Source organism: Mucilaginibacter kameinonensis (assembly GCF_003675385.1).
Classification (GTDB): Bacteria; Bacteroidota; Bacteroidia; order Sphingobacteriales; family Sphingobacteriaceae; genus Mucilaginibacter; species Mucilaginibacter kameinonensis.
In genome coordinates this window covers 863,478-1,094,163 of record NZ_RCWZ01000001.1, presented here as the reverse complement: position 1 = coordinate 1,094,163, position 230,686 = coordinate 863,478, and the positions used below count along the sequence as shown (strand labels likewise).

The following is a 230,686-nucleotide window of genomic DNA, read 5'->3' as shown; positions in this document are numbered from 1 at the left end:
GACGAAACCTACCAGAAAGCACTCGACAATGGTGCGGAAAGTATTATACCCCCGGCCGATCAGTCATACGGTAGAAGCGCTGGTGTAAAAGATTCGTTTGGGAATACCTGGTGGATTACTAATCCGTCGTAAGAAACATTTAGTCGCCCATTAACTCATAGATCTCGACAGATTGTTTATCGGTACTTAGCGCGATTACAGCATATAAATCTCCTTTTTTAGGGATTCGGTAATACCAGGAGTTTGCTTTGTTTTGGATAAAGGTTGTTAGCTGTGAATAATATTTATGGCCGAATGGATATAATTTAAAGATTCGCTCTCCCTCGCTTTTATCGACCGTAATATGAGCGTACCATTGATAATGATCGTTTCTGACCGATTTTATTTTATAGTGATTAGCGTGGGTATAAGCGCTGATCTGGTTATCGTCGAATCTCGAAGCTTCGTAATACATATAGCTAAATAATGCAACAAAAAATAAGACAAAGCAAAGTAAAAGGACTTGGATTTTATTCATGTTTAAGGCCGGGTTTAGGGCACTAAAATATCAAATTGCTTTTTATAAAATAATTTATGGAAATTAACATCGCGCCTGCATCTTATCCATAAATTATCAACTATGAAAAAACTTATTACGGTATTAATTGCTGTTTTCAGTATATCAATTGCGATGGCGCAATCTGATAGTGTTCATGCCGTAAAAAGCTTTTATGCAGATAATGCGCCGGATTCTATTTATCATCATTTACCTGATGCAAAGGAAAACACACCTACATATATTGTCAATAACAACATTATTTCTAATTTAAATTCAATTGATCCAAATACCATAATGGGAATAGAAGTATTAAAAGATAATGCCCGGATCCCTGATAATTTCAAAAACCTCAATAAGTATGGACTGGTAAAGGTCAATCTAAAAGCAGACATCAAAATAGAAACCAAATCATTTAAAGCAATTGGACAATGGCTCAATATGAAAGGGCCGGTTAAATATGCCGTTGACGGGTTTTTTATTGATGATGAAAACATGTTAATAGCCACAGATTCTATTTTGGGTATAGATGTGATCTCAAATAAATTTAATAAGGCAGAAGCCGGTGCAACTATAAACGTATGGACATTAAGCCCTGCAAATCGTAAAGGGCTTTTACAGGTAAAGCGGCCTACTGATAAACCGGGTGTTATTTATATAAGATAGATCCGATATGAAATTAATTGTATTTTCATTGATATTGATTTTCTCCGGATCGATAAAACAATACCACGAGGAACAGTTCCATATTTATGGAGGTAAAAATCACGATCAATATTTGGGTTGCTTAACCTGCGGTGATGACCAGTTGAAATCTATCTGGTGCACATTCGGCGACTATGGCTCAAGGCACATGCCCAAGGCTATTTGGAATGAGCTTGGAAAATATGGCAGCGCCAGCAGTCAATATTCTCCTTTTAATGAAAATGCTAAATATCCGCCCATTATTTTGGATGATCATAAAAGGTTTTGTGGGTATTTAACTGTAAACAAAAATAATCAACAACGCTGCAAAAATTATGTCGCGGGGCAAATTTGTGCGAGCAGTGATCAGATCAGGGATGATATAAAAGCCTGGTATGATTGGTTCGTGGTCAGATACTATTAGGCATCAAAATAATTTTATTTCCTGTAAAATCTTTTTCTTTGCCGGTCGTCATACTATAATATATGTACGCCTTTATTTTAGCACTTCACTCCCTTGTCCGCTGGTTTGTTTTGGCCAGCCTGCTTTTTGCCCTGTATCGCGCTTATGCCGGATGGCTGGGTAATAAAACGTATTCAAAATTAGATAATTGCGCCCGTATCATCGTGGCAACTGTCGCACACATTCAATTGGTTGTGGGGATCTGGCTGTATTTTATCAGTCCGGTGGTAAGCTATTTTTTGAGCAATTTTAAAGAGGCAGTACACAACCGGCAGATCAGGTTTTTTGGCATGGAGCACACCACCATGATGCTTATAGGGATTACGCTGATCACCATTGCATCAGCCAAAGCAAAACGAAAAACAACTGATCCGGAGAAATTTAAAACCCTGGCTATCTGGTTAACCATTGCCTTGTTGGTGATACTAAGTTCAATCCCATGGTCATTTTCGCCGCTGATCAGCCGCCCATTGTTCAGGCCGCTTTAGGCTTTTGTTATGCTTAGGAACGAAGCATCTTCTTCATTCTATATAGATGCTTTGTTTGTTAGGGAAGAGGGGGGATTAAAAACGGATGTCATGGTGACTCCACACATTTAATGTCATTTCACGTTCACAGACCCCAATTTTCTCTCACTCAGAACGACAAAATCACGGTATCATTTCTCCTTTCTCAACTAAAAACCGCCAGCACTCCAAAATAAATCAGCATACAACCCGAACTAATAAAGTTCATCCGCATGGCATTTTTAAAGCTTGCATTAGCGGTCGACTTGCCTACCTTATAAAACCAGTAGTTGAAGAAAATGAATATCGGCGCGGCGCATACCAGGAAAAAATAAAAGTTAAGCATCATCCCGGCTAATTGCCAATAGTAGTAAGACAAGCCTATCCCCATCGCGAATAATACCCCCGAAAAAACAAAAGAGCCTTTATAACCTAAAACTATGCTGAGCGTTTTATCGCCCCGCCTGCTGTCTTCCTCGTGCTGATAAACCTGGGTTAAAGGATAGGACGCCCCGATGAGGCAGGAACTGATGGCTCCGGGAATAATCAATCCTAAATCCCAATGACTAAACAGGCTTGTACCGGTAAGGGCCGTGTAAGTGGTATAGTATATAAAACATCCCTGAAAAATAAACACCGTTAAAAAGCTAATGATGGGATACTTTTTCAGGCGCGTAGCCGGGTGACTGTACAGCTTTGACATAATGCCATAAATAAGTACAGCAAAGGCAAACTCCCAGCTAATGATAAAGCCCAGCAGAAACGCTACAGCCTCCAGCAAAATAGAGAAATAGTACAAGCTGATATCAACTTCGGGCGGTTTAGCTAACAGGGCAATACTATCTTCATCCTTATCAAAATAACTGTTATAACCATTGCTGGCCGGGAAAGCTAAAAAATGCCAGATAAAAAATACAAGCACGGCTGTTGATGTTTTCACCGCATCGGCCTGACTAAAGGCAAACAGGTACACCGGAAGCAAAAAAACAGAAAATACAAACCTCAAATGCGCCCATGCCGACCGGGTAGGAATAAATTGCTTAAATTTCATTGTTGCCGTTTGCTGATAATACTTTCAAAAGCAACTTTCAGTTGCCCCGGTACCGTTATAAACTTACAACCTTTTAAATAAAAAATTGTCCCGCATAAATTATTATGTTTGGGAATAGCGTTAATGTAACATCATGAAGAAAATTTATATAGCAGTACTTTTAATATTCGCGGCGACTGCAAGCTTCGCGCAAACGGTAACTAAATCAGACATCAGCTTTAAGATAAAAAATTTGGGCTTTAATGTGGGCGGCACCTTTAGTGGCTTACAGGCCGATATTAAGTTTAAACCCAATGACCTGGCAGGTAGCTCTATCGAGGCGTCCGTAGCTTCAAATACCGTGAACAGCGATAACGAAAGCCGCGATAACCACCTTAAAAGCGAAGATTATTTTGACGTGGCCAAATATCCTAAGATCACGATGAAGTCGGTTTCATTTAAACGTAAAAGCGGGAGCAACTATACTGGCAATTTTAACGTAACTATTAGAGATAAAACAAAGTTGATAGAAATACCTTTTACTTACGTAGAAACGGGTAATACTGCTCAGCTGAAAGGAAGCTTCATGATATTGCGGACAGATTTTGGCATAGGCGGCAAAAACCTGATCCTATCAAATGAGGCCAATGTTTCGGTTGAGGCAGAGATCAGCAAATAAAACAGGTTTAACTATTTTTAATGGAGAGTTGCATCAGTGCTATCGGGATAGCAAATCCCGCCAATCGTATTGCCCAGCAGGATATTTACCATTTTATGGCTAATGCCTTTGGTTTGGATGCAACTAACGCGGCAAGGTTAAAAGGCATTTACGATCATTCGGGAATTGATTACCGTTATTCGGTGATCCCTGATTTCGGCTACCGCGATGCGGCAGATTTCACTTTTTTTGAGCAGTCGCCCGGGCTTGAGCCATTCCCCGACACTCAAAAGCGCTTAAAACTTTACGAGAAGGAGGCTATTGCCATCGCGGTAAACGCTGCTAAAAACTGCCTCCGAAATTTCGATAATGATATTACCGGTAACATTACACACCTCGTAACTATAAGCTGTACGGGTATGCATGCGCCGGGCATTGATATCGAATTGGTCGACCGGCTTCAATTGAATCGGGATACCGAGCGTACCTGCATTAATTTTATGGGCTGTTATGGAGCAATAAACGGCCTCAAAGTAGCCGACTATATTTGTCGCGCCGATGCCAATGCCAAAGTGCTTGTGGTAAGTGTAGAACTTTGCACCTTGCATTTTCAGAAAGTAAATACGCTGGATAACTGGGTTGCCAACTCATTATTTTCGGATGGCGCGGCGGCGGTACTTGTTGAGAATACTGTCAACCGCTTAGGTAATAGTAATTATTTTTCGCTCAAAAATTTCTATTCGGAATTTGTGATAGAAGCCCGGAATGAGATGGGATGGTATGTGGGCAACACGGGTTTTGAAATGAAGCTTACCTCTAAAGTATCCAAACAGATCAAAAAACACATCAAGGCCCTTACTGACCGTTTTCTGCAAAAAGCGAAAACCCACAAAGATGACATTACAGCCTACGCTGTTCACCCTGGCGGGCGCACCATTTTAGAAGCGGTGGAAGATGCCCTGGAATTACCTGAAGAAAGCAACGCTTTTGCCTACCAGGTTTTGCAGGAGTACGGCAATATGTCATCGGCCACTATTTTATTTGTGTTGGATAAAATGCTGAAAGCAGGTAACCTGATCGATCAAAAGATCCTGAGTTTTGCCTTTGGGCCGGGTTTAACGGTTGAGGGGATGATACTTGAAATGCACTAAGCCGTTATGAGCGATGTAATTGTAATTGGCGGAGGCCTGGCCGGATTGTTCAACGCCATATTGCTTAACCGTGCGGGGCTTCAGGTTACAGTCATCGAAAAAAAGACTTATCCCATGCACCGCGTTTGTGGCGAGTACATCTCCAATGAGGTGATCCCTTTTTTATCTTCCTTAGATATCGATCTCAATCAACTCAACGTTGCCCGCATTAACCGGCTTGAAGTAACAGCGGCTTCCGGCACCAAACTTTCGCAAAAACTTGATTTGGGTGGCTTTGGTTTAAGCAGGTTTACTTTTGACAATTACCTTTATCAGAAAGCCATTAACGAAGGGGTTAAGGTTTTAGTGGGAACCCGTGTGGAAGACATCCATTTTATTGACGAACAATTTGAATTGGTAACTCCCGGCGAAACTTTGACTGCACCATTGGCTATCGGCTCGTTCGGCAAACGTTCCAATCTTGATCAAAAACTTAAACGACCATTCTTTTATAAACGCAGCCCCTACCTGGCCGTTAAATTTCATTTGCAGATGGATTTCCCGCAAGATCTTATCCAACTCAATAATTACAAAGACGGCTATTGCGGCGTAAGTAAAACCGATGGCGACAGGTACTGTATGTGCTACATGGCCCATCGCGATGATCTTCGTAAATATGGATCGCTGCAAGCATTAGAAGAAAACGTGATCCGTAAAAACCCTTACCTGGATGAGATTTTTCGCAACGCTAAGTTCCTGCTGGATAAGCCGGAGGTGATCAACGAGATCTCTTTCGAGAAAAAAGCTCCTGTTGACAACCATATTCTTATGAGCGGTGATACCGCCGGGATGATAGCCCCGCTCTGTGGCAACGGTATGACCATGGCTATCCATTCGGCCAAGATCCTTTCTGAAAAAATAGTTGCGCATTACAAACCAGGCGGTTTTACCCCTGATAAGCGCGCTAACCTTGAGCTGGATTATACCCAAAGCTGGAATAAACAGTTTGCCCAAAGGCTTTGGGTTGGCAGGCAATTACAGCGTTTGTTCGGCAATGATAACATGACCGCCATTACTTTAAATACACTCAGCCGCGTGCCTTCAGTGGCGCAATACCTGATAAGTAAAACCCACGGCCAACCATTTGCATAGTTCAGGCGTATTATAATATATGCCCGATTTAAGTTACCGTACGGATACCCTGGAGATCATGGATGATTTTGATCTGCCATCAGCCGAAATAAAACCCGTGCTTGAAGGCTTGGGGAAAATGAATGCCCTGTTTGGTGGCCATAAAAGCATTATCGCCTCGTTAAAGAAATTTCCGGTAGAAAACTACGCTACTATAAGCGACTGGGGCTGTGGCGGTGCCGATACTTTGATAGCAATTGCAAAATGGGCAGAAAGTGAGCAAATACACCTTAAACTAAATGGCGTTGACGCTGCGCCTGCTGCCGTAAATTACGCCCGGGAGCAAAGCGCAACATATAAAAACATCAGTGTTACACGGGCCGATGTTATTGGTGAAGCTTACCTGATAAAGCCGGCGGATATTATTATCTGTAGCCTGTTCACCCATCATTTTGATGATGAACGTTGGGTGAGGCTTATTCAGAACATGGAAGCATCGGCACATAAAGGAATTATCATTACCGACCTGCACCGGCACTGGCTTTTATATCATGCCATAGTGTTTATAACCCATGTTTTTACCAGGAATGCAATGGCGCAAAACGATGGCCCTCTTTCGGTTAAACGAGGCTTCAAAAAGCACGAATTGTTAGCTTTATTAAAAAAGGCACAAATTGATAACTTTAAATTAACATGGCGCTGGCCATTCAGATGGGAGTTAATCATCTATAAATCGTAGCTTTACGCTATGAATTTGCGTGTACTGGTTTTAACAACCTCGCTTGGCGTGGCAATTACGCTATCTGCCGTTAACTTTTATTTCCAACATAAATGGTACGATGTAATGGTTACTTTTTCGGTAGCCCTTGGTGTAAGTTACTTCGTTTTTTACTACCTCATCGAAAAATACATTTACTCACGTATTAAGTTAATTTATAAACTGATCCACAACCTGAAATTAGGTCGCGACCTCAGGGATGCACTTGGCGAACATGTAAGCGCTAACCCCATTGCCGATGTGGAGCAGGAAGTAAAAGAATGGGCCAAGCAAAAAAAGACCGAAATTGACGAGTTACGCAAGCAGGAAAAATTCCGCCGCGACTTTTTATCTAATATCTCGCACGAGTTTAAAACACCACTTTTTGCTATACAAGGCTACATAGAAGCACTCCAGGATGATGACTTTGATGACAAGGAAATGGCGCGCCAATTTCTGGAAAAAGCTTCAAAAAACGTTGACCGGCTGAGTTATCTAATCAAAGACCTTGACGAAATTTCGAAGCTTGAATCTGGTGAGATGCCAATCAATTATACCAAATTCAAGATCAATGACCTGATCAAAGAAGTTTTTGAATCACTGGAGATCAAAGGCAAGCAGTATCACATCAAACTTATATTTAAACAAAAGTATGATGAGCCTATCGTGGTAAATGCCGACAGGGAAAAAATCAGGCAGGTGCTGGTAAACCTGATAGATAACTCATTTAAGTACGGAAAAGAAGAAGGCAACACTTCAGTAAGCCTGTTTGTACTGCATGACCAGGTTTTGGTTGAAGTTACAGATGATGGTATAGGTATTGAAGAAAAGTTTCTTCCAAGATTATTTGAACGCTTTTTCCGTACAGATAGCAGCCGTTCAAGGCAGATTGGTGGCTCGGGCCTGGGGCTTGCTATTGTGAAGCATATTATTGAAGCACACCAGCAAACCATCAATGTGCGCAGCACCGAAGGATTGGGTTCAACTTTTGGTTTTACTTTGGCGAGGGCAAAGCAAACTATCCCATTCCCGAATTTACCTGCGTTAAAAAGTTAACAATAATTTAACATAGTAACCGTACCTTTACAGCAATTTTAATCATTATGTCGCTTAACAGTATATTCCAGTATTTTGTACCAAAGGATAAAAAAATATTCTTCCCGCTGTTTGAACAAGCCGCAGCCAACGTTGTAGCCATGGCAACAATACTGGTTGAGGCAGTTAACTCCAATAACGCTCAAACCCGTGAGGACCTATACAAACAAATTGATAAACTGGAAAACAAAGGCGACGAGTATACCCACCAGATTTACCTGGAACTTGGCAAAAACTTCATCACCCCGTTTGATCGTGAAGATATTCACGCCCTGGCTACAGCCATTGATGACGTTGCCGACTATATACAAGGCGCGGCAAACCGCATGAGCCTTTACAGGATAGATGATTTAAATGAGCATATCCGCAAACTGTCTGACCTTATCCTGCAGGCCAGTATCGATCTGGAAAAAGCAGTGAAAGAACTGAAAGACCTTAGGAATGTACGTAATATAGCCGATTCATGCATCAGGATAAACAGTGTTGAAAACCAGGCCGATTATGTTTTTGACCGCGCCGTAGCCGATCTGTTCCTGTACGAAAAAGATGCCATCCGCCTTATCAAATACAAAGAAATATTGGCCGCACTTGAAACTGCAACAGATATGTGCGAAGATGCAGCTAACGTTATGGAGTCAATCTTAGTTAAAAACGCTTAAGTAAATCTTATCCCCAGCTAAATGGTTACTTCCCTACTTGTAGTTATTGTTGTACTCGCCCTGTTGTTTGATTACACCAATGGCTTTCATGATGCCGCAAACTCTATAGCTACCATCGTATCAACCAAAGTATTAACACCGTTTCAGGCAGTGTTAATGGCCGCGGTATTTAACTTTGCAGCTTACTTTTTTATCAAAGACCATAAAGTAGCCAATACCGTATCTAAAATTGTATTGGAGCACTACGTTACCCTTCACGTTATCCTGGCTGGCCTTGTAGCCGCCATCACCTGGAACCTGTTTACCTGGTGGTTCGGGATCCCGTCAAGCTCGTCACACACGCTTATAGGCGGTTTTGCCGGTGCCGGTATGACCAACGCGCTTTACATGGGTGCCAATGCCCTTCAGGCCGTTGAAATGCAATACGTTCTTAAGATCATTGCTTACATTGTACTTGCCCCGTTTATAGGTTTAATTATAGCTTATATCGTAACCATATTAATATTGCACCTGTGCAAAGCTGCAAGACCAGCCACAGCCGAGCGTTGGTTTAAACGTATGCAGTTGGTATCATCAGCTGCATTGAGCTTTGCTCACGGTGGTAACGATGCGCAAAAAGTAATGGGTATTTTATATGTAAGCCTTATTGCTTCAAAAGTTATAAAACCAGGTACCGCGATGCCTGAGTGGATTCCATTGGCTTGCTACTCTGCCATTGCTGCAGGTACTATGTCTGGCGGTTGGAAAATTGTTAAAACCATGGGCTCAAAAATAACCAAGGTTACCCCGCTTGAGGGTGTGAGTGCCGAAACAGCGGGTGCAATTACCTTGTTTATTACCGAACGTTTTGGTATCCCGGTTTCAACAACGCATACTATCACAGGTTCAATTATCGGTGTAGGCTTAACCAAACGTGTATCGGCAGTACGCTGGGGCGTTACTATTAACCTGGTTTGGGCCTGGATCATCACCATACCTATTTCGGCATTGATAGCAGCCGGTGTATTCGCATTGTTACATTTCTTTGCATAAGCAAACCGGCGGCAATTTTATTAGCTTTACTCTTACTATGAAAACAAGACTGATCATCATTCCCGCTTTAATAGCTTTTATTACATTAACAAGCTGCGATACTTTGAACCAGGTGGCTAATGCTACTGTTCAAAATCAGGGTACTCCTTCTTCGCTGGAGATAGGCAACGGCCTAAAACAGGCACTTGAAATAGGCACCGGCAAAAGCTCCGACCAACTATCGGCAGTTAATGGTTTCTTTGGCAACGCTGCCATCAAGATCCTTTTTCCGCCAGAAGCTCAAAAAGCAGAGAAAACCTTACGCGGCCTTGGCTTAAACAGCCTTTGCGATAATGTGATCCTTTCACTTAACCGTGCCGCCGAAGATGCTGCAAAGCAGGCAAAACCTATTTTTGTTGATGCCATTAAGCAAATGACCTTGCAGGATGTTACCAACATTTTATTAGGCAACCAGGATGCGGCAACACAGTATTTTAAACGTACCACCACCGAAAAGCTAAGCCTACAGTTTAAACCGGTTATTCAGGGCAGTTTAAACAAAGTAAACGCTACCAAGTATTATTCAGACGCGGCGCAGGCCTACAATAAAGTTCCATTTGTTAAAAAAATGAACCCGGATATTACCGATTATGTTACCCAAAAAGCTATTGAAGGCTTATTTGTAGAGATAGCCAAAGAAGAACTTAATATCCGTCAAAATCTTGGGGCACGCACAACGCCTCTATTGCAAAAAGTATTCGCTTTTGCCGACAAGAAAAAAACTACAGGACAATAATACCAAACAAGAATTATAAAAAAGGGCTGTGTCGATTTATTCAACACAGCCCTTTTTTATTGGGACTTTAGCTTATTATTTCTGCTTCTGGAACTTCACTTTCACGGTAACAACTTCCGGTTTATTATTGGTGCTACCAACCCATGACGGCCCATTTTTAATAAGTTCAATGGCTTTCTGATCTGCTGTTTCATTCAGCCCTTTTTTAACACTCAACTCGTCGATTATACCGCTCGGGAATACCGTAAATGTTACTGTCACAGTTCCCGTAGTTCCATCTGGCAATACGGCGTTTGTTTGCAGGTATTTTTTCAGGCTGCCCCAGCCCATTTGCGGATGTGCTGCCGTGACGCTAACCTCGCTATCGTCGGTTTTGGGATTAGACACGACAACTTCAGCTAAAGCCCTTGAATCTGGCTTAAGCGCTACTTTAACGCTGTCGCCGCGGGTGGCACTAACCTGCCTTGGTTCGTAACCAATATAAACAACATCAAGCGTAGCCTTATTATCCGGCGAGCTAAGTGCAAATTTTCCGTTTACATCAGTTACCGTACTCCGGTTTGTACCCTTTATCCTGATGGCCGCGCCAATTAACGGAGAGCCGTCATCTCTTGAAATAATGGTGCCGGCAATGTACAAAGACTCGGCCGCGGCTTTATTATTATAACCGGGGGCTGGTGATGATGTAACACCATCTACTTTTCCGGGAAGTTTAAACTGCAGTGGCCCTTTTGATTTTGCCACAGTTGTATTAGCCCTTAACGATATAGCATCAGATTTTGACGAATCTTTTTGAGTAAGCGGGGCAGTATATCCAAATACAATCCTTTCACTTAAACCAGCTGCTGGTGCCTCTTTTAATACATCTTTGTCTTTAGCAGGTGCAACCGGTTCTGCCGGAGCCACCAGCGCATTGCTGCCTGCCGGCGGAACAACATTATTTGAAGCCGTTTTATTATCAGCGGCTGAGATATCCTGCTGATAAAGCGCATTAGCTGAAAGCTTTCCTTTTCTCGGCTTTTTATTTACCGCAATTAAAGGTGCCTGCACCGTTCCAATCGGATTTGCATTAGCCTTTTTAACCGTATCAGCCGTCTTTATGGTATCGGTGGCAGCTACCAAAGAAGGAGTTGAGTTTTTGTTTTCTGAAATGTTATTGCTTTGAAGTTCCGGTTTAGGGGATCTGTTAAGATAAAGGCCACCCAAACTTAAAGCAATTAAAACCGAAGCCGCTATGGGCCAAACAGTCCACGGTATTACACGGCCTTTTCTTTCTTCTGTACGCTGCTGCAACCTCGTTGTAAGATCAGCAAGATTTAACTGTTGACTTGTCCCCATGTTTTCATATCCTTCCAATGCATCCATCAAAAAAGGGTCGTTTAGTGCCTCCATTTCCAGCTTATGCATAGCACGGGCATCAAGCTCTCCGTTGAGATACTTCTGTATTTGCAATATGTTTGCCTTTGTACTATGCACCGTTCCGCTCGAGGCAAATTTTCAAATTCCTTTTACCGTTCTGGATATAGCTCTTCACCTCATTTAAAGTATATCCTGTTATTTCGGCAATTTCTTTATAACACTTCTCTTTTAAATAAAACAGATCGATGCTTTGTTTTTGCCCGCCTGTTAATCCAGCAATACAATTTTCCAAAGCTTTCAAAGCCTCTTCCCTGTTATTATCTTCAGGATGCAGCAAAGGGGTAAATTCCATAACCTCTTCTAAATTAACCAGCTCCATCTTTTTACCGCTCCGCAATTGCATCAAACAATAATTGCGCCCAAGTACATAAACCCAATTTCTGAACTGGTTAATTTCATGCTTTTTAACCTTATCAACCTGTTCCTCAAAAATGTTCATTACAGCATCCTTAGCCAATTCCTCATCTTTCAGATATTTAAGACAAACGCCATAAATAAGGGACATATATCTTTCGTATAAGTTACCCAAAACAGTTAGGTTACCGCTTGCGCGATAATCACTAAGTAGTTCCTCGTCTGTTGATTGCCCTGGTTTTTTGGGTTTTATAAATAGGTTCATTAAACATACAAAATTAATTGTTTAAAACGGTTTATGGAAATTAACGACCTGTATAACGCTCTATTTAAGGAAAATAAACAAGTAACAAGTTGTTTTTCACACAATTTTCTTCAAAACAGGACAAAACAAAGGCACAACAATAAGGAATAAAAGACAATAATAAAGTCACCTAAAATAAAAAAGCGACACTGTTGAGGTGTCGCTTTTTAGACGTATGATCAGTAATTATTACCTTGCCGGTTGTGGTTTTGGTAACGCCTTACGCGGAATCATTTCGGCACGTTGTGATGTATGGTAAACAAACGATGCTACAATTGTGGCGGCCTGCTTCAGGTCATCTTCAACAAGGCGGTCGTAAGTATCCTGATTGCTGTGGTGGGTACGTGTACCATAATCAATAGCATCCTGGATAAACTGGAAGCCTGGAATGCCTACAGCGTCAAATGAAAGGTGGTCGGTACCGCCGGTATTACTGATGGTAAGCGTGGTGGCACCAAGATCTTTAAATGGCTCAAGCCAGGCTTTAAAGATAGGAGCCGCTGCCGAATCGCCCTGTAAATACACGCCACGGATTTTACCTGTACCATTATCCAGGTTATAATAAGCCGAAAGTTTGGCTTGCTCAGGTTTCAGCTCCATGGTTTTAGGATCACCGAAATGGTTGGCTACATAACCGCGAGAACCGAATAAACCCTGCTCTTCTGAGCTCCATAGTGCAATACGGATTGTACGTTTTGGTTTAAAGTTGACAGCTTTTAAAATACGCATAGCCTCCAGCATCACCGCGCTGCCCGCAGCGTTATCTGTAGCGCCGGTTGCTGCATGCCATGAATCAAGGTGACCGCCGATCATCACTACCTGGTCTTTCAGTTTTTTATCAGTACCCGGTATTTCGGCTACAACATCATAACCTTGTAGGTCGTCGGTAATAAATTGTGTTTTGATGTCGGCTTCCAACTGTACCGGCTGACCGCCTTTTATCAGGCGTAAAATGCGCTGGTAATCTTCGCTGCTGGTTTCCAGCTCGGGAGCTACTGCTTTGGCAGTATCGGCGTATGAAGCACCATTGGTGGTAAACACAGTACCATCGGTACCGCGGGCCTGGCTTAATACCAGCCCGGCTTTTTCATCAACCAAAAACTGGCTTAATTGCGCCCTGAAAGCACGGAGCTTGCGGAAAGTCGCCATTTGAGCCGCGTTAGGATCAACAGCATTTCTGCGCGGAGCGGCAGGAGCTGCTTTAGCCATTTCGGCAAGCTCTTCATCGGTATAGCGGGCAGCGTCAGCTTTCCAGGTACGTTCTGTAGGGGCTTTGGTATCAAATATTACGATTTTGCCGGCCAGCTTACCTTTGTATTGTTCAAGCTCGGCTGCCGAGTCTGCTTTAAGCAGCATTACTTCGCCTTTGATTACACCGTTGGTACCTGGCGTCCAGGCTTTAGGGATGGCGATAATAGCATGATAATAAGGAATAGTAATAGCCGCATAGTTTTTTTGAACTTCCCAGCCTTTGCCAAATTTACCCCAGGCTTCTAATTTAGCGTTAGCCATGCCCCAGGTTTTAAGCTGATTAACCGCCCAGTTTTGAGCGCGCTTTAAGCCGGGCGAATTAGCAAGCCTCGGGCCGGAAACATCGGTAAGGTAAAAAGCCGTTTCCATTACTTTGGAATGGTTAAGGCCTTCTTCCCTGATTTTTTGAACCATTGTCGCGTCAACAGGTTCCTGTGCCAATGCGGGTACTGCAATACCGGCCGTGATTAAACACGAAAAAAGTAGTTTTAATTTCATATAATAAATAATAAGATCAGTTAATAACAAACCTATTTATTATAAATTAAAATCGGGAATATATTGCGTTAACAAATTTGTTACATGGGATTGAATTGCTGAGGTCTTTGGCCGAAGTTAGATGACACGTGATAATGCCGGATGTTGTTATTGCAATTGTACGCCCCGTTCATTCTTATTCTCTTGTTGGTGTTCAACTTTGAAAGTGTGAACACATGGGATTTTTTCAAAGAAAACAACTACTGATAATCAGGAGCTTATAGTTTATAAAAAATCCAAAACCAATCACACTGAACAAGAGGCCATTGGTAGTCAATGATTTACAAAATCTCAGCTTAAAAAATTGAACACCCCGTTTTTGAAAGTTGAACACTGACAAAATATTGCCATCTCAGGGCAAAGTTACGTTGTTGCTAAACTTCGCCCTGCTCTTACTGGTGTTGGGAAGATGAGGAATTGCTGAGCATGTTGGTTTAAAAGTTATGTCATTGCGAGGAGGAATGACGAAGCAATCTCGTGGCTATACACCTTCGATATGCATTAGCTACGAGATTGCCACGCTATCGCTCGCAATGACATAGCTTTTAGTTGTTTCTCAGGATAACCATCTCTGGTCGAAGTTACGCTATCGCTAAACTTCGACCAGTTTCCGTAACTTCAACCAGCTTCCAGAATTCTTCTACCAACAAAAAGGGCTCATCCTTGCGGATAAGCCCTTGATATTTTGAAGCTGATATGGATTACAGCTTGCGTTTAACTTCTACGTTTTCGTATGCTTCAACGATATCGCCTACTTCAATGTTGTTAAAGTTGTTGATGTTCAAACCGCACTCGTAACCTGCGCTCACTTCTTTCACGTCGTCTTTAAAGCGTTTCAATGAAGCCAGTTCGCCGGTGTAGATCACCACACCATCACGGATGATACGGATCTTGCTGTTACGGTTAATTTTACCATCAAGCACCATACAACCTGCAATAGTACCCACCTTGCTGATCTTGAAGGTTTCGCGGATCTCAACGTTAGCCACAATCTTCTCTTCAAAGGTTGGTGCAAGCATACCTTCCATCGCCGCTTTGATCTCGTTGATCGCATCGTAGATGATAGAGTACAGCCTGATATCAATCTGCTCTGCCTCGGCCAGCTTACGGGCACCACCAGAAGGGCGTACCTGGAAACCGATGATGATCGCATCAGATGCAGATGCCAGCAATACGTCTGATTCGGAGATCTGACCTACCGCTTTTGAGATAATATTTACTTGGATCTGCTCGGTTGACAGTTTCAGTAATGAATCTGACAAGGCCTCGATAGAACCATCCACGTCACCTTTAACAATGATGTTAAGCTCCTTGAAGTTACCCACTGCCAAACGACGGCCGATCTCATCAAGCGTAATGTGTTTTTGTGTGCGTAAGCCCTGCTCACGTTGTAACTGTAAACGTTTGTTTGCAATTTCACGTGCTTCAACTTCGCTTTCAAGCGCGTTGAATTTATCGCCCGCTGTTGGTGCACCCTGCATACCCAATACCTGTACCGGTGTTGAAGGTCCTGCGGAGTCAACACGCTGACCGCGCTCGTTGGTTAACGCTTTTACACGACCGCTATAGCAGCCTGCCAATATCGGATCGCCCACTTTTAAGCGACCTGCCTGTACAAGGATAGTAGTAACAATACCACGACCTTTATCTAAAGCAGCCTCAATAACAGTACCTACGGCACGTTTGTTAGGGTTAGCTTTAAGCTCAAGCAATTCGGCTTCAAGCAATACTTTCTCCAATAACAGGTCAACATTTAAGCCGGTTTTGGCCGAAATTTCCTGCGACTGGTATTTACCGCCCCACTCTTCAACCAAAATATTCATGGCCGATAATTGTTCCCTTACCTTATCGGCATTGGCACCTGGCTTATCAATTTTGTTGAAAGCGAAGATGATTGGCGCACCTGCAGCCTGCGCGTGGTTTATCGCCTCGCGGGTTTGCGGCATCACGCTGTCATCGGCAGCTATCACTATAATTACAATATCTGTAACCTGTGCACCCCTTGCACGCATCGCGGTAAACGCTTCGTGACCCGGTGTATCCAGGAAGGTGATCTTACCTTTATTATCAGGCAATGTTACCTCGTAAGCACCAATGTGCTGGGTTATACCACCCGCTTCGCCGCCTATTACGTTGGTTTTGCGGATAAAATCCAGTAATGAGGTTTTACCATGGTCAACGTGGCCCATGATGGTTACGATTGGTGCACGTGTCACTAAATCGGCCGGATCATCTGGCTGGTCAAGGTTGGCTTCCTCATCCTGAGGCTTAACAAATTCAACCTGGTAGCCAAACTCGTCGGCCACAATTGAAAGTGTTTCGGCATCAAGCCTTTGGTTGATCGAAACGAACATACCCAGGCTCATACAGGTAGATATAATCTGGGTTACAGATACATCCATCATGCTTGCCAGCTCGTTTGCTGTTACGAACTCGGTAACCTTCAATACTTTTGATTGAAGTTCCTGTTCCATTGCCAGTTCTTCGGCACTTGCAGCAACGTCATCACGTTTTTGACGACGGAATTTAGCACGCTGTGCAAATTTACCCGACTTACCCGCACCGCTTAAGCGTGCAAGTGTAGCCTTAATCTGGTCTTGTATATCCTTTTCTGAAGGTTCTTCCTTCGGAGTAGAATGTTGAGGAGGGTTATTCCTGTTGTTCCTGAAATCCGGACGGTTACCGCCGCCACCGTGATGACCACCGCCACCCTGATTTGGCCCGCTATTGCCAGGAGCACCGTGTGTACGGTTCCTGAAATCCGGACGATTAGGGTTAATGGTACCACCACCACTTGGCTGCTGGCCCTGGCCTTGAGGGTGATTTCCCCCGCCGCCTTGCTGCTGGCCATGTTGATGGTTGCCACCGCCTTGCTGCGGATTGCCCTGGTTATCTTTACGCTTACGTTTGCGTTTATGATCGGCCGAATTATTATTATTTGCATTTGACGAAGCTACCGGATTGCGTTTTGGCGCGTTAACCGGCAACTGGATCTTACCAATAATGTTTGGACCTGTTAAACGCTCGGCCTTGGCACGAATTACATCCGGCTCCTGGCTTTCGTCATGTGCCGGTGCGGCCGGTGTTTCAGCAGCAGCCGGAGGTGTTACAACCGGTGCTTTTTCAACAACAGGTGCAGCAGGCGCTTTAGGCTCTTCCGCTTTAGGTGTTTCAACAACTGGCGGTGCAACAGGAGCTACCGGTGGTTTTGGAGCCTCAACCTTTGGAGGTTCGGGCGCAACCGGTGCAACTGGCTTTGGCGCTTCAACTTTGGGCTCGGCTGGTGCCGGAGCCGGAGTTGGCGCAGGTGCCTGAGCAACAGGCTCTGGTTGTTTAACAACTTCCACTGGCTTTTCAACAGGCTTCTCTGCCTGTGGCTGTGGTTTAGCATTCAGGTTGCTAAGGTCAATTTTTCCAACTACCTTAACACCAGGTAATACGTCATTGCGCTCATCAGAACGTGCAGGAGCTTGCGCTGCCGGAGCAGGCTCGGCCGGTTTTGGTTTCTCAACCTGCGGCTGTGCAAAGTGCCCTGTATTCTTGATCAGTATCTCTTCGTTCTCAAAATCGCGCGAACGGCGGTTCTCAACCGGCTTTTCAGGAAACTGTGCAGCAGGCTCTTCTTTCCTTATCTTTCCGATACTGATCTGCTTAGCTTCCTCCTTAATACTTTTGTCAACAGCAAATTCCTTCAACAGGGCATTGTACATGTCGTTATCCAGCTTGGCCATAGGATGCTTGTCAACCTTGTATCCTTTGGTAGCTAAAAAATCGACAAGGGTACCCATGCCAATGTTCAGTTCTTTTACTGCTTTAATTAATTTTATGGATTTGTCTTCTGACATTTAATATTACTTACTTTCTCTGCTTATTTGGGTGCAAAAATACGATTTTAATTTTGCTTATTACGCTTATTCAAACTCCGCATTCAAAATTGATAGCACTTCTTTTACAGTTTCTTCCTCTAAATCGGTGCGTTTTACTAATTCACCAACGGTTAAGGCCAGTACTGATTTTGCTGTATCCAAACCAATGCGTTTAAATTCATCAAGGATCCAGCTATCAATTTCGTCTGAAAATTCTTCAATGTCCACATCTTCGTCATGCTCATCGGCCTCACGGTAAACATCAATTTCGTAGCCAGTCAATTTTCCTGCCAACTTAATGTTGTGTCCGCCCCTGCCAATAGCTAATGATACCTGGTCGGGCTTTAAGTACACAGCTGCTGTCCTTTTCTCATCATCTAATTTAATAGAAGTGATTTTGGCAGGTGATAATGCACGCTGGATATATAACTGAACGTTGTTGGTAAAGTTGATAACGTCGATATTTTCATTCTTTAACTCACGCACAATACCGTGAATACGTGAACCTTTCATACCTACGCAGGCACCAACCGGATCAATACGGTCATCATATGATTCTACGGCTACTTTAGCACGTTCGCCCGGCTCGCGTACAATTTTCTTGATAGTAATTAAACCATCAAAAATCTCAGGTACTTCAAGCTCAAACAAACGCTGTAAAAACTCAGGCGCTGTGCGTGAAATAATGATTTTAGGGTTGCTGTTCAGCATATCTACCTTAGATACAACAGCTTTAACACTGTCACCTTTCTTAAAGTAGTCGGCCGGGATCTGCTCTGTTTTAGGCAGCAACAGCTCGTTACCTTCATCATCAAGTACCAAAGTTTCTTTTTTCCAAACCTGGTAAACCTCGCCGGTAACAATTTCACCTACGCGGTCTTTATATTTTTTGAAGATCTCGTCTTTCTCTAATTCCAGAATCTTTGATACCAGCGTTTGGCGTGCGGCTAAGATTGCACGACGGCCAAAGCTTTCTAAAGTGATCTGTTCAATATAATCATCACCAACTTCAAGGTCGGCGTCATACAGGTGTGCTTCGGCAAGTTCAATCTCCAGGTCGTCGTCTTCGCTAAAGCCATCTTCCATAACTTTACGTGTACGCCAGATCTCCAAGTCACCATTATCGGTGTTAACAATTACGTCGCAATTTTCGTCCGTACCGTACTTTTTCCTGATCATGCTTCTGAAAACGTCTTCCAGTACGCTCATCATGGTAGGGCGGTCAATGTTCTTGAAATCTTTAAATTCCTGAAAAGAATCAATTAAATTAATATTGCTCATTTTTACTTAAATGATATTAAAACCTTTGTTTCTGTTATTTGCTCCATCGGGATCACGCTTTCAATAACCTGCGCTTTTTTCCCTTTTTCTTTTACTTTTTCTTCAATGGTGATAGCATCTTCGGTAAGGCCGGTTAATACACCTTCACGTTTTGCACCATCTTTCATTTTAATGCCCAGGTTACGGCCAACATTTTTGGCGTATTGCCTTGGCGATGACAGCGGAAAATCAATACCCGGCGATGATACCTCCAGGTTATAAGCCGTTTCAATCACGTTTTCCTCTTCCAGATGGAAACCTACGTGCCTGCTTACCTGTACACATTCATCAATGCCGATACCGTTATCGCCATCAAGCAGAATGATCAGCTTACCGTTCGAGTGCATTTTAATATCCACTATAAACAGGTTTGGCTTATCCGCTATCTTTTCTTCTACCAGTTCTTTTACCCTTTTTTCAATATTCATTACCCACCGGTGTTTTTGACAGAATAATTTTGATTGATAAAATAAAAGAGGGGACTAATTGCCCCCTCTTTTATTAACGGTTGCAAATATAATCAAAAATATTAAATTTTCAAGCACCCGGATGGTTTATTGCTTAAAAATCAAATCTGTATAGTGCAAAGTTCCGGGTTTGCTGCGGCTTTTTATCAAATCGGTCAGCGTACCGCCGGCCCCAAAATCATAGTAACGGAAAAAATAGGTTTGTTGTGTGCTGAAAGCGGTATCCGGTGTAAAAATAACTACATTATCTTTAATTACATAGCGCCCCGGCTGTATGGGCTGCAGGTTGCGCATAGTAGTATCTGCCGGCATGCGATAAACCGCCATTAAGGTTTGCCAGGCCGTTGCCGATGAATCGCGGCTGATGTCATTAATAATAGCCGGATCAAAACCTGTTATCTGCAATGATCTTCCGTTATTAACAGGACTAATGGTTACTACCGTTTTGGTTGATGTTGCTGTACAACCAAAAAAGACTAATAGCAGGAGCAAAAAAGAAACCGGGTTTTTCATCACGCAAGATAGGTTTATTGTAATAAAAAGCCGATATTTCTGTTTACAACCCAAAACCTAACGCAATTGAAACCTAAGCTATTACTCCCTTTTTTCCTGCTGCTTTTCTGCTGCATAAAGGTCAAAGCAGATATTCCCCGTATTAATACCGATCAGCTTAAAACGAAAGCTAAACAAGGCCTTGCATTTTGCCGGCAGCGGGGATACAATACACGCTATTGCATTTTAATTGATATGTCTGTACCCTCGGGTGTTAAGCGTTTTGTGGTATGGGATTTTAAGAAAAACGACTCGTTAATCAGTGGCTTGGTAAGCCATGGCTGCGGCCGAAACCCTTGGAGCGGCGTATGGTCAAAAGATAAACCGGCATTTAGCAACCTTGATGGAAGCCATTGTACAGCGCTGGGCAAATATACGATTGACAACCGGGCCTGGAGCGCCTGGGGTATCCATGTAAAATATTACCTGACAGGATTAGAGAGCACCAACAATAATGCACTTGCAAGGCAAATCGTTTTTCATTCCTGGGAACAGGTTGCCGAAACAGAGGTTTATCCCAACGGCACACCTGAAGGCTGGGGTTGTCCTGCTATTTCCAACAATACCATGAAAATTGTGGATGCTTTACTGAAAAAACAAAAGAAGCACGTGTTGCTGTGGATATATCAATAGGCGGCGTTAGCGCATGATTAATAATCTCAGGCCGTGAGGACACGGCCGCTGGGGTAAGAACCATGTCATTGCGAGGAGGGACGACGAAGCAATCTCGTAGCTATGCAGATCGGACATGCATTGGCTACGGGATTGCCACGCTTCGCTCGCAATGACATGATTGTTATTTGTTTTTCCAAAATTTTCATCTTCACAACACCTGTGGTGAGGAAACGGCCGCGGGAAAAAAGTTAAAGTAATATCCTAAAACCTCAACCCCAATCCCACATCATTATTGAGGTTATACCTTCCATCCTCAAAATCGGGCATTATGTATGGGTTATTGCTTACCAGGAACGGGCCGTCAAGGTCAACCCAATCTGCCTGTGGTGCAATGGCTAATCCGGCGAGGGCGGCGCAACTGGTTTCGGTCATGCAGCCTATCATGATCTTCAGCTCAAGCTCGCGGGCCTTATCAATCATTCGTTTAGCCTCGTACAATCCTGCCGATTTCATGAGTTTAATATTGATCCCGGTATAAACTCCCTTAGCCTTTTCCACATCTTCAAAACGTTGAACGGCCTCATCACCAATAATAGGAATAGGGCTTCGTTCAGTAAGCCAGGCATTGCTGTCGGGATCGGTTTTGAGCATGGGCTGCTCTATCAATTGTACGCCTTGCTCATGCAGCCAGTAGGTCATATCCAGGCTTTGCTGCAAGTCTGTCCAGCCCTGGTTGGCATCTACATAAAGCGGCACATTGGTTACCGAACGGATAGTAGTAATTAATTCCCTATCGGTATCGCGCCCTAATTTTACCTTGATCACTTTAAAGCCTTCGGCCTCTTTTACTTTTTTCATGATCATCTCGGGCGTATCAATGCCTATAGTAAAACTGGTAACGGGCATGAGCGCCGGGTTACTGCCAAGCAGCTGCCAGCAGGGTTGTTGTTTCAGTTTACCATCCAGATCATGCAGGGCGATATCAATAGCCGCTTTAACAGCCGGATTACCGGGAGCGATACTATCGAGGTAATTGATGACCGCACCAAAATCAAAAGGGTAACTAAACTGGCTCACATCAACCTTGCTTAAAAACTCGGTAGCACTTTGATGGCTTTCGCCCATATAAGGCACCATCGATGCCTCGCCGTAGCCGGTTTTACCCTCGTGACTGATCTGCACCAGCATAACCGGGGTAGAAGTGCGCGAAAATTTGGCTATCGTAAAAGCATGCTTCAGCTGAAGCTCGTAGGGTTGATATGTCAGTTCCATGTTAAAAACCAAAGCTAAAATTTTAGTACGAAAATCGTGCTTATCTTTGCGGCCATGCCGGCACAAATTTATTCACCGTTCACCAATTTCAATTTCAGCAATAATAAATGTTTCCTTACGGGGCAAAACCTTAATTCGCCCGAGGAGCAGATCCAGGTATTTCCGCAATGGCTCATGAGCCGCTACGAGCTGGAAGACAAGCCTTTTAAATTGCTTGACGAAAGCATGGCAACTTATAAAGACCTGAAGCTGCCTTGCACCGCCGAAATAAATGAGCTTTATCTTGAACCACTCGAAAATGAAATTGCTGCCGCTTTTGAAACCGGTTATGAAGCGCTAAAAACGCTTGATGAGGATAAACTGTTTTTATGGGCAGGCAAATTACTATACGGAATTATCTTCAACGAGATCCAGGCGGGTATCAAATTACAGCACTCGCAGGGCGAAGAATTTAACATATCGCAATCCATCATCCACAAATTCAACAACCTGCATATGATGCTGCAAAGCCTCAACCTCCCTATCGAGTTTGATGGATTTAAGCCTTATAGTCTTGTATTATTTAAGGTAGATAATGCCGAGAACGTTTTTGGCTACCGTGATGAGATCAACACGCTTACATTTTCGTTACGGATTAAAGATTTTGGCTTTATCCTGTGCCTGCAGGATAACGGGGCCAACGCCCGTTATCATAAAGAGGCCTTGGATAAAATTGCAGATAACATACTGCACCCTATTCAGTTTGAAGAGTTAAATGCCCGGTTCTTCTATTCGGCTTATTTATTTAACCGTTTGCCTGAGTACGATATTTTTAATATTGGTGATGCTATTTCATTAGAAGCCCTGCCCTTGCGCGGCACCAGCAGCAAGCCCCTGTTTGACGACTGGATGAACAAAACCTACGGGCAGGTGCTGGAAAACTTTTGGAAAAACTGGGGGTTCCTGCTGTTAGAGATCATCAAGAACCCCGAGAAGCCTATGAGCTTTTTATTTAATGCCGATGGGGAGTTTAAAGACGGAAATGAGCTGGGGCTTCAGAAATAATTTGCTGAATAAAATCGCCTAAAACATGGTGGTTAAAAACGATGGTGATTATCAAACCGCTTATTGCTCCAAAAAAGTGCGCGTCGTGATTGATTTGGTCGCGTGAATATTTTGAAGCATAATGGCAATATACCAGGTACAGGATACCGAAAAGCCAAAACCAGATGCCAATGGGAATGGGCATTATGTAAATGGTTTGCCATGGCATAAATAAAACTATACTAAAAATCACAGCGCTAACAGCGCCAGAGGCACCAAGACTATAATAATTATAGTCGTTTTTATGCTTAATTACGGTTGGCATATCGCTCAGTATCAAGCTTAACACATATAGTATTCCAAACTGCAGGTGCCCTATTATCGGTTCGAGCGTGAACGCAAAAAAGTAAAACGACAGCATATTGAAAAACAAATGCATCCAATCGCGGTGAATAAGTCCGCTGGTGATGATGGTATGGATATCCTTTCCGCGGGAAACGGTGTAAGGATGCAGCATCATGCGGCCATAAAGATTATCGTTTGAGAAAGCTAAAAGCGAAGTAACAATAGTTATTGCAAAAATAACGCAGGCCACCGGGGCCATGTGAATAATTTCCATTTATTTAAGGTCGAGTTTGGTATTAGTTAAAAGCCTGCCTACAGGATAGCGCATAAAAGTTTTTTCAAAATAAGGCGAATTGCGGTAAACAAAGAACAATTGCGCGCCTGCGTTATTGGCCAGTTGCGGATCTTTCGCTTTGGCATCGTCCAGTTTTTGTTTAATCGACGGATCTTTTTTTAGCAGATCGGCGGCGATATCCTCAAAAACATAATCCGAAAAATATTCCTTTTCGCCAAGCACCGAATCAAAAAAGTTCCATGCAAAAAACGAGTCGACACCCTGCGGTTCCAGCGTTTCCACGATATAACGGTTAATAGGCTGATTAGTATACACCACGTAATCGCCGGTATAAAATTTAATTGGCATATCAACCGGGTTAAGCTTTACGCCAGTATGCAGGTAATGTCCTTCAAAAGGTCGGGACGGAGTTTTCAGATCGGCTATATAATACATTTGCAGGTTAAGCGTGGTATCATGGGCCAGTTGTTTCATCTGCACCCCGTTCAGCTTAAACAAATCAATTACCTTGCCCCAGGCCTGCGGTATTACATAAGCCACCGGTTTATCGGCAGTAGCGGTAACTTTATAGGTATTGAAATACCTGATGGTTTTGGTGTATGGCTTATCTCGGTCGTAATATAACCTCGGCAAGCCGCTAACGCCGCTGGATTTGTGGCCTACTTCATACCCTTTAAAGGTAATGGTATCAACCTTATCCATATCAACGGCCCAGCTCAAGGCAAAAGTTTTTTGATTGGTTACCTGTTCGTCTGCTTTGCGTTTCAGTTCACCTATCAGTTTGGCATCGCGCTGGTTAATTTCAATCAGGTGCTGCATAAAATCATAGGTAGCATACACACGCTTATCAAACGGTTTAAGCATATGCGTTTCGGTGATATAACTGATGATGTTATGCTGGGCAGTAAAGCCGGTAGCAAAGCGCGGCGTTTCCAAAAAGCTTACAATACCCGAATCCGGCAAACCTTCTTCACCCGCACCATAAGGGATCATCTCATACCCGCTCTTTTTCATTTTGCTGTACAGGTATGGGGTTAGGGTTTTGGTGGTATAATCGGCCAGGATGGAGTTTTGCTTTTCTTTTTGCGTTTCAATAAGTGTCATTACATATTGATAATCGGCGCCATCGCTGGTGTGGTTATCTAAAAACACTTCGGGTTTCCAGGTAGTGAGGATCTGCGTAAAAGCTAAAGCGTTACGACTGTCGGCCTTAATGAAATCGCGGTTAAGATCCAGATTGCGGTAATTGCCTCTGAAACCATAAGCTGATGGGCCATTCTGACTTACACGGCTCAGCCCGCGGTTAAGGTTACCGTCGATATTATATAAGGCAATAAGACAGATCACCACATCTTTGGGAAGCGTATTATTTTTAAGCATATCCCGCACCAGCATCATACTGGCATCAATACCCTCCGGCTCGCCGGGGTGAATGCCGTTATTGATCAACAGTACGCGTTTATTCTGTTTTTTGATCACTGCCGGATCAAATACCTTATCTTTTGAAAGTACTATAAGCGTTAAAGGTTTGCCCACATCTGTAGTACCATAATTGATAAGCTTCATTTGCTGTGGGTACAACTTATTAAGCTTTTGATAGTAATCAATCACCTGGGCGTAAGTGGCGGTATAATTTTTATCCTTACTTAACTCAAACGGAGTGAGCTGGGCTTTGGCAGATAAGGCAATAAAACAGGCAACGAGGGTAGCGAAAACTATCTTCATGAGTAAATACGTTGCTCAAATATAGTTTAACTGCGGCAAAGCCGGGAGGTGTAAGGTTATTTTTACGGCTTAGCTATCAATAAACCCGCCGAAGCATTGCAATACTTCAGCAGACTTATTGTAACCGGGCATCTTTTACCGCAACACCGGGATATTGATATAACTATCATTAAACCATTTTATTTGCAACGGTATTTTAGCATCAAGGATGGTTTCATCGCTTACATTTTTGCCCGTTCCGTAATTGATCTGCTCAAAAGGGCTTTTGTTGATGTTGAGCAGGATCACTATCCGGCTGCCTTTACTAAATTGCCTGCTGGTGATATAGGTGTTAGTAAATGGAATGCTTTCCATTTGTCCCGGTTTTAATAAATGTCGTTTCTCAGGATTTGTAGCGTAGCTTGCCCTGCCCATAAAGTAAGTGAGATAAAAATATTTGCCATCGGGCATCTCCTCAAACATCACAACATGGTAGTCCATGTCTTTTTTATTAATGATAGTTTTTAACATGCCCGAAAAGGCACCGCTGACAGTGAGTGGCCCTGCAAGCGGATCGCTTTTAAAAACAAGGCTACTGCCGGTGTTCAGCGTATCATAAATAAGTTGATTTAAAAAATAATAGCTACTGATGCTGTCCCTGTTGGCGAAATTGACATTTTGTGATGTAAATGCCTTTTGGAGTGGTTTAACGGGATTTAAGCGCGATTTATCCAGGTAAAACTTCAGCGTATCGTTACTCATTTGCTTTAGTGAAGGTACATGCTTCCACTGGTTAGTCCCCATTACTTCAAAATTGAATTTATCCTTCAAAAAAGCCGGTTTGGGTTTGTTTTTGAAGATATAATCAAACCACTGATAAATAATTTCATGGATATTGATCCGCGCGGCGTCATCAATACGATAGCCATTTAAAACCGAATCGGGGTGGCCCTGTGAACCAAAATGGCCGTAAGGGCCAATGATCACGTAATGGTTGGCTTGGGGGTTATATTTCAGGTGCTCACGGTAATAATACATGCCGCCAATTTGCCCGCCATCGTAATAACCTGTAGTTGTTAACACCGGTATGTTGATATCCGCAAATTCCTTTTGATAAGGGATCATGTTCTGCCAGTATTGATCATAAGTAGGGTGCGCTACCCAATGCCCGAACATATTGTTAATCCCCCTGCCGGTAAGGCTATCGAGCGTGTGATAGGCTAAACCTGCATTATACCACTTCCAGTACAACTGGTTCCATTGCGGACCGTTGTAATCTTTTTCGTCCAGGAACTTGTTATTGCTGGTATAGTAAGTCCACGAAAAAACAAAGCTCATCTGCACATTATTGGTCATAGGCACATCAAGCCCCGGCGCTACGGCAGCCGATGGCACGATAGTCTTAAGTGCCGGATGAAGCTTTTTGGTAGCGGCCCATTGGGTAAAACCGTTATAGCTTCCGCCGTACATGCCTACCCGGCCGTCGCTCCAGGATTGCTTGCTGATCCAGTCAATCACATCATAAGCATCCCGGCCATCGGTTTCATAAGCCAAAGGTTCACCCGGACTATTCCATTTGCCCCGGGTGTATGCCATTACACCAACATAGCCTCTATCAGCTGCCTCTTGAATTTTTGTTGTATCGCTGCGGCGGGCATAAATGGTAAACTGAAAAATAGTTGGCAGCTTTTCGGTTATGCCTTTTTTGCGGGCTATCATTACGGTAACAAACGCGCCATCATGTGTTTTTAGCAGCACACTATCCCGCAGGTAAACACCTGTAGTTTTTTTGCTTTGTGCCGATGCCATACTGCCCAAAACAAGGCATAGCAATAGCAGGGAGAATAATTTTCTCATCATTTTTTATTGTTTAATATGTGTTGAACCTAAAGCCGGGGATTGCGCGATTCCCCTCTTGAGAGGGGTGGAGGGGTGTGTTTCTGCTTTGATAGGCAAATCGAACAACACACCCCTGCCATTACACCTTCCTCTGCGCCCCCTCTCAAGAGGGGAATTGTATTTTGCCTATACTCTGTCACTTTTACTTACCTGCCACCCACTGCCTGAACTTTGCCGATTGCCGCTCGGAAACTTCAAGTTGGGTACCGTTATTAAGGGTTATTTTTAAACGACCGTCGGTAGTTGTCATAGCCTGAATAAATTGCCGGTTGATGATCTGCGCGCGGTTGATCCTGAAAAATATAGCCTCGCTCAACTTAGCCTCCAGCTGGTTAAGCGAACTTTTCAGGAACACATTTTTATCGCCAAAAAAGATCCGGGCATAGTTATCCATCGACTCAATGAGGTGTACCGAACTCCATTGAATAAAATGATACTGCTGCCGGTCTTTCACAAAGATCTGCCCGGCGCTATCTGCCTTGCCCAATCGCTGCCTTGCTTGCGTTATTGCCTTTTCAAACCTTTCTTCGCGGATAGGTTTCACGAGGTAATCAAGCGCGCTTACCTCAAAGGCTTTAACCGCGTATTGGTCGTATGCGGTGGTAAATATTACCGATGGTACTTGCTCCAAGGATTCCAATAAATCAAAGCCTGACTTTTCGGGCATTTGGATATCTAAAAAAAGCAGATCAGGATTTTGCTGAGCTATTATGGGCAGCGCATCATCAGCGTTTGCGGCTTCTCCCATAATTTCAAAATCAGGATAACCGGCAAGTAAGCGCCTTACTTCACTACGGGCAGCACGTTCATCATCTATGATCAAAACCTTTATCTTTTTCATACCCGGGAGATTTTAATGGTCGCCGTAACTATATCATTAGCTTCGCCGATGACAAAATAGGCCGCACCTTTATATTGCAGTTCCAAACGTTCGTTCAGGTTCCTGATCCCTAAACCGCTATTTTCTTTTACTGGGTTTAACCTACCAGGATTGCTCACGGATATAATCAAGGCGTTGGGTTCATGATCCAGTTTTATGCTAATAAGTCCTCCTTGTTTTTGCTGGCTGATCCCATGTTTAATGGCATTTTCGACCAGGGTTTGGATACACAAACGAGGAAGTGCCATGTTTTGCGGCAGGTTGTTGGTTTTAATATGATATTGCAACCGCTCTTCAAGCCGGAGTTTTTCCAGTTCGAGGTAGTCCTTGACCAGCTGAAGTTCTTCTTCAACAGAGATCATCTGGTTATCGCCACTGTAAAGGGAGTTTCTTAGCAGATCGGCAAGCAGATCAATTGCCCGTCGTGCCGATTTAGGATCGTCAATAATTAAAGCCTTAATATTATTTAAAGAGTTGAACAGGAAATGCGGGTTAAGTTGCGCCGATAGATTGCTCAGTTGCGCATCCCGGGTAATAACCGAAAGCCTGGCATTTTCCCTGGCAATATTGATCTCCCGCCTGGAATAATGATACATATGATAAGCCAGCAGCCAGATAGACATCAAGCGCACACCAGCCACGAAAATACTATCACGATATTGGTCAAAAAAATCGCCGAATGATTGTGAAAATCCAGATTGAAACCATACCCTGAAAAAGTAAACTTTTAAAACCGTTACAAAAAGGTAAACCAAACCTAATGCCACAACCGCGGGGATGAGCCTTGGTAATAGTTTATTAATTCCGAGATTTTGCCAACCTTGTTTTAGTGCGAAACAGCGGTAAAGGTGAGTGATGAGGATATAAACGGCAACATCGGTAGTAAATTGAAGAACGCCCAGCAACCAGTTAAAGCCCGCTTTGCTATAGCCAGTGTAGCCCCAGTAAAGCGCCGCTACCGACCAGCCAATAAGCTGACATTTCCAATAAAGCGATATGGTTACGTGTTGTTTCAATTTGCTTGCTGCCTAATTTTGATCAAAGCAACAAAAACTATTATACAGTTAAAAGATAAAGTACATGAGTGCAGGTATTTAGGGGATGAGTGAGGAAAGAATCAAGACTTTTAGACATAAGAGCCAGGAGCTTTATAACTTATACTCGATGGATGGAGAAATAATAAAACAGAAGACTTACGAAGTTTTAAAAACTTCGTAAGTCTGGATTCGAAAAACGGGTGTTATGCTGAGCTCGTCGAAGCATGGCGCGATGGGCCTCTGCGCGCGAGTCTTTGACAAGCTCAGACTGACAGGCCATCTACACCTAATGTCTCCTTAAAACCCTCAAATTAACAGGTCTATCACCCCAACATTAACCTACCCCACCGGCAGCGTAATCGTAAATACAGTATACTCGCCTTCTTTGCTTTCAATATCAATTTTACCGCCATGGCCTTTTACCACAATATCATAACTGAGCGATAGACCAAGCCCCGTTCCCTGGCCGGTTGGTTTGGTGGTAAAAAACGGCTGCATGATCTTTTCCTTAATATTATCAGGGATACCCATACCGTTATCCCGAACCGTGATTACAACTGATTTTGCCCCCGCCTTAGCAGATTGACCGGCAGTTGTAACTATCACTTCAGGCTTATACGCTTCCCCTGCTGTTTTTTGCTTTTGATGTACCGCGTAAAAGGCATTATTATACAGGTTCAGCAACACGCGGCCAATATCCTGCTGAACGATATTAACCAAAGGCAAACTATCATCAAAGTTGGTGACCAATGCCGAATTAAAAGTTTTGTCTTTAGCCCGTAGACCATTGTAGGCCAACTTGAAATATTCGCCGGTAAGGTTGTTGATGTTTACCTGCTCCTTACTGCCGCTGCCTGCCCTTGAGTGCTGAAGCATATTTTTCACAATGGCATCGGCACGCTTGCCATGATGGTGGATCTTTTCGAGGTTCAGCTTCACATCAGCGGCTATGGCTTTGGCTTCTTCGGCATCGCCGTTGGTTAGCTCAGTCTCCATTTCATCTATCAGCTCCATGCTCACCTCCGAAAAGTTGTTTACAAAATTCAGCGGGTTTTGAATTTCATGGGCTATCCCGGCAGTAAGTTCGCCCAGAGAAGCCAGTTTTTCGGCCTGGATCAATTGCTGCTGGGTAGTTTTAAGATTATCAACGGCATCGGCCAGTTGATCACGCTGGGTAATAATTTCTTCCTGTTGCTCGCTTAATTCTTTATTGGCCCTGCTTAAATCATCGGTACGTTGCTTTACTTTTTCTTCAAGCAATTGGTTTTCATATTTAAGCTGGCGCGAACGATAAGCAATAAACGCGTATATAGCCGACGCAAATAACACAATATAAATGAGCCATGCCCACCAGCGCAAATACCAGGCTGTGGCAATGACAATGGTGATGCTGTCGCCGGTTTTATTCCACACCCCCGAACTATTGGCCGCCCTTACATGAAATACATAAGTACCCGCCGAAAGGTTATTATAGGTTACCGAGCGATTGGTACCGGCCTGTACCCAGTTTTTGTCGTAGCCATCCAGCTTGTAGGCATAAATATTTTGTTCAGGGTTGTCGTATTGTAAACCCACAAAGTTTAATTGCACCCGATTTTGGTCATAAGGCAATTCAAGTGTTTTACGGCCGTAGGTTAACACATTATTTATAGCATTGCCGCTTGATTTTGGATTGCTGTAAGCAACAGATTCGATGTGTACAACGGGGGCATACGGGTTGTCATTTAAATCTTTGGGATTAAAAACGGCGATACCATTACTTAAGGGGAAAAGCATCCTTCCATCTGCAAGCCTGTTCACATTATCAATTCCCCTGAAAATATCCTTGCCGGGTAAAATGTCGTCCATGAAAAAGTTTTTCAGCGTCATGGTGCGGGGATCTATCCGCGTAAAGCCTCGCTCTGTTATTACCCATAGCCGGCCGTCATTGTCTTCATTAATGCCCATTACCGAGTTAAATATCAAGCCGGAATCTTCGTTAAAATGTCTTACGTAAGCTTCCTTTTTCCGGTCGAATAGAAACAGCCCGTCGAGGTAGGTACCCACCCACAGCCTGCCGGCTTTATCCTCAAAAATATTATCTACGCAAGCCGCCTTTCGCATATCATTATTAAAATAGGATATGAAACGGCCTGTTTTCCTGTCGAAACGGTTAAGCCCTCCAAAATTGGTACCTATCCAAAGTGTATTTTCATGATCTTCATAAAATGTAATAGCACGGCTATCATCAAGCGCGTATTTATTTTTCGAAGTTATTTTTTCATAAGAGCCCCGGTAAGGATAGCGGGTGAACTTTTTGGTTACCGGGTTAAAAGAGCAGATACCGGCATCAATATCGGCGGCTATCCATAGTATCCCGGTATGGTCCTGGAACAGCGAGTGTACATAATTGCTGATAATGGAAGTACTGTCGCCGGGGATGTTGCTGTATTTTTCTTTTTTCCCGGTGATGGTATTGTACACCAATAATCCGCTTTCAGTTGCCACGTACAGTATGTTGTTTTGTCCGTAGCAAAAACCCGGAAAAAAGCCCTCGTTAGAGGCCACATTGTATATCTTTTTGTATTGGTTGGTTATGATATTGCCTTTATATATGCCCTGCCGGGTGGTTAACCAGGCGTCGCCATTGGGCCATGTTTTGAGCGTTACCAATTTGCCGGGATAAGTACCGGCTTTTGCCGGGTTATTCTTAAATATAGTAAAGGCGCTTTTTAACTTGTTTATACGTGCCACACCCGCGTTTCCAAAACCAAGCCAAAGGGTATTGGTATGATCAATTGTTTTACCGCCTATACCCAGGCTTGGCAGGGCACCCGGATCATCAGGATCTGTTACGTAGCGTTTAAAAACTGATGTTATAGGATCAAAATAAACCAAACCGGCCGACGATGAGATCCACAGTTTACCATCCTGCGTTTCCCTGAAACCGATAAACTGATTTTTTGTAGCGGAATTTATGGTATCAACAGGCGTATAGTTGCTGAAAGTACGGGTTTGCCTGTCAAATTTTGACAAGCCTTTATTGGTACCTATCCACAGGTGTTTGCTTTTATCTTCATAAAAGCTATAAATGCCGGCGCTTAGCAGGCTGTCTTTTGCATTGGCCTGGCCATATTCTATAAGTTTACCGGCACCGATGTCATAACGGGCAAACCTCAGCGCTTCATCATGACCATGAAAAGTATTCATATAAAGTACCCCCGGCTCGGAGGGGGCTTCATAAATTGGGTTAGCAGCCCGCATTTTTGCGGTATCATTTGAAGCAAGGTATTCACTAAAGCCTTTCCCTGCACCGTTGTATCGGTATATGCCGTTGTTTGAGCCAAACCAGATACTGCCATCGGCAGTTTTAACGGGGTTGTAGTAAACAGTTGCCCTGATATGATAAATCCCCTTTTGCCTGTTGCTAAAAAGAAGGTACTGCCCTGTTACCGGCTCAAACTTCATCATATTTTGACCGCTGGTTGCCGAATCAAAGCGCCCCCATAAATTACCATCGTTATCTATGGTGCCCACAATCAGCTGTCCATAAGTCAGGTTTGCCGGATAAGGGTATTGGGTAAAAGAATCGGTTGCCCGGTTGTATTTGAAAATCCCGTTGGCGAGCGTGGTTATCCACAGGGTTTTATTTTTGTCTTCAATTACATTAAATACCAGCGTTGATACCTGCTTATTCAGTTTAGGGGAGCCGAGTTTGTATATTTTGTAGCGGTAGCCGTCATAACGTACCAGCCCGTTTTGTGTAGAGAACCACATATATCCTTGACTGTCTTCAAGAAGGGAACCCACATTTGACTCGGGCAGGCCTTTCTTGATATCAAGGCGATCGAAGTATAAATGAGCTGATTGTGCGCCGGCATACAGGCTTATGCAACAGCATAAAATCAGCATTGTGATTTTTTTCATTAAGGTATAAGTTAACAGGCTTAAAGTAAATATTTTATCCTGTAAAATAAAATGGAGGCTTTAGCGGGGTTGCTTCTTAGGCGCTTTGAGCTTTTTCTCGCGCTTATTATCAGATATCATTTTGACCATGGTTTTGCCATGGGTTAGTTGCTTCGGATCTTTAACCTTGGCCAGCGAATTTTCCCAGGCCTCCTCTACCAGCTTTTTTATTTCCTGCTCAGGAAAAGCAGCAAGGTCATTTATTAGCAGGTAGCGGTACTGTTTACCATCGCCAATTAATAATTTCTGCGTATCGGATAGCTCAGAACCCCAGTAAAAACCGAAATGTGTATTGTAATTAACGCCACGGTATATGGCAAAGGAGCAAAATATGTGGCTCATTTTTTCGGTAGGCGACCAGCCAACAGCCAGGGCATTATAATTATCATAGATAAGCTCATTGGCCTGCGGGTACAAATCCCATACAAAATCGCGCAGCCATAAGGCCCGTTCCCGCACTTCGGCAGGGAACATTCTTAAAAAGAAAAGCAGGTCGGCAACTTCTTCCTTGGGCATAATATAAATATACAACCTTTTATTTATCAGCAATAATAATTAGCTTTATATCACCCAATTATAAACCTAAATAATATCCAAATTGAAACGCATCCAACCTACCCGGCCGGTATTTGTTTGCATGATGAAGTGGAGCGCTTTCGCGTTTTCCCGCCTTATCGTTATAACAGCTATTTTATTTTTCAGTATTCAAAGCTATGCGCAGGAAAAAGCCCCTGCTTTACGCTTAATCGCAATGAAATCAATGCTGGATAGTATCACGCGTCAAAACCCTGCCGAGAAGATCTACCTACAACTGGATAAAAGCATCTACACTCCCGGCGATACCTTATGGTTCAAGGCTTATCTTTTTAATGCCCCTACACTTAACCTATCGGCTAAAAGCGCGGTAATGTATGTGAGCATTGTTACCGATAGCAATACTGTAGAAAAGCGCTTACGCCTGCCTGTTGAAAACGGACTTAGCTGGGGTAACATCAGCCTTAAGGATTTACCTGCAGGCACTTACACCCTTGTTGCCTATACACAATGGCTGCAGAATTTTAACCAGGATTGTTTTTTTCGTAAAAGATTTACCATTGCCGATGATGCCGGCAGCAACTGGCTGGCTAACTACACCTGTTCAAGCGTAATAACCGACGGTAAGGAACAGGCCCACGTTAAACTGATGCTTAGTGATGCTTACAAAACAATTATAGCAGGTAAGTCGGTACAGTTATCGGTAATGAAAGGGAAGAGGCGTTTATACCGGCAAAGCCTGCAAACCGACGAAAAGGGAATGATATATATCACCTTTAACCTGCCGGGCAAACCGGGAGATATCCGCATTGTTGCCGCAGATGGCGCCGGTAACCGTGTAAATATCCCGCTAAACTTTAACCGCCCCCAGGATGCCGATGTTCAGTTTATGCCCGAGGGCGGTGAGCTCGTAGCCGGATTACCTGCACATGTTGGATTTAAAGCTATAGGGCTGGATGGTAAAGGCATCAATGTTTCGGGCCAGGTACTTGATCACGAAAAACAGGTAGTAGCTAATTTTACAACGCAGCATTGGGGCATGGGAAGTTTTAACCTGCCGGTTGTTAACGCGGGCGAAAATTATACAGCTAAAGTAACCCTGCCCGGTGGCGCAATCCGTGAATTTCCGTTGCCCGATATTAAAAACGATGGGATTGTATTGAACGTGATCAATCCCATTAATGAAGATTCGGTAAAAGTACTGCTGTCGGCTACCGATAAAATTGCCCGGTCGGGCGAAAGCTATTTCCTGGTAGGCAAAGCCCGCGAAATTATTTGTTACGGTGCAATGGTCGATTTTAAAAACGGCACGTCCATCAGTCAAAAAATTAACAAAAAACTTTTCCCCTCTGGCATCACTCATTTTTTGCTACTTGATAAAAACAGTAAGCCACTAAACGAGCGGCTGATTTTCATTAACCGGCATGACAACCTACATTTAAACATTGATGCAGATAAAATGACCTATAACCTGCGCGATAGTGTAGCGTTACACATTAGCGCGAAAGATGCCCTCGGCAATCCGCTCGCCGGCAATTTTTCGATGGCGGTTACCGACGACACGCAGGTACATCAGGACAGCCTGAACAATGAGAATATTGTTACGCGCATGCTGCTTACATCCGAATTAAAAGGCTTTGTGGAGCGCCCCAACTATTACCTCGCCGCTAATAATGCACAAGCCAAAGAGGCGCTTGATAACCTGTTGCTTACACAAGGCTGGGTAAGCTACAACTGGCCCGATGGCAAGGATAACCCGGGCTACGCTGCCGAAACCGAGTTGGCGGTTAAAGGCCGTGTAATTAATGTTTTTAACAAGCCCGTTAAACAAACTAAAGTACAGCTGTTTTCCAAATCGCCTGTAGTTGCAACTGATACACTCACGGATAAAGATGGCAGGTTTGCGTTCCGTAATCTCCCGCTTGCAGATACCCCGGCTTATTTTATTAAAACCGCTAAGAATTTTAATGTTGGCATTGTCATGGACGATGCTCCACCACCTGTGCTGCTGGCATCTGCCGGCCCCACGGCAATGCCCTGGTATGTAAGCAATGACACTACCTTGTTCAATAGTTTAAAAAATAACAGGGTACGGCAAAACCTGGCCGACAACCTCCCTGCCGACACTAAGGCGTTAAAAGAGGTAAAAATCACAGCAAAAAAAATAGTTAAAGGCTCGCAAAATTTAAATGGCGCAGGTAATGCCGATTTGGCATTTGACGAGGGCGACATGGTGAAAGCGGGTAAAAAGAGCCTGCTGAATTTTTTAGAGGAACATGTTCCAAACCTGAGATGGGGGACTTTAACCAACCAGTACAATTTGAGGTTTGCTTTGCAGGATAAATCAGGTGATGAAGTTAACGCGATATTACAATTTGTTCCTATACCTCCTGTGCCTACCATTCCCTGGTATTTGATAGATAACAAACCCATGATGTTAATAATTGACGGGATCTCCTTTGGTAGTGTTATTAAGATAATGTCACTTAATGAGCCCAATGGAAATGATATTAAAAGCTATCTTGAATCAAATAGCGCTGAAGATGTTAAGGGGATTGAGGTTAATAATTCGAACAAGTATAGCTGGGAGTATTTCTGGAGATATATTCTTGAGGACTGGAAGCATTCTTTAAATCCATCTCAAATAGCTTTTGTTGAGATCACCACACGTAGCGGTAAAGGGCCGGGGATAGCGCATACACCCGGGGCTTATTTATATAAACCTCTGGCATTAAGTGCCCCCTCCCGGTTTTATCGTCCACGTTATCTGCCTGATAATACCAATAAACATAATCCAGATTTGCGCTCAACCATACACTGGGAGCCCAATATAACAACCGGTGCCGATGGCAAAGCAACCGTATCATTTTATGCGGCAGATAAGCCATCAACCTATACCTATATTTTAGAAGGTACCAATATGGATGGCAGCATTGGCTACACTTATGGTAAAATAAAAGTAACAGGCAATACCAACCCATGAAAAACATGATAGGCCTTAAGCAACCGTTCCATCGCAAGTTGTTATCCTTGTTTTTAACAGCATGGCTTATCTGCATATTATCAGTTCAGCATGGGTATGCACAACAAATAGCTCCCGCTGCCCGATTGCTTCGGGCCAAAAATGTTACCGACAGTCTTGTTCGGCATTACCCTGCCGAAAAGATCTACCTGCAGTTTGATAAAAGCTCCTACACGCCCGGGGATACTTTGTGGTTTAAAGCTTATCTGGTTAACGCGCACCTGTTAACGCCATCTGCCAAGAGTGGTATTATGTACATCACTATCCTTACCGATAGTAATGTAGTGGCGAAACAACAACGCTTGCCTGTAGAAAACGGACTCACCTGGGGAAATATCAGCCTGAGCGAATTGCCGGCAGGCACGTATACGCTCACAGCCTATACGCAATGGATGCAAAACTTTAACAAGGACTGCTTTTTTTACAAACAGTTCACCATAGCCGACGATGCGACGAATAACTGGATGGCTAATTATTCCAGTTCAAGCGCCATGGTCAACGATAAAGAACAAGCGCACGTTAAGTTGTTGCTAAGCGATACCTACAAGAAAGCGATAATCAACAAGCAGGTGCAGCTTGCCGTAATGAAAGGTAGAAGGCGGCTGTACAAAGCATCACTACAAACAGACGAAAAAGGCCTTATTGATGTTACATTTAATTTACCCGGCAAGCCCGGCGATATCAGGATCATAGCCAATGATGCCGCAGGCAACCGGGTAAATATCCCTCTCAACTTTAACCGCCCGCAGGATGCCGATGTACAATTTATGCCTGAAAGCGGCGAGCTGGTGGCAGGCTTGCCTGCCCATGTGGGCTTTAAGGCTATTGGCCTCGATGGACGGGGCATTAACATATCAGGTGTTGTGCTTGATGAAAACAAACAAACGGTAACGGACTTCACCTCGGCACATTTAGGCATGGGCAGCTTTGATATGATACCCAAAGCAGGCGAAAGTTATACCGCTAAAGTCACCCTACCCGGCGGACAGGTTAAAGAATACGCTTTGCCGAAAGTGAAAAACTCGGGCATTGTTTTAAACATCCAGAATAAGGCTGATTCCGATTCGCTGATGATTTCTTTATACGCTACCGGAAATATAAGCGGGTCGGGAGATAGTTATTTTTTGATTGGCAAGTTGCGCGAGGTGATCTGCTTTGGCGCCGTCGTGAACTTTAAAGGAACAACAGCTATCCGTAAAATGATCAGCAAAGCGCGGTTTCCATCTGGCATCGCTCATTTTGTATTGCTTGATATGAAGAACCGTCCGCTGAATGAGCGGCTTACTTTTATTGACAGGCATGATGATCTGCATATCAATATCAGCAGCAATAAAACTATTTACGCACTCCGCGATAGCGTTGCCGTAGCTATCAATGTCACCGATGCATTGGGCAAACCGGTTGAAGGCAATTTTTCATTTGCCGTTACCGATGATACACAAGTACATCCCGATAGCCTGAATAATGAAAGCATCGTGAGCAGGATGCTGCTCACCTCCGAGCTGAAGGGCTACGTGGAAGAGCCCGGATATTACCTGAACAGCAATGATCCCAAGCGGAGTATCGCGCTCGACAACCTGCTGTTAACGCAAGGATGGGTAAGCTACAACTGGCCCGAAGAAAAAAGACAACCGGTTTACGCCGCGGAAACAGAGGTAGTAATTAAAGGCAGGGCGCTTAACATTTTTAATAAGGGAGTTAAAAAAACAAAAGTGCAGCTATTCTCTAAATCGCCTTTGCTGGCTACAGATAAGTTGACCGATGCAAACGGAGGCTTTGTATTTCGCAATTTACCGCTTACAGATACGCCGGCTTACTTTATCAAAACGGCCAAAAACTTTAATGTAGGCATAGTAATCGATGACCCACCACAGCCGGTACTTGCGGCACCGCCGGCCGCCACCATTATACCCTGGTATGTGAGTAATGATACCACGTTATTCAATAGTGTTAAAATTAACCGGATGCGTCAAAACCTGGCAAATGACCTCCCGGCCAATATGCGTACTTTAAAAGAAGTAAAGATCAAGGCCAGGAAAATTGTAAAAGATTCAAAGAACCTGAATGGTGCGGGCCATGCCGATTTTGTTTTTGATGAAAATGACCTGCTAAAAGCCGGGAAGAAAAGCTGGATGGATTTCCTGCAAGAGCATGTTAAAAGTTTCAGGTCCGGAACTATCATGAAACAAAAAGCGATAGTTTATAGTGTACAGGGTAAAACCAGGAGCGACGTTCAATTTGGCTCTTACAGATTACCCCCAAGCATCTTTTTCCAATGGTATTTTGTTGACAATAAACCCATTTGCTTTGTTATTGATGGCATTCCATTTGGCACCATATTTAAAAGCAACTATATAGAAGATCCTGACTTTTTAGCAATCAAACAATACCTTGAATCAAACAGTGCCGAGGATATTAAAGGTATCGAGATCAACACAACTTCTAAATACGGCAATGAATATTATAGCCGTTACATCTCAACAGATTGGTTAGGAACCAATGTAGGAGATTTTACTTTTATGGAGATAACCACCCGTGGAGGCCACGGCCCCAACATCAGTAAAACACCCGGCGGCTATCTGTATAAACCATTGGCATTGAGCTTTCCATCGCAATTTTACAGTCCTAAGTATGCGGTTAATGCTACAAGCAAAACCCAAACAGACCTGCGCTCTACCGTATACTGGCAACCAAACGTAAACACCGGTACCGATGGCAAAGCATCCATCAGTTTTTATACTGCCGATACACCAACAACGTATTCCATAATAATGAACGGTACAGATATGAATGGCAATTTTGGTTATAAACGGGGAACGTTGAAAGTTAGCCCACGCCCCCTGGCCCCCTAAAGGGGGAGTTAGCACGATGCTTCTTGCTCAAAAAGCTTTCAGCCTTTAGCTTTCGGCTTTAAGCTCCTCTATCAGGCTTCATCAATATCTGGGCCTTTGATCTTGTCCCGGTCAACACCGCCTTCAAGCGAGAGTAAAAACGCGGGCAGCAATGTCAGGTTGCTGATCATGGCCACCAGCAGGGTAATGGATAGCAAAACACCCAGGGCAACTGTACCGCCAAACTTTGATATCGCGAAGATGCCGAAGCCGAAAAACAGTACAGTAGCAATAAAGATCATGCTCACCCCGGTTTCACGGATGGTGTCCGAAACTATTTTCGAGATACCTTTTTTGCTGTAGCGCAGCTCGTGCCTGTAACGGGTAATGAAATAAATGGTTTGGTCGGATGAGATCCCCATCGCTATACTGAAAATCAATATGGTTGACGGTTTAAGCGGGATACCAAAAAAGCCCATGATACCGGCAGTTATCACCAGCGGAATGATGTTGGGTACCAATGATATGGCAATCATTTTTATGCCGCGGAAAAGGATCCACATTACGCCAGCAATAAGTACAATAGCCCAGGCCAGGCTTTCGTAAAGGTTTTTCAACAAATAGTTGGTACCCTTTATAAATATGATGCTCGAGCCGGTAAGCTCAACATGGTATTTCTTTGGATTAAAAATAGAATCGATACGTGGCTGTAATTCAGCCAGTACGGTATTCATTTTTTTTGAACCGGCGTCAACCATTTCAAAAGTAACGCGGGTTACACGATGTGTGCTGTCAAGATAGGTTTTCAGCAGGCCGCTGGTTCCTTTGCCCGAGTTTCCGGCATAGTTGAGGATAAAATTTTGCTCCAACCCATCGGGCAAACGGTAATACTCCGGGTTACCGCCATAAAATGCCTGGGTACTAAATTTCAACACCTGGATCAGTGATACTGAACGGCTGAATTCTGGATAGGAGGAGATCAGTTTTTCCAGCTTCTCTACCTTACGAATAGTCGCCAGGTTCATTACGCCGTTTTTGCGTTTGGTATCGATACTAACCTCCAGCGGCAAAACCCCGTTAAAATTAGATTCAAAAAATTTAAGATCATGCAGGGTATTATTGCTTTGGGGCAGGTCATCCACTACATAACCGTTGATATTGATCCTGACCATCCCAACAATGGCAATAACGACTAATATAGCGGTAGTTAAATAAATGGTTTTACGTCTGGTATGCACCAGTTTATCTAAAGTGGCCAGCAGGCCGTCCATCAATTTGCTGTCTTTAATACCTGTTTGGCTTGCCTTTGGCGCAGGCAGAAAGCTGAAGATAATAGGCACTAAAATAAGGCTCAATGCAAAAGTGCCCATGATGCCTATTGAGGCTATAAGGCCAAACTGGGTAAGCAACTCGCTGTTAGTAAAGCATAACACGCCAAAACCTATGGCAGTAGTAACGTTGGCTATAAAAGTGGTGATACCTGCCCGCTCAACAGCTACTTCTAAAGCTGCCATTTTATTTTGGCTGATGCCATACTCATGAAAATATTTATTGAGGATAAATACACAATTCGGGATCCCGATTACCACAATAAGTGGTGGGATAATACCGGTTAAGAGTGTCATTTCGTAATGCATCATCTGCAATACCCCCAGACTGAATATCACACCCAATATCACAATCATCACCGGAAAAATAACCGGGAATACCGAACGGAAAAACAGCAGTAAAATGAGAGCGGTTATAATAACCGAAAGGCTCAGAAATAATGAAAACTCATGAGCTACCAGATCGCCAACCACAGTACGGATCAATGGCAGGCCAGAGTAATGTACTGTGATATGATGTTTCTGTTCAAACGCCTGCCCAAGCTGATTAATCTTTTTAATAATAGGTACGCGGAACGGCGTATTGATAATTTTATCATCAAAAGTGATTGCCATCAGGGTGCTCTGACCATCGTTACTTACAATCAGTCCTTTATAAAAAGGCATGGATGTAAGCTGTTGCTTTACACTATCAACAGCCGCGGTGGTTTGCAGCGGAGCGGTAACTAATGGCTTTAATACAAATTTATGCTGAAGGGTATCTTTTTGCAGATTGTAGATATTGGCAGCCGAAATCACTGCTTTAATCCCTTTTACTTTCTTCAGCTGTTCGCCAATCTGGTACCAGTCGTTAAAAACATCCTTATCAAAAATATTAGGCGACTTAATACCGATAACCATCGATGAAGCGTCCTGCCCGAAAGTTTTCTTAAACTCGGCATAACGGATAAAAGCCGAATCGGTAACCGGAAGTACCTTACCACCGTTAAAAGTGATCTTTACTTTTGAAGCTTCGTAGCCCATAAAGGCGCTTAGCGCCAAAACGCAAATAAAAATTATGAGCCTGTTTTTAAGAAGTGCAGAAGCTATATGTTTCCAGAACATTATTAACGTGATATGTAAGAGAGAGGCGCAAAACTACAAAAAATGCGTTATCTCCCTATTAGTGATAGTGATAATGTGACAAAGAGTTAACGGGCAGTTTACAGGGCCCATCATACACCCGGCTGCATTTATAGCTAAACTTTGTATTTTTGGGCATGAAAAGGTTGATACGAAGTTTTGGATTCGCGTTTAAGGGTTTAGGATACGCGGCTCATAGTCAGCCTAATTTCAGGTTTCATTTGGTAGCCGGTACTATAGCCGTAATCCTGGGTTTCCTGTTCCGGATCTCAACTGCCGAATGGCTTTGGCTCATGGTTAGCATCGCCATTGTGCTTATTGCCGAGTTACTTAACACCTCGCTCGAAACATTGACAGACCTTGTTTCGCCGACATACAATGAAAAAGCCGGTCGCGTAAAAGATGTAGCTGCCGGTGCCGTTGTTATTGCAGCTTTATTCGCGTTGATAACAGGGGCCATCATTTTTTTACCGAAGATCATTTTAGCCTTAGGAAGCCATGCTGCATAAAACCCGCGGCATTATATTCAGAGCTACCGATTACGGCGAAAGCAGCGTAATTGTCCAGATCTTTACCGAAAAGTTCGGCTTGCAATCATACATTATCAACGGCGCTAAAAAACCAAAAGCTAAGATTGGCCGAAATATGCTGCAACCCCTGCACCTGCTTGATCTGGTGGTTTATCATAAAAATACAGGCAGCGTACAACGCATTTCCGAGCTTAAAAACGCGCCGGTGCTGCTTAGTATTCCTTACGATGTAATTAAAAGCTGTATTGCTATATTTTTGAACGAGGTGCTGTATAAAGCCATCAAGCAGCAATCACCGGATGAAAACCTGTTCGATTTTGTTTTCAGCGCCATTGAATGGCTCGATCATCAGACAGAAAGCGTGGCCAACTTTCATCTGGTATTTTTAACCCGCCTAAGCCGCTACCTCGGCTTTTACCCCGATCGCTACATGGCCGACGAAGCTGATTATTTCGACATCAAAAACGGACAATTCACCCGTTACAAGCCCGAAAGTGTTTCATACCTCTCGCCCCCGCACACCCGGAATTTTGCATTAGTGCTGCAAACCGGTTTTGAAGACATGAACCAGCTTAAGCTAAGTAATGATGAACGCCGCTACTTGGTAAACAAGCTGCTTGAATATTATGCCATGCACATTGAAGGCTTTGGGAATATCAAATCGGCCGATGTGCTGGAAGAAGTGTTGGCGTAGGAGGGAATATTCTATATCGTCATTGAGAATGGAAAATTCAGGAACTTTAAGGACAAATGACATCTACTCCATGTCATTGCGAGGCACGAAGCAATCGCACAGAGGCAGCTAATGACTATTGTTGTAATGAACTTACATCGTCGCGCTCTTGGCCGCGCGGGGCCAGGTACTTTTGTCGCCACAAAAGTACCCAAAAAGGCTTGCAGCAGAAAGGCTTCTTTACGCGCACCCTACGCTCCAACCCACCTCACGGCCATTGCCCTGCAAAACGAACAGAACCACGGGCTGCAATTATTTTGCCCCGATCCCCACTCAACCCTGCTTCTGCAAAAACTTGCTATGCCCCTGCAGCCGCACATTCCCTGCATTGTTCTGCCCGTTTTCACCCGAAGCTGATCTGCTGCTGGAAACGTGCTTCTTCCAACTTGTTAGATGTAGGGCTGTCACCCTGAGCTTGTCGAAGGGGCGCGCAGAGTCCCCGCCCACCATACTTCGTTCCTCAGCATAACACCCGTCTTTCGTTTGTCATCCTGAGGCACGAAGGATCTTCTTCATCATGCATGGCAGCTCTGTATCTTGAAGAAGATTCTTCGCTATCGCTCAGAATGACAGGCAGTTTAAAACCTATTATCCCCCCATTTTATCATCCCATTTCCCTTTCCCATTCACATTCTTCATTCATTCATCGATAAAACTTGCTATTGTAAAACTTAATTTTTACTATTGTGTAATAATGACACAAAGAACATAACCAAATTGTCGTTATTACCAATTAGCCCCTTTAACCTATTTAATTTTTAAACATGAGAATGAGCTACAAATTACACGTTGCTTGGGCAGGTGTTTTGCTTGCTGGTGGCATCCACCAGGCAATACAGGCCCAAAGTAAAGCCCCGGCACCGCAACTAAACGCGACTAACATCAAACAGATTGTCGCGGCCATGACACTCGAAGAAAAATCGAAACTGGTTGTGGGGATGGGTTTTAAAATGCCCGGAGTGCCTCCGCCTTCAAAAGATAAAAAGAACGAGCCGGTAGATATCGGCGGCTTTAAATTACCGCCGTCTGACCCCGACGCTTATAATATTCCCGAAAAAGTTCCCGGAGCTGCCGGCCGTACCCATGCTATTGCCCGTTTAGGGATTCCGTCAATCACGGTATCCGATGGGCCTGCCGGTTTAAGGATCGAGCCTATCCGCAATGACGATAAATCAAAAACTTATTATGCTACGGCGTTCCCGGTAGCTACTTTGCTGGCCTCAACCTGGGATACGCAGCTTATTAACAAAGTAGGCGTTGCTTTTGGTAACGAGGTGCGTGAATATGGCGTAGATATTTTACTTGCACCGGGCATGAACATTCATCGTAATCCGCTTGGTGGCCGTAATTTTGAATATTATTCTGAAGATCCCCTTGTTGCCGGCAGCATGACCGCGGCCATTGTAAATGGTATCGAATCGAACGGTGTAGGAACTTCTATTAAGCACTATGCTGCCAATAACCAGGAAACCAACCGTAACTCTATCAATACCATAGTAAGCGAGCGTGCCATGCGTGAGCTGTATTTACGTGGTTTTGAGATAGCGGTTAAAAAATCTCAACCATGGACGGTAATGTCGTCATACAATAAACTGAATGGCACTTTTACCTCCGAAAGGCGCGACCTGCTTACTACCATCCTTAAAAAAGAATGGGGTTTTAAAGGTTTCGTTATGACCGATTGGTTTGGCGGAAAGGATGCCGTTGCCCAAATGAAAGCCGGTAACGACTTACTTATGCCCGGCAATCCAACCCAATCTGAAGCTATAGTTGCCGCCGTGAAAGATGGCACACTTAGCACCCAACAACTTGATGCCAATGTGGAGCGTATCCTGAATGTGATAGTTCAATCGCCAACATTCAAAAAATATAAATACTCTGATGCGCCCGATCTGGCTGGTCATGCTGCTGTGGCGCGTGAGGCTGCTGCGCAGGGCATGGTGCTTTTAAAAAATGAAGATCATGCTTTGCCGTTTGCCGCCGGTAAAAGGATAGCTGTTTTCGGTAATACCTCTTACGATATTATTGCAGGTGGCACCGGCAGCGGCGACGTGAACAAGGCTTACACCATTTCGTTAATGCAGGGCCTGGCCAATGCAAACTTTAAACTGCAGGAAACGCTTTCCAATAATTATAAAGCGTATCTTACTGATATGAAGGCCAAACAGCCAAAACCTAAAAACTTTTTCGATCATCCGGCCCCTATTCCTGAAATGGATGTGAACACCATTGTTGCCGAAGAAGCTAATGGGGCGGATGAAGCACTGATCACCATTGGCCGTAACGCAGGCGAAGGCGCCGACCGCAAACTGGAAAGTGACTATTATTTAAATGATGCCGAAAAAGGGTTGATCAACAGCGTTGCCAATGCTTTCCATGCCAAAGGCAAAAAGGTAATTGTTGTGCTTAACATAGGTGGTGTGGTTGATGTTACCGAATGGCGCGATAAGGTTGACGGTGTTTTGCTGGCCTGGCAACCTGGTTTGGAAGCCGGTAATGCTATTGCCGATGTATTGAGCGGAAAAGTAAACCCATCTGGTAAACTGGCAACCACTTTCCCTGCCGATTATAAAGACGTGCCATCTGCAAATAACTTTCCCGGCACACCCGAAGGTAAGCCTACCCAGGTTATTTATGAGGAAGGGATTTATGTAGGATATCGTTATTACGATGCCGCTAAAGTTACCCCGGCTTATGAGTTTGGTTACGGCTTGTCATACACCAACTTTAAATTCAGCGATCTGAAGCTGAGCTCAAAGGTTTTCAAAAACCTAATCACTGCAACCGTAACTGTTAAAAATACCGGCGATGTAGCAGGTAAAGAGGTTGTGCAGTTATATCTTGCAGCGCCTAAAAAAGACCTGGATAAACCTGAGGATGAGTTGAAAGCATTCGGCAAAACAAAGCTGCTGGCTCCAGGACAATCGCAAACATTAACATTTACCATCAAAGCTTCAGACCTGGCTTCGTTTTATACCGATAGGGAAGCCTGGATAGCCGACGAAGGAAGCTACAAAGTGAAAATAGGTTCATCATCACGCAAAATAGAAGAAACAGCATCTTTTAGCCTGGCTAAAGATATCACTGTTGAAAAAGTAAACAAGGCGCTGGTGCCTCAACAAACCATAAACGAACTAAAACTAAAGTAAAACCAACCCGGCCTCTGCAATATTTTTTGCAGGGGCTTCTTTCTTTAACCAGAATCATGAATGATCATGGCCAAACCAATTAAACTGATAACCCTGCTGGCCCTGTTGCCCGCAACTGCAGCTATCGCACAAAACAAATGGACAGAAAGAAAAGCAGGTGACATTGCTTTTGTTACAAATACCGGAGGTCAAAACCTGGGCTATTCCAACACATCCGGCGTAAAAATATTAACTGTTGATGGCTTCGCTTTTAAAGACCTGAACAAGAACGGTAAGCTGGATAAATATGAGGACTGGCGTTTGCCGGTTGATGAACGGGCTAAAGACCTTGCCTCAAAAATGAGTGTTGAGCAAATTGCCGGGCTAATGTTGTACAGCCGCCACCAGCCTATCCCGGCGGCGGCAGGCGGACCATTCGCAGGTACTTACAATAATAAAGTTTTTGCCGAGAGCGGCGCTAAAGCATCTGACCTATCCGATCAGCAGAAACAGTTTTTAGCAAAAGATAATGTGAGGCATGTGCTGGTGACATCGGTACAAAGCCCCGAAATCGCGGCACAATGGAATAACAACGCGCAGGCATTTGTGGAAGGCCTGGGCCTGGGTATTCCCAACAATAACAGTTCCGACCCTCGTCATGGCACCGTAGCTACAGGTGAATATAATGCAGGTGCGGGTGGCGCTATTTCCATGTGGCCGGGCTCGCTTGGGTTGGCCGCTACCTTTGACCCTGAAGTGGTTAAAAACTTCGGTCATATCGCAGCTCAGGAATACAGGGCTTTGGGCATTTCAACAGCGCTTTCACCTCAGGTTGATATCGCTACCGATCCGCGTTGGGCACGTGTTAGCGGCACTTTTGGCGAAGATCCGCAATTGGCGGCCGATATGGCCCGAGCCTATATCGATGGCTTCCAGACCTCAGCGGCGGAAAAAGAAATTAAAAACGGCTGGGGCTACAACAGCGTAAACGCCATGGTTAAACACTGGCCGGGCGGCGGTGCAGGTGAGGGCGGTCGTGATGCGCATTATGCTTATGGCAAATACGCGGTTTATCCGGGTAATAATTTTAAACAACACCTGATCCCATTTACCGAGGGTGCTTTTAAACTGAATGGTAAAACCGGTATGGCTGCCGCCGTGATGCCTTACTATACCATCTCCTATAATCAGGATATTAAAAATCACGAAAACGTAGCCAACAACTATAACTCGTATATCATTAATGACCTGCTCCGTAAAAAATACAAATACGATGGTGTAGTTTGTACCGACTGGCTGGTAACCGGCGATGAAACCACGGTTGACTCATTCCTTTCGGGCAAATCATGGGGTGTAGAAGGGCTTTCCATAGCGCAACGCCATTATAAAGTGCTGATGGCCGGTGTTGATCAGTTTGGTGGCAATAACGAGGTAGCTCCGGTTACCGAAGCTTACCAGATTGGTGTAAAAGAGCATGGCGAAGCATTTATGCGGGCCAGGTTTGAGCAGTCGGCAGTGAGGCTGCTGCGTAATATTTTCAGGACAGGACTATTTGAAAACCCTTACCTGGAACCTGAAGTTTCTAAACAAACTGTTGGTAAACCCGAGTTTATGGATGCCGGTTACCAGGCGCAGCTTAAATCGATAGTAATGCTGAAAAACAAGGCTAACATTTTGCCTTTACAAAGCGGCAAAACTGTATATGTACCTAAAAAATTTACTCCTGCCGGCAGGAATTTCTTAGGGATGGAAACTCCTGAAAAACTGGAATACCCGGTAAACATGGAGACTGTTAAAAAGTATTTCAAAGTAACAGACAATCCGGATGAAGCCGATTATGCCCTGGTATTTATAGCCAGCCCTAACAGCGGCGGCGGTTATAATAGTGCCGATGCTAAAAACGGCGGAACCGGATATGTACCGGTTAACCTGCAATATGGTGCCTACACCGCTACCGATGCCCGTGCTACCAGTATAGCAGGCGGCGACCCGCTGGAGAAGTTTACCAACCGTACCTACAAAGGTAAATCAAGCACAGCTATCAATATTACCGATCTGGCTATGGTTACCGATACTTATGCCAAAATGAAAGGCAAGCCGATTATTGTATCTGTTAATATGAGCAACCCGATGGTGTTTGCTGAATTTGAAAAAGATGCTAACGCCATCATTGTTGATTTTGGCGTTCAAGGCCAGGCTTCGCTTGATATCATGACCGGCAAGGCTGAACCATCGGCATTGTTGCCGCTGCAAATGCCAATAGATATGAAAACCGTTGAAGCCCAGTTTGAAGATGTACCACATGATATGAAATGCTATGTTGATGAACAAGGCAATAAGTATGATTTCGGTTTCGGCTTAAACTGGAAAGGTATAATTAAAGACGCCCGTGTGGATAAGTATGTGAAGAGTGTGATGAAGCCGTAAGGCTCACATCCACAGTGTCATGCTGAACTTGTTTCAGCACCCCACAGATAAGAAGGCGACTTGATTAGCAAGCGGCTTAGCAAATGGGGTGTTGAAACAAGTTCAACATGACTTTAATTGTTATGAAACAATTAGATAACCTCATTTTACAACCCGCTTGGCATTATCCTTCACAAAGGTATCCCAACCCGAATATGACTTTTTAGTACCAGCCTTCCCCGAACCCGACCCGGTAGGGATCCGTTGAAATGAATGACAAACCGCAACGGCCAAACCATCGGTAGCATCCAGAAAATCAGGGGTTTCTTTGAACTTTAACAGGCTTTGCAGCATGGCGGCTACCTGTTCTTTGGTAGCGCTGCCGTTACCAGTTATAGATTGTTTTATCTTACGGGGAGCATATTCAGTAATCTCAATATTACGCGATAATGCAGCTGCTATCGCCATGCCCTGCGCACGACCGAGCTTAAGCATTACCTGTATATTTTTGCCGTAGAAAGGAGCTTCAATGGCCAGGCAATCGGGATGATAATTATCGATAAGCGCGACGGTTTTTTCAAAGATGCGCTGCAGCTTAAGCATATGATCATCGGTAACAGGCATTTTAACTACCCCCATGGCCAGCAGTTCAATCCTGGGGCCGGTTTCCTTAAGCAGGCCATACCCCATAACAGCTGTACCGGGGTCAATCCCCAAAATGATCCTTTCCTTTAAACTTATCGCCTGCTGCATAGGCTCAAAGGTAACTAATCAAACTAAATTATTTAGCAATACATCCATGTATTGTTCACGGGATATCATACGTGCCCCCATTGATTCAAGGTGACCGGTGTGCACCTGACAATCTATAAGCTTGTAAAACCCTGTATGGCACAAATAGATAAGTGCGGTTTTTGAAGCGTTGCTCACGCGACTAAACATACTTTCGCCGCAAAAAACACCGCCAACATGTACACCGTAAAGCCCGCCAACAAGTTCATCATTCTGCCATACTTCAATGGAGTGAGCATAGCCTTCAACGTGCAAACGGTTATAGGCGGCTATCATATCGGGAACTATCCAGGTGCCGTCCTGTCCCTCACGCGGAGCGGTTGAACAGGCGGTTATCACATCGTTAAAACAAGTATCAACCGTAACCCGCAATTTGCCCGACCGTAATACCTGCCGCATGGATTTGGATACTTTTAACTCTTCGGGATATAACACAAAACGCTCATGGGGCGAGTACCACAGAATAGGTGTATCATCACTATACCACGGAAAAATGCCGTTTTGATAGGCCAGCAGCAAACGTTCGGTACTCAGGTCGCCGCCAACAGCCAAAAGCCCGTCTGGTTCGGCCAGATCGGGCTTCGGAAATATTAAACGTTCGTCGAGCCTGAATATCATCAGGCGCAAATTTATGCTTTACGGCGTATCACCAGCTTTTTATTTTGGGCTTTGGCAATAGCATCCATATAAACCTGCATTTCGGTGTATTTGGCAGCAGGGATCACGTGATTTTTTAAATTGAATTTGGTTGTGCTTACCACCTGGTTTTTAGCAGCATCATAAACATACTTAACATCATAAGTACCGTATGTAAATTTCAGGCTCTGATCGGTAGGCAGGGCATCAATTTCAAACCCGGCAGGCAAATCAATAGTGGTAACACATGTTTTTAACATGGGCACCTCAAAATAATAATCGCTCTTACGTTTTTCTTCTACCGGGAATGTCGACTGCCATAAATCAAATACCCGCGGTCTGTAAAATTGCTTACCACCGGCAGATATGTCACAAAACTTATCATACTCCAAATCAATATCAACTTCTTTTACCCCATCCTTATCCGTTGATGGTTTAAAGTCGAAAACCGACGGCTGTTTCATATTCAACATCGTTATCACCTTCGACTTTTGTTCATCTGTTTTTAAATACATCAAACCAAGATAATCGTCCCTGTAGTCGCCGGTACTGAGTATTTTCACTTTTGCCTTAGCGCCACCATCGGCATCAAGTGTTATATGTACTTCGCTGTTAAACTGGTTGTCGGCATCTACACTCCTGGGCGTTTTTACAAGTTTGCCACCATCTTCGGTAACCAATAACGCATACCTGTTTTCGGTAAATGAGCCTAATTTCCCAAATGCCTGGGTTTGGCTGGTACACTCCAGCCAGGTTGTATCGCTTTTAAGTGGCACACATAATATAATGTGGTTAAAAGGGTCATAAGGAAATGAAGGATCTGCCGGCTGCATGTTTGCACCCGCATTTATAATGGCATAACATGAGGGTATATTTACAGCTTTTAACAACGCCGACATGTAATTGGACAGTGCCTTACAGTCGCCATATTTTTTCTGATCAACAAACGTTGCAGGAAAGGGTTTCCAACCACCAATGCCTAATTGTATGCTCACGTAACGCACATTGTGTTGCATGTATTCATATAAAAACTTTACTTTTTCCTTATCAGTTTTTATATCAGCAGTCATTTTCTTTATTTCCTCAGCACGTTCGGGACTAAGTGTACATACATCTTCATTTAGCTTTTGCTGCCATTTGCCATAATTTTGCCATGAACTTATATTGCCCGGCACACCATAAAACTCAAAATCACTGGCTGCAAAATATATAGCCGGCAATACCCGCCATCCTTTTGAGCCAGGCTCGTGTTTAAAAGCTTTCAGGTTAGCCACCTTCCATGAATAACTGTCAATTTTATCAGCAGTAGTTTTTTGCGGCTTGATGTTAGTATTCTTATTCAGGTACCTAAAGCCGGCATCACTGCTGATTGAAATATGATAATAGGCATTCTGGACAGATTGTTCATAACCCTGATAAGCCCAGCCACCTAAATCCATCAGACTCCTAACGTCTAAATCATAAATAAATTCAACAGTTGTTGGGTAGGTTGCAATGGTATGGCTTATGGAGAGTAATCTGTCGTCGGTTGCCATAGTTTCATTGCTAACTGCCAGCTGGTCATACATATCGCTTTTATGGTATTTTTTGATCAATGTACCATCGGCACCATAAACCCGCATTTCAAATGAATTTACCAGGCTGTACTTTCTGTTATACTTTAAAACCATTTCCGCTTCATCATTCCCTTTTTCATTTAAAATGGTAACAATGGTATGAAAATGCTCTTCGGCTTTGCCGGGCCCTATAAAATTATCATCCTCCATGCTATACCGCACCACCGAGTTCGCATCTTCCTTTAGCGAATCCGGAATTGTTGAGGCTATATAAAGGTCTTTAGGAATAGTTTTATCCTGACTATAGCTTTTAGCTGCTAAAACAAACAGGGCTGCCGCAGTCAGCAGCAGCCTGTTAAAATATTTACTGACCATATTACTCACTATGACTTTTTAAGCACGATCTGCTCGTTAAGCATTTCGTACATTTTTTTACAGAACTCATGAAAATCCACATACTCTTCTTTAAAGTATATCGATTTTTTGTGGTCGATATTAAGACGCACCATGATCTGCCCATCCTGTTCGGCTATCATACGTTTAAAAACTATTGAATTATCAGGGGTGGCCATACTTACGCTTTTAGGCAATGCATCAACCTTATAACCTGCGGGCAGTTTAAAAATACCGGTTATGGCATAATTGTCACGATAGCCAAAGTTGATGTCGGTTGTACGATTTTCACTTAAAAACGGGTTTTTATTCAGATCGGTAAACAGGTTTGAATTAAAGTAGATGTAGTTATCATCCGAACCGGTAAGATCAAGGTTGAAGGCAATATTTTGGCGCACGGGTAGCGTATCAATATCTATATCTTCAATTTTTAGCGATGATATTTTAAGGTTGTTGTTATTATCGCGCAGGTTTTCGATGTATTTTTTCTCCCCATCGGTTTTATAATTTCTTATCACATTGATCCTGTTATAGGCAAAGCTGCTGATATCTGCACTACCGGCCATTTTACCGTCGGGCTTAATTTCGGCGTTAATTAAAACTACCTGCCTCACCGGGTTAAGGTTTTGCAAAAACGTCATTTCATAAGCATTATCTGCTTTATTGATTAAAAACCCGAACGAGTTAAGGAAATTATATGGCACCTGGTTGTAAAGGTTATATTTGTTTGTAGCGTCAAGCACATAATATTTTGCGCTATCAACAGGGATATACGCCACTGTACTGTTAAACTGGTATGAGTTTGGATAAGCAGGGTTGATGCGGCCATGCTTGCGGGTACTAACCATCATAGGATAAACCTTCAGCCCCGATTTTTGAAGCAAATGATAAAGGATCAGGTTTACTTCTGTTGAATTACCGGTTTTCTTTTCCCATGCTTTAACTGTACCATCATTGGTTGTGTTATCATAGTTCTCGTCCCACTTCATGGTATTTTTAACCTCATTGAAAATGTAGGCTATTTTCTCGTCGTCGGTTTTGAAAGTTTTTGCTTTAGCTACAATAGTTTCTTCGCCGGTAAGCTTACGGTTAAGCTGCTCGCCAAAATCTTCCCATTTAACAACGTTTTCGCCAACCTTTGTCCAGGTATCGGAAAAGCTGTGCATAAAGGTTCCGCGGATGCTTAATAACTGGAAAAGAATGCGCTCTGAATTATCGGTTACGGCATCCATATAAGGCTCTTCCTTTACCGATGGAATATTGGCCATAGCCTGTGTATGTGTATTGCTGCCCGACATTTTATCAACCACCAGCGGGTAATGAAGGTTCACCAGGTTTTTATAGGTGAGAATATCCGGAATATTGGTATTAAGCTCGCTGTATCGCGTTGGCAGATCGCCCTGGAAATACCAATCCGGAAAATCAACCAGGCTGGTAATGGTATGCCTGTATTTGAATTCGATGATACTACCCGGTTTTACGTTAGGAAATGAAAAAACTATTGCCGAACGGTTTTTATCAACGGCTTGTGTAAAAATCTGTTTTTTATCAACCTTAATAGGCGTAGCCACGCCGTTTTCGAGGTTAATGGTTTCGGCCTGTAGCCCGGTTATAAATTCGGCATGGTTAACACTGTAAAAGGTTAAGCGGATGTTGGCCTCATCCTTGCCATTATCGTTAAATATCTTGATACGCTTGTGCCTTTCAAATATGATTTGATATTGCGTGTCAAAATACACCTCGCCTTTATCAAAAAGGACTTCGGCGTTGGCATCTTTTTCAAAATCGCAGGCCTTCATTTCAAGGTCGGCTTTGTCAACCTTGCCAAAGGCCTGGGCGGTTGGAATAGCAGGAGCTTGTGCTTTTACAGCAGTTGCAAAGGCTCCCATTGCAATAAGGGTTAATAACTTATTCATTTAAATTAGTTGTAAGGGTTTAACTATAATGTAATTGGCTTGAGTTTGCTAATAGGGTATTAAGAATTATACTTGCCGGACATGCAAGGGCGCTAACTGACTTATGCCCGTTTCATGATTGGTAATTCGACTTATAAAATAGAAAAATTGAAAATGCGCTTCGCGCGTTCGATACGTTATCGGGCAACGTAAATAGGACTGTTCCAAACAGCAGCATTAAAAGCCTGTTCATCGTGATGAGGTTTAATCAAATCAAAAATAATAATTAACCCGATATTTAAAAGCGAAATTTTTTAGTCATTTTGTTTATTTGCTAAAAATGTAATCTATGTCACGAATTAGCCGGCGCCATGTTATTTTGACATTAAAATTTCATATCGCGCAGCGGTTTACGTACATTTATTCAATTGGCACTTTGATTGATAGATAGTAATTAATGAAGCAAAAATTTTATGATACTGCTGTGAAGCAGGAAAAAGCTGTACTTGTTGGGGTAATAACACCAAATGAAACCGACGAAATAGAGAAGGAACACCTTGAAGAACTGGAGTTTTTAGCCAGCACCGCGGGGGCGTTAACCGTTAATCATTTCACCCAAAAATTGCAGCGCCCGGATAGAGCTACTTTTGTTGGCTCGGGCAAGTTAGAAGAGATAAAAGCGTACGTTAAGGAAGAAGAAATAGATATAGTTATTTTTGACGATGGCTTGTCGCCTTCGCAACTGCGTAATATTGAAAACGAACTACAGGTAAAAATCCTTGACAGGAATAACCTGATCCTGGATATCTTCGCCAGTCGTGCCCAAACGGCCCAGGCCAAGACCCAGGTTGAGCTTGCTCAATTACAATACCTGCTACCCCGCCTTACCCGCCTCTGGACTCACTTAGAGCGTCAGAAGGGTGGTATTGGTATGCGCGGTCCGGGTGAGTCGCAAATTGAAACCGACCGTCGTTTGATCCTGAATAAGATATCGTTGTTAAAAGATAAGCTGAAACAGATTGATAAGCAAAACGAAACCCAGCGTAAAAACCGCCATCAGCTGGTACGCACGGCGCTTGTAGGCTATACCAACGTGGGTAAATCAACTATCATGAATATGATAGCCAAATCGGAAGTATTTGCCGAAAATAAACTGTTCGCTACACTGGATACTACGGTAAGAAAAGTTGTGATCGAGAACCTGCCTTTCCTGATGTCGGATACGGTAGGGTTTATCCGTAAGCTCCCTCACCATTTGGTGGAGTGTTTTAAATCTACGCTTGATGAAACCCGCGAAGCGGATATTCTGATCCACGTGGTTGATATTTCACATCCAAATTTTGAAGACCAGATCTACACGGTTAACGAAACACTGAAGGATATTGGCGCTATTGATAAACGCATTATCACCGTGTTTAACAAAATAGATGCCTTTAAACCCGAAGATCACCAGGTAGCCCAGCAGGAAGAACCGTTAACACTGGAAGACTTTAAACAAAGCTGGATGGCCAAAAACAACGCGCCAGCCATATTTATTTCGGCAACTAAAAAGGAAAACGTTGAGGAATTCAGGGCTTTACTGTATAAAGAAGTGAAAGCGATACATACGGAGAGATATCCGTATGATGCTTTATTGTATTGATAGCCGATTGTTTAAAAGGAGCTATAATATAAAAATCGTCATTGCGAGGAACGAAGCAATCCCCGGTTAGCAGAGCAAGCCTCCCTGTAAAGTTAGGAATTGCTTCGTTCCTCGCAATGACGTTATTTTTTGACAGGAATAATTTCAGATTTTTTAAGCCGTCAAAAATATCCCCTGCTTTATCTCCGGTATAATACCTTTCTCCAGCGCGGTATCAAACATTAGGTTAATAGCTTTACGGCCTTCCTCGCCCAGATCAACCGAGTATTGGTTTACATAAAGCGCAATGTGCTTGTACATCACTTCTTCACTCATTTCCTGGGCATGTTGTTTTATAAACTCAAGACCTGATTTTGGGTTAGCAAAAGCAAATTCGACTGATTTGCGTAGCACCCGGTTTATTTTATGCTGAACATCCAGTGGTAAATTGCGGTTAGCTACAATACCTCCTAATGGGATGGCACAACCGGTACGTTTTTCCCAATAATCGCCAAGGTCGATAATCTTTTTGAGGCCTTTGTTTTGGTAAGTGAAACGGTTTTCGTGAATGATCAAACCAACATCTATTCGGCTGTCAAGTAGCGCATCCTCAATTTCCGAAAATACCAGTTCCTGTTTGTTTGTAGCTTCAGGAAAAGCCAGACCTAACAAAAAGTTAGCGGTAGTGTATTTACCGGGAATACCGATCAACGGGTTTCTAATCCCCGATTTTGGATCGTCAATCTGATTTTTTTCCAGATCCGAAGTTGAAATTTCAACATCCGAAATCAAAAGCGGCCCGACACCAAACCCCAGCGCGCTGCCCGAATCAAGCAGTACATATTTATCGGTAACGTAAGCAAAAGCGTGATAACTCAGCTTGGTAATATCCAGCTCGCCACGAAAAGCCTTTTGATTAAGGGTTTCCACATCATCATAAAACACTTCAAACTCCAGTCCTTCAGTATCAATTTTATGGTGAATAAGGGCGTCAAAAATAAAAGTATCGTTAGGGCAGGGCGAAAATCCGAGCGTAAGTTTCATACGGGTAGTAGATTAATTGTTAATGATCTGGCTAACCAGGTCGATGGCAAATGTATTCAGATTTTTAATGGCCAGCCCAATGTTCCAGGCCTCACGGTTGCGTTTTTCAACATAATTTGACACTGCCCTGATTTGCATACCCGGTACATTCATCTGCCGACAGGCATAAAAAAAAGCAGCCCCCTCCATGCTTTCCAACTGCGGATTTAGCCGTTGCTGCACCTTTTGAATAGAGGGTTCGTGCCCGTGAACCGTATTAACTGTAATGGCCTTTGCTTTTTTAAGATAAAAGTTCGGGTAAACTTCATTAAGCGAGGTGCCCGGTTTAAAAACACTTTCGCCAAAGCCAAGGGTGTCAATAGAAATAAAAGCCTCATCATCCTGCGCGCCAAGCTCTGCAAAGGTATCCTCGGTAATTTCCAGCACATCACCTAAATGAAAATTACGGTCGAAACTGCCTGCTATGCCAAGGTTAAGTACTAAATCATAAGTATGGTTGCTGAGTTGGCGGGCCATACCAAAGGCTGTTGGCACCATGCCCGCGCCGGTTATAAGTACATCAGCCTTATTGCCCAGGGCCTGGACAAGCGGTTCAACCTCAAATTTGGTGGCTGCAACAATGAGTATAAGCATATTGCATTATTTTGACGGCTAATATAAAACAACTCACCTGTTTTTGTTTTGTATATTTGCACCCACTTTTGTTATGATGATACATATAACGCGCAAGGAACATTTTAATGCCGCTCACCGGATGTACCGTGAGGAATGGAGCGCTGAAAAAAACTTTGAGGTGTTTGGCAAATGCGCAAACCCCAACTGGCATGGTCACAATTACAACTTGTTTGTAACTGTAAAAGGTGAAGTTACGCACGCCACAGGCTACCTGATAGATTTGAAAGAGCTCAAGACGATCATCAATGAATATGTTATTGAAAAGCTCGACCATAAAAACATCAACAAGGATGTTGACTTTATGGCCGGCAAAATGGCATCGACAGAATTGCTCTGCATTGAGATCTTTAATCAGTTGAAAGCACCTATCGAAGCTTACGAAGGCGTGTTTTTACATTCAGTAAAACTGTACGAAACCGAAAATAATTCTGCCGAGTATTTTGGCGGTTAATTTTATAAAATGAGCGATTCACAATTTAGCCAGGATACCGACGACGACGATTTCGGCGGTTACATCAAAATAGATCGTTATAACCAGGAACGCATTGATAGTTTAAAAGATAACTATCACAACGTTTTAAAGCAGATAGGCGAGGAGCCAGAACGTGAAGGTTTACTAAAAACCCCCGAGCGTGTAGCCAAAGCCATGCTTTATTTAACCCATGGCTATGAACTTAATGCCGAAGAAATTTTGAACTCGGCTAAGTTTAAGGAAGAGTACAGCCAGATGGTGGTGGTGAAAGACATTGAAGTTTATTCGATGTGCGAGCACCATATGCTGCCCTTCTTCGGTAAGGCGCACGTAGCATACATTCCTAACGGGCATGTGGTGGGTTTAAGTAAGATCCCCCGCGTGGTTGATGTATTTGCCCGCCGCCTGCAGGTACAGGAACGTTTAACCAACGAAATCCGTGATTGCATTCAGCAAACCCTGAACCCTATTGGTGTTGGTGTGGTAATTGAATGCCGTCACCTGTGCATGAGTATGCGCGGTGTGCAAAAACAAAACTCGGTAACCACAACATCTGCCTTCACCGGCGAGTTCCTGAAAGAAAAAACCAGGACTGAGTTTTTAAATTTGATAAGCTCTAAGTTGAGTTAAGGCCTTAGGGAGAGATTAGAGGTTGGAGATCAGAGATTAGGCTAAAAGGCACAATCGGATTTTAACCTTTAATCGTGTAACAACTAATCTCTAATTAACTAACCTCTAATCTCTAAAACAATGAAAGCATATATTTTCCCGGGCCAGGGTGCCCAGTTTTCAGGTATGGGCAAGGACCTGTACGACCAGTCAGAAAAAGCACGTGAGCTGTTTGAAAAAGCTAACGAAATCTTGGGTTTCCGTATTACCGATGTCATGTTTGAAGGCACTGCCGAAGATTTGGTACAAACTAATGTTACCCAGCCTGCTATTTACCTGCACTCAACAATCTTAGCTACAGTTTTAGGCGATGATTTTCAGCCGGAAATGGTTGCAGGCCATTCATTAGGCGAGTTTTCGGCTTTGGTTTCTGCCGGAGCTTTATCATTTGAAGATGGCTTACGTTTAGTTGCCGCGCGTGCTAACGCCATGCAAAAAGCCTGCGAAATTCAACCATCAACCATGGCGGCTATTTTAGGTCTGGATGATTTTACGGTAGAAGACATTTGCGAGCGCATAAGCGAAGTAGTTGTGCCTGCAAACTATAACTGCCCGGGACAGCTGGTAATATCCGGTTCAATTGCCGGTATTGACGAAGCCTGCATCAAAATGACCGAAGCCGGTGCAAAACGTGCTTTAAAACTTAAAGTAGGCGGCGCGTTCCACTCGCCATTAATGGAAGCTGCAAGGGTTGAATTGGAAGCAGCTATTGTTGCTACCGAAATTAAAGCTCCGGTATGCCCTATCTACCAAAATATAGATGCCAAGCCATACACCGATCCTGAATTGATCAAGAAAAACCTGATAGCCCAGCTAACAGGCGCCGTTAGGTGGACCCAAACCGTTATGCATATGATTGAAGATGGCGCTACATCATTCACCGAAGTAGGGCCGGGTAACGTACTGCAGGGCCTTGTAAAAAAGGTTGATAAAACCGTCGCGACAGCGAGCGCTGTATTACCGCAATAAATTTTAAAAGCCACATACAACATGTGGCTTTTATTTTTGTTATAGGCTTGTATTAATCAAAAAATCCATAGTATAGCAACATCTTGACTACATCGGGGAAAATACGCCTATTGCTTGCTCTTTTGGGGCTTAGTTTGCTGTTTACGGCCATTATTGTTCAAAAAACATATACGCCGGTAAACAGTCTTGTGCAATCTGCCCGGGTACTGGAAGATAATCTTCACAACAAGGAGATTTTTATAAGCAAACAGCTGGAGGAAAAATGGAGCTTTAAAAAGCTGATGAACCTGCGCAATAACGAGCAGGATGCCATTAACGCCATTGAAAACTTCACTACCAAAAACGGCATTTGGTTTATTACCCTAACCAACAACAAGCTTAGTTTTTGGAGCGGTATCAAAGTGCTGCCCGATAGTACAAATACCATCAAGGAGGGTTATTCGTTTATCCAGCAGCCTAATGGGTATTATGAAACATTCCGGAAAACAGAAGGTAACTCTTCGGTTATCTTTTTCATCCCGGTAAAAATCAATTACGCTTTTCAGAATAAATATCTCCAAAACAAATTCGCCAAAGACCTGCTTGACGACGATAACATTGATATAGCCGATTTTACGGATATCAATGTTTACGAAGTACACAGCAGCGATAATGAATACCTGTTTTCGGTAAAGCTCAAAAACAACGACACCAATAATGATTTTGTTTACTATGAGCTTTCCTTCTGGATCCTTACAGCTATTACGCTCTGTATCCTGATGCATAATATCTGCAATTATGTGGCTTCTAAAGGCTACGTGTTGCTATCCATCATTTTCCTGGCTTTATATATAGTGCTATTCAGGTTTGTTAACCTGCATTATAACCTGCCCGATTTTACCTATAAGCTCAGTGTCTTCAATCCCATATTTTATGGTTCGAGCCTGGTTTATCCTTCACTTGGCGATTTTTGCATCAATATCCTGGTGATTTTTTGGTTTGTGGCTTATGTGTACAAGCAGCGCCGCAGTCTCTTTAATAACATACAAACTAAAACAGGCGGCTATGTAATAGTTGTCGCCGGTGTTTTAACACTTATAGCAGTATCAACATCTCTGTTGCGTTTATTTTACGGTTTAGTTATCAACTCAAAAATCAATTTTGATGTAAATAACGTGCTTAGCTTAACCGGCTTTAGCTTGCTGGGCGTATTAATGCTATGCTTTAGCTTTTTGATATTTTACCTGCTGGACGAGGTTATCCTGACCATCTGCTTTAAAACCAATGTACCTAAAACACATCAGCTTTTCCTGTTTTTATCCGGCATTGCCCTAACCACCCTGGCATTTGCTTATTACAAGGAATTTACGCTGTTTTATATTTTATGGGCCATATTAGTATTGATAAGGGCCTACAGCTTTCTTTATCAAAAAGAAGAACTTTTTGCCACTTCCTTTTTAGGGATAGTGTTTGTCTGCGCCCTGATAGCAGCCATTAAGCTTAACCATTTTGAAGACCTTAAAGAGCACGAAACCCGGAAAGCCCTGATACAAAAGCTGGAGATACCGGATGATGCCACGGCCGACTATATTTTCAAAAAGGTAGAAAACCAGATTATCACCGATACGGCCATAATGCGTTATTTTACAAATGGCCTGCATAATGGCGATTATCTTAAAACCCGTTTTCAGAAGCTTTATTTTGATGGCTATCTTTCAAAATATGAGTTTAAGGTTCATGAGTATGATGCCAATGAAGAACCAACATCGGCGGATAAAAACTACTCGCTAAGCGTATTTAAAGACCTGGTGCTGTACAGTTCATTTAAAGTGTCTGATTATTTTTATCGTGAAAACGAATCATTCGGATATCAGAACTACTTTGCCATACTACCTGTAAATACCAGTAATAAGCAATTAGGCACCATTGTAATCGAGCTTAAATCGAAGCCGCTGCAATCATCAGGCGCATTCCCCGAATTGCTGATTGACGGTAATATCAACCCGGAAAATGATTTCAAAGACTACTCATACGCGTTTTACAGTGATAACAAGCTGCTAAGCCAGCGGGGTACTTATGTTTATTCGCTTGATAATACCGAGTTTAAGAGTGATCTGAAAAAGTACACCGAAAAAACCACGCAAAATCACAGCACGGTTTGGTATGAAAGTTTCACCACGTACAATCACCTGATCTATAAACCCAGCGAAAGAAACCTGATTGTTGTTAGCCGCGAGGAAAACTCACTTTATTACGCCGTCACTTCGCTTACTTTCTTTTTGGTGGTGATACTGATCTTCAGCGCCATCCTGATTACTATCAGATGGCTATGGGCCCGCATTAAAATCTTCAATATTGCCGAAGATGGCCTGAAGATAAATCTCAGGATTAATTTTGATAAGGTATTGTACAAAACCCGCATCCAGATCTCGATGATACTGGCCGTGGTAGTTACATTGGTGCTGGTAGGTTTTATTACATTTTTATCCATCAGCAACCAGTACCACACCCAGCAGGAAAAAATGATCAGGGATAAAATAACCCGGATAGCATCGGCATTTGAAAACGGTCTTTTTACCCAGTACGTTGAACACATAAACGAGGAGAGCCAGGTACATTTTAATGATTTGGCCAATACCTATGCAACCGATCTTACGGTATTTGATACTAACGGTATACCGTTGCTAACTACGCAGCCCAAAGTTTACGAGAATGGGCTGGTTGCTAAACGGATGAACGCCCGTGCTTTCATATTTTTGAGCAAGCTGCAAAAAACCGAGTTTGTAAACGATGAAAAAATAGGCGACCTGAGCTATAAGGCTGCTTACGCCCCTATAACGCTTACCGCCTCAAACAAAACGGTTGCTTATATCCAGGTGCCATATTTTAGTAATGAAGCCGACTACAAAGAAAGAATAAGCTCATTGCTTAATGTGATGATAAATGTTTATGCCATAGTTTTCATAGCTATAGGTCTGTTTGCCATCATCATTGCCCGGCAAATAACGGCACCGCTAAACTTCATCCAGCAAAACCTAAGTAAAACCATCTACGGTAAAAAGAACGAGCAGATCAAATGGTCGCGCGATGATGAGATCGGGGCATTGGTTAAAGAGTATAACAAAATGATCTCGGCACTGGAAAACAGCGCCCAGCGTTTGGCGCAATCTGAACGTGAAAGCGCCTGGCGCGAAATGGCCAAGCAGGTTGCCCATGAAATCAAGAACCCGTTGACACCCTTAAAGCTCGGTTTGCAGCTGCTTGATAAATCATGGAAGGATAAAGACCCTAAGTTTGACCAGAAATTTGAGCGTTTCAGCAAGTCATTTGTTGAGCAGATAGAGAGCCTGTCGTCAATAGCATCCGAGTTTTCGGCCTTTGCCAAGATGCCGGATACCCGCATTGAGCAGATCAATATTTTTGATATGCTCAACCAGGCTGTTATCATTTTTAAGCAAATGGATAACGTACTGATCAGCTATCAGCAACCAGAAAGTGTGTTTACCATCAATGCCGACCGCGACCAGTTATTGCGCTGCTTTAATAACCTGCTGAAAAATGCCATTGAGGCTACCCCGCAAGGCAGGAAATGCATCATCGACATCAACTACCTGGTGACCAGTAAAAACATTCTGCTTACTATTAAAGATAATGGTAACGGTATCCCTGAAGAAATGCGTGAAAAGATCTTTGAACCTAACTTCACCACCAAAAGTTCCGGAACAGGGTTGGGCCTTGCATTCATCAAAAACTCTATCGAAAACGCCAACGGAAAAATTTGGTTTGAAACAACCATAGGCGTTGGTACTACATTTTATTTGAGTTTACCGGCGGCATAATCCGGCTGCAGGTAGCTTAATAACAAGACTACTTATTACATATTAATAATTTTCACAAAACTGCTTTGATAATTCAAAAAAGGCCGAAAACTGTCAGAAGTTTTCGGCCTTTTTTGTTGCTATAGCTTTCCCAGATGGCTTTTAAAGCCCTAATACAGCGTTATTCAAATTTACCAAAAGTTAAATACTCTAATTAAGAGTGTAATAAGTGCTAACTAATTGCAATCCGTCATGTTGTTACAGGCGTATATCCATCTACAGAACAACTAATTATAACATTAAAAAAATCGAACTCTATGAAAACATCTGAACAAGAAAGCATAGGCGGGGCAAACATGGCAAGGAGGTCATTTTTACGCTATGCAGGGTTAGGCGTGGCATCTGCCGGCCTTTTAGCTACAGCGGCTTGCCACAAAGATCATAAGGTGGTAGTAAGCGGGGGCATTGATATCGGCGCCAAAGGTGATCTTGCCATCCTCAATTATGCTTACGCGCTGGAGCAGCTGGAAGCAGCGTTTTATATCCAGGTAATTACCACACCTTATTCTGGTATGACATCTGATGAAAAAGCGCTTTTTACAAGCATCCGTGATCATGAGGTACTTCACCGCGAATTTTTTAAGGCTGCCTTAGGTGGTAACGCTATCCCTGCACTTACCGTCGATTTCAGCACGATTGATTTTACTAAGAAATCTGCGGTGCTTGGCGCTGCCAAAGCATTTGAAGATACCGGCGTTAAAGCGTATGATGGTGCAGGTTACCTGATACAGGATGCCGGCTATCTGACCATTGCAGGTAAAATTGTATCGGTTGAGGCCAGGCATGCGGCACTCATCAGCAATATGCTCGTTGCCGGCTCATTTGCTGCCGACGATCAGGTGGATAGCAATGGGCTGAATAAATCAGCAACCATTGCAGAGGTATTGCCTATCGCCAATACCTATCTGAAAACCAAAGTGAGTGCAACTAATTACAGTTACGTAGCTTAATCCCCACATCGCCATGAATTTATTTAACATAATAGACGAAATAGAAAAATTTGATCCGGAATTGAACGACAGGCTTAACCCGCGTCGTGCTGCCATCAAAAATATAACCAGCTTTGGTTCAAAAGTGGCTATGGCCGCCGTGCCGTTTGCTATGGGCACCATGCTAAAAAGAGCCTACGGTGCTACCGCGGCCCCAACTGTAGTTGAGGTTTTAAACTATGCCTTAACGCTTGAATATCTCGAATCATCATTTTACAACCAGGGAGCGGCTTCTGCAGGTTTAATCCCCGCCGCGGGAGCATCCTACATCAATACCGTAAAAGATGACGAAAATCAGCACGTGGCTTTCCTGAAAACTGCTATTACTGCTTCGGGCGGTACACCTGTTACTTCGCCTAAATTTGATTTTACCGCAGGCGGCGGCACCGGTAATGGTCCGTTTAAAGGCTTGTTTAGTAATTACACCCTGTTTTTAAAAGTGGCATTAGCTTTTGAGGATACCGGTGTACGTGCCTATAAAGGGCAGGCTCCTAACTTGCTTGGAAACAAAGATATTTTGACTGCTGCCTTATCTATTCACGCGGTTGAAGCCCGTCATGCGTCGGCCATCCGCCAGTTACTGGGTGTATCTCCATGGATCACCAGTACTGCCACATTAGGTAACGATACCGGAGTATCGCAGGTAAACGGTAATTATGATGGAGAACAAAATGTTACCCAGGGACCTGTGAATGTTACTACATTGCCAAGTATATCGGGCTCAACAACATCTGTTGCTATTGCTACTGCAGCTTTTGATGAACCATTATCTATGGACCAGGTATTGGCTTTATTGGTAGGTACTTTTATTTATACCTAAATAACATATCTCCCATAAATGAAAAGACCGGAAGCAATAGCTCCGGTCTTTTTTTATGCCCGAATTTTAATTACTTATTTAATGCCTGCTGCCCAAATTTGATGAGATCATTAGCCCTGATATAGCCTACTGTTCCCGAAACGGGCTTGCCCTTGCTGGTAAATATGATCATGGTAGGATAAGCCTGCAGGCCCCATTCGGCGGCAAGCGCCGGGCCTTGTCCTTTTTCCATATCAATGGCTACGTTTACAAAATTGTCGTTGTAAAAATCGGCTACTTTATTGTTTTTAAATGTAGTGGCCTTGAGCATTTTGCAGGGGCCGCACCAACTGGCATAAGCATCAACAAAAATATATTTGTTTTGGCGGGCTGCCTGTTTTAAGGCTTCGGTCCACGAGTTTTCAATAAAATTGATTTGGGTTGATGACTTGCTTAAGGTTGCCTGGGCTTTGGCGTTAAAACCGAAAGTAATATTAAGCAGGATAACAAAGCAAGTTGTAAGCAGGAGTTTCTTCATTATTAATTTAAGGTGTGCATAAATAAAAACAGCACGTATATAATGCTTTATACGTGCTGTTTATTGTAGCGGTTATAAATTTATTTTACCTGTTTGTAGGTCGTCTTTCCTGTTGCTGGCGCTGCTGTTCCTGCTGCTGCCTTTGAGCCTGCTGCTGTTGCTGTTGTTGCTGACGTTGCTGCGCCTGCTGTTGCCTTTGAGCCTGCTGCTGTTGCTGTTGTTGCTGACGTTGCTGTTCCTGCTGTTGCCTTTGGGCTTGTTGTTGTTGCTGACGTTGCTGTTCCTGCTGTTGCCTTTGGGCTTGTTGTTGTTGCTGACGTTGCTGCTCCTGCTGCTGACGTTGGGCTTGCTGTTGTTGCTGACGTTGTTGTTCCTGCTGCTGACGCTGAGCCTGTTGTTGCTGCTGGCGTTGTTGTTCCTGCTGCTGACGTTGGGCTTGCTGTTGCTGCTGACGTTGTTGTTCCTGCTGCTGACGCTGAGCCTGTTGTTGCTGCTGGCGTTGCTGTTCCTGCTGTTGCCTTTGGGCCTGTTGCTGCTGCTGTTGTTGTTGACGCTGCTGCAACTGCTGCTCTCGTTGGGCTTGCTGTTGTTGCTGGCGCTGCTGTGTCTGCTGCTGCCTTTGCGCTTGCTGGTCCTGCTGGCTTTGCGGACGCTGTTGTTGCTCACTTCTGGCCTTTTGATCCTGCTGACGTTGCTGCAATTGCTGCTGACGTTGTGCCTGCTGCTGTTGCTGGCGCTGGGTTTGATCGTTCTGTTTTTGATCTAACTGTTGCTGCCTTTGGGATTGTTGCTGTTGTAAACGTTGCTGTGCCTGCTGCTGACGCTGTGCCTGGTTATCGCCGGGCCTCGCGTTTGGCTGGTTTGGCTGTGACCCGTTTGCCGGGTTAGGGCGGGCTGCCGGGCCTGGACGATTAACCTGTACCACTTTATTATCAGGTTTTTCATTACGGGCCACTTCACGCAAACGTGCTGCATTGTTACGATTTATGTTTGCGTTACCTGCCTGCCTACTGGCTATACCATTATTAGGGTTTTGCTGACGATAAGCTGCAGCGTTTACCACCCTTGCCGGTCTTGCATCAGGCGCTTTTCTTATTTCCGGGCGATAGATATTTACAGCATTATTCACTACCCTGCCGCCGCCGTTTGGCCTGTTAACATTGTTAATGTTGTAAACCCTCACGTTACGGTTATTGGTAACCTGCCTGATCTCATTAATCCTTGGGCCGGTTACATAGGTGCGGTTATTATTAACATAGGTATTGTTAATAATGGTTGTGTTATGAATAATGTTTACAACACGGGTGCGCGGCGCATAGTAGTTATAAATGTTTGGCCTGTTGATATAAGCTTGTGGCGCGCAAACCCAATAATTATCGGGCACATTATAGCTGTTACCAAAAGATATGCTAATGCTGATACCAGGTTGCAAAGGAGCCCAGCCATAATAGCCGCCACCATGCCTCCAGCTTACCCATGCCGGAGCCCATTCATGTCCAGGAATCCATTCCCAGCCATAATAATCATCATAACGCCAGCGGCCATAGTGAAATGGTGCCCAACCCCATTCATAATCAGATACCCAGGTATTACCATAATCGGTTACTACCCAGTGGCCGCGGGTTGCGTATGGCCTGAAATCGTCGCCCGCATTGGGTACCCAAACGTTACCATATTGCGGGTCGTTTACCCAGGTGCCGTAAGGGTCAAGTTCGTCGTAAAACTCCTGGTCGGATACATAGCCTCCTTCCTGGGCTTTACTCATGTTTGGCGCGGCAAGCATTAGTAAAAATGCTATTAAGCTGATACCGCATATTTTATTGATGAATTTCATAGTATTTTAAGTTAAAATAGCGCTGTTAGGTTTACGTCTATAAACATATGACAGGCAGAAGTATAAAACGTTTAAAGCAAAAATTGTTTTAAAGGGTTAACATAAACCAAGCCAGTGTAATTATGGGGATAAAATTTTATTGTTATCTTGTGTACCACGCTTAAAAATTAAATAATTTTGCTACCTGTTTTTTATAAACTAAAATTATGAGTACAGTTAATATTCCACGTCTGGATCTGAATACCTATATAAACGGCTCGGCTGAAGAACGTAAACAATTTTCGAACGATATTGGTAAAGCCTTTAATGAAACCGGTTTTGTTACCATCACTAACCATGGTTTGAGTAAAGAGCTGATAGATAAACTCTACGAACAGGTTAAAGCGTTATTTGCCCTGCCTGATGCGGTAAAACAACAATATGAAATTCCTGGTTTGGCTGGTCAGCGTGGCTATACCGGTAAAGGCAAAGAAACGGCCAAAGGATTTAAAACGCCGGATTTGAAAGAGTTTTGGCAAATTGGTCAGACGGTAACTGATGATGACGCGCTTAAAGCCCAATACCCTGAAAATGTACAGGTGAACGAACTTTCTGAGTTTAACCCAACCACCATCGAAGTATACAAAAAACTGGAAGCTGCAGGCAAACATTTACTGCGTGCCATAGCCGTTTACCTGGAATTACCTGAGAATTATTTCGACGATAAGGTACATAACGGAAACTCTATCCTGCGTAACCTGCACTACTTCCCGATACTTGACCCGGATTCGGTACCTGATGATGCCGTACGTGCAGGTGCTCATGAGGATATCAACCTCATTACCCTCTTGATAGGCGCCAGTGCCGATGGCCTCGAACTGTTAACCCGCGATAATACCTGGTTCCCGGTTAAAGCCTATGGCGAAGACTTAGTGGTTAACGTTGGCGATATGCTGCAACGTTTAACCAACAATAAACTGAAATCAACCACTCACCGTGTAGTGAACCCGCCGCGTGAGCTGATGAAGTTTTCCCGTTTTTCGGTGCCGTTTTTCCTGCACCCAAAATCAGGTATGGACTTAACCAGCCTTGATTCGTGCATTGACGAACAGCATCCTAAACTATATACTGATATTACCGCCGGTGAATACCTGGATGAGCGTTTGAGAGAGATTGGATTGAAAATGTAGGGATACTATCAGGCAATTTTATATTTGGGACGGCTATTGTAACTTTTAAATAAATGTAACACTATGTATGATAGCGACCATTCTATAAAAATACCTATCAGCAACAGAAAAGTGACCCTTTTGATTTTTGGGTGTTTTGCTTTTATTATAATTGGCGTGTTTTTATGGTTTGAGGCGGATAATCAAATCAGATATCCTGTTATAGTTGTTAAAGCAATTTCGATTGCCTGTATCATTTTTTTTGGAGCAGGCATTTTACCCGGCTTTAAGAAACTCTTTGGTCAAAGAGTTGGGATGATTATTGATAATAAAGGAATTCAAGATAATACTGGGATTTCCAGGAGCAGATTCATAGACTGGAGTAATATTGAGGGCTTTAATATAATTTCTATTAGAAGTACGAAAATAATTTTAGTTTTTGTAAATAATTCTGATGAAATAATCCTCAAGGAAAGCAAATTGACACAATGTATTTTGCGGCAAAGCCAAAAGATTTATGGCACACCCATTTCGATTGCAAGTGGGACATTGAAAATAAGCTCAGATAGACTTTATACCCTTTTACAAAACAGGTACGAAATAGCGAAAAAATTTAAAAAATAGCATTGTTTAAAAAGTTATTCATTTCTGTCTAAGAAAACCTTTCGTAGTGATTAAAAATTTGTCATTGGATACAAACTAATGACGCTTTTATAGTGAAGCCCTCTCCAAACGGAAAGGGCTTTCACATTTATATAGGTAGATGATATAATTTTACTTAGCCAGTACCGCTTTGCCATCAACGCTTTCACCAGCCGCCTGCCTTTTTTTATACAACACAAATAATGCGGTGGCTAACACCCCAATAATACCCTCGATACAAACTGCACGGCGTGGGCCAACTTCATTGGCTAACCAACCGGCCATTAAACTGCCCACCGGGATCATGCCCTGGTAAGCCATCACGTAGTAGCTGATTGCTCTTGCCCTCATGCTCGGGATAGCGTGGGTTTGGATATAAGTGTTAATAGCAGATGTTTGCGCCATCATACCAACACCGGTAAAAACCATGAATGTTAAAGCGAAGGGCAATTTGCCTGCATAAGCCACCATCAGCACGCTGACGCCAAAAATAAGGCTCGCCGCGCTCATGATTTTCACTAAGTTTTTGCTGCTTTTTAAGTTAGCCAGATAAACCGCGCTGATCACCGAGCCTAAACCCGCTGCGCTCTCAAACCAGCTGAAAGTTTTGGCATCGCCATTAAAAATATCTTTGGCAAAAATGGGCATCAGTGTATTAAACGGGATTACGAACAAGCTGCTTGCGGTAAGCATCAGGATCATGCTGCTCAGGTCGCTATCGCCTGATACATACCTGAAACCTTCCTGCAATTCTGTCCAGATGCTTTTTTCTGAACGGACAGGTACAATGGTGTTTAGTTTCATCATAAATAAACAGGTAAGCACCGGCACGTAGCTCAGGAAATTACCAAAGAAACAAACATCCTCGCCAAAGGCACTTAATACTATACCTGCAATAGCTGGTCCTGCAATACGTGCAAGATTGGTCATGGTAGAGTTTAGGGCGATGGCATTAGGCAAATCAGCTTTATCATCAACCATATCTACCATTAATGATTGGCGGCAGGTTACGTCAAAAGCGTTTACAATACCCTGAAGCAGACTTAGACCAATAATAGCGGGGATATTATAGATCTTGAAAAAGATCAGGAAAGCAAAGGCAGCGGCCTGTAGCATAGATACCACCTGGGTGATAACCAAAATGCGGTAACGATTATGCCTATCGACAATGCTACCTGCATATGGAGCTAATATCAGGGATGGGATCAGGCTTACAAAGCCTACTATACCCAGTAAAAGGGCGGAACCTGTGAGGCGGTAAACCAACCAGCTCACTGCTGTTTTTTGCATCCATGTGCCAATGAGGGATATTGACTGACCGTAAAAAAACAGTTTAAAATTACGGTACTTTAAAGAGCGAAAGACATTCATTTGTTCAATTCATAACAAAAGCAAATTCAGGGGAGTACTTAATGCAAGACTATTGAATTGTTTTATGATGCAAATATCGCCCATATTGGTACATTTGTAAAATAGATTGTTTTAATAGAATTGATAGGCAAAAACGATTGATTATGGAATTGCGTCAGTTACAATATTTTGTTAAAGCAGCGGAAACCATGAACTTTACCGAGGCTGCTGCAGCTGTGTTTATTACGCAAAGCACGTTATCGCAACAGATCAAGCAACTGGAAGAGGAACTGGGCATGCTCCTTTTCGACAGAATAGGCAAACACGTACGCATTACCGAGGCAGGGCATATATTTTTAACCCATGCCCGTAAGATCCTGAATGACGTACAGCGAAGCAAGCAAGCCATCAGCGAGTTACAAAACGCCACAATCGGCGAGCTGAATCTCGGCGTTTCCTACGCTTTTACCTCTTTGTTATTACCGGCGCTGGCCCCGTTCAGTACCAAATATCCGGGTATCAAAATCTTTATTACTTACGGAAATCCCGAAGAATTGGAAAAGAAGCTCCGCCTGGCCGAACTGGATATGATCTTGGCGTTCCATAATGAAAGCGATGATGAAGACCTTGAAATGCAGGAGCTTTTCAGTTCGAGTGTAGTGATGGTGGTATCCAAAAACAACCCACTGGCCCAGCTCAAAAAAATAACCCTGGAAGAACTGGCCAAACAAGACCTTATTTTACCCGGTAAAGGTTTCAGCTCGCGTGAGTTTATTAATGAGCTGTTTAACCGTAAAAAGATAACCCCTAATATTAAAATAGAGTTGAATGATGTGCATTCATTGTTGGCCCTGGTTGAGAACGGACATTGGGCTACCATCCTGAATGAAAAAGCCATCATAGGCTGGAATAAGGTAATCGCCATTCCCATCGAATCAAAAGAGATCAAACGGCAATCATACCTCCTGTGGCAAAAAGGCGTTTATCGTAAACGGGCGGCCATTTTGTTTATCGAAGAATTGATGCGGGTAATGGAAAGTGAATAAATTAAGAAACCCCACCGATTTAGAAGGAGTAAAACCTGGCTTTTAAGCTAAAAAATCACAATTCAGTTTTTTGGGCGAGGGGCCAGTTTTAGAATTGCGCCACAATCGCCAATGATGAGAAGATAATTTAACAGGTAGGTTAGCCTGCAATAATTTAATATAGTTAATAGCCGGAGTGTCCAGTTCTTTAAATGGCAGTGTAAACCAAAGTGATATTGTGGAAGTTTTACCAACTCGCCAATATATTTGCGAGTTGTATAATCTTGGATCGATGATTGGTATTGTTTCCTGACCTGGTATTGCTTGTTTCGATTGTAGATCAGTAAAATAAAAACACCATAAAACTGAAAATGTAATATTCTGATTTTGCTGCTGAAGCTTAATAGCTTTGTTTATACTACCAGTTCTTAAAGTCCAATACCATATTAACCGTCGCGTCCCGATGTAATTACTTAATGAAAGCTTAGGCAAACCGAAAGCTAAAATCAATTTCCAAATAATCCTGGCATTATTATCATCGGTACTTTCAAACTCCAAAGTGAGGCGGGACGGTTTGTCAGCATTGGTTAAGTTTGAGGTAAAATGAGATAACGAATCGTAAATATCTAATGCAGAACGACCATTTACCTTATGTGCACCTCCCGAACTTATCGGAAGTCCACTATAGGATATGAAGTTTTCCATTTGATTTATTTTAAAATATTTCCCGCAGTCCTGTCCTTATGAGTGTTGTATATCCCTCGGTCGTGTCCCCACGGCCGCCGATAGCCAAAATTACTTCCTCATCTCTTCCCTTATCGCCCTTAAAAATTCGTTAGGGTGTTTGGAGCCGATGATATAAAGGAGGCCGTCACGGTCGGTAAGGTGGATAGCCTCGTTACCTGATGTAAAAAAGCGGATGGTACCTTTGGTGTGCAGGTTATAAACCGGGTTGTTGAACATGTAGCGGCTGTAAGTGCCCTTTTCGGCTTTAACAATACTGTTCAGATCTATTTTTACCAGTTTGGTTGTCCACAGGCCATCAAGCATAACGCTTTTATTTTCCACACGGGTGCGGAAATGCAGCAGGAAGCCCAGTATAATGGAAATAATGATGATGGCAAAGCCAACAACAACCAATAAATCGCCGTTACGCTCACGTTCGTCGGTAAAAAAGTAGGCGGCAAAACAAAACATGGCTAAAACCAGGCGTATGGTTAGCGGTATAAATTCCCGGCCGAGGTATTGCTTTTCAGTAAAAACAGATTTATCGCTCATGTTAGTTTAAACAGTTCGAAGATAGTAACTTTTTTAGTGTTATCACTCACTTTATACCTTTCGTCGGGGCGGTAGCCGCCAATCCACATAATTTCGCCGTTGCCGTTTACAAGGATAGGGATTTCTTCCTTTTGATGCAGCGGCACTTTCTGATTGATAAAAAAATCGCTTAGCTTTTTCTTCCCCTTCATTCCTAAAGGGAAAAAATAATCCCCCTCATTCCAGGTACGCACCCTGAGCGGATATACCAGTTTATCCGCATCTATTGATACCGCCATCGGGTTGTCCTTTACAATCAGCGCGCTATCATCGTGCAATAAATTCACCCTGTAAACGCCAAAATGGGCTTCATGGTCTGTATCGTTAATAATAATCTCAACCGGTAAAACGGCTGTTCTGGGTTTCAGGATGATAATATTCCTATCAATCAACAAGGTATGCGTCCCCGATTCAAATACCCGGCCGGAGTGTTTATCAAGCGAATCAATCAGGTCGTCAATAGTAGCTTCATTAAAGCCGTACTCGTTAAGTAACTTAAAAAGTAACAACCTTTTGGGATTAAGCTTCTTTACTTCAATAATGGATAAATAAATACCATCATCATGTATTTGCAGTAGCGTTTGCCTTAATTCCTCAAGCTTAAGCTCCAGCAGCAGCTCCAGATCGCGGAAATGCAGCAGGTTGTTTTCAAAAGTTTTTTCGAGCGAAGGGTTCAGCTCTTTCAGCTTAGGCACAACCTCCAGCCTGATCTTGTTGCGGGCATACTTTGCCGAGGCATTGGAGCTGTCCTCAACAAAAGTTAAACCTTCGGCAGTAACAATGGTCTGTATTTCCGCACGGCTAAGGAACAGCAGGGGGCGCACCAGCTTACCGTTTTTAGGTAAAATACCATGTAAACCGGCAATTCCGGTACCGCGTGTAAGGTTTAACAATATTGTTTCAACAGTATCGTTTTGGTGGTGAGCAAGCGCAATGGCCTCATAACCTGACTGCTGACTGATAGTATCAAACCATTGATAGCGCATATCACGCGCGGCCATTTGTATCGATATCTTGTTATCAGCAGCGTATTGCTCAGTATCAAAGTTTACAGTATGGAAAGGAATGTTAAGCGTTGCGGCAAGGCTGCGGGAAAAGGCCTGATCGCGGAGGGCTTCATCGCCACGCAGCTGAAAGTTACAATGGGCAATGCCAAAATCATAACCCGCGGCTTTAAGCAAATGCACCATTAAAACCGAGTCGATGCCGCCGCTTACAGCTGCCAAAATTTTGGTAGCGGGTGTAAATAAGCTGTTTTGCTCAACAAAATTAACAAACTGATTAACTGGCAGCATTCATCAAAATTATTAATTTAATAACCCCAACAAAAAACTAATTTTGCCATTGTGAGGAAATACGTTTTATGCTTTTTGTTTTTGGCGATAGCGACTGCAGCTATGGCTCAAAAAAAATCAATTGTAAACCTGATACAATCTGACAAAAGCACCGCCGGAAAAATTAATGGCAAGCAGATGTTCAAGGTGTATAAAGGCGTGTTTAAGCAGGATTATTCTATCCTACGATCAGACAGTGCCTACTTTTATCCTAATGAGAATGCCTTTGACGCCTTTGGTAACGTAAACATAAACCAGGGCGATACACTGAATATATTTTCGGATAAACTGAATTATAACGGCAATACCAAAACAGCCATCCTTACCAATAATGTTAAAATGGTTGACCGCGATGCAACCTTAACTACCAATTACCTCACTTATAATACGGCCAGCCGCATAGGTACTTACACAGGCGGCGGTAAACTGGTAAATAAGGATAACGTGCTTACCAGCAAAAACGGCTATTACTTTGCCTTCAGCCGCGACTCGTATTTCCGGTACGATGTAGTACTTACCACGCCCGACGCCCTGATAAAAACAGATACTCTTAAGTATAACACAGGTACACGTATAGCCTATTTCTTCGGGCCGACAAATATTTACGGCACTAAGGATAAGGACACCCTGTATACCGAAAATGGTTTATATAACACCGTTACTGAGCAGGCCTATTTCGGAAAGAAAAACTCGTACAGGCAAGGCACCAAATCATTAAAAGGCGACAGTCTTTTTTATGATAAACTGAAAGGCTACGGTCGCGCGGTAAAAAACATCACGTTTGAAGACCGCGAGCAAAAGGTAACCATAAAAGGTGATCTGGGTACTTACTACAGGGCCGAGGAAAAAACCGTGGTTACCGAAAACGCTTATGTAGTATTGATTTCCGAACAAAAGGATACCAGCAAAACCGATACAACAGTTAAACAACTACCGGTTGATAATAAAAACGCTAAGGCAACGGCCAAAAAAGTCACCGATCTAACAAAAATTGCCAATGCTATAAAACCCGATAGCAGCCGTAAAGCACCGCCCAATACCATGCCGGTTAAACAGCCGTTTGCCATAGGTAAAAAGGACAGCGCCAATGTTGAAATGGCAGCTGCACTGGCGCAGAACGCGTTGAAAAACAACAAAAACGCCAATGCCGATGCGTTGATCAAGGCAGCAACCCAGGCAAAGAAGGGCAACGAAAAGGTGATTGACTCGGCACTGAAGGCGGCAGCTCCGGCGTTGAAAAACAATAAGGACAAAGCCAATATTAAAAACATAGGCAGTTTGGCCGGCGTAGCCGATGCTATAAAACCAGGTGTTGCAAAAGTAACGGGCAAGCTGCTGCCTGCAAAAACGCCTTTGGCCACAAAAGATACCAGCCATATCAAACGCGATTCGATATACATGACTGCCGATACCATCGAAACGCAGATCATGACCTATAAAGACCAGAAAATTTACCAGGAGCGCCAGCGTACTCTACGTGATACCACTTTAAAACAACGCAAAGTGGCTGCTGATAAAAAATCATCGAAGTTTTTAACGGCTTATTATATAAAGGTACCTAAAGATACCAGCTACTTCCACCGTGATTTTTTTGGTAAGCCAAAGCCAATAAACGATTCGTTGCAACGCAAAAAAGACGCCCTTGCGGCTGTTAAAAAAGCAAAACAGGATAGCATATACCGTGTGCAAATGCAGCGCGACCCGGTTTTCAAGCAATATCCTGTTGATGTTAAAGATACGGCGCGCGTAAGGATGCTCATCGGGCATCACCATGTGAAGATCTTTAAATCGGATCTGCAGGCTAAATCTGATTCGGTGTTTTACAGTAACAGCGACTCAACCATGCGCATGTACGTAAACCCTATTATCTGGACACAGGGATCGCAGTTAAGCGGCGATACCGTGTACCTGCAAATGCGTAAGAAAAAGCTGGATAATATTGAGCTGTTCCCGTCGGCATTCATTGTAAATATCGAAAAGGATGATTCAACGCATTTTAACCAGGTAGCAGGCAAAAAAATGCGGGGATACTTTAAAGATGACAAGCTGGACCAGATGTATACCTATGGCAATGCCGAAACCATCTATTTTCAACGTGACAGCGGTAAAGTATCGGGTATGCAACGTTCATTGAGTAGCCGGATCCGCACCTCGTTCAAGAACAACCAGGCCAACCGGATTTTCTTCATAACCAAACCCGAAAACCGGTACATCCCTATAGAAAAAGTTAAGGAGGATGATAAGATCCTGAAAGGCTTTTTATGGAAGCCTAAAGAACGACCGGCATCTAAAGAGGATATCATAAAAAAACGACCTAAAAAGGCAGCATCATCAAAATCTCCGGCGAAAAACCCACCGGGTAAGCCGGGTGCCGTTAAGCCGGGAACAAACCTGAAGGTAGACAGCCTAAAAGGGGGCGGACAAAAAATGATGCCGGATAGCACCCTAAAAGTTGATACCGGGAAGAATAATCCCCTAAAAATTAAAAAGGATACGATAATCAAGAATTTTCCGCCAAAACTACCCGGAAATGGGCAGAAAAAGGACAGTATTGTTAACAAAACGCCATCTGTTAAGAAAAACTGACCCAAAATGAAAAAAAAGTAACATTTTTTATCAAAAAAATTAGTCTACTAATTCTATAGTGCTTATATTTGACTAATTGTTATTATCGATCTAACCAATTAGTTCTTTATGATAAATAATGAGGTCAGTCAACTTAAATTTAAAAAAGAGACAGCCGGCGGGCTATCTCTTTTTTTTCTGCCCCATTTTTAAAGCATGTTTAAACAACTGTTTTATTTATCAATAAAGTAAACATCATGTACCCCGGCGTGTTATCCCAATAAACAAACCGCCATGATTGATCAAAAAGACACCAAACCGGCTGCTAAAGATGGGAAGTACGAATTCCTGATCAACTACTCCGAACGTGAACTTACCTGCCGTGTTGAAAAAGAACAAAACAAGCTGCATGTTTTTATCGACAATAATATCAACGCCGAGCTTGAACTACAGGCCAACGGCAATCTTACCCAGGTAAGCGGCAACGCCCTACCCGACTCAACCATTGAGTTTATTAAAAAGCACATCATGGAGCAATAGTTGTTTGAGCCACGCTTTGCAGGTAAATTATAATCATTATCACCCTTGATATCGCTCAACATTTTCTGCTACATAATACCCGTAGTTATACAAGTAGAAAGTGATGCTTCATTCTTACCCTTCACATCAATAAAAAAGTTTCTGTCAGCAGGTAAGCTTCGGACGAAAGCGGGCAGAACATGGCGGGAAGTGCGGCTGCAGGGGCATAGCAAGTATTTGCAGAAGGGTTAGACTATGAGCGAACGGAGTGGGACAAGTTTTTGCAGCCCGTAGTTCTGCCCGATTTGCAGGGCAAGGGCCTGTGCGGAAAAGAAGCCTATCTGCTGACTTGATTTTTGGTTCTTTTTATCAAGAAAAAGAATAAAGCCTACCCGCGGCGATTGAGCGGGCCGATGTGAGTCAGGATACCACAAACGCTGTTATGTGTATTCAGTACATCTTCCAAAAGTTTTCAATTTTTAAATATTATTCGCTAATCTTGGGTAGTATTCTGAACCGGTTAAATCCTGCGCGCTGTTCCAATTATCGGCGCTTAATTATAGATACATTTTATGAACAAAACTAAAGTTGCCATACTGGGTGCCGGTTTTATTACCGATATCCATATGGAATCGTACCATCGCTTTATCCCCGAAGCCGAGGTTGTAGCCTGCTATGCCCGTAACCCCGAAAAAGCCAAAGCCTTTGCCGAAAAATATCATATAGCCCAGTGGTTTGATGACATTGATAAACTGATAGCCGAATCAGGCTGTGAGGTAGTAGATATCTGCCTGCCTAATTATCTGCACGCCGAAGCCACGATTAAAGCCGCCAAAGCGGGCAAGCATGTCATCATTGAAAAGCCGCTTGCTGTTACGCTTGAAGAGGCCGATGAAATGATTGCCGTATGCAAGGCCAACAATGTAAAACTGATGTATGCAGAAGAGCTCTGCTTCGCGCCAAAATACGAACGGGCAAGGCATCTGGTTAAAGAGGGCGCTATTGGCAATATCTATATGCTTAAGCAGGGCGAAAAGCATTCGGGCCCGCATTCGGATTGGTTTTATGATATCAACTATGCCGGCGGCGGAGTGATCATGGATATGGGCTGCCATGCTTTGGGTTGGTTTAGGTGGATGCTGAACAATGCCAAACCTAAAAGCGTTTATGCCAGCATGAGTACCGTGCTGCATAAAGGCCGCACTAAAGGCGAGGATAATTCGGTAATTATTGTTGAGTTTGAAAACGGCGTAACTGCCGTGGCCGAAAATAGCTGGGCCAAACATGGCGGTATGGACGACCGTTGCGAAATTCACGGACTTGGCGGCGTTATTTATGCTGATTTATTCATGGGCAATGCCGCGGTAACCTACAGCAGGGATGGATACGGCTACGCTATGGAGAAATCGGACACCACACAGGGCTGGAGCTTTACCATTTTTGAAGAAGCCTTTAACCAGGGGTATCCGCATGAACTGAAACATTTTATTGACTGCGTACAGAATGACAAAATCCCGCTGGTAACCGGCGAGGATGGCAGGGCTGTACTTGAGCTCATCTATGCCGCTTACGCATCGGCCGGGGCCGGAAAAAAAATTGAGTTGCCATTTTCGGCAAAGATTGATAAACCCGTAAATCTTTGGCTCAATAATAAATAGAAAATGAAACTACATATACATCCTGATTATAATACCATGTCGAAAGCGGCCGCCGATTTAGTAGTTACCCTGGTTAGCCAAAAGCCCGACGCGCTGATCTGCTTCCCCTCCGGCGATTCGCCAACCGGCATGTTTAGCTACCTTGTTCAATATGCAAACCTCGGCAGGGTTAATTTTAGCCAAACCCATTTTGTTGGGCTTGATGAATGGGGTGGGCTTGACCGTACTAATGACGGTAGCTGTACCTATTTCCTTGAGAAGCATTTTTTTACGCCACTTAATATTTCGCCTGGCAAAGTGAAGTTTTTTAATGCCGTTGCCGACGATCTTGATGCCGAATGCAAGGGGATGAATAAACATATTGAAAACCTGGGCGGCTTGGATATGATGGTGGTTGGTATAGGGCTTAATGGCCACATTGGCCTTAACGAGCCAGGGGCCGATTTTCATTCGTATGCCCACCACTCGCCTTTGGCACCTATTACTATCGATGTAGCTCAAAAATATTTTACAAGGGATACGGTTTTAACCGAAGGTATTACCCTTGGCTTACGCCACCTGGCCGAAGCAGCTGTGCCGGTACTTATAGCCAGCGGAAGCAAAAAAGCACCCATTATAGCCGAGGCCCTGCAGGGATGTGTTACCAATGATATACCTGCTTCCATATTTAAAACATTGCAAAACGGGCAGGTATTTCTGGATGATGCCGCGGCAGCACAGCTCAACTAAAACCTATTGGCAATTAAATAGTTTATTAACCATAACCAATTGTACCCATGCCTGATGAACCTAAAAATACTGCTGATCAGTTTACTTATGATGCCATAGTAATAGGCTCAGGTATCAGCGGCGGGTGGGCTGCTAAAGAGCTTTGCGAGCAGGGCTTAAAAACTCTGGTACTTGAACGCGGCCGTGATGTGCAGCACATTAAAGATTACCCTACGGCAACCATGGATCCATGGGAGTTTAAGCATCGCGGCGAAATGACAAAATCTTTTTTGAAGGAAAACCCACTCATTAGCCGGGCGGCAGGGTATGGGGAAGATGACGCACATTTTTTTGTGAAGGATAAGGATCACCCGTATATACAGGAAAAACCTTTCGACTGGATCCGCGGATACCAGGTTGGGGGTAAATCGCTTACCTGGGGACGGGCTTGCCAGCGCTGGAGTAAGTATGAATTTGAAAATCCGGCACGTTTTGGTTATGGCATTGAGTGGCCCATTGGTTATGATGATGTAGCGCCGTGGTACTCACATGTAGAGAAATTTATAGGCGTTTGTGGCAATAAGGATGGCATTGAAGCTATGCCTGATGGCGAGTTCCTGCAGCCTTTTGATATGAACGCGGTACAGGAACATATCAGCAAAAAGATAAAAGAAAACTACCCCGACAGGCACCTCGTACATGCCCGCTGGGCGCATATTACCAAGCCGGAGCAAATCCATATCGATCAGGGCCGGGTTAAATGTATGGCGCGCAACCTTTGCATGCGCGGCTGTCCGTTTGGGGGCTATTTCAGTTCGGTAAGTTCAACGCTACCTTGGGCCAAAAAAACAGGAAATCTCACTATAAGGCCATTTTCGGTGGTGCATTCTGTTATTTATGATGAAAAGCTGGGTAAAGCTACTGGTGTAAAAGTTATTGATACCAACACCAAGCAAGAGTTTACATACAAGGCGCGCGTTATTTTCATGAACGCTTCGGCGTTGAATACTAACCTTATCCTGCTAAACTCAAAATCAACTCGCTTCCCCAACGGGCTTGGTAATGATAATGGCTTACTGGGTAAGTATATCGCCTTTCAAAATTACCGGGCATCGGTAACTGCCGATATGGATGGCTTTTTAGACCGTTACTATTTCGGCCGAAACCCAACAGAGCTGATCCTGGCCAACTACCGTAACCTGCATCAACAGGAAACCGACTATAAAGGCGGCTTCACCACTTTTATGGGCGCTTACCGTAACCGGGGACCAAAGGAAACTTCCGAAGGCGGGATAGGAGGTACTTATAAAGATTCGCTTACTGAACCGGGAGGATGGAGCGCTTACATGTACCTGCAAGGCGAAACCATACCGAAAATCAGTAACCATGTGCGGTTAAGTCCGGATAAAAAAGACCAATGGGGGATTCCGTTGTTGATAACCTCTGTTGAGTATGACGATAACGATGAGCGCATGATCCAGGACTTTTTAACTCAAACTGCCGATATGTTTGAAAAAGCCGGGTGCACCAACATTCAGAAGCATGAAAACAAACAGGCACCGGGCCTGGATATTCACGAAATGGGTGGGGTACGGATGGGTAAAGATCCTAAAACATCGATGCTTAACCAATGGAACCAACTGCACTTGTGTAAAAATGTATTTGTTACAGATGGCGCCTGTATGGCCACTACCGGAAACCAAAGCCCATCTATTTTGTATATGGCTTTAACAGCTCGTGCCGCTACTTATGCCGTGGGCGAAATAAAAAAGGGAAATCTTTAAAACTTACTAATTAAACATAGCACCAATGAACAAGTTATTTTTAATAGCACTAACAGCCATAGTCATAAGCGGCTGCCATTCATCTACACCAAAAAACTATAATAAGGACAGCACCGTTGTTGCTGATACCAATCAAAAAAAGGATAGTACAAATAGCATTGCATCGGGTTTTGAATCGTTGTTTGATGGCAAAACTACTGATGGCTGGCATGCTTACGGTAAACCGGCGCCTGGCTTAGCCTGGAAAGCAGAGGATGGCGTACTGCACCTTGATGCTTCAGAAAAAGGCGACTGGCAAACCAAAAATGGTGGTGACATGGTAAGCAATGGTGAATATGAAAACTTTGATCTGAAGCTGGAATGGAAGATCTCCAAAGGTGGCAACAGCGGTATCCTGTTTCATGTAAAAGAAGATACTACCAAATACAAGTACAGCTATTTTACCGGCCCCGAATGCCAGGTTGTTGATAATAAGGAAAACGAAGACGGCAAACTTATCAAACACCGCGCGGGTGATCTGTATGACCTCATCTCGATATCAAAAGAAGTAGTAAAACCTGCCGGCGAATGGAACCAGGTAGAGATAGTTTGCAACAACAGCAAGCTCGACTTCACCATAAACGGCGAACACGTGTTATCAACCACGCTTTGGGACGATCATTGGAAAAAACTGGTAGCAGGAAGCAAATTTAAAGAATGGCCAGATTTCGGCACATTTAAAACTGGTCATATCATATTGCAGGACCATGGCGCCGATGTTTGGTACAGGAATATTCAGATTAAAAAATTATAGGGTTTGAAGTATAAGACTTACGAAGTTTTAAAAACTTCGTAAGTCTGGATTAATAAATATCTTTTACAATGCTGCTATCTCTGCCTGCAGCTTTTTGGGCAAGCTTTTAACCACTTCATTGTAAGAGTGATCAATCATTTCGCAGAGTTGCTTACGGGTAAGGGAGCCGTTCATTTGCACAGTGTTCCACATCTTTTTGTTCATGTGGTAGCCTGGCTGTACTTCGGGATGGCGTTCGCGGAGTTCAACAGCCCATTCGGGGTCGCATTTAACGTTGAACCTGTCGCCTGTTTGCAAACCGGTTAACAAAAAGATCTTATCGGCAATTTTAAAAACAAGGGTATCCTCGCCAAACGGAAAGCCTTCGGTAGCCCCCGTTTTTTGTAAGCAATAATCACGCAGTTCTTCTATATTCATTACCTGAAATTTCTGACAAGCTTGGTATAAGATACCGTATTACCAAAATTATACTTGAAACCTATACTGTATTGAACAAACTGGTCGGGCGCGTTGTTTTTATATTTTTGAGGGTTGTCATTGTACCCATCAAGCCCTTCGCCAAAAGTATAACTATGCTGAACGCCAAGGGTTATGGTATACCCTACCTGATCGTAATCATCATAAATTTTAAATTCATAACCAAGACGCAGCGGAATCATCAGGTTAATGCTTTTGTCTTTACCCCTAAAACCTTCAAGCTCACCAATGGCCCCATTGTTTTCGTACCCCGGCGGGTTGGAACGCTGCACAAACGCCATCTTGTTTTTTATAGCGCCTATACCAGCGCCTATATAAAAGTTTTTAACTACGTTCAAAAAACCGCTGTTTTCATAGTCAATGATCTCCCCCATCTGCATATCGGCACGTAAGGCCAGCGCCAGGAAATTGTTTTTTGATTTACGGCCAAATTCGTCCTGCGCAGGGGTAAGGCCACCGCCCTCAAGGGTACCAAAATGAAAATCGAGCGCTATAGGTACATAAGGGCTATAGTTATAGGTTAGATTTAATGTACCGCCAGGGTGCCAAACCTGCTTTTTAAGGTCATCAAAACCGCGCGCGTAATTGACGCCGCCGCCAAAACCCCATTCATAATAATTGTAACCACTTTGGGCTTTTGCCATAACCACGGCACAAACCAAAACAAAAAGCAGAAAATATTTTTTCAATGTATAATTTTAATCAATATTTACAATTGGAGATGGTGTTTGCCGCCGCCTAAATTTGCACTAATATAAAAGCTTTATATGAATTTAAGTTCATTCATTAAGTTCACTGTTACCGAACGCTTCCTGCGTTACGTTACCATTGATACGCAATCTGACCCCTCTTCGGTTACATTTCCGTCAACAGAAAAGCAAAAAGATCTTGGTCGCCTGCTGGTTGATGAACTTCTGACCATCGGCGTAGCTGATGCGCATTTGGATGAATACGGTTATGTTTATGCAACCATCCCCTCCAATACGGATAAGCAGGTACCGGTGATCTGCTTCTGTTCGCACATGGATACCGCGCCCGATTGTAGCGGGAAGGGCGTAAAACCAATAGTACATAAAAACTACCAGGGGCAGGATTTAATATTGCCCGATGATACTACCCAGGTGATCCGCATGGCCGAATACGCCGACCTTAAAAACCAGGTAGGTAACGACGTGATAACTGCCAGCGGCACCACGCTGCTTGGCGCGGATAATAAAGCGGGCGTCGCTGAAATTATGGATGCCTGCTACCAGCTCATGAACAATCCCGAAATTAAACACGGCGATATCCGGATCCTGTTTACACCGGATGAAGAGGTTGGCCATGGTGTTGACCATGTGGATATTGCCAAGCTTGGTGCTTTTGCCGGTTATACTATGGATGGCGAGAGCGCGGGCAATATGGAAAACGAAACATTTTCGGCAGATGGCGCGCGGCTTACTATTAACGGTGTAAGCTCGCACCCCGGCTTTGCCAAAGGAAAAATGGAAAGCGCCATTAAAATTGCCGGGCAAATTATAGCTGCGCTGCCCGATGATCTTTCGCCGGAGCATACTGAAGCAATGCAAGGCTTTGTACATCCGGTAGGGATAGAAGGCCATGTAGAAACCGCCTTTGTTGATTTTATCATCCGTGATTTTGACGAAGCTAAACTTGCAGATCATGTAGAGGTTATTCGACAAACAGCAACTGAAGTATTGAAGAAATTTCCGGGCTCTACGTTCGATATAGCCGTTAGTCAGCAATACCGCAATATGAAGGGCGTACTTGATCAGCACCCGCAAATTGTGGATTATGCTATGGAGGCCATCAATCGTGCAGGTTTAACCGCCAAATTGTGCAGCATCCGTGGCGGTACCGATGGTTCAAGGTTATCATTTATGGGATTGCCCTGCCCTAATATCTTTGCCGGGGAGCATGCTTTCCACAGCAGGCACGAGTGGGTATCCGTTCAGGATATGCAAAAAGCGGTTGAAACCATTTTGCACCTGTGTATGATCTGGGAGGAAAAAAGTTAGTATTAACAACACGCAACTAAATTTGAAGATGTATACAATACGTACGGCCACAGTTAAGGATGTGGAAACCATCCGCAATATTGCCGATAAAACCTGGTGGGTAACCTATAGCCCTATTCTTGAGCGCGAACAGATAGCTTTTATGTTGGGTGAGATCTATTCGGCAGAAAAAATAACCAAACAGGTTAAAGAAAACCAGCAAACTTTTCTCCTGCTGGAAGAGGAGGGCCGACCGGTTGCTTTCGCAGCCTATTCGCCCCGCGAAGAAGATCCTGAGATCTACAAACTGCACAAGCTATACTGCCTGCCCGAAACTCAGGGCAAAGGTTACGGAAAAGTACTGATTAACGAGGTGGCCCAAAAAACCAAAGACGCAGGCAAGCAAACACTGGAACTTAACGTGAACAGGTATAATAACGCCAAGTCGTTTTATGAAAAGATGGGATTTACTATAGCCTATGAAGAAGATATCGCTATCGGGGATTATTGGATGAACGATTATGTAATGCGGAAGGAACTGTAGGCGGCTATTATTTGGCGGGAAGGGTTTTCAAAAGTTCTTTAGCAGGTACGGCTTTGAAACTGCCATCCTTCTCGCCAATGATAAGGCTTTCGTTGTTTGCAGCAGCGGCCTCAACCAATTTACGATTTGCCCGTTTCATGCCTTCAAGCACTTTTGCCTCAAAGTCATCCATATCCCCCTTTTTTACTTTAGTTGTCATTTGCCTGATCTAAAATTACCTTCCAAACATCGGATTTTATTATTGTTTTTTCCGACGAATTAAAACCTCTTACCACTACTTGAGGGCCGGTATTCATGTTATTTATCACGAACCACCTATCACAAAGTGGTATATACAAATATACCAAATTTCTTATACCCCGGTAATATCTCCGCTCTATGACATCAGCAGGAATATTATGACCGCCTTTACTCAATCGCTTAGCTACTCGTTCCATTGCCATCTGCGGAGAACTTAACCAAAAAAACAATAAAGTAACCTCGTATCCTTTTTGTTGAGCTTTCTTAACCAAAGAAACATAACTCCGCGTTGAAAGTGTAGTTTCAAAAGCGAAATCAACGTCTCTATCCAGTAACTCGTCAATTCGCTGCAACATGATCCGTCCGGCTTCAAATGCAACGCTTTCCGGATTGAAGGGGGATAGTCCTGCCGCAATGTTATCTGCGTTCACAAACTCGTTGCAGTTAAGCAACTCAGGCAAAACGGTGTAGCTTGCCGTGGTTTTGCCTGCGCCATTGCAGCCTGCTATGATGTACAAATTAGGCATCCTGAGAGTTTAATTATTAATCCCTAAAAATAGCATACATATGCTTATCCATAACTTCGCCGTTTTTAATGATCGATTTTCGTAGCACAGCCTCTTTTATATAACCAGCTTTTTCAAGCACTTTCATTGATGCCCCGTTTTTATCGTATACCCCGGCCTCAATACGTTCCAGCGGGAAATATTCAAATGCATAAGCGGTTACCAGTTTTAATGCCGCAGTAGTGATGCCTTTGCCCCAATGCCCTTCTCCGAGCCAGTAACCTATTTCAGCGGCAATGCGGCTTACATCGGTCATCAGTTCAATACCTATCCCACCACACGCTTCGCCGTTAACGATGATGGCAAAGCTGGTTAAGGGCTGTTGATCTTTTACCATGTTCACCCAAAACAAGGCATCGTCGAGGGTATACGGATAAGGAAACCTGTCGCGCAAAAAAGCCGATACTTTCGCGTTGTCTGCATGTCTTTGCAGTGATATTTCATCTCCACGTTGCCAGGCCCTCAATAAAAATCCGTTACCCTGTAGTTCCATTTTGTAACAATAAAATGCTTAAAAATAGCAATCATTGGCTAAACTGCTAAATTGCATATTTTATTAAGATATGAAAAAACTGCTAAGCTTATTGTTCCTGATCCCGGCAACGGGTGCTTTTGCCCAAAAACTGGATACCCTTACCATCGAAAAAATCATGCGCGATCCTAAATGGATCGGCGTATCGCCCTCCAATATCCGTTGGAGCAACGATAGTAAAAAGATCTATTTTAAATGGGATGATGATGCTTCCGGCGACACAAGGCTATATTCTGTTATTCCGGGTGATAACCGTGTGCAGAAGGTTAGCATCGCGGAGCAGCGGGAACTGGCATCTGGCAACGGCGAGTGGAACAAAAAACACAACCAAAAAGTATTCAGTAAAAACGGCGATTTGTTTTTGTACGATGTAAAAAGCAATAAAACCGTCCGTTTAACCAATACCGTAGGCCAGGAAGACAGCCCGGTTTTTAGTGGTGATGAAACAAAGATCATTTATAAAGAAGACAATAACCTTTTCTCCCTGAACCTGAACGGAGGCGGCCTTGTGCAACTTACCAATTTTGTTCGCGCGGCAAGCGATAAAAAAAGTAAAGATAAGCTCAACGAACAAGAACAATGGCTCAAAAAGCAACAATTGGAGTTGTTTGATATCATTAAAAAAGAAGCGAAGGACGACAAAAAAGATTCCACCGAAACTGCGCTACTTAAACCTGACAAGTTAAAAGAAATAGCTTTTGGCGATAAAAGATTAGGTGCTGTACAAATCAGTCCGGATGGCAGGTTTATCACCTACCGCCTTACCAAACGGGCAGATGGCGTTCAAAATGCCATTGTGCCTAACTATGTTACTGCTTCAGGTTTTACCGAGGATATTCCGAACCGGTCAAAGGTTGGTCGCCCGTCATCAACTTCTGAAACTTTTATTTATGATAAGCGCCGCGAGGCCGTGTACCCGGTGATTACATCAGACATCCCCGGCATCAAAGACCTGCCCGATTATTTAAAAGATTATCCCGAAGAGTTAAAAGCCCGCCAAAAGGAAAACGCCGACAGGCCGCTGAACGTTGACGGCGTTTTGTGGAACCAAAGCGGCAGCAACGCGGTTATAATTATATCCGCACAGGATAACAAAGATTGCTGGATCATGCGCCTTGACCCGGTAAGCGGCAAGCTAAGCCTGCTCGACCGTCAGCGCGACGAGGCCTGGATTGGTGGTCCCGGGATTGATGATCCGGGGAATGCCGGCTTTATTGACGATACCCACTTTTACTACCAGAGCGAAGCCAGCGGCTATTCACATATTTATGAGGTTGACGTAACCAGTGGCGCTAAAAAACAACTTACCAGCGGCAAATGGGAGGTACAAACTTTGCAGCTAAGCCAGGATAAAAAGACGTTTTACTTTACGGCCAATATCGATCATCCGGGGATAACGCATTTCTACAGCATTCCGGTTAATGGCGGTACTCCGGTTAAAATTACCAGTATGAAAGGTGGCAACGAGGTTACCCTTTCGCCCGATGAAAAATGGCTGGCCATCCGGTATTCTTACTCAAACCGCCCCTGGGAGTTATATATCCAGGCTAATAAGCCCGGAGCTAAAGCAGTAAAAATAACCAACTCGGTTTCAGCCGAATACCTGTCATACCCATGGCGCGATCCTGAGATCATCAGCTTTAAAAACCGTTACGGTACCGATGTTTATGCCCGGTTATATCAACCTAAAAAAGCCGATCCGTCAAAACCGGCCGTTGTTTTTGTACATGGTGCGGGATACCTGCAAAACGTTACCTACTCGTGGAGTTACTATTTCCGTGAATATATGTTCAACAACATGCTGGCCGACAATGGCTATACTGTAATGGATATTGATTATACCGCAAGTTCGGGTTATGGCCGCGATTTCCGTACCGGTATATATCGCCACATGGGTGGTAAAGATCTTACCGACCAGGTAGATGGCGTAAAGCTGTTGGTGGATAAATACGGCGTTAATCCTAAGCATATTGGCCTGTACGGAGGTTCATACGGTGGCTTTATTACGCTGATGGGCATGTTTACCGAACCGGATGTTTTCGCGGCGGGCGGCGCTATCCGCTCCGTTACCGACTGGGCTCACTACAATCATGAGTATACATCAAATATCCTTAATGAGCCTTTTACCGATGAGCAGGCTTACCGCAAAAGTTCGCCCATTTACTTTGCCAACGGATTAAAAGGCAACCTGCTGATGTTACATGGCATGATAGACCAAAACGTAAACTACCAGGATATCATTCGCCTCACCCAAAAACTGATAGAACTACATAAAGAAAACTGGGAGCTGGCTTCATACCCCATAGAAGATCACGGTTTTGAACAACCAAGCAGCTGGGCCGATGAGTATAAACGGATCTATAAATTATTTGAAGGGACATTGAAGAAGTAGAGATAAAACAATAAACATGTCATTGCGAGGAAGCAATCGCATGATTTACAGGGCGGATTTGCGCACGTGCGGTTGCCACGCTATCGCTCGCAATGACATTTTTTTTTGCTCTTAGCAAAGATCCAGACTTACGAAGTTTTGAAAACTTCGTAAGTCTTTCTGGCCTCAGGTCATTAATACAACAAGCGGGGCGGCCAGTATAATCAATGCTATAACATGTACTACCACTGGCCATACGTAAGCTTTGTCCTGTTTTATTAACCTGTAAAGATCACGGCAAAGAAAAAACAGACAGCCAATAACCACCGCTAAATGCAAGTAAAAACCCGGATGTATCTTTTCTGAGGAAGCAGGCATAAATACACTTGAAATAAAGATTGCCGCTATGGCCAATACATAAATGACGATGAGAACACCGGTACGCGGTTTCTTTTTCTGATTATTCATTACTTATCACTCAACATAATAGGATTTCCTTTCCCTCCGCCAATAATGATCACTTTGGCGTTTGGCGAAAGGGCTATTTCTTTTTGAGCCTTTATAGCTTCGTATTGTAATTGTTTATCTGATAGGCCTGTCGAAAGGATGCGCTGGTAATCAGCAATACCCTGTGCTTCTACACGTTTACGCTCAGCTTCCTGACGCTCTTTTTGCAATACAAACTCCATTTTCTGCGCGTCCTGCTCGGCATTGATCTTTGATTCGATACTGGCCCGAACCGAGGCTGGTAAGGTAATGTTACGCACCAGGATCTGCTGCAGTTCCAGTCCACGCTTTTCAAAACTGGCCGTGATGTAACGGTTAATTTTATCCTGAAACTCCTGTCGCTTGGTCGAATACAGATCAACAGCCGCATAGGCAACAGCATTATCACGAATGGCGGTGCGCGAAACCGGGCGGACTATCTTATCTACATAATTTACGCCGATGTTTTGCATAATGTAAGGCGTTTTCTCGGGTTTCACTTTATAAAGTACCGATAGATCGATAGTAACCTCCAACCCATCCGAAGAAAGCACACGAATGGCATCATCCCCTTCCTTCTGGCCCTCGTTATTTACAGCGCTCATGGTATAGGTTTGCGTCTGGATATCAAAGGTTGTGATCTCGACAACCGGGTTTACAATATGCAAACCGCTTTCAAGTACATGGTCCTGCACTTTGCCAAATAGCGCCTGCACACCTACCTTGCCCGGCTCAATAACCTTGAAAACATTAAGTAATAAGCCAAGCACCACCATGGCTATACCCACCGCGGTTACCACACCATTAAAGCGGCCGGCCGGTTCAGGCGAACGTTTGAGCACTATACCCACAATGAGTACAATAACTCCTAATACTGCTATAAACATGCAATGAAGTTAAGCTTTTTTTACATGCTGCAAGCTTATTGTAAAAGAATGATTTTTAGGGGGATTAAGTACCAGAAAGGCACAAGTTATCCGGTGCTCAAAGCCTCCACACAAAACTTGCGCCAGAGGAGATAATAGGAGGATTATTAAAGAAGACTTACGAAGTTTTGAAAACTTCGTAAGTCTGTTGTTTACTTCGCACTTTTACCTTTTTTACTTTGGGAGGCTTCCTGGGTTTCTTTAACCTGTTTCAAAAGCCTTAGCTTCATGAAAATCACAATTACACCAACAATCATGGCTCCTGCCATTACCGGGTAATTGTGGGTGGTAAACATTTTATAAGCTACAATAAAGCACAATGCCACACCCATGGTGTAAAGTACATTGAGCACTAATTTAAAGCCCATTTTAGTATACGTTTAATTCGGGGTCAATTTCGGCTTGCCACGCAAGGATTCCGCCTCTTAAGTTTGACAGGTTGGTAAAACCAAGCTGTTCCAGCTGCATGATGGCAGCCGCGCTGCGTTTACCGCTGCGGCACATTACCACTACCGGTTTATCTTTGCTAATCTTTTCAGATTCAATCACTACGCCGCCAAGCGGTATAAGTTGTCCGCCAAGGTTTGAAGTTTCGTATTCAAAATCTTCCCTAACATCAATCAGTTGAAAATCTTCGCCTTTGTCAATTTTCTCTTTTAGTTCCTGTACGGTTATCTCGTTCATGTTAAATGTAATTATAATTCAAAGGTAGTTTTTTTCTTAATCAAATATTTAGGCTTGTTATTTGTAACAATCAAAGTGTATGAGCGTTTCATATATGTTTACACAATAATTACTTAATGAAAAAAGTTACACGCTTTTTCTGGTTCTGTTCAGGAGCACATATCGATACCCTAAAAAAGTACCCCATTGAGCATAATAAGTATGTTGGTATTGGGGCCACTATATTTTTCACCGCTTTGTTCGCGGCCTTATCTGGTGGCTATGCCATGTACTTTGTTTTTAATGGCGATGCCTTTGCTGTAGGCTTTGCTATACTATTTGGCTTGCTATGGGGAACGGCCATTTTTAACATGGATCGCTACATTGTATCCAGCATCAATAAAGAAGGTACAACCAACCAGCAGATCTTGCAGGCTTCGCCGCGTATTCTATTGGCTATCATGATTGGGGTTGTGATATCTCGTCCGCTTGAACTTAAGATCTTTGACAAGGAGATCCGCCAGAAACTTAAAACCGCCTATTTAAAAGGCCAGCGCAGCAAAATCGACACGCTTGAGAAAACATACATGCAGAAGTATGCTATGGAGCTGGGCAAAAACACCGACCTGAAAAAGGAAAAGGACTCATTAGAACGGGATATCAACCGCTCACGTTATCAACTTAACCAGGAAGTTTTTGGTGATAAAACCAACCAAACCTCTGGCATAACCGGGTATGGTACTTACGCCAAGCAAAAACAAGGTGTACTGGAGGAAAAGGAAGCCCGCCTTAAAACTGTTACAGATAACCTGGGGCAAATGGATCAGTACCTGAGTGCCCGTAAGGATTATGAAGGGCTAAACAGCACGCGCTTATTTACCGAGCATCAGTTGGATAGCCTGGCCAGCATTGCAGGTTTCTCCGACCGTAACTGGGCATTAGGTCAGCTAACCTATACGGAAAACGGCAAGCGTGACCTGGACACCTATCTGGCTATCTCGTTTATTGGCTACCTATTTATCTTGTTTGAATGTTTGCCGGTATTTGTAAAGCTCATGTCGCCGAAGGGGCCTTATGATACGGCTATCGCCAAAACGGCCGAGGCCAATATTCATTACGCCGAACGGGACAAAGAACGGGACATGGCCGTTACCGACAATATTTATGATCATAACCTGGATACGGATATCCAGCGGCGAAAAAAGATCATCAGCTCACAATCTGATTATGATTTTGAGCGGCATAGCTATGAGTAAACCATGCGCTTTTTTGTAGAGGCGCGTAATTAATTTGTTAAAAAGCGCAGGAATTGCGCGGTTCCCCTCTTGAGAGCAGGGCTGTTTCATTCTAAAATATATAACGCAAGTTCAAGCGTCTTTCGCTTGAATTATAACCAAAGTAAGCGTCCACGCTTACGTCTATGACGTATTACAGGAGCGTGGACGCTCAATTAAGGCTAACGATCAAGCGTAGACGCTTAATCGTGCGAGTTTTTAAGAACTCAATATTAGAATGCAACACCCCTGCTCTTGAGAGGGGTGGAGGGGTGTGTTTCTGTACGCAGTTTATTGAATGATGCAGAAACACACCCCTGCTCTCGCACAAAACCGTCACGCCCCCTCTCAAGAGGGAATTTTAAAAACCTTTCCAATAATTATCTCCGGGAGACGCGTCTCTACGTTAATTTTTTGCAATTCCCAACCCAATCCCTCATCTTGCACAACATATCATCAACCTATGTTTGAGCAATTTTCCCATTCAAACTTTCATGCAATTTGCGATAAGCTGGCAGCTAATGATCCGGATTTAGCGCAGATCATTCAAAATCACGGTTATCCGCCATTATGGTCGCGGCCAAACAGTTTTGAAACCCTGGTACACATCATATTGGAGCAGCAGGTATCATTAGCTTCGGCATTATCTGCCTTAAATAAACTCCGCGAACGGGTACAGCAAATTACCCCAACAAGGATATTGCTGCTAACCGATGAGGAATTCCGGGCCTGTTATGTAAGCCGTCAAAAAACTGTTTATATAAAATATCTTGCTGAAGCCATTGTAAACGGGCAGATCAACCTTGCCGAAATGGAACAAATGCCCGACGACATTATCCGCGCCAAACTAACAGCGCTTAAAGGTATCGGCAACTGGACAACAGATGTATACCTCATGTTTGTACTGCAGCATACCGATGTTTTCCCCATTGGTGACCTTGCCGCCGTAAACGCGCTTAAGCGGGTAAAGAGCCTGCCAAAAGAAACCAACAAAGAAGAATTGCTATCGCTAACCGAGCAGTGGAAACCATACCGAACAGTGGCAGCAATGATTTTGTGGCATTATTATCTATCGGCGCCGCGCAAGTCCCTAAAAGAGTAAAAAAAATTGTCATTTCGAACGAGGAACGAGGAGAAATCTTATACGTCCCGGTGAGCCGCATGCGAAGCTGCCTTAACAGGACGTATAAGATTTCTCTTTCGCCCCGGCGCCTATTCCCTCCCTGCTCTATCGAAATGACAATTTTTTATATTAATATCAATCATTACACATTAAACAACCCATTCCGTTCCTGCTCCTGGTAATCCTGAACAGTTTCGATGGCATTATCTACCACATCACTCAATGCGGTAATGAATGATCCCGGGCGGGCCAGGCTCATAGCATGTTTAATGGCATCTACCTCCTTAGGCACAACCTCTACTCCTTTTTCCGGATCTATAGAATAGATACCCTCTTTGAGCAGACCGATAATATTTTCGGCGGTGCGGCCGCGCAGGTGTTTTTCCTGGCGCAGGATAATGTAATCAAACATACCTGCCGAAATTTTACCCAATTCGCGGATGTCTTCATCGCGCCTATCGCCGGTACCGGCTATGATACCTATCTTAAGCGGCGAATCGATATGTTTTAAAAACTCGCTTACGCCATTGTAGCCATCCGGGTTATGCGCAAAATCAATCATGAAACGGAAATCTTTAAACTCAAAAATATTCATACGGCCAGGCGTTTGTGAGGCCGATGGAATAAAGGTTTCAAGCGAGATCTTGATATCCTCCGTTTTAAATCCCCATAAAAATGTAGCCAGTGTTGCGGCAAGCACATTCTCAATCATAAACGGCACGGTACCACCAAAGGTTAACGGAATGAGAATGGTACGCTGTACGCGGATCTTCCAGTCGCCTTTTAAAATGGTGATGAAGCCATTTTCGCAGATGGCGGCAATCCCTCCTTTTTTGCAATGCGATTTAATGATAGGGTTGTTTTCGTTCCGGCTGAAATAAGCGATATTACATTCGGCCTTTTTGCCAATGCGTACGCAATATTCGTTATCGGCATTCAAAACGCCCCATCCATCTTTTTTTACCGAATTAATCACAACGCTTTTTACCCGCATCAAATCTTCAAGACTATGAATATCTTGTAAACCAAGGTGATCTTCCTGGATATTGGTAATCACACCGATATCACACTGGTTAAAGCCTAAACCCGAACGCAGGATACCGCCGCGGGCAGTTTCCAATACGGCAAAATCAACCGTTGGGTCTTTCAAAATAAACTCAGCACTCACCGGCCCGGTAGTATCGCCCTTCAGCATCATGTTGTTTTGCACGTAAATACCGTCGGACGTGGTAAAGCCCACCCGGTGGCCGTTGTTTTTTACAATATGCGCTATTAAGCGGGTGGTAGTGGTTTTGCCGTTTGTACCGGTAATAGATATGATAGGCACCCTGGCCGATTTGCCTGCCGGATAAAGCATATCAATCACATGGCCTGCCACGTTGCGCGGCAAACCCTCACTTGGCGCAATGTGCATCCTGAAGCCCGGAGCGGCATTAACTTCCAGTATTACACCTCCGGTATCCGTAAGTGGCTCTGTAAGGTTTTTAGCCATGATATCGATACCGCAAATATCCAGACCGATGATCTTGGAGATCCGTTCGCAAATAAAAATGTTTTGCGGGTGCACATGGTCGGTAACATCAACAGAAGTACCGCCCGTGCTCAGGTTAGCGGTTGATTTCACATAAACTACCTCATCTTTTTCAGGAATGGTTTCAAGCGTATAACCTTTCTTTTCCAACAGGTCGAGCGTATCGCGGTCAACAGAGATTTCTGTAAGCACATTTTCATGCCCGTAACCACGACGCGGGTCGGTATTTTCCAGATCGATCAGCTCCTGAATGTTTAGTTTACCATCGCCCGTAACATTGGCCGGTTTACGTAGCGCGGCAGCAACCATTTTGTTATCTATCACCAATACCCTGAAATCGAACCCGGTAACGTAGCGCTCTACAATTACGCGGCGCGATATTTTAGCTGCGTGTTCATAAGCCTCTATCGCTTCCTCCTCGGTTTTTACATTGATAGAGATGCCCCGGCCATGGTTACCGTCAAGTGGTTTAAACACCAGCGGAAAGCCAACTTTCCGGATAGCATCGGGCACTCCTGAAACTGAAGATATAGTTACACCTTTAGCAACCGGTATAGCCTGTTCCTGCAGCAGGCGTTTGGTTTCTTCCTTGTTGCTGGCAATATCAACGGCAATGCTGCTGGTTTTTTCGGTCATGGTGGCGCGGAAACGTACCTGGTTTTTGCCATAACCCAATTGCACTAACGATTGGTTGTTAAGCCTGATCCAGGGGATGTCCCTTGAAATAGCCTCTTCTACAATTGAACCGGTGCTTGGCCCTAAACGCGTATTCTCCCTGATTTCGCGCATTTGCTGAATATCGGCTTCCAGGCTATAATCTTCGCCTTTTATCAGCGCTTCGGCAATGCGCACGGCCGATTCGGCAGCAAAAACACCTACTTTTTCTTCCAGGTAGGCAAATACTACATTGTATACGCCTTTAGTTTTGGTTTCGCGGGTACGGCCAAAGCCGGTATCCATGCCGGCAAGGGTTTGTATTTCAAGGGCGATATGTTCAATAACATGGCCCATCCAGGTGCCGGCCATAACACGCTGAAAAAAGCCTCCGGGTACGCCGGGCGAACAGCGATGGCTGTAGAGCGATGGCAGTAATTTTTCGAGTCGCTCATAAAACCCGTCAATTTCATTAGTGGGGCGGTGTTCCATCTCCTGCAAATCAAGCCGCATTTGTATTAATTTTTTGCGCCTGATGCTCCAAATATTTGGTCCGCGTAAAACCTGGATGTTTTCAATGTTCATAAAGTAGTGGCCGTTTTTTTCTTATAAAATTTCCCTTAAAGCTATAGAAACATAACAGATCAATAAAGTTTTTGATGACGAAATCCATTATTTATTATTAGTTCCTGTGTTTCTGCTGCTTTTTGTCGTAATTTGTATATAGTTATATTAAGATAGTGTGAAATAATCATGATTGTCCCGAAAGGTAAGCTAATAATTATAGGTGGAGCGGTTGATATGGGGAGTAATGTTACCCTACAAGAGCACATTTTGCAGCCGGATTATATCAAGTTCTTTGAACAAGGCATATTAAGGCGCATTATTAACGAGTCGGCTAAGCACGAGGGCTCAAAAATTGAGGTAATAACTACCGCGTCGCAAATCCCCGAGCTTGTTGGCCAGGAATATATCAAGGCGTTTGGCCAGCTTAATGTTACCAATGTTGATGTACTGCACATCAAAACCCGTGAAGATGCCGCGAAGAAGGAATACTTAGACAGGATCCGCAAAGCCGATGTGGTTATGTTTAGCGGAGGCGATCAACTAAGGCTTACGGCCATTTTTGGTGGCACAGAGTTTTTGCAGATCCTGAAACAACGTTATCAAAAAGAAAACTTTGTAATAGCCGGAACTTCGGCAGGCGCGGCGGCAGCATCAACACACATGATCTACCGCGGGCAAAGCAACGAAGCCCTTGTTAAAGGCGAGGTACAAATAACCGCCGGGCTTGGCTTTATCGACTCGGTAATTGTTGATACACACTTTGTACAACGCGGTCGTATCGGCCGGTTAATGTACGCCGTAGCAACCAATCCCGGTATTTTAGGGATAGGTTTGGGCGAGGACACCGGTTTGCTCATAACCGAGGGGTATATGATGGAAGCCATTGGTTCGGGCCTTATTATTTTGGTTGATGGCCGCAACATTGTGTCGACCAATATATACGACGTAGAACTTGGTTCGCCAATCTCCATCGAGAACCTGAGGGTGCACGTCATGTCGATATTTGATAAATACGACCTGGTGCAGCACCGTTTAATCATAAAAAAGAACATGAAGGTTGAAGAAGGTGTTTTTATACAGGCACCGGGAAGCAAACTTTTACAATAATTTACGCTGCATAAAGTTTTTATAGATACCCTGGCCTTATTTATGCAGGTACATCTACTTAATTTATAATTATGAAAATAATTATTCACGGCGGTTTTTTTAGTGAATCGCTTACCAACCAGGAAGTAAAGCTGGCCAAGCAGGAGGCCCTGAACGGCATTGTGCAATTAGGATATAACTACCTGCAACACCATACAGCTGCAGAAACTGTAGTATATACAGTACGTTTGCTTGAAGACTGCGAGCTTTTTAATGCAGGCACCGGTTCACAGATCCAGAGCGATGGCAAAATACGCCTGAGCGCTTCTCTTATGGATGGCAAAACCCAGCGCTTTTCGGGCGTTATCAACATTGAGGATGTTAAAAACCCTATCTGTGTAGCTGAAAAACTTCAAGCCTATGATGATCGTGTATTGAGCGGTAAAGGAGCATGTGATTTTGCTATCGAAAACGGACATAAATACTATAATCCCGAAATCCCACAGCGCCGTCGTGAGTATGAACAAAAGCTCAGCGACTCAATAAGGCTTGGTACTGTAGGCTGCGTAGCACTGGATGTGCATGGCAACCTGGCTGCCGCCACCAGCACCGGAGGTAAAGGATTTGAAATACCTGGTCGTGTAAGTGATTCGGCAACTACAGCGGGCAACTACGCCAATGAGTTTGCCGGCGTTTCATGTACCGGCGTAGGCGAGGATATTGTAAGCGGATCAGTAGCTGTTAAAATTGTTACACGCGTAACCGATGGCATGGCACTCATGGCCGCTACCGAAAAAACCCTCGACGAAATGAAGCCTTATGACGGCTTTGCCGGTGTGATAGGCATTACTACCGATGGGCAGATATATCACTCAGACACACACCCTTACATGGTTTGGGCCCTGCATGACGGCGACGTGGAAGTATTTAACTAAAACCTAAATTTATTTTTTCCGTAGAAAGGTACAAATTCAACATTTGTAAAATAACAGTGATAATTAAGTGTTTATGTAGCTGTTACTTTTTACAGGTATTGTTTTGCCGTTAACAAATAATTACATTTGTTAAGCTGATTAATTTTAAATTATACAGTTTAAACCCAGGAAAAAAGATTAGATGAGATATTTCCTACTTATTATTTTATGCGCTATCGGGTTCAATGCGTCTGCGCAATGGTATTATAAACCGTTCAATAAGCGTGCCCGGTACCCGCAAATGGCCTATGCGCAAAGTCATTCCATTAAAAGGCTGCCTCCCCCAACTGTTGCTAAAGTAAAAATTCCACCAACCACTATTGAGCATACGCCATATGTAATGGCTATGATCGAGGAATCGGTGATGAGAACAGCTCAGCACAATATGCGTTTCCATGTATACAACGCCGCCAGTTACAACTTTAGTGATTTGGCACAGATGTATATGAAACAAAGCCGCCTGGCCGAAGCAAAATGGTTCCTGCTGCAAAGTATTACCATATCGCGCCAGCAAAATGACGACAGGCACACCATAGCTAACCTGCTTGATCTTGCCGCGGTAAAAGCCGATTACGGCGATTATGCACAGGCCAAACAGGACCTGGCCGAAGCGCGCCAGTTGGCTGTGTCGCGCGGTTTAACTTATGATCTGGCCCTGGTTGAGAAAAAAACGCGCTATTTACAGGACAATAAGTTTAAAACACCACACTCCGAAACGCGTTTTGCAGAAACTGCAGATGCCGGTACCATTGCTAAACCTGTTAACAAATAGTAATTTTTTGTAACAAAATGGTAAAATGGTGTTGCCCACATACTTTTAGTAAAACATAATCGTATTATTGTTATTAGTAATTAAGAGACAGCATTTTGACTGTCTCTTTTTTATTTTACATTAGCAAACTAATAATAGGCACAAGTATTGATGTTTTACACCAACCCCGATTTAACTACAGTAAAAGATATGTTTAAGAAAGTATATTTGTTATTGGTGCTGGGCGCTGCCCTCGCCTGTAAAGCATCCCCATCCAAACCGGTTAAAGTAGCAGGTTCAAATGATTTACAGCCCGATGAACAGCAAAGCGTTGTTTGTAAGCAGGTAGCAGCATTGATATCCAACTATAACTACAAAAAAGTACCGCTTAATGATTCGGTTTCTGCCGTAATCTACGATCGTTATATCAAATCACTTGATGAAAACCACAGCTACTTTTTAGCATCAGATATTAAGGATTTTGAAAAATATAAAACCGTACTTGATGATGATATTAAAGCAGGTAACCTTGCCGATGCTTTTTACATCTTCAACGTTTTTCAGAAAAGATATATTGAGCACGTAAAATTTTCGCTTGCGCAGATCAACAAAAACTTCGATTTCAACAAAACTGAGACCTTTGTTTACGATCGTGATAAATTGCCATGGATAGCTACCCAAACCGATATGGATGCCATGTGGACCCAGCGTGTTAAATATGATCTGCTGAACCTGAAACTGGCCAGCGCGGATATGGCTAAAAATAAAGAAACGCTTAAAAAACGTTACGAAAACCTGTTGACCCAAACCAACAAGCTATCTAACCAGGATGTTTTCCAGTACTTCATGGATGCCTTTACTGAGGCTATCGATCCGCACACTAACTACTTTAACCCATCAAACGCGGCTAATTTCAATATTGAAATGTCACGTCAGGTTGAAGGTATCGGTGCTTCACTGCAGGTTGAAAACGAGTACGTAACCATTAAAACCATTGTAGCAGGCGGTCCTGCCGATAAAAGCCACCAGATAAGCGTTGATGACCGTATTGTTGCGGTGGCACAAGGTAAAACCGGCGAATTTCAGAACGTGGTAGGCTGGCGTGTTGATAATGCCATCGCTATTATTCGCGGTACTAAAGGTACTACGGTAAGGCTTGAGATATTACCTGCCGGTGTAAACGCTTCTGCTAAACCAAAAGTTGTTGAAATGGTACGCGAGAAAATCATCCTGAAAGACCAATCGGCCAAAAAGGAGATCCGTACTTATAACAGCAATGGTAAAACAGTTAAGATAGGTGTAATATCTATCCCTGCGTTCTATATCGATTTTAACGATTACAAAGCAGGCAATCCTAACTACAAAAGCACCACGCACGATGTTAAGGCCATCCTTGACTCTTTGAAGAAAGAAAACGTTGACGGCCTCGTGATCGATCTTCGTGAAAACGGAGGCGGTTCATTAATGGAAGCCATTGAGCTTACCGGCCTTTTCATTAAAACCGGCCCTGTGGTACAGGTGCGTGATACTAAAGACCAGGTTGAAATTGATAAAGACGAAGATCCGGATATTACTTATAGCGGTCCTATGGCTGTACTGGTCGACCGTTTCAGCGCTTCGGCTTCCGAGATTTTCTCCGGTGCTATACAGGACTACGGTCGCGGTTTGATATTGGGTACCCAAACTTATGGTAAAGGTTCTGTACAAAGTGCCATTGACCTTGACAGGGTGATAGGTTCTTCATTGCGTGATAAAATTGCAGGTGTAGTTGGTGGTGGTAAAAAAACTACTTCAACCGGCAGCCAGAGCACTTATGGCCAGCTTAACCTTACTATAGCTAAGTTCTATCGTATCAGCGGTAACTCAACGCAGCATAAAGGTGTAACGCCTGATATCTCATTCCCATCGGTTATTCCGTTGGATAAATACGGTGAAGATACAGAGCCGTCAGCAATGCCTTTTGATGTGATTGCCAAAACCGATTACACCAAAACCGGCGATTTCACCGGTGTGCTGCCACAGCTTAAAAAACTGCATGATCAGCGTATGAGCAGCAGCGACAGCTACAAATATTTGCTTGAAGATATCGCCGATTTCAAAAAGCATGATGCTGATGACAGTATCTCGTTAAAAGAATCTGATCTGAAAAAACAACGTGACGACGACGAGCAAAAATCATTTGATCGTAACAACCTGCGCCGTGTGGCTTTAGGTTTACCAGCCCTTAAAAAAGGACAAACCAAACCTAAAAACGAAGATCTTGACTTTGTTAAACGCGAAGCCGGCCAAATCATGACCGACTATATCAGCCTTGACAATAAATTTACCAGCGTTGGCTCACAACCGGCTAACTAAGTAAAGTCTTAATATTATTAAAAGGCCCGGCATCGAAAGATGCCGGGCCTTTTTGTTAGTCTGTGTCCATCACGTCATTGCGAGACACGAAGTAATCCCCGATTTACAGAGCGGATTTGCATAGCCTCTCTGCTTCTTGGGGATTACTTCGTGTCTCGCAATGACGCTTGTTTAATTTGATTACTTAATTTCGTCCGAATCAACTGTCAAATATATCCCCAACGTAAAAATCACCAATCCTTATAAAAGCCTGTCGGCTAATACCCTTGCATTTTGTAAATTTGGCCTCTTATAAAATAGATACAAGTTGAAAAATAATATCCTTATTGTTGATGATGTGCATGCCATATTTATGGAGATGGCCGAAGCTAAAGGTTACACCTGCGATTACCGTCCGCTGATTAAGGTTGACGAAGCGATGCAAATCATAGGCGATTATGCCGGTCTGGTGATCCGTTCAAAATTCAGGGTGGATAAAGCTGTACTTGATGCCGCCACCAGCCTGCAGTTTATAGCCCGTGCCGGCGCAGGTATGGATAATATTGATGAAGGCTATGCCATTCAAAAAGGAATAACCCTCATTAATGCTCCCGAAGGTAACTCGGACGCGGTAGGTGAACATGCCATAGGTTTGCTGCTGTCATTAATGAATAACCTGAACCGTGGTGATGCCGAAATTCGTGACGGCAAATGGCTGCGTGAAGCTAACCGCGGCTATGAGCTTAAAGGCAAAACAGTAGGTATTATAGGTTACGGCCACATGGGCAGCAGCTTTGCCCGTAAACTTTCGGGCTTCCAGGTAAATGTTATAGCCTATGATAAGTATAAAACCGGCTTCAGCGATAAATATGCCCGCGAAGTAAGCATGGAAGAAATTGTTAAGCATAGCGATGTACTAAGTCTTCATATCCCGCTAACTACCGAAACCAACGGACTGGTTGATGATGAGTACCTGTTCCACTTTAAAAAACCGATATTTTTCCTGAACACGTCGCGCGGAAAAACTGCTAAAGTAAGCGCTGTGTTAAATGCGATACGCGAAGGCAAAATATTAGGCGCCGGTTTAGATGTGCTTGAGGTTGAAAAATTCCCCGCCCTTGCCGAGCAGCCATGGTTTGAAGAATTAAGACAAAGCGGCAAGGTATTGTTAAGCCCGCACGTTGCCGGCTGGACATTTGATTCATACCGGAAAATCAGCGAAGTAATGGCTGAGAAACTGGTTGATTTGAAGGGATAAGTTTGAACCTTGATTTATAGGATTTGAGGATTGCCATGAATTATGCGTTGTCTGAACTCGAATTAAACGAATTTTAAGAATTTATCAAATCTACATAGCATTCTGTTAATCCTTTAATTCCAAAAATTCGGGTTCAGACAAATATCAGCCAATCAAAATCTTTCAACCCATTGTTAACAATCTTTTTTTGAATTGTAAGCCTATTCCCTCAACTTCGCAGTCCGAATTTTGATTATGAGTATTCATTATAAAATAATAGCTGCAGAGCTTTCTGTAGCCGAAAAGCAGGTTACCGCTACGGTAGGTCTGCTTGATGAAGGAGCCACTGTTCCGTTCATTTCCCGTTACCGTAAAGAGCTTACCGGCAGTTTGGATGAGGTACAGGTAGCCGCCATCCGTGACCGTGTACAGCAACTGCGCGAACTGGATAAACGCCGCGAGGCCATCCTGAAATCGCTTACAGACCTGGGCAAATTAACGCCCGAGTTGGAGAAGCAGATCAACGAAGCCGAAACCATGGTTACGTTGGAAGATATCTATCTTCCTTACCGCCCTAAACGCAAAACCCGCGCTACAGCGGCCCGCGAAAAAGGCCTGCAGCCACTTGCCGATGTGCTATTAGCGCAAAACAATATCGACCCTGAACTGATTGCCGCCGAGTACATCAGCGATGAAAAAGGCGTTGCCAGCGTTGAAGAAGCTTTGGCGGGTGCAAGGGATATCATTGCCGAAACCGTTGCCGAAAATGCCGAAGTACGTACCAAGATCCGTGAGCTTTTTGTGGAGAAAGGCACCTTTGCATCACGCGTAGTTGAAGGTAAAGAAGAAGCAGGCATTAAATACAAAGACTACTTTGAATGGACAGAGCCCGTTAAATCAGCTCCATCGCACCGGATACTGGCTATGCGCCGTGGTGAAAAAGAAGAGATCCTGTGGCTTGATCTGAAACCTGAGGAAGATGACGCATTGGAGATCCTGGAAAATTCTGTTATCAAAGCCAACAACCAGGCTTCAGGGCAGGTTCGTTTAGCGGTAACCGATGGCTATAAGCGCCTGCTGAAACCATCGATGGAAACAGAGGTACGCCTGCTTACCAAAAAGAAAGCCGACGAAGAGGCTATCCATGTATTTGCCGAAAACGCCCGTCAATTGTTACTTGCTGCTCCGCTTGGTCAGAAAAGAACAATGGCTCTTGATCCTGGCTTCCGTACAGGCTGTAAATTGGTTTGTTTGGATGAGCAGGGCAAGTTACTTGAAAATACTACCATTTACCCGCATACAGGCGCCGGTCAGGCGCGCGAGGCCGAAAAAACAGTACAGCACCTGTTCCAAAAATATAATATCGAAGCCATTGCTATCGGTAACGGTACAGCAGGCCGCGAAACCGAAGTTTTTGTGCGCAACCTGAATTTAGCAGGCGCAACCATTGTAATGGTAAATGAAAGTGGTGCTTCTATCTACTCGGCATCGGAAGTTGCAAGGGAAGAGTTTCCTGATTATGATGTTACCGTTAGGGGAGCCGTATCAATCGGTCGCCGTTTGATGGACCCATTGGCTGAGTTGGTAAAGATCGATCCGAAATCAATTGGTGTGGGCCAGTACCAGCATGATGTTGACCAGAACAAGCTGCAAACCTCGTTAGATGACACTGTGATCAGCGCGGTGAACGCGGTAGGTGTTGAGCTTAACACAGCTTCAAAACAGATCCTGGCTTATGTATCGGGCCTTGGACCACAATTGGCACAAAACATTGTTGAGTACCGTAACCAAAACGGCGCCTTTAAACGCCGTGAGCAGTTGAAGAAAGTTCCGCGTTTGGGTGATAAGGCATTTGAGCAGGCAGCAGGTTTCCTTCGCATCCATAATGCCGAAAACCCGCTTGATACCAGCGCGGTTCACCCTGAGCGTTATGGCTTGCTGGAGCAGATGGCTACTGATATGAAATGTACGGTAAAAGACCTGATGGGCAATCCAACATTACGTAAAAGCATCCCGCTGCAAAAATATGTTTCCGAAACAGTTGGCTTACCAACTCTGAACGATATCATGGCCGAGCTTGCCAAACCGGGCCGCGACCCACGTGAGCAGTTTGAAGCATTTAGCTTTACCGATGGTATCAACGCCATTGGCGATCTGAAAGTTGGCATGAAGTTGCCGGGCATTGTTACCAACATTACCGCTTTCGGAGCTTTTGTTGATATCGGTGTTCACCAGGACGGCCTTGTTCACCTGAGCCAGATCACCAACCGTTACATTAAAGACCCTAACGAGGTACTTAAAGTACATCAAAAGGTTGAGGTAACCGTTACCGAGGTTGACGTGAACCGCAAGCGTATTGCCCTATCCATGAAAGAGAACGATAAGAGCGAGCCAAACAACCAGCGCCGTAACGACGACCGTCGCCCGCAAGGTAATAACAAGCCAAACTTTAATAAAAGGGTGGAGAAGGAGCCGGAAACGGATATGGCTTTAAAACTGGCTGCTTTAAAGGGTAAGTTTAAATTGTAATTTAAAGCAGCATAATCTAAAAGGCGTCATTGCGAGGAACGAAGCAATCCCCGATTTGCAGGTTCGCCCTGTATAGTTTGGGATTGCTTCGTTCCTCGCAATGACGCTTCTTTTTGCTCCAAACAAAAAAGGTCCCCAACCTTACCGGTTGGGGACCTTTTTCATATTATTTAAACGTCAATTACGCTACTGTTCCTTCTTTCAGTTTCTCCGCGTTTTCGGCAAACTGAAGCGATTCAAGGATTTCCTGAAGATCGCCGTTTAATACGCCCGGCAGGTTGTAAATGGTAAGACCGATACGGTGCTCGGTTAAACGGCCCTGCGGGTAGTTATAGGTACGTACCTTGGCCGATCTATCGCCGGTTGATACCATGGTTTTACGTTTTTTAGATGTTTCTTCCAGGTGCTTTTGAAGCTCCATTTCGTACACCCTCGAACGTAATACCTGTAAAGCCTTATCGTAGTTTTTTAATTGCGATTTCTGATCTTGGCACTGGGCAACAATACCTGTAGGTAAGTGAGTTAACCTTACGGCAGAATAAGTGGTATTTACCGACTGACCGCCCGGCCCTGAAGCACAGAACAGATCCTTACGGATATCACTTACCTGCAGATCGATATCAAACTCATCAACTTCAGGCAATACTACTACAGATGCCGCTGAGGTATGAACACGGCCCTGTGTTTCGGTATCTGGTACACGTTGTACGCGGTGTACGCCCGATTCATATTTTAGTGTTCCGTAAGCGTCTTCGGCGTTTACGTTAAACACAATCTCTTTGTAACCGCCACTGGTACCTTCGGTATAGTCAACCAGCTCAGTACGCCAGCCGCGTTTTTCGCAATAGCGCATGTACATGCGGTAAAGGTCGCCGGCAAAAAGGGCTGCCTCATCACCACCGGTACCACCACGGATCTCGACGATAGCGTTTTTAGAGTCCTCAGGATCTTTAGGGATCAGCATCAGACGGATCTCTTCTTCTTTTACTTCCTGTTGAGCAAGTAATTCATCAAGTTCCATCTTGGCCATCTCACGAAACTCCTCGTCTTTTTCAGTAGCCAGAATTTCCTTATTGGTATCGATATTGCTCATAATGTTGCGGTATATAAAATACTCATCAACAATTTTAGCAAGGTCTTTATATTCTTTGTTTAACTGGGCAAAACGCTTCATGTCCTGCATGGCGTCAGGACTGCTCAACTCACCTTCAACGTTTTTCCAGCGCTCGTGTATCAGTTCTAATTTATCTAACATATGTTATAAATAATGATGCAGCCAAACTGTTTGATATTGAACCGGCTTATGAAAGTTTTGATGTTTCGGGGCGGTTTACAGACTTACTGCAAAAAAGTGCACAAAAGTACGCATTTTTTCTGTAAGAAAAAGGCACCGTTTAGCATGCGGTTATGCATGTGCCAGCTTATTACAATCGGCAAACAATGGACTCCATAAGGAAAAAACGCAGAATACATATTTCAATGTTTACATTGAAAACTTATTTATATATTTAATTTCCTATTTCAACATTCTAAACCTTAAATATTACAACTATGGGCGGATTAGGCGCACCTGAAATCATTCTAATTTTTGTAGCTTTCGCGAGTCTTGGGTCAATAATCATTTTCCCTATTTGGGGGTACAACGCCGGAGGCAAACGAACCATCGGAGCCATTCCTGGTCTCCTACTTGGCTTTTTTCTGAATTTTATTGGGATAATTATAGTGTATTGCACACCAAAAGTCGAGAGTAAAAACTTCTACACTTTCCCTCCAAAATCATCAGCAGATGAACTGCAAAAGTTTAAACAGTTATTGGATAGCGGCGCAATAACAGAATCGGAATACAATGCTCAAAAATCAAGAATTTTAAACTCTTAATTACTTTCCTATTATATTAAAATCAACAACCGTGGGTAACTAATCCGTTTTCTCAAAGTACTCCAGCTTCAGTTCACTACCATCGAAAACGGCATATGTAAACTGTGTAACCCATTCGCCAAGATTGATGTAGCGGCTTTGTGGTGTTAACTGGACATCAAGCGGAATATGGCGATGACCGAAAACCAGGTAATCGTAAAAATTGGTTTTGAGTTCTTCGCGACAAAAAGTCACCAACCATTCCTGCTCTCCGGGTTTAGGGTTATCTTTCTTTTGGTTGGTATCACGGCTATGGCGGCTCCATTTATTGGCTATGCCCACGCCAAGATTTGGGTGGATACGGGCAAACAGCCACTGGCAAAATCCACTCCTAAAAAAGGCTTTCAAAAACTTATAAAAGCTATCACCCGGACCAAGCCCGTCGCCGTGATGAATAAAGAATTTCTTGCCGCCGCGTTCAATCTTCAATTCATTACTGATGATGGTAGCGCCGAGCTCATCTACAAAATAATCAAACATCCACATATCGTGGTTGCCTTTAAACAGGTAAAGCTTAACGCCGGCATCAGTAAGTTCGGCAAGCTTGCCTAAAAAGCGGATGTAGCCTTTGGGTACTACGGTTTTGTATTCAAACCAAAAATCAAAAACATCGCCAACCAGGAACAGTTCGGCGGCATCATGCTTAATACTATCGAGCCAGCGCACTATCTTATCTTCGCGTTGGCGGCTTGAGGCGTATGTGCCTGTACCTAAATGAAAATCAGAAGCAAAATAGAGTTTGTCGCGAGCCGGCATAGCGGCAAAAATACGTTTTAACCATCAAACAGAAAAGATAAAGATTGTTACACAATAAGCATCAAACAACACCGTATTTTAGTGGTTATTCACAATACATTAAACATTAAAATTATGGCAATCCCCGAAAATCCAAATCTTGATGATGCCCAGGAAGATAAAGACCCAGGCAATGAGTATGAGCAAAACGAAGGCCAGGATACCGGCAACGAAATAATTGATAACAGCGAACCGGATGTAACCGGACTGAACGCGGCCAGTCGCGCGTCCGAATCGTCGTTCACCTTAAATTTTGAAGACGGTTACGCGCCCGCGCCAAATAAAAAAGACAAAGACCAGCAATAATTAAAACACTGATATATCCACCAATGAAAAAACTATTACTGCCGGCACTGCTCCTTGTTGCTTTTGCCGGCAATGTATCGGCCCAACAATCCAAAGGTTTTACCATGGCCGATTTCAAGAACAACGTAGGCAAAGTAGGCACATTGTGCGACACCGTTTACTCCTACAAAGCGGTAAGCGATACACTTACCCTGCTAAATATGGGAGCAGCTTATCCAAGGCAAAAATACACCATAGCTGTAAAAGGCAGCCAGATCAAGCTTGATTTATCCAGCATAAAAGGAAAGCACGTATGCGCTACCGGCACATTCGAATTCTTTAAAGGTCAGCCCGAAATTGTGGCCGATAAGCCAGAACAGGTTACGGTTAACTGATCAGTTCAAATGACTATAAAACAAAAAAGAGCAGATCGATGACCTGCTCTTTTTTGTTTTATTTATCTGACTTAAGCTTTATGCGTTCTGCTTTTAGCTAATCAATTAAAATGCTTTGTATAATCCGAATACAACCTGACCTTCGGTAATTGGCTGTTTGGTTACCAAACGACCTACGTTAAGCGTACGGCCGGTGGTAGTTACGTTGTAACCCGGTGAATTTACGTAATTGCCTTTTAGCGATAAGCCCCAGCCTGCACCCATATCAAATCTGATGGCCGCACTACCACCGTATGCAAAAGCATAGCCTTTAGAACTTTCCTGGGTGATAGTACCCGATTGCGCGTCAACACCAGTAACACTTATGGTTAACAAAGGCGAAGTCTGGCTTTTAATAGCACCCGCAGAAGCCCTTACGTCAAATGACAAGCTGCGCCATACAAAAGTATATTGCGGGCCAACCAACAGGTTAAAGCTGCGATAACGTTTATCGGCAGTCACAGTTCCCTGGTCGGCTTTGAAATCGGTAGTATAACCTTGTGATAAGATCAAATCATCATCGTACGAAAAATTGCTCTGATCCTGGTATGAAAAAGTATAACCGATACCAAAATTACGTTTCAGATAAACCGCTCCGTCAAGCTGGAAAGTAACGCCCCTGTTTGCAAAGCCTGATTTATTGTTGCTGTAATCTGTTTTTTTGAAGTTGCTGAATGGGTAAGAAATACCCATGCCTAATCCCACATAAGGTTTTTGTTTTACCTTGGTTTCATCATCTTTATCGTTGGTATCCTGAGCTTTTGAAGTAAAGGCCAGCAGCATTAAAAGGCCTGCTGCAAAAAAAGTAAGGGTTTGTTTCATGTTTGTTATTATGTAACTGTATTACTGTAAGTTTTGCCATTGCAAACTTAGCTGCAAAGCAAACGTGCAAAAAAACGCATTATTATTGATACTTATGTGATTACCGGCTACCGTTTCGAGCTAAAAATCACAATAGTTATCAGGTGCAAAAACTAAGGCGTTAACTTTTAACTGCTTGCCCTTGATTTAAAGCTATTTTTTCACGCCGCTAATATAGCCCGACACGGCCAATTAAACGGCAACCGGCGGCAAAATTAACAACTTTTAACCTTTGAAGCGTTATTACTTTATGGCGATGTGCCTTAAATAGCTATCTTTAGTAGCCTGTAATTTAAACTATCATGACAAAAACGTTCTGTTTATTATCGTTAGCTGTTTTATTTTGCAGCTATACACATGCGCAAATGACTATAAAAACCCTCCCATATCCTAAAGCAAAAAAAGTTGACGTTGTTGATACCTATTTCGGAACCCAAGTCCCCGACCCATACCGCTGGTTGGAGCATGACCATGCCGATGATACCAAAGCCTGGGTACAGGACGAAAATAAAGTAACATTCAACTATCTTGACCAGATCCCTTATCGGGCCGAAATTCATAAACGCATGGAGTTTTTATGGAACTATGAAAAGTACAGCGCCCCTTTTAAGGAGGGCAAATACATTTACTTTTATAAAAACGATGGCCTGCAAAGCCAGAACGTATTATATCGCCAGTTAGGCGATACCGGTACACCTGAAGTTTTTCTTGATCCTAATAAATTCTCTGCCGATGGTACGACCTCACTACAAGGCATTGAGTTTAGCAAAAACGGGGATTTGGCCGCTTACCAGATCTCAGAAGGAGGGTCCGACTGGCGCAAAGTCATCGTAATTAATACCGAAGATAAAAGCGTAGTTGGCGATACCCTGAAAGATGTAAAATTTAGCGGACTGGCATGGCATGGTACCGATGGATTTTATTATAGCAGTTATGATAAGCCAACTGAAGGCAGCCAGCTTTCGGGCATGACACAGTTTCATAAGCTTTACTACCATAAGCTGGGCACGCCTCAAAGTACCGATAAATTGATATTTGGAGGCGATAAAACTCCCCGTCGTTACATAGGTGCATATCTTACCGAAGATGAACGCTTTTTGGTGATCACAGCCGCTACCTCAACAACCGGCAATGAGCTATATATCCAGGACTTAAGCAAACCCGGCAGCCAGATCGTAAACGTGGTAAATAATTTTGACAATCAGCACAGCGTGTTAGATAACGTGGGCAGCAAGCTTTATATCCTCACCAATATCTACTCGCCCAATTTTAAAATTGTTACTGTTGATGCTGCCGAACCAGGGATAACCCATTGGAAAAACCTGATCCCCGAATCAAAAAATGTACTAAGCGCCACTACCGGCGGAGGTAAAATTTTCGCCACATACCTTCAGGATGCCACCTCGCTTATACAGCAGTACAATATGGATGGCAAGCTTGAGCGCACCATTCAGCTACCATCAATTGGTTCAGCCTCGGGTTTTGGCACTAAAAAAGAAGAAAATGTAACTTATTATACCTTTACCAACTACATCTATCCGCCAACAATTTTCAAGTTGGATATTACAACCGGTACTTCGGTGATCTATAAAAAATCGGGCGCAAAATTTGATCCGGAGCAATATGAATCAAAACAGGTGTTTTATGAATCAAAGGATAAAACCAAAATCCCGATGATCATCACCTACAAAAAAGGAACTGTACTTAATGGTCAAAACCCTACTTTATTGTATGCTTATGGTGGCTTTGGCGTTAGTTTAACCCCTGCGTTCAGTACCTCAAACATCATATTGCTTGAGCATGGAGGTATTTATGCTGTTCCTAATTTGCGCGGTGGCGGCGAGTATGGCGAACTGTGGCACCGCAAGGGCATCAAACAAAAAAAGCAGAATGTATTTGATGATTTTATAGCCGCGGCCGAATATCTCATCAAAAATAAATACACCTCAAAAGACCATCTTGCTGTTTCCGGAGGATCAAACGGAGGTTTACTCATCGGTGCTATGCTGACCCAACGCCCCGATCTATTTAAAGTAGCGTTCCCGGCAGTAGGCGTACTGGATATGCTCAGGTATAACAAATTTACTGCCGGCGCAGGCTGGAGCTACGATTACGGCACAGCAGAAGATTCGGAACAAATGTTTAAATATCTTTATAATTATTCGCCGTACCATGCCCTTAAGCCGGGGGTTTACCCTGCAACCATGATCACCACCGCCGATCATGATGACCGCGTAGTACCAGCCCATTCATTCAAGTTTGCGGCCCGCCTGCAGGAGTATCAGCAGGGTACCGCACCAACACTCATCCGCATTGAAACCAACGCGGGCCACGGCGCGGGGCAAAGTACCGCTCAGCTTATCAACGGACAGGTTGATAAATGGGCATTTATGTTCTGGAACATGGGTATTAATTGGCAGTAGTATTAGATTTTTTCAATAAGTAAAATGAAAAAGTATCTGTTAGCGGCCATGCTGTTATTCATGGCCTCAACTATAACGTTAGCTCAGCATAAAAAGAATGCGCTCAACATTGTATTTATCGGCAATAGTATAACCCAGGGTGTTCAACTCGCCGATGCGGCTACAGAAGCCCCGCCTGCAACCGCTGTAGCTTATCTGCAAAAACAGAAAAACCTGGATGCCGTAAATTTCAGCAATCAAGGACATAGTGGTTATACCACGCTTGATTTTTTGCCGGGCACGGATACTTTTACTAAAATAGAACAAGCAGCAAGCGCCTTTACCAATAAAGATGCATTGTTGATATTTTCGATAAAACTGGGTACAAATGACAGCGCTATCCAGGGCCCACATGGTGCGCCTGTTTCGCCCGAAGATTACCAGAAAAACTTAAAAACCATAGTTGATAAACTTTTGGCCGATTTCTCAAAGGCGATAGTCATTTTCCAGCACCCGGTATGGTATAGCCCAAACACCTATAACGGCGGAAAATATTTACAGGAAGGCCTAAGCAGGTTGCAAAGTTATGTGCCAATGATAGATGGCCTTGTAAAAACATATGCTACAACAAATCCCAAACATGTTTTTGTAGGCGACACCAAGGCTTATGCCTATTTTGAAAAAAATCACCTTACCTATCTGATCCCTGAAAACGGCAAACAAGGCACATTTTACCTGCATCCCAATAAAAAGGGAGCGGAGGCTTTGGGCAAGTTTTGGGGAGTAGCCATTGATCATGTTGTAAGGCGAAATTTTTAAATAACACACACCATGATTGGTCCGCGTAAAGCAATCGGCCCAAGTAAACAATAATCATACAACAGCTAAAGAACTGTAAATTAGTGATTAGCAAAATCGCTACAGCATCAGTAATTGTTTTGTTCATTCCGTTCAGTTTTTTTTAACCATTAACATAAAATTAGGCGTTTGCTTAATTTTATGTTAATGAAATATTTACTGCTTTACATCCCCTTAATCCTGTTTATCATATCATACGGTTACAGCCGTAGGTATTATCGTTTCATTGATAATGGCCGCGCCTCTGAAATTGTCCAGGCAAACCTGCGGTCAAAACAGTTTTTGAACCTGGCTGTATTCTCGTTCGTGGCGCTTTTAATAGTACTAAAACTACTTTAAGTTTCATCAACGTAAAATCACCACATACCCCGAAAGAACCTGGTTATTCATCTTTGTATTTACTACATAGTAGTAAGTACCTGACGGCATCTGTTTTCCCTGGTAAGTACCATCCCATGGTTTAGGATATCCTACCGAGTGGAACAGCGGTTGCCCGTAACGGTTATAAACATCAACAGTACTGTTTTCATAAGCTACAAGGCCTTTAATCTCCCAGTAGTCATTTATGCCATCACCATTAGGTGTAAATGTATTGCTGATGTTTATTACCGGCGAAACCTTAACAGCTACCTGGCTTTGGTTTACACAGCCGTTTGATTTCTCGGTGATTTTAAGCTGATAAACGATGTCCTGATCGCCGGTTACAACCGGATTTTTAACAGTAGTGCTGCTCAGGCCGGTGGCCGGGGTCCATTCATATGTTACGTTATCACTGCTCACCACAGGGTTTAAAGTGATGGTATGGTCTTTCAAAACATACCTTGTATCGCCTGCGGCATCGGCTTGTACCGTTGGCGGCGGAACAAAATTAATGGTAATGTCATCGGTAGGAGTATGACAATCATCTGCCTGCGTTGCTCTAAGCGTTAATTTAACTGAGCCCTTGGCAATATCAATAGGATCAGGTTGAAAGGTTACATTTTCTGATACATCCGAAGGAATGAACCTACCCAACCCCGACGCCGAGGTCCATTTTACAGTGGTACCTGAAAGCGGCCGGCCACTTAAAGCCACCATAGGATTCTGATTACAAACATTGTTAATACTTGACGGTCCCGCATCTGCACCAGGGCTTGGCGCAAACGTAATGATTACATCGCTGTGTACTGCCGCGCAATCAACACCGGTTGATGTAAGCGTTAATTTAACCGATCCGTTAGCCCTGTCTGCCGCAGATGGGAAATATTGAGTCTTTGGATCACTCAAAAGAGCGAAGGTTCCTCCCTGGCCACCACTCCAGATCCCTGTTCTGCTGACACTGCCATCAAGTTGTATAGATGGCACGCTAACACATTCAGTATGTGAGGGGCCTGCATTAACAATTGGGATACTGTTTACCTGAACCGTCTTAGTACTTGGCTCGCTTGGGCAGGTATTCAAGATTACAGATAAACTATAATCCCCGGCGTTGGCGGCCGTAGCATTAGGAATGGTTACGATCGGGCTCGTCCCTTCCGATCTGAAATTATTGGGGCCTGTCCACAAATATCTGGCATTGGCTACAGGCACGGTTTGCAGTGTAATCTCATTCCCTTCGCAAACGGGAGTGCTAACAAAGATTTCATGCATTGCTGTTTCGGGCATTACGGTCACGGTATACCTAACCGGCGAGCTGCTGCAGCCAAATGCCATAGGTGTTACAATATAAGATACCTGAATAGGGTTTGTTGTAGTATTAATCAGGGTTTCGTTGATAGGGTTTGCTGTTTCATTAGTAACCGCCGCGTTGCTGATACCTGGCACAGCCTGCCGGCTCCACAAAAAGGTAGCCGACCCTACGTTAGACGTTAAAGTGAGCCCCAGCGGCGTATTGTTACATCTGGGATCTGGTTGAGGGGTGGTAACCGATACTCCCGGATTAACTGTTACGTTAAGCGGATATTGCGCGCCCGGGCAGTCATTGGTTTTAAAATTAAACATGTAAGTAACCACAATGGGATCATTAGTGGTGTTATAAAGCACCTCTTTGATGGTGGTAGACGCCTGTCCCGTTACGGCAGCATTACTGATACCCTGAACCGCGTCCCGGCTCCAGGTAAAGCTTGTTACCTGTGGATTAAATTTAACCTCGTAATTAGGGCTTGCGGCATTACAAACTGGAGGCGGAGGATCACTTACAACAACAGGCGTAGCATTTACGGTAACTACATATTGAAACACCTCCCCCGGGCAACCGTTCAAATATGGCGTAATAGAATAAGTTACATCAACAGCTGCCCCTTTGGTGTTAATAAGTGTTTCGGTAATGGAACTTGTTGTTTGGCCCGTTACAGCAGGGTTGCTGATGCCGGCAATAGCCTGGCGGTCCCACGAAAAAGTTGTACCAGGCTGATCGGCGGTAATGGTATAATTTAACGCGGTACCGCTGCATACCGGATCGCTGGTAGGGCTGCTGGTTACCTGCGGGGCGGGCGTAACTACAACATCAACCTTTTTACGCTCGCTAATACAACCATTAACCGAAGTTTCTACATAATAAGTTCTGTTGATGGTTAATTGAGCTGTAGAAAAAGTACTGCCATTGTGTATCGGGGTGCCTCCAAGAGGTAAATTATACCAGGTATAGGTACCAGTTGAACCACTTGCCGTAAGTATGGCGGAAGTCCCTTCACAAACCGGAGCCCAGGTAACCTCTGGCGCTGCTGGTTGTGGTGTTGGATGGACTAAAACAGGAGTCCTGTTGCTTGTAATGCCACCTATAGTTGTTGAAACGTAGTAAGTAATATCATTAATTATTGGCGGAGTAGTAAATATAGGCCCGGTTTTAAGGAGTGTACCGCCGGAAGCATCGCTATACCAATGGTATGTTCCACCCGGCGCGGTGGCTATAAGTGTAGTTGTATTGCCCACACAAACAGGTTTGGCCGAAGCCGTAGGAGCGGCTGGCACCGAATTTATATATATGGTAACAGTACTCGATTTAAAACTGCAGGGACCGGCAGGATCATCGGAGGTTAGCGTAAGTTTGGCCACTGTTTCTCCCACGGCTGGAGTGTAAACAGCATCCTTAAGTGTTTTATCAGAAAAACTACCTGCCCCACCGCTCCATTTCGCTGCTGTGTTTCCGCTGCCGGCCAGTTGTACAGGTACGCCCGGTGGCACAGCCTGGTTTGGCCCGGCATATATTATAACTGCATTGTAAAGAGTCACAGTTCCCGTAGCAACGCTTGCAGGGCATCCGCTGCTTGCTGCAATTGTGTTGGTTACGGTATATGTCCCTGCCATGCTATTCGCAAGGTCTATCTCGCCGGTGCTGGTATTTTTAAATTTAAGTCTGCCTGTAGGCTCACTAAAAATTCCGGCACTGGCACCAGTTGCAAAAACCGGCAAGGGGTTCTTAGCATCCTTACAAAATGGAGTATTGTAAGTAAAACGGGCATCTGGCGTTGTAACTATCGATATACTTTGACTGGCTGAACCCGCGCATGTGCCACCATAAGTAAAAATAATAGTGTATTTTCCTAAAGCGCTTGCTGCTACATTGATCTCGCCGGTAGTATTACTTACAAAAACAAGCCCTGCTGGTGTTGAAGTAAAAGTACCTCCGTCCGGATTATAAATAGCCGGAGAAACGTTACTTCCGGAAGTACAAACAGTACCGGATGGGTACCGGAACTGCGGATCAATAATTGGAATTGTAGATACGGTAAAAGCTGTTCGCTGACTTACACATGAACCATTGCTCGCCTGCGCGTAAAACGTTGTTTGACTAAGCACAGGATCGGTAGTATAGGTATTGCCTGTAAACAAAAGCGTTCCACCAATAGCATCAGTATACCACTCAATGGTGGTACCCGACGCTGGGACGCTCAAGGTGGCTGGCTGGCCGGGGCACACCGTTGCCGTACCATTAACCGCAGGGGCAGCTGGAGGATTGTTAACGTGCACTGTTATCGCAATACGTGCACTGTTGCAGCCATTGGCTATACTTTGTACATAATACGTTGCATTTGCAGTTAGCTCGGGGGTAACATAAGTATTACCGGTTATCAGCAGATTGCCACCGGTTAGCTGATCATACCACTCATAATCATCGGGCGAGCCTGTTACTGTAAGCGTAGCCGAAGAACCGGCGCATATCGGCACATCAGCCGGAGGAACAGGAACCGGGATGGCATCAAGTACGGTTACTGTAATTGGCGATCTGTCACTTACGCACCCACCAACAGTAGTTTGAACATAATAGGTTGTAGTGGCTGTTAACGCCGGGGTGTTAAATGTATCGCCGGTAAAAAGGGCGGTACCGCCGGTAGCCGTAGTAAACCATTGAAAAGTTCCGCCCTGCGTAGGAGATGTCGCCGTTAAAGGAGTCGAAGTTCCGTTACAGATCACCGGCCCGTCGGGCATAATCGGAGGTTCGGGCGCCGGGGTTACCGTAACATTTATCGGGGTACGGTCGCTTGTGCAACCACCTGTAGTATGCTCAACATAATAAATTATATTGTTTGTCAGTATCGGGGTCCGAAAAGTATTACCTGCACCAATCGAACTACCGCCAGTTGCTGATCTATACCAATTATATGTGCCCGTTGGCGATGGATCGGCAGTTAGCGTAGCGCTTGTGCCATAACAGGTACTGGCTGTTTGAGATGGCGGCGCGACAGGTATTGGCGTCACAGATACAGGCACCGGTATTCGGCTACTGATACAATCGCCCACACGCGTTTGCGCGTAATAGGTAACGGGAGATGTAAGTACCGGTGTTGTAAAATCAGGACTTGAAATTAGCAGGGCCCCACCTGATGGTACATCATACCATTCAACCACTCCTGAGGCATCGGCATGCAAAGTTGTCAACGATCCGGAACAAACACTATACGTTGCGTTTACTACCGGAACAGCCGGCGGCGCATTGATACGGGCCACAACAGGTATCCCTCCGCTGGTGCAACCTCTAAGTGCTGTAAAAAGATAATAAGTTGTGTTTGCAAATAAAGGAGGTGTTGAAAACGTCGGGTCGTTACTTAATGGAGTTCCCGTACCTGATGAATTTGCATACCATGCATAACTATCGGCGCCGGATGCCTTTAACGTTGCTGAAGTTCCATAACACACCGGATCTGACTGAATACTTGGCCCTCCGGTTACATAAACATAAACCGAGCTTCTTGTACTGGTACAATTGTTTAATGTTGTTTCTACAAAAAAAAGAGTTGCCTTATTAACCGGAGGTGTTACATATGGATTACCCGTATACAAAAAATTGCCATCAGCATCATACCATTGGTAAGTACCTCCCGGCGCTTTGGCTGTCAACGTTGCGGCTGTATTGGGGCAAACAGCCTGCGGGTCAACTACAGGAGGGGTTGGCGACGCAACAGCAGTGACAGAAAAATTGGCAACCTTTGGCTGGCAACCCGGGGTTTTATCGCTTACGGTAACAGTATAATTTCCACCTTGATTTACGTCAATAGTTGGGGTGGTTTCACCCGTATTCCAAACATAGGTAAACGGGCCTGTACCTCCGCTTGTATTGGCAGTCAGGGTTACACTTTTTCCTGAACAAATGGTTGTAGCTGTTGAGGTTATTGAAACATTTAACGTACAGGTTTGGCTGTACCCGGCAAATGAAGTAAGGATCAGCAAAAGTAGTAGTATAAGTAACGGCTTATTAATCTTCTTCATAAGTCTCTTCATACTCAATAAATGTGACCGCAAGCAAGCCTTCTTTTTTAAAAGAAGCCTCTTATTGAGCACAGATTTTCGGGCTGGCAGATAACGACATTGCACGCCAGCCAGGTATTGATGTGTGCCCTTTTACGTAAAATACCAAAAATATGTTTGATAAAACATGAACAAAATGAACAATGAAACCCCTATGAAATTATTTCTATTTCTGGTTAAAAAAAATGCCCGGCTATCTCCTAACCGGGCATTAAAACAGTCTTGATGTATTTTATACAATTTGCGGAACGGGCTCAGCAACCAGTTTATGGCCAGCCATATCGTAGTAGATACGCAACATCTTTGCGTGGCAATCATTCATCTTTCAACACCCGCCTCATGGTATTACAAGCTTATAACAAGGCAACAAAATCGCGCATGGCTTGTCCGGGATCGGGCTGCTTCATAAAGGTTTCACCAATAAGGAAGCCGTTAAAACCTTCCAGCTTAAGATGGCGGATAGTTTCCGGATCACTGATGGCACTTTCCGAAATTTTCATAAACTCAGCAGGAATGTGTTTGGCCAGCTTATACGAAGTTTCTACCGATACAGTAAAATCGGCCAAGTTGCGGTTATTTACACCAATAGCATCCAGGTTAGGGTTAATGCTGCGTTCCAATTCCTCAAGGTTATGCACCTCAAGTAACACGTTTAAGCCTAAACTTTTAGCCAGTTTGGCAAGGTTATCAATTTCGGCAGGAGTAAGTATAGCAGCTATCAGCAGAATGATATCCGCCCCTAATGATTTGGCTTCTATTACCTGGTACTCATCTATCATAAAATCTTTGCGCAATACAGGGATATTATTCACCGAACGGGCTTTTACCAGGTCAGCTTTTTTTCCCATGAAAAAATTGCGATCGGTTAAAACTGAAAGCGCTGAGGCGCCTGCAGCCGCATAATCGGTAGTAACGGCACTAACCCTTACTTTATCGTTAATGATACCTTTTGACGGCGATTTACGCTTAAACTCGGCTATGATACCGGTGCGTGAGGGATCAAGCAAAAACTCCTTAAATGAGTGAGTATCGCGGTGAAAATGCTCCGATTCTTCAAGTACAGTATACGATGTGCGTTTTTTTGCCGAAGCAACTTCTCTTTTTTTATTGGCAACTATTTTATCAAGTATGGTCATAAAGCCCCCTAACCCCCTAAAGGGGGAATGTTATATAAGCCGTCATTGCGAGGTACGAAGCAATGACGTTTTTAAATGTAATTTTTCAAAGTTATCATAATTCCTTAAAACTAAGCCTTTAGCCAGTTTTGCATCATTTCTTTACCGTAATCGGTCAGGATTGATTCGGGGTGAAACTGTACGCCCCTCACATCATATTGCTTGTGTTTAAGCGCCATGATCGAATTATCGGCCTCATCAATGGCAGTAACCTGTAATGAATCGGGCAGATCATTACCACTTACCACCCATGAATGGTATCGGCCAACCTTAAAGCTTTCGGGTAGTCCGGCAAAAAGTTCTTCTCCACCATCGGTAACTTTTATTGGTGTTGCTATACCGTGCATAGGCTGGTTAAGATTGTACAAACTACCGCCAAACGCCTCGGCAATGGCCTGCTGACCAAGGCACACGCCAAATATGCTTTTAGTAGGCGCATATTTTTCTATCACATCCAGCAATAAGCCTGCTTCAGAGGGAATACCAGGTCCCGGCGAAAGGATGATCTTATCAAAAGTATCCACATCTTCAATAGCAAACTGATCATTCCTCCAAACCTCGCACTCCAGGCCAAGCTCATTAACCAAATGCACCAGGTTATAGGTAAAGGAATCGTAATTGTCTATTATTAGGATTCGCCCCCCCTGCCCCCTAAAGGGGGTGCCTTGATTAGTATTTGTATTTTCGTTCATTGTATTTATATCTTAAAACTATCTGTATATCTATATAACTTCTTTGTCCACCATTGTTCCCCCTTTAGGGGGTTAGGGGGCGTAACCTACAACTCCTCCGCCAACTCAAAAGCCCTGCGCAAGGCCGAGATCTTGGTATCAACTTCCCTCAGTTCGCTTTCAGGAATTGAACCGGCTACAATGCCCGCACCTGCCTGGTAATGTAAAGTGTTATTCTTGCTTAGAAATGAGCGGATCATAATGGCATGGTTAAAGTCACCATTAAACCCAAGGAAACCTATCGCGCCGCTGTAGAAGCTGCGTTTTATATTTTCGTTTTCGTCGATGATCTCCATGGCGCGGTATTTGGGAGCGCCGCTCAGGGTACCTGCAGGATATGTATCAGCTACTACTTTAAATGCCGATGCGCCGGGTTTAAGCTTACCGCTTACGTGCGATACCAGGTGGATAAGATGTGAATAGTACTGTACCTCTTTAAAGGCTTTAACCGTTACATTTTCGCAATGGCGACTCAGGTCGTTACGGGCCAGGTCAACCAGCATAACATGTTCTGCCGATTCTTTTGGGTCATTCTCCAGGTTACGGGCCAGTTCGGCGTCTTTCTCGTCGTCGCCGCTGCGTTTAAAAGTTCCTGCTATCGGGAAAATATTGGCTACGTTATTCTTTATGGTAATTTGTGCCTCTGGCGATGAGCCGAAGATCCTGAAATCGCCAAAGTCAAAATAAAACAGGTATGGTGATGGATTGATAGAACGCAGGGCACGGTAAACATTAAATTCATCGCCCAGGAAGGTGCGCGAAAAAGCTCTTGAAGGTACTATCTGGAATACATCGCCACGGTAAATGTGCTGTTTCATTTTCTCCACTATAGCAATAAACTCGTCGCCGGTGAGGTTTGATTTTTCATCGCCATTACTCTTGAAGCTGTATTCGGGAAAGTTTTTGTTTTTGATGAGGTATTCCAGTTTTTCGATACCGCCATTGGTTGGAGCGCCTTCGGGCTGGTTGTGGAAGATGTAGAGTTCGTTCTTAAAGTGGTCGATGGCGATGATGTACCTGTAAATGTGGTACTGCATTACCGGTATTTTACGGTCGGTATTATCGCTTTGCTTTAGCTTGATGGTTTCGTAATGTTCAACCGCCTCATGGGTAAAATAGCCGAACAAACCATTGGTAATCATTTTTAGCGGCAACGAATCCGTTTCAAAGCTGCCAATGAAACTGTTGATCTGTTCTATCAGCTCAAACGTGCCGGGCTCAAGCGTTTCGTGACTGCCATCGGGATACTGCTTTTTCAGCACGCCATTATTCAGCACTATCCCGCTTAAGGGCTCGCAGCAAATATAGCTGGTGCTGTTTTCGCGGCTGTGGTAGTCAGAACTTTCCAGCAGCAGCGAATTGGGAAATACGTCGCGCAGGCGAAGGTAAATACTAACCGGCGTGGTGGTATCAGCCAGTAGTTTTTTATAAGTGGTAGTAATTCTAAATGTGCTCATGTTTATTTTCAAAATATTTTAAAACAAAAAACCCGGCGAATTGGGGTCGCCGGGTTTCCTATTTAGGTTCACAATTGATTAGGTTGTCTCTGATCAAAACGCGCGAGCCGGCTGCCAATTTAATTGGTGCCACCAGCTGTTTTTATGTGTGTTTTTAATCATCGCGGTCACAAATTTATAAAGAAATTTGAATTGTCAAATTTTTTGTGAAATTATTTATTTGCTAAATCCTATTAGCTACGTAGAATTACTGTGGAATAAGCATTATACCTACCGAAATCAGTATAATTCCGATCAAATAAAAGATAGCGATCGCTTTATGCTTAGCTTCTGGCAATGCCGCTTTCTTTGATTTGCTATGACCAATAGTGATTAGTGCGATAGCGATAAGCATGATCACCCAGTGCTCAACCGTAAAGTAACGGGTGATAGGATTTTTCATGGTATCCTTGCTGAACTGCACCATCGGGCTAATAAAAAACAGGATGATGCCCAGCAAAAATTGCGTATGCACCGAGATCATCGCAAACAGGTTAAGTTTGCGGTTACCCTCGCCATAAGGTTTTTTACCCAGCCAACCCATAAACGCGCGTACAAGGGCCAGCAATACCAATACAATAACAATGTACCTGAAACCGGAATGGAATTCCTTAAAAAAGCTATAAAGTGTCATACATCAAAATTTGCTGTGAATATACAATATAAAGGTCATTGAAGTCATTAGCTCATTGTGTCATTTTTTGCAGACATTGCCTAATTAACAACAGCTAACCAACATTGCATAAAAATCATGTCATTGCGAGCGAAGCGTGGCAACCGCATGCTATACAGAGCCGCTCGGCTTCCGTGCGGTTGCTTCGTTCCTCGCAATGACATATTTTATAATTTATCCCATAAAAAAAAGCGATGAGCCTAAACCCATCGCTTTCCCAAATCCGAAATCGAAAATCCGATATCCGAAATAATTATATCAGCAGCCTTACCGGCTCTTCTAATAATTGTTTTAATGTTTGCAGGAAGGCAGCAGCTGTAGCACCATCAACCACACGGTGATCGGCGCTCAGGGTAACCTTCATAATGTTGCCAGGTACTACCGCGCCATTTTTAACAACCGGAACAGCCTGGATACCGCTTACAGCAAGGATACAAGCATTTGGAGTATTAATGATGGCAGTGAACTCGTCAACACCAAACATACCAAGGTTTGAAATGGTGAAAGTTGAACCTTCCATTTCGTTTGGCTGTAATTTTTTAGATTTTGCTTTACCTGCAAAGTCTTTCACTTCAACCGAAATGTGGCTTAATGATTTACCATCGGCAAATTTGATAACAGGAACCAACAAACCTTCGTCAACAGCAACAGCAACGCCGATGTGAACGTGTTCGTTAGTGCGGATCTTATCACCCAGGAATGATGAGTTAATTGCAGGATGTTGCCTTAAGGCTACAGCACAAGCTTTAACAACAAAATCATTAAATGAAATTTTAACCGGGGCAATCTCATTCATACGGGTACGGGCAGCAATTGCCTGATCCATATCAATGGTCATGGTTACATAGAAATGCGGAGCAGTAAATAAGCTTTCGCTTAAGCGGCGGCTGATAGCTTTACGCATTTGAGTAACCGGCCTTTCGCTAAATTTCTCTTCGCCGGTAAAGGTTGGCAATACAATAGGTGCTTTTGCAGCAAGTGCAGATGCAGCAGCCGGAGCAGCCTCAGTAGCAGGTGCAGATGCCGGTTTAGCAGATGGTGTATATTCCTCAACATCCTTTTTGATGATACGGCCGCCTTCAGCGCTACCTTTTACATCATTAAGATTGATGCCTTTATCTTTAGCTATTTTACGTGCAAGCGGTGATGCTTTTACGCGGCTATCGTCATCAGCAGCAGAGGCTTCAGTGGCAGCAGCAGGTGCAGTTTCTTCGGCTTTAGCTTCGGCAGCAGGTGCAGCCTCAGCAGCAGGAGCCGAACCACCATCCTGTAACAACGGAGTAATGTCGGTACCTTCTTTACCTACTATAGCAATGATATCATTCACTTTAGCGGCTTCGCCTTCTTTAACACCTATATATAATAAGGTACCAGCCTCATAGCCCACAACTTCCATGGTAGCCTTATCGGTAGCTACATCAGCCAGTGAATCATCAGCTTTTACTTTATCGCCAACTTTAAAGTTCCATTTCTCAATGGTACCCTCGGTCATGGTGTCACTCAATAACGGCATGCGGATAACCGTGGCCGGGATGCTTGACAAATCAACCTTTGGAGCGGCTGGTGCCGGAGTAGCGGCAGGTGCTTTATCAGCTACCGGGGCAGCTTCTTCGGCCGGTTTAGCAGCAGCGCCGCTGCCAGCCTGATCAAGTAAAGATTTGTAATCTTCGCCTTCTTTACCTAAAATGGCAATTACAGCATCAACCGGAGCAGCAGCACCTTCCTGTATACCTATATACAGCAATGTGCCATCCTGGTACGATTCAAAATCCATGGTAGCTTTATCGGTTTCAATCTCGGCCAATACATCGCCAGATTTAACCTTATCGCCAACTTTTTTATGCCATTTAGCCAATACCCCTTCGGTCATGGTATCGCTCATCTTAGGCATTTTTACTACTTCGGCCATATATTAATAGTATTATAAATTCAGTATAAATATAGTCTCTTCTTAGCGAGAAGTCTAAAGTCTGAAGTTTTTAGTCTGAAGTCTTTATCCGACTACCAATACTATAGACTTTCGACTTAGTACTTTCGACTTAAAACTTAGTCCCTGATATAAGGGTAATCTTCCTGAACATATACATCGGTATATAATTCAGAAGCATCCGGCCATGGCGACTCTTCTGCAAATTTAACAGCCTCGTCAACTATAGCTTTGATCTTAGCGTCCATTTCGTCAAACCATGCTTCATCAGCATATTTTTCTGTAAGGATAGTTTGTTTAACACTTTCGATAGGGTCTTTAGCTTTGTAGCTTTCCAACTCCTCTTTAGTACGATACTTTTGCGGATCGGACATAGAGTGGCCTTTAAAGCGATAAGTACGCATTTCAAGGAACGTTGGGCCCTCACCTGCACGTGCACGCTGAACGGCTTCGTCCATTGCTACGTGTACAGCAGCCGGATCCATACCATCAACAGCTGATGAAGGGATACCGTATGGCAAACCTAATTTATAAATATCAGTTTGAGCTGTAGTACGCTCAACAGAAGTACCCATGGCGTAACCATTGTTTTCGCAAACAAAAATTACAGGTAGCTTCCAAAGCGCAGCCATGTTAAAAGTTTCGGTAAGTGCACCCTGGCGTACAGCACCATCACCCATGTAGGCAATGTTCACAAACTCGGTACCTTTATATTTTTCGGCAAAAGCGATACCGGCACCAAGTGGCACCTGGCCGCCTACGATACCGTGACCACCGTAAAAATGTTTTTCTTTATCAAACATGTGCATAGAACCACCTTTGCCTTTTGAGCATCCGGTAGCTTTACCATACATCTCGGCCATAATGGCGTTTGGAGTTACACCTTTAGCAAGCGCGTGAGCGTGATCGCGGTATGCGGTGATCAAACTGTCTTCAGGTTTAATTACAGACATTGCTCCGGCCAAAACAGCCTCCTGCCCAATATACAAGTGGCAAAAGCCCCTGATTTTTTGTTGTCCGTATAACTGTCCTGTTTTTTCTTCGAACCTACGCATTAACAGCATCTGTTCGTACCACATCAGGTAGGTGTCCTTGTTTATTTCGATTGAACTCATGTATTAAACAACCTTTTTGGAGTAAAGCGCAAATCTAATTATATCCTGCAAAATATCGAAACCTCAAGCAAATTGTTGCAAAATTTTATTTGGTGTGCCCGGGCGGTGTTTAAAACGTGTAAATCGCACAATTATAGGCCTTGCTTAGCACCATTCGGTAAAATTAAACTTAAAAAAACTCACGCCCCAGGCAATAAATTATCGTTTTATGAAGTTTATAGAGGGTTGTTGTTATCTGAATGCCCCCAAATAATTACAACCAAATTACATTGTTAAACGTACAAGAGCCTGTTTATTAAATTGATGTGTAATAAAAAGCACTTTTTTATATTTTTCGAAAAATAAGGCACTTTTATTTGCAATTTTAAAAAATATAAATAGTTTTGTAGAGCACAATAGACATAGTGTCTGATTTAATAAACAAATTTGTTGCCCTAACTCAACAAACAAACTGATTAAATGAAGAAATTTGCCCTGGCTATTGCCTTACTTTTCAGCGTCATAGCTTCACAAGCTCAAACAAAAAGTGCCCCAAGCACCAGTGATGACAACAAAGACGATCAGGAAAGTTTAGGTAAAGCATACTTTTCCCAAATTATGGGAGTTGCTTTATCTGCTACCTCAAACATGAAACTCTTTCACTTTGTATATGATTGGATTGGTACCCCTTACCACTTTGGCGGAAGCTCAAGAAGAGGTATCGACTGTTCGGCATTTACAAAAGAACTATACAGCGAAGTTTTTAACCTTGACATCAAACGTAACTCACGCGATATTTTCAGCATGGTTAACCCCGTTGCTAAAGATGAGTTAAAAGAAGGTGATCTGGTTTTCTTTAAAATTCACAGCCGCAGCATTTCGCACGTTGGTATTTACTTGGGCAATAATAAATTTGCTCATGCCTCATCAAGAGGTGTTGCAATCAGCAGCTTGGATGATGCCTATTACAGCCGTTTCTTTTATAAAGGCGGCAGGTTGTTAGCTTCGTTTAAGGATGAGTTTAAAGGTTCGGCATCCACGGGTAACAACGATATGGGCGACGACGTAGACGAAAGCAAGAACTAAACGATTTTGAAATAAATAAACTAATTTAGTCCCCTCATCCTCAATGAGGGGATTTTTTTTATAATGAAATTTCATTTAATGCTTACAGCAGCCAGCCTGGCGCTGTTTTTACAGGCGTGCAACCACCCGCCCAATAAAAAACAAATACTGGCGCCTGCTCCTAAACCTAAACCCGATACCACCGCGGCAATTGCAAAACCTGCAGTTGTTGTTAATCATGATGCTATATCCATAGCTGCCGTTGGCGATATGATGCTCGGAACATCATACCCTAATGATTATACCCTCCCGCCGGATAGCGCCAAAAACAGTTTTACAATTATTGCCGACGAACTCAGAAATGCCGACGTAACATTTGGTAACCTTGAAGGAAGTTTGCTTGACGGGGGTAACCCTGCCCACTATAAATTGCATCAACGCAGTAAAGCTTACTTATTCAGGATGCCGACAGCCTATGCCGGCGTTTTTAAAGATGCGGGGTTTAACCTACTTAGCCTGGCCAATAACCATATCGGCGATTTTGGCGATACCGGTCGCATGAGCACCACCCGCGTGCTTGATAGCATAGGCATTAATTATGGTGGCTTGCTTAGTCATCCCTCAACCGTATTTGAACGTAGTGGCGTTAAGTATGGCTTTTGCGCCTTTGCCCCTAATGCCAATACCTTGCCCATCCTCAACCTGCCGAACGCTACCCGTATCATCAGCGAACTGAAACAGCGATGTGATATTGTCATCGTATCTTTTCATGGTGGCGGCGAAGGTGTGGATTATGAGCACGTACCTTTTGCCATGGAATCATTCATCAGCGAAAAACGTGGAGATGTCCATGCCTTTGCGCATAACGCCATTGACGCGGGCGCTGATATCATATTAGGCAATGGCCCGCATGTGAGCCGCGCAATGGAGGTTTATAAAAACCGGCTCATCGCTTATAGCCTTGGTAATTTTTGTACTTATAAAAGTGTGAGTGTAGTGGGTGTTTGCGGTTTGGCTCCTTTACTAAAAGTGAACCTGAATAAAAAAGGAGAGTTTTTGAATGGCCGCATTATATCCCTTAGGCAAGCCCATGATAAAGGCCTTGGACTTGATTCGCTCAACCGGGCGGCTGTCCGGATTAAACAACTTACTGAGACAGACTTTCCCGATGCTGGCTTGATAATAACCGATACCGGGGAGATTAGCCTGAACCCGATTATTCAGAGCGAGAATTTATAAACAGGAAAGGGGCAAGAAGTGCTTCGAGATACATTCACCCTGACATCACCTTAGCCCTTACCTTAATGGAAAAAGCGTGGGCTTGTGCGATTCCCCTCTTGAGAGGGGCGGATGGGTGTGTTTCTGCTTTGATCAGCTTGCAGCAGAAACACACCCCTACTGTCGCTCGTGCCTCCGCGCCCCCTCTCGAGAGGGGATTTCTTTTACCCTCTTTGCGGTGAAGCCGGAGAGAGGGTGGTACAGCGAAGCGCAGACCGGGTGAGTCAATTGTACGACCTGAATCCGGTTATTTAAGCCGCTTCATCTTTAGTGTTTTTTACCAGGCCAATACCTGTTGAGAAAAATATGAGCGAAATGATTCCTATTACCACCATAGTGGTTACCTGAGCGCTGTGGTTTATAATAGCTATGCCTGTGTATATCAGACCAATGATACCAAGCACGCTCAATATCGTTCCGAATGTTCGTTTTAAGTTCATGATAGGTGCGCTGTTTTTTATGAGCATTTTTTAAAAAACAAATAGCACACCAATAATTAATGCTACTTTTATTCTAAACATAATAAACCGAACCATGCCCGAATCAGTTGGATCATTGGTAACAATAATCATTTTTGTTGTTATCCTTATTACCATTTTTACTTCGTTTGTGTCTGTAAAACAGGGCACAATAGTAGTTATCACCGTATTTGGCAAGTACCGCCGCATCCTTACCCCGGGGTTAAATTTCAAGATCCCTTTTATCGAAAACATCTACTCCAAGATCTCTATCCAAAACCGTTCTGTCGAGCTGGAGTTCCAGGCTGTAACTTATGACCAGGCTAATGTTTACTTTAAGGCTATGCTCCTGTACTCTGTTCTGGACCAACAGGAAGAAACCATTAAAAACGTAGCTTTTAAGTTTGTTGACGAACGTAACCTGATGCAGGCCCTCATCCGCACCGTTGAAGGATCCATTCGCGCCTTTGTAGCTACCAAACGCCAAAGCGAAGTATTGATATTGCGCCGTGATATTGTTGAGCACGTAAAGGAACAACTGGACGTGATACTGGAAGGTTGGGGCTACCACCTGCAGGATCTTCAATTGAACGATATTACTTTTGATGATGTGATCATGAAATCGATGAGCCAGGTTGTGGCATCAAACAACCTGAAAGCCGCTGCCGAAAATGAAGGACAGGCCCTGCTCATCACCAAAACCAAAGCTGCAGAAGCGGAAGGGAACGCCATCAAAATATCGGCACAGGCCGAACGTGAAGCAGCACAATTACGAGGTCAGGGTATTGCGTTGTTCCGTGAAGAGGTTGCCCGTGGTATGACTGTAGCCGCCAAAGAAATGGCCGAAGCTAATATGGATACCTCGGTAATCCTGTTCACCATGTGGACAGAATCTATCAAACACTTCTCAGAAAACTCAAAAGGGAATGTTATTTTCCTTGATGGCTCAACCGATCAGATGCAACATACGTTAAAAGAAATGATGGCCTTAAACCTTTTACATACCGACAACGTCAAAAAGTAAAAGTTTAAAACCGCCATTTTTTTAAATGAAAAGAAATATAGTGAAAGGGATAGGCCTAACGGCCATGTGTTTTTTTGCAGTGATCACGTCGGCTTCGGCGCAATCATTTCATCAGCTTACCGCCAATGATTTTTGGGGAACGCCGCGGGCTAATGCCGGCGGCGTTGTTGCTTATACAAACTGCACCATCGATTACCGCTACCAGGCCCGGCGTGAGGGCGGAGGCTACCGGCTCAATTTTAATATCAGGCTTATCCTCAATAATAACAAATCGTGGCTGGACAGGAGCCGGGTTAATACCCCGCAACAAATGACCGAGATATTAAAACACGAGCAAGGGCATTACACCATAGCCTTTTTAGAGCAGCAGGAGCTGTTACGCATAGTAAGCCGCACCCGCTTCAGCAATAACTACAACTACGAGGCTATGTCTATTTTTAACCGCATCGATGCCAAATACAAACAGCTCAATGCAGATTACGACGAAGATACGGTTCACATGACCGATCGTAAGCAACAGCATAGCTGGGATATGTATTTTCAGCAAAAGCTTAGGTTTTTGCCGGGAGATACGGAGAGTTGATTTTGAAATAGGCAATGCATGTTCAAGCGTCCTTGCTTGAGTCGTTAACCTATTCAAATAATTTGACAAAAGATTCTAAAATCCCCTCTTGAGAGGGGGCGCGGAGGAATGAGCGATAGCAGGGGTGTGTTTCTGCAATGGCTTATCAAAGCAGAAACACACCCCTACACCCCTCTCAAGAGGGGAATCGCACAGTCCCGCGCTTCTTACTGTTAGGCTAAGGCGTATAGCTTGGAGCATTGAACCTGCTTCCCTCTTCAAAACCTTACACTACGCCAACCAGCGAACTTTGCAGCAAGCCTGCAACCCGCCTATATTTGCTTTCATCACCATGACGGAGCAATCATCCAATACACATCGTAAAATTATCCATATTGATATGGATGCATTTTACGCGTCGGTTGAGCAGCGGGATTTTCCGGAATACCGGGGCAAGCCTTTGGTGGTGGGAGGCTTACCCGAAGGGCGCGGCGGCGTGGTTGCAACAGCAAGTTATGAGGCCAGGAAGTTTGGTATCCGGTCGGCCATGTCATCAAAAAAGGCTTTACAGCTTTGTCCGCATGCCTTGTTTGTACGTCCCCGGTTTAATGTTTACCGGGAAGTATCGCAACATATCCGTGAAATCTTCAGTCGCTATACAGATCTGATCGAGCCGCTTTCGTTGGATGAAGCTTATCTGGATGTAACTCATGATAAGCAGGATATTGGCTCGGCCATTGAGATAGCCAAACTCATTAAACAGGCTATTAAGGATGAGCTGCAGCTTACCGCCTCGGCAGGGGTATCTATTAATAAGTTTGTAGCTAAAATAGCATCAGATATCAATAAGCCCGATGGATTGAAGTTCATCGGCCCTTCAAGCATCGAAAACTTTATGGAGCAGCTACCCGTCGAAAAGTTTTTTGGCGTGGGTAAAGTAACTGCTCAAAAGATGAAACAAATGGGCCTGCATACCGGTGCCGATCTGAAACGGCTTGAAGAAAGTGAGCTTACCCGTCACTTTGGCAAAGTGGGCAAATTTTACTACCAGATAGTACGAGGTATCGATAACCGCGAAGTACAGCCACATCGCGAAACCAAATCACTGGGTGCCGAAGATACATTTGCTTATGATTTAACTACGCTTGAGGAAATGGAGGCCGAGCTCGATAAGATAGCGGTAACGGTACACAATCGCCTGCTTAAATACGAGTTGAAGGGCCGTACCATTACCCTTAAAGTAAAATATCATGATTTTAAACAGATCACCAGAAATCAATCGTTCCAAACGCCTGTCAACGATCTTGAAACCATCAGCAGTACTGCCAAACAACTCATCGCTGCTACCGGCGTTGACGATGTAAAAGTACGCCTGCTGGGTATCTCACTTTCAAACTTCGGCGGGCTGCAGGTTAAGCAGCGCGATGACCGCGAGCTTGGCCCCGGCGACCAGCTGGAACTGGAATTATAAAAAATGTTAAACTTCCGAACGGGATACCGCTTTATTATTAACCACCGTATACCACTTGGATAGCTTGTTCATCAACTCATCCAATTTTACGGGCTTGCTCAGGTAATCATTCATACCAGCCTGCAAACATTCCTGTTCGTCGCCGGTCATGGCATTAGCAGTAAGTGCTATAATAACCGGTTGTTTAACGCCATCCTTCCGGATAACCCGGGTAGCTTCCAGCCCATCCATAACCGGCATCTGCATATCCATTAATATCAATCCGTAGTCGTCCTGATACAGGGCTTCAATGGCGTCAATACCATTTTTAGCGATGCCTGGTTTATAGCCCATTTTGCTTAAAATATGCTTAATAACGTGCTGGTTAACCTCATTATCTTCGGCAATGAGAATCTTGAACGGATACTTATCACTAAAATCTACTGAAAGTTTTGCTTTAGCTTGTTTGTCTTCTGTTTGAGTGGAGCTATTTCTAAGCGCCATGAAAACTTGCTTACCAAGCACCTGCTGCTTGATGGGCTTATTCATGATAGATGTAAAGAGCGACCGCTGATCCTTTATAAAGTCTTCACCTACCGAGCTTAATAATATGATTGGTAAATGGCTATATCCTTCCTTGATCACCTTGGCCAGCATAGCGCCGTCCATCACCGGCATGTGCATATCGGTAATTACCAGTTCAATATCTTTACTTTTTTGGAGAATTACCAATGCCTCAGCAGCCGATTCGGCGGTTATGGCTTTAAGGTTCCAGTTATCAAACTGGCGTTCCAAAATAGAAAGATTGGTTTGGTTATCATCAACCACCAAAATTTTCTTCCCTTCTAATTCGCTAAGGTCAAAGCCAGATGTAAGCTGTTGCGATGCCTCACCTGGGTAGGCATTGATGGTAAAGGAAAACTTAGCCCCTACGCCCGGTAGGCTTTTAACCCCGATGGTTCCGCCCATGAGGGTCACCAGCTTCTGGCAAATTGCTAAACCCAGACCAGTGCCGCCGTATTTACGTGTGGTAGATGAATCAACCTGTGAGAACGCGCGGAACAAACGGTGCAGTTTATCTTTCGGAATACCGATGCCTGTATCCCAAACATCAAAGCCCAGTTTCAGCAAACCATCAGGTTGCCTTTCAATGCAACTTACCCTAATACCAACCTCTCCTTTTTCAGTAAACTTAATGGCGTTATTTACAAGATTGATAAGTACCTGTTTAAGGCGCAGTGGATCGCCAATAATGTTTGGAGAAATATCTTCTTCAATTTCATAAACCAGGTCGAGCCCCATTTGCCCGGCTTTAACGGCAAACATATCCATTACATCCTCAATGCTCTGCCTCAGGTTAAAATCGTCCTGTTCAAGATCAAGGCTGCCTGCCTCTATCTTCGAAAAATCAAGGATATTATTGATCACATGGATCAGCGTTTCACCGCAATTGATGATGGTTTCGGTAAACATCCGCTGCTCATCATTAAGCTCGGTTTCATTCAGCAAGGCCGACATACCGATAACCCCGTTCATAGGCGTACGGATCTCGTGGCTCATGGTAGCCAGGAAAATACTTTTCTCCTGGTTGGCCTGATCGGCCGCAAGGCGTGCTTTTTGAAGTTCGAGGTTTGAATGGTTCAGTTCTTTGTTTGCCGCAGCCAAAACCTCCTCGTTATGCTTACGCTCCAATGATAGCTGCGCTTCACGCTGCAGATCGGCCATTTGCAGGGTTTGCACAATTCTTAATTCGTTGTATTTGCGCAGCTGGTATGCCCACAGCCCGCATATAAACATGATTACCCCGGTAAGTAATACGTGGATAATGAATGTTTGAAGATCAAAATAATTGAGTTGGGTGAAAAATATATTACCAAACCCGATATCCTGCAAATAGCTAAAAGTAGCATGATGGATAATAACCACTATCAGCAGGGGGATCTGTAGTTTCCAGTTTTGATAAGTGATGAGTAGCGCGCTTGAAATAAAGGCAAAAAAGTGCATTTCAAACATGCCATGCATCTGGTAGATATACTGGGCCATAAAAATGCCAAGTACCGCAGCCAGCACATACTGATACAATGCTGATTGGGGCAGGGCTATTTTAGCGGTATAATAAGCCAGCAGACAAAGGCCGCCAACGCCACCAGCAATAAGCCAGGTATCGTAGAAGGAGGCCAGCGCCAAACCAACCGCAAAATGCACCGGCAGAAAGTAATCCATCAACCGGTCTGAGCGATCTTTGATCTCGGTTTGGAAGTTAATGTTATGAGCTATAGCTGCAGTCACTATTATTTGAACTAAGGGGTATGTTAATTATGACAATCGGGCAATCGACAGCCATATGATATTAGCGCCAATTTATTAAATGTGAGTCGGGTATTGTTACTAAGTAAACCGTTAATTGCTATTTTGGCAAAGCTCGTTTTATCATCGGTACAGTAACGGCTTATATTATAATTGCCACGATAGTATAATTTATTCTCAGTATCAATCAGCGCAACCTGTGGTGTAGAGTAAACACCGCAAGCTTCGGCAACGGAAGGGTCAAATATTACAGGCAGTTTCATGCCAAACTTGTCCTGAATCTCACTTTCGGTAAAATGCTTGCTGCTCATGATCACGATAGCGAAGTTCACCTGTCCGCGGTATTGCTCAACAATAGCTTTAAATTGTTTAATATTAAACCTTGAGCATGGGCAACCGGGGTTAAAAAAGTGCAGAAACAAAGGTTTGCTGTGGTCTTTAAAATGTCTTGGGTTGATGGAAACAACTGTACCTGATTTTACCGGTTTATAGTTTTCGGGTACCGGCGTAGGCAACTGATATTGCAACTCATTATACCAAAATAATGCGCCAACAATAGCAAGTAATAAAACAAGCCAACCAATAACTAACGTTTTCCTCATTGTGCCAAAGCCTTCTGCACATCACTCAAAATGAATAAAAAACTGCAAAAAACCACTTGTAAAAATAACGCTTTTTGGTGTATAAAAAACACTTCTTCAGCATTTTAAACATACAGGTTTTAAATCAACCTCCACTAAAGGGCACGTAATTTAACCTTTAATTTAATGACCAAAAAACCTTGCTTTTTACTTAATAGCCTGTTTCCGTTTTTCGGTAAGATAGCGGCGTAAAGGAATGTCATATACCTTCATAACAAGATAAGCAAATGCTACCAATACAATTAAACCGGGAATAATGATATATGCTAAGTGAAGAGCATCGGGTTTATGCGCCGCGAAATAATTACCAAACGCCCACATCACAGCATAGTGGGTCATGTATAAGGGATAGGAGATATTCCCCGAAAAAACACATATCTTACGTAAACCTTCATTAAGAACGGCACCTGCCCCCAGCGAAACCATTAACGGGAAGTAAATAATAACTATAAAAGGCTCGGTAAGCCAGTTCCATGATGAGAACGGTGACAGGAAAGCCAGCATCAATAAAATAGAAAGCCCGATAAAACCAAGCTTATTTTTGATGATGAGATTATAGCGGTAAACCAGTAAGCCCGCGGTAAAGGAATAAGCTATACGCACCCCACCATCCCAAAAAGTGCCGCCGCTCCAGCCGCCCATTAAATTACCTGAGTGGGCAGCCACATAGCAAATACCCACCGCCGAAATTGCAGCAAGGATAATGAGATAGCGCCTGTGAAGACGACAAAGTACAAGCGCATAAACAATGTTAGCTATATATTCCCAAAACAATGACCATGACGGCGCGTTAAAACCAAACAGGTTAAAATACCGCTCGTCCATCGTAGGGTTAGGAATCATTAATACCGAGCTAAGGAATAACAGCAATATACTCCCTGCACTCCGGGTTACAGCCTGGGTACTGAATGGATCAAACAAAAAGCTTAACAAACCCAATACGGATCCTATTACAACAAGCGGATGCAGCCTGATAAGCCTCGACTTAAAAAACTCCATAACCCCCATCTTTCCAATCCTGTCGTCATAAGCATAGCCAATTACAAAGCCCGAAAGACAAAAGAAAAAATCAACCGCCAGGAAACCATGACCTATAAAATCTTTGCTATAGTCGGTATATGCAATCTCCATAAAATGGAAGGTAACTACTGCTATTGCGGCTACGCCACGCAGGCCGTCAAGAATTTCAAAATGTTGCTTGGTTTTAAGGATTCCAGGATTTAGTTTTTCCATATTGATATTACTCAGGTTAGATGCAGGAACCTGATTTGCTAAATAAACAAAAATCTGCCGGATAAAGGGCCCACATTTTATGTTGACGAAAAAAATAAAAATATTTTTTGCCCGTTTTGTCCAATCTGCAAAACATGGTTGTCATTCGGTTTTAACAACATAAATTTTAAAACAAAATGGAAAAAAGATTGAGCATGTGGGAAAAAGGACAAAACGCCTTAAAACCATTATTTGGCATGGGAGCTTATATCAAAAAAGCATCAATTGAAGCATCCCTTCTTGAATTGGTAAATTTCAGGGTATCGCAAATTAATAAATGTGCTTTCTGCCTGGATATGCACTATAAAGACGCGCGTGCAAATGGCGAAACGGAACAACGTTTATACGGATTGAGCGCCTGGGAAGAATCGCCATATTATACAGATCGTGAAAGGGCTGCTTTTGCCTGGGCCGAGGCGGTTACCGCCTACCATGTAAGTGATGCAGTGTATGCTACCGCCAAAGCACAGTTTAGCGACGAAGAATTGATTGACCTGACTATGGCCGTTACAACCGTTAACACCTGGAACCGCATCAACCTGTCGTTCCCAAATACTCCGGGTACTTACCAGGTTGGTCAGTTTGCATAAACAACCTATATTAACAAATTAAAACATAGCCTTATGAATGAGTTTTTGTTAGTGATCCACAGGGATCTGAAAAGTAAGGATGCCAGCCCCTCGCCCGAGCAAATGCAGGCGGCAATCAAACCCTTCCAGGATTGGATAGGCGGCATCGCGGCCCAAAATAAACTGGTTGCTCCGCCTAAACGCTGGGATGGCGATGGCAGGGTGATCAAACAAAATACGGTTGTCAATGGCCCTTATGCCGAAATCAAGGAATCGATAGGCGGCCTGTTAATGATCAGGGCCGAAGATTATGACGATGCTGTTGAGATTGCCAAAGGCTGCCCGGTATTACAATGGGGAGCTACCGTTGAGGTACGAATGGCTGTGCCTACTGTATAAACCAAGAATGCCTTTGTACTTTTGCAAAGGCATTTTTATTTACCTATGCAACCTAAAGAGCTTTTACCTCACCTGTTCCGTACCGAGTATCGTAAAATAGTGGCAGTACTTTGCCGGCTTTTCGGTATTGAACACGTTGAAATTGCCGAAGATATTGTAAGTGATACTTTCCTGTCGGCCACCGAAAACTGGAGCCTGAAAGGTTTGCCCGACAATCCTACGGCCTGGCTTTACACGGTTGCAAAAAATAAAACCAAAAACTATCTGAAACGGGACACCATTTTTAAGCAAAAGCTTTCGCCCGAAATAAAATATACTACCGATAGTACCGGCGAAATAGAGATAGACCTATCCACCAAAAACATTGCCGATAGCCAGCTGGCCATGATGTTTACGGTTTGTAACCCAGCAATCTCCGACGAATCGCAGGTGGCGCTTACCCTTAATTTGCTTTGCGGTTTTGGGATCCAGGAAATCACCGATGCTTTTTTAGCAAACAAAGAGGTTATTTACAAGCGGATAAACCGCGCTAAGGAAAAATTAAAAGAGGCTGGCATCCAGATCAAGCAGCCAACCCTCAACGAGATAGGCAGCCGCCTGGAAATCGTTTTGACAACCATTTACCTGTTATTTTCTGAAGGATACTACTCTATCTCTCAAAACATCACACTCCGCCATGACCTTTGTGCCGAAGCTATGCGGCTCAATTATCAGCTTATCGAAAACCCGGCTACCAATACTCCCGCCGTGAACGCCCTGTTTGCATTAATGTGTTTCCACGCCTCACGCTTCGAGGCCCGCACTAATGATAACCGCACCATGATCCTGTATGAGGATCAGGACGAATCGCTTTGGGACAGGGATTTGATTAATAAAGGTATTTACCATCTAAACCAGGCATCAACCGGAACAGTTATCACTAAATACCACCTTGAAGCAGGTATTGCCTACTGGCATACCATTAAGGAAGATACGCCCGAAAAATGGGAAAATATTTTGCAGCTATATAACAACCTGCTTATTCTGGAATATTCGCCTATAGCCGCATTAAACCGCACCTTCGCCCTTGCCAAAACCAACGGCAAGCCCGCCGCGATAGCCGAGGCAGAAAAGCTGAATCTCAACAGTAACCATTTTTATTATTCACTGCTGGGTAATCTGTATATCGATGTGGATAATCAAAAAGCATTGCGGCATTACCAAACGGCCATGGAACTGGCTACGTCTGCAAATGATAAGGCTACAATGCAGAAAAACATCGAACAGCTTAGAAAAACCCTGAACAATCCGGGATAAACAGGTGGCAATAAGAACTTTGAGTTACATCGTTATCAATCTTTAATGAAGAAAAATACGATAAGTACAATAAAATTCCTCCCTAAAAAAATTTGGATAATAAAACTTAAATCACTTATCTTCGTTAAATACCAAAAAAGCAAGACTATGTAAGCTGCGGACTTATATAGTCTTGTTTGCTTTTATAAGCGTTGCGTCCTTTCTTAAAACAGGGAAGGGCGGTTTTTTTTGGATGACCAACAGAATGAATATTAATTAATTTTTGCGTTATGGCAGAGGTATCATACTATACTAAAGACGGTATAGAGAAATTAAAAGAGGAACTACAAAGATTAAAAACAACCGGCCGTGCCGATATATCAAAAGCTATTGCTGAGGCACGCGACAAAGGTGACCTTTCGGAAAATGCCGAGTACGACGCGGCAAAAGAAGCACAGGGCCTGCACGAGGCTAAAATAGCCCAGTTACAGGAAACATTAGCAAATGCCCGCCTGCTTGACGAATCAAAAATAGATACTTCAAAAGTGCTGGCTTTATCTGTTGTTAAGATTAAAAACCTTAAAAACGGTGCTACCATGAGCTACCAGTTGGTATCAGAGAGCGAAGCCGATCTGAAAACTGGCAAAATTTCAGTAGCATCACCAATAGCAAAAGGATTGCTTGGTAAAAAGGTTGGTGAAAAAACCGAGATCACCGTACCGGCAGGTAAAATTGAATTCGAAATCCTGGAGATAAGCAGGTAGTAATTTAGGTGAGTGGTTGATTAGGAGAATAGTTTTATTCCATTTTCATAATCAGCCACTTACTTTACAATATCCAACGAAACCACTCACCCAATCAACATAATCAACCACTCACCCAACAATGACCATCTTTTCAAAAATAGTTGCGGGCGAAATTCCTGCTTATAAAGTTGCGGAGAACGATGATTTTTTGGCTTTCCTGGATATTTTTCCGCTTACGGAAGGTCACCTGCTGGTAATCCCTAAAAAAGAGGTTGATTACCTTTTTGATCTGGACGATGAAACCTATACCGGCTTACAGCTATTTGCAAAAAAGGTAGCTATGGGCTTAAAAGAGGCCGTTCCTTGTCCGCGGGTTGGTGTAGCGGTTATGGGCCTGGATGTACCACACGCGCATATCCATCTTATCCCGATGAATGATATGAGCAGTATCAACTTTTCGCTCCCTAAGCAAAAATTCACACCGGAGCAATTTAATGCCACCGCCGATAGGATCAGGCAGGCCATTGGATAATAATTGAAAGAGTTTTAATAAAAAAAGCCGCACCATAATATAAATGACGCGGCTTTTTCATTGATGGTTATAGTGAAAACCTCATCACCTGGTGAGTGGGTAGCTCCTATGGAGCAAAAAATGGGATTGTCTTTTTCTAAAAACAGGTAGCCTCTACGAGGCAATCTGCCGCTTTAATAAATCCCCCTCACTCTATGAGGCGGTTTGTTGCTTTAAACACGCCTCTCTTTCTATCACTTATTACTTGATTCCAGTAAATTCTTAATGACTAAATGGGTTAGGCGAAGCAATAGGCATAGATTGTATCAAGTTAAAAATGCCCCATTAGGGGCTGCCTGTTTGTAGAAAAACACATAAATAAAATCATTTGCCTCGTAGAGGCTACCCCTCGAAAGAAAGGGTACCAAAATTCAATCCATCAAATCTTTGAAAACATATCGCTCGTCATATTGTACTGAATAATCTTTTAAAATATCCAAATACTCTTCCTTGAACGATCTTTTCAGATGATGCTGCTTCTGATTTAAAATATACTTTACCACAGCATCAATTTGCGAATTACTGTTGCTAAAAGCTCCGTATCCTTCCTGCCATTGAAATTTGCGTGGTGTATATCTCTCTTTGTTTATAAACTCTGAACTATCTCCTTTTACAAGACGTATCAATTCAGAAATGGATTGATTGGGATTTAGTCCTACAAAAAGATGAAGATGATCTGATACAGAATTTACAGCGATAAGCTTATGGCCATTGTTTTGAACAATCCCTGTTATATAACGGTGAAGACTGACTTCCCACTCCTGATTTATAACAGCCTGGCGGTATTTTACCGCAAAAACAAAGTGAATATATAGTTGAGTATAGGTATTAGGCATATCCAAATATAATATCTGGATACGCCTTTAACAACCTTGTATTTAAAACTCTATGTGAGCCCGTAACGATAGCACATTTACAGGCCCCCTGTCTTTATTATATGCGGGGTTCAGCAAAAACTGGTAACCTGGGGTGATCCAGAATTTCTTTTGATAGGCGTTTATTTTATAATCAAGTTCGGCAATAAACTCGGTGCCATAGTTTAGCTTACCATCACCAATGATAAATCCGTAACCGCCGGCAGCGAGATAATCTCTGTGGGCGTTTGAGATGCCGTTAGCCACAAAAGCCAGGCCCAGCTCATCGTCACCACGACTCCAGGAGGTACCTTTAAGTACGCCGCCAAAGCTTAGCGAGCGGTCAATTTCGGTGAAATACCAGGTTTCGGTTTTGCCGTTATTGTAGCTTACTTTAGCAAATACGCCAAAATCTTTTGTTAAATATTGGTCGGCACTGATACCGAAACCATATTTGTGCCTGCCCCAGGCTTGCGTAGTATCAACATTAGGAGCAGTTGGACTAAGGGCGATGGCCTGGCGATAATCACCCATTTTTCCGTTATTGCGGAAACCGAGGATTCTAACAGTGCCTTTTTGTCCGTTAAGCGTATATCGTTTTTCGTATTCTAATGTCTGGGTGTTGGCTTTACCTATTTTCTGATCCCAAATGGCGCCGTTAGCTGTGGTGGTAGACATAGTGAAGGCGAAGCGCAAGGTCCAGTTTGGTTGTCCTAATTCGGTATGTACACCTAAAACGTAACCACGGGTATTGGCCGGGTAATCCCAGGCCCCGTTGTCCATTAAACTCCAGTTCATGAACTGCGTACGCGGATCATGGCTAAATTCATTGCCGTCATAAAAATCGGCCATGCCGAATTTACCTACAGTAATCGAAAAATAGCGTTTGCTTTTTAAGCCTGCCAACTGGTTGGCATCATCGCTGATGGTATCTTTTTCTTTTCCCCATTCAAAATTTTGGGTAAAATATAAACGGGCGATATAGATCTTAGGCTCGGCGCCACCTACGCGAAAAGTTTCGCCGTTAGGAAAACCGGCAGCACCCAAAGTTTTGCTCAGGCCCGAACCACCGGAAAGCTCCGGGTTGAAATAAGCCTCGGCACCTTTCCAAAGCCTTGCACCACCAAAAAGTGTGGTGGTAATGGAGCTTTGTGTTTCTTCGCCGGTAAGCAAGCTGTTATTGCCCGTATAGTCAGCATGGAATGATGGCTTGTACTGGGTAATTGTAGTTTGTTGGAAGTGAAAATTAAAGCGCTGTTGTTTAACGGTATCCTGGCCAAAAGCAAGGCCCGCAATTAAAACAGGTATTATAGTAAGTATAAGTTTCTTCATGGGGTATCAAAATTTGGCGCAAAAGTAAGCTTTCGCGTTAACTATGAACCACATTCTGCAAAAAACTGTTTCAAATAATCTTCCATAAAGGCGTGCCTTTGCGCGGCAATCGCTTTCCCCGTGGGGGTATTCATCTTATCCTTAAGCAAAAGCAACTTCTCGTAAAAATGATTGATGGTAGGGGCTGTAGTATTTTTGTACTCCTCTTTGGTCATGTTAAGATTGGGCTCAATTTCCGGGTTATACAGTTCCCGACCTTTGAAGCCACCATAGGTAAAGGCACGGGCAATACCAATAGCGCCAATGGCGTCAAGCCTGTCGGCATCTTGTACAACCTCTAGCTCGGGCGAATGGAAGGATTTTTCATCAAAGCTTGCTTTGAATGACATATGCCTGATGATCTGCTGTACATGTTCAATAATACCGGCATCAACATCCATGCTTTGCAGGTAATTACCGGCAGTACGCGGACCAATCTCTTCATCGCCGTTATGAAACTTGCTGTCCGCAATATCATGCAGCAAAGCAGCAAGTTCAACTACAAGCTGATCAGTTTTTTCTGTTTGGTTGATGAGTTTTGCGTTTGTCCAAACGCGATGAATGTGCCACCAGTCGTGGCCGCCTTCGGCATTCTTGAGGGTATCGCGTACAAAATCAACAGTTGCGGCAATCAGTTTATCGTGTTCCATCTTTTGCAAAGATACTAAGCAAAAGATGGAACAGCAGGATTGTTTATAAAACCTTAGGCCGCAGCTGTTTTTTCTGTATTTATAAGTCCGGCAACTTCAACTTCTAAAATTGAAGCTATCTGGAATAGCCTTTCAACGGTTATTTTTGTATAACCTAATTCTATTTTACTGTAGGCATTTTGCGATATACCTAACTTGGCCGCAAGGTATTCCTGGGTATAATTTAGCCCTTCCCTGGTATGCCTGATGTTAGCGGCTATGGCCTTGATCTTAAAATTTAGCATATCTTTCATCCAAATATTTTTTAGTTCAACTATAACTAACGAGAATAATTGAAGCCCGGATTTCAGATTTTGTAAAAAAATGTCAGTTCGCCCGCCGGGATGCAAGAGATTTTTTTAGGTTTTAATTAAAAGTAAATGCCAATTATGACATTCCAAGTATATTAACGAAAAAAACGAAGTCCTGGTTTTAATTAAAAGTATATTTTTTTAAATGTTTTTTTTTACAAAAAAAGCGACGAGCCTATGGGGCCCATCGCTTCAAAGTATTTGTTAGTTTCTATATCTATACTACTCGCTTAAATCGTAGCTAACCGTTACTGTGGGTAATAGCGTAGCGGTTTCCAGCGGAACCTGATTGTAAGATATGATAGGCCTCCGTTTGCTGTAATAATCAAAGGCGGCCTTCATGGTAGCATTACTGGTATTTGCAGGGGCATTAAAGTTAATGGCAAACGGCAAAATAAAATCATGCAGTTTTTCATGATCAGGAATGATCCACTTGTGATTTGATTTTTTTAACGCATCAATAATGGGCACTACCAGTATAGCATCATCGGCATAGTAAACGATGATCTTTTTAATAGTGCCTTTATCATCAGCAGTAAATTTAAACACAGCCGTGCCGGTAGCTTTCTTTTTAATGATCTCGGGTGATACCACAAGACTATCTTTAAAAAAGCGCGACATGATAGGACTGCCACCCTGAAATGGAAATGCTAATTGTGTTTGTGCCTTAACTAATACCGATGATAAAACAAGTGTTATAAATAACAGGATCTTTTTCATTTAATTTTCTTCTTTTGGTTCGCGTTTGCTGCCCAGGTACAACTCGTACTCAAACAGGCGGCAATCAAGCTTACCATTATAAAATTCAATTTTGCGGGCAGCTTTCAGGCCTATCTTCTTGGCCAGGTCTGGATTGCCCGTAAAAACATAACCATCATACCCAAGGCATTTCTTTTTCATAAAATCGCCCATACGCTTATAGGTAATCTCCAGTTTTGTGTGCACACCCAAACGCTCGCCGTATTCAGGGTTAAACATCACTACGCCTGGTTGCTCAGGCACCTCGGTATCTTCAAAGTCACAAACGGCAAAATCAATTAAATGTTCTACACCGGCTGTCCTGGCATTTTTTCGGGCAATATCAACCGCATCTTCCGAAATATCGGAGGCTATGATCTTAAAGCCGGTTTCCTTTTTTGCTTTATCTTTTAAAGTACGGCGTTCCGCAAAAAACACGGTTTCGTCATAACCTAAAATGTGCATAAAGGCATAGTTCATCCTGAACAAACCTGGTGATTTATCTGTAGCCAGCAATGCGGCCTCAATGGCCAGCGTACCCGAACCACACATGGGGTTAATGAAAGTGCTCTTCATATCCCATTTAGTAGCCATGATGGTTGATGCTGCCAGAGCCTCCAGCATAGGTGCCTTACCCGGTATTTTACGGTAACTGTGCTTGGCCAGTGTTTCGCCGGATGTATCCAGGAAAATTTCGGCACGATCATCCTGCCAATACAGGTGTACCACAGCTTTATTAACCTCCGGGCCCGAATCCGGCCTGATACCTTTGACAGACTTAATCCTGTCAACAATGGCGTCCTTTACCTTTACGTTAGCAAACAATGGGGTAAGGATGTGCTCGTTATTTACGTTTGATGATACCGAAAAATAGCCGGTAAAATCAATGAGCTTTTCCCACTCAATGGTTACCAGCTCATCGTAAAGCTCTTTGGGATCGCGGGCGGTAAACGTTTTTAACGAATACAGGACCTGGCTTGCGCAGCGCAGGTTCAGGTTAAGCGGAATGGTATCTGTAACGGTTCCTTTTAGTTCGACCCCGGTGGGGAAAACGCGGACCGGCTCATAGCCTAAAGCTTCAACCTCCCTTTGCAGGTAAGGCGAAAGCCTTTTGTTACATGTAATTATGATTTTACTTTCGGTGTGGAAAACTTGCATATTAATTCGGCAAAATTAAGAATTAAAAAGCCCCTATTTTAATTTCTTAACTATTAACTTTACATTTTTAAATTATTTGAAGACTAATTATGGAAGTTAAAGGTAAGGTACATGAAGTGTCGGCCACTCAGCAAGTAACCGATTCACTTAAAAAACGCGAACTTATACTTGAATATATTGAGAATCCTCAATACCCTGAATATTTAAAGTTTGAGGCTATCCAGGATCGTTGCAATTTACTTGATAACGTTAAGATTGGAGATGACGTAGAGGTTTCTTTTAATCTTAAAGGCCGTCCGTGGACAGATAAAATGGGCAAGAAAAGCTATTTCAATTCATTGCAATTATGGAGGGTTACTCCGCTTGCAGCAGCTAACAACGCGTCTGCTGCTCCGCAATACGCTGCTCCTTCAGCAGATATCAGCTCATCAGCAGATGATGACGATCTGCCATTCTAATAAAGCAATACAGATATTTCAAAAGGCCCTTATCAAGGGCCTTTTGTTGTTTATGAACATTTTGTTAATAAACCTCGTTTTAAAGCCTACCTAAAGCTATTGAAATAATAAAATATTAAGCAACAGAGTTTTAAACTTAAATCGCATTTGTTAAATTTTGTTAAATGCAATTTTTGTGTACCTATTTCAGATAATTTTGCTTGTTAATAAATGAAAAAGAGGAGCATAGGATTAATTATTGGGTTGATGGGGTTCGCGCTTTTGGGCGTGATGGCTATGCAATTTTATTTTCTGAGGCAGGCGTATCAAATGCAATCCGACTCGTTTGACCGCCAGGTACGGGAAGCCATGAATAACGTGGTTGATAAAGTGACCCGCCAGGATGCCAACAACTTTCTGAAAACTAAAACTCAGCAAACCACCATCAGTACCGAAAACGAGGAACCCGGTGTCAATACCATAAAAGTTATTGGTGATAAAGCAAGAAAGCATTCATCTGCCCGCGAAAAACGGATTGCTTTGCTGCGCGATAGTTTACAGCGCATGATCCAGCGTAAAAAAATGGATGATGAGCTTAACGGCTTACTGCAAACAGAAGGCACCGTTGACTTCAAAGTGCATGTTGAAGAATACACCGACGAATTTGGCGTAGTGCATGAGCAGCTAACCCCCGAAATTGTACATACCCGTATAACCCGCCGTATAACCCAACCCAAAAAGCTTCATAAATACGATACACTGAGGTATGTTTATGTAGATCCTCAGTTTGGTAAGCAAATGATTTCGGTGCCGCGCATAAACCCATTATGGGTGCAGGAGCAAACCCGTAAACAAAAGGAAAGGCAGTTTCAGCAGATCAAAAAACTGGTTGAAAGTGATTCGGTTGAAAAAGCCAACGATGCAGGGGCTAAACCTACTGTTATTGAAAACCTGGCCGAGGAATACCGCAAATCGGGCGAGCCGCTGAATAAACGGATCAATCCTTTTTGGATAGATTCCTTGTTGCGCTTTGAGCTGCACAACAAAGGCATTTATCTACCTTTTAGCTATGAGGTTACAACGGCCAACAGCGATTCATTGATATTCTCGAACGCCAGCGACAATCAGGGCGAAAAGCTACCGGTATTTGTTGCGGCCAATACCTATCAAACCCCTATTTTCACCAAAGAGGTGATCAATGACCCGGGAAAGATCAGGCTTTCGTTTCCGCAAAAAAACTCATTGATATTGCGCAATATGACCGCTACCATGGCCACAACCGGCGGCCTTACCATGGTGCTCATCCTTTGCTTCGGTTATACCATTTTTTCGATACTGAGGCAGAAAAAGATCTCAGAAATGAAGATCGATTTCATCAATAACATGACCCACGAGTTTAAAACTCCGGTATCAACCATTATGATAGCCAGTGAGGCTTTAAGGGACAATGAAATTGCCGAAGATAAAAACCGTGTAGCGCGCTTAGCCAATATCATTTTTGAGGAAAACGCGCGTTTAGGCAGCCATATTGAAAGGGTATTAAATATAGCCCGCATTGAACGTAACGACTTCAAACTGGAGAAAAAACCGGTTGATGTTAACGAAATGGTCAGCGTTGTACTTGATAGCATGGCACTTAAGCTGCAGAAATGCAATGCTAAAACCACCCTACATCTCGATGCCGAAAATGCCTACATCATTGCCGATGAGCTGCATTTTTCAAATGTACTATATAACCTTGTTGATAACGCCATTAAGTACAGCAATGAAGAGCCCGATATAACCATAAGTACGTTTGTTAAAAGCGGACAAGTTGTTATCAAGGTAGCCGACAAGGGTATAGGTATGAGCCGCGATCAGCAATCAAAAATATTTGAACAGTTTTATCGCATCCCTACCGGTAATGTGCACAACGTTAAGGGCTTTGGTTTGGGCTTAAGCTATGTAAATACTATAGTTAAGCGCCTGAATGGTACAATAAGCGTAAAATCAGAGAAAGAAAAAGGCTCGGAGTTTGAGCTGAAGTTTGCGATAGCGTAAGCGCAGTCGGAAAGTCGGTTTGTCCGAAAGTCCGTAAGATAAACTCAGACTCCTGGCTCAACATACACAAAGAACTTACGGACTTTCCGACATCGGATTTCCGGACTAAAACGAACAATCTTCCGGACTTTCGGACATCCCGACTTTCGGACTTGAAAATATATGAAGAAAATACTACTGGTTGAGGATGATGCCAATTTGGGCTTGTTACTACAGGATTACCTGCAATTGAAAGGTAAGTTTGACGTGGTTTTATGTAAGGATGGCGAAGAAGGTTTGCGGGCCTTCACCAAACAAACATATGACCTATTGATACTGGATGTGATGATGCCTAAAAAAGATGGTTTCACGCTTGGCAAGGATATTCGTAAAATCAATGCCCAGGTGCCTATCATTTTTGCCACGGCCAAAGGGATGATAGAGGATAAAACCCAGGCTTTTAATTTGGGTGGCGATGATTATATCACCAAGCCATTCCGCATTGAAGAACTGCTGCTGCGTATAAATGCTCTTTTAAAACGTACCGACAATACCGGCAAAAAAGAAGAGGAAAAACAAACCTCCTTCAAAATCGGGAAATATACATTTGATTATACCACCCAGATGATCACGATTGGCGATGCACAGCAAAAGCTTTCAACCAAGGAGGCCGAACTACTGCGCTTGTTATGTGTACATAAAAACGAAGTGCTAACCCGCGAAGAAGCCCTGCTCAACATCTGGCATGATGATAATTATTTTAATGGCCGCAGTATGGATGTTTTCCTGAGCAAGATCCGTAAATATTTAAAGGATGACTCCAACGTTGAGATCATTAACGTTCATGGCCGGGGATACAAGCTGCTGATCAATTAAAATTAGCAGCTACATTTCATCTGAAATATCCTCGCCAAAATGGATAATATTCCCGTTGTTATCCAAAATACTGAACTCTTTTGTTTTCCAGGGACGGATTTGCAAATCGGCATTAGGGTGTACTATACCAAGCGGCTTATACTCGACATAAAGCTTGTCTACCTCTGTTACAAAAATGTAGCAGCCTGTATTTTTGGCTATCTCCGGGTTGCTGCACGGCCATAAATGGATAAACAGGTTATCACGGTTCATAATGAGATAACCATCCCAGCTTGCATTAAAAGTAAAACCAAGCTTTTCGGTATAAAACTTAACTGTCTCTTCCTCATTGAGTGAAGCCAGAACAGGAATCGCGGTCTTAAGCATAACTGACAATTTATGTACATAAATGTATAAGGTCGTTTACATTTTTCAATTCCCAAACCTTAATCTCCAATAATTAACGGCTGCAAAAAATCACTCCTACTTCCCTGAGGCAATTTCTCAAACGCCTTATTTAAGTCATTCATAAAGAATTATTTAAGACCAAATGTCGCATCCGTTTTGCGGCAACCGTAATAAATAATTATAAACCTCTTAGTGTAACACGATTAATACAGTTGCTTTAACGTATTAGCAAGCGGACGTTTGGTAATTAATTGAAAGTCATGTAAATTTCATTTTTATAAAAAGCCTAAATGATTAAAACTATACTCGCGGTCTTAATTATCACATCAAGCCTACTTGCAAATGGCGATGTTCGTGCGCAAACAACAATAGATAGCACCGGCTTAAGCCATGTAATTGCTAAATACAACACTACCATCGATCAACAGTCACATTTGTATAACGGCCCGGAGTACGAGTTTTATGATCCCTTAATCAAAGGCAACGCATACGTTTTTGACGTTAAAACTTTTTCGCCGGGTAATGTAAACTATAACGGCGCATTGTACAATAACATCCCTATGATGTATGATATCAACAAGGACGTTGTTGTAACGCTGCTATATAATCATTTTACAAAAATCTCTTTATTAAACACATGGGTTCCGGAGTTTTGGCTGCTTAACCATCATTTTGTACGTATCAATTCCGACTCGACGGGGAAGGCCGCTCTCACTACCGGTTTTTATGATCAGTTGTACAAGGGGGCCAATACACAGATCCTTGCACGAAGAGAAAAAAGCATTCAAACCGCTGCCGGCAGTAACAACGTAGAGTCATTTTTTCGCGAATCAAAAAGCTATTACGTAAAAAAAGGAGCCAATTATTCAAGTTTTGGCAGTAAAGGTGCACTACTGGACATCTTCAAGGATAAAAAGAAGGAGTTGCGGCAATATATCAAAACAAACAATATTGACTTTAGCGAAAACTTCGAACAGGCCATAACCAGCGTAGCCTCCTATTACGATCATTTAACTAATTAGTGTATTGCCCCCCGTCCGTCAGCGTAGGCGGTGGCAACATTACATTTAAAATATACGGCAGAAAAACAAAATAACCGGATGAAAAAAATTTACCTTCTAAGTTTCTGTTTTTTGATTTTAATTAAACTGAGCTACGCCCAGCAAGGCCAGGTAAAATCAATAAGTGTAAACTTTCAGCAAGCTACCATTGAGCAGTTTGTAACAGAACTGGAAGCAAAATCAGGCTATCATTTTTTTTACGATGCAACGCAGTTCGACAGCCTAAAAGTAACCTTGCAGGTAACCGACAAACCTATTGAAACCATATTAAATCAGGCTTTTAAAAACACCGGATTCAGCTTTGCCATTAAACAGCAACAGGTGTTTTTAACCAAGGGGCGCGAAATACAAACCGGCCTTGCCGTGGGCTATTTTGGCATTACAGCTGCCAATGCTACTGCAGCCAACATAAGCGTATCTCCCGCCAATGCCGATATAGATAAGGATAAAAAGATTCCCGAAGCAACCACCGAAAACAAGTTGTATGAAATAGGGATCAAAACCAATACCATTGAACCTGGCACGGCAACACTATCGGGATATATAAAGGAAGCAAAATCGGGCGAATCGGTAACGGGGGCCAGTATCTATGTTACCAATACAAAAACCGGCGTAGCTACCGATCAGTTTGGTTACTTCACCATCAAATTACCCAAAGGCCGGCAGGTGTTGAGTGTAAGAGGTATTGGCATGCGCGATACCCGCAGGCAAATCATCCTGTATTCGGACGGTAAAATTGTTATTGAAATGCAGGAGCAGGTTACCAGCCTGAAAGAGGTAAAAATATCTGCCGAAAAGGTAGCCAACGTGCGCAACGTACAATTGGGTGTAAACCGGCTCGACATTAAAAGCATTAAGCAGGTGCCAACCGTATTTGGCGAGGCTGATATATTAAGAGTAGTACTTACCCTCCCCGGTGTTCAATCGGTAGGTGAAGCTACAACAGGCTTTAACGTACGCGGCGGCTCTGCCGATCAGAACCTGATCCTGATGAATGATGCCACCATCTATAACCCATCGCACTTCTTCGGTTTCTTTTCGTCATTTAACCCGGATATTGTTAAAGACATCGAACTGTATAAAAGCAGCATCCCCGAAAGGTTTGGCGGGCGTCTGTCTTCTGTATTAGACGTAACTAACCGGGAGGGAAATAAAAAGAAATTTACCGGATCGGCAGGTATTGGCTTAATCACCAGCAGGCTTAATGTTGAAGGACCTATCATTAAAGATAAAACCTCGTTCTCCTTTGGTGGCCGTACCACTTATTCTGATTGGCTCCTTAAACTACTGCCCGATGCTTATAAACATAGCTCGGCCTCATTTTATGACCTCAACCTGGATATAAGCCATCAGATTGACGATAAAAACAATCTGTACTTAACCAGCTATCTGAGTAAGGATAAATTCAAGCTTAACAGCGATACCGCTTATAGCTATAGCAACAGGAACATCAACCTTAAATGGAAGCATAATTTTAACAATAAGCTGTTCAGTGTTATCATGGCTGGGCTTGACCGGTACCAATATGATATTTCAAGTGCCGATAACCCGGTGAATGCTTACAAGCTAAACTTTGATATTAACCAAACTAATTTTAAAACCGACTTTACTTATTACCTCAACCGTAAAAACACTGTCGACTTTGGTTTAAGTTCCATTTACTATAAACTCCACCCAGGCAACTTCCAGCCGCTTGGCACACAATCATTAGTTGCGCCTGATGTTGTTGCCGCGCAACAAGCACTGGAAAGCGCTTTATATCTTGGTGATAAGTTTGACGTAACCGAGGACCTGTCAATCAGCGGAGGTATCAGGTACTCCATTTATAATTACCTTGGGCCGCAAACGGTTTACAACTACGCGCCCAACCTGCCTAAAACAAGCACCAACCTTTTGGATAGCACCAATTACTCGAGCGGTAAGTTTATCAAAACCTATTCGGGCCCAGAGATCAGGCTTTCGGCCAGGTACCAGTTGGGCGATAATTTGTCCATAAAAGGTGGCTATAATACGCTCAGGCAGTACATTCACTTGTTATCAAATACAACAGCTATATCTCCTACCGATGTTTGGCAATTAAGCGATCCTAACATTAAACCTCAATATGGCGACCAGGTATCTCTGGGGCTTTACCGTAACTTGAAATCAAACACCATCGAAACATCTGTTGAGGTGTATTACAAGCGATTAAGGGATTATCTTGATTACAAGAGCGGGGCAAACCTGGTGTTAAACCATCACATCGAAACAGATGTAATAGGCACACAAGGCAAAGCGTACGGCATTGAGTTTTTAATAAAAAAGGCTACCGGTAAAGCCAACGGCTGGATCAGCTATACCTACTCGCGCACATTCCTGAGGCAAAACGATCCCAATGCAGGCGATCTGATCAATGGCGGGGCCTATTACCCGGCAAACTTTGATAAACCACACGATTTTAATTTTATTGGTAATTACAGGTTTTCGCACAGGTTTAGCGTTTCGCTGAATGTTACCTATAGCACTGGGCGGCCTATAACCCTGCCTATTGCCAAGTACGAATATGGTGGCTCCGAGCGGGTATTCTATTCGGACAGGAACCAGTACCGCATCCCGGATTACTTCAGGTCGGATTTTTCAATGAATATTGAGGGCAATCACAAGGTACATCAGTTAACGCACAACTCATTTACCATAGGCGTGTACAACTTAACGGGCAGGCAAAACGCATATTCAACATTCTTTACCGAACAGGGCGGGGCTATTAACGGCTATAAGCTATCCATTTTTGCCAAGCCAATTCCGTTTATTAACTACAATATAAGGTTTTAACTATAGTGATGATTACAGGAAGAAGATATTTATTGTTGTTTTTGTTACCAGGCATCGTTTTTATTGCCTGCAAAAAGCCTTATAACCCTAAAGTTGTAGATGCCCCAAACAGTTATTTGGTTGTGGAGGGCGTGATCAATAACGGCAGCGACTCTACCATAGTACGATTAAGCAAAACAGTCAATATTTCGGGCAATGCCCAAACAAGCGGGGTTGATAATTGCACGGTATCGGTTGAAGGCGAGGGCGGAGGTACATATACGCTTATCCCCCAGGGCAGCGGAATATATGCCATAACAGGACTTAGCCTTGATGTATCAAAAAAATATAGGTTACATATCCTTACCAACGACAGTAAAGAATATGCTTCAGACTATGTGGAAGTAAAAAAGACTCCGCCAATTGACAGCCTTGGGTTCAATATCAAAAACAATAACCTGCAGCTTTATGCCAACACGCATGATGCCACAAACAATACCAGGTATTACCGTTGGAGTTTTGAAGAAACCTGGCGTTTTCATTCCAAATACCAGTCTGCGTATATGGTTGACCCAACCAAGAAAGGGGTTGTTGTACGGCCTCCCAGCGAAAGTAGTTATTACTGCTTTGCCGGCGATAAATCAAGCTCAATAGTTATAGGCTCATCGGCAAAGTTATTGCAGGATGTGATATATCAGCAACCTCTTACAACCATAGCATCCACTTCCGAAAAAATTGAATTACGTTATACCATTTTGCTGAAGCAATATGCCTTAACAAAAGAGGCCTACCAGTTTTGGGAAAACTTAAAGAAAAACACAGAGCAATTAGGAAGCATTTTTGATGCCCAGCCTTCGCAATTAACCGGTAACATTCATAACCTGAAAGACCCGGCCGAACCCGTAATTGGCTACATCAGTGCTACCAATATCCAATCAAAACGGGTGTTTATTGATAATGCGGACATCCCGCATGATTGGGCACCGACATATCCGTATGATTGTGGGCCTCCCGATTCTGCTCTTTATGTTAACCCCAAAACAAAGCAAAATGACGTACTTAATATCATAGTTAACGGAAATGCAATACCGCTACTTGAGATAACCCAAAAGCTGGATATAATTGGTTTTACTTATTCAACAATTGAATGTTCCGATTGCAGGATCAGAGGACGGGTGCAAGCCCCTTCTTTTTGGATTGAGAGAAAATGAAGCGATTTAAAAGATACATTTTTTACGCGGCGCTGTTAATGCTGTTTGTATGGGGATGTAAAAAACCATATAATCCGGGCATTGTGGGCAGCCCTAACCATTACCTGGTGGTTGAAGGTGTAATAAATACCGGCAATGATTCAACGATCATAAGGCTCAGCAAAACTGTAAATATATCCGGCAATGTGAATTCGATGATTATTGATAATGCCGTTGTTTCTGTTGAAGCCGAAGATGGCGCCAGTTATAATCTTCAGTCTGCGGGCAATGGCAATTATATTTCAACAGGGTTAAATCTCAATGCATCAAAAAGATACCGACTGCATATTAATATTGATAACAGTACAGAATATGCATCTGATTATGTAGTGGCAAAAGCCAACCCTCCAATTGATAGTATAGGCTTTAATATAAAAAACAATCAGGTAAATATCTATGTAAACACACATGATGCTACTAATAACACCCGATACTATCGGTGGAGCTTTGACGAGACATGGCGGTTTCATTCCAAATACCTATCTACCTACATCGTTGATAACAGTATTCACAAGATCGTATTCAGAACACCGGCACAGCTTAACTATTATTGCTTTGCAGGTGATAGGTCGACTTCAATTGTTTTAAGCTCATCCATAAAACTTTCGCAGGATGTTATATTCCAGGCGCCAGTTACCACAATTGACGCCACATCCGAAAAAATTGAAAAACGGTATACCATTTTATTGAAGCAATACGCCTTAACCAAAGAAGCTTATCAGTTTTGGGAAAACCTAAAGAAAAACACCGAACAGTTAGGAAGCATATTTGACGCCCAGCCATCGCAGTTAACCGGCAATATCCATAATCTTAAAGATCCAAAAGAGCCTGTTATTGGCTATGTAAGCGTAACCAACATACAGGTTAAACGAGTATTTATTGACAATCTTGATTTGCCATGGGACTGGACAGCAAAATATCCTTACGATTGCGGACCTATTGATTCAAACTACTTCGTTGATCCGCACACGATGTCCAATACGGTTAACAGCAACATTATTTTTGGAGGCGCAATACCGGTAGACCCTATTTTGATAGGAGGCAATCTCGTTGGTTACACATCTTCAACAGTGCCTTGCGTGGATTGTACCATTAGGGGAGTTGTTAAAGCACCTTCGTTTTGGAAAGATAGATAAATAAGATTTTATAATAATGCCACTAAAATAGATCAACAAGATTTAGGCTATGAAAGAAACCAAAAAAGTTATTACTGCGCCCTTGCTTTTAGGCATGTTACTGTTATCATTAAACAGCCTTGCACAAACTGCAAATCAAATTACCGACAGCTTTAATAAGTACTGGCAAACTACCGTGCAGGAAAAAATATTTGTGCATACCGACAAGAGCGCATACATAACCGGCGAAATCTTATGGTTTAAGATCTACAATGTCGACGCCACTTACCATAAGCCATTGGGCTTAAGTAAAGTTGTGTATGTTGATGTATTGGATGAAAAGCAAAACGCCATCATACAAACCAAAATAGAAATGAAAAACGGTCTCGGAAGTGGCTCTTTTTATGTTCCTGTTTCGGCAAACAATGGCAATTATAAATTACGGGCATACACCAGCTGGATGAAGAACTTCAGCCCTGATTATTATTTTGAAAAAGCGATCACTATTGTTAATCCCTTAAAATCGCCGGAAGCCCAGGCTAAGGCTCAATCCCCTGGTTATGACGTTCAATTTTTCCCGGAGGGAGGAAACCTTGTTGCCGGGCTTAACAGCAAAGTTGCTTTTAAGGTTACGGCTTCAGATGGTACCGGGCTAAGTGAATACCGGGGTTTTGTAGTCGATCAGAAAAACGACACCGTGGCGAGGTTTCAGCCATTAAAATTTGGTATCGGTAATTTTTCATTTACGCCGGCAGCGGGTAATGTTTATAAAGCCATTATCAAATCGGCTAATAGTGCCCCTGTTAGCAAAGAGTTACCTGCCGTTAATAATCAAGGCTATGTTATGTCGGTAAAAGATGCCGGCAGCTCGCAAATAGAAGTGACAGTAAACGGGGCAGGCGTTGAAGGCCGTGAACTATATCTGTTTGCACACACAGGGAAACTGGTTAATGCAGGTGTTACAGCTGCATTTAATAACGGAACTGCCAGCTTCAGCCTTGATAAAGCTAAATTAGGCGACGGCGTATCACACTTAACCATCTTCAATAGCGCAAGGCAACCTATATGTGAGCGACTTTATTTTAAACGCCCTAAACAAAACCTCAGCATCGACGCCAGTGCCGATCAAGGCTTATATGGCCACCGTAAAAAAGTAAGTGTGGCTATTGCTGCCAAAGACTTATCTGGCCAAATAAAGCCGGCTAACCTGTCAATGTCGGTTTATAAGATCGATTCTTTGCAAAGTGCGGATGCAGCTAGCGAGATCTTTAGTTATCTGTGGTTAAAGTCGGATTTACGCGGATATATTGAATCGCCGGGTTATTATTTAAAAAACAATGATGCGGACGCCGATGCCGCCCTGGATAACCTTATGCTTTCACAAGGCTGGCGAAGGTTTCAATGGGAGAATGTGCTCAGCAATAAATCTGCCGCATTTAACTTTTTGCCCGAGTATGACGGACACCTGATTACCGGAAAAGTAACCCATACCCAAACCGGCGTTGCAGCCAACGATATAGTAGCCTATTTAAGTGTACCCGGAAAAAGAGTTCAGCTTTACGCGGCAAGAAGCGATTCGGCAGGACGGTTGATCTTTAACACCAGGCAACTGTATGGCCCCGGTGAGATAGTAGCCCAAACCAATTCAGAACGGGATACAAGCTATCATATAGACATTTTAAGCCCCTTTTCTGAACAATACTCAAAGTATCCCATGCCCAAATTTAACCTGACCAGGGGGATGCAAAAAGCCATTGAAGAAAGTAGTCTTGCTACGCAGGTTCAGAACATTTATTTGACTAACAAACTTAAGCGCTTTTATGAGCCTGGCGTTGATAGCTCCGGCTTTTATGCAACACCTTATAAAACTTATCTTTTAGATAACTACACCCGCTTTACTACTATGGAAGAGGTACTGCGGGAGTATGTAAGAGAGGTGTGGGTTACCAGATCACAAAAACGTTACCATATTAAAGTACTTAATGGCAACGGATTTTTAGACGGTGACCCTTTAGTAATGCTCGACGATGTCCCTGTTTTTGATATTGATAAAGTAATGGCCATTGATCCGCTAAAAGTGCGCAAGCTCGAGGACGTCCCTTTCCGGTATTATTGGGGACCATCAGTATATGAGGGGATCTTGAGCTTTACAACCTATAAAGGCGACCTTGGCGGCGTTGAAATAGACCCGCGGGCTGTAGTGCTGGATTATGAAGGTTTGCAGTTACAGCGTGAATTTTATTCGCCTGTATATGATACTGAGCAGGCTGTAAAAAATAGGATGCCCGATTTCAGAAATCAACTTTACTGGGCGCCAGATATCACCACACCTGCCCAGGGAAAGCACCAGTTGTCGTTTTATACATCCGATCAAACAGGGAAATATATAGGCGTTGTGCAGGGAATTACAGCCCAAGGCGATGCCGCAAGCCAGTATTTTAGCTTTGATGTTAAATAACTTTTTTAGAATTTTCATAAACTGCGCATTGCGATATATTTATTTAACGTTGAATATCAATAAATTAAGACACATAAAAAAAGACAAACAAATCAAAAAAGTGCCCAATTTTTCAAATAGCCCAGTTTTTTGAAAAAACAATTTGCGTAAAATAAAATGGTTTGTATATTTGCACACCCAAACGGAGGAGTGGTAGTTCAGCTGGTTAGAATACATGCCTGTCACGCATGGGGTCGCGGGTTCGAGTCCCGTCCATTCCGCTAAAAGCCTTACTGAAAAGTAAGGCTTTTTTGTTTCCAAAACTTTTTAGCTTTTAAATTTGCGTAAAATAAAAAGGTTTGTATATTTGCAACCCCAAACGGAGTGGTAGTTCAGCTGGTTAGAATACATGCCTGTCACGCATGGGGTCGCGGGTTCGAGTCCCGTCCATTCCGCTAAAAGCCTTACTGAAAAGTAAGGCTTTTTTGTTTCCAAAACTTTTTAGCTTTTAAATTTGCGTAAAATAAAAAGGTTTGTATATTTGCAACCCCAAACGGAGTGGTAGTTCAGCTGGTTAGAATACATGCCTGTCACGCATGGGGTCGCGGGTTCGAGTCCCGTCCATTCCGCTAAATATTTTAACAAAACATCAAAGGGCCTTTAATCAATGATTAAGGGCCTTTTTGTTCCCATATACTTCAGACATCTTGCTAACACTTATACGATAGCCCCTAATTCCGCCGGGGTAATCATTGCGCCATTTAAAACAATCCCAAATCAAAAAAGGGCATCAATCTACTGTTTTACTGATATTGATCTTTTTAAGATGAAGCTTGGACTTATCAGTGAGAAAATGCAGCAGATCTGAATAAAAGCAAATTCACCCTTATTGAAGATTGAAACCCACAATTCTTTTCCTCAAATCCGATAGATTGACGAGAATAAAAGCATGTCACTTAACATCATATTTACTAAGCTTGCCCTTACGCCAGGTATAAACCTCATAATAATGTTTCCGGAAACCATTAACTTCTTCAATGAGATATTTGTCGGCCCCCTCAATAAGGACTATAACTTTTGGCCGGAAAACAGGCGGAAGTTCATTCAGTGTTATGGCATGTTCTACCTCAAAACCTTCGTCATATTCTAATTCGAGTTTAAAATCACTCTCTTTCCATTGAACACTGGTTTCCAAGCCTCCGGATATAGGAACGATACTGATGCGCAAATTACCCGAAGCAATATCTCTAACTGCACCATAAGTCATAAAACATCCCGAGATCACCATAGCTGCATATCCGATTTTTTGAAACAGTCGGTCACTGATTAGAGGCAGTACATATTTAACCGCGAAAGACGAAATAACTGCTGCAACCGCTATTATTACCCCATAGATAACCGAATTGTTAGTCAACAAGCCAAAAGAAGCATATAAACCCAGCTTAATCAGATGAAGGATAACTTCATTGGCAGCCCGGGTTGCCACAATCTCCTGTTTGGAAAGGCCATAAGTAAGGTAAAAACGATTAAAGATAAGCCCTACCGCTCCGGTTAAACCCGAAACAAAGCCGGTAGCCAAACCTATTAACAATACTGCGACATTGCTTTGATGCTCCCGAACTTTAAGCACAGGTTGTTTTTTGAAAAGCGAAGAGAGGTTCCATAATAAAAATAAACCCAGCAATAATTGCAGAAACACAGGGTTTACATAGGTAAGTAACCACGCGCCAAGCCAAACTGTAGGAATAGCCGCAGGAATAAACCATTTGACCAAATCCCAACGTATTGATTTCCATATAACGACTACCCTTGACAAGGAACTGGAAGCAGTACCGAGCGATAACGCGACAGGTATCTGTGCATTTGGAACTACCAAACCAAGAACAGGGATCAGGATCATGCTTGCTCCGCCGCCGCAAACCGCGCTCAGTATAAAAGCCAGCAGGGCAACTATAAATAATAGAGAGATTGTCAGGGGCATAACGCTAAAATAAAGGAAAGGATGCTGAAAAATGAATTTGATGAACGCAAAGTGATATTTCGTTCATCAACTACAGCCAGTAGTTTTTTTGAATTCCTCCTGACTGAATTATATCCCGTTTAATTTTATTTTTGATTGACTTGTATTTGCTTTTACAGGCTGATCAAAATCAACCCGAAGCATTCGTTTTAGCTAAAACGGAATTTTAAATACGATCTGTCATTTTATGATTAAGGAGACTACATGAAGGAAATCGGATTTTTATCATTTGGACATTGGTCAGATCATCCTGCTTATAATACCCGTACGGCAGGTGACACATTGCTTCAATCCATTGATCTGGCTGTTGCAGCTGAGGAAATTGGCATTGATGGGGCATATTTCCGGGTGCATCATTTCGCGCGCCAATTAGCATCGCCCTTTCCACTACTTTCGGCTATTGGTGCTAAAACCAGTAAAATAGAAATCGGGACGGGCGTAATTGATATGCGATATGAAAATCCCTTGTACATGGCAGAGGATGCCGGCGCCGCCGATTTAATTTCGGGTGGACGATTACAATTAGGCATCAGCAGGGGTTCGCCGGAACAGGTGATCGATGGCTGGCGCTATTTCGGCTATGAACCGGCCGAAGGAGAAACCGATGCGGATATGGGACGTACCAAGGCCTTAGAGTTTCTGGATAAATTGAACGGTGACGGATTTGCTGAGCCTAATCCATACCCGATGTTTCCGAATCCTCCCGGCTTGTTGCGCTTAGAACCTTATTCTGAAGGGTTGCGCGAACGCATTTGGTGGGGAGCAGGCTCTAATGCAACAGCTATCTGGGCCGCCGAAAACGGCATGTACCTACAAAGCTCTACCTTAAAAAACGATGAAAGCGGCAAGCCTTTTCACATTCAACAGGCAGAGCAGATCCGATTGTATAAAGAGGCCTGGAAAAAAGCAGGCCACGCAAGGGAGCCAAGGGTTTCGGTGAGCCGCTCTATCTTTGCGCTGGTCAACGATGAGGATAAATATCTATTCGGACAACAAGCTAACAGCTCCGATAAGATCGGTTACATAGAAGCCAACAAACGGGCAATTTTCGGGAAAAGCTACGCTGCCGAACCAGATCAGCTGATTAAAGAATTAGCCCAGGATGAAGCTATCCAGGAAGCCGATACCTTGCTTTTGACAATACCTAACACGTTAGGGGTTGATTATAACGTGCACGTGCTATCTTCTATTTTAAAACACGTGGCACCCGGACTGGGATGGCGTTGATTTATCAATATCACCCCAACGGGCAAAAAAGCATTGATCAATAAACCACTTCGATTGCTTAATTAAAAAGCAACGGAATAAAATCAATCTTAAATTTCTCATTAAATAAAAAAGGCCGGACAACTCTCGCAGTTATTCCGGCCCTACATCTACCTATGAAAAACAACCCTTTGAGAAGGGTAATAAGCTATATTCAAACGAGGTGCCAATCTTAAAAAATGCCTTCAATTGCCTAATTGGCAGCTTTTTAAAACACCAATCATCCTCAATGTGTAGAAATGACACCCTTAACCGGGAATTAATTTCCCAATGGTTAATTTTGGCAGATTTTTATTTAATTATCAGGCAACACAAGCCCACAATAAAAAAGGCCGGAACACTCTCGCAGTATTCCGGCCCTACATCTACCTATGAAAACAACCCTATGAGAAGGGTATTGATACATATCCAAACCCGGTGCCAAATGAAAAATATGTGCTCATTAACCTCAAAAAGCACTTCTTAAATTACGCAGCATATAAAGTGTGTAAATACATCCCGAGGACAGTGGCATTATTTTCCCAATGGTTAAAATTCCAGGATTGGTCAATTCGAAGGCGTTCCAAACTTATAATATCGCGTTTAGATGCCCACTCCCTTTTTTTTGCTTGCGACCAAAGATTAATAGCTTAAAATACAGCAAAAGCGATTTTTAAAAATTGACAAATAAAAAAGGCCGAAACACTCTCGCAGTATTTCGGCCCTACATCTACCTATGAAAACAACCCTTTGAGAAGGGTATTAATATCAATCCAAACTAAATGCCAAATGACAAACACCCCTCTAACATCCCCAAAAAGGCATTTTGCCACGATGAACTATAAAAAGTGTGTAAATACGTTCCGGGATTAGTGGCATTATTTTCCCAAAGGTTAAAATCTTTCGCCCCAATCAATTTAAGGAGCAAGTGTAAATACGTTCCGGGATTAGTGGCATTATTTTCCCAAAGGTTAAAATCTTTCGCCCCAATCAATTTAAGGAGCAAGTGTAAATACGTTCCGGGATTAGTGGCATTATTTTCCCAAAGGTTAAAATCTTTCGCCCCAATCAATTTAAGGAGCAAGTGTAAATACGTTCCGGGATTAGTGGCATTATTTTCCCAAAGGTTAAAATCTTTCGCCCCAATCAATTTAAGGAGCAATCTAAATCTGTAATATCCGCCTTAAGCCCCTTTTGTGGTTTTATGTCGGCAGAAAAAAAGAATTAAGATCTTACCTAATACACAACAGTAAAATCATATTTTCAAAAGCGGCAAATAAAAAAGGTCGAAACACTCTCGCAGTATTTCGACCCTACATCTACCTATGAAAAACAACCCTTTGAGAAGGGTATTAATATTTATTCAAACGAAATGCCAATTGATAAATTGGGGCATATTAACCTAAAAAACAGGTTTTTAATATTGCCTATTCGTTAAAATGTAGAAATTTTACTCAAACAAGGGCGCGATTTCCCCACCCTGGGAAATACACATATTTTTCAAACAATTTCACACTTTAAACACTTAATACAGAAACCAACCCCGCTAAACTTTGTTAACCCAACTATGGACTACAATGTATATTTACTGGCAACCGATCCTCAAAACCCCTGCAGGGATGTGATCCACTCCAGGGATACACGGCTTAAGGTAAAAGTTTACTGCCTTGATGAGGAACGATTTAGTCCGGATGATAACGAGATACAGCTTTATGGCTATGCCGATCATAAGCTTTATGCCTTTGAAACTGTAAACGTTGAAGCCGAAGACGCGCTTGATTTAGTAGGCGCCATACAGTGGTATGCCAATTATATCGATTTCCCGAAGATGGAGATCCTCCCTGAAGACCCGCGGCCGCGTGCCCAATATCGCGATGTTAAGTAAATAACAATCTTAATATCTGTAAATCAGCACACTATTTTTATTTAAAATTTTATTTGGACAAATAAACACAACCTCCTATATTTGCAGTCCCAAAAGGAAGGGAGCTTAGCTCAGCTGGTTCAGAGCATCTGCCTTACAAGCAGAGGGTCACTGGTTCGAACCCAGTAGCTCCCACAGAAAGAAAGCCTAACAGCAATGTTGGGCTTTTTTATACTACTATCACATGCAAATACTTTATAAAAGTTCTTGCATTATTTGGCAAAGTGATTTATCTTCGCCACTCGGTTTTACCAGCTAATGGTAACATCAAGAACAAAGGGAGCTTAGCTCAGCTGGTTCAGAGCATCTGCCTTACAAGCAGAGGGTCACTGGTTCGAACCCAGTAGTTCCCACAGAAAAAAGCCTAACAGAAATGTTGGGCTTTTTTGTTTTAACCTAAGAAACTGTTTAAGTTTGATTTAATTGTAGGGACGCATAATTGCGTCTCCCGCATGCATTTTACGATAGCAAGATGACATGCAAAGCTGCTTGTCCGACAGGAAACGCAATTATGCGTCTCTACCTGAAAAAATCTTGAATCGTTTTTAAACAGGCTCTAACTACTGGCTAATATTTCTTACCCATATTTTAGTTTCGGCAGCTCAATATTCAAATACACCGCGCAAACGTTTGCTTATAACAAGAGGCTTTTAATGCCTTTTCATGCATGATATACGGCGCCTCTCTTAAATTTTTTTGATTAAAAAAACGCAAACGTTTGCCCCCCAATCATAGTGGCAAGCTTAATACACTTGTCAACGATCACTTTCCGCTTATATTTATGCTTATGAATTTCACACATCAAGCCTCAAGAATTACATTCCTGATATCTTTCCTTGCTATTTTTATTACGCTCAAATCAACAGCGCAAGTAACAAAAGCGCCAATAATGGGTTGGAGCAGCTGGAACAATTTTCGCGTTAATATTGATGAGCAAATGCTAAGGCAACAAGCTGATGCAATGATAACAAGCGGTTTGTATGATGCGGGATATCGCTTTATTAATATTGATGACGGTTACTTTGGAGGCCGCGACGCGAATGGGAAATTATTTGTAGACACCGGTAAATTCCCATCAGGAATGAAAGCACTTGTTGATTACATTCACTCTAAAAAACTTAAAGCAGGTATTTATACCGATGCGGGAAAAAACACCTGCGGTTCGATATGGGATAAGGATGAGAAAGGCGTAGGATCGGGAATATACGGACACATTGAACAAGATTGTAACCTGTTTTTTAAAGAGTGGGGCTTTAACTTTCTTAAAGTGGACTGGTGTGGAGGGGAAGTCTTGAAGCTTGATGAGCAAACAGAATACATGAAAATTATTTCGGCAACAAAAGCTATTGACAGCAATATTGTTTTCAACGTTTGCCGCTGGAAGTTTCCCGGAGAATGGGCCATCAACAAAGCGGATTCATGGAGAATATCCGGAGACATCAGCGCGAAGTTTTCGTCTATCCTCGCGATCATAGATATTGACGCAAGATTAGATAAATATGCTTCATCCGGCCATTACAATGATATGGACATGCTGCAGGTAGGCCGGGGTATGAGCTATGACGAGGATAAAACTCATTTTTCTATGTGGTGTATGCTTAATTCGCCATTGCTGGCCGGAAACGACCTTCGCACCATGTCTAAACAAACCATCGACATACTTACAAACAAAGAAATAATCGCATTAAATCAAGATCCTGGCTTTAAGCAGGCGAAGAGGATATCTCAGGAAAACAATATTGATGTTTGGGTAAAGCCGCTGGGAGTAAATGGCGATAACTCGTACGCCATTGCGATCATGAACCGCGGTGATCATGAAACCGCTTTCGATTTGTCGGCAGAAAAGGTTAACATCAATTCCAAAAGCAAACTGCGGGACTTATGGCTGCATAAAAACCTTGGGCAGATAGGCAGATCAAAAAAAATCACTATCCCCAAACACGGCGTTGTTGTTTTGCGAGTATCCCAAAACATATAACCGTTGTTCGATACCTTCTGCAAGCGCCAAACGCAACAAATGCGCACCGGTACGACCGGTACCGCCCAGGATAAGGAGGGTTGCCATGAAACTATAATTTTATGGGTGATTGTTACAGCATAGGTAAATATCGATAGAATTATAAACTTTTCCCCACAAAAAAAGGGGCTGCCCTCCGGCAGCCCCTCCAACAATAAGAAAATATTATCTTACAAATTCACTTCCGCTAATACCGGAAAATGATCTGATGGAAATTTACCGTGATAGCTATCGCTTAAAATGCCCCATCTTTTAACATCCACTTTACCGGTTGTAAAAATATGGTCGATTACACCGTTCGATTTTAAAGCCCTTCCAAATGAGTTAAAAGATGCGTTAAATTCATAAGGCTGGGCTGCCTGGCTATAGGTATCAACCAAATAGTTTGAAGTTGCCAAACGTTGGTACCAGGTGCTGTTATGATCGCCATTCAGATCGCCGGTAAAAATGGCTTTTTCGTTGCCTGCAATTTCTTTAATCTTTTTCAGGATAAGCTTGCCGCTTTCTTCGCGGGCTATTTTTCCCTGGTGATCAAAGTGTGCGTTAAAGAAATAGAATTTCTTCCTGCTTTCTTTATCCTGCAGGTATACCCATGAGCATATACGGTTACAACAGGTCGCGTCCCAGCCTAAACCCGGTTTACCAGGCGTTTCAGACAACCAGAAATCACCTTTTTTCAGTAAAACAAAGCGGCTCTTTTTAAAGAAGATGGCCGAATGCTCGCCTGCATCCTTACCGTCATCCCTACCTAAGCCATAACGCTCATATTCGGGGAGGGCATTGTTTAAATCATCCAACTGATTTTTTAGCCCTTCCTGGGTTCCAAAAATATCAAACTGGTGAAAACGGATCAGCGCGGCAGCAACCGGCGCACGGTTCACCCATAAATTGCCGGTATCCCTGGGGTTATCAAAACGTAGGTTGAAAGTGCCCGTAATTAAATGCTGTGCATGGCCTTGCATACATACCAACGCAAATAATACAGCAAATAAATATTGTTTTATTTTCATGACTATCTATGTGTTTGATTATTGTTCCCAACCCGGGTTCTGACCTAATTTAGGATTCTGAAGCCTGTCGGTTTCGGGGATAGGGTACAGGTAAAACTTGTTGTCCCATTTACGCTGAACGGTTGTTAACCAGGTGAGCTCATTATCGCTGTTAAGCCTTTGCGGATTTGCAGTACCTCCGGTTAACGTAGCGGCAACGCTAACATAGGTTACACCCGAAACCTGGTTCGCCGGAAGCGTAGTATAAAAGCATACGTCGGGCTTACCATCCTCATTTAAATCAAGCGGTACATCCAGTGCGGGTACGTAAAAACCGTTCCAGGTTTGATCCATCAGCTCACCGCGTTTCCACCTTACAATATCATTGAACCTGAAACCTTCAAAAGCAAGCTCAATACCACGTTCACGCCTTATCTCTAATAAAGCAGGATCGGAGATTGCCGGGAAGTAATTTGTTTGCAGGTATTTATCGGCAACAACCGGCTTGGTAGCCGTATTGCCGGTTATACCAGCCCTGCGGCGTAAGGCGCCAATGGTAAGGTTCCAGTCGGCATCGGTAAATGTACCCAGCTCGGCTTTTGCTTCAGCATAATTTAACAATACCTCGGCATAACGCATAAGTGGTATTGAGTTGGTATTGCGCGATCCGCCATCCATCGAGGCATCATCCTGAGTTAATTTAATAGGCTGGTAACCGGTATAGGTATACGAAAACACCGGAGGGGCGGCCTGTTGCGTTGCGCCATTTAAACGGGTGTAGTTACCCATACGGATGGTTTGCTGTAAACGCATGTCACGACCTTTTACCTCTTGTGCAAATGGCATTGTTTTATAGCCGGGCTTATCGGTAAACGGCGTACCATCAATATTAAGATAGGTATTTACAAACGTGCGGATAAAGCTTAACCTGTCGCCGTAGGTGGCGCTGGTCCAATACCAGTTTGAATCGTTGAAGATACCCAGTGCAGGATCAGAAATCGCAGCAAGGATCACCTCCGATGCTACCGGCGCCTGGCTGGTGAACAATTGCCTGTATGCTTTATCGGTACCGCCTGCAGTGTTAAGGCTAAAACCGCCTTCGTTCATCACTTTTTGCGCGGCGGTAACACCCTGGTTTAACAATCCATCAACCGATGCCTGTAAACCATACTCATCGTGGTATTTTCTGAAAGTACCTTCAAACAAGCAAACTCTTGATTTAAACGCGTAAGCAGTGTATTTGGTAATAAGGCTCCGTGTATTATCGGTAGTGTTGATATGCAGGCCTGCATAGTCAAGATCGGCAAGTATCGAATCGACAACAAGCGTCCTTTTGTCCCTGCCGTTATATAATGCAGGATCATCAACCTTCATGGTTTTGCCAATCCATGGCACATCGCCAAAACGTTTCAGTTTATCAAAATAAAACCAGGCCCTGAAAAAGCGTGCAAGACCTATAAAATGCTGGCGCTGATCAAGCGAGATAGACGGGTTTGTACAGTTTTCGATAAAGTAATTAATGTTACGCAAGCCGCTCCAGCTCCAGCCGCTGCTTTGTCGCGGACCAAACGCGCCCGGCCTTAAAAAATCAGGAACCGATGTCCTGGCGGCATAATCAGCCATCGCGTCGCCGCGTACAGCGTCGCCCGCTGTTGGCAGGATATCGTAAAACGAGTTGGCGTATAGCTGCAAACCGTTTATACTTCCAAAAACAGCGCTGTTGGTGGCGGTGTCCTTTGGTACCTGGTCTAACTTTTTACAGCTAACTATAATCAAGCTTGCAAAAAGCATTGCTATGGCTAACTTAATGTGTGTTGCTTTTATGTGAAACATATGGAATGTCTTTAAAATTGTCGTCTGCTATTGATTAAAATGTTGCGGTGAAACCCAGGGTTACGCTCTTAAGTATCGGGTAGTTATTTCCGTTACCACTATTACCATCGGTAAGTACCCTGTCCGATCCGTTGATGCTTTCAGGGTCGATATCTTTGGTGATCTTATAAAGCGGCGACCAGGTTAACAGGTTCTCGCCCGAGAGGAATACACGGAAGTTGTTCAGCTTGATCTTCTGGATCAAACGCAATGGCAGGTTGTATCCTATCTGTACGTTTTTCATGCGCAGGTAAGCCGCGTTTTGCAGGTATTTGGTTTGCGCCTGGGTTAACTCACCCGAGCCATTTTGTGCCGAATAGCCACGGTACCTTGGGAAGTATGCATTAGGGTTATCTTCTGACCAGATTTTACCCAATTGCGATTGCGGCACTTTATTATATGGTCTGTTGTATTGTCCCCAGAAAACACTTGCTTCCGAGCCCGGATACCAATCGCGTTTGGCAACGCCCTGGAAAAATGCAGAGAAAAAGAAATTATTCCAGTCGGCATCAACACCAATGCCGTAAGTATACCTTGGTGTACTATTACCAATAATGCGTTTATCGCCAGGTTTATTTACAGTTTGATCGCCGTAGTCAATTACGCCATCGCCGTTCAAATCTTTAAACTTGATATCGCCCGGTAAAAGCTGCCCTGTGGTTGACGCTTTAATAAGGGTTTGTTTTGGCGAATTGGCAATATCCTGTGCGGATGTAAAATAGCCCGCTGTTTCAAATCCCCAGATCTCGCCTACGGTTTGGCCGGCGTAGTAATCGTTCAAACGCTTATCGGGGTTATTGTATTTGGTGATTTTAGCGGTATAGTCGGCCATGGTTAACCTTACGCCATAGTTAAACGGTTTTGCCCCGGCATTAAACTTGTCGCGCCATGTTACGGTTACTTCCCAGCCCTTTGTTTTCAGGTCGGCGTAGTTACCTTTAGGCACATCGGTACCAAAAACAGCAGGCAAGGTCATACCTACGGTAAACATATTTGTAGTTCTGCGGATATAGCCATCGGCAGAAATATTCAAACGATTTTGCAGCATGCCCAGATCCAAACCAAGGTTTTGGATGTTTGAGGTTTCCCAGGTTAAGCCATCAGGCAATACACCCGGCTGACTTGTTTTTTGTGGCAATACACCATTCAGGATCCTGCCCGATTTAGAAATGCTGAATTTTTCCTGGAACGCGTATGAACCAATACTACCATTACCCAACGAACCGTAAGAAGCCCTTACTTTTAAGTTGGTGATCAAATCTTTCGATACCTTCCAGAATGGTTCATTGGAGATTTTCCAACCTCCGGAAACTGAAGGAAAGAAAGCATAACGCTGATCGGCAGGGAATTTTGACGAACCGTCATAACGACCATCTACCTCAACCAGGTACCTGTCTTTAAACGAATAATTTAAACGATAGAAACCGCCTACGATATCCCATTGATCCCAGCCACCTGCAGTGCTAATTGACTGACCTAATGCCAGGTTGATATCTGTTGCATCGTCAAAAATTAAACCGTTACGGGTTACGTCCAGCGATTTTTTGGTTGATTGCTCAAAGTTAAAACCAGCCAATGCTTTGAAATAATGGCCGCCTTTCAATTTAGGCTCAAATTCGCCGTAGGTATTGGTAGCGATATATTGGGTGCTCTGGCTATAATTTTCAAGATCATTATAAGCTGTACCTACATATTCAATTACACCCGGTTTACGGCTATAAGCAACAGGTACGCGTTTACGGGTTTGGCCGTTGTCGGTATTCTGAAACGTGAAATCACCTTTAACCCGGAATGTATTATCAAAGAAACGTGCCGTGAAACCCGTGGTATTTCTAAATACCCTGTTATCAAAGTCGATACCGTTTTTGCCGTAAAAATAATCACCTACCGAGTAAGCGGCAGAATAAGTAAGCGTACCGTCAGGATTAAATAAAGGCACCATGGTATGGCCCTCGTCCTGTATATTTCTCCAGATACTACCACCTTCACCTACGTTTAAGGGGTTATGGTATTTCATATTGGAGTAGTCGGCATTGTTATAAAGGGTTAACCATGGATATACCTGTAATGATCCTTTAGCCCTCAGGTTATACATCCTGTAATCATCAGAATTATAACGGAACAAACCATCCTGTGAATAATAACGGCCGGTGATCAGGAAGTCGGCTTTGTCACTGTTACCTGAGATAGCGATGTTATGTTCACGGGCTTCGTTATGATCTTTATATAATAACTTATACCAATCAGTATTGCCATAATATTCGTATTCACCTGCACTATTGACTATAGTTGAAGGCAACGACGGATCAAGAGAATGTTTTCTGAGTTCTTCCAGGTAAGCCGGAGAAAACTTAACCGTTTTATTGATATTTTGTGGTGTTTGTGAATAATCATTCCATGCACTCCAGGCATCATTAAACATTTTAGCAAAGGTGTAGCCATCCGTAACAAACTTAGGCACGGTAGTAGGGCTTTTAATGGAGTGGTTAAATGAATAAGAAACAGATGTTTTGTCTGTAGATGGATTTTTAGTAGTGATGAGGATAACACCAAAAGCAGCCCTTGCACCATATATAGAGGCCGAAGCCGCATCTTTCAATACCGATATCGAAGCCACATCACTAGGGTTGATCCTGCTCGGATCGCCCTCAACACCATCAACCAAAACCAGCGCGTTTCCACCCTGGCCGATAGAGGTAGTACCCCTTACATTGTACGTTGGCGATTGGATAGGTTTACCATCAAGCGGCACCAGGTTAAGGTTGGGAATAACGCCCTGCAAGCCCTGGGTTAAATTGGGCAGCGAGCGGTTTTCAAGTACCTTTGATGTAACCTGGTCAACAGCGCCGGTAAGGTTCTGTTTCCGCTGTGTGCCGTAGCCAACAACCAATACCTCATTCAAAGTACCCGATTGTGCTACCAATGTTATAGGCTTAAGCTGTGTAACCTCGCCCGATTTTATTTTAACCCCCGGAATTCTTTTCGTTTCGAACGAGATGAAACTAACCACCAGGGTATAGTTTCCGTCATCGGCACTTATGCTAAATTCGCCGTTAATGTCGGCCTGTACACCTCTGCTGGCTTCCTGTAGCATGACGGTGGCCCCGGTTAATGGAACACCTTTTTCATCAACAATTTTCCCGGTGATTTTACCTAAGGCAGGCTTTGGTGGTTCTTTTTTAAACAGGGTAACGGTACCTGATATTTCTTCTTTAAAAGCGATATCGGTATTTTCAAAAAGACTTTTTAATATATCAGCTAAACGCTCGTTATTAAAAGACTGGTTTTTAACCTGCATATCGGCCAAACCAAGTAATTTGGGATCGTATGCAAATTCAACGTTACCGGCAATTTCAATTTTTTTAACAGAACTTAATAAGGTTTCTTTTGCGAGGGAAACGCTAACGCGTTTCTCAAAAACCTGTCCTGTGCTTGGGGCGGCTATCAATACACCTGCGCCCGCGATAATAATGGTGTAAATCAGAAAAGTGATACGCATGGCTTTAGTTAAGCAACGTAAGTTTTTTTTCATACTTTTGAGTTCTTAGTGGATTTTTAACGGAGAAACTAAGGGCATAAGCAAATAGGGCTCAATCTATTAGCTTTGCAATCAATGGCCGGTTCTGCTACAGACCGGCTTCTTTTTTTAATACATGGTTACATCATTGTTTTGCCTCCTGCAGCTGTTTTTGTGGATGGAACATATTAGCTTCATGGTTTCATCAATCGTGCGCGAATGGCTGATGATGATATTGTATTTATAGGTATCTGTAAGCTTGTTTTTACTGGTGAGTTTTACCCCGTAGATGTTATTGACGGTTAAGGCCAGTTCCCGGAAAGAAGCATTGCTGAGGGCGCTTTTACCTTCTACCCAACGCCTGCTTTTTTCGCCGTTATAGGCGCTCATATCGTAACTATGCTCCTGTAATGAATAGGTAGCCCTTTGGTTAGGCCCCAGCACAGCCATTTTGCCTTGCTTATCGCTCACCTCCACATGGCCGGTGCGCAGGGTTACGGCTACGTAGTTTAACAATTTGTATGCTTTAACATTGAATGATGTACCCAGCACCTTAGTGGTTATGCTATTGGTAACTACAAGAAAGGGATGCGCAGGGTCGTGCTTTACTTCAAAATAAGCTTCACCTTCATCCAGGTAAATATTACGGGTTGCTTTTTTCTCAAAACCATCAACAATCCGGATACTCGACATGGCATTGAGCCAAACTGTTGAACCATCAGGCAGCTCCAGCTTTTTTACCTGCCCGATACCGGTTTTAAAAATGGCATAGCTTGGCTTTTGGTGCTCCTGCTGCTGCTGCGCAATCTCCCGGCGCACGAGCAGCCCTGCAGTAGCCAGCACAATAATTGCAGCGGCAGCCGCGTACCTGATAATATTCAGTCTTCGTATTTTGGGAGGAGGATTGCTGTTTACCCGCGCTCTCGTGTAGTTGTAGATCTCGCTTTTAAACTGTTGCTCTTTAGCGGCAGGTAATGATTCATCGATATCATCGTACGATTGATACCATTCATCAACCAATTTTTGCTCCTGCTCGGTAGCTTTATTTTTAAGGTAGCGGTCAATTAATTTTTTAAGCTCCGACGAGTCCATTCAGTTTTGTGCGTTTTTTACTGACATGTTGCACAAAGCCGCTTTTACTACTTCTATTTTACATCAACTTTCTGTTAACTTTGTGTAAACAGGATTACGAGACAAACAAAGCAGTTAATATAACGATCGGGGTATTCAATTTTAAGGCGACGTTTCAAACGTTTCAGGGCTTCGGTAATATTGTTTGATACGGTTTGCTCAGCGAGATTGAGGTTCTCCGCGATTTCTTTTACAGAATAACTGTCGCTACGTAACAGGAAAGCGCGCTTCATATTAACCGGCATATCTTCCACTTCTTCACTTACTATTTTTTCCAGGTTGAAGTAAGATACCAGGTTTTCTTCTTTATAAATAATGTCATTAATGCGGCTTAAAGCATTTTCCATGGCGTTTTGCCTGATGGCTTCAGATCGGAAATGATTTAATACTTTACGTTTTACCGCACCAAATAAAAACTGCTCAAGAGATGTGTTAACCTGCAGTTCGCCCCGCTTTTGCCAAACATCAATCAACAGGTTTTGCACAATATCTTTCGCGGCCTCGTCATCTCCTAACCTTGTCTGCGCAGCTATAAAAAGTGACTTCCAATAGCGATTGAACAATACATCAAAAGCGGTGATGTTATCGTCCCTAAGCATTTCCAACAGTTCATGATCAGCAGGAGGAGTATCAAATTGTTGCATCCGCCAAAATTAAACAACCTACGTAAAGTAAAAGTTAAATAACACACTGATCGTTCAGATTGGTTAATTACCTTTTGAAGTAGCAAGAAAAGCCTTAACAGCATCGGCTGTGATTTGAAAAAAAGCAGGGCCTGCAAGCAGCGTTATTTTAGCCATGGGTTGAAAAGCTGTAAGCGAGTGCCCTTTTAAAAAGCGCTCGGTTTCATAAGCATTTATAGCGCCTTTAATTACGTTAACTGCCACCGTGCCTGTAGGTGAGTCAATTCCGGCATCTTTTAAATCACTGGCATGCGAGTAGCTGTTTACCCCTAAGCGCAAGGCTTCGCGCATCTCTACACGGCCAACGCTTGTCATCAGTTCCGGATTGAAGGTTTTTCTGTCGCCAAGACCTATGATCAGTAATTTTTCGGCAGGCATGCTACCTGTGGGTGGTGTGATTAGTATGGTTTCCAATGCACGACCTTCAAACCTGCCACTTTTTCGCAATTCGGTAAGCATTCCTTTCAAGGCATCATCCACATGCACCAGGCCATTCAGGTTGCGGGGCAAGGCGGGTGGCGAATTAAAAATATCCCCTTCGGTATATTGAAAAACACAAATTACCTGCAGCGGAGTTTGTTGGTTGGATGGCGCCTGAACAGCAGCAGCTATTGTTATACTATCTATTTGTCCCAATACTTCAGATGTGCCCGGCGCAGCCAGTTTCTGGGTTTGTGCAAAACCTGTAGCCGCACCTGATAAAACCAAAGCCACTGCAACCAAATACCGAAGCAACTGGCGTAATCCTGCACATGTATTTATGGTTGATTGTTGAGATGTTGATGTAGCGTAATTCATAAAGTAGATATTTAAATTGAGTGAAGTTTTATATTTTGATCCTTTGCTGATAAATCAAAATTGGGTAAAACGACAAAACAATAAAATGATGTAGATTAAGAAATATAATATCTCTTAAGATCCTGTTCGTTTTTTGGTAGATCTCGCTTACCGATAGATAAAACTTCATTGCCGTTGGTTTTAACCAACGAAATAATGAGTAGCAAGAAGAGGGCTTCAGCCCAAATCCGCTTGCATAATTAGGCTAAAGCCAGGACTCTTCAGCTTTTTTCCGTTGGTTAAAACCCACGGCTATGAATAATTTGTATTTTAAATGGCTTCTTAAGAAACAGCTGAATCGATTATCAAATCCAAATCAAACTTTATGATCTGTAATGATAGCATCACCCGCGTCGCTTACGACAACCTCACAATCTTTTACAGAGATATGATGCTTAAACTGACCGATGGGTTCAATCCAGTCTCTTGATGTAAACACCGGTGCCTGTATCTGAACAGATTCCACCAGGATCTCTTCGCCGTCGAGCACAAGGCGCCAGCATTCGGTTTGGCCGTTGCTGTTTGTATTATAACGGATATGTGCCAGCTGCACTTTCTTATGCATAAACGTATTAGGGTTTTCGCAACAAACGGCCAATTAAAGGGAAAAGTATTTACTATTGACGTACTTCGGAAATCCATCTTATTTGTTACGTATATCAAAATGCTTAGCCATAAGGCTCCTGTAGTTTTCGCTGGAATTAACCTAAATATTAGGCATTTTTTGTTCTTTTGCCTCAGTCTATGCAAACATTAAAGCAGTTACAAAGCGGAGAACTAAAAGGAGCCGTATCACTTAAGCTATCTGAACAACTTTCAAGCTTTCCGGTCGAGATTTTTGAATTGGCAGATACGTTGGAGTATCTTGATCTCTCCTTCAATAACCTGAGCTCGTTACCTGCAGATTTTGGCAGGCTCAAAAAACTGAAGATTTTTTTCTGTTCAGAAAACCAATTTACGGTTTTGCCCGAAGTATTGGCTGATTGCCCGCTGCTGGATATTGTGGGTTTTAAATCAAACCGGATAGAAACTGTACCGCCGACCTCGGTTAACCCAAATCTTCGCTGGTTTATTCTTACCAACAACAGCATTACCAAACTACCTGCCGAAATAGGTAATTGCAGCAGGATGCAGAAACTGATGCTTGCCGGCAACAAATTAACGGCATTACCGGCTTCATTGGCCAATTGCCGTAACCTGGAACTGCTCCGGATCTCTGCTAATCAGTTAAATGAGTTTCCTGAGTGGCTCTTGTCTATGCCTAAACTATCATGGCTGGCTTTTTCGGGTAATCCGTTTAGCTACAAACCAATAGTTCAGCCGCTTGAGTTGATTGACAGCCGTGAACTGGAAATTAACCAGTTGCTTGGTGAAGGGGCTTCGGGAATTATCTCTAAAGCTACCTGGAACCACAATCATGAAATTAGCGAGGTTGCGGTTAAAATATTTAAAGGAGCAGTTACCAGCGATGGCCTGCCAGAGGACGAAATGAACGCCTGTATCACCGCGGGTAATCATGAAGGACTGGTAGAATTGATTGGCCAGATCAGCAATCACCCCGAAGGAAAAAAAGGCCTGGTGATGAAACTCATACCGCAAACTTTCTACAACCTCGGCATGCCACCCAGCCTGGTAAGCTGCACGCGGGATGTTTTTAAAACCGGCATGGGCCTTTCGCCTGTACACATTTTAAAAATTGCAGAAACCATTGCCTCTGTAGCGGAGCACCTGCACAGCAAAGGCATTATGCACAGCGACCTTTACGCCCACAATATTTTGGTTGACGATGATGCCAACACCCTATTCAGCGATTTTGGTGCGGCCTGCTTTTACGATCATTCGGATACAGAAACCGCAAAAAAGCTTGAATTACTGGAAGTACGGGCATATGGCTGTTTACTTGATGACCTTATCAGTTTGTGTAATGAAGCAGATTCGCTGTTAGTATTAAAACTTGAAGAGCTCAGAGACGCATGTATGAATGAGAACATGGAGAACCGTCCTTTATTTTATCAGATAAGATCTCAGGTCGCCGGATTAAAATAACCTGCAAAAGCCCGTATACTTCCGTAAGTTTTAAGAGGTATTTACACCCCTCTTAACCTTTTCTCCTAATATGGAAGATTAGAAAGTAACCCAAAGTATTGCTTTTTTAGAAATATTTGAACGAAAAATGATAATTTTTGCCAATCCATCGATACATTTATCCTATTCGTCGGTTTTTTTTTGATTTTAACAATCCATGTATTAGATTTGCAGCTATTTCAATACAAGGTTACCACCTTGATTTGTGATAAGGTTTAGGTTTAAAGCCTCCAAGCAGCGAGTGCAAGGAGGCTTTTATTTTTTAATCTTATCAATAACGCATCAACTAAAGTTTTAGTGTTCAAACAAGCATAAAAAAGTATTAAGGCTGAAGTTTTTAGTCTTAAGTTTTGTTTATCAACATTACATACTGTATACCAGAAACTTAACAACCCAAAACACAGCCACAAATCTGAGTTAGGAAATTTAATAACATATCCGACTTTGAACTTAAAACTAACGACTTGAGACTTAGAACTCAGGACTTAAGACTTACTTATTTTCCTTCACCACATCAATAAGCCAGGTCACCAGGCCTATGAAACCGGCAATGAATAATCCGGCACCGGCACCGCGCGCGTAATCGTCCCAATTCTTGGCCGGGCCACTGGGAATGGCCATCCCTGCCGAAAACAGGATAATACCTATTAATAAAAGATAAACAGAGCGTTTTGCTTTATTTTTCATCGGCGTAAATTAAAAAAATCATTTTTAATTTCTGTATTTTTGCAACCTCTTAAAAACGAGGTGAAATAATAGATGTACAAGGAATATAAGCAGTTAAATTTATCGCAAACCGGCAAAGAGATACTGGACTTCTGGAAACAGAAAAATATTTTCGAGAAAAGCATTACCAGCCGTCCGGCGGGTAACCCTTATACTTTTTATGAAGGGCCGCCGAGCGCTAACGGTATGCCCGGTATTCACCACGTAATGGCGCGCTCTATTAAAGATATTTTTTGCCGTTACAAAACCCTTAAAGGCTACCAGGTAAAACGTAAAGGTGGCTGGGATACCCACGGTTTGCCTATTGAGCTTGCCGTTGAAAAAGCTTTGGGCATCACTAAAGATGATATCGGCAAAAAAATAAGTGTAAAAGATTATAACGATGCCTGCCGCAAGGAGGTAATGCGCTATACCGACGTTTGGAACGACCTGACCGAGAAAATGGGTTACTGGGTTGACCTGAACGATCCATACATCACTTACAAAAACGAATACATTGAAAGCCTTTGGTGGATCCTGAAGGAACTTCATAAAAAAGATATGCTGTACAAGGGTTATACCGTACAGCCATACTCGCCAAAATCAGGTACCGGTTTGAGCTCGCATGAGCTTAACCAGCCGGGCACCTATAAAATGGTGAAGGATACCACCATAACCGCGCAGTTTAAAGTTAAACGCGATGGCGATTCGGAGTTTTTGTTTAATGGCGTAGATACAGAGGTATTTATCCTGGCCTGGACAACTACCCCATGGACACTGCCTTCAAACTGTGCCCTTGCCGTTGGCGAAGATATCACCTACGCTAAGATCAGCACTTTCAATCCGTACACTTACCTGCCGGTTTGTGTAGTATTGGCTAAAGACCTTGTTAAAAAATATTTTAAAGCTGAGGGAGAAACCGCCTCGTTTGCCGATTACAAAGGCGGCGACAAGATCATCCCTTGGAAAATTGAAGCCGAAGTAAAAGGCAGTCAGTTAGTGGGTATCCACTACGAACAACTAATGCCTTATGTAACCAATGAGGAGCTTGAGAAAAACGCTTTCCGCGTTATCCCTGCCGATTTCGTTACTACCGAAGATGGTACCGGTATAGTACACACCGCGTCTGTTTTTGGTGCGGATGACTTCAGGGCCTGTAAGGAAAACAACGTACCATCGGTAATGGTGAAAGACGAAACCGGCAAGGATGTTCCGTTAGTGAACAAACAAGGCCGTTTTGTTGACGAGGTTACCGATTACGCTGGCCGTTACGTTAAAGAAGAATATTACACTGATGCTGAACGTGCTGAGGAAGGTTTCAAACCAACCGACGTACTCATCTCTATCAAATTAAAAACCGAGAACCGCGCGTTCGACGTTAAGAAATACGAACACAGCTACCCGCACTCATGGCGCAGCGACGAGCCGATATTATACTATCCGCTTGACAGCTGGTTTATCCGCACCACAGCGGTTAAGGATAAAATGGTGGAGCTGAACAAAACCATCAACTGGAAACCGGAATCAACCGGAACCGGTCGCTTTGGTAACTGGTTGGAAAACCTGGTTGACTGGAACCTTTCGCGTTCACGCTACTGGGGTACCCCGCTGCCTATCTGGCGCGAGGAAAACGGAGCCGAAGAGATTTGTATAGGTTCAATTGCTGAATTGAACGCGGAGATAGCGAAATCGATCAAAGCGGGTTTCATGCCTGAAGGTTTCGTACTGGAAGATATGCACCGCCCTTATGTTGACGATGTTGTTTTGGTATCGTCAACCGGCAACAAAATGTTCCGTGAGCCCGATCTAATCGACGTTTGGTTTGATTCGGGCGCTATGCCTTATGCGCAATGGCACTTCCCGTTTGAAGGCCGGGAAGAATTTAAAAACGCTTACCCTGCCGATTTCATTGCCGAAGGTGTTGACCAAACCCGCGGTTGGTTCTTTACCCTGCACGCTATAGCCGTAATGCTGAGCGAAGCAAGCGATGAGGTAAAAGCTATCAACGAGCAGGTGGGCAATAAAGGTATCGCGTTTAAAAACGTGGTTTCAAACGGCCTGGTACTGGATAAAAACGGCAACAAAATGTCTAAACGTTTAGGCAATGCCGTTGACCCTTTCGCTACCATCGAAAAATATGGTGCCGATGCAGCCCGCTGGTACATGATCAGCAATGCATCGCCATGGGATAACCTTAAATTTAATGAAGAAGGTATAGATGAAGTTAGGCGTAAGTTTTTTGGCACGCTGTACAACACTTACTCGTTCTTTACATTATATGCCAATATTGACAAGTTCACTTACAGTGAATCTGAAATAGAGCACAGCAAACGTCCGGAGATTGACCGTTGGATCATATCCCTGCTAAACACACTGAGCAAAGAGGTTGACGGTTACTATGCCGATTTCGAACCTACTAAGGCAGCCCGTGCTATCCAGGAATTTGTGGATGTGCATTTCAGCAACTGGTTTATCCGTTTAAGCCGTCGCCGTTTCTGGAAATCAGATGATTCTGAAGATAAGCTTTCTGCTTATCAAACTTTATATACCTGCTTGATAGCTATCAGCAAGCTGATGTCGCCAATTGCGCCGTTCTTCGCCGACAGATTATATTGCGATCTGAACGCTGTTACCGGTAAGGAAGAGTTTGAGTCAGTACACCTGGCTTACTTCCCTGAATATAACAGCGCACTGGTTGACGCCGAGCTTGAAGAGCGCATGCAGCTTGCACAGGATGTTTCATCGCTAACGCTTTCGTTACGTAAAAAGGTGAATATCAACGTACGCCAGCCTTTGAGCAAAATTTTATTGCCAATACTGGATAAAAGCTTTAAATTACACGTTGAGCAGGTTAAGGACCTTATTTTGTCTGAAACTAACATTAAGGATATTGAGTATATTACCGATACCGCAGGTTTCATCAAAAAGAAAATAAAGCCAAACTTTAAGGCCTTAGGCCAAAAAGTAGGTAAGGATATGAAAGTTGTAGCCGAAGCCATCACAAATTTCACACAGGATGATATCGCCGAGTTAGAAACTAACGGCAATATCCAGGTACTTGATGGCAAATACGAAGTATTAGCTACCGACGTAGAAATCATAGCCGAAGACGTTCCCGGATGGCAGGTTGCAAATTTGGGAAAACTAACCGTGGCTTTAGATGTTACCATAACCAACGAATTAAAACAGGAAGGCATTTCGCGCGAGTTTATCAACCGTGTGCAAAATATGCGTAAGACCAAAGGATTTGAAGTAACTGATAGGATAAACGTGCAGGTAAGCAGCAACCCGGTGATCAGAGCGGCCGTGGAGAACAATTTAACCTATATTTGCGCCGAAATTTTGGCTGACAGCATTGTGTTTGTGGATGATATCACCGTGGGTGAACCTGTTACAATTGACGAACAAGAAATATTGATTGCTATTAGTAAAGTATAATGAAACAAGAACAAGAAAAAACCAGATATTCTGAAGCTGACCTGCAAGAATTTAAAGGGATTATCCTGGATAAAATGCGCATTGCCCGCGAGGAATTAAACTCATTGGCAACGTCATTGAGTTCGCCTAATGCCAACGGCACCGATGATACTGCCGGTACTTACAAAACATTAGAAGATGGTTCGGCCACGCTTGAAAAAGAGCAGATAAACCAATTGGCCGCGCGTCAGAAAAAATTTATTGAGCAGCTTGAAGCCGCTCTTGTACGTATTGAAAATAAAACTTACGGTGTTTGCCGCGAAACAGGCAAGCTGATCCCGAAAGAGCGTTTACGTGCCGTTCCGCACACTACCCTTTCAATGGAAGCTAAATTAAAGCAATAAATGAAGGCTGCTTATACCAAACCTTTTTTAACTGCTGCCTTTATTATCCTTGCCGACCAGATCATCAAAACCTGGGTTCGGGCGCATATGCACATGGGCGAAGAAATTCACCTGCTGGGAAGCCGGGGCATGTTGCGTTATACCGAAAACAATGGCATGGCCTTTGGCTTAGAGTGGGGCGGCGATGCGGGTAAACTGGCTTTAACGCTGTTTCGTATTGTTGCGGTTTGTGGTATAATTTACACCCTTGTTTATTTAATTAAACACAAATACCATCGCGGCCTTATCATGAACGTGGCGCTTATTTTAGCCGGCGCTATGGGTAATATTATCGATTCGACCTTTTATGGCCTGATGTATAAATATGCCTCCTTATTTCACGGTAAGGTTGTTGATATGTTTTACTTTCCGCTGTTGCAGGGCACATATCCTTCGTGGTTCCCGTTTTGGGCGGGTGAATCGTTTGAGTTTTTCAGGCCGATATTTAACCTGGCCGATGCATCCATCTGTGTAGGCGTAATTATGATATTACTGTACCAGAAACGCTATTTTAAACACGAAAAGCCCGAAATAGCCAGTCCCAACAGCGAGATGGTTGAGGAATAGATTTCTAATAAATTTGATATATAAAAAAAGCCGCTCATCGCGGCTTTTTTTGTTAAACTGCGATATTACATATACCGCATTATTATATTCTCTGATTCCCCGGAGGGGATACCTATTTGTAGAAATAAAATCATATAATCTTTTTGCCTCGTAGAGGCTACCCTAAGTTTTCCTGATAAAACCGGAAGGGTAACGCCTACCGGCGCAAAAAGCTATTTTTTATTTGCGCTACAAACAGGTAGCACCTATGGTGTATAGAACCATGCTGGTTGGTTGACAATGGCGAAACAATGTCCCCGCCCCCATAACTTACTTCAATTTTTCCAAAGCAGCTTTTACCCTTGGTATCAAAGCCTCAATTTCGTTAAGTGGCGTAGCACCAACCGATGCGCGGAACCAGTTTACGTCATCGCCTGTACCAAAGGCCGAGAATGGCACAAATGCCGCTCCCGCTTCTTTGATCAGGTAAAAGTTAATGTCTGCCGAATCTTTCAGCACTTTTCCGTCAGGCGTGGTTTTGCCGCTGTAGTCAATTTTCAGGGTCAGGTAAATTGCGCCCATCGGTTCAATTGAATCAACGTTCAATCCGCTGGTTTTCATCTCCTGGAAACCTTCGTGTAGCGCGGTAAGGCTGGCCTGGATCTTTCCTTTCAAATCCTCAAGATAGCTGTTTACATCAGCCTCATTGGTTAAAAATTTAGCCATGGCCATTTGCTCTGGCTTTGGCGACCATGCCCCCATGTGGCCTACAACAGCCTTCATGTTTTCGATAACCAACTCCGGACCAAAACCCCAACCTACACGTACGCCGGTAGCCGCAAAGCATTTTGAACCTCCGTCAACAAAAATGGTGTAATCTTTTAATTCAGGGCGAAGGGTTACCGGATCGTAATGTTTATGCTCGCCAAAGGTTAATTGAGAATAGATTTGATCGTACAGTAAATACAATGGTTTTTCACCGGCAGCGCGGCTCTTGTTTTCGGCAATTACAAGGTCACAGATCTCTTCCAGGTCTTTTTTGCTGAACATTGTACCGGTTGGGTTCAAAGGCGAACACAGGGCCAGTAATGCAGCTCCTTTTAAATGCGGACGGATATCATCTGCCGTAGGCATGAAATTATTTTCAGGAGCGGTCGGGATGATCACCGCATCAGCGTTCAACAGATCACTGTAGTGATTGTTGTTCCATGACGGAGCCGGGAATACAACCTTTTCGCCGGGGTTAACTACCGCTAAAAATATAGAATAGATCAACGGGCGCGAACCGCCTGAGATCAGGATCTGGTTTGGGGCATAATCAAGACCTAAACTTCTTTTCAAAAAACCGCTTACACTCTGGCGCAGGTCAAGCATACCATCGGCAGCAGGGTAGTTGGTTTGGTTATGATTATAGGCATCAATGATCTTATCCTTTAATGGGGTAGGGATAGGATAAATATTTGAGTCGAAATCGCCGATAGTAAGGTTGGCGATATTTTGGCCTTGTCTTTTTAATTCATTGATCTCGCCGGCTATCTTGATGATCTCCGAGCCATGTAAATTTTGAGCTAATAACGAAACACTCATGGGTTTATGTATTTATGAGCGGCAAAGATAGCCGATTGAGGTGAAAGGCGAAAGGATAAAGGTGAAAGGTTGGGAAGAAGGTAAAAGCCGAAAGGCAAAAGGTTTATTACGCCATCATAAAAGAACGCCTTTCGCCTTTGACCTTTCAACTAAAAGAAAAAAGGTCAAAAGCATTAAAGAAAACCTTTTGCCTTTGACCTTTCGCCTTTAACCTTTAAAAGCTTTATAAATACGCTTTACGCAACTTTATGATCCGCATCCAGTGCATGAGTTTCATAACGGGGTAAACCGGGTCTATCTCAAACCATTTTGCACCAAAATTTGGTTTATTAGGGTGCTTGTGATGATTGTTCTGGAACAATTCGCCCAACATTAAAAAATCAAACGGAGTAGTATTTTTTGACTTATCGCCATTGTCAAAATTTTGATAACCGTACTTATGACCACACCAGTTAACAATGGCACCATGGATAGGGCCCATTAAAAAGTGGATAGGGATTAACAGGTACATCCACCAGGCGGTAGCAAATTCAACGTAAAACAGGATATACAAAATACCAAATGATAAGCGTGATACAATTGATGAACCGATGAAATCTACTGTGCGCCATTCAGGAATATTGCCTTTAAAACGCTCTTCGGGTTCTTTTAGCTTCCTCACGTGCAGGCTATAACTTTTAGCGGTATATACCATCATCTGGAAAACATCCCTAAAAAAATGAGGCGAATGCGGATCTTTCTCAGTATCGCTGTAAGCATGATGCTCACGGTGCATAATAGCATAGGCCCTCGGGTTCAAGAACGATGATCCCTGACAAATGTAAGTCAGCAGGTAAAACATCCCTTCGTAAAACTTATTAGTAGTAAACATTTTATGAGATGCATATCTATGCAGAAAGAACGTTTGGAAGAAAAGCGACAGGAACCAGTGCGCTATAAAGAATATGATAATAACCATTGAATTGTAGAAAATAGACTTATTTATAATCTTTCCAAAGATACAATTTAAAGCCGTATAAAGTTTTTAATATGTAAATAATGCTAATAGCGGCAACAAAAAATGCCGTTTCGGTTATTAAAACGGCATTTTCAAGATAAAGTTATTGACAGAAGAGATTAGATTATATTAACTCGAACTGCTCTGCCAGCAAACGGTATGATTCCAGCCTGTCTTCAAAATTTTCGGTAATGGTAACGGCCATGATCTCATCCACCTCATAATCATTGGCAAGCCAGCTTAATTTCAGCTTCAGTTCGGTAGGCGAACCAGCTATCACACGGTAACGGTTATAACGGATACGATCTTGCTCGGCAACGGTATATTCTACATCTTTTACATCATCGTAACTTAGCGGAACGATAGGCCCGCCTTTTTCAAACTGTAAAAAACGATGATCCATTACGGCCTGGTGTTGTCTTACCTTTTCGGGATCTTCCGAACAGAAAATAAACACAGCCACATTAGCCTCCGGTTGTTTCAGATCATCTGAGGGCTGAAAGCGCTCTTTGTACATTTTAACACTTTCGGGCCCGCCATTAGGGTTAATAAAATGGGCAAAAGAGAAGCCCATACCAAAGTGCGCAGCGAACAGGCCGCTTTGGCCGCTTGAACTCAGCAACCACATATTGGGTACAGTTTTCACTTGCGGAATAGCCCTGATACGCGCCTGGATAGTTCCCGGCTCGTAAGTATCATGAAAGTAATTTTGCAGATCGGCCAACTGCTCCACAAAATCCTGCTCCCTGAATTGGTTTGATGGGTTAAGCGCAGATGCCGTAATCCTGTCGGTACCCGGCGCACGGCCCATGCCCAGATCTATCCGGCCGGGGAACAAGGCCTCCAGCATGCGGAAGTTTTCGGCTACTTTAAGGGTGCTGTGATTGGGCATCATGATACCGCCCGAACCCATGCGCATGTTTTTTGTTTCGCCTGCCAGGTGGGCCAGCAATACCTCGGGGGTAGAGCCCGCTATAATACCCATATTATGATGTTCCGAAATCCAGAAGCGTGTATAACCCAGGGTATCGGTATATTTTGCCAGTTGTATGGTTTCTTGTATGGCCTGCTCGGCAGTAGCACCTTTCCTTATCGGCGACTGGTCGAGCACGCTCAGTTTTATCTTATTTGTGCTCATATGTATTGTGAACACAAAAATAAGCATCGGGTTGCAGGCAGGCTTTACATCCCGGCTTTTATGGCATTGGGATTACTATTGCATCGTCATTTCCCGGATCACCCTATAGGTAACAGCTACTACCGTTACAACAATTGAAATGTACCGAATATTTTTCCCTTGCTTGCGGTCGGCTTCACTGTAAACAAAAACCTTTTCGCCGGTGGGTAAGGTTTTTTTGTGCGATGAAAGCATCCAGCCAATAAAAATACCAAGTACACCACCCATTAAGGCGAAGATATAACCGATAATCACCCATTCGCGCTGCGTGCTTTCCGGAGCCTTAAGTTCATCTATCCTGTTTTGATTGATCTCGGCTAATTTCTGATCGCTTACGTCTATGTCCCTTTCGGCAAGCAGTTTGCGTGCAAGCTGGTGGTCAAACGAGCTCCACTCATCGGCTTTCTCCAATATCTCCATCAATTCGGCATTGGTAAAACTGAAGAGATAATAACTCTTATCAACATGTTTGATATCCTCGGCTTCGCTGGCATTAAGCAATTCGTTGGCGCGGGTAAAATCGTCAGCGCTGATCTTTACCCTGTATTCCGTTGAAAGCTCAGAACTGGCAGCAAAAGTAGGGTCGAAAGAGAATCCTCCTTTTTCGGTTTGATGTTCGATACCGGCTTCTTCAAGCAAATCGGTTAATGCCTGTGCCAAAGCAGGGTCATCAAATTTTTTAAAAGTGATAAATTCAGGTTGCATAAACAGGTTTTATATAGCAGGCGTTTACAAGCCGTTTCGTGGCACCCAAGCCTGGCTTTTGATGAGCCATTTACCGCTCACTATTCTTAGCACAAATGAAAAAGCGCCCTGTTCTTCAAAATGCTCGCCGTTTACAAGGCCGGTATATTCAACGGGGGCTACCAGGTAAACAATTTCGTCGGTTTGCTGAAAAGTTTTGATCCGCTGCAGATCTACTTTGAAATCGCTGATCTTAAAATCCTTAACAGCCTTTTGTACCGAGTTAATCCATTGCACACCGGCCAATTGTCCGTTCCATGAAAAGGGGGGCTGTTCATCGGCAACAACCGCGTTAGGGGCATAAAGATCAGTTACTGCCTCAATGTTAAAAGTACCGGATGCCTTTATTACAGTTTCCACAACCTGGCGTACCTCCGGCCTCAGCTTAGCAACAGTATCGGCAGGCAGCATTGTTTTTACCGAAGCTGCCATAACAGGCAAACTGCTCATAAACATGCACAGGCATAAAAGGGGTAATAAATGCTTTTTCATGATCTTAACAATTTCACACGCTACAATATTAAGGCCGTTCAATATACGAATAAGCCTGTGTAAAAATACGTTCAGCTTTAAATCAATATCAATCGGGTATAAAGTATTCTACCTTGAGCAATCTGTCTCCATTATGGCTAAACCAAAACATCCACCTGTCCTCTATTGCCGGCTGGGAAACGTCAAGGCCAATTACCTGGTATTTATCCCTATCTGCTCCTGACAACTCTTTTTCGGCTGTCTTCGGGAAAACTTTTTTGAAATCGGCTAACGTTGTATTATAGCTTAACCTGATCTTATCACTCGTAAAATAAAGCGCTGTATCTTTACTGAAATCTATTTGTGCAAATGCCAGGCTGTCATTCATCATTTCAAACTGCAGGCCTTTATAATACACATACTTAAATTTCTCCCCGTTGAAATAAGACACCGATATGTCTTCATAGTTAGGTGCTACAACACTATCGGGCTTACTTAAAATTTTAGAGGTAGCCGTAAAGCTCGACAGCATATCTATTTTCCCATTTAACTTTACTTTATGCCAGTCAAGATATTCGGTATTTCTCGTGGTATCAGTTTTGGAAGCTACTACACTGTCGCTTGGTTTATTATTAGCTTGTTTTGCGTTTTGTTTGCATCCTAAACCCAGTAGTACAATTATCCCTAACAGGTATTTCATTATTATTTTGTTTTGTTATTCATATAGTCGATGGTGAGATTACACAAGGCTTTCACACCAACACCAAACCCGCTTTCATCAATATAGAAATCAGGCGTATGGTGTGATGGCGCTTTCAGCGGATCACCACCTTTTGGCATCCCACCCAAAAATATGAACAAGCCCGGTACTTTTTCCTGGTAAAAGCTAAAATCTTCGGCGCCGGTTACAGGCGGGCGGAGCAGCACATTGGCCGAGCCGGCGGTTTGCTGCAGGCTCGGCAACATTTTTTGTGTAAGCTCCGGATCATTATAGGTAACAGGATAGTGGCTGCTGTAAGGAATTTTTACAGTCGCGGTTGCTCCCAAGGCATCTGCGGTTTTGGTGGCTATTTCCGTCACCCGGGTAATCAGCATTTTTTCGTCGGCCGGGGTGAAGGAGCGGAGGGTACCCAGCATTTCGACCGATTCGGGGATGATGTTTGAACGGTTGCCACCCTTTATAGCGCCAATAGTTACCACCGCCGGATTTTCGGTTACGTTGATATTACGGCTCACTATGGTTTGCAGGTTATTGATGATCTGGGCCGATGTTACTATGGGGTCAACGCTCGACCATGGGTACGCCCCATGCGCCGACCGGCCTTTTACGATGATCTGCATATCATTAACCCCGGCCATAGTGCCACCCGGCCGGTAAGTAATTTTACCCACTTCGGTTTGCGAATTTATGTGCAAGCCGAAAACCACATCAACTTTAGGATTTTCCAGTACCCCTTCTTTTACCATTTCCTCGGCCCCGCCTTTTTGTCCGGGCTCAACGCCTTCTTCGGCGGGCTGAAAAATGAATTTTATGGTGCCATGCAAATCGGCTTTCATTGATGAAAGCACTTGCGCAACTGCCATCAGGATAGCCATGTGCGAATCGTGACCGCAGGCATGCATTACGCCAACTTCTTGTCCGTTATATGTTGTTTTTACTTTAGACGCAAAGGGCACAGGCGTGCGCTCAATAACCGGTAAGCCGTCCATATCTGCGCGCAGGGCTACCACCGGACCCGGATGCCCACCTTTCAATACCCCAACTACACCGGTTGTGGCCACACCCGTGGTGACCTCAATCCCCAGCGACTGTAAATGCTTAGCGATAATAGCCGATGTACGCACTTCGTGATTACCCAGTTCCGGATGTTCATGAAAATCGCGCCGCCAGGTTATTATCTGTTGCTGCAAGGCATCGGCTTTAGTGTTTACCTGCGCGCGCAAATTGTTTTTTTGCGCCACGGCCGGCAGCGCGAACACGCAGCATAGTGATAAAATAAGGCTTGCTCTCATATAGGTTATTTAGTGACTTAATATAACCATAATAGTTTGAATATGTAGCTTGTGAAGTGATGACTATGAGCCTAACTTGAAAAACCTCGGGTAAGTGCGATCCCCTCTTGGGAGGAAATAGCCGTTAGATTAAGCCCCAAGAGAGGGGTTAACAGGGTTAACAGAAATTCGATTATTTACATATAAAACATTAAAAATCAACAATATAAACAACAACCGGGGTTACACTAAATCCGCTACTTAGCTGGTACCAGGCAGCCGTTAATTTAAATAAGGGAAGTGCGGGCTGCACGATTTCTACGCCCTAAACGCATTTATTCTTTCTAATGGGATATTCCTTTCATAAGCAGAATTAAAAATCTCCTGTTTAATCCCCTCCAACATTTTTATTACCTTAAGCCCCTCATAGCAACAAAACATCTACACAATGGCACTTCTAAGCAATTTAGGAAACTACAAAAACTTCGGACTACTGATTATCCGCATCGGGCTTGGCATTATGTTCATTTATCATGGCTTTCCTAAACTGATGGGCGGTGTAAATAGCTGGGAACACCTTGGCGCATCCATGAAATATGTGGGCATCCATTTCTGGCCCGTAGTTTGGGGATTGCTGGCAGCGGTAACCGAATGTTTTGGTGGCTTCCTGCTTATCATCGGGCTGGCTTTCCGGCCGGTTTGTATCCTGTTGCTTATCAACCTTATAGTAGCTGCATTAATGCACCTGGGTACCGGCGGTGGACTTGGCGATGCCGCTCATGCTATTGAAGACGCCATTATGTTTGCCGGTTTAATATTTATTGGCCCTGGCAAATACAGTGTAGATAAGAAATAATACTTTAACCAATAGTCATTATATAGCCATATTTAAATTTTCAGTTAAAACACCTACCCATTTACAAGAAAAATACGGGTTGATAATACCATATTGATATTATATTTTTATAGAAAAATATCACAAATCAATATGAAAAAACAACTATTATGGGGCGTGCTGCTGTTCGCGGCGGGTTTTAGCTCATGCCAGAAGGATTCGTTTAAGCCTGTTAATGACGAAAGCGGTAAAGGGAAAAGTACAAAGGTAAATGTGGTACAACCCACTTATTATTACGCTGATTTGGTTTTGCAGCCAAGGCAACCGGGTGAAACATTTGATACTTATAAAACAAGCTGGGGTGCTGCTGACATTAAAGTGACGGGGACCCCAAGTTGGAATACGGTAAAATATCCAAACTTGCAAAATGGTGTACCCGCCTTTGGTGCCGCATATGGGGCATATGTTGGTGTAAATGGAGTTGAATTCAATATTGTAGGTGAAGAGGATGTCATCACCGTATCTGCTGGTTCTACACCATATTTTAATTTCCAGGCATTTCATAAGGATTTAAGCACATACCAGGATTCACTTGAGAAATGGCATAAAACCAATGACCCTAAACCAAACCCGGATCTTAACACTTATCCATTAATTTACACCTACGTTAAGCTATCTTATACCGACCCGACTGCTCATATAATTACTACTACTGGTAAACTGATTCGCGTAACTACAGGATCTCACTTAGCTATAGCAACCATTGACTATCCGTTACCTGCAGCGCAAGGCTCAACAGTTACTTATCCGACATTCCTTGGTGGAGTCCCTCACCCTGATAATCCTAACCAGTATTACCACATATTTGGACATGACGGAAAGATCACGAAAATAAATGATAGCGATTGTAAATCGGCATCGGGAACTTATACTGCTACAAGCAATCAGTTCATATTTATCGTTAACGTTACAATCGTAAAAAATGATGGCACAACAGTTACTTATACAGGACAAACTGTTGATCTCTCTTAATTTATTAATTCACCTAAACAAGAAAAGCCGGCTCAAATTGAGCCGGCTTTTTTTATAAATATCGGTTTGATATTATTTATTCATCGCCTCACCCAGCTGTTTCAAATAAATCTCATCTATATCACCCGAACCCGCAGCCGACATAAACTTGTTTAATTTATCGGCATCTGCGGCAAATGCCTCTTTTAATGCTTTCTTTTTCAACTGTAATTTAACGGGCTGCCCGCCATCTTTAACAACATAATAAAAATCCTGATCGATATACTCATCATAGTTATTGCCTGTCGACGCTATGCCATTAGTTGCAAAATCGGCCTTGTGAAGCTTAGTGGCTAAATCTTTATATATTTTGTATTTAGGGCCATCGGCTATCACTTCAACATAGCGTTGTGGTGAAATAGCAGGTACTTTCACAAATGGATGCGCCTTGGCCTGGCCATCAAATAATATAAATGTTTTAAAGCTGCTGCCATCTATTTGCAATATGGTATTATCATCTTTATTAACTAATAAGCTTCCGCCTATTTTATCATAGTTGAACAAATAGTGTATATTCTCCACTATCGAATCGCTTGCACTGGTAACATATCCATGCACCCAGGCATCATACAAGTACCTACTCCCCCGGGTAGCATCCTGGTGACGTGTAACAGCTATGGCATTAGTATTAGCAGCCATAGTCGTTATTCTTGAACTAAATGAATCAGAATTGTAAACCGCCGAGGTCTTTAACTTTTTTCCAGCTAACGTTGCCCCATCTCCCTTAAGACTTATATTTAAATTAGTTTGATTGTCTACATTGACAACGGTATCATTAAAATTATAAGCTTTCACTGTTAACTTCGCTTCGGGAGCCGCCTTGAGATAGAATGATCCTAATGAGTCTGAATAGGTAGCAGATTTATTGGTAATATCAGCTATAAAGGCAAAAGGAACAGGCCTATTATGTACATCTGCTATTCTTCCGCTTACTACGCTTGTTTGACTAAACAATTGCCCCCGAATTAAAATCAAAAAGCAAAACAAAAAAAACTTTTTCATAGAATAAGATTTAAATTTCTTGAATATAATTAGTAAACTCTCTCTTTACAAAGAGAATAAGTAACACATTTGTTACATTGGTTTATTTTGTTGCCCCAAAAAAAAGCGGCCCCATAATTATGGAGCCGCTTTTAAATCAAATACGATGTTATTGGTGATATGTATCATCAATGTACCTGCCAGAGGCACCGCCTGAAACATAATTCAATTCAAAGAACTTCGGATCGGCACTTGTAGCCGGTGGAGGCACCGTAAATGCCGGAGCTACTTTATTTGTTATACCGGCATCTGACCATTTAGCCAAATTATCTTTGTCAAACGTAACTTGCCAATCGCTGTAACGAATAACGCTACCATCAACAGTTCTTGTAAATGAAACAGTGTAAGCTACATTCTGACCATTATAATTTGTAACCATTGAGAATGAAGTTGGTGTTATTGGGCTAATTGCTACCGTCTGCGTATTACTGATATCAGGCGCCAATCCCTCACCCTTAGAAGGAATTTTACCGGCACCAGGGCCAGTACCATTTTGGAACCTTCTGTAGTCATAGGTATAAGTACCCGCAAAATCGTTACCTATGATATGGTAATAATGTATGCCTTTATTAGCACTTATATTTAAACCACCAGCATCAGCTATTTTTATAGGTAGCATATAGCTCTTTGATGGATCAAGTTTCGCTTTGTAAAAAGTAACCGAAACTATAGCAACCCTTTGGCCCGCAGGTATAGTTACGCTGGTGTTCGTAAATTTAAACGCATCAGTTGGAAAAACATCGTAAGACACAACTGATTGGCTTTTATTATATGTTGCAACTATTGAATTATCTACAGCTAATGTTAGCTTTGTTTCTTTTGTGGGCAATGCTGGCGAAGCAACGTTCACAGCAAACTGTCTTACTATAGTACTGTTATCAGATGGATCCGGCGTTTCTGTAATTGCGTCAGCAGAAAAATTAATCTGCCCCCCCAATGGAAACTCAACAATTGTACCCGACCCAGCAAAATCAACATATCTGCTGTCTTTCAGGCACGAGCTGAAAAACACGGTAAGCATCAATAATGCCAAACCTTTGGTTATGTATTTAATTTTCATCTTTCTTTCTTTTTAATATTTTATTACTTAGCCCAGAAAATTTTTGATGTAAACTGGTTTATTGTACCTTCTCCATTTACGTTAGTTGAGTTTTGGCTATACTCGGTATCTGGGTAAAAAATACGGGTTGGTAATTTACCGCCACCTAAAGCGCCACTCGCTACTGAAGCCGGAGGATTGGGGAAACCTGTCCTTCTGTATTCATTATACGCTTCCAGCATATTATAGCCAGTTAAAGCGAAATACTTTTGGTAAATAATGGCCTGTAACTTATCGGTTGACGCAGCGTAATTAATGTTTACTCTCTGTTGCGAATAGTAGGTAGTCGCATCATTGTCGGCAGCAGTATTGTTAATAACTTTGTTTGTACCGGTATAAGAAATGTAAGCTGTTTCAAACGATGCCTTGATACCTGAATTGTAAAGTGCTTCGGCTGTTGCAGAACCAGAGATGCCCAAGTTCCTGAATTTGGCTTCAGCTTGCAGGAAGTATGATTCAGCAGCCGAAAATAGCATCGCATCCATATATGGGCTTTTCAATAAACCGGAACCTTTGATAAATGAACCTCCGGAAATAGTGTTATTACCAAAATTACTTGCGGTAACCGGAACGGCTGCACCAAATACGTTACCAATAATATCGCCGTTTATCGGCTGATAAAAAATAGGCCCGCGCGGGTCACTATTGCTTTTAAATAAGTTTATAGCGTAAGCACCGCCTGTTACGGAAGCATTTTTGGTTGAACCAGCCTGGCTATAACCATAATTGTTCCAGAAAGGGCTCTGTTTTCCATCAATGTTCTGATAGCCTGGATTAGCGGCAGCATCTGTTGTAAGATAACCTTCTGCAGCTGTAGCTGCAATACCACCAGAAATAGTAGCGAAATTTGATGTATTTGATTGCCTTAAAATTAAACGCAGCTTCAAGGTATTGGCAAATTTTTTCCATTGGGTCATATCACCACCAAATACAATATCGGCAGATGTTGGGCTTACCGCTACTTTGGTATCAGCAGCGTTAATAGCAGCAATTGCGCCATCAAGCCTTTTGATCAGGTCGGCATAAATATCCGGGGCTTTATCATATGTTGGCAACAAGTTAGCTGAACCCTGAAAAGCTTTGGTATAAGGGACATTGTTGTAGTTATCAACCAAGCCTTCAAACCCGTAAGCAGTCATGATCTGTGCTATTGAATTAAAATAAACCTGAGTTTTATCACCAGCGGTTTGTTTCAGGATATAATCATAGTTGGCAAGGTTTAAGTAATAACCTGTCCAAACCTGGTAATCGGTTGTTGTAAAGTTATAAGTCAACGTAGATTGACTTGGCGCATAACCTGCAGCAGGCGACAAATACCCCATCCAATAACCATAAATGGTATAATTAGCGTTGATAATGGCTGCCGATGTACTTAAAGCACTGGGCAACACCAATGCCGCTGAGGCCGACGTGGGTTGGTTCGGATTCGTTAAGTCAAAGAAATTCTTCTTACAACTGCTAACCGCACCTGCAATCAGCATTAAAGAATATATGATATATTTTTTCATGATCTTATACAATTTTAAAATTTAACAGTAAGGTTAGCTCCATAGATCCTTGTTGGCGGAGTTTGATCTTCTGTAGTTTGACCAACTGCGTTTGAGTTATCTACGCTATATTCGGGGTCTGTCCATGGGTTGCTCTTAGGCCTGAACATTAACAGGTTACGACCTACTAAACCAAATGTTAAACCTTTAATATATTTCTGACCTTTAATAAACTGGTAAAGATCGAAGTTTAAGGCAACTTCTCTTAATTTCCAGAAAGCTGCGCTACTTACGTAAGCGGCAGTTGAAGTGTAGTAAGCTGAGTTAGTCCAGAATCCGGCGTTACCGTCATTAACAGATACGTTGGTATTTTGAGCGTAGGTGTTAGGGCCTGTTTGGATAACCGAATTAGGATATACAAATGGCTGACGACCTGCCGAAGCCGAAATAGCAGACGTACCTGTAAAGTTCAAGGCCCTGCCCACCGCGTTATAAATGCTGTAACCACCACGATACTCAGCTACTGCTGATAAGGTTACAAATTTATACTTGAAGGCAGTTGTAAAACCAAGGATATATTTAGGGGCCGCGTTGCCTAATTCCTGAGTAGCAGGGTTAAGTGACGGCAAACCGCTATTGGCATCAACAATAACATGGCCCTGAGGATCGCGATAAACATCGGTACCCATGATCATTGGGTAAGGTTTACCCACTACAGCATAACTTGTACTTTTCGCTCCGTTTGCAAAAGGAATATTGAATGACTGAACACCTGGTAACAACGACAATACTTTTGATTGGAATAGCGATAAGTTAGCACCTAAATCCCATGAAAAGCCACCCGCTTTAACAACCGGAGAAGCCTTCACTTCAAACTCCCAGCCTTTGTTCTGTAACTCGCCCGCGTTTTGAACTGCCGATGAGTAACCTGAAGCCGGAGAAATTAATACACCAAAAGTTTGGTTTTTAGTGTGTGTATTGTAATAGCTTGAGTTGATGTAAACACGGTTATCAAATAAACCTAATTCCAAACCATATTCCTGCTCATAAGATAGCTCTGGTTTAAGGTTAGGGTTATTTAAGTTTGAACTTAACGCCACCGAAGCAATGCTGCCGTATGGATAACCGCCTGCGCTTGCAAATACATTTTGCAACGCATAAGGGCTAACATCTACCTGACCTACCTTACTATAGCTTCCCCTTACTTTTAAATATGATAAGAAGTCTATTTTCTTTAATGATGGAATAGCATCTGTAAGTACCAATGATAATTTAGCAGAAGGATAGAAGAATGACCTGTTTTGCTTAGCTAACAATGATGTTTTATCACTACGGCCGGTTACTTCTAAAAATGCCCAGTCTTTATAGCTTAAGTTAAAATCGCCAAAGAAACCAACGAGGTTTTGCTCAAGGTAACCTGTGCTTGCAGTAACGTCACCTGTACGGTAAGCCAAATTGTAAAAATCTTTTAACAACAGGTTGTTGGCACCGTTTTGTACAAATTTAAGTTTTTTAGTATAGATAGAGTTACCTAACAATAAGCTACCGCTAAAATCGCCTATTTTATGTTTAAAGGTCAGGAACAAATCGCCTTGTAAACGTGAGTAACCGTTACCGGTACCATCGCCAAATACATCAGCGTCCGCGACACTACCTGGTTTAAATTTAACCTGCGAAGCGATGTTACCTGTGTGGTAAGTATTTCCATCAGCATCGGTGTAAGTATCGGCAATAGCGTAAGGGCTAAAATCAACCTGCGCGTTGGTAGCCCTGTATTGTTGCCAGCCGTATGAAGCGGACACCTTGTACTGAGCATCAAACCATTTAACCGGAGATAAGGTGATTGTAGCATTACCAATAAGCGCGTCTTTACGCGTGTTTTGACGAGAGTTTACTGTTTGCCAGTATGGGTTTGGATAGTAAGCGTTATAGAAACCATCGACACTGCCATACCTGCTGTTAAGATCTTTATAATCTGTTAAAGGCGCGTTTGCTTGCTGATTAAGTACGTTCCAGTAAAAACCACGACCCTGAAAAAAGTCAGGACCAGATACGCTGGTATTAGTTTGAGTGTACTGAACGCGATAATCTGTTTTGAAGATACCATAGTTTCTTGAACCGGCTACAGTTATACCATCCCTGCGGTTCCTGTCATTTGGAACTACACCTTTAGTATAAACATCCTGTGCAGAGAAAAAGAAAGTACCTTTTTCATCACCGTACTGGTAAGAAACATCATTTTGCTCAGTTAAACCTGTATTGAATACAGCTAAACGAGGATCTTTACCGGTTGACGAGTACTTAACCATAGGAGTACTACCGTCTGAACGTGGAGCACCCAATGGTACGGTTGAACCATCAAACATAGGGCCAAATGATTGGTTTTCATAAGGCACATAACCGTAAGCACCTGTTAACGGATCGATGATCTCGCCTGCACCACCACCAAACTGCCTTTGTAATTTAGGGAAGTAAGAGAAGTTTTCAACCTGGGTTGTGTTGCTGTAAGTAACGGTAGGAGTACCATTACCGCGTTTAGTAGTTACCAAAACCACACCGTTTGAGCCTTCAGAACCGTAGATAGCCGATGCACCCGCGCCTTTAAGGATCGTGATGTTGTCAATATCATTAGGGTTGATCTGGTTCAGGAAGTTACTTGATACCGGCGTACCGTCAACAACAATCAGCGCCTGGTTGTTACCGTTGATACTTCTGTTACCACGTAAAACGATACGGGTATCAGGGTTAACGCCGTTGTTTACAGTGTTAACCTGCAAACCTGCAATTTTACCGGTTAAGCCATTTGCAGCGTTGGTAACTTTAGCCTCGGTTAAAAGTTTTGAATCAACGTTTGTTGACGCATAACCAACAGCCCTTGATTGTTTTTTAACACCAAGCGCGCCCTGTACAACAACTTCACCAAGTTGCTTGCTGGCGCTAACCAAAACCACATTAAAGTTGATCCGCTGAGCAGAAGCAATTTCCTGTGTTTCGTAGCTGATGAACGAGAAAACAAGTGTTGAATTTGCCGGGATGCTGAGAGAGAATTTACCGGCTGCGTTAGTTTGGGTACCGATTGTAGTACCCTTTACTTTTACTGTTACCCCTGGGATGGGTAGGCCATCATCCTTGGCCGTAACTGTACCAGTAACTGTACGATTTTGCGCGAATACTTGCGTCATAGACAACACAAGTAAGCACAAACTTACGAGTAGAAGTTTTTTCATTTCGTTAATAATAAGATCAGTTAATAGTTAATTAATCATAAAAGTAATGTTACGTTATCAAAAAGTCAAGTAATTTCTTTTAAAACGTCATTTTTTTTTCAAAAAGCCAAGTTTCAGCTAAAACAATAATAATTATAGTACTATGTATTGCATAATACAATCTAAAACATATATCTTTGTATTATGATCGTCGAAAACACCCAAACCCAAATGAGGAAAGGCATACTGGAGTATTGCATTCTCTCCATCATAGCAAAGGGCGAAACATATGCATCAGACATAATTGCTGAACTTAAGAAAGCCCAACTGCTTGTAGTTGAGGGTACTCTGTATCCTCTTTTAACCCGCTTAAAAAATAACGGCCTGCTCACGTACAACTGGGTGGAGTCGATTTCCGGTCCGCCCCGAAAGTATTATGTACTCTCGGACGAGGGCCGCGCGGTACTTGAACAATTGGATAAAACCTGGCAGGAACTGGTATTTGCTGTTCAAACAGCTATCGGTGACAGAAAATAGAAAAACCTACAAAAACTCTAATCATGAACAAAACAATTATCATAAATATAAACGGCATGGTTTTTCATATTGAAGAAGATGCCTACGAAGTGCTGAAGAATTATATGACGGATGTAAAACGTCATTTTTCAACTTCGGCCGATAGCCTGGAGATCACCACCGACATTGAAAACCGCATTGCCGAAATGTTTAACGAAATCCTGGCGCGCGATGCCAAACAAGTTATTGTTGAGGCCGACGTACAGGAAGTTACCGGGCAAATGGGCAGTGTGCAGGATTTTGAAACCGCCGAATCTGACAGTAAAACCTCAGGCAGCAATCCTTTTGAATATAATACCGAACGCCGCAGGCTTTTCCGCGATCCGGATGACCATCTGATTAGTGGTGTATGCGCCGGTATCGCCAATTATTTTGACATTAACCCGGCCTGGGTACGATTAGCCTTTGCTATCATGGTTCCCTTTGCCGCTATGGGCCTTGTTATATATATTATATTATGGATGGTTGTGCCAAAGGCCATTACCCGTGCCGACCGAATGGCCATGAAAGGCGAAAAACAAAACCTGAAAGGCTTTAAAAGGAATTTTGAAGAGGAACTAAGCACCGTACGCGAAAACCTTCAAAACTTTAAGCATGAGGCCAAACCTTTCATTTACCAGGTACGCGATCTTATCAGCGATATTATTGAACACCTGGCTGCTTTCTTAAAGGGCACCGGCAGTTTTCTTGGTAAAGTAGTGGCTGCTGCTATTTTGTTAGCCTGTCTTGGCATGACCATAGCGCTTATTGTTTCGCTTGTGGCGTTATTTACCGCAGGTAACATGGGCATCTATAATTTGTTCCCTTTCAATATCACTAATCACCAGGCCAATGGCATTTTTATGCTGAGCGCCTTTTTAGTGCTGTCGATACCTTTATTAGCTGTTATATTAACAACCATCGGCTTTTTGTTTAAAAAGGTTTCTTTTAACCGTTCAATCGGCACCGTTTTATTATGTATCTGGCTGGCCTCATTAGGCGCGGTTTCATACTATGGTGTAAAAACCGCGGCCAGCTTCCGCGAGGGTGGTAAGTTTACCCAAACCATTAAGATTAAGCCAACTGCTAATAATACCTATTACCTGCAGTTGAATGACACCAAGTATTTAAGCAATGAAGACAGCACCCGCCTCAGAATAAATGAACGCTTTAAAGGCATGATCATTTTAGATGACGACTTTAATGGTGATGACATGCCAAACCGTAGTGTTAACATCGATATTGAAAAAAGCGACGTGCCGCAGCCGGTACTGATCGAAACTTTCAGTGCCAGAGGTACCAATCTGGAGGAAGCTCTGATCAACGCGCGCAGTTCATCTTACCGTTTTGAGCAAAAAGATTCGGTATTGAATTTTGACCGTCACCTGGAAATGCCAAAAGGCTTTTTATGGCGCGGACAGGAGCTGCACCTAACCCTGAAAGTTCCGCTGAATGCCAAAATCATTATCGATCAGAAACTCGACCGCAACATCAACTTTAATATATACGAGTGCAAAAGCGAAGGCGACGGCATTACCACGGCCACTTATATCATGACCGCAAACGGATTGGAATGCAAAGTTGATCCTATAAAGGCTGCCAAATTAAAAGCCGATAGCCTGAAAGCTCTCCAACAACAGGATACAACATCTGCAAGCGCGGATACTTCGACAGTACAAGCACGATAAAACATTATCCTATGAAAACAATATTTAAATATATAAGCCTGCTAATTTTTAGCGGGCTTATTATTCCTTTTTACTTCCTGTTGCAACAACAAGGCAAATCGCTTGTAAACAACCGGATAGCCCACCACTCGTCAAACCTTGTTTGTGAAAATGACATGCCAATTACCTTTAGAATTATTAAGGATATGGCAAAAAATTTAATGCCTGCATTAAAAAGTGAAAATAATCTGTAACCAACACCCCTGTTTTTGCATCTTAATGTAAAAAGCAACACAATTACCATTTCCGGGTAATCCGGCAATATAAATTTAATAAAGTCAAAAAAATGACCTCCGGGTCAGGTGGGATTGTTTTGCCAAAATTTAAATTTAAAAACATGAACACTATGAAAACAATCGCCTATATCTCATAATTACTAACCCCTAAAATCGGCAAAACACGCCGGGAACTAACAAAAACTTGTTTACAAATTTTAAAAAAGAAGCAATTCTTTTCATGGCATTGTATTGCCCTTACTTTCTAAAACAACACCAAAGATGAAAACTATCATACACAACATATTTTATACACTGCTGCTTGTTGCTATCAGTTGCAGTGTATCCCTTGCGCAGCAGGCGGCGCCTGCCACAAAGGTATCAGGCGCCCTGCTCAATGACCAGGGTAAACCGCTTGACTATGCAACAGTAAGCCTTTTACGCGCATCTGACTCCACCGTAGTTAAGGGCGCACTCAGCAATGATGCCGGGGTTTACGTTTTTACCAACATCAAAGCGGGCAATTACTTAATTAAAGCAACCGTCGTTGGCTATCAGAAAGCGGTAAGCAAAAGTTTTACCGTACCGGCTAATGCATCGCAGGTTACAGCACCTGCTTTAAACCTGCGTACCGGAAGCACCGAATTAAAGGCCGTAACCATTACTGCTACCAAACCTTTAATTGAGCGCAAGATAGACCGTACTGTAATGAACGTTGAAAACAGCGTACTGGCAGCCGGTAATACCGCCATGGAGATTTTGGAGCGTGCCCCAGGTGTTACTGTAGACAAGGATGATAACATCAGCCTGAAAGGTAAACAGGGTGTAACCGTAATGATCAACGATAAACTAACATACCTTACCGCTGCTCAATTGGCCACTTTACTGCGCTCAACTGATGGCAACACCATTAAATCTATCGAGATCATTACCAATCCATCAGCTAAATATGATGCGGCCGGTAACTCAGGCATCATCAATATCAAGCTAAAAAAGAATACACAATCGGGCACAAACGGCAGTATTACTGTTGGCGGTGCAAAAGGCCAGTACTGGCGCGATAACAGCAGCCTAAACCTTAATCACAAACAGGGTAATCTTAATGTATTTACCTCGTTAAGCAGGGGCGATAATAAACGCGGACATGATCTGCGCTTAAACCGTGTAGTTACCGATAGCCTGGGCAATAAAACTTATTTTAACCAAAGGTCATTGATGCCGGGCAGCAACCATTACAACAACTACCGCCTGGGTGCCGATTATGACCTTACGCCAAAACACACCATCGGCTTTGTGGTAAGCGGCTATTCAAATTCCGGAACCGACAATAACGATACTAAAACCATTATAGGCAAGCAATTTGGCGCTGCCGATTCTTCTTTACATACCACATCGGTAATTAAACAAACGTATAAAAACTTTGCACTTAACCTTAATGACAAAATTAAGATAGACACCAGCGGCCAGGAAATCAGCTTCGATTTGGATTACTCCAAGTTTAAAAATAACTCCAACGCGTTTTATTATACCAACTATTTTAAAGAGGACGGAAGTCAGCAGCATTTTCCGCTGAATTTAAGCAACCAAACACCATCAAACATTACCATATATACCGGCAAGGTTGATTATGCCAAACCTCTTACTAAAACCATAAAGCTGGAAGCCGGTGCAAAATTCAGCAGTGTTAAAACTGATAACGACCTTCGTGCGCAAAAACAGGACAGCGTTACCATGGCTTATTTAAACGACACTACGCGCACCAACCGGTTCATTTATAATGAAAAAATAAGCGCTGCGTATATAAACCTTAACAAACAGTTCAAGAAAACATCGGTACAAATAGGCTTACGTGCCGAACAAACCCGGTCGACAGGAAATTTGATTGGTTTTACACCGGTTAAAAGAAGCTACCTGAACTTTTTCCCGAGCGTATTTGTTAATCAAACCTTAAGCGACAAACATGAAATGAGTTTTTCGTACAGCCGCCGTATCGATCGTCCGGGGTATGATGACTTAAATCCGTTTGTATATTATCTTGATCCTTATACCTTTTCAAAGGGTAATGCTTTCCTGAAAGCGCAATACACACAAAACTTTGAGCTTAATTATACTTATAATAAAACGGTTAATGTGAGCCTTGGTTATAGCCGCACATCTGATGCTATTACCGAACTGATACTATCAGAAGGCAATAAAACCTTCCAAACAAATGATAACCTGCAAACCCAAACCGGGTACAACATCAATGTAAACACTCCTTTCACAATCACCAAATGGTGGGAAGGTAACGTTAATGCAACCGCGTTTTACCTTGGCTTTAAATCAGATACACTGGCGGGTTCAAAATTCAGTGATGGCCAATGGGCTTTCCAGGGGCGTACAACCCAGACATTCAAGTTTGCAGGCTATCGCTTTGAGGTAATGGGCGATTATCAGTCTTCCTTAACCTACGGCATCTACAAAATCAGACCACGTTACTCGATAGATATGGGTCTGAGTAAATCATTCATGAACAAAAAGTTCAATGTTAAAGCTTCATGCGATGATATCTTCAACATCCGCCGTAATGATCTGAGCAGCCACGTGATCAACAACAACTTTGATATTAAACAAAAGAATGATACCCGCGTAATGCGCCTTACTTTCACCTACAACTTTGGCAACAACTCCATCAAAATGCGCGAACACCGCTCCGGAGCCGACGACGAAAAAGGCAGGGTAAAAGGGAATAATTAGCCCCCCGGCCCCCTAAAGGGGGAGTTTTTTGATTAACATATTCTTAAAATACAAAAGGCAGGTTCCCGTTTTGGGAACCTGCCTTTTAATTATCAAATAGATGTAGCTGCTCCCCCTTTAGGGGGCTGGGGGGCACTACTGCCCCACCATAAACACGGCGTTACTGAATAACAGCTTCCCGTTTTCCCAGAAACTGCGGAACAGGGGGTCATCAACCATATAAACTACTGAGCCACGGCCCATAGGTTGTACACCGAGGAGAAGACCATTGTTGATTTTCTTCTTTGATTCGTAACCCACAAAGCCCGATACATAGCCATCTTTTTTAATAGTGCCTACATTCCAGCCGTCTTCGTCGCTAAACAGGTCATAAATATCATCATTCAGCTTTAGCGAATAATAATAGTCAGGCAAACCGAAGCCAAGTGGGTGGGTATTGTCAAGCTTTAATTTATATATAGCGCCTGGGATAGATGAGCTGATAGCCGTGCGCTCACGGTCGCCATATAATTTAACCGGTTTATCCTTTTCCTTGTCTTTTTCTTTATCGTCCTTTTTCTCTTCCTTACGTTTGAGCAGGATACCTTTTTTATCAACCAGTAACGATACTGCATTTTCCATAGCGATGAGCTTACCACCATCGCGTACCCAGTTTTGAAGTTTCTCTGAAGGGAAATCATCATAACGTCCGTCAGGGAAAATAGCCACATCAAACTCTCCAAGTTTTGTGCGACCAAGGTCCTGGTAACGAACCAAAGTAATAGGGTATCCTATCTGCGCCTCAAACAAATGCCAAACTTCACCCATAGCTTCAGAGTTAACACCATCGCCTGCCACCAACAACACCTTTGGCTGACGGATAGCCCTAACCGCATCCGACCCAAAATCCGATCCTTTATCAACAAAGCCTGTTGAAATAGCAGTGATCTCCTGGTTAAGCGAAGCCGCAGTTTGGGTTACGATCTGATCAAAATCGGCATTGTCATTTCCTGCACGGGTTACAATCAACGATCCGGCTGTAAATTGCTTGCCGCCTACTTCAAAAGGTTTCTCGGCATAGCGTACTTTGATTTTCTTTTTTAACAAGGCAGCTAAAAATTTCACATCATTAACCGACTGCCATGCCGATACATAGGCATAAGCATGCGTATTGGTTAATGGGCCCGGTTCAGCCACATTCCATTTTGCATTAGCCGGTTTAAATGATTCTTTCACGCCATAAGCTTTCAACCCATAGGCATAGGGCAGCGACCATGCGGTGATATCATAGGTAGCCGAATCCGGGATAACGGTTTTAGGTTCAAGCAGCACATGCAGCAACACAGCTTTAGGCTGATAGGCATTAATTACCAGGTCATTCGTGCCAACATTATACTGCTCCGTTTTTTGTGTGATATAGTTAAAGCCGGTTACCGTTTTATTGGCTAAACCAAATCCATACTGAATACCATTACGCTCCAGCATTTTTGCCAGTGCGTTTATTTTATTATTGTTATCGTTTTTAAAAACATAGGTCTTGTACTCGCCCGGAGGATTGTTGCGGTTGTTATCAAAAAACTTTTTGTACTCGTCCAAAAGTTTTTGTGTATTGAGCGAGGCTATCTCCAGCGTACTTAAGCTCGTTGAATGATGATGAGCAACCCGTTGCACCAGGGTAAGGGTATCGCCGGCACGTGTAACCACAGCCAAACCCGCGCTGATGCCGCCCTGCTCGTACGTCATCCCTATTGAACCGTTATATAAAGGATAAGTGTCGCCATAAGAAGGGTACAACAGGTCGAACTCATATTTGGTAAAATACATCCAGCCATTCTGGTCAAAATACTTGGCGTTGTTTTTACCAATAGTAACCTGGAACTGGCGCTGCCACTGCGTAATATCCTTATGATATGGCTCGGCTGCCGGGGCAAAATAATAAGGCGCGTTATAACCCTGCTCATGATAATCAACATGCACCTGCGGCAACCATTGATTGTACAAACCTACCCTTGCCTGGGTTTCTTTTTGCTGCTGCCATGCCCAATCGCGGTTAAGGTCAAAGTAAAAATGATTAACCCTGCCGCCCGGCCATGGTTCAACATGCTCGCGCGAAGTTGGGTTAGCATCAGGTGCAGAGCCTACCACCGAATTATAAAAGTTCACATAACGGTCGCGGCCATCGGGGTTTAGACATGGGTCGATAACTACGACCATATTTTTAAGCCAGGCTTTGGTAGCCGTGTTTGCCGGGTCAACCAGGTCAAATAAAGTCCACATGGAGGCTTCACTTGATGCAGGCTCATTACCATGTACGTTATAGCTCAGCCAGGTAACCACCGGCATAGATGTGCTGCCGCCGCCGCTTTCAACACCGGCCAGTTTAAGGTTATTATGACGGATCTCTTCCAGGCGACCGATATTCTCGTCGGATGCGATAAACATTGCCAATAGTGGCCTGCCCTCGTTGGTAGTACCGAACTGCTGTAGCTTTACGTTTTTTGAAACGGAGGCCACATATCTAAAATATTCGACAATGCGGTAATGCGGGGTAAAATGCTCTCCCAGCTTGTAACCCAGAAACTCCTGCGGCGACTGGATCTTTTGCGCAAAGGCTGAACAAAAAAAGCCTATAAATACAAAGAGAAGTAAATGTCTTTTTATCATATATTATATAATAATGTGTGGGAGAAAAGAGATAAGCTAATATGCACAAAATATTGGCAGATGTGCAAATTTCAGATGTGCAGATTGTTTGAATGTGCAAATTTTAGATGTGCAGATATGCAAATGAGAAAATGCAATTATATGCCGCTTTCGCATAAAAAATATGTACATATGAAATTTGCACATCCGAAATCTTTCTGAAATCTGCACATTTGCATATCTGCACATTTGAAAGCATATCAACAAACATGACACCTATCCAGGCCCTGCAAAAATATTTTGGTTATAGTGCTTTCCGGCATGAGCAGGAAGCAATCATTCAAAATATCCTGAAAGGGCAGGATGTAATGGCACTGATGCCTACCGGCGGTGGCAAATCATTGTGCTACCAACTGCCTGCTGTATTGTTAGATGGCCTTACCATAGTAATATCGCCGCTTATTGCGTTGATGAAAGACCAGGTAGATAGTCTTAATGTGAATGGCATCCCGGCAGCTTTCCTCAATTCGTCATTAAATCCCGAAGAAACACGGATCCTGGTTAACCAGCTTCGGAACAACGAGATCAAACTGCTTTATCTTGCGCCAGAGCGCTTGTTCAGTGCCGAAAGCAAGGAGAATAAAGACAACAAGCTGATCCCTTTTTTAAAAACGCTGAAAGTAGCGCAAATAGCAATAGACGAGGCGCATTGTATCTCATCATGGGGCCATGATTTCAGACCCGAATACCTGATGCTTGCCGGGCTTAAAGAAGAATTTCCGTCGGTACCGGTTATCGCACTTACAGCTACGGCCGATAAGCTCACTCAGAAGGATATACTTGAAAAGCTTAATCTTAAATCGCCGGCCATATTTGTATCCTCATTTAATAGAGCAAATATTACTTACCGCGTAACGCCGAAAAAGAACAGCTTTAAACAGCTAACCGCTTTTTTAAATGAGCATAAAGATGAGTCGGGCATCATTTATTGCCTCTCCCGAAAATCTACCGAAGCTTTGGCCGAAGATTTAAAGGATGAAGGTTTTGCTGCGGAGGCCTATCATGCCGGATTAAGCAATGAAATAAAAGCCCGCAACCAGGAGGCCTTTTTGCGCGATGATGTAAAGATCATTGTGGCTACCATCGCCTTTGGTATGGGTATCAACAAATCAAACGTGCGCTACGTGGTGCATGTCGATCTGCCTAAAAACATTGAGGGCTATTACCAGGAAACAGGCAGGGCAGGGCGCGATGGCTTACCATCTGAAGCTTTATTGCTTTACTCGCCGGGCGACGCAATGAAGCTGCAGGGCTTTGCAAAGGTTGAAGGTAACGAGCAGCAAAGCCGGATCATGCTCAACAAGCTTAATGATATGGTAAAATATTGCCAGCTGCTTTCTTGCCGCCGACAATACCTCATGAAATATTTCGACGAGGAATTTCCGGCTAAATGCGGCTCATGCGATGTTTGCCTCACCGAGTACAAACGCTTTGATGGTACGCTGATAGCCCAAAAGGCGCTCTCTGCAGTTGCCCGTTTAAATGAACGCTTCGGGGCAAACTATGTGGTCGATTTTTTACGCGGATCAAAAAGTGATAAGATCCGCGAGGAGCATAAACAGCTTAAAACCTACGGCATTGGCGCCGATATCAGCAAGGCCGACTGGCAGCACCACATCCGTGAACTGGTAACCATGGGCTACCTGCAAACCGCAGGCGATGAATATCCGGTTTTAAAACTTACCGCGTTAAGCGCCGATGTTTTAAAGGGCGGGCAGAAGATTGAGTTTATTGAAATAGAAAAGGTAGAAGAGGTTCATCACGAAGAAAGTATACCGCATGAAGTTCCGTTGTTTAACCGCTTAAGAGAGGTTAGGCGTGGTATTGCCGAGAATGAAAATGTGCCGGCATATGTTATCGTATCTGATGCCACATTGCAGGAGATGGCCACCTACCTGCCGCAAAGTTTGGACGAACTACGATTGATATCTGGCTTCGGCGACATCAAGCTGGCCCGCTATGGCCGCGAGTTATTGCAACCTGTTAAGGAATATTGTGCAGAGAAAAGCCTCGGTTCAAAAATAAAACAGAAATCGCCTAAGCGCGAGCGTAAGACGAAATCGACAGGGCAAGTCAAAACTTCTTCGCGAAACAGTGATACCAAAGCCGAAACGTTTAATCTATATCGTTCCGGAAAAACGATTGTGGAAATAGCTGCTGAACGCGGTTTCACTACATCTACCATAGAAACACACCTGAGTTATTATGTACAAAACGGCGATCTGGATATTACCGAAATTGTTCCGCAGAAAAAAATAGCTGCTATTGCTGATGCTGTCGAAAGCTACGGTGCTGAAAGGCTATCGCCCATAAAAGAGATTTTAGGCGAGGATTATAGCTACGGCGAGATCAGGGCAGTGATGGACTGGATGAAGAGGTAGGAATAATTTTTGTTAAGTTTGATGAGAATATCATTGCGTTCGTTTGCAAGCACAAGTGTTGGGAAGAGGAAAAATGCGGGATCGCTGGTGTAAAAATATATGTCATTGCGAGGAGGAACGACGAAGCAATCTCGTAGCTATGCAGATCGGACATGCATTGGCTACGAGATTGCCACGCTTCGCTCGCAATGACATGGTTTTTATTTGTTTTTCCAAGCAGCTTTCATCTTCCCAACATTTGGAGTTTATAAACGAGCGTAAGATGATAATGATATATTTTTGAATTGTATTTGTTCAACACACATGACTACCACAACCCAACTATACGATATATATCTCAAACATCCCGTAATCAGCACCGACACCCGGAAGATCATTCCTGGCAGCCTGTTTTTCGCGCTTAAGGGCGATAAGTTTGATGCCAACACATTCGCTCAAAAAGCAGTGGAGGCCGGTGCCGCCTACGCAGTGATCGATAATCCCGATTACCAATTAGGCGAACAGTATTTATTGGTTGAGGATGTGTTAACAACTTTGCAGGACCTAGCACGCCACCATCGCCGTCAGCTTGCTATTCCGGTTGTTGGCCTTACTGGTACAAATGGCAAAACCACCACTAAGGAGCTGATCAATGCCGTGCTGTCCCAGCATTTTAAAACCCAGGCTACCCAGGGTAACTTAAATAACCATATTGGCGTACCGCTTACCATATTAACTATTGATGCCAGTCATGAAGTAGCGGTTATTGAAATGGGCGCGAATCATCAAAAAGAGATCGAGCTGCTTTGTAGCATCGCTCAACCTTCGCATGGTTTAATTACCAATGTGGGGAAAGCTCATTTGGAAGGCTTTGGTGGAGTTGAGGGTGTGAAGAAGGGTAAGGGGGAGTTGTATGATTATTTTGAGAAGTCGGGAAGTCCGGAAGTCGGAAAGTCGGGAAGTCAGAATGCTGTTTTTGTTAATAGTGATGATGCTGTTTTAATGGAGATGGCAGATGCCCGTCATCTTAACCATGTTGTTTATTATGGTACCGATGCTATTGATAACCTCATCAGCGGCGAACTGTTGGAAAACTCTCCTTTGCTTACTTTGGAGTGGATCAACAATAAAACCGGCGATAGTTATAAAGTTAAAACCCAGCTAACCGGCACCTATAATCTGCCCAATATTTTGGTAGCGATTTGTATCGGTACCTATCTCGGTTTACCGGCCAATGAAATTAATGCCGGCGTTGAGGGTTATCAACCTAAAAATAACCGCTCGCAAATTGTGCAAACGGCTACCAATACCCTCATTTGCGATTATTACAATGCCAACCCAAGCAGCATGTTTGTAGCTATCGACAACGTAGACAAAATTGAAGCGAAAAGGAAAGTACTTATTTTGGGCGATATGTTTGAGATGGGCCCCGAAGCAGCAGTTGAACACGCCGCAGTAATTAAAAAGGCGATGGATACACCGGTTGATGAACGGATCTTTATTGGCAAAGATTTTTTAGCAGCGTCTGAGTCCATGGACCATGGACAATGGACCATGGACAATAAGTTTTATGAAACTGCCGAAGATGCCATCGCAGCCTTAAAAGCGCAGCCAATAAGCAATTCTACCATACTGATCAAAGGATCAAGAGGAATGGCTTTGGAGCGGTTGGTAGAGTTGTTTTAATATATCCTTATAAAAAACGTCATTGCAGGACCATAACTCCAAAGCCTCAAAGCAATATATTATTTATATGTCATCGCGATTTTTTGAATAGTCCTCATGGTTACTTATAATGACGTGATTTATATAGCAATAAGCAAATCCGGATGCTAACGAAGTGTCATCCTTTAAATATAAAATCCCTCATTTTCTACTACCTTTACAACATTCGAGCATCGCTAAATGGATAACGAGCCATTAATTAATGCCATCAAAACCGTTGTGGATATGCCCGATGAGGACTTATCTATGTTACTGAGCTGTGTTACCCGGCATGAATTGAAAAAAGGCCAGGCGGTTTTAGAAGTGGGGCAGGTTTGCCGGCATTTTTATTTTGTTGATGAAGGCTATCTGCGTACCTGGTATAATAAAGATGGCGTAGTTATTAATCTCAATTTTACGTTTGAAAAGGGCTTTACTTCCAACCTCAGGAGTTTTAAGTCCCGTAGTCCATCCGAGTACACAATTGAGGCGGGTGAAAAAGCGGTTGTTTATATTTTTGATTGGGACAAAATCGCTGCTCAGCATATCGACCTGCCGCTTGTGGCATTGTTTGTACGCCGTGTAGCCGTGCGATTATTGCTGGCTTCCGAAGAGCACAGCGAACTTTTTAAGATCTACACACCTGCCGAACGGTATCATTTTATCGAAAAGAATAATCCCCGGCTGCTTCAACGGATCTCACTCTCGCAACTCGCTTCCTATATCGGTGTTACCCGCGAAACTTTGAGCAGGATCCGCTCCAAAAACTGATTTGCCGATTGTGATTATTGTCACAGGCGTAACTGCGTCATAATCCTCAATTTTGCCATAAAAATTTTGAGTATGATCTGGTATCAGTATATAGCCTGTTTTTTCTCAGGCGCATTTTTAGCTAACGTTGTTCCGCATTTTGTTAGCGGCATTTCCGGGAATAAATTTCCTACGCCTTTTGCTAAGCCGCCAGGCAAGGGGCTTTCTCCCGCTACAGTAAATATGGCCTGGGCTTTGTTTAATCTTGTTATTGGTTTCCTTTTGTTTCGGACGGGGCATGTAAGCACGGATAGTCTACTTTCGCTGGTCGTTTTTTTCCTCGGGATTGCTGTGCTTAGTCTTTGGTTGAGTGCTCATTTCCAGCATAAGGATAAAGAATAAATAAGCCGATATATGTAGGCTTTAATTTGATAAACTATAAAAACATAAAATGGAACAAAATATAGTAAATACAGCCCTGCTGGTTATGGATATGCAGGTGGGGATTATAGGTGCAATACCTGATGCCGAATCGCTCATTGCTAACCTGAAAAAAGCCATAACTACAGCCCGAAACAAAAATATACCAGTAATTTATGTAGTGGTTGGTTTCAGGCCGGGCGCACCCGAGGTAAGCAGCCGCAACAAGGGCTTCTCGGCAGCTAAACAACGCTTTGCAGGGGCCGATATGAACCAGTTTATGCAGGTGATCCCGGAGCTGACCCCGGCCGAAGGCGAACTGATTGTTACCAAACGACGAGTGAGCGCCTTTGCCGGCAGCGACCTGGAAGTGGTATTGAGAAGTTTTAACATCAACCACCTTGTGTTAACCGGTATTGCCACAGGCGGCGTAGTTTTATCAACCGTTCGCGAAGCATCTGATAAGGATTACGAACTTACCATAGTTACAGATTGCTGCGCGGATAATGATAATGAAGTACATGAGTTGTTAATCACTAAGATATTCCCTCGTCAGGCAGAGGTGGTTACCGTAGGTAACTGGGCGAAATAAGATGCACTCATTGTGATGAGATCAATAAAAAAGCGATTAAGCTTTGGCTCAATCGCTTTAAAATATTAAAAACTCCCCCTTTAGGGGGCCGGGGGGCTTATTTCTTACCCCAACCGTCTTTCAGTGTAACCGTGCGGTTAAATACCAATTTATCCTGAGTTGAGTTTTTATCTAAGGTAAAATACCCTTTACGCATAAACTGAACCGGTTTGCCCAACTCTGCATTAACCAGGTCTGGTTCAATATACACGGTTGATAGTACATGCAGGCTGTTAGGGTTTATGTAGTCCTTGAAGTCGCCATCCTCGTTTGATGGGTCCTCAACCTGGAATAAACGATCGTATAACCTTACCTCGGCAGTTTTAGCGTGTTCAACACTTACCCAGTGGATGGTGCCTTTTACGTTGATACCGCTGGTATCATTGCCTGATTTTGACTCGGGCAGGTAGCTGCAATGAATCTCGGTGATATTGCCATCAGCATCTTTAACAATGCTTTCGCCTTTGATGATATAAGCGTTTTTAAGGCGCACCATCAAACCGATACCTAAACGGAAGAACTTTTTAGGTGCTACTTCCATAAAGTCCTCGCGCTCTATCCACAGCTCACGACCGAAAGGAATATCCCTGCCGCCATCGCCGCCTTCAACTTCCGGGTTGTTTTCGCCATGCATAACTTCTGTTTCGCCCTCAGGGTAGTTATCCAGGATCAGTTTAACCGGGTCAAGCACAGCCATACGACGCCATGCCGTTTTGTTCAGATCTTCGCGGATACAGAATTCCAGCAAACCAACGTCGATCATGTTTTCGCGTTTAGCTACACCGATACGCTCGCAAAACTCACGGATAGAAGCCGGGGTATAACCACGACGGCGTAAACCACTGATAGTAGGCATGCGCGGATCGTCCCAGCCATCAACGTAGTTTTCGTTAACCAGTTGCAGCAGCTTGCGCTTGCTCATCACCGTATAGTTAAGGTTTAAGCGGGCAAACTCGTATTGTTTTGACGGGAAGATATGCAGTTGTTCAATAAACCAATCGTATAGCGGACGGTGAGGTACAAACTCCAGCGTACAGATAGAGTGTGTGATTTCCTCAATAGCATCCGACTGTCCGTGCGCGAAATCATACATTGGGTAAATGCACCATTTATCGCCGGTACGGTGGTGATGTGCATGTTTTATACGGTACATCAATGGGTCGCGCAGGTGCATGTTTGGCGATGCAAGATCGAGTTTTGCACGCAGTACTTTGGCACCATCAGGATATTTACCATCCTTCATATCGGCAAACAGCTGCAGATTTTCTTCAACCGAGCGGCTGCGGTATTGATTTGGCGTACCCGGTTCGGTTGGCGTCCCTTTTTGAGCAGCAATTTCTTCGGCAGTGCTGTCGTCAACGTAAGCCAGGTTATTTTTGATCAGCCCGACAGCAAAGTTATATAGCTGGTCGAAGTAATCAGAAGCGTAAAGTTCATTGGCCCAATCAAAGCCAAGCCATTTTACATCTTCTTTAATGCTGTCAACATATTCAATATCCTCTTTAACGGGGTTGGTATCGTCAAAACGGAGGTTGGTGAGGCCATTATATTTTTTTGCCAAACCAAAGTTAAGGCAAATTGACTTGGCGTGGCCAATATGCAGGTAACCATTAGGCTCGGGCGGGAAACGCGTAAGTACACGGTTGTCGTTTTTACCGGCAGCCAAGTCTTCTTCAACAATTTCCTCTATAAAGTTCAGTGATCTTTCTTCGCTCATAAATTAGTATAGCAATAAGGGCAAAAGTAACAAATTTTTGTGCGGTGTGCACTAAGAAGTGTCCTGTTAACCGGAGAAGAAAAATCGCGCCTTTGCGGGCAGAATATTATAATGATTTCAACAACAAATCCGCCACTTCCTCGCCCACTAAACTTCCCATAGCTACACCCATACCATTGCACCTTACAGCACAAAAGATACCGGGCTGTATTTGTTTAACTATAGGACTGATTTCCTGCCCAAAACCCATGATGCCGCTCCACCAATAATCAATCGCTACGTTTTGACCGGGCAGGATCACTTCGTTCAGATAGGTTATCAGTTGTTCCTTCACTTCGTTTGTATGGCCAAACTCCCAGGTTTCTTCGGCTTTGTAGTTAATATTACGGCCTCCTCCAAACAATACCCTGTTATCGATATTACGGAAATAATAATAACCCTGGTTGAAATGATAGGTGCCTTTTAGCTTCAATCCCGGAACAGGTTCAGTAACCATCACCTGGCCCCGGCCGGGTACTACATCAAGCTCGGGGTAAAGCTGGCTTGCGAAGGCGTTAGTGGCCAGGATTACTTTATCTGCTTTAAAAACTCCTTGCGAGGTGTTTAACCTGATATAGTCATCCTCCTGTTCAATACCGGAGATACTGCAATTATTAAGCACCAATACACCGAGTTCGTATACTTTGTAGAGCAGGGCGCGCATCATTTTACCGGTGTGGATCTGTCCTTCAAACGGGTTATAAATGATATGCTTTACTTTTTTTAAACCAAATGCTGCAATTTTTTCATCAGCCACTGCATAAATGTCAGCCCGGCCAATGGCTTGCTGAAATAATTTATTGAGATGATCTATCTGATCGATACACTCCTGAGCATGGTTTTCCTCATGATTCATGAACAGTTCGTGGCCGCCATGCTGGTGATAATCTATCGCCTCATCGCCCAGGTTTTGCCTTAAACGCTGAAGCCCGTTCCATTTGTAAGCAACCAGGCGCATGGCGTCCTCTTCGGATGACTGATTTATTAAATCAATTTGCTCCGAAACTGTACCAAAACACGCGAAACCAGCGTTTTTAGTACTGGCGCCGGATGGTAAAAAGCCTCGTTCCAATACCAAAACTTTTAGCGCCGGTTGCTGTTTTTTTATGTGAAGCGCTGCGCTTAAGCCCACGAGGCCGCTGCCAATGATAATTACATCGGCATTGTCGGTAAATGCGGTGCGTTCCCAGTATGAAAATGATGGCTCCATTAATGTCAAAAATAAATAATTGGGACACAAAAAGGTAATGATTTACCGGGGCTTTAAGTAAAGCGGAATAATTTTTGAACAGGAGCTGTAACGTTTAGCGTGTTTTAAACTACTTAGTTTTAAATATATTTTTTATCAATCATATGAATCACATTTCATTAATTATGGGATACATAGCGCCTAACTCGGCCTGGTTCCTGATGATTATTGTTGCCCTGGTAAGCTTTATTGTACAATGGCGGTTCAGGAGTAAATTTAAGCAGTATTCTGAAATTGGCTTGTTGTCGGGCTTATCGGGCCAGGAAGTAGCCGTGAAAATGCTGCGCGCTCATGGTATATTTGATGTACAGGTAATTTGTGTTGAAGGGCAATTGACCGACCATTATAACCCCGAAACAAAAACAGTTAATCTGAGTACCGATGTTTTTTACAGCAGGAGTATAGCTGCCGCCGCGGTTGCCGCGCACGAGTGCGGTCATGCCGTGCAACATGCCGAAGCTTATGGCTGGCTAAGTTTTCGCTCGGCTATGGTGCCTGCTATTAATGTGGCATCAACCATTACCCAGTGGACTTTGTTTATCGGTATCATGCTGCTGTTCTTTTCTGGTAGCCCTTACGTTTTGGCTGTAGGGGTAGCTGCATTGGCACTGGTTACATTTTTTAGCTTCATAACCCTGCCAGTTGAGTTTGATGCAAGTCGCCGTGCTTTGGCATGGTTGGATAACAATTATGCAGTAGTACAAACCGGACAAGAGCATGAAATGGCAAAAGACGCCCTATGGTGGGCCGCCATGACCTATGTTGTAGCCGCGCTGAGCGCTTTGGCAACCTTGGTATACTATGCTTCGTTTTTGTTTAATAACAGAAGGAATTAAGCGGACGCCCCCTAACCCCCTAAAGGGGGAACAATTGTAGTAATTATAAAGGCCTGTTTCATTTGTAAACGGGCCTTTGAATTTTATAAGACGGCGCTTACACTCCCCCTTTAGGGGGCCGGGGGGCTAACTTCATAATCCGTTCATTTAACAGGCCGAAACTTAATGCAATGTTCATGTGGCACAGGTAGGTTTGGGTAAAATCGAGATTATGAAAAAGATAGCAAGTGTATTTATGGTGCTTTTGATTGTATCAATAGCATCCGTTAAAACCTATGCACAAATCAGTGTAGGTGTGTCAGTTAATATCGCTCCGCCTGTTTTACCAACATATACACAGCCGCCTTGCCCTGTTGATGGATATTTATGGACTCCCGGTTATTGGGCTTATGACCAGGATGGTGGATATTATTGGGTTCCCGGCGTATGGGTGAGCCCGCCAAGGGTTGGATATTTATGGACACCCGGTTACTGGGGATACAATGGTGCTGTATATGTTTTCCATGAAGGCTACTGGGGGCCGCATATTGGATTTTATGGTGGTGTAAACTATGGCTACGGTTATGTTGGCACCGGCTATGTGGGCGGTCGCTGGGTCGGTAATTCATTTCAGTACAATACAGCCGTTGTGAATGTTAATAATACGGTTGTGCACAACACCTATATCAATAAAACAGTTGTAAATAACGTTACGGTAAATAATAACAGCTTTAATGGCCCGGGTGGTGTAACTGCCCAACCCAGACCGCAGGACCGCGCGGCTGAAAGGGATGCGCATTTACAGCCAACGTCAGACCAGGTTAGTCACCGGCAGATAGCGGTTAAAGACAGGAGCCAGTTTGCTAAGGTAAATAATGGGCAGCCGGTAACTACAGCTATGAACAGGGTTAACGGAAACCATTTTTCATCAGACGGAAATAATGCCCGGTCATCCTCAAGGAGCAATGCCGACAATACCCCCGCAAGGCCCCGCCCTTCAGAAAGTACGGATCATCCGGTTAGCAATCAGCCCAAACCGGTGAATAATCAACAAAGACCTGAAGGTAACCAGCCAAGGCCAGTAAATCAGCAACGGGCCAGAACACCGCAGAGGCAGGTGCCTGCACGGCATCAGGCGGCGCAACACCGGGAAAGGCAACGCTAAATTGACAATACTAATCCCCCGAAATAACAACTGCCCCCAAAGTACATTATATAAAGAAGCCCTAACTGCTTATTCAGTTAGGGCTTCATATTTTAAAATCTTGTTTCTTGAATCTTGCTGTCTTGACTCTTAATTCAATCTATACGGCGCTATCAGATAAAACTCAGGGATCTGCACATTGAAATTGGCGTTATCCTGTAAACGGATCATGTGATATTCGCCTTTCATATTGCCCATATCGGTTTTAAGGTTACAGCCTGATACATACTCGTGCGTATGGCCCGGTTCAATAACCGGTTGTTGGCCCACTACACCCTCTCCTTCCACTTCGCGCTTTGCACCGTTAGAGTCAAATATATACCAATGGCGGCTCATCAACCTGATGGCGTAGTTGGTCATGTTTTCGATGCTTACCTTATAGGCAAACATAAAATGATCGTTTGCCGGGTTTGAATACTCCGGCTGATATATGGTTTCTATGGAAACCTTAACACCCTCAGTAATAGTGGTAACCATGTGACAAGTATCGTTTATTTCAAATATATAGAAAGGGAGCAAATATTAAGCCATTTCAATGGCATATTTTTCTTCAATCTCGGCCAGGATCTGGTCAACTGATTCAAGATCAGGGGCAGTAACAAAACGCATCCTGAACTCTTTAAAATGATCTATCCCTTTAAAGTAGTTAGAATAGTGCCTGCGCATCTCAAAAATGCCTGTTTTAGGCCCTTTCCATTCTATGGATTTGTATAAATGTGCTTTGCATGCAGCAACGCGCTCGGCAATTGTGGGCTTATCCAGGTATTCGCCGGTTTTAAAATAGTGCTTTATTTCGCGAAAAATCCACGGATAACCGATAGCTGCACGACCGATCATCATGCCATCAACCTCGTATTCCATCCGCCATGCCGCGGCTTTTTCGGGCGAATCGATGTCGCCATTGCCGAAAATGGGGATTTTTATACGCGGGTTTTTCTTAATATCCCTAATCAGCGCCCAATCGGCTACGCCTTTATACATCTGCGCACGGGTGCGGCCATGTATGGTAAGCGCCTTGATGCCAACATCCTGCAGGCGTTCGGCAACTTCGTAAACGTTTTTGGTGTTATCGTCCCAGCCAAGGCGGGTTTTTACAGTCACCGGTAAATGTGTTGCCTCAACAACCGCTTTGGTCATGGCAACCATTTTATCAATATCCTGCAATAAGCTTGCACCTGCACCACGGCAAGCCACCTGTTTTACAGGGCAGCCATAGTTGATATCCATCAGGTCGGGCCCGGCCAACGTAGCAATCTCGGTAGCCTCGCGCATGTGATCGATATCGCTCCCGAAAATCTGGATACCGATAGGTCTTTCGTATTCAAAAATATCAAGTTTTTGCCTGCTTTTTGCCGCATCGCGGATGAGGCCCTCGCTTGAAATGAACTCTGTATACATCATATCCGCGCCGTTTTGCTTGCAGACATAACGGAACGGCGGATCACTCACGTCCTCCATCGGCGCCAGCAACAGCGGGAACTCTCCTAAATCAATATTTCCTATTTTTACAGACATCCTTATCTTTAGCCTGCAAAAATACGAATTTTACATCGAATGATAAAAGACCCAATTCAAGTGCCTCAGCCACAGAGAAGTCAAATAACGCCGTCTTTACAATTTATTATACTGATTGCCCTAACTATCGGGCTGCTGATTGTCTGTAGTTTAATAGCCGCGGGGATTATTGGTGCCATATTCGGAACACAAACGCTTACCGATACTTTTACCTTTAATGTGCACAACCCGCATGTTGGCGCGGCTTTGTGGACATTGCAGATCATCAGCACTACCTTGCCGCTGTACCTGACCCCTGTAATTTTTGCGCGTTTTATAGTAAAAGAGCCTGTAGATTATCTAAAGGTCACTCCCAAATTTCCGCCTGTATTGTTGCTGCTGATCTTATCTATCATGATCTGCTCATCGCCGGTGATGGAAGTGCTGGTAAATGTTAATCAGAAATTGGTACTGCCGGCCCCGTTAAAGAGCTTAGAAGATGCTTTGCGTGCTATGGAGGCCCAGGCCCAAAAAGCTACAGAAGCTATGCTGCAGATGAAGACCATATCAGATATGCTTTTCGCGGTTTTGGTTGTTGGTTTATTAACTGCCATTGCCGAGGAATTTTTATTCAGGGGATGCTTGCAAACTATCATGATCAGGTGGACAGGAAACCCGCATGCGGCTATCTGGATCACGGCCATATTGTTCAGTGCTTTCCATATGGAGTTTTTTACCTTTTTGCCGCGTGTGGCATTGGGCGTATTTTTTAGCTATTTTGTGATGTGGAGCGGCAGCATCTGGACAAGCGTTTGGGCGCATTTTTTAAATAATGCCACCCAGGTAGTGATCCTGTACCTGTACTCGCAAAAGCGCATAACGCTTGATCCTAACGATCAGCACGTTTTTAATTATCAGAGCTATGCGTTAAGCGTAATAATTATTTTAATTTTGCTTTTTATGTACAGAAATACTGCTAAAGGAAAAAGCCCGCTCTTGAGTTAAATGGAAAAAAACTGGGTTAAAATTTTTACTTCAACTAATTTTTACCAATCAGAAATTGTTAAGCAGATGCTCACCGGGCATCATATTGACACCGTTTTGCTTAATAAGCAGGATTCATCGCACCGAAATTTTGGCGAAATTGAGGTTTATATTCACCAGGAGGATTTTAGTAAGGCCATTGAGATCATGATCCTCAATCAAATTAATATATGAAACAACGCGCCATCACTGGCTTATTTTTTATTATCGTAATGATTGGGTCTAATTTGCTGGGCCCTTATGTATTTAGTGTTTTTTACCTGTTGCTGAGTTTGTTTTGCCTGCTGGAGTTTTATAAGCTGGTTAAACAGGGAGGTATGCAGCCCGAGCGTTTTACCGGGGCACTTGCCGGGGTAACCTTGTTTTTCTTTTTCGCGGCTAATTGCTATTTTCCGGCATATAAATATATCATACTGTTGCCGATACTGCTTAGCTTTATTCCGATAGGCGAGTTGTACAAAAAATCTGACGCCCCATTTACCAATATCGGGTTTACTTATCTGGGCTTGTTGATGGCTGTAGTGCCGTTCATGTTTTTTCATGCTATGGCTTTTACGCGTGGCGACGGGGTGTTTAACTTTCACGTACCACTCGGCTTTTTAATTATGCTGTGGAGCAACGATACCGGTGCTTACCTGGTAGGCAGCAAGTTTGGCCGTAATAAACTGTTTGAGAGGCATTCACCTAAAAAGTCATGGGAGGGCTTTATTGGCGGCATTTTAATCTGCGCTTTCGCGGCATATATTTTGAGTAATTTTTATACAGAGTACAATCGCTTTGACTGGATCATCATGTCGCTCATCATCTCAAACTTTGGCACCATGGGCGACCTGGTTGAATCCATGTTCAAACGGAGCCTGAACGTAAAAGACTCAGGAGGCATATTACCGGGGCACGGTGGCTTGCTCGACAGGTTTGACGGTCTGCTGATGGCCGCGCCAATTGTATATGCATACCTGTACTTAATTTCAAATTAGTAGTTTTGTATTAAACCCTATAAATAATGACCATACATAAAGAAGGCTATACCTCACTCGCTATTACTATCCTGTTCATTTTTGTTTTAAATGCGCTGATACAGTTTTACATGCCAACCGCGCATACCCTAAAATGGATAGTTTACATTTTTTCGGGTGCTTTATTTTTGATCATCCTGCAGTTTTTCCGCAGCCCGTTCTTCGATATTGAAACAGCCGAAAATACTATCCTGTGCCCTGCCGATGGTAAGGTTGTAGTGATAGAGGAAACTGAAGAAACCGAATTTTTAAAAGATAAACGCATTCAGCTGTCGGTGTTCATGTCGCCGGTTAACGTGCACGTAAACCGTAACCCAATTGCAGGCGTGGTGAGCTATTTTAAATACCACAAAGGTAAATACCTGGTGGCCTGGCATCCCAAGTCATCAACCGAAAACGAGCGTACTACCATCGCTATTGAAAACAGCAAAGGTGTAACCGTATTGTTCAGGCAGATAGCCGGTGCACTGGCCCGTCGTATTGTATGGTATGTAAAAGAGGGAGATATTGTTGATCAGGGTCAGCAGTTTGGGTTCATTAAATTTGGATCGAGGGTAGATGTTTTCCTGCCGCTTGGTACTAAAATATTAGTAAATATTGGTGATGTGGTAAAAGGCGGTCGTACCGTATTAGCTGAGCTTGTTGACCCGGAGCCGGTGAAGGCAGCTAAGAAGCCTGCTGCTGTTACTGAAGCGCCTGCTGCGCCAGTTGAGCCCGCAGTATTGGTGGAAGAAGCACCAACCATGAATAGTATTACCCCGGCACCATCATTAGTAGTTGATCACCCTGAGGCTGTTGAAAGCGCGTCTGCTGAAGAAGATGCTGTAGAGAAAACTACTAAGAAGAAAACATCAACTCCGAAAGCTAAAAAAGCTGACGATGCAGCTGAAGAAGCGGATAGCGAATAATTAACACAACCGATTTATATAAAAGCAGATGAGGGTAACTCATCTGCTTTTTTTGTGCTCTTTAAACAAAATATTTTGAATAACGAATGGCATTATAAAAGCGTCATTGCGAGGCACGAAGCAATCCCCAATAAGCAAAGCGGCTATGCAAATCCAACCTGTAAAGTCGGGGATTGCTTCGTGCCTCGCAATGACGTGGTTTGTAGTCGCGCTTTCACAGGTTTGGCGATAGTGTAAGCTGTGATTCAGTCAGCTTCAAAGATATTCCATAAGCTGAAAGCTTCAACTGTGGTAACCCCGGGTTACAAACCCGGGGCAGTTTGGTTGTGTGTGGGGGATAAGGCCTTCGTCTTTGAATATCAATAGATTAGGCATCTATTACTTCAAAAACCTTCATATAGCAAAAGGCCTTACCGAAATTTCTTTCAGAAAGGCCTTTTAATTTTTTATATACCGCTAAGCGGTTGGGTAAGTTAAACGCGTTTTGATTTGATACGAGCTGCTTTACCGGTAAGGGCGCGCAGGTAGTACAGTTTAGAACGACGAACTTTACCAACACTGTTAACTTCGATTTTATCGATGTTTGGAGAGTTAACAGGGAAGATACGCTCAACGCCAATGCCATTTGATACTTTACGCACAGTAAAAGTTTCGCTTACACCAACGCTGTTACGTTGAATTACCACACCTTGGTAAACCTGAACGCGTTCTTTATTTCCTTCTCTGATTTTATAGTGAACACTTACAGTATCACCAGCTTTGAAGGATGGAAGCTGCTTTTTTTCTACTGATTGCTCTTCAACAAATTTTACTAAATCCATGATTTTAAGCTCTTAATGCGATTTTTAGCCCGTAAAAATCGGATTGCAAGTATAGGGATTATTTTCAATAAATGAAAGTCAAATTTAAAAATTTCCACATTTAGTTTTTTTATTAACAGCCGGTTGTGGTTTATGCAGCCTTACAAAGTTTTAAAACTTCGTAAGGCTGCATATGGAGATCAATATCGGTTTTCATTTTTCAATGGTCACAGTAACAGGCTTCTTCTCTGTAAAATACGCAATCAGCGTATATATAAGCCCAGTCAATAGCAAATTGAATACAAAGTTGATAAGCGTATCGCTTACCGAATGTGAGTGTTTGTCAATATCAATAAATGTAAAAACTGCATAAGCCAACGCTATGGCTAATATAACCCAGCCAATAATGGATACAGGCAGGTAGATGATCCCTTTGCGGGTAAACCAGTTTAATTTCATGATGCTTAGTTTTTGATGGATATGTTTTCTGTCATGGCGAAATTGATGAACACCAACACAATGGCAAGGCTGATGAGGATCAGTACAATGTTCCATAGTTTTAACCGGATACTGATATTGAGTTCCTTTACCTTAGGCCTGTAAGGATCTATTTGCTGAACCTGTACGTGGATAATGGACAACAGGTTGATCACTATACAAACAACAGGCAGTATAAATAATACCAGCGGACCTATATAATCGATATAGGGTACCTTCTCCAGCTGAACCATCATGCTGAACATAGAACTAAACCAGTTTGCATTGATATGGAAGTGATAATACATGAATACACATATCAAAAAATAACAGGGGACTATCACTAACCATAGTCCCAGGGTGGCCGAACGCCCTGCGTTCATAATGGCCATTTTTACTACATCTTGATGGCGGGATGGGTTTACATCGGGTACTTCTAAATTTTCCATTTGCTTTAAAAATTCGTCCTGATCTTTCATGTTAATTACCCTTATAATGCATTAATTGATTTTGGTTGCAGTGGTTAAAGCATGTTTCTTAATTTCTCCAATCCGCGCGAAAGCAGTGATTTTACTGTGCCCTCATTTTTATCCAGGATCTCGCTGATCTCGGTATTGGTTTTTTGTTCAAAGTAGCGTAATGAAATCACCTCCTGGTATTTGATATCCAGTTTAAGCAGGTTTTCGCGGATGCGGTTATAGTCATGATATGCCTTCAGTTCCTGCTCCATCATTTCCCGCTCGTCACCGGCATGGTCATGTAACAGTTTTTCCATCTGCGGGTTTTCCAGCAGCTGCTGTAACGATTCGGGTTTGTATTTGCTGCTGCGGTAATATTGGTTGAGCTCGTTAGTAGCAATACGGTAAAGCCATGACGACAGGCTTATGCCCTTCCATTTAAATGAACCTATTTTTAAAAATGCTTTCAGAAAAGTTTCGGCAGCAATATCCCTGGAAATATCATAATCGCCGCAACGCCGCATGATATAACCAAACACGGGTTTATACCAACGGTCAAACACCTGCCCAAAAGCAGCCGGGTTGGTACGGCATTGTTCAATAAGCTCGGCTTCGGTGTGGTTATGGTTCATAGCTGCAACGCTACTATAATGCAGTATGCATTAATTGGTTGCAATCTAATTTAAGGAAATTGGTTGAGGGTTTGTAGAGACGCATCACATGCGTCTTCTGCGATATGGTTGCCATAACAATTAGACGCATGTGATGCGTCTCTACGGAGAAAAGAAACCTACTCTCCTTTATCCAAAAGATCCGGCCTGCGGGCCTTTGTACGCTCTATAGCTTGCTCGTGACGCCATTTTTCAATTTCGGGGGTGTTGCCGCCTAAAAGTATATCGGGTACCTTATGGCCGTTCCAGTCGGCCGGGCGGGTATAAACCGGGGCGTCCAGCAGGTCGTCCTGGAATGAATCGGACAGGGCCGATGTTTCATCGCTTAATACACCGGGGATAAGCCTCACCACGGCGTCAACCAGTACGGCTGCAGGTAGTTCTCCGCCCGAGAGTACATAATCACCTATCGAGATCTCGCGGGTAACATAAATGTCCCTGATACGCTGATCAATGCCTTTATAATGCCCGCAAAGGATGATGATATTTTTTTTGATAGAAAGCTGATTGGCGATAGCCTGGTTCAGTGTTTCGCCATCGGGCGACATGAAGATGATCTCATCGTATTCCCGCTCAGATTTTAATTTTTCGATGCATGCCGCAAATGGGGGAATGGTCATCACCATGCCGCTGCCACCTCCGTAAGGATAATCATCTACGCTTTTTTGCTTATTGGTGGCATAGTCTCTCAGGTTGTGGACTACAATTTCAGAAATTCCTTTTTTCTGCGCACGCTGCAAAATAGAATGTGCAAAAGGGCTTTCAAGCAAACCGGGTAAGACAGAGATGATATCGAAACGCATACTTTCTTCAGACTCAGGATAAAAGAATCAGGATGCAAGATTACTGAAAAATGTCCTCTCTCCGAAATTGTCTTGACCCATTACTCTTGGAGTCTTGCTTCTTTAGGCTATCCTCTATGCTGGTAGATCCCCCATAAATTACCCGCCGGATCCGTAAAGTGAGCCGTGATCTCTGGGAAATCTTTACCTATAGATTGAGTTATGATGCCGCCATTGGCTACTATGAGTTTAAGTGTTTCTTCGGCATCATCAACCATAATAGATATCAGCAGACCGGCTTTACCCATCGGCTCGCGACCGGTTACCCACATGCCGCTTACCTCGCCCACGCCGTCATCAAATGAGGTGGAGCCATGATTGTCGGTTCGGATTTGCCAACCGAAAACAGTTTGGAAAAACTTTGCCGATGTTTCTATATCGGTGGCAGGTATTTCAACATAACATATCTTACCGTTGCCGTAGTTGGGTTGCTTTGCCATGGTTTGTAAGCGTTAATATTTAGTTATACATTATGTCATTGCGAGGAGGAACGACGAAGCAATCTCGTAGCTATACAAATCGAATATGCATTGGCTACGAGATTGCCACGCTTCGCTCGCAATGACATGATTTAAATGTATTTATTTTGTTAAATAACCTTCTCAATCATCCATCGGTGCCCGAATGGGTCAATAAAATCGCCCTGGCGGTAACCGTAATCCCAATCCGTTACTTCAGAATCTACTTTTGCGCCGGCTTGCCTGGCGGCCTCAACAACAGCATGTACATCGTCAACAAAAAGGCCGATAGTAACGCTGGTAGCTTTTACGGTATCCGGGCAAAGTACAGCCGTTCGTTCGGTTTCTTCGTGCAGGTGGAAGATGGTGCCGTCTATAGATAGTTCTGACACATGAATGCTGCCATCATCATTGCTGAAACGCCTGAGCTCGACAGCCCCTAAGGCTTTACTATAAAAGCTGATATCGGTTATCCCGTGCGGAATGGCTAACTGCGGTGCGAAACTTGGTTTTGTTGCCATGGTTATATTGGTTTGGTTAATCCTCTTCGTCTAAAGAAAAAATTTCCTCAACCGGTTTTCCAAATACGCGGGCTATTTTTAAGGCCAGCACTGTTGATGGTACATACCGGTTACTTTCGATGGTATTAATGGTTTGGCGCGATACACCAATAAGCTCGGCAAGCTCGGCCTGGGTTATATTTTTGATGGCGCGTTCAACCCTGATGTTATTTTTCATGCCTGCCCCTCTTCCTTATTGATGAGGCGGTTGTTCTGGAAAATCTTCCACCTGAAACGCACAATAAAAAACACAAGCGGTACCAATAAATTTAAAAACAAAATATGTTCGGTGTCTTTGCTTAAAATTAAACTCACCACCAAAAGTATATAATTTACATAAATAGCCCACTGCAATGAATCGAGCCTGAGCTTAAAGATCTGTTCATCCTCTATGCGCTCTTTCGCGAAAGCAATAAAGAATAGGCCGATGGCCATGAGCAGCGTGGTGGTCATGAAAAAGATGTGATGACTGTTAAAAAGATTGTCACTATCGGGTTCGTCATGCATGCTAAAGCCCATCTCCTTTTTAAACATTACGATGGGGATATGGATCAGGAAAAGCGCGAGCCCCAGGTACCTGAACCAGTGCGGAAATAAAAAGCGTGATTTCATGATTGTAAGATTTGCTCGAAACACAAGATGGCTGTACTCTGAATTTTTCTTATTGAATCAAGTGTAGCTTAATTTGATTCTTTTGCGAGGTTTCTATTTAATAAAAAAACCTTCCATCTAAACCGGATGATAAAGAATATCAAAGGAGTAATGACATTGTAGGCTACAATTTCAAGAAATTTAAAGCCATGTATCAAAACGACTAAAATCAAAAAAAGGCAATAGTTTACATATATTGCCCATTGTAGCGAATCTAACCTCAATTGCGAAATAAGTTCGTCTTCGTCTTTTTCTCTGGAGAAAGCTATAAGCAATAATCCTATGATAACGATGATAATATTAAAGTCGTTTGTGATATTCATCCAGATATTGGGAACATCTCCTGTTTGGGTGAAGCCCTGGGGATGGAGTAGCTTTAAAATGATTGCTTTTAATATGTCTATGACAAAGCATAGGTAACCAATTAAGCGACAATAGTGCGGGAATAAAAAACGTGATTTCATAATTGTAAAGTTTGGCTTACCAAAAGTAAAACAAACTTTACAAATGTCAAATATATTTGACAAAATATTTTTTTAAATTTTACCATATAAAAATGCCCGTGGGGACACGGGCATCGGTTTTAAAATTTTTATTTCTTACTTCTAAAAGTCTTGCATCTCAAACGCTATCCTTCCAGGTAAATATCCAGCAGGCCTTCGGGCAAGTCGATATAAATTTCGCCGCCTTCAACATCAATGCCTTTAATGATCTCGATGTTAAGCGGAAACAGTACTTCCTTATTTTTATACTGAACGGTAGCTATCAATTGCTGAGGATATTCCTGCACAGTCAGGATCTCGCCCAGTTCGCCATGGGTTTCGTCGATGGCAATGAAGCCTTCCACGTCATTTAAGGTAAATTCGCCTTTCTTCTTTTTAGGCTTTAGTTTATTGGGCAGGTAAATATCCCGCTTAACCAGTGCCGAGGCTTTTTCAATGGTGTCAACGTCTTCCAGGTTAAGGTAGGCGTTGCTTTTTTGCAGGTACTTTATTGATGATACAAAGTAAGGGATCATCTTCCCGGCAATATCAATAAATACAGCATTGAACTTAATATCTTCAATACCATCAAAATCAACGTATATCTGCAATTCGCCTTTCAGGCCTTTGGTTTTTAAAACTGTACCTATCCTGAAATGATCTTCAGCTTTCATATAAAATGAGTTAAACAATAATGGCGAAGCTGTTTGCCTCGCCATTATCCGGATTTAAGAAATCAAACGTAAAGATTCAAGATAAATGTTATTCCTGCGTTCTGTACGCTTAATCAAATAATTATTCTGCGCTTTCAGCTTCTGCTGCTGCATCTTCTGCAGGAGCTTCTTCTTCAGCAACAGGAGCGTTTTTAGCAGCGATAGCAGCAGCTTTTTCTTCGCTCTTTTTAGCTTCAGCAGCTAAAGCAGCTTTGCGGGCTTCGTCTTTAGCAACGTTAAGGCTGGTTTTTTTACCGGTGATTTTGCCGTCTTTCTGGTCAAGCCATTCAGCAAATTTAGTTTCAAGTTGCTCTTCTGTTAAAGCACCTTTTTTAACACCACCTTGTAAGTGTTTTTTGTAAAGCACACCTTTGTATGAAAGGATAGCACGACAAGTGTCAGTAGGCTGGGCACCGTTGTTAACCCAATCTAAAGTTTTGTCAAAGTTGATGTCGATAGTTGCTGGGTTAGTGTTTGGGTTGTATGAACCTAAACGCTCAATGAAGCGTCCATCACGTGGAGCGCGTGCGTCTGCTACCACGATGTAATAAAAAGGTTTACCTTTTTTACCGTGTCTTTGTAGTCTGATCTTAGTTGCCATTGTAAATTTTTATGTATTCAACATTATCCCCGGAGTTCTTTCTGCGGGGATGCAAAGGTATTAATTTTTATCACAATTAAAAATAGCTGATAATTAATTATTTATCTTTTAGCTGTGTGGCTTAAGGAGTTGCATGATAAACGGTAGTTTTTTACTTGTTAATTGTCGTTTTTTCAAACTTAACATTGCAGTAAATCAAAAAAATCGGAACTTACCTGCCATGAGCATCACCCGGAAAACACGTATAGCAATTGATATGGATGAAGTTATTGCCGATACCATTGGCAAATTCATCAGCATGTATAAAGAGAGGCATAAAGAAGAAATAAGCCTTGGCAATATGGAAGGCAAGGAGTTTAGGGAGATCCTGCCGCCTCACCTAAGTGAAACTTTGCGCGTATATATTAATGAGCGTGGCTTTTTCAGGGATATCCCCGTAATGCCCGATGCGCAGGAAGTGGTGAAAGCCCTGCACGATAAATATGATGTGTATATAGCATCGGCTGCTATGGAATTCAAGTATTCCCTGGAGGATAAGCAGGCCTGGCTTGAAGAACATTTTCCTTTTATATCATGGACAAACATTATTTTTTGCGGACATAAGATCCTGGATGTGGATATCATGATTGACGACCGGATTAAGAACTTCGCCACATTTAATGGCCGCAAAATACTTTATACATCGCCGCATAACATGCTGCTTACCGATTATGAAAGGGTAAATACCTGGAAAGAGGTTGCCGAAAAATTATTGTAGTTGTTTGTTTATCATATAAATAGCTATACCTTTAAATAATTACGGCTTGTTTCCATGTTTAACCCAAACCCTGCTACAAAAGGAAATTGTACCATTGTTTTTGATCTTGACGAACAGAAATACCTGTTTGTAAGCGAAAACTTTTATAGCCTTTTTGGTGTAGGGGTCGAGCATCTTCATCAAAATACCAATTTTTTGAATGGCCTGGTAAAGCCTAAGGTGCTGGCCGATATTGAACGGCTTACCGCTGACTTGCCTCCCGGCGAGTCGATCCAGATGACTTATCACCTGGAAGCCAATCAAAAACAATTGACCGAAAAACGGACACTTACTGTTGATGGGCTTACCGGCCATAAGATCATATTAAGTAATATCACAAATGCCCTGGCAGTGATTTCAACTCCTGGCCCTTTTGGAGAAATTGGCCTGCGCGAGCGGTTTTTAGATTCGCTTATTAATTCGCAAACCAATTTTTTGGTCAGGATAGGCATCGATGGTAAGTTCAGCTTTGTTAACCGCCAGTTTTTGAAAACTTTTGGATATGCCGTAGATGAAATTATCGGGCATCACTTTTCAAAAACAACAATTCCGGAGGAAGCCCATCTGTGCGAGGAAGCTTTTTCTAATTGTATTAACAATCCCGGCAAGATCATCAGGCTTATTCACAAAAAGCCTGCTAAAGACGGCACACTTCATGATACCGAATGGGAGTTTGTTTCCATAGCCGATAACGAAGGGGATATATTTGAAGTACAGGGCATTGGCCGGGATATTACCCCGCAAATGCAAATGCGGGAAGAGGCTTTGCAAATCAAAGACAGTCTTGAAGCACTGATCAACAATACTCAGGATCATATCTGGTCGGTTGACAAGGAATTACGTTACCTTTATATGAACCAGGCTTATGTTGAGCAGGTTACGTATTTAACCGGTGTAAAACCATATAGAGGCCAATATTCTTATAAACACGAGGGTTTTAGCCGGCAAATAATTGACGACTGGACGGTTTACTATAACCGCGCCTTAAACGGTGAGCGTTATTCAATCATCAGTGAAAGTATTGATCCTGTGAACGGACAGAGTTTATATTTTGAGGTGAGCTTTAACCCCATCTACACAGCTGCCGGCGATATCATTGGTGCGGGATGCTTCGGACATAATATTACCGAAAGGCTCAAAATACAGAAAGAACTTGTTGACCAAAACGAGCGTTTAAGAAACATCGCCTCATTAAGTTCGCATGAATTGCGCCGACCGGTAGCAAGTATGCTGGGCCTTATAGGTTTAATGGATCGCGAAGATTTTTATAATCCCGAGAATAAAGAGATCATAGCTCATCTGTTTACCGTGAGCGCCGAAATTGATGCCGCTATCCGGCTTGTTGTTGACAGCACCATGCCAAATAAAACAGCCCGGACTAAGTAGTAGCCCGGGCTGTTTTATTTATCGTTTTAGCTGAAATTACATAGATAACATTTCAACCAGCTTAATCATGTTAGGATCAATACCCTGGTGATGTTTAATGGCATGCTCAAATGGCGTATAAGCTACTTCTCCGTTGATGAGGCCGATCATTTCGTTGCGGTGTCCGTCTCTTAAAGCTTCAACGGCAGCAGCGCCAACGCGGCTTGCCAGTACCCTGTCCATACAGCTTGGTGCACCACCACGTTGTATGTGGCCTAAAATAGAGATCCGGGTATCATAGTTAGGGAATTTTTCCTGAACAAGACGACCAACTTCAAACGCGCCACCTGCGGTATCGTCACCTTCGGCTACAATTACAATACGTGATGTTTTGTCTTTGCGGCCAAACTCAAGGCGGTTAAATAAACCTTCGAGCCCGGTTTTGCTTTCAGGGATCAGGATGGCCTCGGCGCCGGTAGCAATACCGGTACGTAAAGCAATCAGTCCGGAATCGCGGCCCATTACCTCAACAATAAATAAACGGTCGTGCGATTCGGCAGTGTCCCTGATCTTATCAACGGCATCAACAACAGTGTTAATGGCGGTATCATAACCAATGGTAAAATCGGTACCTACAAGGTCATTATCGATAGTGCCTGGTAAACCAACTACCGGAATATCGTATTCGCTGCCAAAAACTTTAGCGCCGGTAAAAGTACCGTCGCCGCCAATGGCTACCAATGCATCAACCTTATGTTTTACCAGTTGTTCATAAGCGTTTTTACGGCCTTCTGGCGTTCTGAAATCATCACACCTTGCCGTTTTAAGTATAGTACCGCCACGCTGAATAATGTTTGAAACGGATTTACGGTTCATGGTGAAAAAATCACCTTTGCCCATACCGTCGTAACCACGGCGAATACCCGTGACTTCAATTCCGTAATACATCGCGGCACGTACAACCGCTCTTATGGCAGCGTTCATTCCGGGTGCATCACCACCTGAAGTAAAAACGCCGATATTTTTGATCTGAGTCATTTTTTTGTGTTGGTTATAAACAGGCTAACCTATTCATAACTAATTAGGGTTGTAAATATTGTTTTTATTTAAACCCCGCGCCTAACCAATAAAACGCAGAATTTGAATTTTGCGCGAATTTACATTTATTTTTTTAACTCGATCCCTATTTTTTGTAAGCCGCTATGCCACTGTCTAAAAATTTAAGATAGCTGGCAATGTTATAATTTGCGGGTGATGGCGCTATTTCGGCACCAGAAGCATCCTTTACTAAATTGCCGTCGCTGTCAAGCATTACGTATAGCGGTTGCGAGTTTGCATTGAAACGCTGGGCCTCAAGGTTGCTCCATTTGCCACCAAGTGTAGTGATCTTTTTACCGCTGTAATCTGATACAAACTGTTCAGAAGCAGGTAACTCAACTTTATCGTCAACCACAAGCTGCAGCAATACAAAATCATTTTTTAAACGACTAAACACCTGCGGATCAGACCATACATTGGCCTCCATCTGGCGGCAGTTAACACAATTAAAGCCGGTGAAATCAATAAGGATTGGTTTGTGCAATGCTTTTGAAACCTGTAAGGCCTGGTCATAATCATACCATGCATCTAAACCTTTGGTTTTAATGCGGGTGTAGTTTGCAGCATACTTACGTTCGCCAATACTTGCTGGTATAACCGCTGAGGGAGCTGCTGCCGATGAGCCAGAACCATCAGGAATAGCCGACAGGTTAAAATCCTGGGTAGCTTCGGGAGGTAAAAACGCGCTTATTGATTTTAAAGGCGCTCCCCACAAGCCTGGAATCATGTAAATAACAAACGCGAAAGTAATTATAGCCAGGAAAGTGCGCGGGATGCTTAGGTATTTAACATCGCTATCGTGCGAAAACTTGATCTTACCAATAAGATAAAGCCCAATCAGCAAGCCGATGGCTATCCATAGCGATAAAAATATTTCGCGGTCAAACCAGTTCCAGTGGTAAGCCAGATCCACATTTGATAAAAATTTCAATGCAAATGCCAACTCAAGGAAGCCCAATACAACCTTTACGCTGTTAAGCCATCCGCCTGATTTTGGCAGGGTTTTAAGTGCCGAAGGGAATAAAGCGAATATGGTAAACGGTAAAGCTAACGCTAACGAGAAGCCAAACATCCCCATTGCCGGGCCAAGCCTGTCGCCTTTTGAAGCGGCGTCAACCAGTAATGTACCTATAATAGGGCCTGTACACGAAAACGAAACAACAACCAGTGTTGATGCCATAAAAAATATACCTGCAAGGCCACCTTTATC

The 230,686-nt window shown here is 43.2% G+C and carries 198 protein-coding genes, 5 tRNA genes and 1 pseudogene (2 of these 204 only partly in view); 103 read left to right on the top strand and 101 right to left on the bottom strand.

Annotation, left to right across the window (positions count from 1 at the left end; translation table 11 throughout):
- Window positions 1–132, top strand: the 3' end of a protein-coding gene (locus EAH55_RS04915) for a VOC family protein (protein ID WP_208644789.1). It extends 249 nt beyond the left edge of the window; only the last 132 of its 381 coding nucleotides appear in the window; its start codon lies beyond the left edge, outside the window; its stop codon occupies window positions 130–132.
- A 7-nt stretch (window positions 133–139) separates the two neighbouring features.
- On the opposite strand, the gene EAH55_RS04910 is transcribed toward EAH55_RS04915, so the two are convergent.
- A complete protein-coding gene (locus EAH55_RS04910; RefSeq protein WP_162996746.1) occupies window positions 140–454 on the bottom strand; it encodes a hypothetical protein in 315 nt (104 codons plus the stop codon).
- Window positions 455–619: 165 nt separating this feature from the next.
- Here EAH55_RS04910 and EAH55_RS04905 point away from each other — a divergent pair, with 165 nt between their 5' ends.
- The 3 genes from EAH55_RS04905 to EAH55_RS04895 all read left to right on the top strand — a co-directional run bounded on the left by EAH55_RS04905 (window position 620) and on the right by EAH55_RS04895 (window position 2,170).
- Window positions 620–1,201: a hypothetical protein gene (locus EAH55_RS04905; RefSeq protein ID WP_121808684.1), complete on the top strand. Its 582-nt coding sequence runs from the start codon at window positions 620–622 to the stop codon at window positions 1,199–1,201.
- 7 nt (window positions 1,202–1,208) lie between these two features.
- Entirely contained in the window at window positions 1,209–1,643 is a 435-nt protein-coding gene (locus EAH55_RS04900; RefSeq protein WP_121808683.1) for a hypothetical protein, read from the top strand.
- A gap of 62 nt (window positions 1,644–1,705) precedes the next feature.
- The gene (locus tag EAH55_RS04895; RefSeq protein ID WP_121808682.1) at window positions 1,706–2,170 is read left to right on the top strand and encodes a hypothetical protein; all 465 of its coding nucleotides are present in this window, start codon (window positions 1,706–1,708) and stop codon (window positions 2,168–2,170) included.
- A gap of 184 nt (window positions 2,171–2,354) precedes the next feature.
- Here the strand turns inward: EAH55_RS04895 and EAH55_RS04890 are convergent, their stop codons facing one another.
- On the bottom strand, window positions 2,355–3,239 hold the full coding sequence (locus EAH55_RS04890) for a UbiA family prenyltransferase (protein WP_121808681.1): 885 nt from the start codon (window positions 3,237–3,239) through the stop codon (window positions 2,355–2,357).
- Between the two features lie 133 nt (window positions 3,240–3,372).
- Here EAH55_RS04890 and EAH55_RS04885 point away from each other — a divergent pair, with 133 nt between their 5' ends.
- The 8 genes from EAH55_RS04885 to EAH55_RS04850 are packed head-to-tail and all read left to right on the top strand — an operon-like array spanning window position 3,373 to window position 10,455.
- Window positions 3,373–3,897 (top strand): YceI family protein, encoded by a 525-nt coding sequence (locus EAH55_RS04885; protein WP_121808680.1) that lies wholly within the window; start codon window positions 3,373–3,375, stop codon window positions 3,895–3,897.
- A gap of 20 nt (window positions 3,898–3,917) precedes the next feature.
- Window positions 3,918–5,027: a type III polyketide synthase gene (locus EAH55_RS04880; protein ID WP_121808679.1), complete on the top strand. Its 1,110-nt coding sequence runs from the start codon at window positions 3,918–3,920 to the stop codon at window positions 5,025–5,027.
- A 6-nt stretch (window positions 5,028–5,033) separates the two neighbouring features.
- A complete protein-coding gene (locus EAH55_RS04875) occupies window positions 5,034–6,158 on the top strand; it encodes an NAD(P)/FAD-dependent oxidoreductase (RefSeq protein WP_121808678.1) in 1,125 nt (374 codons plus the stop codon).
- Between the two features lie 19 nt (window positions 6,159–6,177).
- Window positions 6,178–6,876, top strand: a complete 699-nt coding sequence (locus EAH55_RS04870) for a methyltransferase domain-containing protein (RefSeq protein WP_121808677.1) — start codon at window positions 6,178–6,180, stop codon at window positions 6,874–6,876.
- Window positions 6,877–6,885: 9 nt separating this feature from the next.
- The gene (locus EAH55_RS04865) at window positions 6,886–7,950 is read left to right on the top strand and encodes a sensor histidine kinase (protein WP_114939877.1); all 1,065 of its coding nucleotides are present in this window, start codon (window positions 6,886–6,888) and stop codon (window positions 7,948–7,950) included.
- Window positions 7,951–7,997: 47 nt separating this feature from the next.
- Window positions 7,998–8,648, top strand: coding sequence for a DUF47 domain-containing protein (locus EAH55_RS04860; protein WP_091209670.1), 651 nt, complete (start codon window positions 7,998–8,000; stop codon window positions 8,646–8,648).
- Window positions 8,649–8,669: 21 nt separating this feature from the next.
- Window positions 8,670–9,680, top strand: a complete 1,011-nt coding sequence (locus EAH55_RS04855; protein WP_112570744.1) for an inorganic phosphate transporter — start codon at window positions 8,670–8,672, stop codon at window positions 9,678–9,680.
- 37 nt (window positions 9,681–9,717) lie between these two features.
- A complete protein-coding gene (locus EAH55_RS04850) occupies window positions 9,718–10,455 on the top strand; it encodes a DUF4197 domain-containing protein (RefSeq protein ID WP_121809034.1) in 738 nt (245 codons plus the stop codon).
- 75 nt (window positions 10,456–10,530) lie between these two features.
- On the opposite strand, the gene EAH55_RS04845 is transcribed toward EAH55_RS04850, so the two are convergent.
- The 7 genes from EAH55_RS04845 to EAH55_RS04815 form a co-directional block, all read right to left on the bottom strand.
- A complete protein-coding gene (locus EAH55_RS04845; protein WP_162996745.1) occupies window positions 10,531–11,907 on the bottom strand; it encodes a carboxypeptidase-like regulatory domain-containing protein in 1,377 nt (458 codons plus the stop codon).
- A gap of 16 nt (window positions 11,908–11,923) precedes the next feature.
- Entirely contained in the window at window positions 11,924–12,493 is a 570-nt protein-coding gene (locus EAH55_RS04840; RefSeq protein ID WP_121808675.1) for an RNA polymerase sigma factor, read from the bottom strand.
- Between the two features lie 228 nt (window positions 12,494–12,721).
- Window positions 12,722–14,281, bottom strand: a complete 1,560-nt coding sequence (locus EAH55_RS04835; RefSeq protein ID WP_121808674.1) for a M20/M25/M40 family metallo-hydrolase — start codon at window positions 14,279–14,281, stop codon at window positions 12,722–12,724.
- Between the two features lie 740 nt (window positions 14,282–15,021).
- Window positions 15,022–18,165 carry a translation initiation factor IF-2 gene (infB, locus tag EAH55_RS04830; protein WP_121808673.1) on the bottom strand — a complete coding sequence of 1,048 codons (3,144 nt, stop codon included), beginning with the start codon at window positions 18,163–18,165 and terminating at the stop codon, window positions 15,022–15,024.
- A 66-nt stretch (window positions 18,166–18,231) separates the two neighbouring features.
- Window positions 18,232–19,467 (bottom strand): transcription termination factor NusA, encoded by a 1,236-nt coding sequence (gene nusA, locus EAH55_RS04825; RefSeq protein ID WP_121808672.1) that lies wholly within the window; start codon window positions 19,465–19,467, stop codon window positions 18,232–18,234.
- Between the two features lie 2 nt (window positions 19,468–19,469).
- The gene (gene rimP, locus EAH55_RS04820; RefSeq protein ID WP_114939872.1) at window positions 19,470–19,934 is read right to left on the bottom strand and encodes a ribosome assembly cofactor RimP; all 465 of its coding nucleotides are present in this window, start codon (window positions 19,932–19,934) and stop codon (window positions 19,470–19,472) included.
- Between the two features lie 126 nt (window positions 19,935–20,060).
- Window positions 20,061–20,486, bottom strand: a complete 426-nt coding sequence (locus EAH55_RS04815) for a hypothetical protein (RefSeq protein ID WP_121808671.1) — start codon at window positions 20,484–20,486, stop codon at window positions 20,061–20,063.
- Window positions 20,487–20,552: 66 nt separating this feature from the next.
- Here EAH55_RS04815 and EAH55_RS04810 point away from each other — a divergent pair, with 66 nt between their 5' ends.
- Complete coding sequence (locus EAH55_RS04810; RefSeq protein WP_244228091.1) at window positions 20,553–21,158, top strand: murein L,D-transpeptidase catalytic domain-containing protein; 606 nt, start codon at window positions 20,553–20,555, stop codon at window positions 21,156–21,158.
- 243 nt (window positions 21,159–21,401) lie between these two features.
- Here the strand turns inward: EAH55_RS04810 and EAH55_RS04805 are convergent, their stop codons facing one another.
- Window positions 21,402–22,412, bottom strand: coding sequence for a dipeptide epimerase (locus tag EAH55_RS04805; protein WP_121809032.1), 1,011 nt, complete (start codon window positions 22,410–22,412; stop codon window positions 21,402–21,404).
- Between the two features lie 36 nt (window positions 22,413–22,448).
- Here EAH55_RS04805 and EAH55_RS04800 point away from each other — a divergent pair, with 36 nt between their 5' ends.
- Window positions 22,449–23,456 carry a hypothetical protein gene (locus EAH55_RS04800; RefSeq protein ID WP_317127559.1) on the top strand — a complete coding sequence of 336 codons (1,008 nt, stop codon included), beginning with the start codon at window positions 22,449–22,451 and terminating at the stop codon, window positions 23,454–23,456.
- Here EAH55_RS04800 and EAH55_RS04795 read toward each other — a convergent pair.
- The 7 genes from EAH55_RS04795 to EAH55_RS04765 form a co-directional block, all read right to left on the bottom strand.
- Window positions 23,422–24,054 (bottom strand): rhomboid family intramembrane serine protease, encoded by a 633-nt coding sequence (locus EAH55_RS04795; protein WP_121808669.1) that lies wholly within the window; start codon window positions 24,052–24,054, stop codon window positions 23,422–23,424. The genes EAH55_RS04800 and EAH55_RS04795 overlap by 35 nt on opposite strands.
- On the bottom strand, window positions 24,055–25,800 hold the full coding sequence (locus EAH55_RS04790; protein ID WP_121808668.1) for a M14 family zinc carboxypeptidase: 1,746 nt from the start codon (window positions 25,798–25,800) through the stop codon (window positions 24,055–24,057). It lies immediately after the preceding gene.
- A gap of 135 nt (window positions 25,801–25,935) precedes the next feature.
- The gene (locus tag EAH55_RS04785) at window positions 25,936–27,639 is read right to left on the bottom strand and encodes a CocE/NonD family hydrolase (RefSeq protein ID WP_208644788.1); all 1,704 of its coding nucleotides are present in this window, start codon (window positions 27,637–27,639) and stop codon (window positions 25,936–25,938) included.
- Between the two features lie 181 nt (window positions 27,640–27,820).
- Window positions 27,821–28,519, bottom strand: a complete 699-nt coding sequence (locus tag EAH55_RS04780) for a LytR/AlgR family response regulator transcription factor (RefSeq protein ID WP_208644787.1) — start codon at window positions 28,517–28,519, stop codon at window positions 27,821–27,823.
- A complete protein-coding gene (locus EAH55_RS04775) occupies window positions 28,516–29,574 on the bottom strand; it encodes a sensor histidine kinase (protein WP_121808666.1) in 1,059 nt (352 codons plus the stop codon). The genes EAH55_RS04780 and EAH55_RS04775 overlap by 4 nt, the downstream gene beginning before the upstream one ends.
- Window positions 29,575–29,934: 360 nt before the next feature.
- Window positions 29,935–33,501, bottom strand: coding sequence for a sensor histidine kinase (locus EAH55_RS04770; protein WP_121808665.1), 3,567 nt, complete (start codon window positions 33,499–33,501; stop codon window positions 29,935–29,937).
- Window positions 33,502–33,561: 60 nt separating this feature from the next.
- Window positions 33,562–34,056, bottom strand: a complete 495-nt coding sequence (locus tag EAH55_RS04765; protein ID WP_121808664.1) for a hypothetical protein — start codon at window positions 34,054–34,056, stop codon at window positions 33,562–33,564.
- Window positions 34,057–34,138: 82 nt separating this feature from the next.
- Between EAH55_RS04765 and EAH55_RS04760 the strand changes: the two genes are divergently transcribed.
- Together EAH55_RS04760 and EAH55_RS04755 are read left to right on the top strand one after the other, a co-directional pair.
- Complete coding sequence (locus EAH55_RS04760) at window positions 34,139–37,057, top strand: hypothetical protein (RefSeq protein ID WP_162996744.1); 2,919 nt, start codon at window positions 34,139–34,141, stop codon at window positions 37,055–37,057.
- Window positions 37,054–39,948, top strand: a complete 2,895-nt coding sequence (locus EAH55_RS04755) for a hypothetical protein (RefSeq protein WP_121808662.1) — start codon at window positions 37,054–37,056, stop codon at window positions 39,946–39,948. Before EAH55_RS04760 ends, EAH55_RS04755 begins: the two co-directional genes overlap by 4 nt.
- A 71-nt stretch (window positions 39,949–40,019) precedes the next feature.
- On the opposite strand, the gene EAH55_RS04750 is transcribed toward EAH55_RS04755, so the two are convergent.
- Window positions 40,020–42,359, bottom strand: a complete 2,340-nt coding sequence (locus EAH55_RS04750) for an efflux RND transporter permease subunit (protein ID WP_121808661.1) — start codon at window positions 42,357–42,359, stop codon at window positions 40,020–40,022.
- A 155-nt stretch (window positions 42,360–42,514) separates the two neighbouring features.
- Here EAH55_RS04750 and EAH55_RS04745 point away from each other — a divergent pair, with 155 nt between their 5' ends.
- The 5 genes from EAH55_RS04745 (at window position 42,515) to EAH55_RS04725 (ending at window position 49,195) form a co-directional block, all read left to right on the top strand.
- A complete protein-coding gene (locus EAH55_RS04745) occupies window positions 42,515–42,886 on the top strand; it encodes a diacylglycerol kinase family protein (RefSeq protein WP_121808660.1) in 372 nt (123 codons plus the stop codon).
- Complete coding sequence (gene recO, locus EAH55_RS04740) at window positions 42,876–43,601, top strand: DNA repair protein RecO (RefSeq protein ID WP_121808659.1); 726 nt, start codon at window positions 42,876–42,878, stop codon at window positions 43,599–43,601. Before EAH55_RS04745 ends, recO begins: the two co-directional genes overlap by 11 nt.
- A 126-nt stretch (window positions 43,602–43,727) precedes the next feature.
- Entirely contained in the window at window positions 43,728–43,997 is a 270-nt protein-coding gene (locus EAH55_RS04735) for a hypothetical protein (RefSeq protein WP_162996743.1), read from the top strand.
- Between the two features lie 413 nt (window positions 43,998–44,410).
- Window positions 44,411–46,789, top strand: coding sequence for a glycoside hydrolase family 3 C-terminal domain-containing protein (locus EAH55_RS04730; protein WP_208644786.1), 2,379 nt, complete (start codon window positions 44,411–44,413; stop codon window positions 46,787–46,789).
- 66 nt (window positions 46,790–46,855) lie between these two features.
- Window positions 46,856–49,195, top strand: a complete 2,340-nt coding sequence (locus tag EAH55_RS04725) for a glycoside hydrolase family 3 protein (RefSeq protein ID WP_121809030.1) — start codon at window positions 46,856–46,858, stop codon at window positions 49,193–49,195.
- 141 nt (window positions 49,196–49,336) lie between these two features.
- Here EAH55_RS04725 and ruvC read toward each other — a convergent pair whose 3' ends face one another.
- Genes ruvC through EAH55_RS04705 form a run of 4 tightly spaced genes read right to left on the bottom strand, consistent with a single transcriptional unit; the run spans window position 49,337 to window position 54,467 of the window.
- A complete protein-coding gene (gene ruvC, locus EAH55_RS04720) occupies window positions 49,337–49,927 on the bottom strand; it encodes a crossover junction endodeoxyribonuclease RuvC (RefSeq protein WP_121808656.1) in 591 nt (196 codons plus the stop codon).
- Window positions 49,928–49,945: 18 nt separating this feature from the next.
- On the bottom strand, window positions 49,946–50,584 hold the full coding sequence (gene aat / locus EAH55_RS04715) for a leucyl/phenylalanyl-tRNA--protein transferase (protein ID WP_121808655.1): 639 nt from the start codon (window positions 50,582–50,584) through the stop codon (window positions 49,946–49,948).
- Window positions 50,585–50,595: 11 nt separating this feature from the next.
- Window positions 50,596–52,533: a DUF3857 domain-containing protein gene (locus tag EAH55_RS04710; RefSeq protein ID WP_121808654.1), complete on the bottom strand. Its 1,938-nt coding sequence runs from the start codon at window positions 52,531–52,533 to the stop codon at window positions 50,596–50,598.
- A gap of 8 nt (window positions 52,534–52,541) precedes the next feature.
- The gene (locus tag EAH55_RS04705) at window positions 52,542–54,467 is read right to left on the bottom strand and encodes a DUF3857 domain-containing protein (RefSeq protein WP_121808653.1); all 1,926 of its coding nucleotides are present in this window, start codon (window positions 54,465–54,467) and stop codon (window positions 52,542–52,544) included.
- Between the two features lie 436 nt (window positions 54,468–54,903).
- Between EAH55_RS04705 and hflX the strand changes: the two genes are divergently transcribed.
- Window positions 54,904–56,088, top strand: a complete 1,185-nt coding sequence (hflX, locus tag EAH55_RS04700; RefSeq protein WP_112570797.1) for a GTPase HflX — start codon at window positions 54,904–54,906, stop codon at window positions 56,086–56,088.
- Between the two features lie 153 nt (window positions 56,089–56,241).
- Here hflX and EAH55_RS04695 read toward each other — a convergent pair whose 3' ends face one another.
- Together EAH55_RS04695 and mqnB are read right to left on the bottom strand one after the other, a co-directional pair.
- Window positions 56,242–57,111 (bottom strand): menaquinone biosynthesis family protein, encoded by an 870-nt coding sequence (locus EAH55_RS04695; protein WP_121808652.1) that lies wholly within the window; start codon window positions 57,109–57,111, stop codon window positions 56,242–56,244.
- 12 nt (window positions 57,112–57,123) lie between these two features.
- Window positions 57,124–57,744 carry a futalosine hydrolase gene (mqnB, locus tag EAH55_RS04690; RefSeq protein ID WP_121808651.1) on the bottom strand — a complete coding sequence of 207 codons (621 nt, stop codon included), beginning with the start codon at window positions 57,742–57,744 and terminating at the stop codon, window positions 57,124–57,126.
- A gap of 76 nt (window positions 57,745–57,820) precedes the next feature.
- Between mqnB and EAH55_RS04685 the strand changes: the two genes are divergently transcribed.
- The 6 genes from EAH55_RS04685 to EAH55_RS04660 all read left to right on the top strand — a co-directional run bounded on the left by EAH55_RS04685 (window position 57,821) and on the right by EAH55_RS04660 (window position 65,562).
- Window positions 57,821–58,237 carry a 6-pyruvoyl trahydropterin synthase family protein gene (locus EAH55_RS04685; protein ID WP_112570803.1) on the top strand — a complete coding sequence of 139 codons (417 nt, stop codon included), beginning with the start codon at window positions 57,821–57,823 and terminating at the stop codon, window positions 58,235–58,237.
- 9 nt (window positions 58,238–58,246) lie between these two features.
- Entirely contained in the window at window positions 58,247–58,888 is a 642-nt protein-coding gene (gene folE / locus EAH55_RS04680; RefSeq protein WP_112570805.1) for a GTP cyclohydrolase I FolE, read from the top strand.
- A 120-nt stretch (window positions 58,889–59,008) separates the two neighbouring features.
- Complete coding sequence (gene fabD, locus EAH55_RS04675; protein ID WP_121808650.1) at window positions 59,009–59,896, top strand: ACP S-malonyltransferase; 888 nt, start codon at window positions 59,009–59,011, stop codon at window positions 59,894–59,896.
- Window positions 59,897–59,979: 83 nt separating this feature from the next.
- Window positions 59,980–63,714 carry an ATP-binding protein gene (locus EAH55_RS04670; RefSeq protein ID WP_162996742.1) on the top strand — a complete coding sequence of 1,245 codons (3,735 nt, stop codon included), beginning with the start codon at window positions 59,980–59,982 and terminating at the stop codon, window positions 63,712–63,714.
- Window positions 63,715–64,010: 296 nt separating this feature from the next.
- Window positions 64,011–64,703 carry a ferritin-like domain-containing protein gene (locus tag EAH55_RS04665; RefSeq protein WP_121808648.1) on the top strand — a complete coding sequence of 231 codons (693 nt, stop codon included), beginning with the start codon at window positions 64,011–64,013 and terminating at the stop codon, window positions 64,701–64,703.
- Window positions 64,704–64,716: 13 nt separating this feature from the next.
- Complete coding sequence (locus tag EAH55_RS04660; RefSeq protein WP_112570813.1) at window positions 64,717–65,562, top strand: ferritin-like domain-containing protein; 846 nt, start codon at window positions 64,717–64,719, stop codon at window positions 65,560–65,562.
- A gap of 70 nt (window positions 65,563–65,632) precedes the next feature.
- Here the strand turns inward: EAH55_RS04660 and EAH55_RS04655 are convergent, their stop codons facing one another.
- On the bottom strand, window positions 65,633–66,079 hold the full coding sequence (locus EAH55_RS04655; protein WP_121808647.1) for a thioredoxin family protein: 447 nt from the start codon (window positions 66,077–66,079) through the stop codon (window positions 65,633–65,635).
- 85 nt (window positions 66,080–66,164) lie between these two features.
- Window positions 66,165–67,913: a DUF6600 domain-containing protein gene (locus tag EAH55_RS31130; protein WP_208644785.1), complete on the bottom strand. Its 1,749-nt coding sequence runs from the start codon at window positions 67,911–67,913 to the stop codon at window positions 66,165–66,167.
- A gap of 206 nt (window positions 67,914–68,119) precedes the next feature.
- Between EAH55_RS31130 and EAH55_RS04640 the strand changes: the two genes are divergently transcribed.
- The gene (locus EAH55_RS04640; protein ID WP_112570818.1) at window positions 68,120–69,082 is read left to right on the top strand and encodes an isopenicillin N synthase family dioxygenase; all 963 of its coding nucleotides are present in this window, start codon (window positions 68,120–68,122) and stop codon (window positions 69,080–69,082) included.
- Window positions 69,083–69,145: 63 nt separating this feature from the next.
- Window positions 69,146–69,685, top strand: a complete 540-nt coding sequence (locus tag EAH55_RS04635; RefSeq protein ID WP_121808646.1) for an STM3941 family protein — start codon at window positions 69,146–69,148, stop codon at window positions 69,683–69,685.
- 150 nt (window positions 69,686–69,835) lie between these two features.
- On the opposite strand, the gene EAH55_RS04630 is transcribed toward EAH55_RS04635, so the two are convergent.
- Entirely contained in the window at window positions 69,836–71,074 is a 1,239-nt protein-coding gene (locus EAH55_RS04630) for an MFS transporter (RefSeq protein ID WP_121808645.1), read from the bottom strand.
- A 143-nt stretch (window positions 71,075–71,217) separates the two neighbouring features.
- Between EAH55_RS04630 and EAH55_RS04625 the strand changes: the two genes are divergently transcribed.
- Complete coding sequence (locus EAH55_RS04625; protein ID WP_121808644.1) at window positions 71,218–72,099, top strand: LysR substrate-binding domain-containing protein; 882 nt, start codon at window positions 71,218–71,220, stop codon at window positions 72,097–72,099.
- A gap of 42 nt (window positions 72,100–72,141) precedes the next feature.
- Here EAH55_RS04625 and EAH55_RS04620 read toward each other — a convergent pair whose 3' ends face one another.
- The 3 genes from EAH55_RS04620 to tilS form a co-directional block, all read right to left on the bottom strand.
- Window positions 72,142–72,783: a hypothetical protein gene (locus EAH55_RS04620; RefSeq protein ID WP_121808643.1), complete on the bottom strand. Its 642-nt coding sequence runs from the start codon at window positions 72,781–72,783 to the stop codon at window positions 72,142–72,144.
- Between the two features lie 90 nt (window positions 72,784–72,873).
- On the bottom strand, window positions 72,874–73,356 hold the full coding sequence (locus EAH55_RS04615) for a hypothetical protein (RefSeq protein WP_121808642.1): 483 nt from the start codon (window positions 73,354–73,356) through the stop codon (window positions 72,874–72,876).
- Window positions 73,353–74,690, bottom strand: coding sequence for a tRNA lysidine(34) synthetase TilS (gene tilS / locus EAH55_RS04610; protein WP_121808641.1), 1,338 nt, complete (start codon window positions 74,688–74,690; stop codon window positions 73,353–73,355). The genes EAH55_RS04615 and tilS overlap by 4 nt, the downstream gene beginning before the upstream one ends.
- 102 nt (window positions 74,691–74,792) lie before the next feature.
- Here tilS and EAH55_RS04605 point away from each other — a divergent pair, with 102 nt between their 5' ends.
- The 6 genes from EAH55_RS04605 to EAH55_RS04580 all read left to right on the top strand — a co-directional run bounded on the left by EAH55_RS04605 (window position 74,793) and on the right by EAH55_RS04580 (window position 82,756).
- Window positions 74,793–77,315, top strand: a complete 2,523-nt coding sequence (locus EAH55_RS04605; RefSeq protein WP_244228090.1) for an OstA-like protein — start codon at window positions 74,793–74,795, stop codon at window positions 77,313–77,315.
- A 273-nt stretch (window positions 77,316–77,588) separates the two neighbouring features.
- Window positions 77,589–77,834, top strand: coding sequence for a hypothetical protein (locus EAH55_RS04600; protein ID WP_112570828.1), 246 nt, complete (start codon window positions 77,589–77,591; stop codon window positions 77,832–77,834).
- A 551-nt stretch (window positions 77,835–78,385) separates the two neighbouring features.
- Complete coding sequence (locus EAH55_RS04595; RefSeq protein ID WP_121808639.1) at window positions 78,386–79,471, top strand: Gfo/Idh/MocA family protein; 1,086 nt, start codon at window positions 78,386–78,388, stop codon at window positions 79,469–79,471.
- 3 nt (window positions 79,472–79,474) lie between these two features.
- Entirely contained in the window at window positions 79,475–80,200 is a 726-nt protein-coding gene (locus tag EAH55_RS04590; RefSeq protein ID WP_121808638.1) for a 6-phosphogluconolactonase, read from the top strand.
- A gap of 47 nt (window positions 80,201–80,247) precedes the next feature.
- A complete protein-coding gene (locus EAH55_RS04585; protein ID WP_121808637.1) occupies window positions 80,248–81,963 on the top strand; it encodes a GMC oxidoreductase in 1,716 nt (571 codons plus the stop codon).
- A gap of 25 nt (window positions 81,964–81,988) precedes the next feature.
- The gene (locus tag EAH55_RS04580; protein WP_121808636.1) at window positions 81,989–82,756 is read left to right on the top strand and encodes a 3-keto-disaccharide hydrolase; all 768 of its coding nucleotides are present in this window, start codon (window positions 81,989–81,991) and stop codon (window positions 82,754–82,756) included.
- A 63-nt stretch (window positions 82,757–82,819) separates the two neighbouring features.
- Here the strand turns inward: EAH55_RS04580 and EAH55_RS04575 are convergent, their stop codons facing one another.
- Both EAH55_RS04575 and EAH55_RS04570 read right to left on the bottom strand, forming a co-directional pair.
- Window positions 82,820–83,173 (bottom strand): MmcQ/YjbR family DNA-binding protein, encoded by a 354-nt coding sequence (locus EAH55_RS04575; protein WP_121808635.1) that lies wholly within the window; start codon window positions 83,171–83,173, stop codon window positions 82,820–82,822.
- Window positions 83,173–83,922, bottom strand: coding sequence for a hypothetical protein (locus tag EAH55_RS04570; RefSeq protein ID WP_162996741.1), 750 nt, complete (start codon window positions 83,920–83,922; stop codon window positions 83,173–83,175). The genes EAH55_RS04575 and EAH55_RS04570 overlap by 1 nt, the downstream gene beginning before the upstream one ends.
- 78 nt (window positions 83,923–84,000) lie before the next feature.
- Between EAH55_RS04570 and pepT the strand changes: the two genes are divergently transcribed.
- Together pepT and EAH55_RS04560 are read left to right on the top strand one after the other, a co-directional pair.
- Window positions 84,001–85,251, top strand: coding sequence for a peptidase T (pepT, locus tag EAH55_RS04565; RefSeq protein ID WP_121808633.1), 1,251 nt, complete (start codon window positions 84,001–84,003; stop codon window positions 85,249–85,251).
- A 28-nt stretch (window positions 85,252–85,279) separates the two neighbouring features.
- Window positions 85,280–85,774 (top strand): GNAT family N-acetyltransferase, encoded by a 495-nt coding sequence (locus EAH55_RS04560; protein ID WP_121808632.1) that lies wholly within the window; start codon window positions 85,280–85,282, stop codon window positions 85,772–85,774.
- Window positions 85,775–85,781: 7 nt separating this feature from the next.
- Here the strand turns inward: EAH55_RS04560 and EAH55_RS04555 are convergent, their stop codons facing one another.
- Genes EAH55_RS04555 through EAH55_RS04545 form a run of 3 tightly spaced genes read right to left on the bottom strand, consistent with a single transcriptional unit; the run spans window position 85,782 to window position 87,073 of the window.
- Window positions 85,782–85,973, bottom strand: coding sequence for a hypothetical protein (locus EAH55_RS04555; protein ID WP_121808631.1), 192 nt, complete (start codon window positions 85,971–85,973; stop codon window positions 85,782–85,784).
- Complete coding sequence (locus EAH55_RS04550; RefSeq protein WP_121808630.1) at window positions 85,963–86,541, bottom strand: zeta toxin family protein; 579 nt, start codon at window positions 86,539–86,541, stop codon at window positions 85,963–85,965. Before EAH55_RS04550 ends, EAH55_RS04555 begins: the two co-directional genes overlap by 11 nt.
- A 16-nt stretch (window positions 86,542–86,557) precedes the next feature.
- On the bottom strand, window positions 86,558–87,073 hold the full coding sequence (locus EAH55_RS04545; protein ID WP_121808629.1) for a GNAT family N-acetyltransferase: 516 nt from the start codon (window positions 87,071–87,073) through the stop codon (window positions 86,558–86,560).
- 70 nt (window positions 87,074–87,143) lie between these two features.
- On the opposite strand from EAH55_RS04545, the gene EAH55_RS04540 reads away from it, so the two are divergent.
- The gene (locus EAH55_RS04540; protein WP_121808628.1) at window positions 87,144–89,504 is read left to right on the top strand and encodes a prolyl oligopeptidase family serine peptidase; all 2,361 of its coding nucleotides are present in this window, start codon (window positions 87,144–87,146) and stop codon (window positions 89,502–89,504) included.
- A gap of 165 nt (window positions 89,505–89,669) precedes the next feature.
- On the opposite strand, the gene EAH55_RS04535 is transcribed toward EAH55_RS04540, so the two are convergent.
- The 4 genes from EAH55_RS04535 to EAH55_RS04520 form a co-directional block, all read right to left on the bottom strand.
- Window positions 89,670–89,951 carry a hypothetical protein gene (locus EAH55_RS04535; protein ID WP_121808627.1) on the bottom strand — a complete coding sequence of 94 codons (282 nt, stop codon included), beginning with the start codon at window positions 89,949–89,951 and terminating at the stop codon, window positions 89,670–89,672.
- Entirely contained in the window at window positions 89,951–90,856 is a 906-nt protein-coding gene (locus tag EAH55_RS04530; protein WP_121808626.1) for a prohibitin family protein, read from the bottom strand. The genes EAH55_RS04535 and EAH55_RS04530 overlap by 1 nt, the downstream gene beginning before the upstream one ends.
- 191 nt (window positions 90,857–91,047) lie before the next feature.
- On the bottom strand, window positions 91,048–91,263 hold the full coding sequence (locus EAH55_RS04525) for a DUF6358 family protein (RefSeq protein WP_121808625.1): 216 nt from the start codon (window positions 91,261–91,263) through the stop codon (window positions 91,048–91,050).
- Window position 91,264: 1 nt separating this feature from the next.
- Window positions 91,265–91,579, bottom strand: a complete 315-nt coding sequence (locus tag EAH55_RS04520) for a rhodanese-like domain-containing protein (protein WP_091208895.1) — start codon at window positions 91,577–91,579, stop codon at window positions 91,265–91,267.
- Window positions 91,580–91,695: 116 nt separating this feature from the next.
- Between EAH55_RS04520 and EAH55_RS04515 the strand changes: the two genes are divergently transcribed.
- Both EAH55_RS04515 and EAH55_RS04510 read left to right on the top strand, forming a co-directional pair.
- Window positions 91,696–92,814, top strand: coding sequence for a DUF4407 domain-containing protein (locus EAH55_RS04515; protein WP_114939852.1), 1,119 nt, complete (start codon window positions 91,696–91,698; stop codon window positions 92,812–92,814).
- A gap of 481 nt (window positions 92,815–93,295) precedes the next feature.
- Window positions 93,296–93,934 (top strand): DNA-3-methyladenine glycosylase family protein, encoded by a 639-nt coding sequence (locus EAH55_RS04510; protein WP_121808624.1) that lies wholly within the window; start codon window positions 93,296–93,298, stop codon window positions 93,932–93,934.
- A 163-nt stretch (window positions 93,935–94,097) separates the two neighbouring features.
- Here the strand turns inward: EAH55_RS04510 and cphA are convergent, their stop codons facing one another.
- The gene (cphA, locus tag EAH55_RS04505) at window positions 94,098–96,725 is read right to left on the bottom strand and encodes a cyanophycin synthetase (RefSeq protein ID WP_121808623.1); all 2,628 of its coding nucleotides are present in this window, start codon (window positions 96,723–96,725) and stop codon (window positions 94,098–94,100) included.
- Window positions 96,726–96,893: 168 nt separating this feature from the next.
- On the opposite strand from cphA, the gene EAH55_RS04500 reads away from it, so the two are divergent.
- The 6 genes from EAH55_RS04500 to EAH55_RS04475 all read left to right on the top strand — a co-directional run bounded on the left by EAH55_RS04500 (window position 96,894) and on the right by EAH55_RS04475 (window position 105,618).
- Window positions 96,894–97,814 (top strand): cyanophycinase, encoded by a 921-nt coding sequence (locus tag EAH55_RS04500; protein WP_112570868.1) that lies wholly within the window; start codon window positions 96,894–96,896, stop codon window positions 97,812–97,814.
- A 71-nt stretch (window positions 97,815–97,885) separates the two neighbouring features.
- Window positions 97,886–98,728, top strand: a complete 843-nt coding sequence (locus EAH55_RS04495) for an isoaspartyl peptidase/L-asparaginase (protein ID WP_112570870.1) — start codon at window positions 97,886–97,888, stop codon at window positions 98,726–98,728.
- A 181-nt stretch (window positions 98,729–98,909) separates the two neighbouring features.
- Window positions 98,910–99,539 (top strand): tetratricopeptide repeat protein, encoded by a 630-nt coding sequence (locus tag EAH55_RS04490; protein ID WP_121808622.1) that lies wholly within the window; start codon window positions 98,910–98,912, stop codon window positions 99,537–99,539.
- A 189-nt stretch (window positions 99,540–99,728) separates the two neighbouring features.
- On the top strand, window positions 99,729–101,873 hold the full coding sequence (locus EAH55_RS04485; protein ID WP_121809028.1) for a carboxy terminal-processing peptidase: 2,145 nt from the start codon (window positions 99,729–99,731) through the stop codon (window positions 101,871–101,873).
- Window positions 101,874–102,180: 307 nt separating this feature from the next.
- Window positions 102,181–103,110, top strand: a complete 930-nt coding sequence (locus EAH55_RS04480; protein WP_121808621.1) for an NAD(P)-dependent oxidoreductase — start codon at window positions 102,181–102,183, stop codon at window positions 103,108–103,110.
- A 234-nt stretch (window positions 103,111–103,344) separates the two neighbouring features.
- On the top strand, window positions 103,345–105,618 hold the full coding sequence (locus EAH55_RS04475) for a Tex family protein (protein ID WP_121808620.1): 2,274 nt from the start codon (window positions 103,345–103,347) through the stop codon (window positions 105,616–105,618).
- Between the two features lie 181 nt (window positions 105,619–105,799).
- Here the strand turns inward: EAH55_RS04475 and prfA are convergent, their stop codons facing one another.
- Entirely contained in the window at window positions 105,800–106,873 is a 1,074-nt protein-coding gene (prfA, locus tag EAH55_RS04470; RefSeq protein ID WP_112570877.1) for a peptide chain release factor 1, read from the bottom strand.
- A 296-nt stretch (window positions 106,874–107,169) separates the two neighbouring features.
- Here prfA and EAH55_RS04465 point away from each other — a divergent pair, with 296 nt between their 5' ends.
- Window positions 107,170–107,496, top strand: coding sequence for an SHOCT domain-containing protein (locus tag EAH55_RS04465; protein ID WP_121808619.1), 327 nt, complete (start codon window positions 107,170–107,172; stop codon window positions 107,494–107,496).
- Window positions 107,497–107,535: 39 nt separating this feature from the next.
- On the opposite strand, the gene EAH55_RS04460 is transcribed toward EAH55_RS04465, so the two are convergent.
- A complete protein-coding gene (locus EAH55_RS04460; RefSeq protein WP_121808618.1) occupies window positions 107,536–108,291 on the bottom strand; it encodes a UDP-2,3-diacylglucosamine diphosphatase in 756 nt (251 codons plus the stop codon).
- A gap of 114 nt (window positions 108,292–108,405) precedes the next feature.
- Here EAH55_RS04460 and EAH55_RS04455 point away from each other — a divergent pair, with 114 nt between their 5' ends.
- Window positions 108,406–108,636 (top strand): hypothetical protein, encoded by a 231-nt coding sequence (locus EAH55_RS04455; RefSeq protein ID WP_121808617.1) that lies wholly within the window; start codon window positions 108,406–108,408, stop codon window positions 108,634–108,636.
- A 23-nt stretch (window positions 108,637–108,659) separates the two neighbouring features.
- Window positions 108,660–109,010, top strand: coding sequence for a hypothetical protein (locus EAH55_RS04450; RefSeq protein WP_121808616.1), 351 nt, complete (start codon window positions 108,660–108,662; stop codon window positions 109,008–109,010).
- A gap of 105 nt (window positions 109,011–109,115) precedes the next feature.
- On the opposite strand, the gene EAH55_RS04445 is transcribed toward EAH55_RS04450, so the two are convergent.
- Window positions 109,116–109,871 carry a hypothetical protein gene (locus EAH55_RS04445; RefSeq protein ID WP_121808615.1) on the bottom strand — a complete coding sequence of 252 codons (756 nt, stop codon included), beginning with the start codon at window positions 109,869–109,871 and terminating at the stop codon, window positions 109,116–109,118.
- Between the two features lie 341 nt (window positions 109,872–110,212).
- Between EAH55_RS04445 and EAH55_RS04440 the strand changes: the two genes are divergently transcribed.
- The 3 genes from EAH55_RS04440 to EAH55_RS04430 all read left to right on the top strand — a co-directional run bounded on the left by EAH55_RS04440 (window position 110,213) and on the right by EAH55_RS04430 (window position 113,509).
- Window positions 110,213–112,333: a prolyl oligopeptidase family serine peptidase gene (locus tag EAH55_RS04440; protein WP_121808614.1), complete on the top strand. Its 2,121-nt coding sequence runs from the start codon at window positions 110,213–110,215 to the stop codon at window positions 112,331–112,333.
- A gap of 24 nt (window positions 112,334–112,357) precedes the next feature.
- On the top strand, window positions 112,358–113,131 hold the full coding sequence (locus EAH55_RS04435) for a GDSL-type esterase/lipase family protein (protein WP_121808613.1): 774 nt from the start codon (window positions 112,358–112,360) through the stop codon (window positions 113,129–113,131).
- 186 nt (window positions 113,132–113,317) lie between these two features.
- The gene (locus EAH55_RS04430) at window positions 113,318–113,509 is read left to right on the top strand and encodes a hypothetical protein (RefSeq protein ID WP_114939816.1); all 192 of its coding nucleotides are present in this window, start codon (window positions 113,318–113,320) and stop codon (window positions 113,507–113,509) included.
- Between the two features lie 6 nt (window positions 113,510–113,515).
- Here the strand turns inward: EAH55_RS04430 and EAH55_RS04425 are convergent, their stop codons facing one another.
- The 7 genes from EAH55_RS04425 to pdhA all read right to left on the bottom strand — a co-directional run bounded on the left by EAH55_RS04425 (window position 113,516) and on the right by pdhA (window position 126,011).
- On the bottom strand, window positions 113,516–118,855 hold the full coding sequence (locus EAH55_RS04425) for an Ig-like domain-containing protein (protein ID WP_162996740.1): 5,340 nt from the start codon (window positions 118,853–118,855) through the stop codon (window positions 113,516–113,518).
- Window positions 118,856–119,247: 392 nt separating this feature from the next.
- Window positions 119,248–120,030: an indole-3-glycerol phosphate synthase TrpC gene (trpC, locus tag EAH55_RS04420; protein ID WP_121808611.1), complete on the bottom strand. Its 783-nt coding sequence runs from the start codon at window positions 120,028–120,030 to the stop codon at window positions 119,248–119,250.
- 110 nt (window positions 120,031–120,140) lie between these two features.
- Entirely contained in the window at window positions 120,141–120,761 is a 621-nt protein-coding gene (locus tag EAH55_RS04415) for an anthranilate synthase component II (RefSeq protein ID WP_121808610.1), read from the bottom strand.
- An 86-nt stretch (window positions 120,762–120,847) separates the two neighbouring features.
- On the bottom strand, window positions 120,848–122,257 hold the full coding sequence (locus EAH55_RS04410; RefSeq protein ID WP_121808609.1) for an anthranilate synthase component I family protein: 1,410 nt from the start codon (window positions 122,255–122,257) through the stop codon (window positions 120,848–120,850).
- 247 nt (window positions 122,258–122,504) lie between these two features.
- The gene (locus tag EAH55_RS04405) at window positions 122,505–122,930 is read right to left on the bottom strand and encodes a cytochrome B (RefSeq protein ID WP_114939810.1); all 426 of its coding nucleotides are present in this window, start codon (window positions 122,928–122,930) and stop codon (window positions 122,505–122,507) included.
- A gap of 292 nt (window positions 122,931–123,222) precedes the next feature.
- Complete coding sequence (locus EAH55_RS04400; protein WP_121808608.1) at window positions 123,223–124,878, bottom strand: dihydrolipoamide acetyltransferase family protein; 1,656 nt, start codon at window positions 124,876–124,878, stop codon at window positions 123,223–123,225.
- A gap of 137 nt (window positions 124,879–125,015) precedes the next feature.
- Window positions 125,016–126,011 (bottom strand): pyruvate dehydrogenase (acetyl-transferring) E1 component subunit alpha, encoded by a 996-nt coding sequence (gene pdhA, locus EAH55_RS04395; protein ID WP_112570901.1) that lies wholly within the window; start codon window positions 126,009–126,011, stop codon window positions 125,016–125,018.
- Between the two features lie 459 nt (window positions 126,012–126,470).
- Between pdhA and EAH55_RS04390 the strand changes: the two genes are divergently transcribed.
- A complete protein-coding gene (locus EAH55_RS04390; protein WP_112570903.1) occupies window positions 126,471–127,076 on the top strand; it encodes a C40 family peptidase in 606 nt (201 codons plus the stop codon).
- 63 nt (window positions 127,077–127,139) lie between these two features.
- The gene (locus EAH55_RS04385) at window positions 127,140–128,294 is read left to right on the top strand and encodes a CapA family protein (protein ID WP_121808607.1); all 1,155 of its coding nucleotides are present in this window, start codon (window positions 127,140–127,142) and stop codon (window positions 128,292–128,294) included.
- Window positions 128,295–128,584: 290 nt separating this feature from the next.
- On the opposite strand, the gene EAH55_RS04380 is transcribed toward EAH55_RS04385, so the two are convergent.
- On the bottom strand, window positions 128,585–128,773 hold the full coding sequence (locus tag EAH55_RS04380) for a hypothetical protein (RefSeq protein ID WP_112571542.1): 189 nt from the start codon (window positions 128,771–128,773) through the stop codon (window positions 128,585–128,587).
- Between the two features lie 94 nt (window positions 128,774–128,867).
- Here EAH55_RS04380 and EAH55_RS04375 point away from each other — a divergent pair, with 94 nt between their 5' ends.
- The 3 genes from EAH55_RS04375 to dinB all read left to right on the top strand — a co-directional run bounded on the left by EAH55_RS04375 (window position 128,868) and on the right by dinB (window position 131,848).
- On the top strand, window positions 128,868–129,815 hold the full coding sequence (locus tag EAH55_RS04375) for an SPFH domain-containing protein (protein ID WP_112570907.1): 948 nt from the start codon (window positions 128,868–128,870) through the stop codon (window positions 129,813–129,815).
- Window positions 129,816–129,840: 25 nt separating this feature from the next.
- The gene (locus EAH55_RS04370; RefSeq protein WP_121808606.1) at window positions 129,841–130,398 is read left to right on the top strand and encodes a DUF922 domain-containing protein; all 558 of its coding nucleotides are present in this window, start codon (window positions 129,841–129,843) and stop codon (window positions 130,396–130,398) included.
- A 331-nt stretch (window positions 130,399–130,729) separates the two neighbouring features.
- On the top strand, window positions 130,730–131,848 hold the full coding sequence (gene dinB / locus EAH55_RS04365; RefSeq protein ID WP_121808605.1) for a DNA polymerase IV: 1,119 nt from the start codon (window positions 130,730–130,732) through the stop codon (window positions 131,846–131,848).
- A 6-nt stretch (window positions 131,849–131,854) separates the two neighbouring features.
- On the opposite strand, the gene EAH55_RS04360 is transcribed toward dinB, so the two are convergent.
- The 3 genes from EAH55_RS04360 to EAH55_RS04350 form a co-directional block, all read right to left on the bottom strand.
- The gene (locus EAH55_RS04360) at window positions 131,855–134,116 is read right to left on the bottom strand and encodes a response regulator (protein WP_121808604.1); all 2,262 of its coding nucleotides are present in this window, start codon (window positions 134,114–134,116) and stop codon (window positions 131,855–131,857) included.
- Between the two features lie 23 nt (window positions 134,117–134,139).
- Complete coding sequence (locus EAH55_RS04355) at window positions 134,140–134,736, bottom strand: DUF6436 domain-containing protein (protein ID WP_121808603.1); 597 nt, start codon at window positions 134,734–134,736, stop codon at window positions 134,140–134,142.
- Window positions 134,737–134,922: 186 nt separating this feature from the next.
- The gene (locus EAH55_RS04350; RefSeq protein ID WP_121808602.1) at window positions 134,923–136,008 is read right to left on the bottom strand and encodes an acyltransferase family protein; all 1,086 of its coding nucleotides are present in this window, start codon (window positions 136,006–136,008) and stop codon (window positions 134,923–134,925) included.
- Between the two features lie 176 nt (window positions 136,009–136,184).
- Here EAH55_RS04350 and EAH55_RS04345 point away from each other — a divergent pair, with 176 nt between their 5' ends.
- From EAH55_RS04345 to EAH55_RS04325, 5 genes are all read left to right on the top strand, one after another.
- On the top strand, window positions 136,185–136,637 hold the full coding sequence (locus EAH55_RS04345; RefSeq protein WP_121808601.1) for a carboxymuconolactone decarboxylase family protein: 453 nt from the start codon (window positions 136,185–136,187) through the stop codon (window positions 136,635–136,637).
- Between the two features lie 33 nt (window positions 136,638–136,670).
- Window positions 136,671–137,015: a YciI family protein gene (locus tag EAH55_RS04340; protein WP_112570919.1), complete on the top strand. Its 345-nt coding sequence runs from the start codon at window positions 136,671–136,673 to the stop codon at window positions 137,013–137,015.
- 45 nt (window positions 137,016–137,060) lie between these two features.
- Window positions 137,061–138,311: an RNA polymerase sigma factor gene (locus tag EAH55_RS04335; RefSeq protein WP_121808600.1), complete on the top strand. Its 1,251-nt coding sequence runs from the start codon at window positions 137,061–137,063 to the stop codon at window positions 138,309–138,311.
- A gap of 269 nt (window positions 138,312–138,580) precedes the next feature.
- Window positions 138,581–139,054 carry a transcription elongation factor GreA gene (gene greA, locus EAH55_RS04330; RefSeq protein ID WP_112570923.1) on the top strand — a complete coding sequence of 158 codons (474 nt, stop codon included), beginning with the start codon at window positions 138,581–138,583 and terminating at the stop codon, window positions 139,052–139,054.
- 121 nt (window positions 139,055–139,175) lie between these two features.
- Entirely contained in the window at window positions 139,176–139,568 is a 393-nt protein-coding gene (locus tag EAH55_RS04325) for an HIT family protein (RefSeq protein WP_121808599.1), read from the top strand.
- Window positions 139,569–139,978: 410 nt separating this feature from the next.
- Here EAH55_RS04325 and tnpA read toward each other — a convergent pair whose 3' ends face one another.
- From tnpA to EAH55_RS04295, 6 genes are all read right to left on the bottom strand, one after another.
- Complete coding sequence (tnpA, locus tag EAH55_RS04320) at window positions 139,979–140,443, bottom strand: IS200/IS605 family transposase (protein ID WP_121808598.1); 465 nt, start codon at window positions 140,441–140,443, stop codon at window positions 139,979–139,981.
- A 42-nt stretch (window positions 140,444–140,485) separates the two neighbouring features.
- The gene (locus tag EAH55_RS04315; RefSeq protein WP_121808597.1) at window positions 140,486–141,793 is read right to left on the bottom strand and encodes a carbohydrate porin; all 1,308 of its coding nucleotides are present in this window, start codon (window positions 141,791–141,793) and stop codon (window positions 140,486–140,488) included.
- A 41-nt stretch (window positions 141,794–141,834) separates the two neighbouring features.
- On the bottom strand, window positions 141,835–142,482 hold the full coding sequence (locus EAH55_RS04310; RefSeq protein WP_112570931.1) for an HD domain-containing protein: 648 nt from the start codon (window positions 142,480–142,482) through the stop codon (window positions 141,835–141,837).
- 53 nt (window positions 142,483–142,535) lie between these two features.
- A complete protein-coding gene (locus EAH55_RS04305) occupies window positions 142,536–142,775 on the bottom strand; it encodes a helix-turn-helix domain-containing protein (RefSeq protein ID WP_112571546.1) in 240 nt (79 codons plus the stop codon).
- Between the two features lie 279 nt (window positions 142,776–143,054).
- A complete protein-coding gene (locus tag EAH55_RS04300; RefSeq protein WP_112570933.1) occupies window positions 143,055–143,552 on the bottom strand; it encodes a hypothetical protein in 498 nt (165 codons plus the stop codon).
- Complete coding sequence (locus tag EAH55_RS04295) at window positions 143,553–144,728, bottom strand: THUMP domain-containing class I SAM-dependent RNA methyltransferase (protein WP_121808596.1); 1,176 nt, start codon at window positions 144,726–144,728, stop codon at window positions 143,553–143,555.
- An 89-nt stretch (window positions 144,729–144,817) separates the two neighbouring features.
- On the opposite strand from EAH55_RS04295, the gene EAH55_RS04290 reads away from it, so the two are divergent.
- The 3 genes from EAH55_RS04290 (at window position 144,818) to EAH55_RS04280 (ending at window position 148,060) form a co-directional block, all read left to right on the top strand.
- The gene (locus EAH55_RS04290; protein ID WP_112570937.1) at window positions 144,818–145,186 is read left to right on the top strand and encodes a DUF3127 domain-containing protein; all 369 of its coding nucleotides are present in this window, start codon (window positions 144,818–144,820) and stop codon (window positions 145,184–145,186) included.
- A gap of 210 nt (window positions 145,187–145,396) precedes the next feature.
- Window positions 145,397–147,205, top strand: a complete 1,809-nt coding sequence (locus EAH55_RS04285) for a sensor histidine kinase (protein ID WP_121808595.1) — start codon at window positions 145,397–145,399, stop codon at window positions 147,203–147,205.
- Window positions 147,206–147,367: 162 nt separating this feature from the next.
- Window positions 147,368–148,060, top strand: coding sequence for a response regulator transcription factor (locus EAH55_RS04280; RefSeq protein WP_112570941.1), 693 nt, complete (start codon window positions 147,368–147,370; stop codon window positions 148,058–148,060).
- Window positions 148,061–148,069: 9 nt separating this feature from the next.
- Here the strand turns inward: EAH55_RS04280 and EAH55_RS04275 are convergent, their stop codons facing one another.
- The gene (locus EAH55_RS04275) at window positions 148,070–148,426 is read right to left on the bottom strand and encodes a bleomycin resistance protein (protein WP_121808594.1); all 357 of its coding nucleotides are present in this window, start codon (window positions 148,424–148,426) and stop codon (window positions 148,070–148,072) included.
- A 311-nt stretch (window positions 148,427–148,737) separates the two neighbouring features.
- Between EAH55_RS04275 and EAH55_RS04270 the strand changes: the two genes are divergently transcribed.
- The 8 genes from EAH55_RS04270 to EAH55_RS04235 all read left to right on the top strand — a co-directional run bounded on the left by EAH55_RS04270 (window position 148,738) and on the right by EAH55_RS04235 (window position 157,729).
- Window positions 148,738–149,469: a hypothetical protein gene (locus tag EAH55_RS04270; protein WP_121808593.1), complete on the top strand. Its 732-nt coding sequence runs from the start codon at window positions 148,738–148,740 to the stop codon at window positions 149,467–149,469.
- A gap of 78 nt (window positions 149,470–149,547) precedes the next feature.
- Entirely contained in the window at window positions 149,548–152,319 is a 2,772-nt protein-coding gene (locus EAH55_RS04265; protein ID WP_121809027.1) for a TonB-dependent receptor, read from the top strand.
- 8 nt (window positions 152,320–152,327) lie between these two features.
- Window positions 152,328–153,509: a DUF4249 domain-containing protein gene (locus EAH55_RS04260; protein WP_121808592.1), complete on the top strand. Its 1,182-nt coding sequence runs from the start codon at window positions 152,328–152,330 to the stop codon at window positions 153,507–153,509.
- Complete coding sequence (locus tag EAH55_RS04255; protein WP_121808591.1) at window positions 153,506–154,684, top strand: DUF4249 domain-containing protein; 1,179 nt, start codon at window positions 153,506–153,508, stop codon at window positions 154,682–154,684. The genes EAH55_RS04260 and EAH55_RS04255 overlap by 4 nt, the downstream gene beginning before the upstream one ends.
- Before the next feature lie 49 nt (window positions 154,685–154,733).
- Window positions 154,734–157,121 carry a hypothetical protein gene (locus EAH55_RS04250; RefSeq protein WP_121808590.1) on the top strand — a complete coding sequence of 796 codons (2,388 nt, stop codon included), beginning with the start codon at window positions 154,734–154,736 and terminating at the stop codon, window positions 157,119–157,121.
- Between the two features lie 186 nt (window positions 157,122–157,307).
- Window positions 157,308–157,381, top strand: a tRNA-Asp gene (locus EAH55_RS04245).
- A gap of 100 nt (window positions 157,382–157,481) precedes the next feature.
- Window positions 157,482–157,555: transfer RNA gene (locus EAH55_RS04240), tRNA-Asp, on the top strand.
- Between the two features lie 100 nt (window positions 157,556–157,655).
- Window positions 157,656–157,729: transfer RNA gene (locus EAH55_RS04235), tRNA-Asp, on the top strand.
- A 323-nt stretch (window positions 157,730–158,052) separates the two neighbouring features.
- On the opposite strand, the gene EAH55_RS04225 is transcribed toward EAH55_RS04235, so the two are convergent.
- Entirely contained in the window at window positions 158,053–159,081 is a 1,029-nt protein-coding gene (locus EAH55_RS04225; protein WP_121808589.1) for a sulfite exporter TauE/SafE family protein, read from the bottom strand.
- A 243-nt stretch (window positions 159,082–159,324) separates the two neighbouring features.
- Between EAH55_RS04225 and EAH55_RS04220 the strand changes: the two genes are divergently transcribed.
- Entirely contained in the window at window positions 159,325–160,347 is a 1,023-nt protein-coding gene (locus EAH55_RS04220; RefSeq protein WP_121808588.1) for an LLM class flavin-dependent oxidoreductase, read from the top strand.
- A gap of 796 nt (window positions 160,348–161,143) precedes the next feature.
- On the opposite strand, the gene EAH55_RS04215 is transcribed toward EAH55_RS04220, so the two are convergent.
- Window positions 161,144–161,527 carry a hypothetical protein gene (locus EAH55_RS04215; protein ID WP_121808587.1) on the bottom strand — a complete coding sequence of 128 codons (384 nt, stop codon included), beginning with the start codon at window positions 161,525–161,527 and terminating at the stop codon, window positions 161,144–161,146.
- A 405-nt stretch (window positions 161,528–161,932) separates the two neighbouring features.
- On the opposite strand from EAH55_RS04215, the gene EAH55_RS04210 reads away from it, so the two are divergent.
- The 4 genes from EAH55_RS04210 (at window position 161,933) to EAH55_RS04195 (ending at window position 164,267) form a co-directional block, all read left to right on the top strand.
- On the top strand, window positions 161,933–162,250 hold the full coding sequence (locus EAH55_RS04210; RefSeq protein ID WP_121808586.1) for a hypothetical protein: 318 nt from the start codon (window positions 161,933–161,935) through the stop codon (window positions 162,248–162,250).
- A gap of 99 nt (window positions 162,251–162,349) precedes the next feature.
- Window positions 162,350–162,424, top strand: a tRNA-Val gene (locus EAH55_RS04205).
- A 143-nt stretch (window positions 162,425–162,567) separates the two neighbouring features.
- Window positions 162,568–162,642, top strand: a tRNA-Val gene (locus EAH55_RS04200).
- Between the two features lie 434 nt (window positions 162,643–163,076).
- Entirely contained in the window at window positions 163,077–164,267 is a 1,191-nt protein-coding gene (locus tag EAH55_RS04195; protein WP_121808585.1) for a glycoside hydrolase family 27 protein, read from the top strand.
- A 209-nt stretch (window positions 164,268–164,476) separates the two neighbouring features.
- On the opposite strand, the gene EAH55_RS04190 is transcribed toward EAH55_RS04195, so the two are convergent.
- From EAH55_RS04190 to EAH55_RS04160, 7 genes are all read right to left on the bottom strand, one after another.
- Window positions 164,477–165,316 (bottom strand): endonuclease/exonuclease/phosphatase family protein, encoded by an 840-nt coding sequence (locus EAH55_RS04190; protein WP_121808584.1) that lies wholly within the window; start codon window positions 165,314–165,316, stop codon window positions 164,477–164,479.
- A gap of 18 nt (window positions 165,317–165,334) precedes the next feature.
- A complete protein-coding gene (locus EAH55_RS04185; RefSeq protein ID WP_121808583.1) occupies window positions 165,335–167,128 on the bottom strand; it encodes a RagB/SusD family nutrient uptake outer membrane protein in 1,794 nt (597 codons plus the stop codon).
- A 34-nt stretch (window positions 167,129–167,162) separates the two neighbouring features.
- Window positions 167,163–170,699: a SusC/RagA family TonB-linked outer membrane protein gene (locus EAH55_RS04180; protein WP_121808582.1), complete on the bottom strand. Its 3,537-nt coding sequence runs from the start codon at window positions 170,697–170,699 to the stop codon at window positions 167,163–167,165.
- Between the two features lie 114 nt (window positions 170,700–170,813).
- Window positions 170,814–171,776, bottom strand: coding sequence for a FecR family protein (locus EAH55_RS04175; protein WP_121808581.1), 963 nt, complete (start codon window positions 171,774–171,776; stop codon window positions 170,814–170,816).
- A gap of 74 nt (window positions 171,777–171,850) precedes the next feature.
- Window positions 171,851–172,459, bottom strand: coding sequence for an RNA polymerase sigma factor (locus EAH55_RS04170; protein ID WP_121808580.1), 609 nt, complete (start codon window positions 172,457–172,459; stop codon window positions 171,851–171,853).
- A 63-nt stretch (window positions 172,460–172,522) separates the two neighbouring features.
- Complete coding sequence (locus EAH55_RS04165) at window positions 172,523–173,296, bottom strand: M17 family peptidase N-terminal domain-containing protein (RefSeq protein ID WP_121808579.1); 774 nt, start codon at window positions 173,294–173,296, stop codon at window positions 172,523–172,525.
- A gap of 355 nt (window positions 173,297–173,651) precedes the next feature.
- Entirely contained in the window at window positions 173,652–173,900 is a 249-nt protein-coding gene (locus EAH55_RS04160; protein WP_121808578.1) for a hypothetical protein, read from the bottom strand.
- A gap of 179 nt (window positions 173,901–174,079) precedes the next feature.
- On the opposite strand from EAH55_RS04160, the gene EAH55_RS04150 reads away from it, so the two are divergent.
- Window positions 174,080–175,381 (top strand): leucine-rich repeat-containing protein kinase family protein, encoded by a 1,302-nt coding sequence (locus EAH55_RS04150; RefSeq protein ID WP_121808576.1) that lies wholly within the window; start codon window positions 174,080–174,082, stop codon window positions 175,379–175,381.
- Between the two features lie 531 nt (window positions 175,382–175,912).
- On the opposite strand, the gene EAH55_RS04145 is transcribed toward EAH55_RS04150, so the two are convergent.
- Window positions 175,913–176,107, bottom strand: coding sequence for a hypothetical protein (locus EAH55_RS04145; protein ID WP_121808575.1), 195 nt, complete (start codon window positions 176,105–176,107; stop codon window positions 175,913–175,915).
- Between the two features lie 72 nt (window positions 176,108–176,179).
- On the opposite strand from EAH55_RS04145, the gene ileS reads away from it, so the two are divergent.
- Genes ileS through EAH55_RS04130 form a run of 3 tightly spaced genes read left to right on the top strand, consistent with a single transcriptional unit; the run spans window position 176,180 to window position 180,552 of the window.
- Window positions 176,180–179,563, top strand: a complete 3,384-nt coding sequence (gene ileS / locus EAH55_RS04140; protein ID WP_121808574.1) for an isoleucine--tRNA ligase — start codon at window positions 176,180–176,182, stop codon at window positions 179,561–179,563.
- The gene (locus EAH55_RS04135) at window positions 179,563–179,946 is read left to right on the top strand and encodes a TraR/DksA family transcriptional regulator (RefSeq protein WP_090533802.1); all 384 of its coding nucleotides are present in this window, start codon (window positions 179,563–179,565) and stop codon (window positions 179,944–179,946) included. Before ileS ends, EAH55_RS04135 begins: the two co-directional genes overlap by 1 nt.
- The gene (locus EAH55_RS04130) at window positions 179,947–180,552 is read left to right on the top strand and encodes a lipoprotein signal peptidase (protein ID WP_121808573.1); all 606 of its coding nucleotides are present in this window, start codon (window positions 179,947–179,949) and stop codon (window positions 180,550–180,552) included. It abuts the gene before it with no gap.
- Window positions 180,553–180,861: 309 nt separating this feature from the next.
- On the opposite strand, the gene EAH55_RS04125 is transcribed toward EAH55_RS04130, so the two are convergent.
- From EAH55_RS04125 to EAH55_RS04095, 7 genes are all read right to left on the bottom strand, one after another.
- Window positions 180,862–182,118 carry a pyridoxal phosphate-dependent aminotransferase gene (locus EAH55_RS04125; RefSeq protein WP_121808572.1) on the bottom strand — a complete coding sequence of 419 codons (1,257 nt, stop codon included), beginning with the start codon at window positions 182,116–182,118 and terminating at the stop codon, window positions 180,862–180,864.
- 223 nt (window positions 182,119–182,341) lie between these two features.
- Window positions 182,342–183,076: an acyl-CoA desaturase gene (locus tag EAH55_RS04120; protein ID WP_121808571.1), complete on the bottom strand. Its 735-nt coding sequence runs from the start codon at window positions 183,074–183,076 to the stop codon at window positions 182,342–182,344.
- Window positions 183,077–183,239: 163 nt separating this feature from the next.
- Entirely contained in the window at window positions 183,240–184,253 is a 1,014-nt protein-coding gene (locus EAH55_RS04115; RefSeq protein WP_112571325.1) for an LLM class flavin-dependent oxidoreductase, read from the bottom strand.
- A gap of 75 nt (window positions 184,254–184,328) precedes the next feature.
- Entirely contained in the window at window positions 184,329–184,997 is a 669-nt protein-coding gene (locus tag EAH55_RS04110; RefSeq protein ID WP_121808570.1) for a putative signal transducing protein, read from the bottom strand.
- 24 nt (window positions 184,998–185,021) lie between these two features.
- Window positions 185,022–185,528 (bottom strand): Cif family virulence factor, encoded by a 507-nt coding sequence (locus EAH55_RS04105; protein ID WP_146750035.1) that lies wholly within the window; start codon window positions 185,526–185,528, stop codon window positions 185,022–185,024.
- A gap of 88 nt (window positions 185,529–185,616) precedes the next feature.
- Window positions 185,617–186,207: a hypothetical protein gene (locus EAH55_RS04100; RefSeq protein ID WP_121808569.1), complete on the bottom strand. Its 591-nt coding sequence runs from the start codon at window positions 186,205–186,207 to the stop codon at window positions 185,617–185,619.
- Window positions 186,208–186,209: 2 nt separating this feature from the next.
- Window positions 186,210–187,520, bottom strand: coding sequence for an amidohydrolase (locus tag EAH55_RS04095; protein WP_121808568.1), 1,311 nt, complete (start codon window positions 187,518–187,520; stop codon window positions 186,210–186,212).
- A 427-nt stretch (window positions 187,521–187,947) separates the two neighbouring features.
- Between EAH55_RS04095 and EAH55_RS04090 the strand changes: the two genes are divergently transcribed.
- Both EAH55_RS04090 and EAH55_RS04085 read left to right on the top strand, forming a co-directional pair.
- Window positions 187,948–188,355 (top strand): DoxX family protein, encoded by a 408-nt coding sequence (locus tag EAH55_RS04090; protein ID WP_121808567.1) that lies wholly within the window; start codon window positions 187,948–187,950, stop codon window positions 188,353–188,355.
- Between the two features lie 132 nt (window positions 188,356–188,487).
- Complete coding sequence (locus EAH55_RS04085) at window positions 188,488–189,366, top strand: hypothetical protein (protein WP_121808566.1); 879 nt, start codon at window positions 188,488–188,490, stop codon at window positions 189,364–189,366.
- A 72-nt stretch (window positions 189,367–189,438) separates the two neighbouring features.
- On the opposite strand, the gene EAH55_RS04080 is transcribed toward EAH55_RS04085, so the two are convergent.
- From EAH55_RS04080 to EAH55_RS04065, 4 genes are all read right to left on the bottom strand, one after another.
- Window positions 189,439–190,407: a carboxypeptidase-like regulatory domain-containing protein gene (locus EAH55_RS04080; protein WP_121808565.1), complete on the bottom strand. Its 969-nt coding sequence runs from the start codon at window positions 190,405–190,407 to the stop codon at window positions 189,439–189,441.
- A gap of 148 nt (window positions 190,408–190,555) precedes the next feature.
- Window positions 190,556–191,506 (bottom strand): DUF1735 domain-containing protein, encoded by a 951-nt coding sequence (locus EAH55_RS04075; protein ID WP_121808564.1) that lies wholly within the window; start codon window positions 191,504–191,506, stop codon window positions 190,556–190,558.
- Window positions 191,507–191,529: 23 nt separating this feature from the next.
- Window positions 191,530–193,053 (bottom strand): SusD/RagB family nutrient-binding outer membrane lipoprotein, encoded by a 1,524-nt coding sequence (locus EAH55_RS04070; RefSeq protein WP_121808563.1) that lies wholly within the window; start codon window positions 193,051–193,053, stop codon window positions 191,530–191,532.
- Window positions 193,054–193,067: 14 nt separating this feature from the next.
- Window positions 193,068–196,214, bottom strand: coding sequence for a SusC/RagA family TonB-linked outer membrane protein (locus tag EAH55_RS04065; protein WP_162996739.1), 3,147 nt, complete (start codon window positions 196,212–196,214; stop codon window positions 193,068–193,070).
- Between the two features lie 228 nt (window positions 196,215–196,442).
- Between EAH55_RS04065 and EAH55_RS04060 the strand changes: the two genes are divergently transcribed.
- From EAH55_RS04060 to EAH55_RS04045, 4 genes are all read left to right on the top strand, one after another.
- Window positions 196,443–196,775 carry a PadR family transcriptional regulator gene (locus tag EAH55_RS04060; RefSeq protein ID WP_090532189.1) on the top strand — a complete coding sequence of 111 codons (333 nt, stop codon included), beginning with the start codon at window positions 196,443–196,445 and terminating at the stop codon, window positions 196,773–196,775.
- Between the two features lie 23 nt (window positions 196,776–196,798).
- Complete coding sequence (locus tag EAH55_RS04055) at window positions 196,799–198,481, top strand: PspC domain-containing protein (RefSeq protein ID WP_121808561.1); 1,683 nt, start codon at window positions 196,799–196,801, stop codon at window positions 198,479–198,481.
- A gap of 11 nt (window positions 198,482–198,492) precedes the next feature.
- On the top strand, window positions 198,493–198,714 hold the full coding sequence (locus EAH55_RS04050) for a hypothetical protein (protein ID WP_112571353.1): 222 nt from the start codon (window positions 198,493–198,495) through the stop codon (window positions 198,712–198,714).
- A 303-nt stretch (window positions 198,715–199,017) separates the two neighbouring features.
- Window positions 199,018–201,471 carry an outer membrane beta-barrel family protein gene (locus EAH55_RS04045; protein WP_121808560.1) on the top strand — a complete coding sequence of 818 codons (2,454 nt, stop codon included), beginning with the start codon at window positions 199,018–199,020 and terminating at the stop codon, window positions 201,469–201,471.
- A 135-nt stretch (window positions 201,472–201,606) separates the two neighbouring features.
- Here EAH55_RS04045 and EAH55_RS04040 read toward each other — a convergent pair whose 3' ends face one another.
- Window positions 201,607–204,114: a M14 metallopeptidase family protein gene (locus EAH55_RS04040; protein WP_121808559.1), complete on the bottom strand. Its 2,508-nt coding sequence runs from the start codon at window positions 204,112–204,114 to the stop codon at window positions 201,607–201,609.
- A gap of 248 nt (window positions 204,115–204,362) precedes the next feature.
- Here EAH55_RS04040 and recQ point away from each other — a divergent pair, with 248 nt between their 5' ends.
- From recQ to EAH55_RS04015, 5 genes are all read left to right on the top strand, one after another.
- Window positions 204,363–206,534 carry a DNA helicase RecQ gene (gene recQ / locus EAH55_RS04035; RefSeq protein ID WP_121808558.1) on the top strand — a complete coding sequence of 724 codons (2,172 nt, stop codon included), beginning with the start codon at window positions 204,363–204,365 and terminating at the stop codon, window positions 206,532–206,534.
- A 303-nt stretch (window positions 206,535–206,837) separates the two neighbouring features.
- Window positions 206,838–208,199: a UDP-N-acetylmuramoyl-tripeptide--D-alanyl-D-alanine ligase gene (locus tag EAH55_RS04030; RefSeq protein WP_121808557.1), complete on the top strand. Its 1,362-nt coding sequence runs from the start codon at window positions 206,838–206,840 to the stop codon at window positions 208,197–208,199.
- Window positions 208,200–208,418: 219 nt separating this feature from the next.
- A complete protein-coding gene (locus EAH55_RS04025) occupies window positions 208,419–208,988 on the top strand; it encodes a Crp/Fnr family transcriptional regulator (protein WP_121808556.1) in 570 nt (189 codons plus the stop codon).
- A 72-nt stretch (window positions 208,989–209,060) separates the two neighbouring features.
- Window positions 209,061–209,369, top strand: a complete 309-nt coding sequence (locus EAH55_RS04020; RefSeq protein ID WP_121808555.1) for a hypothetical protein — start codon at window positions 209,061–209,063, stop codon at window positions 209,367–209,369.
- Window positions 209,370–209,418: 49 nt separating this feature from the next.
- A complete protein-coding gene (locus tag EAH55_RS04015) occupies window positions 209,419–209,979 on the top strand; it encodes a cysteine hydrolase family protein (RefSeq protein ID WP_121808554.1) in 561 nt (186 codons plus the stop codon).
- A 97-nt stretch (window positions 209,980–210,076) separates the two neighbouring features.
- Here EAH55_RS04015 and EAH55_RS04010 read toward each other — a convergent pair whose 3' ends face one another.
- Both EAH55_RS04010 and EAH55_RS04005 read right to left on the bottom strand, forming a co-directional pair.
- Window positions 210,077–211,735, bottom strand: coding sequence for a glutamine--tRNA ligase/YqeY domain fusion protein (locus EAH55_RS04010; RefSeq protein ID WP_121808553.1), 1,659 nt, complete (start codon window positions 211,733–211,735; stop codon window positions 210,077–210,079).
- A gap of 106 nt (window positions 211,736–211,841) precedes the next feature.
- Window positions 211,842–212,984 carry an NAD(P)/FAD-dependent oxidoreductase gene (locus EAH55_RS04005; RefSeq protein WP_121808552.1) on the bottom strand — a complete coding sequence of 381 codons (1,143 nt, stop codon included), beginning with the start codon at window positions 212,982–212,984 and terminating at the stop codon, window positions 211,842–211,844.
- A gap of 164 nt (window positions 212,985–213,148) precedes the next feature.
- Here EAH55_RS04005 and EAH55_RS04000 point away from each other — a divergent pair, with 164 nt between their 5' ends.
- Window positions 213,149–213,859: a zinc metallopeptidase gene (locus tag EAH55_RS04000; RefSeq protein WP_223818068.1), complete on the top strand. Its 711-nt coding sequence runs from the start codon at window positions 213,149–213,151 to the stop codon at window positions 213,857–213,859.
- Between the two features lie 211 nt (window positions 213,860–214,070).
- Window positions 214,071–215,003 carry a YXWGXW repeat-containing protein gene (locus EAH55_RS03995; RefSeq protein WP_208644784.1) on the top strand — a complete coding sequence of 311 codons (933 nt, stop codon included), beginning with the start codon at window positions 214,071–214,073 and terminating at the stop codon, window positions 215,001–215,003.
- Window positions 215,004–215,132: 129 nt separating this feature from the next.
- Here the strand turns inward: EAH55_RS03995 and apaG are convergent, their stop codons facing one another.
- The gene (apaG, locus tag EAH55_RS03990; protein ID WP_121808551.1) at window positions 215,133–215,519 is read right to left on the bottom strand and encodes a Co2+/Mg2+ efflux protein ApaG; all 387 of its coding nucleotides are present in this window, start codon (window positions 215,517–215,519) and stop codon (window positions 215,133–215,135) included.
- Window positions 215,520–215,564: 45 nt separating this feature from the next.
- Window positions 215,565–216,557 carry a tRNA dihydrouridine synthase DusB gene (gene dusB, locus EAH55_RS03985; RefSeq protein WP_112571426.1) on the bottom strand — a complete coding sequence of 331 codons (993 nt, stop codon included), beginning with the start codon at window positions 216,555–216,557 and terminating at the stop codon, window positions 215,565–215,567.
- Between the two features lie 39 nt (window positions 216,558–216,596).
- Here dusB and EAH55_RS03980 point away from each other — a divergent pair, with 39 nt between their 5' ends.
- From EAH55_RS03980 to EAH55_RS03965, 4 genes and pseudogenes are all read left to right on the top strand, one after another.
- Complete coding sequence (locus EAH55_RS03980; RefSeq protein ID WP_121808550.1) at window positions 216,597–217,541, top strand: CPBP family intramembrane glutamic endopeptidase; 945 nt, start codon at window positions 216,597–216,599, stop codon at window positions 217,539–217,541.
- The gene (locus EAH55_RS03975; RefSeq protein ID WP_091210011.1) at window positions 217,542–217,754 is read left to right on the top strand and encodes a putative signal transducing protein; all 213 of its coding nucleotides are present in this window, start codon (window positions 217,542–217,544) and stop codon (window positions 217,752–217,754) included. It abuts the gene before it with no gap.
- Window positions 217,751–218,557, top strand: coding sequence for a phosphatidate cytidylyltransferase (locus EAH55_RS03970; protein WP_121808549.1), 807 nt, complete (start codon window positions 217,751–217,753; stop codon window positions 218,555–218,557). Before EAH55_RS03975 ends, EAH55_RS03970 begins: the two co-directional genes overlap by 4 nt.
- Window positions 218,558–218,583: 26 nt before the next feature.
- Window positions 218,584–219,237 (top strand): annotated as a pseudogene (locus EAH55_RS03965) (phosphatidylserine decarboxylase family protein); the annotation flags it as partial.
- 740 nt (window positions 219,238–219,977) lie between these two features.
- Here the strand turns inward: EAH55_RS03965 and rplS are convergent.
- The 12 genes from rplS to EAH55_RS03905 form a co-directional block, all read right to left on the bottom strand.
- Window positions 219,978–220,325, bottom strand: a complete 348-nt coding sequence (rplS, locus tag EAH55_RS03960) for a 50S ribosomal protein L19 (protein ID WP_090532282.1) — start codon at window positions 220,323–220,325, stop codon at window positions 219,978–219,980.
- A 192-nt stretch (window positions 220,326–220,517) separates the two neighbouring features.
- Window positions 220,518–220,763 carry a hypothetical protein gene (locus EAH55_RS03955; protein ID WP_121808548.1) on the bottom strand — a complete coding sequence of 82 codons (246 nt, stop codon included), beginning with the start codon at window positions 220,761–220,763 and terminating at the stop codon, window positions 220,518–220,520.
- Between the two features lie 5 nt (window positions 220,764–220,768).
- Complete coding sequence (locus EAH55_RS03950) at window positions 220,769–221,260, bottom strand: hypothetical protein (protein ID WP_121808547.1); 492 nt, start codon at window positions 221,258–221,260, stop codon at window positions 220,769–220,771.
- A 44-nt stretch (window positions 221,261–221,304) separates the two neighbouring features.
- Window positions 221,305–221,871 carry an RNA polymerase sigma factor gene (locus tag EAH55_RS03945; protein WP_121808546.1) on the bottom strand — a complete coding sequence of 189 codons (567 nt, stop codon included), beginning with the start codon at window positions 221,869–221,871 and terminating at the stop codon, window positions 221,305–221,307.
- Between the two features lie 158 nt (window positions 221,872–222,029).
- The gene (gene trmD, locus EAH55_RS03940; protein WP_121808545.1) at window positions 222,030–222,713 is read right to left on the bottom strand and encodes a tRNA (guanosine(37)-N1)-methyltransferase TrmD; all 684 of its coding nucleotides are present in this window, start codon (window positions 222,711–222,713) and stop codon (window positions 222,030–222,032) included.
- A gap of 107 nt (window positions 222,714–222,820) precedes the next feature.
- The gene (locus tag EAH55_RS03935) at window positions 222,821–223,192 is read right to left on the bottom strand and encodes a VOC family protein (RefSeq protein WP_121808544.1); all 372 of its coding nucleotides are present in this window, start codon (window positions 223,190–223,192) and stop codon (window positions 222,821–222,823) included.
- A 149-nt stretch (window positions 223,193–223,341) separates the two neighbouring features.
- A complete protein-coding gene (locus tag EAH55_RS03930; RefSeq protein ID WP_121808543.1) occupies window positions 223,342–223,731 on the bottom strand; it encodes a VOC family protein in 390 nt (129 codons plus the stop codon).
- Window positions 223,732–223,747: 16 nt separating this feature from the next.
- Window positions 223,748–223,948 (bottom strand): helix-turn-helix transcriptional regulator, encoded by a 201-nt coding sequence (locus EAH55_RS03925; RefSeq protein WP_022829645.1) that lies wholly within the window; start codon window positions 223,946–223,948, stop codon window positions 223,748–223,750.
- Window positions 223,945–224,382, bottom strand: a complete 438-nt coding sequence (locus EAH55_RS03920) for a hypothetical protein (protein ID WP_112571409.1) — start codon at window positions 224,380–224,382, stop codon at window positions 223,945–223,947. Before EAH55_RS03920 ends, EAH55_RS03925 begins: the two co-directional genes overlap by 4 nt.
- A gap of 68 nt (window positions 224,383–224,450) precedes the next feature.
- Entirely contained in the window at window positions 224,451–224,885 is a 435-nt protein-coding gene (locus EAH55_RS03915) for a hypothetical protein (protein ID WP_121808542.1), read from the bottom strand.
- A gap of 164 nt (window positions 224,886–225,049) precedes the next feature.
- Window positions 225,050–225,577, bottom strand: a complete 528-nt coding sequence (gene rimM / locus EAH55_RS03910) for a ribosome maturation factor RimM (RefSeq protein ID WP_112571568.1) — start codon at window positions 225,575–225,577, stop codon at window positions 225,050–225,052.
- Between the two features lie 121 nt (window positions 225,578–225,698).
- Window positions 225,699–226,217, bottom strand: coding sequence for a 30S ribosomal protein S16 (locus EAH55_RS03905; RefSeq protein WP_112571405.1), 519 nt, complete (start codon window positions 226,215–226,217; stop codon window positions 225,699–225,701).
- Window positions 226,218–226,437: 220 nt separating this feature from the next.
- Here EAH55_RS03905 and EAH55_RS03900 point away from each other — a divergent pair, with 220 nt between their 5' ends.
- Both EAH55_RS03900 and EAH55_RS03895 read left to right on the top strand, forming a co-directional pair.
- A complete protein-coding gene (locus tag EAH55_RS03900) occupies window positions 226,438–226,974 on the top strand; it encodes a 5' nucleotidase, NT5C type (RefSeq protein WP_244228089.1) in 537 nt (178 codons plus the stop codon).
- A 54-nt stretch (window positions 226,975–227,028) separates the two neighbouring features.
- Window positions 227,029–228,399 carry a PAS domain S-box protein gene (locus EAH55_RS03895; RefSeq protein ID WP_121808541.1) on the top strand — a complete coding sequence of 457 codons (1,371 nt, stop codon included), beginning with the start codon at window positions 227,029–227,031 and terminating at the stop codon, window positions 228,397–228,399.
- Window positions 228,400–228,435: 36 nt separating this feature from the next.
- Here EAH55_RS03895 and pfkA read toward each other — a convergent pair whose 3' ends face one another.
- The gene (gene pfkA / locus EAH55_RS03890) at window positions 228,436–229,416 is read right to left on the bottom strand and encodes a 6-phosphofructokinase (protein WP_114940916.1); all 981 of its coding nucleotides are present in this window, start codon (window positions 229,414–229,416) and stop codon (window positions 228,436–228,438) included.
- 145 nt (window positions 229,417–229,561) lie between these two features.
- Window positions 229,562–230,686 carry the 3' portion of a protein-disulfide reductase DsbD family protein gene (locus tag EAH55_RS03885; RefSeq protein WP_121808540.1) on the bottom strand. The gene runs 633 nt beyond the window's last position, so 1,125 of the gene's 1,758 nt are visible here — the last part of the coding sequence; the start codon falls outside the window, past its right edge — the gene reads right to left on this strand; its stop codon occupies window positions 229,562–229,564.

Excerpts from the sequence above, each read along its gene's own strand:
- EAH55_RS03895 (WP_121808541.1), top strand. The coding sequence starts at position 227,029 with ATGTTTAACCCAAACCCTGCTACAAAAGGAAATTGTACCATTGTTTTT.
- EAH55_RS04285 (WP_121808595.1), top strand. The coding sequence starts at position 145,397 with ATGAAAAAGAGGAGCATAGGATTAATTATTGGGTTGATGGGGTTCGCG.
- EAH55_RS04840 (WP_121808675.1), bottom strand. The coding sequence starts at position 12,493 with ATGAACCTATTTATAAAACCCAAAAAACCAGGGCAATCAACAGACGAG.
- EAH55_RS04745 (WP_121808660.1), top strand. The coding sequence starts at position 42,515 with ATGAAAAGGTTGATACGAAGTTTTGGATTCGCGTTTAAGGGTTTAGGA.
- EAH55_RS04145 (WP_121808575.1), bottom strand. The coding sequence starts at position 176,107 with ATGAAAAATAAAGCAAAACGCTCTGTTTATCTTTTATTAATAGGTATT.
- EAH55_RS04615 (WP_121808642.1), bottom strand. The coding sequence starts at position 73,356 with ATGAGCGATAAATCTGTTTTTACTGAAAAGCAATACCTCGGCCGGGAA.
- EAH55_RS04510 (WP_121808624.1), top strand. The coding sequence starts at position 93,296 with ATGTTTGAGCAATTTTCCCATTCAAACTTTCATGCAATTTGCGATAAG.
- cphA (WP_121808623.1), bottom strand. The coding sequence starts at position 96,725 with ATGAACATTGAAAACATCCAGGTTTTACGCGGACCAAATATTTGGAGC.
- EAH55_RS04150 (WP_121808576.1), top strand. The coding sequence starts at position 174,080 with ATGCAAACATTAAAGCAGTTACAAAGCGGAGAACTAAAAGGAGCCGTA.
- EAH55_RS04405 (WP_114939810.1), bottom strand. The coding sequence starts at position 122,930 with ATGACACTTTATAGCTTTTTTAAGGAATTCCATTCCGGTTTCAGGTAC.
- EAH55_RS04860 (WP_091209670.1), top strand. The coding sequence starts at position 7,998 with ATGTCGCTTAACAGTATATTCCAGTATTTTGTACCAAAGGATAAAAAA.
- EAH55_RS04790 (WP_121808668.1), bottom strand. The coding sequence starts at position 25,800 with ATGAAGATAGTTTTCGCTACCCTCGTTGCCTGTTTTATTGCCTTATCT.
- EAH55_RS04770 (WP_121808665.1), bottom strand. The coding sequence starts at position 33,501 with ATGAAAAAAATCACAATGCTGATTTTATGCTGTTGCATAAGCCTGTAT.
- EAH55_RS03935 (WP_121808544.1), bottom strand. The coding sequence starts at position 223,192 with ATGGCAAAGCAACCCAACTACGGCAACGGTAAGATATGTTATGTTGAA.
- EAH55_RS04050 (WP_112571353.1), top strand. The coding sequence starts at position 198,493 with ATGAAAACAATATTTAAATATATAAGCCTGCTAATTTTTAGCGGGCTT.
- EAH55_RS04220 (WP_121808588.1), top strand. The coding sequence starts at position 159,325 with ATGAAGGAAATCGGATTTTTATCATTTGGACATTGGTCAGATCATCCT.
- EAH55_RS04735 (WP_162996743.1), top strand. The coding sequence starts at position 43,728 with ATGAACTTACATCGTCGCGCTCTTGGCCGCGCGGGGCCAGGTACTTTT.
- nusA (WP_121808672.1), bottom strand. The coding sequence starts at position 19,467 with ATGAGCAATATTAATTTAATTGATTCTTTTCAGGAATTTAAAGATTTC.
- EAH55_RS04755 (WP_121808662.1), top strand. The coding sequence starts at position 37,054 with ATGAAAAACATGATAGGCCTTAAGCAACCGTTCCATCGCAAGTTGTTA.
- EAH55_RS04170 (WP_121808580.1), bottom strand. The coding sequence starts at position 172,459 with ATGCAACAATTTGATACTCCTCCTGCTGATCATGAACTGTTGGAAATG.
- EAH55_RS04410 (WP_121808609.1), bottom strand. The coding sequence starts at position 122,257 with ATGAGCACATTTAGAATTACTACCACTTATAAAAAACTACTGGCTGAT.
- prfA (WP_112570877.1), bottom strand. The coding sequence starts at position 106,873 with ATGTTAGATAAATTAGAACTGATACACGAGCGCTGGAAAAACGTTGAA.
- EAH55_RS04850 (WP_121809034.1), top strand. The coding sequence starts at position 9,718 with ATGAAAACAAGACTGATCATCATTCCCGCTTTAATAGCTTTTATTACA.
- EAH55_RS03950 (WP_121808547.1), bottom strand. The coding sequence starts at position 221,260 with ATGAAAGATCAGGACGAATTTTTAAAGCAAATGGAAAATTTAGAAGTA.
- EAH55_RS04180 (WP_121808582.1), bottom strand. The coding sequence starts at position 170,699 with ATGAAAAAAAACTTACGTTGCTTAACTAAAGCCATGCGTATCACTTTT.
- EAH55_RS04895 (WP_121808682.1), top strand. The coding sequence starts at position 1,706 with ATGTACGCCTTTATTTTAGCACTTCACTCCCTTGTCCGCTGGTTTGTT.
- EAH55_RS04695 (WP_121808652.1), bottom strand. The coding sequence starts at position 57,111 with ATGAAACTTACGCTCGGATTTTCGCCCTGCCCTAACGATACTTTTATT.
- fabD (WP_121808650.1), top strand. The coding sequence starts at position 59,009 with ATGAAAGCATATATTTTCCCGGGCCAGGGTGCCCAGTTTTCAGGTATG.
- EAH55_RS04370 (WP_121808606.1), top strand. The coding sequence starts at position 129,841 with ATGAAAAGAAATATAGTGAAAGGGATAGGCCTAACGGCCATGTGTTTT.
- EAH55_RS04725 (WP_121809030.1), top strand. The coding sequence starts at position 46,856 with ATGGCCAAACCAATTAAACTGATAACCCTGCTGGCCCTGTTGCCCGCA.
- EAH55_RS04135 (WP_090533802.1), top strand. The coding sequence starts at position 179,563 with ATGAAACAAGAACAAGAAAAAACCAGATATTCTGAAGCTGACCTGCAA.
- aat (WP_121808655.1), bottom strand. The coding sequence starts at position 50,584 with ATGATATTCAGGCTCGACGAACGTTTAATATTTCCGAAGCCCGATCTG.
- EAH55_RS04055 (WP_121808561.1), top strand. The coding sequence starts at position 196,799 with ATGAACAAAACAATTATCATAAATATAAACGGCATGGTTTTTCATATT.
- EAH55_RS04550 (WP_121808630.1), bottom strand. The coding sequence starts at position 86,541 with ATGCCTAATTTGTACATCATAGCAGGCTGCAATGGCGCAGGCAAAACC.
- EAH55_RS04040 (WP_121808559.1), bottom strand. The coding sequence starts at position 204,114 with ATGATAAAAAGACATTTACTTCTCTTTGTATTTATAGGCTTTTTTTGT.
- folE (WP_112570805.1), top strand. The coding sequence starts at position 58,247 with ATGAGCGATTCACAATTTAGCCAGGATACCGACGACGACGATTTCGGC.
- EAH55_RS04540 (WP_121808628.1), top strand. The coding sequence starts at position 87,144 with ATGAAAAAACTGCTAAGCTTATTGTTCCTGATCCCGGCAACGGGTGCT.
- EAH55_RS04485 (WP_121809028.1), top strand. The coding sequence starts at position 99,729 with ATGTTTAAGAAAGTATATTTGTTATTGGTGCTGGGCGCTGCCCTCGCC.
- EAH55_RS04445 (WP_121808615.1), bottom strand. The coding sequence starts at position 109,871 with ATGAAACAAACCCTTACTTTTTTTGCAGCAGGCCTTTTAATGCTGCTG.
- EAH55_RS03920 (WP_112571409.1), bottom strand. The coding sequence starts at position 224,382 with ATGAAATCACGCTTTTTATTTCCGCACTGGTTCAGGTACCTGGGGCTC.
- EAH55_RS04660 (WP_112570813.1), top strand. The coding sequence starts at position 64,717 with ATGAATTTATTTAACATAATAGACGAAATAGAAAAATTTGATCCGGAA.
- EAH55_RS04335 (WP_121808600.1), top strand. The coding sequence starts at position 137,061 with ATGCAACCTAAAGAGCTTTTACCTCACCTGTTCCGTACCGAGTATCGT.
- ruvC (WP_121808656.1), bottom strand. The coding sequence starts at position 49,927 with ATGCAGCAGGCGATAAGTTTAAAGGAAAGGATCATTTTGGGGATTGAC.
- EAH55_RS04425 (WP_162996740.1), bottom strand. The coding sequence starts at position 118,855 with ATGAAGAAGATTAATAAGCCGTTACTTATACTACTACTTTTGCTGATC.
- EAH55_RS04625 (WP_121808644.1), top strand. The coding sequence starts at position 71,218 with ATGGAATTGCGTCAGTTACAATATTTTGTTAAAGCAGCGGAAACCATG.
- EAH55_RS04070 (WP_121808563.1), bottom strand. The coding sequence starts at position 193,053 with ATGAAAAAATATATCATATATTCTTTAATGCTGATTGCAGGTGCGGTT.
- EAH55_RS04710 (WP_121808654.1), bottom strand. The coding sequence starts at position 52,533 with ATGGTCAGTAAATATTTTAACAGGCTGCTGCTGACTGCGGCAGCCCTG.
- EAH55_RS04750 (WP_121808661.1), bottom strand. The coding sequence starts at position 42,359 with ATGTTCTGGAAACATATAGCTTCTGCACTTCTTAAAAACAGGCTCATA.
- EAH55_RS04430 (WP_114939816.1), top strand. The coding sequence starts at position 113,318 with ATGAAATATTTACTGCTTTACATCCCCTTAATCCTGTTTATCATATCA.
- EAH55_RS04520 (WP_091208895.1), bottom strand. The coding sequence starts at position 91,579 with ATGAACGAGATAACCGTACAGGAACTAAAAGAGAAAATTGACAAAGGC.
- EAH55_RS04085 (WP_121808566.1), top strand. The coding sequence starts at position 188,488 with ATGAAAAAACAACTATTATGGGGCGTGCTGCTGTTCGCGGCGGGTTTT.
- EAH55_RS04210 (WP_121808586.1), top strand. The coding sequence starts at position 161,933 with ATGGACTACAATGTATATTTACTGGCAACCGATCCTCAAAACCCCTGC.
- EAH55_RS04560 (WP_121808632.1), top strand. The coding sequence starts at position 85,280 with ATGTATACAATACGTACGGCCACAGTTAAGGATGTGGAAACCATCCGC.
- EAH55_RS04290 (WP_112570937.1), top strand. The coding sequence starts at position 144,818 with ATGGAAGTTAAAGGTAAGGTACATGAAGTGTCGGCCACTCAGCAAGTA.
- EAH55_RS04005 (WP_121808552.1), bottom strand. The coding sequence starts at position 212,984 with ATGGAGCCATCATTTTCATACTGGGAACGCACCGCATTTACCGACAAT.
- EAH55_RS04525 (WP_121808625.1), bottom strand. The coding sequence starts at position 91,263 with ATGGGCTTTAAATTAGTGCTCAATGTACTTTACACCATGGGTGTGGCA.
- EAH55_RS04060 (WP_090532189.1), top strand. The coding sequence starts at position 196,443 with ATGATCGTCGAAAACACCCAAACCCAAATGAGGAAAGGCATACTGGAG.
- EAH55_RS04890 (WP_121808681.1), bottom strand. The coding sequence starts at position 3,239 with ATGAAATTTAAGCAATTTATTCCTACCCGGTCGGCATGGGCGCATTTG.
- EAH55_RS04030 (WP_121808557.1), top strand. The coding sequence starts at position 206,838 with ATGACTACCACAACCCAACTATACGATATATATCTCAAACATCCCGTA.
- EAH55_RS03930 (WP_121808543.1), bottom strand. The coding sequence starts at position 223,731 with ATGGCAACAAAACCAAGTTTCGCACCGCAGTTAGCCATTCCGCACGGG.
- EAH55_RS04545 (WP_121808629.1), bottom strand. The coding sequence starts at position 87,073 with ATGGAACTACAGGGTAACGGATTTTTATTGAGGGCCTGGCAACGTGGA.
- EAH55_RS04190 (WP_121808584.1), bottom strand. The coding sequence starts at position 165,316 with ATGAAAATAAAACAATATTTATTTGCTGTATTATTTGCGTTGGTATGT.
- EAH55_RS03945 (WP_121808546.1), bottom strand. The coding sequence starts at position 221,871 with ATGAACCATAACCACACCGAAGCCGAGCTTATTGAACAATGCCGTACC.
- EAH55_RS04780 (WP_208644787.1), bottom strand. The coding sequence starts at position 28,519 with ATGAAAAAGATAAAGGTTTTGATCATAGATGATGAACGTGCTGCCCGT.
- EAH55_RS04100 (WP_121808569.1), bottom strand. The coding sequence starts at position 186,207 with ATGAAATACCTGTTAGGGATAATTGTACTACTGGGTTTAGGATGCAAA.
- EAH55_RS04080 (WP_121808565.1), bottom strand. The coding sequence starts at position 190,407 with ATGAAAAAGTTTTTTTTGTTTTGCTTTTTGATTTTAATTCGGGGGCAA.
- EAH55_RS04600 (WP_112570828.1), top strand. The coding sequence starts at position 77,589 with ATGATTGATCAAAAAGACACCAAACCGGCTGCTAAAGATGGGAAGTAC.
- EAH55_RS04015 (WP_121808554.1), top strand. The coding sequence starts at position 209,419 with ATGGAACAAAATATAGTAAATACAGCCCTGCTGGTTATGGATATGCAG.
- EAH55_RS04305 (WP_112571546.1), bottom strand. The coding sequence starts at position 142,775 with ATGAAAGATATGCTAAATTTTAAGATCAAGGCCATAGCCGCTAACATC.
- rimM (WP_112571568.1), bottom strand. The coding sequence starts at position 225,577 with ATGAAAGCTGAAGATCATTTCAGGATAGGTACAGTTTTAAAAACCAAA.
- EAH55_RS04865 (WP_114939877.1), top strand. The coding sequence starts at position 6,886 with ATGAATTTGCGTGTACTGGTTTTAACAACCTCGCTTGGCGTGGCAATT.
- EAH55_RS04795 (WP_121808669.1), bottom strand. The coding sequence starts at position 24,054 with ATGGAAATTATTCACATGGCCCCGGTGGCCTGCGTTATTTTTGCAATA.
- EAH55_RS04380 (WP_112571542.1), bottom strand. The coding sequence starts at position 128,773 with ATGAACTTAAAACGAACATTCGGAACGATATTGAGCGTGCTTGGTATC.
- EAH55_RS04225 (WP_121808589.1), bottom strand. The coding sequence starts at position 159,081 with ATGCCCCTGACAATCTCTCTATTATTTATAGTTGCCCTGCTGGCTTTT.
- EAH55_RS03970 (WP_121808549.1), top strand. The coding sequence starts at position 217,751 with ATGAAACAACGCGCCATCACTGGCTTATTTTTTATTATCGTAATGATT.
- EAH55_RS03925 (WP_022829645.1), bottom strand. The coding sequence starts at position 223,948 with ATGAAAAATAACATCAGGGTTGAACGCGCCATCAAAAATATAACCCAG.
- EAH55_RS04025 (WP_121808556.1), top strand. The coding sequence starts at position 208,419 with ATGGATAACGAGCCATTAATTAATGCCATCAAAACCGTTGTGGATATG.
- EAH55_RS04450 (WP_121808616.1), top strand. The coding sequence starts at position 108,660 with ATGAAAAAACTATTACTGCCGGCACTGCTCCTTGTTGCTTTTGCCGGC.
- rplS (WP_090532282.1), bottom strand. The coding sequence starts at position 220,325 with ATGGATTTAGTAAAATTTGTTGAAGAGCAATCAGTAGAAAAAAAGCAG.
- EAH55_RS04185 (WP_121808583.1), bottom strand. The coding sequence starts at position 167,128 with ATGTTTCACATAAAAGCAACACACATTAAGTTAGCCATAGCAATGCTT.
- EAH55_RS04010 (WP_121808553.1), bottom strand. The coding sequence starts at position 211,735 with ATGAGCGAAGAAAGATCACTGAACTTTATAGAGGAAATTGTTGAAGAA.
- EAH55_RS04300 (WP_112570933.1), bottom strand. The coding sequence starts at position 143,552 with ATGAAAAAGATCCTGTTATTTATAACACTTGTTTTATCATCGGTATTA.
- EAH55_RS04350 (WP_121808602.1), bottom strand. The coding sequence starts at position 136,008 with ATGGAAAAACTAAATCCTGGAATCCTTAAAACCAAGCAACATTTTGAA.
- hflX (WP_112570797.1), top strand. The coding sequence starts at position 54,904 with ATGAAGCAAAAATTTTATGATACTGCTGTGAAGCAGGAAAAAGCTGTA.
- EAH55_RS04495 (WP_112570870.1), top strand. The coding sequence starts at position 97,886 with ATGAAAATAATTATTCACGGCGGTTTTTTTAGTGAATCGCTTACCAAC.
- EAH55_RS04090 (WP_121808567.1), top strand. The coding sequence starts at position 187,948 with ATGGCACTTCTAAGCAATTTAGGAAACTACAAAAACTTCGGACTACTG.
- EAH55_RS04765 (WP_121808664.1), bottom strand. The coding sequence starts at position 34,056 with ATGCCCAAGGAAGAAGTTGCCGACCTGCTTTTCTTTTTAAGAATGTTC.
- EAH55_RS04640 (WP_112570818.1), top strand. The coding sequence starts at position 68,120 with ATGAGTACAGTTAATATTCCACGTCTGGATCTGAATACCTATATAAAC.
- EAH55_RS04585 (WP_121808637.1), top strand. The coding sequence starts at position 80,248 with ATGCCTGATGAACCTAAAAATACTGCTGATCAGTTTACTTATGATGCC.
- EAH55_RS04355 (WP_121808603.1), bottom strand. The coding sequence starts at position 134,736 with ATGAGGAAAACGTTAGTTATTGGTTGGCTTGTTTTATTACTTGCTATT.
- EAH55_RS04880 (WP_121808679.1), top strand. The coding sequence starts at position 3,918 with ATGGAGAGTTGCATCAGTGCTATCGGGATAGCAAATCCCGCCAATCGT.
- EAH55_RS04345 (WP_121808601.1), top strand. The coding sequence starts at position 136,185 with ATGGAAAAAAGATTGAGCATGTGGGAAAAAGGACAAAACGCCTTAAAA.
- EAH55_RS04390 (WP_112570903.1), top strand. The coding sequence starts at position 126,471 with ATGAAGAAATTTGCCCTGGCTATTGCCTTACTTTTCAGCGTCATAGCT.
- EAH55_RS04555 (WP_121808631.1), bottom strand. The coding sequence starts at position 85,973 with ATGACAACTAAAGTAAAAAAGGGGGATATGGATGACTTTGAGGCAAAA.
- EAH55_RS04260 (WP_121808592.1), top strand. The coding sequence starts at position 152,328 with ATGATTACAGGAAGAAGATATTTATTGTTGTTTTTGTTACCAGGCATC.
- EAH55_RS04655 (WP_121808647.1), bottom strand. The coding sequence starts at position 66,079 with ATGAAGAAACTCCTGCTTACAACTTGCTTTGTTATCCTGCTTAATATT.
- EAH55_RS04250 (WP_121808590.1), top strand. The coding sequence starts at position 154,734 with ATGAAAGAAACCAAAAAAGTTATTACTGCGCCCTTGCTTTTAGGCATG.
- rimP (WP_114939872.1), bottom strand. The coding sequence starts at position 19,934 with ATGAATATTGAAAAAAGGGTAAAAGAACTGGTAGAAGAAAAGATAGCG.
- EAH55_RS04515 (WP_114939852.1), top strand. The coding sequence starts at position 91,696 with ATGAAAAAAGTTACACGCTTTTTCTGGTTCTGTTCAGGAGCACATATC.
- EAH55_RS04910 (WP_162996746.1), bottom strand. The coding sequence starts at position 454 with ATGTATTACGAAGCTTCGAGATTCGACGATAACCAGATCAGCGCTTAT.
- EAH55_RS04065 (WP_162996739.1), bottom strand. The coding sequence starts at position 196,214 with ATGACGCAAGTATTCGCGCAAAATCGTACAGTTACTGGTACAGTTACG.
- EAH55_RS03900 (WP_244228089.1), top strand. The coding sequence starts at position 226,438 with ATGAGCATCACCCGGAAAACACGTATAGCAATTGATATGGATGAAGTT.
- EAH55_RS04115 (WP_112571325.1), bottom strand. The coding sequence starts at position 184,253 with ATGAGCACAAATAAGATAAAACTGAGCGTGCTCGACCAGTCGCCGATA.
- EAH55_RS04175 (WP_121808581.1), bottom strand. The coding sequence starts at position 171,776 with ATGGACTCGTCGGAGCTTAAAAAATTAATTGACCGCTACCTTAAAAAT.
- recQ (WP_121808558.1), top strand. The coding sequence starts at position 204,363 with ATGACACCTATCCAGGCCCTGCAAAAATATTTTGGTTATAGTGCTTTC.
- EAH55_RS04490 (WP_121808622.1), top strand. The coding sequence starts at position 98,910 with ATGAGATATTTCCTACTTATTATTTTATGCGCTATCGGGTTCAATGCG.
- EAH55_RS04130 (WP_121808573.1), top strand. The coding sequence starts at position 179,947 with ATGAAGGCTGCTTATACCAAACCTTTTTTAACTGCTGCCTTTATTATC.
- EAH55_RS04110 (WP_121808570.1), bottom strand. The coding sequence starts at position 184,997 with ATGCAACCTGAATTTATCACTTTTAAAAAATTTGATGACCCTGCTTTG.
- EAH55_RS04530 (WP_121808626.1), bottom strand. The coding sequence starts at position 90,856 with ATGTTTATAGCAGTATTAGGAGTTATTGTACTCATTGTGGGTATAGTG.
- EAH55_RS04705 (WP_121808653.1), bottom strand. The coding sequence starts at position 54,467 with ATGAATAAGTTATTAACCCTTATTGCAATGGGAGCCTTTGCAACTGCT.
- EAH55_RS04885 (WP_121808680.1), top strand. The coding sequence starts at position 3,373 with ATGAAGAAAATTTATATAGCAGTACTTTTAATATTCGCGGCGACTGCA.
- EAH55_RS04730 (WP_208644786.1), top strand. The coding sequence starts at position 44,411 with ATGAGCTACAAATTACACGTTGCTTGGGCAGGTGTTTTGCTTGCTGGT.
- EAH55_RS04105 (WP_146750035.1), bottom strand. The coding sequence starts at position 185,528 with ATGAAAAAGCATTTATTACCCCTTTTATGCCTGTGCATGTTTATGAGC.
- EAH55_RS04280 (WP_112570941.1), top strand. The coding sequence starts at position 147,368 with ATGAAGAAAATACTACTGGTTGAGGATGATGCCAATTTGGGCTTGTTA.
- EAH55_RS03980 (WP_121808550.1), top strand. The coding sequence starts at position 216,597 with ATGATAAAAGACCCAATTCAAGTGCCTCAGCCACAGAGAAGTCAAATA.
- EAH55_RS04275 (WP_121808594.1), bottom strand. The coding sequence starts at position 148,426 with ATGCTTAAGACCGCGATTCCTGTTCTGGCTTCACTCAATGAGGAAGAG.
- EAH55_RS04265 (WP_121809027.1), top strand. The coding sequence starts at position 149,548 with ATGAAAAAAATTTACCTTCTAAGTTTCTGTTTTTTGATTTTAATTAAA.
- trmD (WP_121808545.1), bottom strand. The coding sequence starts at position 222,713 with ATGCGTTTCGATATCATCTCTGTCTTACCCGGTTTGCTTGAAAGCCCT.
- EAH55_RS04165 (WP_121808579.1), bottom strand. The coding sequence starts at position 173,296 with ATGAATTACGCTACATCAACATCTCAACAATCAACCATAAATACATGT.
- tnpA (WP_121808598.1), bottom strand. The coding sequence starts at position 140,443 with ATGCCTAATACCTATACTCAACTATATATTCACTTTGTTTTTGCGGTA.
- EAH55_RS04900 (WP_121808683.1), top strand. The coding sequence starts at position 1,209 with ATGAAATTAATTGTATTTTCATTGATATTGATTTTCTCCGGATCGATA.
- EAH55_RS04580 (WP_121808636.1), top strand. The coding sequence starts at position 81,989 with ATGAACAAGTTATTTTTAATAGCACTAACAGCCATAGTCATAAGCGGC.
- pdhA (WP_112570901.1), bottom strand. The coding sequence starts at position 126,011 with ATGAGTTCAATCGAAATAAACAAGGACACCTACCTGATGTGGTACGAA.
- EAH55_RS04535 (WP_121808627.1), bottom strand. The coding sequence starts at position 89,951 with ATGAATAATCAGAAAAAGAAACCGCGTACCGGTGTTCTCATCGTCATT.
- EAH55_RS04905 (WP_121808684.1), top strand. The coding sequence starts at position 620 with ATGAAAAAACTTATTACGGTATTAATTGCTGTTTTCAGTATATCAATT.
- EAH55_RS03995 (WP_208644784.1), top strand. The coding sequence starts at position 214,071 with ATGAAAAAGATAGCAAGTGTATTTATGGTGCTTTTGATTGTATCAATA.
- EAH55_RS04835 (WP_121808674.1), bottom strand. The coding sequence starts at position 14,281 with ATGAAATTAAAACTACTTTTTTCGTGTTTAATCACGGCCGGTATTGCA.
- EAH55_RS04295 (WP_121808596.1), bottom strand. The coding sequence starts at position 144,728 with ATGCAAGTTTTCCACACCGAAAGTAAAATCATAATTACATGTAACAAA.
- EAH55_RS04460 (WP_121808618.1), bottom strand. The coding sequence starts at position 108,291 with ATGCCGGCTCGCGACAAACTCTATTTTGCTTCTGATTTTCATTTAGGT.
- EAH55_RS04440 (WP_121808614.1), top strand. The coding sequence starts at position 110,213 with ATGACAAAAACGTTCTGTTTATTATCGTTAGCTGTTTTATTTTGCAGC.
- EAH55_RS04875 (WP_121808678.1), top strand. The coding sequence starts at position 5,034 with ATGAGCGATGTAATTGTAATTGGCGGAGGCCTGGCCGGATTGTTCAAC.
- trpC (WP_121808611.1), bottom strand. The coding sequence starts at position 120,030 with ATGACCATACTTGATAAAATAGTTGCCAATAAAAAAAGAGAAGTTGCT.
- EAH55_RS03955 (WP_121808548.1), bottom strand. The coding sequence starts at position 220,763 with ATGAAATTAAACTGGTTTACCCGCAAAGGGATCATCTACCTGCCTGTA.
- EAH55_RS04375 (WP_112570907.1), top strand. The coding sequence starts at position 128,868 with ATGCCCGAATCAGTTGGATCATTGGTAACAATAATCATTTTTGTTGTT.
- EAH55_RS03915 (WP_121808542.1), bottom strand. The coding sequence starts at position 224,885 with ATGAAATCACGTTTTTTATTCCCGCACTATTGTCGCTTAATTGGTTAC.
- EAH55_RS04435 (WP_121808613.1), top strand. The coding sequence starts at position 112,358 with ATGAAAAAGTATCTGTTAGCGGCCATGCTGTTATTCATGGCCTCAACT.
- EAH55_RS04605 (WP_244228090.1), top strand. The coding sequence starts at position 74,793 with ATGGCTCAAAAAAAATCAATTGTAAACCTGATACAATCTGACAAAAGC.
- EAH55_RS04125 (WP_121808572.1), bottom strand. The coding sequence starts at position 182,118 with ATGAGTGTTTCGTTATTAGCTCAAAATTTACATGGCTCGGAGATCATC.
- EAH55_RS04045 (WP_121808560.1), top strand. The coding sequence starts at position 199,018 with ATGAAAACTATCATACACAACATATTTTATACACTGCTGCTTGTTGCT.
- EAH55_RS04315 (WP_121808597.1), bottom strand. The coding sequence starts at position 141,793 with ATGAAGAAACTTATACTTACTATAATACCTGTTTTAATTGCGGGCCTT.
- EAH55_RS04855 (WP_112570744.1), top strand. The coding sequence starts at position 8,670 with ATGGTTACTTCCCTACTTGTAGTTATTGTTGTACTCGCCCTGTTGTTT.
- EAH55_RS04590 (WP_121808638.1), top strand. The coding sequence starts at position 79,475 with ATGAAACTACATATACATCCTGATTATAATACCATGTCGAAAGCGGCC.
- EAH55_RS03975 (WP_091210011.1), top strand. The coding sequence starts at position 217,542 with ATGGAAAAAAACTGGGTTAAAATTTTTACTTCAACTAATTTTTACCAA.
- EAH55_RS04455 (WP_121808617.1), top strand. The coding sequence starts at position 108,406 with ATGGCAATCCCCGAAAATCCAAATCTTGATGATGCCCAGGAAGATAAA.
- EAH55_RS04870 (WP_121808677.1), top strand. The coding sequence starts at position 6,178 with ATGCCCGATTTAAGTTACCGTACGGATACCCTGGAGATCATGGATGAT.
- EAH55_RS04255 (WP_121808591.1), top strand. The coding sequence starts at position 153,506 with ATGAAGCGATTTAAAAGATACATTTTTTACGCGGCGCTGTTAATGCTG.
- EAH55_RS04310 (WP_112570931.1), bottom strand. The coding sequence starts at position 142,482 with ATGGAACACGATAAACTGATTGCCGCAACTGTTGATTTTGTACGCGAT.
- infB (WP_121808673.1), bottom strand. The coding sequence starts at position 18,165 with ATGTCAGAAGACAAATCCATAAAATTAATTAAAGCAGTAAAAGAACTG.
- EAH55_RS03905 (WP_112571405.1), bottom strand. The coding sequence starts at position 226,217 with ATGGCAACTAAGATCAGACTACAAAGACACGGTAAAAAAGGTAAACCT.
- EAH55_RS04095 (WP_121808568.1), bottom strand. The coding sequence starts at position 187,520 with ATGAGAGCAAGCCTTATTTTATCACTATGCTGCGTGTTCGCGCTGCCG.
- EAH55_RS04465 (WP_121808619.1), top strand. The coding sequence starts at position 107,170 with ATGGGCGGATTAGGCGCACCTGAAATCATTCTAATTTTTGTAGCTTTC.
- dusB (WP_112571426.1), bottom strand. The coding sequence starts at position 216,557 with ATGTCTGTAAAAATAGGAAATATTGATTTAGGAGAGTTCCCGCTGTTG.
- EAH55_RS04385 (WP_121808607.1), top strand. The coding sequence starts at position 127,140 with ATGAAATTTCATTTAATGCTTACAGCAGCCAGCCTGGCGCTGTTTTTA.
- EAH55_RS04620 (WP_121808643.1), bottom strand. The coding sequence starts at position 72,783 with ATGGAAAACTTCATATCCTATAGTGGACTTCCGATAAGTTCGGGAGGT.
- dinB (WP_121808605.1), top strand. The coding sequence starts at position 130,730 with ATGACGGAGCAATCATCCAATACACATCGTAAAATTATCCATATTGAT.
- EAH55_RS04325 (WP_121808599.1), top strand. The coding sequence starts at position 139,176 with ATGACCATCTTTTCAAAAATAGTTGCGGGCGAAATTCCTGCTTATAAA.
- EAH55_RS04635 (WP_121808646.1), top strand. The coding sequence starts at position 69,146 with ATGTATGATAGCGACCATTCTATAAAAATACCTATCAGCAACAGAAAA.
- EAH55_RS04020 (WP_121808555.1), top strand. The coding sequence starts at position 209,061 with ATGATCTGGTATCAGTATATAGCCTGTTTTTTCTCAGGCGCATTTTTA.
- EAH55_RS04400 (WP_121808608.1), bottom strand. The coding sequence starts at position 124,878 with ATGGCCGAAGTAGTAAAAATGCCTAAGATGAGCGATACCATGACCGAA.
- EAH55_RS04595 (WP_121808639.1), top strand. The coding sequence starts at position 78,386 with ATGAACAAAACTAAAGTTGCCATACTGGGTGCCGGTTTTATTACCGAT.
- pfkA (WP_114940916.1), bottom strand. The coding sequence starts at position 229,416 with ATGACTCAGATCAAAAATATCGGCGTTTTTACTTCAGGTGGTGATGCA.
- EAH55_RS04500 (WP_112570868.1), top strand. The coding sequence starts at position 96,894 with ATGATTGTCCCGAAAGGTAAGCTAATAATTATAGGTGGAGCGGTTGAT.
- EAH55_RS04000 (WP_223818068.1), top strand. The coding sequence starts at position 213,149 with ATGGGATACATAGCGCCTAACTCGGCCTGGTTCCTGATGATTATTGTT.
- EAH55_RS04195 (WP_121808585.1), top strand. The coding sequence starts at position 163,077 with ATGAATTTCACACATCAAGCCTCAAGAATTACATTCCTGATATCTTTC.
- EAH55_RS04075 (WP_121808564.1), bottom strand. The coding sequence starts at position 191,506 with ATGAAAATTAAATACATAACCAAAGGTTTGGCATTATTGATGCTTACC.
- EAH55_RS04630 (WP_121808645.1), bottom strand. The coding sequence starts at position 71,074 with ATGAATGTCTTTCGCTCTTTAAAGTACCGTAATTTTAAACTGTTTTTT.
- EAH55_RS04120 (WP_121808571.1), bottom strand. The coding sequence starts at position 183,076 with ATGGTTATTATCATATTCTTTATAGCGCACTGGTTCCTGTCGCTTTTC.
- EAH55_RS04685 (WP_112570803.1), top strand. The coding sequence starts at position 57,821 with ATGATACATATAACGCGCAAGGAACATTTTAATGCCGCTCACCGGATG.
- EAH55_RS04475 (WP_121808620.1), top strand. The coding sequence starts at position 103,345 with ATGAGTATTCATTATAAAATAATAGCTGCAGAGCTTTCTGTAGCCGAA.
- EAH55_RS04575 (WP_121808635.1), bottom strand. The coding sequence starts at position 83,173 with ATGAATATAGAAGAACTGCGTGATTATTGCTTACAAAAAACGGGGGCT.
- EAH55_RS04665 (WP_121808648.1), top strand. The coding sequence starts at position 64,011 with ATGAAAACATCTGAACAAGAAAGCATAGGCGGGGCAAACATGGCAAGG.
- EAH55_RS04805 (WP_121809032.1), bottom strand. The coding sequence starts at position 22,412 with ATGGAACTGACATATCAACCCTACGAGCTTCAGCTGAAGCATGCTTTT.
- EAH55_RS04270 (WP_121808593.1), top strand. The coding sequence starts at position 148,738 with ATGATTAAAACTATACTCGCGGTCTTAATTATCACATCAAGCCTACTT.
- tilS (WP_121808641.1), bottom strand. The coding sequence starts at position 74,690 with ATGCTGCCAGTTAATCAGTTTGTTAATTTTGTTGAGCAAAACAGCTTA.
- ileS (WP_121808574.1), top strand. The coding sequence starts at position 176,180 with ATGTACAAGGAATATAAGCAGTTAAATTTATCGCAAACCGGCAAAGAG.
- EAH55_RS04415 (WP_121808610.1), bottom strand. The coding sequence starts at position 120,761 with ATGAACGAAAATACAAATACTAATCAAGGCACCCCCTTTAGGGGGCAG.
- mqnB (WP_121808651.1), bottom strand. The coding sequence starts at position 57,744 with ATGCTTATACTCATTGTTGCAGCCACCAAATTTGAGGTTGAACCGCTT.
- apaG (WP_121808551.1), bottom strand. The coding sequence starts at position 215,519 with ATGGTTACCACTATTACTGAGGGTGTTAAGGTTTCCATAGAAACCATA.
- EAH55_RS04160 (WP_121808578.1), bottom strand. The coding sequence starts at position 173,900 with ATGCATAAGAAAGTGCAGCTGGCACATATCCGTTATAATACAAACAGC.
- EAH55_RS04340 (WP_112570919.1), top strand. The coding sequence starts at position 136,671 with ATGAATGAGTTTTTGTTAGTGATCCACAGGGATCTGAAAAGTAAGGAT.
- greA (WP_112570923.1), top strand. The coding sequence starts at position 138,581 with ATGGCAGAGGTATCATACTATACTAAAGACGGTATAGAGAAATTAAAA.
- EAH55_RS04785 (WP_208644788.1), bottom strand. The coding sequence starts at position 27,639 with ATGATGAGAAAATTATTCTCCCTGCTATTGCTATGCCTTGTTTTGGGC.
- EAH55_RS31130 (WP_208644785.1), bottom strand. The coding sequence starts at position 67,913 with ATGAAATTCATCAATAAAATATGCGGTATCAGCTTAATAGCATTTTTA.
- EAH55_RS04815 (WP_121808671.1), bottom strand. The coding sequence starts at position 20,486 with ATGAAAAACCCGGTTTCTTTTTTGCTCCTGCTATTAGTCTTTTTTGGT.
- recO (WP_121808659.1), top strand. The coding sequence starts at position 42,876 with ATGCTGCATAAAACCCGCGGCATTATATTCAGAGCTACCGATTACGGC.
- pepT (WP_121808633.1), top strand. The coding sequence starts at position 84,001 with ATGAATTTAAGTTCATTCATTAAGTTCACTGTTACCGAACGCTTCCTG.